Raw genomic sequence first — 162170 nt, forward strand, 5'->3', positions numbered from 1 at the left:
TGTTCCTGCGCGACCAGGAAGAAAGCTGCCGGTGGCGACGATGTCGACACCGCCAAGCCGACTTCGATGCCCTTCAGCCGGGGCTATTCGGGTGAGCCGAACGGTTTCCGGACACCAGTGCGCGAAGGCGGGAACCCAGGGCTCCCGATGAAGGCGGCCGCAGGCCGCTTCTCCCCTTTGAAAGCCCTGGATTCCCGCCTGCGCGGGAATGACGGTTCCGCGCATTTGCTTTAGACTTAAACAATCGAGGCCTGGAGCAAGCATGAACATCGTCAGCATCGGCGGCGGCCCCGCCGGCCTGTATTTCGCCTTGCTCATGAAGAAGCAGGACCCCTCGCACCGCATCCGCGTCGTCGAGCGCAACCGGCCGTACGACACCTTCGGCTGGGGCGTGGTCTTCTCCGACCAGACCCTGGGCAACCTGCAGGCGGCCGACCCCGAAACCGCAGCCGAGATCCTGGGCGCCTTCAACCACTGGGACGACATCGAGGTCAACATCCGCGGCCACCGCATCGTCTCGGGCGGCCACGGTTTCTGCGGCATCGGCCGCAAGCGCCTGCTGAACATCCTGCAGCGGCGCTGCGAAGCCCTCGGCGTGGAACTGGTGTTCGAGACCGACGTCCAGGGTGACGAGCAGTTCCCCGACGCCGACCTGATCATCGCCAGCGACGGCCTCAACAGCCGCATCCGGACGAAATACGCCGCCACGTACCAGCCGGACATCGACCTGCGCCGCAACCGCTTCGTCTGGCTGGGCACGCACAAGCGCTTCTCCGCCTTCACCTTCGCCTTCGAGGAGACGCCGCACGGCTGGTTCCAGGCCCATGCCTACCAGTTCGACGGCGACACCTCCACCTTCATCGTGGAGGCGCCCGAGGAGGTGTGGCTCGCGGCCGGCCTCGACGAGATGGGCAAGGAGGAATCGATCCAGTTCTGCGAGCGCCTGTTCGCGCGCTACCTCGATGGCCGCGGCCTGATGTCCAATGCGAGCCACCTGCGCGGCTCGGCGCAGTGGATCAAGTTCCCGCGCGTCGTCTGCCGCACCTGGGTGCACCACAACGGCCGCGCGCCGGTGGTGCTGATGGGGGATGCCGCGCACACGGCCCATTTCTCGGTCGGCTCCGGGACCAAGCTGGCGCTGGAGGATGCGATCGAGCTGGCGCGCGCGATCGCCTATTCGCCGGAAGACCTCGCGCACGGGCTGCGGCAGTACGAGGCGGTGCGCGCGCTGGAGGTGCTCAAGATCCAGAACGCCGCGCGCAACTCCACCGAGTGGTTCGAGAACGTGGCCCGCTACGTGCACCTGCCGCCGGAGCAGTTCGCCTACTCGCTGCTCACGCGCAGCCAGCGCATCAGCCACGAGAACCTGCGCCTGCGCGACCGCGGCTACGTCGAGCGCTACGAGGACTGGGTGGCCGAGCGCTCCGGCGTGCAGCGCGCGCCCGACCGGCAGCCGATCCCGCCGATGTTCACGCCCTTCACGCTGCGCGGCGTCACGCTGAAGAACCGCATCGTGGTCTCGCCGATGGCGCAGTACTCCTGCGTCGACGGGCAACCGGCCGACTACCACCTGGTGCACCTCGGCGCGCGCGCCATGGGCGGCGCCGGCATGGTCGTCGCCGAGATGACCTGCCCCAGCCCCGATGCCCGCATCACGCCCGGCTGTCCGGGGCTGTGGAACGCGCAGCAGCGCGATGGATGGAAGCGCATCGTCGATTTCGTGCACGCGCACACCGGCGCGAAGATCGCGATGCAGCTCGGTCACGCCGGCCCCAAGGGATCCACCCGCGTGCCCTGGGAGGGCGAGGACCTGCCGCTGGCCGAAGGCAACTGGCCGCTGATCTCGGCCTCGCCGCAGCAGTACATCGACGGCGTGAGCGACTGGTCGCGCCCGATGACGCGCGCCGACATGGACCGCGTGCGCGAGGACTTCGTGCGCAGCGCCCGCTTCGCCGGCGAGGCCGGCTTCGACTGGCTGGAACTGCACTGCGCCCACGGCTATCTCCTCTCCAGCTTCATCTCGCCGCTGACCAACCAGCGCACCGACGACTATGGCGGCCCGCTGGCGAATCGCCTGCGCTATCCGCTCGAGGTGTTCCGCGCGATGCGCGCCGCGTGGCCGCAGGACCGGCCGCTGTCGGTGCGCATCTCGGCGCACGACTGGGTGGAGGGCGGCATCACGCCCGACGACGCGGTGGAGATCGCGCGTGCCTTCCGCGCCGCCGGCGCCGACCTGATCGACTGCTCCTCCGGCCAGGTGAGCCGCAAGCAGCAACCGGTGTACGGCCGCATGTACCAGACGCCGTTCGCCGACCGCATCCGCAACGAGGCCGGCATCGCGACGATGGCGGTCGGCGCGATCACGGAAGCCGACCACGTCAACAGCATCATCGCCGCCGGGCGGGCGGACCTGTGCGCGATCGCGCGGCCGCACCTCGTCAACCCGGCATGGGCGCTGGTCGAAGCCGCGAAGATCGGCTATCGCGACGTCGAATGGCCCAGGCAGTACCTGTCCGGCAAGACCCAGCTCGAACGCAACCTCGAACGCGAGAAGACCCTGGCCCAGGAGACGGTGAATGAACGATTCAACTGAAGCGCGCCTCGATCCGGCGCTGGCCGCCGGCAACCGCAAGGCGCTGGCCGGCTATCGCGCCAGCCACTTCCTGTGGCAGGTGCAGGAGGGCGTGGCGACCGTCACGCTGAACCGGCCCGAGCGCAAGAACCCGCTCACCTTCGATTCCTATGCGGAGCTGCGCGACCTGTTCGGGCAACTGCGCCACGCGACCGACGTCCACGCGGTGGTCGTCGTCGGCGCCGGCGACAACTTCTGCTCCGGCGGCGACGTGCACGAGATCATCGGCCCGCTGGTGCGGCTGCAGGCGCCCGAGCTGCTGATGTTCACCCGCATGACCGGCGACCTGGTGAAGGCGATGCGGGCCTGCCCGCAACCGGTGGTGGCGGCGGTGGACGGCGTCTGTGCCGGCGCCGGTGCGATCGTGGCGATGGCCTCCGACCTGCGCCTCGGCACCGCGCGCAGCAAGACGGCGTTCCTGTTCAACCGCGTCGGGCTGGCGGGCTGCGACATGGGCGCCTGCGCCATGCTGCCGCGGATCATCGGCCAGGGCCGCGCCAGCGAGCTGCTTTTCACCGGCCGTTCGATGACGGGGGAGGAGGGCGAGCGCTGGGGCTTCTTCAACAAGCTGTGCCTGCCGGAGCACCTGCTGGAGCAGGCGCAGGCCCTGGCGCGCGAGCTGGTGCAGGGGCCCACCTTCGCCAACGGGATCACCAAGACCATGCTGCACCAGGAATGGGCCATGACCATCGAGCAGGCGATCGAGGCCGAGGCGCAGGCCCAGGCCCTGTGCATGCTCACGCAGGACTTCCGCCGCGCCTACGAGGCCTTCGTGGCGAAGCGCAAGCCGGTCTTCGAGGGAAACTGACGTGGCCGACCAAGCCTACCTGCAGTGGCCCTTCCTCGAGGAGCGCCATCGCGCGTTCGCCGACGAACTCGAAGACTGGTCCGCCACGCATGTCGCCGGCGTGCACGGTCCCGACGTCGATGCCGATTGCCGGCGGCTCGTCCGGCTCCTCGGCGAAGCCGGCTGGCTGCGCCACGCCGTCGGCACCATCGACACGCGCGCCGTCTGCCTGGCGCGCCAGGTGCTGGCCTACCACAACGGCCTGGCCGATTTCGCCTTCGCCATGCAGGGTCTGGGATCCGGGGCGATCAGCCTGCAAGGCACGACAGCGCAGAAGGACCGTTACCTGGCGCGCGTGGAATGCGGCGAGGCGATCGCGGCCTTCGCGCTGTCGGAGCCCGACGCCGGCTCGGACGTGGGCAACCTGCAGTGCGCCGCCCGCATCGAGGGCGACCATGCCGTGATCGAGGGCGAGAAGACCTGGATCTCCAACGGCGGCATCGCGGACTTCTACGTCGTGTTCTGCCGCACGGGCGAGGCGCCCGGATCGCGCGGCCTCTCCGCCTTCATCGTCGATGCGGACACGCCCGGACTGGAGATCGCCGAGCGCATAGACGTGATCGCGCCACACCCGCTGGCGCGCCTGCGTTTTCGCGCCTGCCGGGTGCCGCTGGCGCAACGCATCGGCGCCGCGGGTGAAGGCTTCAAGGTGGCGATGCGCACGCTGGACGTGTTCCGCACCTCCGTCGCTGCAGCGGCGCTCGGGTTCGCGCGCCGGGCGCTGGACGAGGCGCTGGCGCACGCGGTGCGGCGCCGCATGTTCGGCCAGGCGCTGGCCGACTTCCAGCTCACCCAGGCGAAGCTCGCGCAGATGGCCACCACGGTGGAGAGCGCGGCGCTGCTGGTCTACCGCGCCGCCTGGCTGCGCGACCAGGGCCGCACCGTCACGAAGGAGGCGGCGATGGCCAAGCTGGCCGCCACCGAAGGCGCGCAGCAGGTGATCGATGCCGCGGTGCAGTTGCATGGCGGTCTCGGCGTGCAGCGCGGCGAGGTCGTGGAGAGCCTCTACCGCGAGATCCGGGCGCTGCGGATCTACGAAGGGGCCACCGAGGTGCAGCAACTGATCATCGGCCGCGAACTGCTCAAGGAGATGCGTTCATGACCCACCAAGCCGTGCTGCCCGAAGGGTGGCCGCGTCCCAGGGGCTATGCCAATGGCGTCGTCGCCACGGGGCGCCAACTGTTCATCGCTGGCATGGTGGGCTGGGACGCCCAGGGCCGTTTCCCCGGCGACGACTTCGGCGCCCAGGCCCGCCAGGCCCTGCAGAACGTGGCCGAGGTGCTCCGCGCCGCCGGCGGCAGCGGCGAGCATGTGGTGCGCATGACCTGGTACGTGACCGACAAGCGCGAGTACCTCGCCGCGGCGCGCGAGATCGGCCAGGCGTTCCGCGAAACGATAGGCAACTATGCGATCGCGATGACCGCGGTGGAGGTCCGGGCCCTCATCGAGGACCAGGCGAAGGTGGAGATCGAGGCCACCGCGGTCCTGCCGCAAGCCTGAGCGGGCCGCGCGCTGGCGGCGCGTGACGGCACGGGTCAGCTCGGCGTCGGCCATCGATAATGGCGGCCAAGAGAGGAACCGCCCTTGCAAGAGGACCCGCCATTCCGCTGGCCGCGAGGCGAGAACGAAGATCCCGTGCGCGCGTTCGCGCAGGGCTTCGTCGAGGCCCATCGCCAGAAGATCTTCCTGGGGCTGGCCATCGCCGGCACGCTGCTGCTGGGGCCGTTCTCGGTCAACAACTTCATCCAGGGGCGGATCACGCTGGGCATCGCCACCAGCGTGTTCATGGCCTGCCTGCTGGCGAATGCCTTCACGATCTTCCGCGGCGGCGTTCCGCTGGTGCCGGCGTGGGTGATCTTCGCCACCTCGATGTTCGGCCTGGCCACCGCCATCCGCGACAACGGGCTGATCGGCATCTTCTGGGTCTACCCCGGCATCCTGCTGTTCCACTTCATGCTGCCGGTGCGGCAGGCCAACGCCTTCAACCTCGCGATGGTCGCCATGACGGTGCCGCTCGCCTGGATGCACCTCGGGTCGGCCCTCACCGCCCGCGTGGGCGTGACGCTGGTGCTGGTCGTCGTGTTCGCCAACCTGTATTCGCGCATCGCCGAAGCGCAGCACGCCAAGGAGTCGGAGCAGCGCGAGCACCTCGACGCGCTGATCCGGCAGCTGGAGGACCAGAACAAGGCGCTGCGCGAGGCCTTCCGCCTGCGCGAGGAGGTGGAGCGCATCGCCCGCCACGACCTCAAGACGCCGCTGGCCAGCATCGCCTCGATCCCGCGCCTGCTGCGCGAGCGCCATCCGCCGGACCCGGTCGAAAACGAGCTGCTGGGAACGGTGGAACGCGCCGCGCTGCGCGTCCTGAGCATGGTGAACCTGTCGCTGGACCTGTACCGCATGGAGGCCGGCACCTACCGGCTGCGGGCGCAGGCGGTGGACCTGGCCGCGGTGGTGAACACCGTCGCGCGCGAGCTGCATCCGCACGCGCGCTCCAAGAAGGTCCGGCTGGTGATCGAGCTGCCGCCGCAGCCGCTGCATGCCAAGGGCGAGGAGCTGCTTTGCTATTCCACGGTGGCCAACCTGCTGAAGAACGCGCTGGAGGCCGCACCCGAGCATTCCGACGTGCGCGTGAAGCTGTGGCTGGCGCCGGGGCCGGGCGGGGAGGCGGTGGGCCTGGACATCAGCAACCTCGGCGAGGTGCCGCGCGAAGTCCGCGAGCGCTTCTTCGAGAAGTACGCCACCCACGGCAAGAGCGGCGGCACCGGCCTGGGGGCCTATTCGGCCTACCTGATGGCGACGGTGCAGCAGGGCGAACTGCACATGAGCTCCCGCCATGGAACGACCACGCTGTGCCTGCGGCTGCCGCCCTGGCGGGCCCCTCTGCCGGCGCCGACGCCGCCGGCGGAATATGCCGACGCCGCCGGCGCGCGGGAGACGCCATCGTGGCCGCAGCCGCAGCCGCAGCCGATCCCGGCCCTGCCGGAACTCTCCGTGCTGCTGGTCGACGACGACGAGTACAACATCGTCGTGCTCAAGAACCTGCTGCCGAGCCCGCCGCTGGCGGTGCGCACGGCCGTCAACGGCCGCGACGCGCTGGAGCTGGTGCGCGCCGAGCGTCCGGACGTCATCTTCCTGGACCTGCAGATGCCCATCATGGGCGGGCTGGAGGCCGCCGGCGAGATCCGCGCACTGCAGCAGGCAGCCGGCCAGGCGCCCAGCTTCCTGGCCGCCTTCTCCGCCCACGACGACGAAGGCACCCGACGGGCCTGCATCGAGGCCGGCTTCGACCTGTACCTGGCCAAGCCGGCCTCGCGCGAGGAGGTGCTGGCCGTGCTGCGGCGCGAAGACCCGTCCGCGGTCGCGCAGCCGGCCTCGGGGCCGCTGCCGCCGCCCGGGCGCGTGTGGGTCGAACCCGGCCTGATGCACCTGATGCCCGAGTTCCTGGCCTCGCGCCGCAAGCTGGCGGAGACGCTGGTCGGCGCGGCGCGCGCCGGCGAGCGGGAGACGGTCCGCGTCACGGCGCACAAGCTGGCCGGCAGCCTGGCGATGTACGGCTTCAAGGACGCGAGCCGCGTCAGCCTGGAGATCGAGGAGGCGGCGCACGATGGCGACCTGGCGCAGCTGCGCGCGCGCTGCGAGGCGCTGGTGGAGATGATCTCGAACGTGGAGCCGGTGGCGCGGGCGGTGTGAGGCATCGCCGCGCCGGCGCTACGCCGCCGCTTCCAGCCCGCTCCTGAAGTGCACTTGCATCCGCTCGCGCGCGCCCTCGGGATCGCGGTCCTCGATGGCCGCCATCACGGCCCGGTGCTCCGCCAGCGACTCCTCGATCCGCCCGGTCTTGAGCAGCGAGTTGTGGCGATGGAGCTTCATCACCTTGCGCAGGTCGGCCACCATCTGGTTGCGCCAGCGGTTGTTGGCCATCTCCAGCAGCCGCATGTGGAAGCGCTCGTTGAGGGCGAAGAAGCGCGCGCGGTCGCCGAGGGCGCCTTCGAGCTCGCGGTGCAGCTTCTGCAGTTCCTTGCGTTCGAGGTCCGTCGCGCGTTCCGCGACGACGGCGGCAGCGTCGCTTTCCAGCAGGGCGAGCAGGTGGTAGACCTCGGCCAGGTCGCGCTCGGACACCTCGGTGACGTAGGCGCCGCGCCGCACCTTCATCGTCACCAGGCCTTCGGCGGCGAGCACCTTCAGGGCCTCGCGCAAGGGGGTGCGGCTGATGCCGTACTCCTGCGCCAGCCGGACCTCGTCGATCCAGCTTCCGGGCTCCAGTTCGCGATTGAAGATCCGCTGGCGCAGCAACTCCGCCACCTCTTCGTAGAGGGCACGCGGGGCGAGGGCTTCGGCGGTCATGGGCTGGATTCTAGGCGGCGACGAATTCTTTATCAATAATTATGAATCATGTAAGATGGCGCCGCCGCGTGAAAACCACGGCGCCACAGGAACCTCCATGAGCCCCGCCCAGCCCGAATTCAAGCCCGTCTCCCTCGAGGAATGGAAGCAAGCCGCCGCCAAGTCCGCTCCCGGCGGCAAGGTGGAGGCGCTGAACTGGATCACCCCGGACGGCATCGCCGTCAAGCCGCTGTACACCGCGCAGGACCTGGAAGGGCTCGCGCACGCGGACACGCTGCCCGGCTTCGCGCCCTACGTGCGCGGACCGCAGGCCACCATGTACGCGGCGCGGCCCTGGACGATCCGCCAGTACGCCGGCTTCTCCACCGCCGAGGAATCGAACGCCTTCTACCGCAAGGGACTGGCGGGCGGCGGGCAGGGCGTGAGCGTCGCATTCGACCTCGCGACGCACCGCGGCTACGACAGCGACCATCCCCGCGTGGTGGGCGACGTCGGGAAGGCCGGCGTGGCGGTGGATTCGGTGGAGGACATGAAGATCCTGTTCGACGGCATTCCCCTCGACAAGGTGTCGGTGTCCATGACCATGAACGGCGCGGTGCTCCCGGTGCTGGCCGGCTACGTGGTGGCGGCGGAGGAGCAGGGCGTTCCCCAGGACAAGTTGAGCGGGACCATCCAGAACGACATCCTCAAGGAGTTCATGGTCCGCAACACCTACATTTATCCGCCCGAGCCCTCGATGCGGATCGTGGGCGACATCATCGAGTACACGGCGCAGAACATGCCGAAGTTCAACTCGATCTCGATCTCCGGCTACCACATGCAGGAGGCCGGGGCGAACCAGGCGCTGGAGCTGGCCTTCACGCTGGCCGACGGCAAGGAGTACGTGAAGACCGCCATGGCCAAGGGCCTGGACGTCGACGCGTTCGCCGGCCGCCTGTCCTTCTTCTGGGCGATCGGGATGAACTTCTATCTCGAGATCGCCAAGATGCGCGCGGCGCGCCTGCTGTGGTGCCGCATCATGCAGGGCTTCGGCGCGAAGAACCCCAAGAGCCTGATGCTGCGCACGCACTGCCAGACCTCGGGCTGGTCGCTCACCGAGCAGGACCCGTACAACAACGTCGTGCGCACCGCCATCGAGGCGATGGCCGCGGTGTTCGGCGGCACGCAGTCGCTGCACACCAACAGCTTCGACGAGGCGATCGCGCTGCCCACCGAATTCAGCGCCCGCATCGCCCGCAACACGCAGCTGATCATCCAGGAAGAGACCCACATCACCAACGTGATCGATCCCTGGGCCGGCAGCTACATGATGGAGAAGCTGACGCAGGACATGGCCGATGCGGCCTGGAAGATCATCGAGGAGGTGGAGGCCATGGGCGGCATGACGCGCGCCGTGGACTCGGGCTGGGCCAAGCTGAAGATCGAAGCCGCGGCGGCGGGCAAGCAGGCGCGCATCGATGCCGGCCGCGACGTGATCGTCGGCGTCAACAAGTACAAGCTGGCCAAGGAAGACCAGGTCGAGATCCGCGAGGTCGACAACGTGATGGTGCGCGAGCAGCAGATCGCGCGCCTGAAGCAGATCAAGGCCACGCGCGACGGCGGCAAGGTGCACGCCGCGCTGGAGGCGCTGACCACCGCGGCGCGCACGGGCAGCGGCAACCTGCTGGACCTGAGCATCCAGGCCATCCGCCTGCGCGCCACGGTGGGCGAGGTGAGCGACGCGCTCGAGAAGGTGTTCGGGCGCCATCGCGCCGATACGCAGAAGGTGACCGGTGTGTACGCAGCAGCCTATGAATCCGCCGAAGGGTGGGAGAGCCTGAAGTCCGAGATCGCGCAGTTCGCGGAGGCCGAAGGCCGGCGGCCGCGCGTGATGATCGCCAAGCTGGGGCAGGACGGCCACGACCGCGGCGCCAAGGTGGTCGCGACGGCCTTCGCCGACCTCGGCTTCGACGTCGACATGGGCCCGCTGTTCCAGACGCCGGAAGAGTGCGCCCGGCAGGCGATCGAGAACGACGTGCATGCGGTGGGCATCAGCACGCTGGCCGCCGGCCACAAGACGCTGGTGCCGGCGATCGTCGCGGAGCTCGAGAAGCAGGGCGCCGACGACATCGTGGTGTTCGTGGGCGGCGTGATCCCGCAGCAGGATTACGAGTACCTGTACAACGCCGGCGTCAAGGGCATCTACGGCCCCGGCACGCCGATCCCGGCCAGCGCGAAGGACGTGCTGGAACAGATCAAGCAGGCGGTCGCGCGGGGATGAGTCCATGCCTCGTGAGCACGCGCGCAGCGCGTGGATCGGGAGCCCTGGATTCCCGCCTGCGCGGGAATGACGAAGAAAATTGGAATCTGACCCCAATCACCGTCACGACCCCAATAACCGTCATCCCCGCGCAGGCGGGGACCCAGAGCACGCGCGCAGCGCGTGGCTGCGCAAGCCCTGGATTCCCGCCTCCGCGGGAATGACGCAGCCATGGACCTGAAGGCCTCCCTCCTCGCCGCCCCCGGCCCGCAGCAACGCCGCGCGATCGCCAAGGCGATCACGCTGCTGGAGTCCACCCGCGCCGACCACCGGGCGCGCGCCGACGAACTGCTCACCGAACTGCTGCCGCACACCGGCAAGTCCTTCCGCCTCGGCATCAGCGGCGTGCCCGGCGTCGGCAAGAGCACCTTCATCGAGGCGCTGGGCCTGGCGCTCATCGGGCAGGGCCATCGCGTCGCGGTGCTCGCGATCGACCCCTCGTCCTCGGTCTCCGGCGGTTCCATCCTCGGCGACAAGACGCGCATGGAGCAGCTCTCGATCCACCCGCAGGCCTACATCCGCCCCAGTCCCTCGAGCGGCACGCTGGGCGGCGTCGCGGCCAAGACGCGCGAGGCCATGCTGGTGTGCGAGGCGGCCGGCTACGACCTCGTGATCGTCGAGACGGTCGGCGTCGGCCAGAGCGAAACCGCGGTCGCCGGCATGACGGACATGTTCGTGCTGCTGCAACTGCCCAACGCCGGCGACGACCTGCAGGCGATCAAGAAGGGCGTGATGGAGCTGGCCGACCTGGTCGTGATCAACAAGGCGGACATCGACCGCGACGCCGCCACGCGCGCGCAGGCGCAGATCACCAGCGCGCTGCGCATCCTCGGCCAGCACGGCCGCCCCGACCACGCGCAGCACGACGCCACGCTGTGGCATGCTCAGGTGCTGCAGCTGAGCGCGCTGAAGGCGCAGGGGATCGATGCGTTCTGGCAGGCCGTCACGCGCTTTCGCGGCCTGCAGGAAGGCAGCGGGCGGCTGGCGGCGCGGCGGCGCCAGCAGGCGCTGGCCTGGATGTGGGAACGCATCGAGAGCGGCCTGCGGCAAGCCTTCCGTCAGCACCCGCAAGTGAAATCCCTGCTTCCGCAGATCACCAGGGACGTGGAGCATGGCCGGCTGGCCGCCTCCACGGCGGCGCGGCAGCTGCTGCAGGTCATGCGACCCGGGCACTGAGGCAGACCCGAGAGAGACACCGGAGAGGAACCCTATGCAAGACATCCTGGAACAACTGGAGAAGAAGCGCGACGCCGCCCGCCTGGGGGGCGGCGAACGCCGCATCGAAGCGCAGCACAGGCGCGGCAAGCTCACGGCGCGCGAGCGGGTGGAGCTGCTGCTCGACGAAGGCACCTTCGAGGAATGGGACATGTTCGTGGAGCACCGCTGCACGGACTTCGGCATGGAGAACAACCGCATCCCCGGCGACGGCGTGGTCACCGGCTACGGCATGATCAACGGCCGGCTGGTGTTCGTCTTCAGCCAGGACTTCACGGTCTTCGGCGGCGCGCTGTCGGAAGCGCATGCCGAGAAGATCTGCAAGGTGATGGACCAGGCGATGAAGGTCGGCGCCCCCGTGATCGGCCTGAACGACTCCGGCGGCGCGCGCATCCAGGAAGGCGTGGCTTCCCTGGGCGGCTACGCCGACGTGTTCCAGCGCAACGTGATGGCCTCCGGCGTGATCCCGCAGATCTCCATGATCATGGGTCCGTGCGCCGGCGGCGCGGTGTATTCGCCGGCCATGACGGACTTCATCTTCATGGTCAAGGACAGCTCCTACATGTTCGTCACCGGCCCCGAGGTGGTGAAGACCGTGACCCACGAGGAGGTGACGGCCGAGGAACTGGGCGGCGCCGCCACCCACACCGGCAGGAGCGGCGTGGCCGACCTCGCGTTCGGCAACGACGTCGAGGCGCTGCTGATGCTGCGCCGCCTCTTCAGCTACCTGCCCCTGAACAACCGCGAGAAGCCGCCGGTGCGCCCGAGCAACGATCCGGCCGACCGCATGGACTTCTCGCTCGACACGCTGGTGCCGGACAACGCGAACAAGCCCTACGACATGAAGGAGCTGATCACCAAGACGGTGGACGACGGCGACTTCTTCGAGCTGCAGCCGGACTACGCCAGGAACATCGTGATCGGCTTCGCCCGGATGGAAGGCCAGACGGTGGGCATCGTCGCCAACAACCCGCTGGTGCTGGCCGGCTGCCTGGACATCAAGAGCTCGATCAAGGCGGCGCGCTTCGTGCGCTTCTGCGATGCCTTCAACATCCCCGTGGTCACCTTCGTCGACGTGCCCGGCTTCATGCCCGGCACCGCGCAGGAATACGGCGGCATCATCAAGCACGGCGCCAAGCTGCTCTTCGCCTACGCGGAGTGCACCGTGCCGAAGATCACCGTCATCACGCGCAAGGCCTACGGCGGCGCCTACGACGTGATGAGCTCCAAGCACCTGCGCGGCGACGTCAACTTCGCCTGGCCCAACGCGGAGATCGCGGTCATGGGCGCAAAGGGCGCGGTGGAGATCATCTTCCGCGAGGACAAGGGCGACCCGGCCAAGCTGGCCGCCCGCGAATCCGAATACAAGGCCCGCTTCGCCAACCCCTTCGTGGCCGGCGCCCGCGGCTTCATCGACGACGTGATCCTGCCGCACGAGACCCGCAAGCGCATCTGCCGCTCGCTCGTGATGCTGCGTGACAAGAAACTGGAGAACCCGTGGCGCAAGCACGGGAACATTCCGCTGTGAACACCCTGAGCACTACCTCGCGCGCGGCTGCCGCGCTCGTCCTCCTCGCCTGCGCCGCGGCCGGCGCGCAGCAGGCCGCCCCTCCGAAGGCCGCCGCTTCGGCGCGCGGTGCCGCCGCGCCCGCCCCGGCCCCCGCGGCCGCGGGTCCCGCCCTCGGCGCCGTGCTGCAGGAGCACCTCGCGCCGGTGGCCGGCAAGCGGGGCGAGAGCACGCGCGAATTCAAGCCGCTGCCCGCAGGGGCCTATCGCTTCGAGGACGGCGAGTACAGCTCGGGCGTCTCCGGCCTGAGCCTGAAGCTGCCGCAGGTGCGCGACGAGAAGGTCGTGTCGGTGCGCGAAGCCGTCGTCATCGCGCACGGCAAGGAGGTCGACACCTCACACATCATGTTCGTGCCCGGACCGGAGGGCACCGCGGTCGATCCGCTCGGCCCGGTGTCCGTCGTCGTCGTCACGCGCTTGCGCTCCGACCGCCCGCACGACCGCGAGTCCGTGCTGCGGGCCTGGGAGCCGCGCACCCCGGAGCAGCGCAAGGCGATGGAGGCGCAGGGCGTCGAGTTCGCCCGCATCCAGACCGGCCTCGGCGAGGGCCTGGAGCGGCTCGTGCCGAACCGGGTCGCGGACATCAACTTTCCCTACCGCACGCACAAGGACGAGACGGCGAAGACGCTGCGCTCGGTCGGCGTCACGCGCTACCTGGTCTCCGGCGAGCAGGCGCTGCTGGAGTTCTCGCAGGTGTTCCCCTGCCGCGAGCTGGCCGCCGATGCCTGCAAGGCGGCGGCCCTGAAGGCCTCCGACCGCTTCGTGCAGGGCGTCAGCTCCTTCGTCCTGATGCGCGGGACGGCCGCAGCCGCCTCCGCACCCGCCGCCGCCCAGCGCAAGCCGGCCGCGTCCCAGCCCGCCAAGTGAGAAGAAGGCCATGTTCGAAAAGATCCTGATCGCGAACCGGGGCGAAATTGCCTGCCGGGTGATCCAGACGGCCCGCAGGATGGGCATCAAGACGGTCGCGGTGTACTCCGATGCCGACCGCGACGCCCGCCACGTGGCGCTGGCCGACGAGGCCGTGCGCATCGGCACGCCGCCCTCGCGCGAGAGCTACCTGCTGGCCGACCGCATCGTCGCCGCCTGCCGCCAGACCGGCGCGCAGGCCGTCCACCCCGGCTACGGCTTCCTGTCGGAGAACGAGGAGTTCGCGCGCCGCGTGGAGCAGGAAGGCATCGTCTTCATCGGGCCCAAGCACCACTCCATCGCGGCCATGGGCGACAAGATCGCCTCCAAGAAGCTGGCGAAGGAGGCGCGGGTCAACACCATCCCCGGCTACAACGACGCGATCGCGACGGCCGAAGAGGCGGTGAGCATCGCCAAGGACATCGGCTACCCGGTGATGATCAAGGCCAGCGCCGGCGGCGGCGGCAAGGGCCTGCGCGTGGCGTACAACGACAAGGAAGCCTTCGAGGGCTTCACCTCGTGCCGCAACGAGGCGCGCAACAGCTTCGGCGACGACCGCGTGTTCATCGAGAAGTTCGTCGAGGAGCCGCGCCACATCGAGATCCAGGTGCTCGGCGACGCCCACGGCAACGTGGTGTACCTGAACGAGCGCGAATGCTCGATCCAGCGCCGCCACCAGAAGGTGATCGAGGAGGCGCCGTCGCCCTTCATCAGCGAAGCGACGCGCAAGGCCATGGGCGAGCAGGCCGTGGCCCTGGCCAAGGCGGTGCAGTACCAGAGCGCAGGCACGGTGGAATTCGTGGTCGGCAAGGACCAGAGCTTCTACTTCCTGGAGATGAACACCCGCCTGCAGGTGGAGCACCCGGTCACCGAGTGCATCACCGGGCTGGACCTGGTGGAGCTGATGATCCGCGTGGCGGCCGGCGAGAAGCTGCCCATCGCGCAGGCCGACGTCAAGCGCAACGGCTGGGCGATGGAGTGCCGCATCAACGCGGAAGACCCGTTCCGCGGCTTCCTGCCTTCCACCGGCCGGCTGGTGCGCTTCCAGCCCCCGCAACCGAGCATGTGGGCGTCCGACACCGAGCACCTGTACGGCGTGCGCGTGGACACCGGCGTCGCCGAGGGCGGCGAGATTCCCATGTACTACGACTCGATGATCGCCAAGCTGATCGTGCACGGCACCGACCGCCCCGACGCGATCGCCAAGATGCGCGAGGCGCTCAACGGCTTCGTGATCCGCGGCATCTCGAGCAACATCCCGTTCCAGGCGGCGCTGCTCGCGCACCCGCAATTCGTGGCCGGCGACTTCAACACCGGCTTCATCGCGGAGCATTATGCCGGCGGCTTCCGGGCCGAGGACGTGCGGCACGACGATCCCGACTTCCTCGCGGCGCTCGCGGCCTACGCCAACCGGCGCGTGCTGGAGCGCTCCGCCGGCATCAGTGGCCAGATGCGGGGCCACGAGTTCACCATCGGCGACGAGTACGTGGTCGTCAAGCTGGACGCCGACGGCAAGCACCAGCACCAGCCCGCCACCGTGCGCGAGTTCGATGCCAGGACCGGATCCGCCGTGGTCGACATCGGCGGCAAGTCCTACGAGATCTGCAGCAGCTGGCACCTGGGGGCGCCGCGCATGCGCGGCACCGTCGACGGCCGGTCCTTCATGGCGCAGGTGGAACGCGGTGTGGCGGGCAATCCGCTGGCGCTGCGGGTGCAGCACAACGGAACGCGTGTGGACACCCTGGTGCTCACCCCCCGGGCGGCCGAACTGTTCGCGCTGATGCCGTTCAAGGCACCGCCGGACATGAGCCGCTTCCTGCTGTCGCCCATGCCGGGCCTGCTGGTGGACATCGCCGTGCAGCCCGGGCAGAAGGTGCAGGCCGGCGAGCGGCTGGCCGTGATCGAGGCCATGAAGATGGAGAACGTGCTGTTCGCCTCCGCCGATGGCGTGGTGGGCAAGGTGCTGGCCGCCAAGGGCGAATCGCTGGCCGTGGACCAACCGATCGTGGAGTTCGAATGACGCGCGCCGCACGTCCCTTCAAGGTGCTGGGCATCCAGCAGATCGCCATCGGCGGGCCGGACAAGCTGCGCCTGCAGAAGCTGTGGGTGGAGCTGTTCGGGCTGGAGGTCACGGGCACCTTCCGCAGCGATCGCGAGAACGTCGACGAGGACATCTGCGCACTGGGCACCGGGCCGCTGAAGGTCGAAGTGGACCTGATGCAGCCGCTGGACCCGGACAAGAAGCCGGCCGTCCACGCCACGCCCCTGAACCACATCGGCCTCTGGATCGACGACCTGCCCACGGCGGTGGAGTGGCTCGCCGCGCAGGGCGTGCGCTTCGCCCCCGGCGGCATCCGCCGCGGCGGCGCCGGCTTCGACATCTGCTTCGTGCATCCCAAGGGCAGCGAGGAGTTCCCGGTGGGCGGGGAGGGCGTGCTGATCGAACTGGTGCAGGCCCCGCCCGAGGTCGTGCGGGCGTTTGCCGCCCTGGCTGCCGCGCCGGCCTGAGCCTGTTGTTGCGGCGCCGCGCCGCCGGCGGCCGGAGCGCGAATCCGACACACGTGGCCGTTCCGGGGGTTGGCCGGTGGACCGGGGCCGGGCGGGGTCAGTGACAATCGCTGACACTTTTGCCTGTCCATGGATCCGGCCCCGCCCTCCCTTCTTGCCGACGCCCCCCCGTCCTCGCAGGACGCCGTCCTGCGTTGCCAGGCGGCGTTGCTCGCGCGCGTGCGCCTGGCCGATGCGGCCAGCGCACTGGCGGTCGAACTGGCCAGCCTGCTGCGCTGCCGGCGGGTGAGCGTGGGGCTGCTGCGCGGCGAGCGCCTGCGCGTGGTCGGGAGCTCACAGGCCGGCGGGATCGACGAGCGACACCAGGCGGCGGCGCAGCTCTCGGCCGCGATGCACGAGGCGATCGACCAGAACATCAGCGTCTCGTGGCCGCCGGTGCAGGCGCTGCCCCCGGTCGCCCTGGCGCAGCGTGAGCTGGCGGGCAGCGCCAACGCCTGCAGCATCCCGATCGTGGCCGGCGGCCTTGCCATCGGCGCGCTGGCCCTGGAGCGCGAGGGTGAAGGCTTCGGCCTGCCGGAGCTGGCCCTGTGCGAGGACGTGGCGAGCTTCGCCGGCCCGGTGCTGCAACTGAAGATGGCGGCCGAGACGCCGTGGCACGGGCGCGTGCGCGAGCAGCTGCGCGAGCAGCTGGCCAGCGTGCCGCGGCGCCGGGCGGCCTGGGCGGGCGGCATCCTGGCCGCACTGGTGCTGCTGGCCGTGCCCGTGCCCTGGCGCGTGAGCGCCCCGGCCCGGCTCGAAGGCGCGGTGCAGCGCGCGGTCGTCGCCGCCAGCGACGGCTTCCTGCAGCAGTCGAACGTGCGTCCCGGCGACGTGGTGAAAGCCGGCGAGGTGCTGGCCCAGCTCTCCTCGCAGGACCTGGAACTGGAACGTGCCCGCCGCGAGAGCGAGCTGCGCCAGCACGAGAACGCCTACCGCGCCGCCGAGGCCCGCAACGACCGCACGCAGATGGTGGTGAGCCAGTCGCGCGCCGCCGAAGCGCAGGCGCTGCTGCAGCTGGCCGAGGGCCAGGTCGATCGCAGCCGGCTGGTCGCGCCCTTCGACGGCATCGTGATCAAGGGCGACCTGGTGCAGAACCTGGGCGCGCCGGTGCAGAAGGGCGAAGTGCTCATGGTGCTGTCGCCCAGCGACAGCTACCGGCTGATGGTGGAGGTCGACGAGGCCGACATCGCCGCCGTGCAGCCCGGCCAGCACGGCCAGCTCGCGCTGGCCGCCCGACCGGAGCAGCCGCTGCACTTCACCACCCGCCGCATCGTTCCGGTGGCGACCGCCGCCGATGGCCGCAACTATTTCGAGGTGGAGGCGAGCCCCGACGAGGCGCTGCCGAACCTGCGCCCGGGCCTGAGCGGCATCGCCAAGATCGAAGCCGGCCGCCAGCCCCTGGGCTGGATCCTGTTCCACCGCTTCACGGCCTGGCTGCGGCTGGCGCTGTGGACGGTGGCGCTGTAGCCGATGGCCGAACCGCTGGTCAGCGGGTCCTGGTACCGCGTCGCGCCGCTCAAGGCCAGCCTGCTGGCCGGGCTGCGCATCGTGCGCCAGCAGGTGCGCGACCAGGTCTGGCACGTGCTGGTGGAGCCGGGGTCGGGGCGCCAGCTGCGCCTGAATCCGGCCGCCTACGCCTTCGCCGGCCGCTGCGACGGCCGCCTGAAGGTGGGCGAGATCTGGCAGCTGCTGCTGCGCGAGCAGGGCGAGCAGGCGCCCACGCAGGACGAGATCCTGCGCCTGCTGGCGCAGCTTTCGCGCGCCGGCATGCTGCACTTCGACACCGCGCCGCACCTCTCGCTGCTGTTCGCCCGCCGCGACGAGGACGAGGAGCGCACGCACCGCGCCTTCATCAACCCGCTGGTGCTGCGCGCTCGCCTGTTCGATCCGAGCCGGCTGCTCGATGCGCTGGTGCCCTGGGCCCACCGGCTGGCGCGCTGGCCGGTGCTGCCCCTGTGGTGTGCCCTGGTGCTGCTGGCGCTGCTGGCCGCCGCCGTGAACTTCGGCGCGCTCAAGGCGGACGCCCTGCGCCTCATGGCAACGCCTTCCAGTTACGCGCTGGCGTGGTTCGCGTATCCGGTGGTCAAGGCGCTGCACGAACTGGCGCATGCGCTGGCCGTGCGGCGCTTCGGCGGCGAGGTGCATGAAGTGGGCGTGTCCCTGGTGTTCCTGACGCCTGCGCCCTATGTGGATGCGAGCGCGGCCAATGCCTTCCCGTCGGCGCGCCAGCGGGCCATCGTCAGCGCCGCCGGCATCGCGGTGGAACTGGCGCTGGCGGCGCTCGCGCTGGGCGCCTGGCTGATGCTGCAGCCGGGCCTGGTGCGCGACGCGGCGCTGGTGGTGGTCCTGATCTGCTCGGTGTCGACGGTGATCTTCAACGCCAATCCGCTGCTGCGCATGGACGGCTACCACCTGCTGGCCGACCTGCTGCAGTTGCCGAACCTGGCGCTGCGCAGCCAGGCCTGGTGGGCCACGCAGTGGCGGCGCGTGCTCGGTGGGGCGGCGGCCCTGCCGCCCGGTTCGCTGGCCGCGGGCGAGCACAAGTGGCTGGTGCTGCATGCGCCGCTGTCGCTCGCCTACCGCGTGTTCCTGATCGCGGCGCTCGTGTTCTGGGTCGGCCACCAGTCGTGGCTGCTCGGGTGGCTGGTGGCAATCGGCCTGGGCGCCTGGCTGCTGGCGGCCGGTGCGCGCAAGCTGCTGCGCGAGGCGGCCGCCAGTGCCGATCCGGTCGCGCGCCGGCGTGCCACCTGGCTGGGCGCGGGCATCGCAGGGGCGGTGCTGCTGGTGTTGTTCGTGCTGCCCGCGCCCGCGAGCGTGGTCGCCCGCGGCGTGGTCTGGCCGCCCGAGCGCGCCCAGCTGCGCCCCGACACCGCGGGCTTCGTGCAGGGCGACGTGATCCCGGGCGGCAGCCCGCTGGCGGCCGGCGACATCGCGCTGACGCTGGACGATCCGGCGGCGCAGGCGCAGCGGGACCGGGTGGAGAGCGAGCGCACGGGGCTGCTCGCGCAGCAATACCAGGCGCTGCTGCAGGACCCGTCGCGCGCCGGCGACCTGAACGTGCAGCTCGCCCGCAACGAGGCGGAACTCGCGCGCGCCGAACAGCAGGTGGGCGACCTCGCCGTGCGCGCGCGCACCGCCGGCCGCGCCGTCTGGACGCGCGAGGGCGACCTGCCGGGAAGTTACGCCAAGCGGGGCCAGATGCTCGGTTACGTGCTGGGCCCCGAGCCGGCGCAGGTGCGCCTGGTGCTGCGCGACGAGGACCTGCTGCGCGTGCGCGGCCGCATCCAGGCGATCGAGGTCCGGTTGGCGGAGACGCCCCTGCAGGCGCTGCCGGCGCGCCTGGTCAACGAGACGCCCGCGGCGACGCGCCAGCTCCCGAGCGCCGCACTCGGCGACCGCCACGGCGGGCCGGTGGCGATCGATCCCGCCGACAGCGAAGGCCTGCGCAGCCAGGCGCCCGTGTTCCTGCTGGACGTGCAGGTGCCGGACGCGTCGGTGGAGCACATGGGCGGCCGCGCCTGGGTGAAGCTGGTCCTGCCCTCCGAGCCGATCGGGTGGCAGGCCGTGCGCGTGGTGCGCCAGTTGCTGGTGCGCCAGTTCAGCCCCACCGGCCAGGTGTGAGCGCCACCAAGCGCTGGCCCTTCCCCGGCGTCGTCTGGGGCGAGTATCCGGAGCAGCCGGTGGACGCAGCGCGCACGCGCCGGCCGCCGCCGATGTCGCGCCGCGAGCTCGAAGCGTTCGCCGACGCAGCCGCCGCCGCGCCGGCCGTGCCGGCGGACGACTTCGCGGTGCGCCTGCAGGCCCTGCGCGCACGCAGCGCCGAATCGGCCGATTGGCTGCTCGAGGCGCTGGTGCTCGCCGCCGCGGCGCTCAAGGATTGCTTCGGCCACGCACCGCACCGCCAGCAACTGCTGGCCGCGCGGGTGCTGCTGGACGACCGCCTCGCGGAAATGGCAACGGGCGAGGGCAAGACCATCGCCATCGCGCTGGCCGCGGCGGTGGCGGCGCTGGGTCGCACGCCGGTGCACGTGGTGACCGCCAACGACTACCTGGGGCAGCGCGATGCCGCCTCGCTGGCGCCCTTCTTCACGCGCCTCGGACTGCGGGTGGACTGCATCACGCAGGCGATGCCGGCGGCGCGCCGGCGCGCTTCGTATGCCGCCGACGTGACCTATTGCACGGCCAAGGAACTCGCGTTCGACTACCTGCGCGACAGCCTGGCGCGCGAGGCCGATCTCTCGCCGCTGGAGCAGCGGGCGCGCCGGCTTGCCGGCGAGGCGCGCGGCGAGCCGCCGGTGCTGCGCGGGCTGTGCATGGCGATCCTGGACGAAGCCGACACGGTGCTGATCGACGAAGCGCGCGTGCCGCTGGTGCTGGCGCAGCCCGAAGGTTCGGCGGCCGAGGCGGACTTCCACGCCGGTGCGCTGAAGGTCGCGCGCGGCCTCGCACCCGGCATCGACTACGAGCCGCAGGGCGACGGCCGCCGCTTCGCCCTCACGCCGCAGGGGCGCCAGCGGCTCGCCGCGTGGCCGGTGGCGGCGCATCCGCTGCTCGGGCACCGCGCGCATCGCGAAGCGGCGGTGGAACTGGCGCTGGTCGCCCTGCTGGTGCTGCGGCGCGACCACGAGTACGTGCTGCGCGACGGCGCGGTCACGCTGATCGACGAAACGACCGGCCGGCCGGCGGTGGGGCGGGCCTGGTCCGCGGGGCTGCACCAGCTGGTCGAACTGAAGGAGGGCGTGGCCGCCACGCGGCGCAATGGCACCGTGACGCAGATCACGTTCCAGCGCTTCTTCCCGCGCTACCTGCGGCTCGCCGGCGCGAGCGGCACCCTCGGCGAAGCACGCCGCGAATTGAAGCGTGTCTACGCGCTGGAGCTGGTGGAGATCGCGCCGCGCGTGCCTTCGCAGGTGCGGCATGCGCCGCTGCAGGTGCTGGCCGACAGCGAGGCGCTGTGGCAGCGGGTGGCGGGCGAGGCCGCGCGGGCTGCGCAGACCGGGCGCGCCGTCCTGATCGGCACCGAGACCGTGGCGCAATCGGAAGCGCTCTCGCTGGTGCTCCAGGCGGGCGGACTGGCCCACCGGGTGCTCAACGCCCGCCAGGACCGCGAGGAGAGCGAGCTGATCGCCGCGGCCGGCGAGCCGGGGCGCGTCACGGTGGCCACCAGCATGGCCGGCCGCGGCACCGACATCGCCTGCGCGCCGCAGGTGCTGGCGTGCGGCGGGCTGCACGTGATCCTGTGCCAGCTGAATCCGTCGCCGCGCATCGACCGCCAGTTCATCGGCCGCGCCGGCCGCCAGGGCCAGCCCGGAAGCGTGCAGCGGATGCTGGCGCTCGACTTCGCGCTGGTGCGGCGCTGGTGGCCGGCGTGGTGGCTGCGGTGGCTGGCGCGCCACGGTCCTCCCGCAGGTCTGTCAAAAGCCACGCTTTGGCTTGCCCAGCGTCAAGATTCCTTTACGCAATATTGTGACCGTGTGAAACTTCGACGAGTCACCGCTGCCCAGGAGCGGGACTTGACGTTCAGTCGCCGAATTCAAACATGAACAACCGTCGTTGGGTCCTGGCCGGGTGCTTCCTGGCCCCCCTTGCCGTGTCCGCCGCGCAGCCCCTGGGTTGCCTGATCGAGCCCTTCCGCATTTCCGAAGTCGGCAGCCCCGTGATCGGCGTGATCGACCGCACGCTGGTGGAGCGCGGCGACCGCGTCACCGCCGGCCAGCCGCTGGCCGTGCTGCGCTCGGACGTGGAGCGCCAGTCGGTGGCCGTGGCCCTCAGCAAGGCCGAAGCGGTGGGCGAACTGCAGGCGGCGAATGCCAACGCGGTGCTCGCACGGCAGAAGCTCGCGCGGGCCCTGGACCTGGCGAACCAGCAATTCATCTCCAGCCAGGCGCTGGAGCAGGCGCGGGCCGAGGCGCAGGTGGCCGAGAACCGGCTGGTGCAGGCGCGCGAGCAGCGCGCGGTGTTCACGCGCGAGCACGAACTGGCGCAGGCGCAGCTCGGGCAGCGCACCATCCGCAGCCCCATCAGCGGCGTGATCGTCGACCGCTATCTCTCCGCCGGCGAGCGGGTCGAGGAAAAGCCGATGTTCCGGGTCGCGATGGTGAACCCGTTGCGGGTGGAGGTCGTGCTGCCCTCGTCCTTCTATGGCGCCGTGCACCAGGGCATGCCGGTCACCATCACGCCGGAGTTCCCGGGGGCCGCCGCCCGCGTCGCCAAGGTCACGCTGGTGGACAAGGTGATCGACGGCGCCAGCAACACCTTCCGGCTGCGGCTGGAACTGCCGAATCCCGACCTGTCGCTGCCGGCAGGACTGCGCTGCAAGGCCGACCTCGGCGCGCTGGCGACCGCCGCCGCCGGCAAGGGCGAGGAGAGACTCACGCAGGCTGCGCGCTTCGGCGCTGCCCGCCCGGCCCCGTCCGTCCTGCCGCGGCTGCCGGGCGATCCGCTGCTCGTGACTTCGCCGCGAGCCCGGCCCTGAGTCGGCGCTGAGCGGCATGCGCTGGTTCCCGCGACTTCGCGCCCGCCGGGCCGAACGCCAGGCCCCGGTGGCGGAGCCCATGGAGCCGCGCCTGTTGTATTCGGCGGATCTCGCCGGTGCGCTGGCGCTCGCCACCGGCTTCGAAGCGCCGGCCGAACAGCGCACGCTCACGGACAGCGGCGAATACGCCAGCACGGCGAATGCGGACGCCGCTGCACAGGCCACATTCGCGACCATCCCGCTCGGATTCGAGAGCAATGCGGGGCAGGGCGCCGCCGACGCGGACTTCCTCGCGAACGGCAGCGGCTACGGGATCGAGCTGGCCCGCGGCGACGCGCGGCTGACGCTGCTCGGCGCGGGCGGCGAGCAGCAGGTGGTGACGCTCACGCTGGCGGGCGCCCGGGCCGATCCGACCGGCGAGGGCGAGAACCTGCTGGCCGGGCGCAGCAACTACATCGTGGGCAACGACGCCTCGCGCTGGCTGACCGGCATCGCGAACTACGGCTCCGTCGTGTACCGCGGCGTGTACGAGGGCGTGGACTTGCGCTACTACGGCACGCAGCGCCAGCTCGAATACGACTTCATCGTGGCGCCGGGAGCGAGCGCCGACGCGATCCGGCTGCAGTTCCAGGGCGTGGAAAGCGCCAGCGTGGACGCCGAGGGCCAGCTCGTGCTGCGCGTGGCCGGCAGCGATGCGGACGTGCGCTTCAAGGCGCCCGTGAGCTACCAGCGCGGCGCCAACGGGCTGGAGGCGGTGTCCAGCCGCTACGTGCTGGAGGCCGACGGCACGATCGGCTTCGCGCTGGGCGCCTACGACGCCTCGCGCGAGCTGGTGATCGACCCGGTGCTGGACTACGCGACCTACTTCGGCGGCACCGGCCGGCAGGAAGCCAGGAGCGTCACCACCGACGAAGTGGGCAACGTCTACGTCACCGGCCGCACGACCAGCAGCAACGGATCGCTCGCACCCGTGGTCGGTGCCGGCGGCGGGCTGGGCGACATCTTCGTGGCGAAGTTCAGCGGCGACCTGTCGACCCTGCTGTATTCCACCCGCATCGGCGGCACGGGCGACGACGAGGGCCGCGGCATCGCCGTGGATTCCGCCGGCAACGTGGCGATCACGGGCTGGACCCAGTCTTCCGACTTCCCGCTGGCCAACGCGAACGACAGCAGCCTCGCGGGCACGCAGGACTCGGTGGTCCTGAAGCTCAACGCCAGCGGCGGGCTGGTGTTCAGCACCTACTACGGCGGCAACGCCGGCACCGACTGGGGCAACGCCGTCGCGATGGACGGCAGCGGCAATGTCTACGCGGCCGGCCAGGTCTCGGACCGCGGGATCTTCTCGCTCCTGTTCGGAACCAGCGACAACGCCTTCGTCAACAAGTACAGCGCCACCGGCACGCTGGTGTACGAGCAGACCGTGGGCGGCACGGGCGTCGACGAGGCCTTCGGGATCGCCGTGGACGGCGCCGGCGAGGCCTACGTGGTGGGCCGCACCAACAGCTCGGGCGGGCTCGTCGGCGGGCTGCTGACCCAGGTGGGTTTCGGCGGTTCCACCGATGGCTTCCTGGTCCGCCTGGATGCGTCCGGCAACGGTGTGTACTCCACCTACATCGGCGGCAGCGACAGCGACACGGCCAGGGCCGTGGCGATCGACGGCAGCGGCAAGGCCTATGTGGTGGGAACCACGCACGCCGGGGCCTTCACGACGACTGCGAACGCAATGCTGGCTTCGACGACGGCGAACGGCCGCACCATCGGCTACCTGCGCGTGTACGACACCAACGTGAGCGGTTCGTCCTCGCTGCAGTATTCCAGCTACATTGGCGGCTCCGCCGACGGCGACACGCCGGTGGGCGTGGCGTATGCGCAGGGGCGCGTGATCGTGGCCGGCAACGCCGTGTCCACGGACCTGGCCCTGACGCCCAATGCCATCCAGGCCACCAACGCGGGCGGCAGCTTCTTCCTGCTGCTGGTCAATCCGGCGGGTACAGGCAGCGCCGACCTGCAGTTCGGCACCTACTACGCCGACAACTCCACGGCCGGCGGCGTGGCCGTGTGGGGCAGCCATGCGTATGTGGTCGGCGGCACGAGCAAGGGCGGCCTCGCGACGACCGACGCCTACCAGCCTTCCAAGGCGGGGCCGACCGATGCGATCGTCGCCTCCATCGCGGTCTTCCCGAACGCGGCGCCGGTCCTCACCGGTGCGGCCCAGCCCCCCGCCGTCCTGGAGGACAGCATCGGCGGCACGGGCTTCCGCGTCTCCTCCCTGCTCACCGGACGCGTGACGGACGCCGACGCGCCGCAGCGGCAGGGTATCGCGATCGTGGGCGCCGATGCGAGTGCCGGCAGCTGGCAATACTCGATCGACGCCGGCGCAAGCTGGCTCAACGTGGGCAGCACCTCGCTGACCAGCGCGCTGCTGCTCGGCGCCGACAGTCAGACGCGGCTGCGCTTCATTCCCAACCCCAACTACGCGGGCACGATCGCCAACGCCCTCACCATCCGGGCCTGGGACCGCACCAGCGGCAGCGCGAACACGCGCGTCGACACCAGCAGCTACGGCGGCAGCACGGCGTTCAGCAGCGACACCGCGAGCATCGCCATGGTCGTGACGGCGGTGAACGATCCGCCGGTGCGCCTGGCGGGCGCGGTGGCCAACCTGACGGTGCTGGAGGACGCGCCGGCGACCAGCCTCGGACTGGGCGCGCTCGCCTACGGCGCCGGCGGTGGCGCCGACGAGGCCGCGCAGACCTTCACGTTCACGGTGACCGCCGTGCCTTCGGCGGCGCTGGGCAGCATCGTGCTGTCCGACGGGACGGTCGTGGCGGCGAACGCGAACTACACGCTCGACCAGCTGCGCGACATGCAGTTCAAGGCCGCCGCGGATGCGAACGGGGGTCCGGCGACCTTTTCGTGGAGCGTGATCGACAGCGGCGGCGGCAGCGACCGCATCGCCGAATCGCTGACGATCAGCGTGACGGCGCAGAACGATCCGCCGGTGCGCAGCGCGGGCACGGTGGCCAACCTCACGGTGGCCGAGGATGGACCGCTCGCAAGCCTGGGCCTGGGCACGCTCGACTACGGCCCCGGCGGCGCGATCGACGAGGCCGGCCAGGGCCTGAGCTACACGGTCACGGCCGTGCCCCCGAGCGCCCTGGGCACCATCGTGCTCGCCGACGGCAAGACCGTCGTCGCGACCGGCACGTACACGCTCGACGAACTGCGCGGCATGCAGTTCAAGGCGCGCGCCGACGCGAACGGCGGTCCGGCCACTTTCGCGTGGAGCGTGGCCGACAGCGGCGACGGCAGCAACACCTTGGGCGAGTCGCTCGCCATCACGGTGACGCCCGTCAACGACGATCCCGTGACGGGCACGGTCGATCTCGGCACATTCGGAGAGGACGCCGGTGCGCTGGTGATCACGTCGGCGCAGTTGCTTGCGGGGGCCAGCGACGTGGATAGCGATGCGCTGAGCGTCGGGAACCTGAGCGCGTCCGGCGGAGCGCTGGTCGACAACCGGGACGGGACCTGGACCTTCACGCCGGAACGGGATTTCAACGGGTCGGTGACGTTCGCGTACGAGGTGAGCGACGGCTCGGTCGCGGTGGCCGGCAGCGCGACCCTTGCGGTCTCTGCCGACAACGACGCTCCGGTGGCCGGTCCGGTCGCATTGCCGGCGCTGGCCGAAGATGGCGTGGCCACCGTGACCGAGGCGCAACTGCTTGGCGGTGCGGCGGACGTCGACGGCGACACCCTCTCGGTGCTCGACGTGGGGGTGTCGGACGGCACGCTGGTGGACAACGGGGACGGGACCTGGACGTTCACGCCGGGGCGGGACTTCAATGGGTCGGTGAGTTTCACGTACGAGGTCACCGACGGAGCGGTGACTGTGGCCGCAAGCGCCACTCTGGAAGTGACGCCGGTCAACGACGCGCCGACGACCAGCGCGGTGACGCTGCCCGCGGTCGCGGAGGACGACGTGGCGACGATCAGCTCGGCGCAGCTGCTTGGCAAAGCTTCGGACGTCGATGGCGATGTCCTTGCGATCGCGAACCTCACTGCGTCGGGCGGCACGCTGGTGGACAACGGCGATGGGACCTGGACGTTTACGCCGGCGCGTGACTTCAACGGGCCGGTGAGCTTTGCGTACGAGATCAGCGACGGTGGTGCGACTGTGGCTGGCAGCGCCACTCTGGAAGTGACGGCGGTCAATGACGCGCCGACCACCAGCGTGGTGACGCTGCCCGCGGTCGCGGAGGACGGCGTGGCGACGATCAGCTCGGCGCAGTTGCTTGCCAACGCTTCGGACGTCGATGGCGATGCCCTCTCGCTCGCGAACGTCAGCGCGTCGGGCGGCACGCTGGTGGACAACGGCGATGGAACCTGGACGTTCACCCCGGCGCCTGACTCTAATGGGCCGGTGAGCTTCACGTACCAGGTCACCGACGGAGCTGCAATGGTGGCCGGCAGCGCCACGCTGGAAGTGACGCCGGTCAACGACGCTCCGACCACCAGCGCGGTGACGCTGCCCGCGATCGCGGAGGATGGCACGACTACGATCAGCTCGGCGCGGCTCCTCGCGAACGCTTCCGACGTCGACGGTGATGTCCTTGCGATCGCGAACCTCACTGCGTCCGGCGGCACGCTGGTGGACAACGGCGATGGAACGTGGACCTTCACGCCGGTGCGGGACTTCAATGGGCCGGTGACCTTCACGTACGAGATCAGCGACGGTGCGGCGACTGTGGCTGGCAGCGCCACTCTGGAAGTGACGCCGGTCAATGACGCTCCGACCACCAGCGCGGTGACACTGCCCGCCATCGCGGAGGATGGCGCCACGACGATCAGCTCGGCGCAGCTCCTCGCGAAGGCTTCGGACGTCGATGCGGACGCCCTGGCGGTCGTGAATCTCTCCGCATCCAGCGGCACGCTCAGGGACAACGGAGACGGAACGTGGACCTTCACGCCGGTGCGTGACTTCAATGGGCCGGTGACGTTCACGTACGAGATCAGCGACGGTGTGGCGACTGTGGCCGGCAGCGCCACGCTGGAAGTGACGGCGGTCAACGACGCGCCGACCACGAGTCAGGTGATCCTGCCGGCGGTCGCGGAGGATGGTGCGACAACCATCAGCTCGGCGCAGTTCCTCGCGAACGCGTCGGACGTGGATGGCGACGTCCTCGCGGTCAGGAATCTCCTGGCGTCCAGCGGCACGCTCAAGGACAACGGCGACGGGACGTGGACCTTCACCGCTCAGCGCGACTTGAACGGCCCCGTGAGCTTCACGTACGAGGTCACCGACGGAGCTGCGACTGTGGCTGGCAGCGCCGCCCTTTCAGTGACGGCGGTCAACGACGCTCCGACCACGAGTACTGTGACGCTGCCCGCGATCGCGGAGGACGGCACGACGACGATCACTGTTGCGCAGCTCCTCGCGAACGCTTCCGACGTGGATGGCGACTTCCTCGCGCTCGCGAACCTGACTGCGTCCGGCGGCACACTGGTGAGCAATCTCGACGGAACCTGGACGTTCACGCCGACGCGGGACTTCAACGGGCCGGTGAGTTTCACGTACGAGATCGGCGACGGCGCTGCGACTGTGGCCGGCACAGCGACGTTGGCGGTGACGCCGGTCAATGACGCGCCGATCACGAGCGCGGTGACGCTGCCCGCGGTTGCGGAGGACGGCGCGACGACAATCAGCTCGGCGCAACTGCTTGCCAACGCTTCGGACGTCGACGGCGATGTCCTCTCGCTCGCGAACGTCACTGCGTCGAGCGGCACGCTGGTGGACAACCTCGACGGAACGTGGACCTTCACGCCGACGCGTGACTTCAATGGGCCGGTGAGCTTTACGTACGAGATCAGCGACGGCGGTGCGACTGTAGGCGGCACAGCCACGCTGGCCGTAACGCCAGTCAATGACGCGCCGACCACGAGCCAGGTGATCCTGCCGGCAATTGCGGAGGATGGCGCGACCACGATCAGCTCGGCGCAGTTGCTTGCCAACGCTTCGGACGTCGACGGTGATGCCCTTGCGATCGCGAACCTCACTGCGTCCGGCGGCACGCTGGTGGACAACGGCGATGGAACGTGGATCTTCACGCCGGTGCGTGACCTCAATGGGCCGGTGACCTTCACGTACGAGATCAGCGACGGTGCGGCGACTGTGGCTGGCAGCGCCACGCTGGAAGTGACGCCGGTCAACGACGCGCCGATCACCAGCGCGGTGACGCTGCCCGCGATCGAGGAGGACGGCGCCACGACGATCAGCTCGGCGCAACTGCTTGCCAACGCTTCGGACGTCGATGGCAATGTTCTTGCCATCGTGAACCTCACTGCGTCGAGCGGCACGCTCAAGGACAACGGGGACGGGACGTGGACCTTCACCCCGGGGCGTGACTTCACCGGCCCCGTGAGCTTCACGTATCAGATCACCGATGGCGCTGCGACTGTGGCCGGCAGCGCCACTCTGGAACTGACGCCGGTCAACGACGCTCCGACTACCAGCGCGGTGACGCTGCCCGCCATCGCGGAGGACGGCGCCACGACGATCAGCTCGGCGCAACTGCTTGCCAACGCTTCGGACGTCGATGGCGACGTTCTTGCCATCGCCAACCTCACTGCGTCGAGCGGCACGCTCAAGGACAACGAGGACGGGACGTGGACCTTCACCCCTCAGCGCGATTCGAACGGCCCGGTGAGCTTTACGTACGAGGTCACCGACGGAGCTGCGACTGTGGCTGGCAGCGCCGCGCTTTCAGTGACGGCGGTCAACGACGCTCCGACCACGAGCATTGTGACACTGCCCGCGATCGCGGAGGACGGCACGACGACGATCAGCTGGGCGCAACTGCTTGCCAACGCTTCGGACGTCGATGGCGACGTTCTTGCCATCGCGAACCTCACTGCGTCGAGCGGCACGCTCAAGGACAACGGGGACGGGACGTGGACCTTCACCCCTCAGCGCGACTTGAACGGCCCGGTGAGCTTCACGTACGAGGTCACCGACGGAACTGCGACTGTGGATGGCAGCGCCGCGCTGTCAGTGAGGGCGGTCAACGACGCTCCGACCACGAGCATTGTGACACTGCCCGCGATCGCGGAGGACGGCACGACGACGATCACTGTTGCGCAGTTCCTCGCGAACGCCTCCGACGTCGATGGTGACGTTCTTACGCTCGCGAACCTAACTGCGTCCAGCGGCACGCTGGTGAACAACCTTGACGGAACGTGGACCTTCACGCCGGCGCGTGACTTCAATGGGCCGGTGAACTTCAGGTACGAGATCAGCGACGGCGCTGCGACTGTAGGCGGCACAGCCACGCTGGCCGTAACGCCGGTCAATGACGCGCCGACCACGAGCGAGGTGATCCTGCCGGCGGTTGCTGAGGATGGTGGGACAACCATCAGCTCGGCCCAGCTCCTCGCGAACGCGTCGGACGTCGATGGCGACGTCCTCGCGGTCAGGAATCTCCTGGCGTCCAGCGGCACGCTCAAGGACAACGGCGACGGAACCTGGACCTTCACGCCGGCGCGTGACTTCAATGGGCCGGTGAGCTTCACGTACGAGATCACCGACGGAGCGGTGACTGTGGCCAGCACGGCGACGTTGGCCGTGACGCCGGTCAATGACGCGCCGACCACGAGTCAGGTGATCCTGCCGGCGGTTGCGGAGGATGGTGCGACAACCATCAGCTCGGCCCAGCTCCTCGCGAACGCGTCGGACGTGGATGGCGACGTCCTCGCGGTCACGAATCTCCTGGCGTCCAGCGGCACGCTCAAGGACAACGGCGACGGGACATGGACCTTCACGCCGGGGCGTGACTTCACCGGCCCCGTGAGCTTCACGTACGAGATCAGCGACGGCGCTGCGGCCGTAGGCGGCACCGCGACGCTGGCCGTGACGCCGGTCAATGACGCGCCGACCACGAGCGAGGCGATCCTGCCGGCGGTTGCGGAGGATGGTGGGACAACCATCAGCTCGGCCCAGCTCCTCGCGAACGCGTCGGACGTGGATGGCGACGTCCTCGCGGTCAGGAATCTCCTGGCGTCCAGCGGCACGCTCAAGGACAACGGCGACGGGACGTGGACCTTCACGCCGGGGCGTGACTTCAATGGCCCGGTGAGCTTCACGTATCAGATCACCGATAGCGCAGCGACTGTCGCCGCCAGTGCCACACTGGCCGTGACACCGGTTAACGACGCGCCAACTACCAGCGCGGTGTCACTGCCCGCGATCGCGGAGGACGGCACGACGACGATCAGCTCGGCGCAGCTCCTCGCGAACGCTTCCGACGTCGATGGTGACGTTCTTGCGCTCGCGAACCTGACTGCGTCCAGCGGCACGCTGGTGAACAATCTCGACGGAACCTGGACCTTCACGCCGGCGCGTGACTTCAATGGGCCGGTGAGCTTCACGTACGAGATCACCGACGGAGCGGTGACTGTGGCCAGCACAGCGACGTTGGCCGTGACGCCGGTCAATGACGCGCCGACCACGAGTCAGGTGATCCTGCCGGCGGTCGCAGAGGATGGTGGGACCACGATCAGCTCGGCGCAGCTCCTCGCGAACGCTTCGGACGTCGATGCCGACGCGCTTGCGCTCGCGAACCTCACTGCGTCCGGCGGCACGCTGGTGGACAACGGCAATGGAACCTGGACGTTCACCCCGGCGCGCGACTTCAACGGGCGGGTGAGCTTCTCGTACCAGATCACCGACGGAGCAGCGACTGTGGCCGGAAGCGCCACTCTGGAAGTGACGCCGGTCAACGACACTCCGACTACCAGCGCGGTGACCCTCCCGGGGATTGCGGAGGATGGCGCGAGCACGATCAGTGCGTCGCAGCTCCTCGCCAACGCGTGGGACGTCGATGGCGACGTCCTCACGCTCGCGAGCGTCACTGCGTCCAGGGGCACGTTGGTGGACAATGGCAATGGCACCTGGACCTTCACGCCGGCTCGTGACTTCAACGGGCCGGTAACCTTCACGTACGAGATCTCCGACGGTGCTGCGACTGTGGCCGGCAGCGCCACTCTGGAAGTGACGGCGGTCAACGACGCGCCAACTACCAGCGCGGTGACACTGCCCTCCATCGCGGAGGATGGCGCGGCGACGATCGCCGCCACGCAGCTCCTCACGAACGCGTCGGACGTCGACGGCGATGTCCTCGCGGTCAGAAATCTCTTGGCGTCCAGCGGCACGCTGGTGGACAACGGAAATGGCACGTGGACCTTCACGCCTCAACGTGACTTCAATGCGGCGGTGACCTTCACGTACGAGATCTCCGACGGTGCTGCGACTGTGACCGGAAGCGCTGCGCTGTCAGTGACGCCGGTCAACGACGCGCCGACGGCCAGCGCGGTGACGCTGCCCACGGTCGCGGAGGACGGCGTGACGACGATTGCCGTCGCGCAACTCCTCGCCAACGCCTCCGACGTAGATGGCGACGTCCTCACGTTCGCGAACGTCACTGCGTCCAGCGGCACGCTGGTGGACAACGGCAATGGCACCTGGACCTTCACGCCGGCTCGTGACTTCAACGGGCCGGTGACCTTCACGTACGAGATATCCGACGGTGCTGCGACTGTGGCCGGCAGCGCCACTCTGGAAGTGACGGCGGTCAACGACGCGCCAACTACCAGCGCGGTGACACTGCCCGCGATGGCTGAGGACGGCACGACGACGATCAACTCGGCGCAGCTCCTCGCGAACGCTTCCGACGTCGATGGTGACGTTCTTGCGCTCGCGAACCTGACTGCGTCCAGCGGCACGCTGGTGAACAATCTCGACGGAACCTGGACCTTCACACCGACGCGTGACTTCAACGGATCCGTGAGCTTCACGTACGTGATCAGCGACGGCGGTGCGACTGTGGCCGGCACAGCGACGCTGGCCGTGACCTCGGTCAATGACGCGCCCACCACGAGCCAGGTGATCCTGCCGGCGGTCGCGGAGGATAGCGGGACAACCATCAGCTCGGCGCAGCTCCTCGCGAATGCTTCCGATGTCGATGGCGAGGCGCTTGCGCTCGCGAACCTCACTGTGTCCGGCGGCACGCTGGTGGACAACGGCAATGGAACCTGGACGTTCACCCCGGCGGACGACTTCAATGGGCCGGTGAGCTTCACGTACGAGATCAGCGACGGCGCTGCGACTGCGGCCGGCAGCGCCAGTCTGGAAGTGACGCCGGTCAATGACGCTCCGACTACCAGCGCGGTGACGCTGCCCGCGATCGCGGAGGACGGCGCCACGACGATCAGCTCGGCGCAGCTGCTTGCCAACGCGTCGGACGTCGATGGCGATGTCCTCTCGCTCGCGAACGTCAGCGCGTCCGGCGGCACGCTGGTGGACAACGGCGATGGAACGTGGACCTTCACGCCGGCGCGTGACTTCAATGGGCCGGTGACCTTCACGTACGAGATCAGCGACGGTGCGGCGACTGTGGCCGGCAGCGCCACGCTGGAAGTGACGCCGGTCAATGACGCTCCGACCACGAGCACTGTGACGCTGCCCGCGATCGCGGAGGACGGCACGACGACGATCACTGTTGCGCAGCTCCTCGCGAACGCTTCCGACGTGGATGGCGACTTCCTCGCGCTCGCGAACCTGACTGCGTCCGGCGGCACACTGGTGAGCAATCTCGACGGAACCTGGACGTTCACGCCGACACGGGACTTCAACGGGCCGGTCAGCTTCACGTACGAGATCAGCGACGGCAGTGCGACTGTGGCCGGCACAGCGACGTTGGCCGTGAGGCCGGTCAATGACCCGCCGATCACGAGCGCGGTGACGCTGTCCGCGATTGCGGAGGACGGCGCGACGACGATCAGCTCGGCGCAATTGCTTGCCAACGCTTCGGACGTCGATGGAGATGTCCTCTCGCTCGCGAACGTCACTGCGTCGAGCGGCACGCTGGTGGACAACCTCGACGGAACGTGGACCTTCACGCCGACGCGTGACTTCAATGGGCCGGTGAGCTTCACGTACGAGATCAGCGACGGTGCGGTGACTGTGGCCAGCACAGCGACGCTGGCCGTGACGCCGGTCAATGACGCGCCGAGCACGAGCCAGGTGATCCTGCCGGCGGTTGCGGAGGATGGTGGGACAACCATCAGCTTTGCCCAGCTCCTCGCGAACGCGTCGGACGTGGATGGCGACGTCCTCGCGGTCAGGAATCTCCTGGCGTCCAGCGGCACGCTCAAGGACAACGGCGACGGGACGTGGACCTTCACGCCGGGGCGTGACTTCAATGGCCCCGTGAGCTTCACGTATCAGATCACCGATGGCGCAGCGACTGTCGCCGGGAGCGCCATGCTAAGCGTGACGCCGGTCAACGACGCGCCGACGGCCAGCGCGGTGACCCTCCCGGCGATTGCAGAGGATGGCGCGAGCACGATCAGCGCGTCGCAGCTCCTCGCCAACGCTTCGGATGTCGATGGCGACGTCCTCGCGGTCACGCATCTAACTGCGTCCAGCGGCACGCTGGTGGACAACGGAAATGGCACGTGGACCTTCATCCCCGGGCGTGACTTCAACGGACCGGTGAGCTTCACGTACGAGGTCACCGACGGGGCTATGACTGTGGCCGCCAGCGCGACGCTGGTCGTGACGCCGGTCAACGACGCTCCGACCGCCAGCGCGGTGAATTTGCCCGCGGTCGCAGAGGATGGCGTGACGACGATCAGCTCGGCGCAGCTCCTCTCGAACGCTTCGGACGTCGATGGCGGCGACCTTGCCGCAAGGAATCTCTCCGCGTCCAGCGGCACGCTGGTGGATAACGGTAACGGTACCTGGACTTTCACGCCGGGGCGTGACTTCAACGGACCGGTGAACTTCACGTACGAGATCAGCGACGGTGGGGCGACTGTGGCCGGCAGCGCCACGCTGGAAGTGACGCCGGTGAACGACGCTCCGGCCACCAGCGCGGTGACGCGGCCCGCGGTCGCTGAGGACGGCGTGGCGACGATCGCCGCCACGCAACTCCTCGCGAACGCTTCGGACGTCGACGGCGACGTCCTTGCGCTCGCGAACCTCACTGCGTCCAGCGGCACGTTGGTGGACAACGGCAATGGATCCTGGACGTTCACTCCGGCGCGCGACTTCAACGGCCCGGTGAGCTTCACGTACGAGGTCACCGACGGCGCTGCGACTGTGGCCGGCAGCGCCACTCTGGAAGTGACGCCAGTCAATGACGCTCCGACTACCAGCGCGGTGACGCTGCCCGCGATCGCGGAGGACGGCGCGGCGACGATCAGCTCGACGCAGCTCCTCGCGAACGCGTCCGACGTTGATGGTGACGTCCTCGCGCTCGCGAACCTCACTGCGTCGAGCGGCATGCTGGTGGACAACCTCGACGGAACGTGGACCTTCACACCGACGCGTGACTTCAACGGGCCCGTGAGCTTCACGTATCAGATCACCGATGGCGCAGCGACTGTCGCCGCGGGTGCCACGCTGGCCGTTACGTCGGTCAACGACGCACCGACGGCCAGCGTGGTGACGCTGCCCGCGGTCGCGGAGGATGGCGTGGCGACGATTGCCGTCGCGCAGCTCCTCGCGAACGCTTCCGACGTCGATGGAGACGTCCTCGCGCTCGCGAACCTGACTACGTCCAGCGGCACGCTGGTGAACAATCTCGACGGAACCTGGACGTTCACGCCGACGCGGGACTTCAACGGGCCGGTGAGCTTCACGTATGAGATCAGCGACGGCGGTGCGACTGTGGCCGGAAGCGCCACTCTGGAAGTGACGCCGGTCAACGACGCGCCGACCACCAGCGCGGTGACGCTGCCGTCGATTGCTGAGGATGGCGCGACGACGATCGCCGCCACGCAGCTCCTCGCGAACGCGGTGGACGTCGATGGCGACGTCCTCGCGGTCAGGAATCTCGTGGCGTCCAGCGGGACGGTGGTGGACAACGGGAATGGCACGTGGACCTTCACGCCGGGGCGTGACTTCAACGGGCCGGTGAGCTTTACTTACCAGGTCACTGACGGGGCCACGACTGTGTCCGGCAGCGCCGCGCTGGCCGTGACGCCGGTCGACGACGCGCCGACCACGAGCCGGGTGATCCTGCCGGCGGTCGCAGAGGATGGTGGGACCACGATCAGCTCGGCGCAGCTCCTCGCGAACGCTTCTGACGTCGATGGCGACGTCCTTGCGCTCGCGAACCTCAATGCGTCCAGCGGGACCCTGGTGGACTACGGCAATGGAACCTGGACATTCACCCCGGCGCGCGACTTCAACGGGCGGGTGAGCTTCTCGTATCAGATCACCGACGGAGCAGCGACTGTGGCCGGCAGCGCCACGCTGGAAGTCACGCCGGTCAACGACGCGCCGACTACCAGCGCGGTAACCCTTCCGGGGATTGCAGAGGATGGCGCGAGCACGATCAGTGCGTCGCAGCTCCTCGCCAACGCGTCGGACGCCGATGGCGACGTCATCACGCTCGCGAACGTCACTGCGTCCAGGGGCACGTTGGTGGACAACGGCAATGGCACCTGGACCTTCACGCCGGCTCGTGACTTCAACGGGCCGGTGACCTTCACGTACGAAATCTCCGACGGTGCTGCCACTGTGGCCGGAAGCGCCACTGTGGAAGTGACGCCGGTCAACGACGCGCCGACTACCAGCGCGGTGACGCTGCCCGCGATCGCGGAGGACGGCGCGACGACGATCACCGTTGCGCAGCTCCTCGCGAACGCTTCCGACGTCGATCACGACGTCCTGGCGATCGCGAACTTCGCTGCGTCCAGCGGCACGCTGGTGAACAACTTCGACGGAACGTGGACTTTCACGCCGACGCGTGACTTCAACGGGCCGGTGAGCTTCACGTACGAGATCAGCGACGGCGGTGCGACTGTGGCCGGCGGCGCCACGCTCGTAGTGGGGCCTGTCAATGACGCGCCGACCACAGGCCAGGCGACCCTGCCGGCAATTGCGGAGGATGGCGCCACCACGATCAGCTCGGCGCAGCTCCTTGCTAACGCGTTGGACGTCGACGGCGATGTCCTTGCGATCGCGAACCTCACTGCGTCCGGCGGCACGCTGGTGGACAACGGCGATGGAACCTGGACGTTCTACCCGACGCGTGACTTCAATGGATCGGTGAGCTTCACGTACGAGATTTCCGATGGCGCTGCCGCTGTGGCCGGCAGCGGCACTGTGGAAGTGACGCCGGTCAACGACGCTCCGATCACGAGCACTGTGACGCTGCCCGCGATCGCGGAGGACGGCGGGACGACGATCACCGTTGCGCAGCTCCTCGCGAATGCCTCGGACGTCGAAGACGACGTTCTGGTGATCGCGAACCTCACTGCGTCCAGCGGCACGGCGGCAAACAATGGAGATGGCACCTGGACCTTCACGCCGGCGCGTGACTTCAACGGGCTGGTGAGCTTCACGTACGAGATCAGCGACGGTGCTACGACTGTGGCCGGCAGCGCCACTCTGGAAGCGGCGCCGGTCAACGACGCGCCGACTACCAGCGCGGTGACGCTGCCGGTGGTTGCGGAGGATGGCGCCACGACGATCAGCTCGGCGCAGCTGCTTGCCAAAGCTTCGGACGTCGATGGTGACTTGCTTGCGCTCTCGAATCTCACTGCGTCTAGCGGCACGCTCAAGGACAACGAAGATGGAACGTGGACCTTCACGCCAACGCGTGACTTCAGCGGATCGGTGAGCTTCACGTACGAGATCAGCGACGGCGCAGCGCCTGTGGCTGGCAGCGCCGCGCTGACCGTGACACCGGTCAACGACGCGCCGACCGCGGGCCAGGTGACCCTGCCGGCGATTGCGGAGGATGGCGCGACCACGATCAGCTCGGCGCAGCTCCTCGTCAGCGCTTCCGACGTCGATGATGATGTCCTTGCGATCGCGAACCTCACTGCGTCCAGCGGCACGCTGGTGGACAACCGCGACGGGACGTGGACCTTCACGCCGGGGCGTGACTTCAACGGCCCCGTAAGCTTCACGTACGAGATCACCGACGGCGCAGCGACTGTCGGCGCCAGCGCGACGCTGGCGGTGACTTCGGTCAACGACGCACCGATGGCCGGCGTGGTGACGCTGCCCGCGATCGCCGAGGACGGAGTTGCCACGGTCACGTTGGCACAGTTCCTCGCCAATGCTTCCGATGTCGACGGCGATGACCTCACCCTAGCGAATCTCACTGCCTCGAGCGGCACGCTCAAGAACAATGGCGACGGGACGTGGACCTTCACGCCTCGACGTGACTTCAACGGGCTGGTGAGCTTCACGTATCAGATCACCGACGGCGCAGCGAATGTCGCCGCCAGCGCCACGCTGACCGTGACGCCCGTCAACGACGCGCCGACCACGAGCGAGGTGAACCTGCCGGCGATTGCGGAGGATGGTGCGACGACGATCGCCGCCACGCAGCTCCTCGCGAACGCGTCGGACGTCGATGGCGACGTCCTCACGGTCACGAATCTCACTGCGCCCAGCGGCACGCTGGTGGACAACGGCAATGGCACGTGGACCTTCACACCGACGCGTGACTTCAACGGGCCGGTGAGCTTCACGTACGAGATCAGCGACGGCGGTGCGGCTGTGGCCGGCAGCGCCACTCTGGAAGTGGCGCCGGTCAACGACGCGCCGACCACCAGCGCGGTGACGCTGCCTGCGATTGCGGAGGACGGCGCGACGACCCTCAGCTCGGCGCAGCTCCTCGCCAATGCTTCCGACGTCGATGGCGACGTCCTTGCGATCGCGAACCTCACCGCGTCCGGCGGCACGCTCAAGGACAACGGTGACGGAACTTGGACCTTCACACCCACGCGTGATTTCAATGGGCCGGTGAGCTTCACATACGAGATCTCCGACGGAGCTGCGACTGTGGCTGCCAGCGCCACGCTGGAAGTGACGGCGGTCAACGACGCGCCCACCACGAGCACGGTGACCCTTCCTGCGATTGCAGAGGAAGGCGCGACCACGATCAGCTCGGCGCAGCTCCTCGCCAACGCTTCCGACGTGGATGCCGACGCTCTCACCCTTAGCAATCTCTCCGCGTCCAGCGGCACCCTGGTGAACAACGGAGATGGCACGTGGACCTACACGCCGTCACGTGACTTCAATGGGCCGGTGAGCTTCACATACGAGATCACCGACGGAGCTGCGACTGTGGCTGGTAGCGCCACGCTGGAAGTGACGCCCGTCAACGACGCGCCGACCACGAGCACGGTGACTCTGCCCGCGATTGCGGAGGACGGCGCGACGACGATCAGCTCGGCGCAGCTTCTCGCCAACGCTTCCGATGCCGATGCCGATCGCCTCAGCATCACGAACCTCTCCGCGTCCAGCGGTACGCTGGTCGACAACGGAAATGGAACCTGGACCTTCACGCCGACGCGTGACTTCCATGGACCGGTGAGCTTCACGTACGAGATCACCGACGGCGCTGCGACCGTCGCCGGCAGCGCCACGCTGGCGGTAGCGGCGGTCAACGACGCGCCGACCACCAGCACGGTAACCTTGCCCTCGATCGCCGAGGATGGGGTGACGACGATCACTCCGACGGAACTCCTCGCCAAGGCCTCCGACGTCGACGGCGACCGCCTGCGCATCACGAATCTCTCCGCATCCGCCGGCACGCTGGTGGACAACGGCAACGGAACCTGGACGTTCACGCCGGCAGGCGACTTCTACGGGCAGGTGAGCTTCACCTACGAGATCACCGACGGCGCAGCCCTGGGGGCCGGCCGCGCGAGTCTCACCGTCACCCCCGTCAACGACGCGCCGACGACGAGCGCCGTGAGCCTGCCGGCCATCCCGGAGGACAGCGGCACGATCACCATCACGGCCGACCAGCTGCTGGCGAACGCGCAGGACGCCGACGGCGACGTGCTTGCCGTCACGGGGCTTTCCGCCTCGGGCGGCACGGTGGTGGACCTGGGCGACGGCAAGTGGAGCTTCACGCCGGCGCCGGACTTCAACGGCCGCATCATCTTCAGCTACGGGCTGGACGACGGCAGCACCTGGACGGCCGCCAGTGCCACCCTGGACGTGGCGCCGCGCAACGACGCACCCGTCGCCGGGGCCGACACGCTCGCTGCGACGGAAGACACGACGATCACCTACCGCGCGCAGGATCTGCTGGCCAACGACCGCGACGTCGAAGGCACGCCCCTGCGCATCGCGACGGTCACCAGCGGGGCCGGCGGCACCGCGGTGCTGGGGGGCAACGGCTACGTCACCTTCACCCCGGATCCGGATTTCAACGGCGAGGCCTCCTTCACCTACACGGTGACGGATGGCGACAGCGAATCGCGCTCCGCCACCGTGACCGTGGTCGTCGCGCCCGTGAACGACGCGCCGGTCTTCAAGGGCGAGGCCAGCCTGGAGCTCGTCGTGCCCGAAGGCCAGATGGCTGCCACGACGCTGCTTGCCAGCGACGTCGACGGCCCGTTGCCGCTGCGTTTTGCGATCGCCGGTGGCGCCGATGCCGCCCACTTCGTGATCGATCCGGTCACCGGTCGCCTGAGCTTCGCCGATGCCCGCGATTTCGAGGCGCCGGCCGATGCCGACGCCGACAACGTCTACCACGTCGTGGTGCAGGTGAGCGATGGCATGCTGAGCACCACCCAGACGCTGTCGATCCGCGTGGCCGACATGGCGGACACGGTGACGGCGCCGACGCTGCCGGAAGCGCCGCCCGCCGGCAAACCCGAACCGTCCGCACCGCCGCCGGCCGCCCCGGCGCCCGCAACGCCCGCCCCGCAGGGGAGCAGCAGCGCGCCGGCACCGGAGGAGCATGCAGTGCCCACGGGCGTCGGCGACGAGGTCGTCGGCGGGACCGCCGGCAGCGCGGATCCGCTCGGGGGGTTCGTGACGACCAGCCTGTCGGGCGTCCAGCTGCAGTCCCTGCTGGTGGAGAGCGGGGACGTCGGTGCGCACAACCTGCGCGCCGTGGTGCTCGACCACTCGGGCATCGAGCTGATCTCGGTGGACTTGCAGGCGGAGGGCGGCTCCGGCACCTTCACGGTGGCCGCGCGGCTGGAGTCGCGGCAGCTCGAGGAGTTGCAGCGCACCCTGCGCAGCACCGCCTTCGCCGAGAACATGGACCGCCTGCGCGACGAGGTGCGCGACAGCGCCGGGCTGGAGCAGTCGGTGACGGTGTCGGTGGCCGGCGTGTCGCTGGGCCTGTCGCTGGTGTACGTGCTGTGGCTCGTGCGCGGGGGCGTCCTCATGGGCAGCTATCTCTCCGCCATGCCCGCCTGGCGCATTCTGGATCCGCTGCCCGTGCTGGCGCGGCCGGACGACGAACACGACGACGACGAAGAGGACCTGGGCGATCCGGGCCGGGAGGCGCGCAACGTGCTGCGCGGATTCGAATGAAGCAACTGAGCACCCGCAGCTACATCAGCCTGGGCCTGGTGTCGCTGGTCAGCACCGCCTTGCTGGCCGCGTCCTTTTTCGGCCTGATCCCCGACCGGGCCTCGGCGGTGCGCGAAGGCCGCGTGGCACTGGCCGAATCGATGGCCGCGGCCAGCACCGCGCTGCTCACCAACTCGGACGCGCGCGCGATCGAGGACGTGCTGCGCTTCGTGCAGCGGCGCAATCCCTCGCTGCTCTCGGTGGGGCTGCGGTCCCGCGACGGCCGGCTGGTGCTGGGGCTCGGCGACCATGTGCGCGGCTGGCAGCCGATGGAAAGCGGCCACGCGGCCGATGGCCAGATCCAGGTCAGCCTGGTCGCGGACGGCCAGGCATGGGGCCAGCTGGAACTGCGCTTCGAGCCGCTGACGCCCGGTGGCGTGGCAGGCATCGCGCAAACGCCCCTGGTCCTGTTGCTCACGTTCTGCGCCGTCCTGTGTTTTATGGGCTTCCAGGTGTACCTGGCGCGGGTGCTGCGCCACCTCGATCCGGCCAAGGCCATTCCGGGCCGGGTGCGCTCGGCGCTCGACTCGCTGGCCGGCGGCCTGCTCGTGATCGACCAGAAGCAGCGGGTGGTGCTCGCCAACGAGGCGTTCGTCAAGCTGCTGGGGCGCCGCAACGAGGACCTGGTGGGCAGCGCCGTCTCGGGCATCGAGTGGCTGGACGACGCAGGCCGGCCCGTGGTACCGGCCGAGAGCCCCTGGGCCGCAGCCCTGAAGAGCGGCAGCGTGCAGCGCGACGAGCGCCTGCGGCTGCGCGCTGCCGACGGCCGCGAGCGCACCTTCGTGGCCCATTGTTCGCCGGTGCTGGGCTCCGGCAGCCGCCCGGGCGGCGTCCTGATCAGCCTGGAGGACATCACCCTGCTGGAGGAAAGCCGTGTGGAACTGCGCCACGCGAAGGACGAGGCCGAGGCCGCGAACCGGGCCAAGAGCGAATTCCTGGCCAACATGAGCCACGAGATCCGCACCCCGATGAACGCGATCCTGGGCTTCACCGAACTGCTCAAGCGCGGCTTCGGCAAGAGCGAGCGCGAGTCGTCCCACTATCTCGACACGATCCACCAGAGCGGCAAGCACCTGCTCGGTCTGATCAACGACATCCTGGACCTGTCGAAGGTGGAGGCGGGGCAGTTGCAGGTGGAAAAGATCGCCTGCGCGCCGCACCAGGTGGTGCAGGGCACCCTGCAGGAGCTGGGCCTGAAGGCGCAGGAAAAGGGCATCCGCCTGTCCCTGCGGCTGCTGACGCCGGTGCCCGAACGCGTGCAGTCGGACCCGGCCCGCCTGCGCCAGGTGGTGCTCAACCTCCTGAGCAACGCCGTCAAGTTCACGGACCACGGAGGCGTGGAGGTGGTCCTCGCCTGCGACGGCAGCAGCTACACCGTGGAGGTGAACGACACGGGCATCGGCATCGACCCGGCCAAGGTCGAATCGATGTTCGACCCCTTCACGCAGGCCGAGGCCTCGATCGCGCGGCGCTTCGGCGGCACCGGCCTGGGCCTGGCGATCAGCCGCCGGCTGGCCCGGGCGCTGGGGGGCGACCTCACCGCCAGCAGCCAGCCGGGCGTGGGCACCAGCATGCTCTTCACCTTCGCCACCGGCCCGCTGGAAGGCGTGCGGCTGCTCGATGCCACGCAGCTGGCCGCGCAGGGCCGGGACGAGGCGCCGCAGCACCGCACGCGCTGGCGCATCCCCTCGGCCCGCGTGCTGGTGGTGGACGACGGCCCGGAGAACCGGGAACTGCTGTCGCTGGTGCTCACCGAGCAGGGCCTGTGGGTCGACGAGGCGGAGAACGGCCAGGTCGCCCTCGACAAGCTGGCGGCGGCCAGCTACGACCTGGTGTTGATGGACATGCAGATGCCGGTGCTCGATGGCTATGCCGCCACCCGCGAGCTGCGCCGGCGCGGGCTGCAGATCCCGGTGGTGGCGCTGACGGCCCACGCGATGAAGGGCTACGAGGAGGAAGTGCTGCAGGCCGGCTGCACGGCCTACCTCACCAAGCCGGTCGACATCGACATCCTGCTGCAGCAGGTCGGCCTGTCCCTGGGCGGCTCGCCCGAGGAGGTGCCGGCGGAGGGCCCCGGCTCGGTCTTCATCGACCTGAGCGAGGAGACGCCCGAGGAGGGGCCGATCCGTTCGCGCTTCGCCGACAACGCCAAGCTGGTGCCCATCGTGCGCAAGTTCGCCGCCCGCCTGCACCAGCAGCTGGAGCTGACGCGCACCGCCTTCGAGGGCGGCGACCTGCCGGAGGTGGAGCGGCTGGCGCACTGGCTGGCCGGCGCCGCCGGCACCGTGGGCTACGACGCCTTCACGGAGCCGGCGCGCGAGATGGAGGCGGCGGCCAAGGCGGGCGATTCCGCGATAACGGCGGCCGTTCTGCAACGCATTGCACGGATGGCGGAATTGCTTGAAGTGCCGGAAGTCGCGATCGGGTGAGCGCCGGGGCACAATGTAACGATGAGCAAAATGGAAGTCGGGAGACACCGAGGGGACAACATGGGCAGCGACTCGGACCGGGACATGATGGCGACCCAGCCCACGGTGTTCGCCCCGGGCGAGGACCGGCTGTCCCTCACGGAGCTGCGGGCGCTGGCGCCGCGGGAGGATGTCTGGCGCTCGCGCTCGGTCGGCCAGTCGGACGCGTTGATCATGATGGTCGACGACGAGATGCTGAACATCGAGATGACGGAGGCCTTCCTGGCCGATGCCGGCTACCGCCAGTTCGTCAACACCGACCAGCCCGAACGCGCCGTGCCCATGATGCGCAAGGAGCAGCCGGGCGTGCTGCTGCTCGATCTGAGCATGCCCAAGGTGAGCGGCCTCGACATCCTGGCGGCGATGCGCGAGGACAAGGTGCTGCGCCACGTGCCGGTGATCGTGCTGACCAGCAGCACCGACCCGCAGGTCAAGCTCAAGGCCCTGGCGCTCGGCGCGATGGATTTCCTGTCCAAGCCGGTCGACCCGAGCGAGCTGGCGCTGCGCATCCGCAACACGCTGGCCGCGAGCGCCTACCGCGAGTACCTGAGCCAGCATGACGGCCTGACGGGCCTGCCGAACAAGCAGCGCTATCGCAAGGACATGGCCGCGGTGCTGGACGAAGCGCTGGCGAGCGCGCACCCGGGCGCGCTGATCCACGTGGGCGTCGACGACCTCGGTCGCATCAACGATGCCCTGGGCCGCGGCGTGGGCGACCAGCTGCTGCAGCGCGTGGCCAAGCGCCTCGCCAGTTGCGTGCAGACCGAGCACGGCGGCGAACTCAGCTCGGAGCAGCACAACCCGAGCCTGTACCGCTTCGACGGCGACGAATTCGCCATCATCGTGCCGTACATGGAGGGCGTGCCGAGCGCCGCCTTCATCAACAAGCTGCTGGAGGACTCCACGGTGAGCTTCCAGCGGCCCGGCTTCCCGGAGCTGTTCGTCACCTGCAGCGTGGGCGTCTCGGTGTTCCCGAACGACGGCACGGAGCCCGACGTGCTGATGCGCAACGCGGGCCTGGCGCTGCGCCACGCCAAGCTGGCGGGCCCGCACCGCTACGAATTCTTCTCGCCGCAGTTCAAGGAAATGGCGCTGAGCCGGCTGGACCTGAGCGCGGAACTGCGCCACGCCGTCAGCCGCGACGAGATCGAGCTGCTGTACGAGCCGCGCGTGGAACTCGCGAGCGGCCGCGTGGTGGCCGGCGGGGCGGTGCTGCGCTGGAAGCATGCCTCCGGCCGCATGATCGAGGGCGACGAGCTGATGGACCTGGCCGGCAGCTCCGAGATGGACGTGGTGCTGTCCGAATGGCTGTTCGAGATGCTGATGAAGCACCTGAAGAACTGGCGCACCGCGGGCCTGCAGCCGGTGCCCATCGCCGTCAAGGTCTCGCTGGCCAACATCCGGCCGAGCGACCTGGTGCACCTGGTGAGCGCGGCGCTGGCCAATGGGGTCGACGCCCGCCAGCTTTCTCTGGAACTGCAGCAGGTCTCGGCGCTGGACAACCTGCCGGCCAAGGAGGCCGCCGCCATCGCGGGCCTGCGCAGGAAGGGTGTGCGCATCGCGCTGGGCCGCTTCGGCTGCAGCGCCACCATCTCGCACCTGCGCCAGCTGCCCTGCGACGAGATCATGCCGGATGGCTCCTTCCTGCGCGACGTGGAGCGCGATCCGGCGGTGCAGGCGATGCTGCTCGGGATGGGCGACCTGGCGCGCCGGCTCAAGCTGTCCTGCGTGGCCTGCGGCGTGGAGACGGCGCAACAGCTTGCCTTCCTGAAGAAGAACGGCTGGGACCAGGGGCAGGGCCGCTATTTCGGCGAGCCCGCCACGGGACTGGCGTTCGCGGCCAAGTGGCTCACGCGCGGTGGGCGCCCGGTGCGCGTTCCGATCGCGGACGATATTTCCTGAGCTTCGTCAACAGTCGACCCTGCTCCTCGTAGTGGAATCCACGGAGAGGCAGCCTGCGCACCAGCGGCGTAGACTGGAAAAGGCCCGCATGCCGGGCCGTGCAGTCCAGGAGGGTTCTTGCAACCGACCAACATCGCCGATCCGGCGTACTTCCACAAGGTGGTGGATTGCCAGTGGGCCTGTCCCGCGCACACCCCCGTCCCCGAATACATCCGACTGATCGCGCAGGGCCGCTACGGCGACGCCTACATGATCAACTGGGTGTCCAACGTCTTCCCGGGCATCCTCGGTCGCACCTGCGACCGGCCCTGCGAACCGGCCTGCCGGCGCGGGCGCGTCGAACAGAGCAACGCCGGTGAGCCGGAGCCGGTGGCGATCTGCCGGCTCAAGCGCGTCGCCGCGGACCTGAAGGAGGACGTGCGCAAGCGCATGCCGCAGCCCGCGCCGAAGCGCAACGGCAAGCGCATCGCCTGCGTCGGCGCCGGTCCGGCCTCGCTTACGGTGGCCCGCGACCTCGCGCCCCTGGGCTACGAGGTCACGGTGTTCGACGGCGAGCCCAAGCCCGGGGGCTTCATGCGCACGCAGATCCCGCGCTTCCGCCTGCCCGAGTCGGTGATCGACGAGGAGATGGGCTACGTGCTGGAACTCGGCGCCCGGTTCGTCGGCGGCCAGCGCGTGGAGTCCATGAAGGCGCTGATGGCGCAGGGCTACGACGCGATCTTCGTCGGCTGCGGTGCACCGCGCGGGCGCGATCTCGACATCCCCGGCCGCAAGGAAGCCGCCCGGCACATCCACATCGGCATCGACTGGCTGGCCTCGGTCTCCTTCGGCCACGTCACGAGCGTCGGCAAGCGCGTGATCGTGCTGGGGGGCGGCAACACGGCGATGGACTGCTGCCGCTCGGCGCGCCGCATCGGCGGCGAGGACGTCAAGGTGATCGTGCGCAGCGGCTTCGAGGAAATGAAGGCCTCGCCGTGGGAGAAGGAGGATGCCATGCACGAGGGCATCCCCATCATCAACATGCACGTGCCGCTCTCCTTCGTGCACGAGAACGGGAAGCTCACCGGCATGCTGTTCCAGGTCGTGCGCGCCGAATACGACGACCAGGGCCGCCGCAACCTGGTGCCCACCGGCGAGCCGAACGCCTTCTTCCCCTGCGACGAGGTGCTGATCGCCGTCGGCCAGGAGAACGCCTTCCCCTGGATCGAGCGCGACAGCGGCCTCGCCTTCGACAAGTGGGGCCTGCCGGTGCTGGACAAGCTCACCTTCCAGTCGACCGTGCCGAACGTGTTCTTCGGCGGCGACGCGGCGCTCGGCCCGAAGAACATCATCACGGCAGTGGCCCACGGCCACGAGGCGGCCGTCTCGATCGACCTGCTGCTGTCCGGCCAGGATCCGCGCGCGCGCCCCTCGCCGCTGACCAACCTGATGTCCCAGAAGATGGGCATCCACGAGTGGAGCTACAGCAACGAAACCTCGCTCGACAACCGCTTCAAGGTGCCGTGGGCGCAGGCGGAAAAGGCGCTGGCCAGCATCCGCGTCGAGGTGGAACTGGGCTTCGACGCCCGGACGGCGTTCAAGGAAGCGCAGCGCTGCCTGAACTGCGACGTGCAGACCGTCTTCAACCAGAGCGCCTGCATCGAATGCGACGCCTGCGTCGACATCTGCCCGATGGACTGCATCACCTTCACGGGCGACGGCGCGGAAGGCGACCTGCGCCAGCGCCTGAAGGCGCCGGCGCTGAACCTGGCGCAGGACCTGTACGTGTCCGGCCACCTCAAGACGGGAAGGGTGATGGTGAAGGACGAGGACGTCTGCCTGCACTGCGGGCTGTGCGCCGAGCGCTGCCCCACGGGGGCGTGGGACATGCAGAAGTACATGTTCAAGACCGCGCTGGCCGGATCGGCGCGGGGGCAGCAGAAGAAGCAGCAGGAGGTGGCGGCATGAACCGGATCGAGGCCGTCAACGACTTCGTCGTGAAATTCGCGAACGTCAATGGCTCGGGCTCCGCCTCGGCCAACGAGCTGTTCGCCAAGTCCATCCTGCGCATGGGCGTGCCGGTGAGCCCGCGCAACATCTTCCCGAGCAACATCCAGGGCCTGCCCACGTGGTACGAGGTGCGCGTCACCGAGAAGGGCTGGCTGGGCCGGCGCGGCGGCGTCGACCTGATGGTCGCCATGAACCCGCAGACCTGGGATGCCGACGTGGCGGAGCTCTCGCCCGGCGGCTACCTGTTCTACGACAACACGCGGCCGCTGCCGCCCTCGAAGTTCCGCGACGACGTGCACGTCATCGGCATGCCGCTCACGGAGATCTGCAACGCCGTCTACGACGATCCGCGCCAGCGCCAGCTGTTCAAGAACATCGTCTACGTCGGTGCGCTGTCGGTGCTGCTGGAGATCGACCCGAAGGAGATCGAGAAGCTGTTCGGCGAGCAGTACAAGGGCAAGGAAAGGCTGCTGTCGTCCAACGTGCAGGCGCTGCACCTCGGGCGCGAGTTCGCCGAGGAGCACCTGAAGTACCCGCTGGGCATCCGGGTGCGCCGCGCGGACCGCGTGGGCAACCGCATCTTCGTCGACGGCAACAGCGCCTGCGCGCTGGGTGCGGTGTACGGCGGCGCCTCGGTGATGGCCTGGTACCCGATCACGCCTTCGTCCTCGGTGGCCGAAGCCTTCCAGAAGTACTGCAGCAAGCTGCGCGTCGACAAGGACACGGGCCAGCACAACTACGCGATCGTGCAGGCCGAGGACGAGCTCGCCTCCATCGGCATGGTGGTGGGCGCGGGCTGGAACGGCGCGCGGGCGTACACCGCCACCTCGGGGCCGGGCGTTTCCCTGATGACGGAGTTCATCGGCCTGGCGCAATTCGCCGAGATCCCGGTGACCATCGTGAACGTGCAGCGCGGCGGCCCCTCCACCGGCATGCCCACCCGCACCCAGCAGGCCGACATCCTGGCCTGCGCCTACGCCTCGCACGGCGATACCAAGCACATCCTGCTGCTGCCGGAAGACCCGCACGAGTGCTTCGAGCACACGGCCAAGGCGCTGGACCTCGCCGACCGGCTGCAGACGCCCGTGTTCGTGATGACCGATCTCGACATCGGCATGAACCAGCGCCTGTGCAACCCGTTCGAGTGGGAAGAGGGCCAGGAATACGACCGCGGCAAGGTCATGAGCTACGAGGAACTCGAGGCCGGCAAGGACTTCGGCCGCTACAAGGACGTCGACGGCGACGGCATCCCCTGGCGCACGCTGCCCGGCACGCACCCGACCAAGGGCTCGTACTTCACCCGCGGCACCACGCGCGACCCGTACGCGCGCTATTCGGAACGCGGCCCCGACTACGTCTACAACATGGAGCGGCTGGTGCGCAAGTTCCGCACCGCCGCCACGCTGGTGCCGCAGCCGGTGGTCCGGCGCGCGGCCCGCAAGGCGCCGCTGGGCGTCATCTACTACGGCTCGACCAGCCCCTCGATGCTGGAAGCGCTGGAGGTGCTCGCCGGCCAGGGCATCGAGCTCGACGCGATGCGCCTGCGCGCCTTCCCCTTCCCGGACAGCGTCGCCGATTTCATCGCGCAGCACGAGAAGGTGTTCGTGGTGGAACAGAACCGCGACGGCCAGATGCGCTCGCTGCTGGTCAACGAACTCGAGGTCGATCCCGCGCGGCTGGTGAAGGTGGTGCACTACGACGGCACCCCGATCACCGCCCGCTTCATCACCCAGGCCATCACCGCGCAAGTCCAGGACCAGAGGGAGAACGTGGCATGACCTACATCGCCAAGCCGCCGCTGCACCACCCGACGCTGGAGAAGAACCGCGTCGGCTATACGCGCCGGGACTACGAGGGCAAGATCTCCACGCTGTGCGCCGGCTGCGGCCACGACTCGATCTCCGCCGCCATCATCCAGGCCTGCTGGGAACTGGACATCGAGCCGCACCGCGTGGCCAAGCTCTCGGGCATCGGCTGCAGTTCCAAGACGCCGGACTACTTCCTCGGCGCCTCGCACGGCTTCAACACGGTGCACGGGCGCATGCCTTCCGTGCTGACCGGTGCCAACCTCGCCAATCGCGAACTGCTGTACCTGGGCGTGTCCGGCGACGGCGACTCCGCCTCCATCGGCTTCGGGCAGTTCGCCCATGCGATGCGCCGCGGCGTGCGCATGGCCTACATCGTCGAGAACAACGGCGTCTACGGCCTCACCAAGGGCCAGTTCTCCGCCACCGCGGATGCCGGCTCCAAGAGCAAGAAGGGCGTGATCAACAGCGACAGCGCGATCGACCTCGTCGGCATCGCGCTGCAACTGGGCGCGACCTACGTGGCGCGCGGCTTCTCGGGCAACAAGGCGCAGCTGGTGCCGCTGATCAAGGGCGCCATGAGCCACGGCGGCGCGGCCTTCATCGACGTGATCAGCCCCTGCGTGGCCTTCAACAACCACCCGGGCAGCACCAAGAGCTACGACTACGTGCGCGAGCACAACGAGTCGGTGAGCCGCATCGACTTCATCACGCCGCAGGCGGAGATCACGGCCGATGCGGCGCCGGGCGAAGTGGTCGACGTGCGGCAGCACGACGGCACCCTGCTGCGCCTGCGCAGCCTGCAGAAGGACTACGACCCGACCGACCGCCGGCGGGCCATGGCCTTCATGCAGGAACACCAGGTGCGCGGCGAGATTGTCACCGGGCTGCTCTATGTTGACCCTCTGGCGACCGATCTGCACACGGCGCTGAACACGACGGCCCGTCCGCTCAACGCGCTGGAGGCTCGGCACCTGTGTCCGGGCGTTCCGGTGCTGGAAAAGATCAACGCGTCATTGCGCTGACGCGGACTTCCCCGTACAAAGGCAACCATCTCTGACCAGGGAAAGGGGGGCTCGCCATGGCCGAACGCACCGTCTTCCAGTCGATCCCGAAGCGGGTCATCCTGAGCCTGACGCCACACGCCAGCGTGTGGGAGGCCGCCTGCGCGATGACGCGCGCCAACTTCAGCAGCGTGCTGGTGATGGAGCCGCCCGACAAGGTGCTGGGCATCGTGACGGAGCGCGACCTCACCACCCGCGTGCTGGCGCGTGCACTCGATCCGAAGCAGACGACGCTGGTGCAGGTGATGACGTCGAATCCGCTGTGCGTCACGCCGCAGACCAAGGTCTCGGACGCCGTGCTGATCATGATAGAGCGCGGCTTCCGCCACCTGCCGATCATCGGCCCCGACCACAAGGTGATGGGCGTCTTCTCGGTGCGCGATGCGCTGCCGCGCGAGGTGGACGCGGCGCTGTCGCAGACGGAGTTCAACGAGCAGGTGAACGACGCGCTGGGGTGATAGCGCTGGGGTGGCCGAGGCTGACGCCTCGGACTACGCGCCGCATGCGGCGCTCGGACGCGCGCTTCGCGGCTCACCGCCAGCCTACGAACTCGCGACGTGCGTGCCCGCTGTAGGCTGGCGGTGACCGCGCGCGCAGCGCGCCGGAAACCCCAGCGCTCCCCGCATCAGAACGTCGTCGTCAGCGTCACCCGCGCCGAGCGTGGCGCGCCCACGCTGATGTTGTTGTCGCCATCCGCCGTCGGGTAGTACTTGCGGTCCGTGAGGTTCTCCACGTTCAAGGCCACGCGCGTCTTGCCGCCGCGGAACGTGTAGTACACCGCGGCATCGGCCCGCGTGAACGCCGGCAGCGTCACCGCATTGCTGATCGAGGCGAACGATTCACCCTGGTGGATCAGGCCGAGCGCCGCCGCCCAGCCGGCGCCGATGTCATAGCGGTTCCACAGCGACAGCGTGTTCTTCGGCACCAGCGCGATGCGGCGGCCGGCCGGGATCGCCGCGCCGGTGGGGTCCGTTCCGGTGTTCAGCGCGTTCACCACCTTGGCATCGAGGTGCGCGTAGCCGCCGTACACCTGCCAGCGCGGCGTGACTTCGCCCTGCAGGCCGATCTCCACGCCCTGCGTGCGCTGCTGGCCGGTCTTGATGAACAGGCCGCTGCCGGACGGATCCCGCGCGCGCACGTCGTCCTTGTCCAGGCGGAAGGCGGCGGCCGAGAGCGTCAGCCGCGGCAGCAGGTCCCAGCGCGCGCCGATCTCGTAGTTGGTGGACTTCTCCGGTGCGAGGTCGGCGGTGCCGGTGGCCAGCCCGAGCTGCTCGCCCGAAGGCAGGAAGGCGTAGCTGTAGCTCGCGTAGTAGGTGGAGCGCTCGGTCGGCGTCCAGATCAGGCCCAGGCGCGGGCTGAACTCGCGGTCGGTGCGCTGCAGGTCGGCCGGCGTGACGGTGGTGCGGCGATCGTCGAAATCGACCTTGAAGAAGTCGTAGCGCAGGCCGGCCAGCACCTTCCAGGTGCTGGTGAGCGCGATCTGGTCCTGGGCGTAGAGGCCGACGATGTCGGACTTCACGCGGTTGTGCGCATCGGTGCCGCGGAAATCGAAGTCCGTCGCGGTGGCGATCGGGTTGCTCGCGGGAATGCCGTTGATCGTGCCGACCGTGCTGCCGAACAGGCCGCTGCGGCGCTCGTTGCGGCTGTCCTGGTGCCCGAGCTCCAGCCCGGCGAGCACGGTGTGCTCCATGCCGCCGGCGCGCAGCTTGGCCGTCACGTCGGTCTGGTTGAAGACGTTGGTGCGGTCGTTGGCGTTGTTGTAGGCGGTGATGCCCAGCGTGCCGGCCGCATTCACGGCGCTGCCCGGGAACACGTTCTGGTAGAACTTGTCGTACCAGGTGGCGCGGAAGGTATTGCGCACGAGGACGCCGCCGCCCAGGTCGTGGTCGACGATCGAATAGAGCGCATCGACGGTGCTGCGGGCGTTGCTCTGGTCCGCGTTGCCGAAGAAGGTGCCGCGGCCGGTGTCGAAGGGCCGGCCGTCGCGCGAGGGGATGCCGCGGTCCGCGGTGCGCTCGTCCTCGGCGTGCTCGAGGCCCAGCGTGACCGCGGTGGCCGAGCCGGCCGCCCAGGTCACGACGGGGTTGATCGCGGCGCGCCGCAGGTCCACGCCGTGGCGGAAGCTGTCGGCGTGTTCCGCCATCGCGTTCAGCCGCCAGGCGAAGGTGTCGCCGGCCTTGTTGCCGATGTCGACGCTGCCTCGCGCCTGGCCGAAGCTGCCGCCGGTGAGGCTCGCTTCCGCGACGCGCCCGAACACCGGCTTCTTGGTCACGCGGTTGACGACGCCGCCGGCGCCGCCGCGGCCGAACACCATGCCGCCGGGGCCCTTGAGCACCTCGACGCGCTCGAGGTTGTAGATGTCGCGGAACACCTGCGCGTCGTCGCGCACGCCGTCGACGAAGAAGTCCGCGGTGGTGCTGTTGCCGCGCAGCACGACCTGGTCGCGGTTGCCTTCGCCCTGGTGCACGGTGGCGCCGGGCACGTAGCGCAGCACGTCGTCGAGGCCGCGCATCGCCTGGTCCTTCATGAGTTCGGCCGGGACGACGGTGACCGAGGCGGGGACCTCCTTGAGCGGCGTGTCGGTCTTCGTGAAGGTGGAGGAGTGGTTGGCGCGATAGCCCTGCACGGGGCCGTCGGCGCGTTCGGGCTGGGCGTGCACGTCCACCTCGCGCAGGGTGGTTTCGGCGAAGGACAGGGCGGGGAGGGCGGCGAGGACCGCGACGAGGCAAGGCTGCAGCCGGAAGGCACGCACCATGGGATGGACTCCTGGATGGTTGCGGCTGGCTGGGGGGTCGGAACCGTCTCTGGCTTGCCGGGGATGACGATGAACGAAGGGCGCCAGTATCGCTCAGATGAGAATAGTTCGCAACTGGAGCGTGAAGGTTCGTTGCGAGGGGTCGACGGGCGCCTCGAACGCGGGGCGGTCGGTAGGCTGGTGGTGAGCGCGCGCGCAGCGCGCCGCGAACCCCAGCGCTTCGCGCGATCGCTGGGGTTCGCGCGCTGCGCGGCTCACCGCCAGCCTACGAAGCGGACCCCTCGCGCTTCGCGCGCGCCCGCGCCAGCGCCGCCTCGATCACCGCCTTCTTGCGCGCGAGTTCCTCGCCCTGGGCGCCATGCGTCAGCGCCGGCAGGTCGGCCAGCTTCGCGCGCGCCTTCTCCTCCAGCCGCTGGGCATGCTCGCGCGCCTCGCGGTCCTGGCGCAGCTTGCGCGCCTCGTAGCGCGCGAGGGCCTGGCCGGCTTCCGCCTGCGACCAGGCCTGCCAGCCGGTGCGATCGCCGCTCGCGTTTTCCAGCGCGATGCAGTCGACCGGGCACACCGGCACGCACAGCTCGCAGCCGGTGCAACAGGGTTCGATCACGGTGTGCATGCGCTTGTTGCCGCCCAGGATCGCGTCGGTGGGGCAGGCATCGAGGCACAGCGTGCAGCCGATGCACCAGTCCTCGTCGATGACCGCGACGGTGCGCGGGCCTTCCACGCCGTTGGCGGGATTGAGCGGCAGCAAGGGCCGCCCCGCGATGGCGGCGAGGCGCGCCACGCCTTCGGCGCCGCCGGGCGGACACTGGTTGACCTCCGCCTCGCCGGCCGCGATGGCCTCGGCGTACCCGGCGCAATCCGGGTAGCCGCAGCGGGTGCACTGCGTCTGCGGCAGCGCGGCGTGCAGCCGCGCCGCCAGCGGCTTCACTTCGATGCGGCGCGCTTGCGGGACGAAGCGCGCGGGGCGGTCGTGCGCGCCACGTCGCTGGCGCGGCGCGCGGCGGCCACCGGCGTGCGGCCAGCGGCCTGGCGGGCCGGCACCGGGGCGATGTCGTGGAAGGCGGCGATGAAGTCGCGCACCTGCGGGTACACCACTTCGCGCCAGCGGCGGCCGCTGAAGATGCCGTAGTGGCCCGCGCCCTTGACCTCCAGGTGCTTCTGGCGCTCCTTGGGCACGTTGTAGCAGAGGGCGTGCGCGGCCTCGGTCTGGCCGGCGCCGGAGATGTCGTCCAGCTCGCCTTCGATGGTGAAGTGCGCGGTGGTGCGGATGTCCTCGGGGCGCACGCGTTCCAGTTGGCCTTGCGGGTTGCGCACGTCCCACGTGCCGTCGACCAGGCGGAATTCCTGGAACACCACGCGGATGGTGTCGAGGTAGTAGTCCGCGTCCATGTCGAGGACGGCGTTGTACTCGTCGTAGAACTGGCGGTGCGCCTCGGCCGACGCATCGTCGCCGGCGATCAGGTGCTTGAAGTAGTCGTAGTGGCTGGAGAGGTGCCGGTCCGGGTTCATCGCGACGAAGCCGGAGTGCTGCAGGAAGCCCGGATAGACGCGCCGGCCCTCGCCGGGGAAGCCCGGCGGCACGCGGTAGATCACGTTGACCTCGAACCAGTCGTGGCTCTTGTTCATCGCCAGGTTGTTCACCGCGGTGGGCGACTTGCGGGCGTCGATGGGGCCGCCCATCATGGTCATCGTCGCCGGCGTGGTTTCGCCGCGCGAGGCCATGAGCGACACGGCGGCGAGCACCGGCACGGTGGGCTGGCAGACGCTGATCACGTGGCAGTTGCCGTACTGCTGCTGCAGGTGGCGGATGAACTCCTGCACGTAGTTGACGTAGTCGTCGAGGTGGAACTCGCCGGCTTCCAGCGGCACCATGCGGGCGTTGCGCCAGTCGGTGATGTAGACCTTGTGGTCCCGCAGCATGGAGCGCACGGTGTCGCGCAGCAGCGTGGCGTAGTGGCCGGACAGCGGCGCCACGATCAGCACCGCCGGCTGGCCGTGCAGCGTCTCCAGCGTGTGCGGGTCGTCCGAGAAGCGCTTGAAGCGGCGCAGCTCGCAGAACGGCTTGTCGATCTCGATGCGTTCCTGGATCGCGATCTCGACGCCGTCGACGTCGAGGTTCGTGATGCCGAATTCCGGCTTCTCGTAATCCTTGCCGAGCCGGTACATCAGGTCGAAGCCGGCGGACATGCGCTGCGCGAGCGGGTGCTGGCCGAAGGGGGACAGCGGGTTGCTGTACAGCTTGGACGCTGCCAGCGCGAAATCGGCGAAGGGCTCCATGAGCGAGCGCTGCGCCTCGTAGATCTGGTAGAGCATGGGGGCTCCGAGTTGTTGCACTGCAATATAACAGCCGGACCGCTAGACTGCCTGACGAAAGCCCAAGGATGAGTCGATAAGGCCGGCCGTTTGTCAGGCTCGCCCAATTCCCCTGGCGAAAGGAAGGAAATCTTTGCATCGACGCAGCTGGATGGCCGCCGCCGCGGCGCTCGCCGGGGGCTCGCTCCTGCACCGGACCGCCGCCGCCGCGGGGATGGATTCGCTGGCCCGCAGCCCGCGCTTGCCGGTGCTGTTCGTCGGCCACGGCAGCCCGATGAACGCGATCGAGGACAACGCGTTCCGCCGCGCCTGGCAGGCGCTGGGCGCCGAGTTCGGCCGCACCTGGGCGAAGCCGCAGTTGATCCTGTGCGTGTCCGCGCACTGGCTCACGCGCGGTTGGTACCTGACCGCCATGGACCAGCCCCGCACGATCCACGACTTCGGCGGCTTCCCGCGGGCGCTGTTCGAGCAGGAGTACGCCGCTCCCGGGGCGCCCGCTGCCGCGAAGGCGATCGCCGCCGGCATCGGCGAGCCGCGCGTGGGCCTGGACGAACGCGAATGGGGCTTCGACCACGGCACCTGGTCGGTGCTCAAGCCGATGTTCCCGGCCGCCGACATCCCGGTGCTGCAACTGAGCCTGGACTACGGGCGCCCACCGGCGGAGAACTTCGCCCTGGGGCGGCAACTGGCGGCCCTGCGCGAGCGGGGCGTGCTGGTGGTCGGCAGCGGCAACATCGTGCACAACCTGCGCGCCACGCGCCGCGGCGTGCCGGCCATGCAGGCCTACGACTGGGCCTTCGAATTCGACGGCAAGACAAGGGCGCTGCTGGAAAAGGGCGCGCTGGCGGAATTGGCCGATTTCCAGCAACTGGGGCAGGTGGCCCAGCTCGCGCATCCCACCCACGACCACTACCTGCCGCTGCTGCATGCCGCCGGCGCGGCGGAGCCCGGCGAGAAGATGCGCTTCTTCAACGAAGGCTTCCAGTCGGCCTCGATCTCGATGCGCTCGGTGGTGTGGGGGTGACGGGGCTCAGGTCGCCTGCATGACCGACGGCCCGACGGCATGCTGCGACAGCGGCGTGTCGCCGGGAATTCCGAGCATCGCACGCGCCACGGCCTCCGCCACCTCGATGCCGTCGACGCCCGCCGACATGATCCCGCCCGCATAGCCGGCGCCTTCGCCGGCCGGATAGAACCCGCGTACGTTGAGGCTCTGGTACTGGCGGTTGCGCGTGATGCGCAGCGGCGACGAGGTGCGTGTCTCCACGCCGGTGAGCACGGCGTCGCGCATGGCGAAGCCGGCGATCTGGCGGTCGAAGGCGGGAATCGCTTCGCGGATCGCGTCCAGCACGTAGACCGGCAGGCTCTCGCGCCCGGGCTGCGCCAGGTCCGTCAGGCGAACGCCCGGCTTGTACGAGGGCAGCACGTTGCCCAGGCCGCGGCTGGCCTGCTTCTTCAGGAAATCCCCCACCAGCTGGCCCGGCGCCAGGTAGCCGCCTTCGCCCAGCTCGTAGGCGCGCGACTCCCACAGGCGCTGGAAGCGCATGCCGTCGAGCGGACTGACGGGGCCTTCGGACTGGCCGTCCTGCCGGTAATCCTGCGGCGAGATGCCCACCACGATGCCGGCATTGGCGTTGCGCTCGGCGCGCGAGTACTGGCTCATGCCGTTGGTGACGACGCGCTCGGGCTCCGAGGTCGCTGCGACCACGGTGCCGCCCGGGCACATGCAGAAGCTGTAGACGCCGCGGCCGTTCCTCGCGTGGTGCACCAGCTTGTAGTCGGCCGCCCCGAGGATCGGGTTGCCCGCATTGGGGCCGAAGCGGGCGCGGTCGATCACGCCCTGCGGGTGCTCGATGCGAAAGCCCACCGAGAACGGCTTGGCCTCCATGAAGACGCCGCGCTGGTGCAGCATCGTGAAGGTGTCGCGGGCGCTGTGCCCGAGCGCGAAGACGGCATGGTCGGCGCGCAGCTGCTCGCCGGAGGCGAGCGTCACGCCGCGCAGGTGTCCGCCGTCGCCGTCAGGCTCGATCAGCACGTCGGTCACCTGCTGCCCGAAGCGGATCTCGCCGCCGAGGGCGACGATCTCGGCGCGCATCTTCTCCACCATGCTCACCAGCCGGAAGGTGCCGATGTGCGGCTTGCTGACGAACAGGATCTCCTCCGGCGCGCCGGCCTTGACGAACTCCGTCAGCACCTTGCGCGTGAGGTGGCGCGGATCGCTGATCTGGCTCCACAGCTTGCCGTCGCTGAAGGTGCCGGCGCCGCCCTCGCCGAACTGCACGTTGGAATCCGGGTCCAGCACGCCGCGGCGCCACAGGCCCCAGGTGTCCTTGGTGCGCTGGCGCACCTCCTTGCCGCGTTCCAGCACGATCGGCCGCAGCCCCATCTGCGCCAGCAGCAGCGCCGCGAACATGCCGCAGGGACCGAAGCCCACGACGAGGGGACGCGGCCGCTCCTGGGCGAAGAAGTCGGCCGGCGCGTGGCCGACGAAGCGGTAGCGCGTGTCCGGCGCCAGGCGCACGTGCGGGTCGCCCTGTTTCGCCGCCAGCACCGCAGCCTCGTCGCGCAGTTCGCAGTCCACCGTGTAGATCAGGAGGATCGCGCTCTTCTTGCGGGCGTCCCAGGCGCGCCGGAACACGCTGAAGGAAAGCAGGTCGGCGTCCGCGATCCCGAGCCGCTGCACGACGGCGGGACGCAGGGCGTCCTCGGCGTGGTCCAGGGGCAGGCGAAGCTCGGTGATTCTCAGCATGGTCGTGGCCTGAATGCAAAACGCCGCCCGGGGGCGGCGCGCTGCAGGCGGGAAGGGATCAGCCGCCCTTGTGCGGGCGCTTGCCCGGGTTCTTCTTGCTGCGGGTGTGGGAACCGCGCTCGAGGCTGACCTTCTGGCCGGTGCCGGTCGGCGTGAAGGTGACGCCCTTGGGGGCGGCGGGACGCGGGGTGGCCTTGCGGTCCGCTTCGGTGGTGATCTTGTTGCCCATGACTGCTCCGTCGGGTTGTCTGGTTGGAGAAAGGAACCCGGGATTATCCCTCAGACGGCGGCCGGGCGCGCCGCGAGCCACTGCAGGACCCCTCCGGCGGCCGAGCGGCCGGTGGCGAAGCAGGCGGTGAGCAGGTAGCCGCCGGTGGGCGCTTCCCAGTCCAGCATCTCGCCGGCGCAGAAGACGCCGGGCAGGGCGCGCAGCATGCCGTTGGCGTCCAGCGCCTCGAAGCGCACGCCGCCGGCCGTGCTGATCGCCTCGTCCAGGGGGCGCGGGCGGACCAGCGTGATCGGCAGCGCCTTGAGGGCCTGCGCGAGCTGCGCCGGATCGGCCAGTTGCTGCGGCGTGAGCACCTCATGCAGCAGCGCCATCTTGAGGCCCTGGATGCCGAGCCGGCTCTTCAGGTGGGTGGAGAGGCTGCGCGGGCCGCGCGGCCGGCTGGTTTCGGCCAGGACCTGTGCGGGCGTGTGCTGCGGCAGGAGATCCACCAGGAGCGTCGCTTCGCCGTCGCGCGCGATGTGCTCGCGCAGCGGCGCGCTGAAGGCGTAGACCAGGCTGCCTTCGATGCCGGTTTCGGTGACGACGAACTCGCCGGGGACGTAGGCTGGGGTGACGCCAGGAACCCCAGCGATGCGCGAAGCGCTGGGGTTTCGCTGTCGCTCCACCGCCAGCCTACGAGGATCGCCGACCACGGCCGCGACGGTCTTCACCGGCTGGCCCGCAAAGCGCTCGCGCAGGTGCGCGCTCCAGCCCTCGCGGCCGGGGGCGGTCGGCGCGACGTCGAAGCCGCAGTTGGAAGGGCGCAGCGGCGCGATGTCGACGCCGCCCTGTTGCAGGACCGGGACCCAGGCGCCGTCGGAGCCGAGCCGCGACCAGCTCGCGCCGCCGAGGGCCAGCACGGTCGCCGCGGCGGAGTGCAGCAGTTCGCCCTCCGGGCTGGCGAAGCGCAGGGACCCATCCTCGGTCCAGCCCGTCCAGCGATGCCGCGCATGCAGCCGCACCCCCAGGCCGCGCAGGCGCTGCAGCCACGCCCGCAGCAGGGGCGCGGCCTTCATGTCCTCGGGGAAAACGCGGCCGGAGGTGCCGACGAAGGTGGGGATCCCCAGGCCGGCTGCCCATTGGCGCACGGCGGCGCCATCGAAGGCCTCGACGGCCGCCCGCAGCGCTTCGCTGCGCTCGCCGTAGCGCGCCAGCAGCCGGGGCGTCGGCTCGGAGTGCGTCAGGTTCAGGCCGCCGCGGCCGGCCAGCAGGAACTTGCGGCCGACGGAGGGCATGGCGTCGAACAGGTCGACCTCGACGCCGCCCTGCGCCAGCACTTCGGCCGCCATGAGGCCGGCCGGACCGCCGCCGACCACGGCGACGCGCCGCGGCGGCACCGAGTCCTTACTGGACGACCTTGGCAATGCACTCCGCGACGTAGTCGATGTTCCTGCTATTGAGCGCGGCCACGCAGATGCGCCCGCTGTCGATGCCGTAGACGCCGAACTCGTTGCGCAGGCGCAGCATCTGCTCCTTCGTCAGGCCCGAGTAGCTGAACATGCCGACCTGGTGGGCGATGAAGCTGAAGTCGCGCTGCACGCCGGCGGCCTTGAGCTTCTCGACGATCGCGGTGCGCATCTGCTTGATGCGCACGCGCATCGCTGCCAGTTCCTGCTCCCACAGGGTGCGCAGCTCCGGCGTGTTGAGGATGGTGGCCGCGACCTGGCCGCCGTGCGTGGGCGGGTTGCTGTAGTTGGTGCGGATGACGATCTTCAGCTGCGACAGCACGCGCGCCGTTTCGTCCTTGTCCTGGCACAGGACCGACAGGGCGCCCACGCGCTCGCCGTACAGGCTCAGGCTCTTGGAAAAGGAGGTGGAGACGAAGAAGTCCTCGCCCGAGGCGATGAATTTTTCCACCGCCACGCGGTCCTCGGCGATGCCCTGGGCGAAGCCCTGGTACGCCATGTCGAGGAAGGCGACGAGCTTGCGGGCCTTCACGGCGGCGACCACCTGGTCCCATTGGGCGGGCGTCAGGTCGTAGCCGGTGGGGTTGTGGCAGCAGGCGTGCAGCACGATCACCGTGCCGGCTTCGGCCGTGCCCAGGGCGGTGAGCATGGCGTCGAAGTTGATGCCGCGCTTGTCGGCGTCGTAGTACGGGTAGGTTTCGACGGTGAAGCCGGCGTCGCGGAAGATGCCGCGGTGGTTCTCCCAGCTCGGGTCGCTGATCAGGACCTTGGCCTGCGGGTTCAGCTTGTGCAGGAAGTCGGCGCCGATCTTCAGGCCGCCGGTGCCGCCCAGGGCCTGCACGGTGGCGACGCGGCCGGCCTTGACGACTTCGGAATCGGCCCCAAATACCAGGCTCTTGATCGCGGCGTCGTAGGCCGCGATGCCATCGATCGGCAGGTAGCCGCGGGCGGCGTGGGCCGCCATCATCTTCTCTTCCGCCTTCTGGACGCACTGCAGCAGCGGCAGCTTGCCGTTGTCGTCGTAGTACACGCCCACGCCGAGATTCACCTTCTTCGGATTGGTGTCGGCGACGAACTGCTCGGTCAGACCCAGGATCGGGTCGCGGGGCGCCATTTCGACGGCGGTGAAGAGAGACATGGGCTTCCTTGGGATGCGGTGGCAAAGACGGCCGGCCTGTTGTACGCTGGCCGGCTGCCCGCAATTTTAAGGGGCCTTCCCCGTATTTACCCGAATGAGTGCAATTCCCCAGACCGCAGAGGCCCAGGAGCAGGAGAAAAAGGGCACGTTCCTCACGTTTCCCGACTCCCCGTTCGAGCTGTTCCAGCCCTATCCGCCGGCCGGCGACCAGCCCCAGGCGATCGACAAGCTGGTCGAAGGCGTGCAGGACGGCGAGGTCTACCAGACCCTCCTGGGGGTGACGGGCTCGGGCAAGACCTTCACCATGGCCAACGTGATCGCGCGGCTCGGGCGGCCGGCGATCGTCTTCGCCCCCAACAAGACGCTGGCCGCACAGCTCTATAGCGAGTTCCGCGAGTTCTTCCCGAAGAACGCCGTGGAGTACTTCGTGAGCTACTACGACTACTACCAGCCCGAAGCCTACGTGCCGCAGCGCGACCTGTTCATCGAGAAGGACAGCTCGATCAACGAGCACATCGAGCAGATGCGCCTGTCGGCCACCAAGAGCGTGCTGGAGCGGCGCGACACGGTGATCGTGGCCACGGTGAGCGCCATCTACGGCATCGGCGCCCCCGAGGACTACACGCAGATGCGCTTCATCATGCGGGTGGGCGACAAGATCGGCCAGCGCGACGTGATCTCGCAGCTGATCCGCATGCAGTACAACCGCAACGAGCAGGATTTCGCCCGCGGGACCTTCCGGGTGCGGGGCGACACGATCGACATCTTCCCGGCCGAACACTCGGAACTGGCGATCCGCATCGAGCTGTTCGACGACGAGATCGAGACGCTGCAGCTGTTCGACCCGCTCACCGGCCGCATCCGCCAGAAGGTTCCGCGCTTCACGGTCTACCCTTCCAGCCACTACGTGACGCCGCGCGAGAAGGTGGTGTCGGCGGTGGAATCGATCAAGCTGGAACTGGACGAGCGCCTGAAGTACTTCGTCTCCGAGGGCAAGCTGGTGGAAGCCCAGCGGCTGGAGCAGCGCACCCGCTTCGACCTCGAGATGCTCGCCGAGCTCGGGCACTGCAAGGGCATCGAGAACTACACGCGCCATCTCTCCGGTGCGCCTCCGGGAGCGCCGCCGTCCACGCTGACGGACTACCTGCCCAAGGACGCCCTGATGTTCCTGGACGAGAGCCACCAGATGATCGGCCAGCTCAACGGGATGTACGCGGGCGACCGGGCGCGCAAGGAGACCCTGGTGGCCTACGGCTTCCGGCTGCCCTCGGCGATGGACAACCGGCCGCTGAAGTTCGCCGAGTTCGAGACCCGCATGCGCCAGGTGGTCTTCGTGTCGGCGACGCCCGCGGACTACGAGAAGACGCATGCCGGCCAGGTGGTGGAGCAGCTGGTGCGCCCGACCGGCCTGATCGACCCGGAAGTCGAAGTGCGGCCGGCGACCCACCAGGTCGACGACGTGCTGCAGGAAATCCGCATCCGCGTCGAGAAGAACGAGCGCGTGCTGATCACCACGCTGACCAAGCGCATGGCCGAACAGCTGACGGACTACCTCAGCGACAACGGCGTAAAGGTGCGCTACCTGCACAGCGACATCGACACGGTGGAGCGGGTGGAGATCCTGCGCGACCTGCGGCTGGGCCAGTTCGACGTGCTGGTGGGCATCAACCTGCTGCGCGAGGGCCTGGACATCCCGGAGGTGTCGCTGGTGGCGATCCTCGATGCCGACAAGGAAGGCTTCCTGCGCGCCGAGCGCTCGCTGATCCAGACGATCGGCCGCGCCGCCCGCAACCTGAACGGCAAGGCGATCCTCTACGCCGACAACATGACCGACTCGATGAAGCGGGCGATCGACGAGACGGAGCGCCGACGCGCCAAGCAGATCGCTCACAACGAGGCGCATGGCATCACGCCGCGCAGCATCCAGAAGCAGATCCGCGACCTGATCGACGGCGTCTACAGCGAGAAGGCCAGCAAGGAGCAGGAAAAGCAGGAGCTGCAGCGGGCCATGGTGGAGGACATGTCCGAGAAGGACATCTCCAAGCGCATCAAGCAGCTGGAAAAGCAGATGCTCGAGCACGCGCGCAACCTCGAGTTCGAGAAGGCGGCGCGCCTGCGCGACCAGCTGGCCGTGCTCAAGGAGCAGGCCTTCGGGGCGGTGGTGCACGACAACGTGGTGCCGATCCGGAGCTAGGATTCACCCTTCGTCCGCGCGCGACAATCCCGGCATGCGCCAGACATTCCACGTTCTCTTCGTCTGCATGGGCAACATCTGCCGCAGCCCGACGGCCGAAGGCGTGTTCCGCCACCTCGTGCGTGACGCCGGGCTGCAGGACCGCATCCGCACCGACTCGGCCGGCACGCACGATTACCACGTCGGGGCGCCGCCGGACGAGCGCAGCTGCCACCACGCCTCCATGCGCGGCTACGACTTGGCGGACCTGCGGGCGCGGCAGGTCCAGCCCCTGGATTTCGAGCGCTTCGACCTGATCTGCGCCATGGACTGGGACAACCTGGCGCTGCTGGAGGAAGACTGCCCGCCGCAGCACCGCCACAAGCTCAAGCGCCTGATGGAGTTCGCGCCGGAGGGCATTGGCGACGTGGTGCCGGATCCCTACTACGGCGGAGATCGCGGCTTCGAAACCGTGCTCGACCATGTCGAGTCCGCCTGCGTAGGACTGCTCCAACACATCCGCGGCAAGCTCAATCTGCGAAACGTTTGATGCAGCGCAAAAAGACCGGATTACCCGAGCTCGCCGACGGGTTTTCTGGTATACTTGACGGAAACAGTCAGGAACCCAGGATATTCAGAAAACAGCCGGCGCACGGATGCCGGCCGAGGGCCGGCATGCACTACAAAGCCGGAACGATGGGTGGAGACGGCCTTGCCAGCGGGCGCTGAGCGAGGTACGGCAAGCAAGCCAGCAGGAAGGAGCTAGCGATGCGTCTCACTACCAAAGGCCGCTTTGCGGTCACCGCAATGATCGATCTGGCGCTGCGCCAGAACAACGGTCCCGTCACCCTGGCGGCGATCAGCCAGCGGCAGCAGATCTCGCTGTCCTATCTCGAGCAACTGTTCGGCAAGCTGCGCCGGCATGAGCTGGTGGAATCCACCCGCGGGCCGGGTGGCGGCTACACGCTCGGCCGCAAGGCGTCCGAGATCACCGTCGCGGACATCATCGTCTCGGTGGACGAGCCGATCGACGCCACCCAGTGCGGCGGCAAGGAAAACTGCCACGGCGATGGCGGCCGCTGCATGACGCACGAGCTGTGGTCGGCGCTGAACCAGCGCATGGTGGAATTCCTCGATTCGGTCACGCTGCAGAAGCTGGTCGACGACCAGCTCGCCAAGGGCATGCAGATCGAGGACAAGCCGGCGACCAAGCGCGCGATTTCCAGCGCCCCGGTGGTCAAGCCGATCCGCGTGAACGCGCCCAACTCGGTGTTCGCGCTCGGCAATTCCTTCGCCAAGCAATAAGAACGGCACGAACGGATCCAGACGAACATGGACATGACTCCGCATTTCCCGATCTACATGGACTACGGCGCCACGACGCCGGTCGATCCCCGGGTGGTCGACGCCATGATCCCCTGGTTGCGCGAGCACTTCGGCAACCCCGCTTCGCGCAGCCATGCGTGGGGCTGGGAGGCTGAGGAGGCCGTGGAGAAGGCGCGCCAGCAGGTGGCCGACCTGATCGGGGCGGATCCGCGCGAGATCGTCTGGACGTCGGGTGCAACCGAGTCCAACAACCTGGCGCTCAAGGGCGCCGCGAACTTCTACAAGACGCGCGGCAAGCACCTGATCACCGTGAAGACCGAGCACAAGGCCGTGCTCGACACGATGCGCGAACTGGAACGCCAGGGCTTCGAGGTCACCTACCTCGAGGTGCAGGAAGACGGCATGCTGGACCTGGAGAAGTTCAGGGCCGCGATCCGTCCGGACACGATCCTCGCCTCGGTGATGTTCGTGAACAACGAGATCGGCGTGATCCAGGATATCCCCACCCTGGGCGCCATCTGCCGGGAAAAGGGCGTGCTGTTCCACGTCGACGCGGCGCAGGCCACCGGCAAGACGGAGATCGACCTGGCCAGGCTGCCCGTCGACCTCATGAGCCTGGCTTCGCACAAGACCTACGGGCCCAAGGGCATAGGCGCCCTGTACGTGCGCCGCAAGCCGCGGGTGCGCCTGGAAGCGCAGATGCACGGTGGCGGCCACGAGCGCGGCATGCGTTCCGGCACGCTGCCCACGCACCAGATCGTGGGTATGGGTGAGGCCTTCCGCATCGCAAGGCAGGACATGCACAAGGACCTGGAGCACGTGCGCCGGCTGCAGAAGCGCCTGCTCGACGGCCTGAGCGACGTGGAGCAGGTCTTCATCAACGGCAACCTGGAGCACCGGGTGCCGCACAACCTGAACATGAGCTTCAACTTCGTCGAAGGCGAATCGCTCATCATGGGCATCAAGGGCCTCGCGGTGTCTTCGGGCTCCGCCTGCACCTCCGCCTCGCTGGAGCCGAGCTACGTGCTGCGCGCCCTGGGCCGCAGCGACGAGCTGGCGCACAGCAGCCTGCGCATGACCATCGGCCGTTTCACGACCGAAGAGGAAATCGATTACGCGGTGACGACGATCCGGCAGAACGTCGCCAAGCTGCGCGAGCTGAGCCCGCTGTGGGAGATGTACCAGGACGGCATCGACATCAGCACCATCCAGTGGACAGCTCATTGAACGTTCAGCGTTGAGCGTTCGGCGTCCGGCGTGGACGGTGAACCCACGCTCAACGCCCGACGCTCAACGCCCAACCAGGAGTAGAACATGGCCTATTCAGAAAAAGTCGTCGAACATTACGAGAACCCCCGCAACGTCGGCTCCTTCGCCAAGGGCGACGAGGACGTCGGTACCGGCATGGTGGGCGCGCCCGCCTGCGGCGACGTGATGAAGCTGCAGATCAAGGTCAACCCGGCGACGGGCGTGATCGAGGACGCGCGCTTCAAGACCTACGGCTGCGGCTCGGCGATCGCCTCCAGCTCGCTCGTGACCGAATGGGTCAAGGGCAAGACGCTGGACGAGGCCGCGTCGATCAAGAACGCGCAGATCGCCGAGGAACTGGCCCTGCCGCCGGTGAAGATCCACTGCTCGATCCTCGCCGAAGACGCGATCAAGGCCGCCGTCCAGGACTACAAGAAGAAGCACGCAAATTGAACATGGCCGTCACGCTCACTGAAGCCGCGGCACGGCACGTCACTCGTTACCTTGCCAAGCGCGGCAGGGGCGTGGGCGTCCGCCTCGGCGTCAAGACCACCGGTTGCTCGGGGCTGGCGTACAAGCTCGAGTACGTCGATGAGGTGGCGCCGGAAGACATCGTCTTCGAGAACCACGGCGTGAAGCTGCTGGTGGACCCGAAGAGCCTGGCGTACATCGACGGCACCCAGCTCGATTTCGTGCGCGAGGGCCTCAACGAGGGCTTCCGGTTCAACAACCCCAACGAGCGCGATCGCTGCGGCTGCGGGGAATCCTTCCGGGTATGACGCCCCCCCGCAGCGCCTGCGGCGCCGGCCCCGCCAGGGGGCGCCACCAGCGGCCCGGCGACGCCCGGCCCCGCGGTGGCCCGGGAATGAGCCGCCGGACAGGCGGCCTTTTTTTGCCATGATGGACCTGAGCTACAGCGACTTCGAACTCTTCGGCCTGCCGCAGCGCTTCACCCAGGAGCGCGCGGAGATCGACGCGCGCTGGAAGGAACTGCAGCGCGAAGCCCATCCCGACCGGTTCGCCGCCCAGGGCGGCGCGGCCCAGCGCGTGGCGCTGCAGTGGTCCGTGCGCATCAACGAGGCCTACCAGCGGCTCAAGGATCCGCTGCGGCGCGCCGCCTACCTGTGCGAGCTGCTGGGCGCGCCCATCGACGCCCACAGCAACACCGCCATGCCCGGCGCCTTCCTGATGGAGCAGATGGACTGGCGCGAGGCCCTGGACGAGGCGGACAGCGAAGACGAGCTCGACGCCTTGTCCGAGCGCGTGCTGACGCGCCGGCGCGAGATGCTGGCCCGCATCGGGCAGCTGCTGGATGCCGAGAACGACCCCAAGGCTGCCGCGCAGCAGGTCAGAGCCCTCATGTTCATCGAGCGCTTTGCCGAGGACGTCGAGGGCCGGCTCGCGCAACTGGGACAATAGCGGGTTCACCGCACAAGCCATGTCCCTGCTGCAGATTTCCGAACCCGGCGCCTCGCCCGATCCCCACCAGCGCCGCATCGCGGTCGGCATCGACCTCGGCACCACCCACTCGCTGGTCGCCTCGGTGCGCAACGGCGTCGCCGAATGCCTGCCCGACGGCCAGGGCCGCGTGCTGCTGCCGTCCGTGGTGCGCTACCTCGGCGAGGGCCGCCGCCAGATCGGCTGGGAGGCCGTCGCCGCGCAAGCCGAGGATCCCGAGAACACGATCGCTTCCGTCAAGCGCTTCATGGGGCGCGGGCTGGGCGACATCGCCAACCGCGAGAAGCTGCCGTACCGCTTCCTCGACGAGCCGGGCATGGTCAAGCTGCAGACGCGCGAAGGCGCGAAGTCGCCGGTGGAAGTCAGCGCCGAGATCCTGGCCACGCTGCGTTACCGCGCCGAGGACACCTTCAGCGACGACCTGTACGGCGCCGTGATCACCGTGCCGGCCTACTTCGACGACGCCCAGCGCCAGGCCACCAAGGACGCGGCGCAGCTCGCCGGCGTCCACGTGCTGCGCCTCATCAACGAGCCCACCGCCGCTGCCATCGCCTACGGGCTGGACAACGGCAGCGAGGGTCTCTACGCGGTGTACGACCTGGGCGGCGGCACCTTCGACATCTCCATCCTGCGCCTGTCGCGCGGGGTGTTCGAGGTCGTGTCCACCGGCGGCGATTCCGCCCTGGGCGGCGACGACTACGACCGCGCGCTGGCGGACTGGCTGCAGCAGCAGTCGGGGCTCGTCGCGGAAAGCTCCGCGGAGAAGGCGACGATCAAGATGCTGGCGCGCCGGGTGAAGGAGCAGCTGTCCGACGAAGAGGCGGTGGAGGTTCCGCTGGCGCTCGGCGGCCGTGCGGCCAGCGTGCGCGTCACCCGCGCCGACTTCGAGGCCGTCACGAGGGAGTTGACGGCGCGCACCCTCACCGCCGTGCGCAAGGCCGTGCGCGACGCGAAGCTCCAGCGCGACGAGGTGAAGGGCGTCGTGATGGTGGGTGGCTCCACGCGCATGCCGCAGGTCCGCCGCGCCGTGGCCGAACTGTTCGGGCGCGAACCGCTGATCAATCTCGACCCGGACGAAGTGGTGGCGCTGGGCGCCGCCATCCAGGCCAACCAGCTCGCCGGCAACAACCCGCAGGGCGACCTGCTGCTGCTGGACGTGATCCCGCTGTCGCTGGGCATCGAGACCATGGGCGGGCTGGTGGAGCGCATCGTACCGCGCAACGAGACCATCCCGACCGCCAAGGCGCAGGACTTCACGACCTTCAAGGACGGCCAGACGGCGATGGCGATCCACGTCGTGCAGGGCGAGCGCGACCTCGTGGCCGACTGCCGCAGCCTGGCGCGCTTCGAGCTGCGCGGCATCCCGCCGATGGCGGCGGGCGCGGCACGCATCCGCGTCACCTTCACCATCGACGCCGACGGCCTGCTCGACGTGTCCGCCCGCGAGCAGACCAGCGGCGTCGAGGCGCGCATCGAGGTCAAGCCCTCGTACGGCCTGTCGGACGACGAGATCGCCCGCATGCTGCGCGAGAGCTTCACGACCGCCGAGGCCGACATGAAGGCGCGGGCGCTGACCGAAGCGCGCGTCGACGCCGAGCGCATGCTGCTGGCCACGCAGAGCGCGCTCGACGCCGACGGCCAGCTGCTGGAGGCGCAGGAGCGCAAGGCCATCGAGGAACTCATGGCCTCGCTGCGCGCGACCGCCGAGGCGAGCAACGATGCCGCCACGGTGGAAGCCGCGGTGCAGGCGCTGGCCAAGGGCACCGAGGCCTTCGCTGCGCAGCGCATGAACGAGGGCATCCGCAAGGCCCTGTCCGGACGCAACGTGGAATCCATCTGAGGCGGACCAGCGACACCATCTATGCCCACCATCAAGATCCTGCCCCATCCCGAGTACTGTCCCGAGGGCGCCGAAGTGAAGGCGCCGGCCGGCACCTCGATCTGCGAGGCGCTCCTGGACAACGGGATCGAGATCGAGCATGCCTGCGACATGAGCTGCGCCTGCACCACCTGCCATTGCATCGTGCGCGAAGGCTTCGCCTCGCTCAACGAGATGGACGAGAACGAGGAAGACATGCTGGACCGGGCCTGGGGCCTGGAAGCCAACTCGCGCCTGTCGTGCCAGGCGATCCTGGCGCAGAAGGACGTGGTGGTGGAGATCCCGAAGTACTCGATCAACCACGCCAAGGAAAAGCACTGAGCTGCCTTCCTCCCTCTCCCCCTGGGAGAGGGGGCGGGGTGAGGGCACGCCCCGGAAGCGCTGGGGTTCGCGGCCTTCGGCGCTCACCACGAGCCTACAAGGCGCGGCGGTCACGTAGGCTGGCGGTGGAGCGCAGCGAAACCCCAGCGCTGCGCGAAGCGCCCAGCCCCTAGCTACGCCCCGCCGCCGTCTGCCCCGCAATCCACCCGCCCGCCACCGCGCTCAGCAGCCCGTTCCCCGACAGATACCCCCACACCGCATTCCCGCTGACCCCGCGCGCCGCGCCGCCGGCGGCCAGCAGGTTCGGGAACAGCGATCCATCCGCACGCCGCACCCGGCACTGCGCGTCGATGTCCAGCCCGCCCTGCGTATGGAACAGGGCACCCGTCACGCGCACGGCATGGAAGGGCGGCCCGAAGCGCGCGATCTCCGCCGGCAGTGCCGCGGCCTCGCAGCCGATGATGCGCGCCAGCGTCGCAGTATCGGCAGCCGTGCGCAGCGCACCGGCGGCCTCGGCGGCGACGAAATCGGGGAACTCGCGTGCCAGCGCCAACTGCGCTTCCCCGAACACGTTCCACGCGATCCCGCCGGGCTGCGCCAGCACGTCCACCGCCGCCTCCGAGTAGCCCTGCGTCTCGTCGTGGAAGCGCTGGCCGCGCGCATTGAGCTGCACGCCGCCTTCCATCATCACCGCCCAGGTCATGAGCGCGCCCTGCGGCACGACCCAGGAACCATGGCCCTGGTAGCCGCCCAGGTCCGCCAGGGCCGCCCCCAGCTGCCGGCCCCAGAGGATCGCGCTGCCGTCGTTGCCCGTGTGGCCGGCGAAGATCGCCTCGCCCATCTCCGGCAGCAGCTCGCGCCGCAACGGCTCGTTGCCGCCGAAGCCGTTGCAGGCGAGCAGGAGCACGTCGCAGGCGATGCGCTCCACGGCGCCGCCGGGCCGGTGCACGCCGATGCCGAGGATGCGGTCCCGCGGCCCGACCCAGAGCTCGGTGGCGTGCGCAGAGGTCAGGAGATCGACGCCGGCGCGGCCCGCCGCGTCCAGCAGTGCCGCCACCAGCGCCGCGCCGGTGCGCTGCGCCAGGGTGTGCATGCGGTGCACGCCGTGCCCCGGATAGAGGAAGTTCGTGAGCACCTCGAAGCGCAGCCCGTGTGCCGCGAGCGCATCGAGCGCCGGCGCCGCCGCTTGCGTGTACGCCTGCACCAGGTGGGCGGCCGCCGTGCCGCGCGACTTGTGCAGGATGTCCTGCGCGAAGCTTTCCGCGTCGTCGGCGATCCCCAGCGCGCGCTGCACCTGCGTGCCGGCCGCGGGGATGAAGCCCGAAGACAGCGCCGTCGACCCGCTGGCCACGGCATCGCGCTCCAGCACCACGCAATCCACACCGGCCGCGCGCAGCGCGATCGCGGCGGTCAGGCCGCAGGCGCCTGCGCCGACGATCGCCACCGGCACCCGCACCGGCGCATCGATCGCCTGGGCGCGCACGACCCGCGGACCGGCGTCCACCGCGCTCAATCCGTGGGCCGGAACAGGTACTTGCCGCGCGGCGCGCCGATCACGCCGCGCTCGCTGGCGTAGATCTGCTCGCCGCGCAGCCAGGTCGCTTCGACGCGTGCCGACAGCTCGAGGCCCTCGAAGGGCGTGTAGCCCTGCGTCGACGGCGAATCGGCGGCGTGGATGGTCCACGTCCGGGCGGGGTCGACCAGCGCCAGGTCGGCGTCGTAGCCCTCGGCGATGTCGCCCTTGCGGTTCAGGCCGAAGCGCTGCGCCGGGGCCCAGCTCGTGACGCGCGCCATGTGGTTGTAGCCCATGCCGCGGCGCGTGCCTTCGCTCACCAGCGCCGGCAGCAGGTATTCGGTGCCGCCGAAGCCGCTCTTGGCCATCCAGATGTTGCCGAAGTAGTGCCTGGGGATCTTGCTTTCGTGGCGGCAGCAGGCGTGGTCGGACACGACCCAGTCCAGTTCGCCGGCGAGCAGCGCATCCCAGAGGAACTCGACGTCCTCGCGCGGTCGGATCGGCGGGTTCACCTTCGCCAGTTCTGCTGCCGGGGAGTCGATATCGAGCATCAGGTGGCCGATCGTCACCTCGCGGCGGAAGTCGATGTGCGGGAACACCTCGGCCATCATCAGCGCCGCCTGCACCGCCTTGCGCGAGCTCAGGTGCAGCAGGTTGACGGTCGGCAGCGCCGTCTCGTGCGCGAGGTAGCTGGCGATGAACACGGCCAGCCCCTCCGAGTGTTGCGGCCGCGCGGCGCTGTAGGCCGCCAAGCCCTTGAGCGAGGCGTCCCTTTCCACCAGCCGGGTGTAGGCCGTCATGATCTCCGCCGTCTCGCAATGCAGCGACAGCGAGATCTGGTGCGCCCGCGCGGGGAATCGTTCCCGCGCCGCCTGCACGCCGCGCATGATGAACTCGAAGTGCGCGTAGTCGTAGCGCTGGTCCTCGCCGATCATCAGGAACTGCCGCTGCGAGTCGCTGGCGCCATGCAGGCCGTGCGAGCCGTAGAACATGAAGATCTTGAAGCTGGCGACGCCGAACTTCTCCACCAGCATCGGGATCTCCGCGATGTGGGTGCTGTCCATCGGCGCCAGGTGGTAGCCGTAGTCCACGTGGAAGCGATTCTCCGAGGTCGCCAGCACCTCGGGGAAGAAGTCCGCGTACGGGCCGCCCTTGTTCAGGTAGTACTGGCCGGTGCGGAAGTAGTTGAGGCTCGAGGTCACGCCCCCCATGGCGGCCGCCTTCGACTCGCTCACCGCGTCTTCCGCCAGCGGCGAGTAGATGCCGCTGTGCATGTGCGCATCGACGACGCCGGGGAAGGCGAGCAGCCCGCGGCCGTCCAGCACCTCCCGCGCCTGCAGGGGATCGATGCCGGGTGCGACGCGCGCGAACTTGCCGTCGCGCACCGCGATATCGGATGCATGCACCACGTTGCCGTGCGGGCGCACCACGCGCACGTTGCGGATCAGAAGGTCGTATTGCGGGCCGGTCATGCGGAAGTCCTCCTCTCGAGTGAGCGGGAGCGCATGGTCCTCACGGGATCACGCTCCCAGGTACGCCTGGCGCAGGCGGTCGGTCGCGAGCAGTTCGGCGCTGCTGCCGGAAAACTGGATCGCGCCATTTTCCAGCACGTAGGCGCGCTGGGCGATCTCCAGCGTCTGCGCCACGTTCTGTTCCACCAGCAGGATCGCGAGCCCCTGCGCATGCAGTCGCGCGACGAGGCCGAACAGCTCCTCGACCAGCAGGGGCGACAGCCCGAGCGAAGGCTCGTCGAGAATGAGCAGGCGCGGCTCGCCCATGAGCCCGCGGCCGATCGCAAGCATCTGCTGCTCGCCGCCACTCATGGTGCCGGCGACCTGCGCCGTGCGCTCCTTCAGGCGCGGAAAGATCTCGAACACCCGCTGCAGGTTGCTCGCCCGATGCGCCCGCGCCCGCGCGAACGACCCCAGCTCCAGGTTCTCCAGCACCGACAGGTTGGGGAAGATGCGGCGCCCCTCGGGCACGTGGATCAGCCCTTGCGCGACGACATCGCGGTAGTGCGCCCGCGTGATGTCGTGGCCGGCGAAGCGGATGCTGCCGCCGCGCGCGGCCAGCAGGGCGCTCACCGTCTGGTTGAAGGTCGTCTTGCCGGCACCGTTGCTTCCGAGCAGGGCGACGATCTCGCCGGGCGCGACATCGACGTCGATGCCGCGCAGCACTTCCACCGCGCCGTAGCCGCTGCGCAGTCCGCGGACGGAGAGCAGGGCCTCGCTCATGCGGCGAGCCTGCGCGCTGTGCCGTGACCGAGATACGCCTCGATCACCTGCGGATCGCGCGTGACCTCGCCGGGCGTGCCGGAGGCGATGAGGCGGCCCTGGGCCAGCACCCAGACGTGCTGCGCGAGGTGCATCACCGCCTGCATCACGTGCTCGATCATCAGCACCGTCACGCCGCCGGCGGCGATGTCGCGGAGCACCGGCACCATCTCGCCGACTTCCTGCGGGTTCAGGCCCGCCAGCACTTCGTCCAGCAGCAGCAGCCGCGGCCGCGTGGCGAGGGCGCGCGCCAGCTCCAGCCGCTTGCGGCCGGCGACGGTGAGCTCGCCGGCGGGCTGGTCCAGCTGCGGCGCCAGGCCGACCCGGCGGGCGACCGCATCGGCTTGCGCCAGCGCCTCGCGCCGCGCGGCGCAATGCAGGTGCGCGCCGACGGCGATGTTCTCGCGCACCGTCTGGGCGGCGAAGGGCTGCACGATCTGGAAGGTGCGTGTCATGCCCCGCCGGGCGTTCAGGTGCGGCGGCACGCCGGCGATGTCGGCGCCGTCGAAGGCGATCGCGCCGGCATCCGGCCGCAGGAAGCCGGAGACGAGCGCGAAGAGGGTGGTCTTGCCCGCGCCATTGGGGCCGATCAGCGCGCCCAGGGTGCCTGCCGGCAGTTCGAAGGAGACATCCCGCACGGCGGCCAGCCCGCCGAAGGATTTCGACACGCCACGCACGCTCAGCAGGGCACTAGCCATGGGGCTGCTCCCGCGGCGCAGGGGCGGGCGCCGCACCGGCCCACAGGCTGCGCACCGAGCGGCCCAGCCCCAGCAGCCCGCGCGGCGCGAACATCACGATCAGGATCAGGACCGCGCCGTAGACGATCATGTTGATCCCGGGCAGCGCGCCGAACAGGTTGCGGGTGAGGTCGGCCAGCAGGTGCAGCACGATGGCACCCACCACCGGGCCCCACAAGGTGCCCAGCCCGCCGACGATCGCCGCCACCAGCGCCTCCACCGAGGTGTGCGGCCCGTAGGCGATGCCGGGGTCGATGTACTGGAAGACCTGCACGTAGAAGGCGCCGGCGGCGCCCATCAGCGCACCCGACAAGCTGATGGCGCCCAGCTTCACGCGGAAGGGATCGACGCCGATGGCGCGGGCCGCGTCCTCGTTGTCGCGCAAGGCCTGCAGCCAGGCGCCGAAGCGCGAATGCCGCAGCCAGGTGGTGAGGAGCAGGCCCGCGAGCACCAGGGCCAGCGCGAGCACGACGTAGCCGCGTCGGTCGGCGAACTGCATGTTCGCGGCGGCTTGCCTGAGCGGCACCATGAGGCCCACGCCGGCACCGGTGAAGGGCACGGAAAGGGCGAGGATGCGGAACACCTCGGCGAAGGCCAGCGTGACCAGCGCGAAGTACGAGCCCTTGAGCCCGTAGCGGAAGGACAGGGCGCCGACGAACAGTCCGACGCCCGCCGCCGCCGCTGCGGCGAGCGGCAGTGCGAGCCACGGATTGAGCCCTGCCTGAACCTGGGCGATCGCCTGCGCGTAGGCGCCGGTGCCGAAGAACAGTGCATGGCCGAAGGAGAACTGGCCCCCGTAGCCGCCCAGCAGGTTCCACGCGATGGCCATCAGCGCGCCGTACAGCGCCATCATGGCCAGGTTCAGCACGACGCCGGAGCGCGCACCGAAGGCGAGCAGCAGCACCGCCACGGCGAACACCGCGATCTGCAGCAGGTCGCGCCGTGCGCTCATGCCTTCGCCCCGAACAGCCCCTGCGGCCGGAACAGCAGCACGCCGATGAACAGCAGGAAAATACCGATCTGTCCCAGCGACTCGCCGAACCAGAGGCCGCCCAGCGATTCGACCACGCCCACCAGCAGGCCACCCGCAAGCGCGCCGGCGAAGCTGCCCATGCCGCCCAGCACCACGATCGTGAAGGCCACCAGCACGAAGCCGTTGCCCACCTGCGGGTTGACGTAGTAGGCCGGCAGCAGGAAGCAGGCCGCCGCGCCGAGGCACGCGAGGCCGATGCCGAAGCTCATGGCATAGACGTGGTCGACGTCGATGCCCACCAGCCGCGCGCCGTGCTTTTCCCTCGCCACCGCGCGGATCGCGCGCCCGAGGTCGGTGCGTCGCACGATCCACAGCAGCAGGGCGGAGACCACCAGCGCACCGAAGAACGCCACCACCTTGGGAACGGCGATGGCCGCCGGCCCGATGGCGACCGTCGCCAGCGTGTACGGCGTCTCGATGGTGCGTGTGTCCGACTTGAAGGCGAGCAGGGCGACGTTCTCCAGCACGATGGCCAGCCCCAGCGTGACCAGCAGGATGTTCTCGTCCCGGCCGTGGCTTGCGCGGTTGACGATGCCGCGCTGGATCGCATAGCCCGCAAGGAACATCACCGCCGCCATGGGGACGAGCGCCAGGTAGGGGTCGATGCCGAGGGCCTGCTTGAGGAAGTAGACGCCATACAGCGCCATCATCAGCGCCGCGCCGTGCGCGAAGTTGATGATGTGCAGCACCCCGTAGATCAGCGTGAGCCCCAGCGCCACGAGCGCGTACACCGCGCCCGTGGTGAGGCCGTTGAGGAAGGCCGGGAACAGGATGGCGAAGTCGAACACGCCGCCTCCGCGCGCGCCGCTTCAGGCCGCCTTCAGCGGGAACACCGGCTCGGCCTGGCGGTACTCGCGCGGCACGATCACCTTGATGTCGTTGGCCAGTACCTGCGTCATGAGCGGCTGTGCGCCCGTGTTCTGGCCGTTCACGAACTTCGTCGGGCCATAAGGCAGGAAGTGGTCGGAGAAGGTGCTGGTTTCCAGCGCGTTGACGATGGCAGCGCGGTCGGTGGACTTCGCTCGCTCCAGCGCGTCCGCGAGCAGGCGCATGGCCGTGTAGGTGAGGAACACCTCGTAGCTGTAGAACAGGTTCTTGGCCTCGGTGCGCTTCTTCAGTTCGAAGCTGCGCTTGTCCTTGGGATTGAACCAGTGGTTGCAGTCGATGATGCCGTTGGCCGCCTGCGGGAATTCCTTGACGAACTTGTAGCTCGAGGCGGCGCCGCCCAGCACCGAGTAGATGGCCTTGGGCCGGACGTTCTGCTGCTGCATGGTGCGCACCAGCAGCGCGTATTCGTTGTAGTAGTTGGCCGGGATGACGATGTCGGGGTTGACGGCCTTCATCCGCAGCACGATGTTGCTGAAGTCGCGGGTCGGGTTCGCGTGCTTGATCACTTCCTTCACTTCGTAGCCGAAGCCGGGCAACTCGCGCGCCAGCAGGTTCGCCGTGCCGGTGCCGAAGAGGGACTCCTCGTGGATGATCATCACCGTCCGGGCGGGCTTGCCGGCGGCGGTATTGAGCACGTGCAGGTTGGCCAGCGCGATGTCCGCGCACTTCTTGTAGCCGGGAGCGAAGCGGAAGGTGTTCTTCAGGCCCCGTTCGACGATCTGGTCGGCCACGCCGACGTCCACCACGTGCGGCAGGCCGTAGCGGGCGGCGGCCTGCGTGGTCGCGAGGCAGATCGCCGAGGCATAGGCGCCGACGACGGCGCTCACGCCGGCCTCGTTCATCTTCTCGATCTCCGCCGTGCCGGCCGCGGGCGTGGACTGCGCGTCGCCCAGCAGCGGCTCGATCTTCGCGCCGCCCAGGGACTTGATGCCGCCGGCGCGGTTGATGTCGTCGATCGCCATCAATGCGCCTTCGCGGCACTGCTGGCCGGAGTAGGCCAGCGCCCCCGTCACGGGATGGAGCACGCCGATGCGCACGGAGCGTGCCTGCGCGCCGCCGACCAGCGGGAAGGCGAGGGCGGAGGCCGCGGCGCCCGCTTGCGCGACGAAGCGGCGGCGGCCGGGGGATGCTGCAGACATGTCGTTCTCCTCGTTGTTGAACACCGTCATCGGTTCGCAGCCTGGCACTGCGGCGGGTACTTCTCTCGTTCGCGCGCACGCGAGCAATTGCGTCATTCCCGCGCAGGCGAGCACTTGCGTCATTCCCGCGCAGGCGGGAATCCATGCTTCCTTACCTCAGGACACCGAATACCCGCCATCGACCGGTATCGCGGCCCCTGTCACGAAATCGCTGGCGGCGCTGGCCAGGAACACCGCGATGCCGGCCAGGTCCTGCGGCGTGCCCCAGCGCCCGGCCGGGGTGCGCGCCAGCACGCGTTCGTTCAGGCCGGCAACCTGCGCCCGCGCGCCGACCGTCAGCTCGGTGTCTATCCATCCCGGCAGCACCGCATTCACCTGGATGCGGTCCTTCGCCCACGCGATCGCCAGCGACTTGGTGAACTGCACGATGCCCCCCTTGCTGGCGCAATACGCCGGCGCATAGGGCGCCCCGAAGATCGAGAGGATGGACGCGATGTTGATGATCTTGCCGGCGCCGGCCTGCACCATCAGCGGGTGCGCGGCGCGCGCGCACAGGAAGACGCTGGTCAGGTTGACGTCCATCACGCCGTTCCATTCGTCGAGCGTGAAGTCCTGGGGCGCCTTGCGCACCGTGGCGCCGGCGTTGTTCACGAGGATGTCCAGCCGCCCGTGGCGCTCGCGGACCTGCGCGAACAGGCGCTGCACCGCCGCTTCGTCCGTGACGTCGCACGGCAGCGACTCGGCGCGCACGCCGGCCGACTGCAGTTCGCGCAACGCCGCCGCGGATTTCTCCTCGTTCCGGCCCGCGATGATGATCGTGGCGCCGGCTTCGCCCAGCCCCCGCGCCATTCCGAGCCCGATGCCGCCGTTGCCGCCGGTGACGAGGGCGATCCTGTCGGTCAGGTTGAAGGTGTCGGCCATGCGCTCAAGCATAATTCCGACACCATGCGCCAGATCGTCCTCGATACCGAAACCACGGGTTTGTCCGCAGAAGCCGGCGACCGCATCATCGAGATCGGCTGCGTCGAGCTGTTCGCCCGCAAGCTGACGGGCAACAACAAGCACTGGTACCTGAACCCCGAGCGCGACTCGCATGAGGACGCCCTGAAGGTCCACGGCATCAGCAACGAATTCCTGCGGGACAAGCCCAAGTTCGCCGCCATCGTCGACGAACTGATGGAATACGTGGCGGACGCCGAGATCATCATCCACAACGCCGCCTTCGACATCGGCTTCCTGAACAAGGAGCTGGAACTGCTCGGGCGGCCGTCCTTCACCGGCCGCGTGGCGCGGGTGATCGACAGCCTGGCGATGGCCAAGGAGCTGTTCCCCGGCAAGCGCAACAGCCTCGATGCGCTGTGCGACCGGCTGGAGGTGGACAACTCCGGCCGCACGCTGCACGGCGCGCTGCTGGATGCGGAACTGCTGGCCGACGTCTACATCAACATGACGCGCGGCCAGGACGCCCTCCTGATCGACGAGGCCGATGCCGGCGTGCCGGGCGCGATCGTCACGCGGGTGGACCTGCGCCAGTTCACGCTGCCGGTGCTGACCGCCAGCGAGCAGGAGGCCGCGGCGCACGAAGAAGTCCTGAAGCAGTTGGACAAGGCCAGCGGCGGCAAGACAGTGTGGCGTCAGCTAGCCATCTCACCTGTGGCATAATGGCGGTCTTGCCGCAATGGCAACCGGGTGATTAGCTCAGCGGTAGAGCACTGCCTTCACACGGCAGGGGTCACATGTTCGATCCATGTATCACCCACCAGATTCGTTTTAGAATCAGTGACTTAGGCGCACGCTTGCGGCGTTTTTCTAACTCGATCACGGCAGTGATCTACGGAGAAACGAGTGCGCAATATCACTGGTCAGAAAGGCCGCGGGTTCGACCTCGCCGCCGCCCTCGAAACGGTCGCGGAACAACCGTCCGTTAACCTCACCCTCGCCGAACTCGTGTCCGCGTACAGCGCCGCGCGCTGCGACGGCGCCGACACGCGCCTGCGCAAATGGGTCGCCGCCTTCGGCACCATCTCTGCGTGGGAACTCACCCCCGACAAGCTGCAGGTGGCGGCGCAGGCCATGCGCGAGCACGGCTACACACCATCCGCCGTCAACCGGGACCTCTCCGCCCTCGGCAGCGCCTATCGCTGGGCTCGGGAGAAGCGCTTCGCGCCGCGGGGCTTCAGAAGCCCCACGCTGGACGTTCCGCGCTACGAAGAGGCGATCCGAAGGGTGGAGGTGCCCAGCGAGCGAATCGAGCGCCTGCGGGCGATTTCGCTGGCGTATCCCGATCGCCGCTTCGGGGTGTTCGTGTCGCTGCTCATTGACACGGGCGCGCGCAAGTCGGAACTGCTGGACCGCTACGGCCGGGAATTCAATGTCGACCGCTGCGAGGTGCTCGCACCCACCACCAAGACCGACAAGCCGCGCGTGCTGTTCTTCACCAGCGCCACGGCGGACCTGATGCGCCGTGTCATGCCGAACATGCGCGCCGAAGCCCTCGTGTTCGAGGGCAGGGTGCCAGGGCAGCCGATCTCATTCCGCAAGGCGTGGGCGACGTGCACCGTGGCCGCAGGACTGCCCGACCTGCACATGCACGACGTGCGCCACGTCGCAGCCGCTTCGCTGTTGCGTGCGGGCGTTACCCTGCCAGTTGCCGCACAAGTGCTAGGCCACGATCCTGCGGTCCTGGCGCGCCGCTATGGGCACCTGGAGACCACTGCACTGCGGCGGGCGCAGGAGCAGGCGTGGAACGGCAGAGCCTGACACGCACCTACAGTCGCGGCTGAACCGAAGGTGAGACGAGCACGGATGCGAAATCCAGCCCTCCAAAGTTGCCTCGCCTGAAGCAAGGGTCAATGATTCGCAAGCGAACGCCGCTCCCAATTCAGTAGCAAAGAAACGGCCCCTAGTGGGCCGTTGCGCATTTTCGGCTCAAGGTTCATGGGAATGACAGTAGAGCCTGACGCGGCTAAACCCGACTTGCCAGCCCTGCGAAATTGCGCCGCCCGCTCAAACCTGGCTCACACGGAATTATTCGAATCACGCCGCAAGCGTGCACCTTCAATCAACCCTGAGTGTCAGATGCAACCCGCAACCGCAAACTCTGAATGGACAACAGCCGCCGACGCGTGGGCCGCGTTCGTCAATCAGCATCCCGAGCTGGGCTACCGCCCCGGCCACTGGCAGTTCCACAACTTCCTTCGCAATTTCCGCGACCGGTTGCGCGACCAGGACGCCATCCGGCTCGCGAAAGGCCGGCATTGGATCGCGCACGGCGTGCGCTTCACCGAAGTCGCGTTTGCCTGCGCCACGGGCAAATGAGACCGCACCTGATGCCGCGCACCATCACAGCCCACCGCCCGCACCTGCCGCTCCACCCTGAAAAGCGGCGCGAATGGGAGTTACTTGCCGCGACCGTCGGGGCCGTTCTGCAGCGCATGATCTACCAGACCGGCCAAGAGGTTCTCAGACTGACGTTCGACGGTGGAAAGGTGTGCACCGTGCCTATCGCCACCCTGCACGGCGCCGGCTGGATGACGTGCAGGCGTGCGCCGCATCGGGAGTGTGCCTGCCAGCCCGAATTGCACGGAACGCGTGCCGTGTGCAGGCCATGCGGGGCTATGTCGGGCCGGCTGCCGCAAGAAGTACAGCGCTGGGTCTCAGCGCAGCCGCCGCACAAGGTGGGCGACGAATGACACCCGCTGCACACGTTTTCGCCGCGATGGTGCAATGGCTGACAGTGCGCGACAGCGGCACACGAGACATCGCGCTGCCGGCGTCGCGGAGTTGCGCAGTCCCGATGCATCGCATCGTGCACTGGCGCCCGAAGAGCAAAAAGCCCGCCGAAGCGGGCTCGCGCAAATGAATTGGCCAACTTCAGCGGCGCTCGCCTTCAGCCCAGCGCGCATAGCCGTGCAGGTCAACCAAGATGCGACCGTCGGGCGCGCGACGGTACTCGGAATCCTGGAGCCAGACGCCCTCCTCAATTTTGCGCCGCAACGCTTTCTCGGTGTAGCCAGTCACGATTGCAGCGAGACCGAGGGTGACGAAGCGGGCAGGTGCGACCACCTGCCGCAGGTCGCTCGATTGCGCCCCCATTCACCGACGCGGCATCTGCCGCTGACGACGGCGAGGGCACGGCAACGCCGGTCCGGAGCCCCAGCGCCAGGCGCGAGCCTCGCGGACGTAGTGCGCGAACAGTTCCGCGGCCGCGTGGCGCTGTGCCTGCATGCGCTGCAGTTCATCGCTCAGACGCCGATCGCTGATGCAGGCCAGGTCCACGATCAGCCCCTTGTGGGCTCCGAGTTGTGCGACGCGGGATGCAAGGCGGGCGCGCTGGCGGGCGATGCGAGTAGTCATTGTGTTTCCCTCCTAGTTTTGCTCGGCACCTCACCGAGTAGCAGCACTGTCGCATGCATCAAAGCACGGAGGGGAATGGCCGAGCGCGGTGTGCGCGAAATGCATTTCGCACGTCTTGCTAAACCGCACTCGGCATTCGCGAGGGAGAACGGCTGCAGCCGCACGCTAAATCGCCCCACGCACGCGTGGCAACAAAACAACTTCTGACGCGATGCCCAATCCGACCATTACCTACAGCCTGTTCCCCGACGAGAGCGCACGCACGCGCACGCAGCGTTCGCTCCCCTGGTCAGAGTTCGTGCAACTCGTGCGCGAGCCGATCGAATACCAAACGAAGGCATCGCAACCTCTCGTGAAGCTCGCCACGTTCGGCGAGAGCCGCACCCCAAAGGGTTGCGTTCGGCATGACGCGAACGTCCTGCGCGTGCACGGGGTGGAAGCCGACTACGATGCCGAACGCGTTCCGATGGCCGACACGGCACGGCGCCTGCAGGATGCGGGGATTGAAGCCCTGCTCGTCACATCTGCCAGCCACAAGCCCGAGGCGCCGCGCTATCGAATCTTCGCGCCGCTATCCAAGCCCTGCCGGCCGGAGGCGCGCCGCGAGCTCCTGGGCGTGCTGAACACGCTTTGCGGCGGAGAACTTGCGGCGGAGAGCTTTACCCTTTCCCAGAGCTACTATTTCGGGCGAGTGCGCGGAGTTCCCTACGAAACACTGCACGTCGACGGCGCGCAATGCCTTGACGACGTCGCACTGTTTCACGAGCCGACCTATCCGGCGAGTGACCACGAAGAGCACAGCGAAGAGCCCATGCTCAGCGATGAGGATCGTTCCCTACTGTTCGCCGACGTCACCGACGAGACGATGGCCGAAGTGCGGTCAGCCGTCGCCTCCCTGAAGCCGCATCGGTATGAGAAGGGAAGCTACCTGGCGTGGCGGGAGATCATCTGGGGATTGAAGTCTCTGGGGTTTGCAGGGCGAGACGCGGAGGCGAAGGCGATCGCACTGGAGTTCAGCCAGCGCGGAGGCGATGCCTTTGATGCGGAGGGCTTCGAGCGTTGCTGGCGCGAACTGCCGAAGCGGACCACCTACAAAACGGTTATCCACCGCGCACAGCAAGACGGATGGGGGAATCCGCGCAGCGGGCGACCCGCGCCCGATCGCGCCGACGGTGGGCGCGTAGACATGACGGACAGCGGCAACGTGAACGCGCTTTTCGAGGAGACGCGCGGCGACTTGCGATACATCGTCGAGCGCAAGTGCTTCATGCAATGGGACGGGCTCGCTTGGAACGTCGACGAGTCAGGCAGTGCCGCGGCAAGCGCGACAAAGCTCGTCGCAGAGCGCTACCTGCGTAGCGCGAAGAAGTTGGAGGCAGACGCCGACGCAGCGGCCGGAGAGGACCGCAAGCGCCTGCTGAAGCTCGCCGAGTCGCATCGGTCATGGGCAAACTACTGCCGCAACCGACGCGGCATGGACAACATGCTGGCACTGGCCGCCCGCGACGATCGATTTGCGATCGGCCTGGCCAACCTGGACACCGACAGGTGGGCTTTTGGAGCTGCCAACGGTGTGATTGACCTTCGAAGCGGAGAGCTTCGCCCGAGTGCACGCGGCGACTTCATCACGCGCCGCAGCCCCTACCGGTTCAACATAGATGCTCGTGCCCCGCGCTTCGAACAGTTTGTCGGCCAGATCACCGCGCGCCCTGCACCAGGTGGCGGCTTCACGCCCCGTCCGGGTCTAGCGAAATACCTCCATCGCGCGGTTGGATATTGGGCTACTGGCAGCGTGGAAGAACACAAGATGTTTGTTGCCGTCGGCGAAGGTAGCAACGGCAAGAGCGTGCTTGTTGATGTACTAGCGGAAGTGCTCGGGCCGTACGCAGTTGCGATCCCGCCGGACGTGATGATGTCAACCAGTCGAGAGAATGACGGCGAGCGCCCGACCCCCTTCGCTCGCCGGCTCGCAGGGGCGCGGCTGGCGTACGGCTCTGAGGCCAGGGAAGGGCAGAAGTTGAGCTCCGCATGGGTGAAGAAGCAAACCGGCGACGCGCGACTGACGGCGCGGGGACTTCAGGAGAATGCCTTCACGTTTGACACGACTCACAAGCTGGTGCTGCTGACGAATCACGAGCCGCACCTCGACCACCTGGACGCCGCGACAAGGGGACGACTCCATACGATCCCGTTCGATGCACGGTGGAACAGGCCAGGCGTTCCCGACCGAGACCCCAACCTGCCAGACGGTGACAAACACCTGATGCAGCGGCTCATTGCGGAGGCTGAAGGAATCCTGTTATGGGTAGTGCAAGGCGCCGTTGCGTACGCCCGGGAAGGGCTCGAACCTCCGGCCGACGTAGCAGCGCGGACGCGCGAATACTTCGCAGAGCAGGACTGTTTTGCGCAATGGGTCGCGACGATGCAGCGATGCGCCGCGAAGGTCGGGACGGCAGCGGCTGCGCTGTTTACGGACTTCCAAGCCTTTTGCGCAGGTGAAGGTATCAGCAGCGCATCACCGGGCACACAACGCGCCTTCGCTAAGGCTCTGCAGTTGCAGGGTATCCCCAGCGAGCGAGTGAGTACGGGCACGGTGTGGGGGCTTCGCGCGCCGGATGCCGACATCTTCTGAATGGCAGATTGCAGATCGTGTAGGTACTTTCCGGTTTTCTCTCTATGCCATCAAAAGATGACACATATAGAAAGAATGGGGAAGTACCGCCAGAACTGCAATCTGCCATTGCCCGACCAATCGAAAGGAAACCCATGATGGAAATCTCTGAATCGGCAAAGCCCTTCGCTGCTGCCATCCTTGCGCTGGACGACCGTGCTAGGCCCGACATGATTGCGCAGTTCAGGCCGGAGGAAGTCGGCGACGTTCACCGCGCCTTCGCCCTGCACCTTTTCGCGCTCACGTTGATGGACCGGTTTCCCGACGCGGAACAGGAGGCAGAGAAGCACAGAGCGGTGGTCGAAGCCGCGGGCGCCTTGTCGCTCGGCTGGGAGGCGCATGCGTACCTGCGCGCCCGATTCCTCGCCGCCAAGGCCATCGGCGAGGCCATGCGCCCGACACAGCACTAGGAGCACGGCATGTGGACCACTGAATCTGCATGGCAACTGGCGCAAGCGTTCGCCCTCCTGCCGAAGAGCGTCGTAGGGCTCGCTGCATACCTGGTCTCGGCGGGTGACGCCCTGGCCGACCAGGATGCACAACTGCGTATCCTGGACCTGCTCTCCCAGATGGGAGAGGTTGGCCCCTCCGACGACATCGTCCGCACCGCCTGCGTGCGTCACACCGCAGGAACGGAAGCGTCAGAGTATGCGGCTCTGCCCCCTGCAGCCAAGCGAGAGCTTGCGGCAGCTATGGGTTTCGTGAGCGCGCTCGCTGGGCTGTTCGCTCGCCTGCAGGTCGCGACGGCGCTGAACGCGCTTCCCGCGGCCGGCGATCCGTCCCGGCCAAACTGAACCGGTCGGGGACCCTGCAGCAACTTTTCGGCGTGCGGGGACGATGAGGCCCGGCGAACACGCGTTCCAGATGCTACAAACTTGATAGCGGTTCAAGGCGACGTTCTCTTTGCCTGACGTTCCAGGCGAACTCGCCATTGCATGCGCTGGATACGGTAGAGGCGAAATTTAGCCGCACGACAGCTCGTGTCGCTGCGGCCACTATCGCCCTATGAACCTTACCGACGATCAGCATCCGGCGAACACCCAAGGGCTCTGGCGCCTCGGCGCCGCCGCCTCTTCGGTGGGACTCACCGGCAAGCAACTCGCGTCCGCGTGTCTGAACCGGCGGATTCCCGTGTCCCTTGTGGTGCTCGGGGAGCGCTCGCGTTACGTCAACGCAGCCGAGTTCAACGCATGGCGCGCCAGTCTCACCGCCCCGCGCGCCGAGGAAAACCTTTTCAACTAGGAGCACGTTCCCAATGCCCAACTTCCTGATGGACAGCGGCGCCTTCGACGCCGACACCCTGACGCAAGCGTTCGTCGCCGCGCCGTACCAACCCGGCATGGTAGGCAATCGCAACCTGTACGAGCCGCGCGGCATCCCCACCACGAAGGCGCGCGTCGAGTACCGCGAAGATGGCCTGGTGCTCGTGCCGAGCTCGCCGCGCGGCGCGCCCGGCGAGACGCACACCACGGCAAAGCGCAAGATGGTCGAATTCGACTGCGCGCACCTCCTGACCCGCAGCACCATCCTCGCTGAAAGCCTGCAGAACGTGCGCGCGATGGGCACCGATGCGCTCAAGACCGTGGAACAGGAGCGCGACCAGCACCTGAGCGAAATGCGCGGCCGCCTCGGGGCCACGATCGAATATCACTGGGCCCGCGCCCTCGCCGGCCAGGTGCTCGACGCGGACGGGTCCGTGCTCGTGGACCTGCTGGCCGAATTCGGCGTTGCACAGCAGTCCCATCCGATGGCGCTGAACATCGCCGGCACCAACGTGCGCCGCCAGATCGTGACTGCTAAGCGCATGTCGGAGCAAGTTCTCGGCGCCTCCGTGCCGAAAAGCTGGGTTTGCTTCGCATCGGCGGGCTTCATGGATGCCCTGACGGACCATCCCAGCGTGGAAGCTGCGCTGGCCGGGTGGAGCGCGGCCCGCGAGATGCGTGACGACGTCCGCCCCGACTTCGACTACGCCAACGTGCAGTTCGTCGAGGCGCGCAACTACGCGGGTGTGGTGCCGGTGGAAGACGGCGCCGCCTACCTGGTGCCCGAGGGCATCCCGGGCCTGTTCATCACGCGTTTCGCGCCGGCCGACTACGCCGACACGATCAACCAGGAGGGACAGCAGACTTACGTCCGCGCCGAACCCCTGCCGTTCAATCGTGGCGTGCAGATGGAGGCACAGATGAACCCCGTTTCCATCGTGACTCGCCCGCGTGCGGTCATCAAGCTGCTGGCGGAGTGAGACGAGCCATGCGAGCCTTCGACCATTCGAAGCTCGCCGATTTGCGAGAGCGCCACGCCCGGTTGCATGACAGCTACCGCGGCGCGGCTTCCCGCGGACGGGAGCTTAAGCGGGAAGCCGCCATCCTGGTTGCGTCCTGCGTGGCAGAGACCAAGGAAGAGGCGGCGGCTGCCGTTCTGCAACTGCCAGCGGACAAGCTGCGTGATGTTGCCGAGGGCGAACTCGAAGCGCACGGCATCCACTCGCGGACCGTGCGCCGCATCCTGACCGCGCACCATGCAGCCGCGGCACAACAACAGGTGGCGGAGGCGCTTGCGTCCGAAGTTCACCGCAGCAACGCGCTGATGGCGCGCATGAACGAATACGCCTGCCGATTCGAGTAACAGCCCCCATGTCGAAAATCTCAAGCCAAGTAGCCGCCCTGCGTACGCAGATCGCCGAACTGCAACGGGAACGCGATGCGTTGCAGCGCCAGCGGCGCAGCCGGGCCGAAGTGGCGGCAGCCGTCGACCAGCAGATCAAGGAATGGGCAGAGCGCGGCCGCGGCGCGTTCGCCCGCGCCGTCGTGCAACTGTCGGAAGGGCTCGCAGCCAGTCCGGTTGTCCTGCGGACGACGGGCGGCGCTGACGGTGTGGCGCATGCCGACCTCGGCCCGTTCCTGGTCGCATGCGTCGGGGAGGTAAAGGTACGCGAAGCGTACCTCGCCAGCCTGGCGGACATGCCGGAGGGCTTGCCGCGGGCAGCCCGTGACACGCGCCTGCGGGAGATCGCCTCCCGGCTGGATGATCTGGAACTGCAGGAAGAGGAGCTTGTCGAGCGGAGCGAGACGTCCGGCGATCCGATCGCCCGGCGCCCCGATGCTCGCCCGGAAGTGGTGCTCGGTGCACCGCCTGCAAACGGCCCGTCCCGGCGCGGCCCGGTGCGCGAAGAGCGCGAGCCGCAGCGCATCGAATCGCCCTACCTGGCGGAGATGGCGCGCCGCCGCTACGAGTAACAGCACATGGCAACTGCACGCAAAGACGTTGAGCTCGCATTCCGAGTCTCGACACCTGGTGCCGAGAGCATCGGCGATCTCGGGAGCGATCTCCACAGCCTCGGCGGCGAGGGCGGCAAGCTCGCTGCTGAATTCGAGCGCAGCGCCGCCGCGCTGGACACCCTGCGCAAGGCGGAGCGTGCAGCGCGTGACGAGCTCCGGTCCGCACAGCAGGCGCTGCAGGCGAACAAGGACGCGATTCGCGCACTCCGCCTGGAAACGGACGGCGCCGGAAAGGACTCCGACGAATACCGGTCGCATCTCCTGCAACTGAAGCGCGCGCAGTTCGAGTCGGAACAGCAGGTGCGTTCCCTGCGCGCCGCCTACGATTCTTCCAAGACAGCCACACGCGAGGCCGCAGCAGCCCATCGCGCGCTCGCCGACCAGGTCAAGAGCAGCGCTGGCGCGCAGGCCGAGTCAGCAAAGACCCTGCGCGACGAGCTCAAAGGGGTTGCAGGACAACTCACCCAAATACGCAGTGCAGCGGCTGCCTTGGTGGGTGGGCAGATGCTGGGCGGGATGCTCGGGGACGTTGCCCGCACCGCCGACGAATTCGCGAACCTCGCTGCGCGCGTCAAGCTCGCGACCAGCGAAGGCACCGGCTTCAATCAGGCTTTCTCAGGCGTGTTTGAGGTTGCCCAGCGCACGAATACCGCCGTCGAAGCGACCGGCATGCTCTTCACCCGCATCCTGCAGGCCGGCAAAGCCATGGGGATGGGTGTGTCCGACGCCCTGGCGCTGACGGAGACCGTCAACCAGGCAGTGCAACTGAGCGGAGCGAGTGCGGAGGCGTCTACGGCCGCTGTCACACAGTTGCTGCAGGCGCTGCAATCGGGCGTGCTGCGCGGCGACGAGTTCAACAGCGTAATGGAGCAGGCGCCGCGCCTCGCGCAAGCCCTCGCCGCAGGTCTGGGCGTAACGACGGGTGAACTGCGGAAGATGGCCGAAGCCGGCCGCCTTACGAGCACCACGGTGGTCGCTGCCCTGCAGGGGCAAGCCACCGCCCTGCAGGCGGAGTTCGATCAACTGCCCGCCACGTTAGGCCGCGCGATCACGAATCTTTCGACCGCCTGGACGCAATATGTCGGGGAGGTGGACAAGGCGCACGGCATCAGCACGGCCGCCGCAAATGCAATCAACGTGCTTGCCAGGAACCTGGACACGGTCGCAGGCATCCTCCTCAGCGCCGGCAAAGCCGCTGCAGCCTACAAGGCGATCCAGCTCGCGCAAACCCTGCTCGGGCAGGCGCAGGCCACGACAGCAGCGACCGCCGCAACCGCGGCGAACACTGCTGCAACGGTTGCGAACACCGCAGCCAAGCGGGACAACGCCGCGGCAACGGGTGCCGCGGGAGATGCCGCCGCGGGTGGCGCTGGCAAGTTCGCTGCCGCGATCGGAACCCTCAAACTTGCAGCGCTCGCTACTGTCGTCACGAACTTCCGGGAGATCGGAACGGCGATCGGCGAAACCGCTGCACGGTGGGTGGGCTACGGCAAGATAATGGATCGAGCCGAAGCCGCAATGAAGGCAGGGGAGGAAGCAACCCGCGCGAACGCCGCGGCGAAAGCCGCATTGGCGCAGAAGCTTCAGCTTGCCGCCGACAAGGCGCTGGGACTGAGCATGGAAAGCCGGAAGCTCGTCGACGAGTTCGAAGGCGTACGCCTGAAGGGCGAGAGCACCGCCGAAGCGCTGGAAAAGCTAACAAAGAGCCTGCGCATTGGCGACATCAAAGGCATTGCTGACGCAGGCGCCGCGCTGGATGCCCTCGGTCTCAAGGGGGAACTGTCCGCGGCGCAAATTCGCGACTCGTGGACGAAGGCGCTGAAGGATGTTGACCTAGGCATCTTCGCGACCGAAGCGCGCGCCGCTTTCGATTCGTCCGAACAGGGCGCGCGCAGGCTCGCTGCTGCCCTGGACGGTGCCACGCGTGAGGCGATCCGGCGCGCAGGGCTCGACTTCCAACTGATCTCCGGCGGGATGGGTGCAGCGGCACAGAGCGCCCTGAACGACCTTGACCTGATCGTGTCGCGGTTCGACTCGCTGCAGGCTTCCGGCGCCGATACCGGGCGCGTGCTCGCCGCTTCGATCGGAAAGGCAATCGACAGCGCGGATTCAAAGGCGGCAATCGAGTCCGTGAAGGTGCAGATTGAGGGGGTCCGCAACGTGCTCGGGGACAAAGTTGCAGATGGCTTCATGGATCAAGCGAAGACGAAGGCGCTGGAACTCGCTGACGCACTCGACAAGGCGCTTCCAGGCGTGCAATCGCTGCGGGAAGCCTACCGACAACTCGGTATGCAGGTGCCGGAAGACCTGGCGCGCGTCGCGGACAAAAACAAAGAAGCATGGGACGCGATCCAGCGCGACGGCCGCGCGAGTGCTGAGGTGCTAAGAACCGCGTTCGCTCGCTACGCACAATCCGTGCTCGACGCGAGCGGCGCCGTCGGCACCGGCAGTCGCGCAGCGACTCAGGAACTCCTGAAGTCCGAAGCCGCCGCGCGCGGACTCGCGGTGGAGTTCGACAACGCCGGCCGGATCATCGTTCGCGGCGCGTTCGACAGCGCCGCGGCAGTGGGCAAGATGGGCGAAGCCTTCGACAAGACAACGCGCTCCATCGAGCGGCAGAGCGCCGCACTGCAAGAGCTCTACGACCGCAACAAAATCGCGCGGCCGGCCGGAACCGCGGACGGCTTCACGAAGAACGCGGACGGCAGCGCCGCCGGCACCTTCACGAACACGCTTCCCGTGGACCTGGCCGACCGCCTGATGCGCACGGGCGGAAAGGGCATGACCCCGGAGGAGATCAACGCGGCGATCCAGCAGGCCGACGCGGCATTCCGCGACATGCAGGCGTTCACGCGCCAGAACCCGGGTGCGTCGTCGACCGAGTACCAGCAAAGCACCACAGCGCTGGAGAACGCCGCCAACGTCGCACGCCAGAAGCAGACCGGCGGCGCGATCCGCACCGTGAAGGTCCAGATCGGCGGCAGCCCCGCGTCGAACATCAACGTCGCATCCCAGCAGGACTCGGACGCCCTGGTCGGGATGCTGCGGCAGCTTGAAACGCAATCCAGGAGCGCCGCGTGAGCTGTCGGTGACCTATTCACATTGAGGCGCGCGCCGATGCGTGGCGCATCCTGCAGGCGCAGGCATCCTCAACCCCCCGCCTGCACTTTCTCAGGGTCGCCTTGTGCGGCCCCTTTTTTCATGTGGCACCCGGTGACCGCTCGCTACCCACGTTGCTGGCCTGGCGGATTCGCACTGGCATGCAAAGCAAAGTGGCCTGTCGCTCAACGTGGCGCACTAAGCGGTATACCGACTTCAGGTCCTGTCTGGCGGATTCCGGGGTGTTACTCATCGTGATCCAGCCCGCGCTTCCGAACCGATGCGTGCGGTGGTGAACCCAATCAGCATGGGCGACGCCCTTGTCGCGCAGGGAAAGGAGGCGATCGTGCAATTGCTGCAACGCTGGGCGCCCTTCGAACAGCTTCAACGCGGAGGCATCCAGCTTTGGCGCCGCTCGACCTTCTGTGCGCGACTTGATGAACGGCCGTGCGTAGACGACGATGATCGCGAGCATCGTCGCATCGGCAACCCCGCGCGTCTGCCAGCCCTCTTTGATTACCAGTGCGTGAAGGGCGCGCAGGTACCGACCCGCTTCGCGCATGTCTGACATTGCTTGAGCGAGTCGGCGGGCTAGTTTTGGGTCAATCGCCTGCGTGGGGAGTTCTTTGCCGGACATGCGCGCAGGGTACAGCAGCACCGTGCTGGCTCGCCCGAATGAAGTTGCCCGCCGTGCTGCCGAGTGCCACACTTCGGGCCAGATGAGCAGAGGAGGACGGATATGCGCGCGTTTGGCAGAACGATCGTCGTGGCCGCGGCAATTTGCTTGAGTCCTGGCGGCGCGTGGGCGGTTTACAAGTGCGCTGACGGGAATGGGCGCATTGCTTTTCAAGACACCCCCTGCCCGGGCGCTGGAACACAGTTCGACGTGAAACCCGCGGGCGGGATAGCGCCGGCACGTGAGCACACATCTTCGTCCAACGTCCCGCAGTCGGAGGCCGATCGGCTGGAGCGCATTGTTTCGGACAGCCAGAAGCAGCGCCGCAAGTTGGAGATAGAAGCACGCCTGCTGCCGGACGCCGAGGCTGCCATGCGCACCCTGCGCAACCAGTGCGATGGGCAGATGGCTGCCCTACGCGCCCAGAAAGGTGCCGCGAACAACAACCTGGCGGGAGCGACATGGGAGGTTTCCCTCTCAGGTGAAATGTCCGCCGTTGCGACGCGCTGTGACACCCGTCAGCGTGAGTTGCGCCAGGACTACGATGCTCTCGCGAGGGAGTGCGCCGCGCTGGCCGGCTGCAAGCGGTAGGGCGACGTTGTAGGGGCGTTGTGCTATCTTTGCGGCTCGTCCGTCGCAGGCGAAGCCTTCACACGGCAGGGGTCACATGTTCGATCCATGTATCACCCACCAGAATTTTCCAATGAAATCAGGCACTTAGCGGAAACGCCAAGTGCCTTTTTCTTTTCGGTACGGAGAAAGTACGGAAAAGGGGGCTGATCACAGCGGTCCACATCGCCCAAGGCGCTCGGCGCCGGTGTTGAGTCCCTGGAACATCGGCGGAGCTCCGCGGCAGTTCAGAGCGGCCGCTGGTGCGTTGATCAAGGCGGTGCATACAGCGTTGCCCGGCACCGGCGGACCTCCGCGCTCATCGTGACGCGGGTCGCTCTTAGCAGGACGATCTGCATCGTCCTGCTAAGAGGCCACTATCCATGCGCTTCCAGCGCGTTGACGCGGGCGACCCCGCAACTGAACGCACGGGAAAGTCAGCGGTGGGGATGAGAGGCCAGAACGGCCCGCGCTTGCCAACGCTTGCTAGGGCTCATCGGACCGTAGGCGGGCGCGGCGTGGTGTATGACAAGGCCTCTTCCGCGAGCAATGGAAGCAAGCCCCACTCCAGCGGCCTCAAAGCGTGCCACCTGGGCGACTGCCGGCCGAACGAACGCGTTGTCGAGCACGACCCACGATTCGTCCGCGAATTGAAGATTTCGGTATGCCTGGACCAGCACGCGCTGCCAGTTGCTGATCTTCGCTTCGACGGCAATCAGGCGATCGTACGGGGGCGACTTGACCGTTGCGATGTTCAAAGAACTACCCGCCTGCTTGGCAAGGCCCGCCATCGACAACTGCGATATGACTCGTTGGGCAGCACGCTCCGAGGCTCCCAAGGCAGCTGCCAGCTCCCTGCGGCTCCTGATCTCGTCGCCCACGCCGCGCTGCAACAGCACCGCGAGCCGGGGCGAGACATTGGCAAGCGCACGCAGGCTGTCGGTGCTGCGCGGTGCCCGCTTGGTGAGAACCAAGTCCGCGATTCCGACTCCGGCATCCACCTCCAACTCGACACGGTAGTCGCGTCGGCGTGCACGTCTTGTGCACGCCACAATCGTCCTGACCAACTGCTCCTCTGAGTCAAAACCAACGCTCTTCACACTTCGCCTTTTGCCGTCCGACTGTCCGTCTTGATTGACCTGCCCCCTTCCTCCATACCAGTCCAAGGTAGGAAGTCCGGGGTTGAGAGGTTAATGGATTCGGTCGGTGGCAAATTGGTCTTCTTTCAGCGTCGCACTGCGCTGGCGATGCTGCTCCGTGAACCGTGCTGGTGGAATGCGCCGAAGCCTGCTGTGCGGCCTGACGTCTTCGAAACACTGCGCCAAGTGGCGATGGCAGCACAAGTCTGGGTGAGCGTTTGCAACGAGTGCTCATTCAAGCACTCGTCGCGGAACTTGCCACTGAAGCTCTCGATGTAGCCGTTCTGCATCGGCCGGCCGGGCTCGATCGGGATGTGCCGAGTCCGATCCTTGCGCCCAGCCCATGAACGCTCGGCTGGTGAACTCTGCTCCGTTCTCAGTGCGGACGGCCGCGGATAGCCGCAGAAGCGCGCCACCTCGTCCAAGAGGCGCGAGACGCATCTCACCCGAGATGTCGAAGGCGGCGTCGACCTGGAAGCACTCGTTGCAGGAGCGTCGGCGACCGTGAGGCACTTGATCCGTCGGCCGTTGGCCAAGCTGACTTTGAGCCGTTTCCGCGAACAGGTACTCGCTTGATTCTCAAGCGTCTGAATTGCTCGGGCGCAGGGTTGTCCACGACGGCGGTCTTGACCGGCGACGTCTGCCCGAGACCGAGTGCCGGCGGCGCGGGTTGTACCAGTCCTCGACCCAGGTGCAAAGGGGAGAGCGGTGGAGGTTCCCAAGGCAGCATCTGACACGTGAACGAGTGGATCCAGCGCGCAATCGAGCGGCGCTCTCTTCCGCTGCCATCGGCTTTCGGCCCGGATGCAGACCTCGGCTCCAGGGCAGATCAATCGAGCTAGCCGCCCGACCTACACTTGGGTCCGGAGGGGAACGATGAAAAAAGAGATCGGAGTTCGGGTTGATCCGAGTTTCGGAGTCGCGCAGTTGCTGCCGGGATTGCAAGCGGCCGTAGCTGCCAATGGTACTTGGCAAGCTGACATGCAGGCAGCACTCATCGCTACGGCGATTCTCACCTCGCCGCCGCTTTACCGGCCATTCCACCTGAACACGTTTTGGGCTTGGCTACGATACGGCCCGGCGATTTCACGGGCACACAGGGAGTTGCGCCTTCGATGGCTTTGGCGCCATATCGATCCACATCAGAAGACGATCCTGTCAGACGACTTCGGGATGGGACTTCCTGCCCTTTACCTCGTGCAGAACTTTGCGTTCGAGGACTTCGCGGACACACAGCATCTGCTGGAGCGGCTTCTCCTCGGCGTCGTGTCGCCTGCCGCCATTCAGAAGAATGGCGCCGCAAAACTGCCGGATTTCATTGCGATCGATTCACTGGACCGATTGCACATCCTCGAGTGCAAAGGGACGCAAGCAAAGCCCGACTTCGGACAAGCGCTTCGGCGAGGAGTTCAACAGAAGAATAACTTGTCCAATCCCGGCATCTTCACTTCGATCATGGTTTCTGCCTTGTTCATTCCCCAGTTTCGGAGCAAGAGCGCGCCCGAGTTGCTTTTCGTCGATCCCGATCCGGACATTCGTTTCAAGCTTCTTGCCGATCGAGTTGACGCAAAGCGAATACGCCTTGAAGTGAGATTGCAGGCCTTGGCCAAGGCGTTGAGCGCTGCTGGGGTGTGGCAGATGGCTACTGGCATCGGAACTGGTGCCGTCAGTCCCGACAGTGCGGCATACGTTCGCAACCTCGGGGGTGGAGAGTTGCATTCTGCCGGGTTTGAACTCTCGGCGGGACGTTGGATTCGGCGAGTGCACGTCAGAACCTTGGAGCCTCTGGACAAGGAAAGTCCGACAAAAGATGAAGAGAAACTCGAGCCGGTCGACACCTACCTGACGATTTCGATACCCGACCTTCTGATGCGCGCAGTCAGAGACGCAGTACGAGACGACGGCATCGTTGCAACAGATCCGCTCAAGGACTGGGTCACCGCGTCGTTAAACGAGAAACGCTCTGTCGCTGCCTCAAAGAGCCTAAAGACTCGTCGAGGCAATCGCGAGGTTTCCGTTGCAGCGAAAGCGAGTTCCTGGAGCACGAGCGAGGAGGAGGACCTGGCAACGTTGACAACCACCGCCGATATTGCGTTTGAGATAACCCGTAAGCGTGGCTAACGCGAGGAGGCAAGCAGTGGAGTCGAGACTGTTCGCCGTCGCACAAAGTTGCGGACGATTCCGCGACGCTGCCTAAGGGCGGCGGTGTTCAGCCGTGATGTCTGCTATGGGGTCGAAAGCGGCCGTCACTGCTTAGAGCAGCGCCCGACAACGGCTGGCTACGCGGCACTCACAAGGAACATGGCTGCCCCACCGCATGCATTCTCAGCCAAGATGTGCCCAACATGGTTCTCTGCATCAATCGTAGTTTTCGTGCACGGCACGCTCAATGTGTCGATATTCGGACGGTCTGAGGTTCTGGTAATTTTGCGCCATGGAGACGGTTGACGATACCAGCCGAAGATTACCAAGTGAGAGCAGGCCATCGCTTGGGAGTCGATCAGTGACGCCCTCAACTACCACGCCCTCTATTTCATCAATTCCGTTTGTGAAACAGTGGTGTAGACGCGCGTTGCCTTCGATCACAACTAGCGATCCGGCGTGCTGCTCGAAAACCGGCGGAGTGACGATGGAGCTCTTTCCTCCTTGAAGCTGTACCTGCACGGAGGCAAAGAAGCTGTACCCGTGTTCAGCCAGATCTGACATGAATGAACGCACCTGCAAGGCCTTGAATTCCTTGATGCGCCTCTGCATCACGAAGATCGCACGGGTCACCGGTATCCTTCGCGTTTCGATCGAGGCTCTCTGGTACGTTGGGACGCTGAGGAGGCGATCGATCAGCTTCTGCGCTGCGCAAGGGGCATATGCAAGCTGTAGCGGCGAAGGCACCGCCCCTTGAATGTGGCGCGACACCAATTCAGTAACGATGTCCACGACAACCGGATCGCTGTCGCTAGTGTACAGGCGCACCTTTTCGTCCTCATAAATCGAGCCAGCCTGTGAGCCGTCAGGTAGGTACGTGAGGATTGTGCTCGCGCGATTTGTTCCGAGATCAAACGCGAATCCAGTGAACGGGAACCCGTCGGTGGTCAGTGTCACCGTCCCGCCCAGCAATGTGAGCAACTTTCGTCGTCGCTCTTCCTGTTCGCGAACCTTTGCCTCTAACTGGTCTAGCGGCGATACCAGCGCAATGACGGCCACACCGCGTCGCGCAAGAAGCAGCAGGCTTGGAAATACATGGTCCAGCCAGTAAGTGTCGCGGCCGCTGGCCAAGAAGGTTCGCCTGCATGCGTGGGTCTGACGCACCAGGAGAAGCATTTTCTCATCGAAGCCTTGAAACTCTTGTGCCGTCGCATCCGCCCGCAGTGCCGTTAGGCGCTCCCTCCTGAAGAACTCTCTCGCGCCCTTCACGCCGCGTCCGTAGAGAAACAGCTTGCTCTTAGGGCCGATCCGATCAAAATCTGTGGAGCGTATGGACCCTGTGCTAATTTGAACGGGATAGACGTTCGGCTGGAGTTTCAGCTGGATTTCGGACGCACTATCGATGACAGCCGCGCTCAGGCGCCTGCCGAATTCAACAACGTCGCGAACTGGTTTGCTCCCCGTGTCGTCCTCGACGAGCCGGAACGCCAAAATGCGCGAGAGTACATCGCGTTCGCCAGAGGTTCTACTTTGCTGGTTCAGCACATACGCCGGAAGGTTTGATACCGCACCTCCATCGAGAAGGATGGAGGAGCCTGCGCGAATCGGCTGAAAAAAGAAAGGAATGGTGCAGGAATGCCTCACGGCAAGGGCCACACTCTCCTCACCAGCCGACTCGGATGACCACACTTTGGGTTGGCCGGTCGAGAAGTCTGTGGCAACGACGTAGAGAGGAATCGGTAGTTCCGAAAAAAGAACCGGTTTCTTGGTTGTGGAACTTCCCGGGCGCACAAGTTCGACCAGCCGCTGCTCCACCCAATCCCCCAATCGGTTCGAACCATGCAGGCCTCCGTAGGTGGCGACATCAGCAGCTTTTCGGAGCCTTCCCCATGTCACCGGGCGCAGAAGACGCGCCCAAAGCGGCAGCTTCTCCTCAAAGAACTTTTCTTTCTTGTTCGGCGTGTCGAGCAAGGGTAAGAAGTCTAGTGTCTGGAGGTGGTGCTTAAGATACGAAGGGGACGCACCGGCTGCGACTAACGCAGCGACGATGGAGCCGCCGGACGTTCCTGCGACACGGCCAAACGTTACGCCGGCTCTCCTCGCAGCGGTGTACGCGCCCGCATGCGCAGCTGCTCGAACGCCGCCACCTTCGAACACCCCCCAGCAATGGAAGAAGAACTCAGTCTTCGGTCTCCCGCCCATGTTGCCTTGCCGGATTTGAGCGAGCAACCGCTGCGCCTCTCCCTGAAATTCACGAGGGCAGTAGGTGCCGATGGCCCTCTGGACTTCTTGTGCGGTAACGCCGTCCTCACATACGTCCTGGACAAAGTCACACACGGTCTCGGAAGGCGCCAGCTGAAGCTTCGTCGCAAGAATCACGGCACGCGCTGCTTGTATCTTGGGCTGTGCAACCACATCAGCCATGAAGTCAAGGCGGCGCGACTTGAGAGCCATTCCGGCTCCCCTGTCCAGCAAAGCTGGCACACCATGACATTGCGCCGGGAAAAAAAGCAGAGCGTTGACGTCGTAGTCAGCCGTCGCGGGTAGCGCGTCGAACGTCGCCGCCTGACGTTCTCGTTGGAAAAGAAAAGTGTTTTGAAGATTCCAGGCTTCGAGAGGCCCACTGTCACTTTGGATTCCGACGCCCCCGAATGGATTCTCGCGAGCACCTCTAGGGAAAAACTCGGCGATAGGGCGCGTGCTATCTACGACGAAGTCGAGGTCGCGGGACGGAAGAGGCGTTCGGTGGAGGAACTCAAACAACCTGTCGCGCGCCCACCCTCCGAATACAACCATCTTCACCCGGTCCGAACAGACCTTCTTCAGGATTTCGGCCAGCTTGGGATCATTCGATACCAAGAGGTCGAATGCTTGCTGCATCTGGTGCGCAGCCGCATTGAGCGTGCTCGTGTCGAGAGGCTGAGAGCTTGGGTGTTCGCGGTCTGGCGGGAGGTCGACGGTTTCAATCATCTGGTGTTCGATCGGTTCCCTGTGCACGACAGCTCTGGGAGTGGAGGGTACCAGACGGGCTGCTGCCAGATCTTGGATCCAGGCGAGTTGCGGTCTCGGTCGTCGGCACGTGCGAGCAAGGTTGACTTCAACCTTCGAGCGATGGCCGCTTCCGGGCCAGGAGCGGCCGTGTGTGGTTATGGAGCGGGTACTCGGCCAAACTGCGGCTTGGAAGCCCGAGAGGGGAATCTGGCGGATGACTATTCTTCCGGATCGCGCTCTTTCGGAACGGATCAACTTGACCGCCTCGACCGTAAATTCCAGCTGCGAACAGCGCCTACCGAACCCGCCGACGGTGCGATCCCCAACCAAGTACGAACCCTAGCGGGCGTCCGTGAAGGCTTCCAGGCTCGGGGGGAGCTAACAAGTGTCGGAGGCGCGTGCTAGCTCAGCGCGGTTTTCAAAGAAGCTTCGCGGGTCGCCAGCGATGCACTTCAGGTGTGCATGCGAGGCGGAGTTGACGCGTCGGCGAGGGCTTGGTAGCCTGTCGCCGTTCGATTACTCCCCTCGCTTTCCGATTCGGGTCCGGAGAGACGTTGGCGCAAGCCGACGGCGCGGAAGTACTCGGGCAACGGCACCGACCCAACCGCCACCTAAGACTCCATCTGCGCTCGCGCGCACGCACGCTCCATGCGACCTCCGAGACCCACGGAGGGGATGACGGTCCGAGATGGCAAGTGAACCAGGAGCGAATCATCTTGACGACCAACTCGAAGAGCGCGCGGGACAACCGCGCAAACCAGCTCAATCCCCTCCATCCCGCCTACTACCTGTCGAGGGGCAAAAGCCCTGCGGAGGCCCAGCGCCGAGCGCGTGAGAGCACGTTCGCCGTGACTAGCCAGGTTCCGCAGGTAGTTCCGGACGTCAGCGCCCATTCCGCCCCGTCGGGGAAGACGCGCAAGCAGTCCACTTCCTGCAACCGGCCACCGGCGTTCTTCGGCTGACTCGACCGACACCCGCCGCGGGTAGCAGCCGAGGGGCTGGGTGTTCCTGGACGAAATCCATGACCAGCGAACGCCGACCACGGGGGCATCCGGCCTCGTGCGAGAACTCACGGCCAAGTGCGTCAGCTCCGCTGCGTCGAAATGCGCCCAACGCGGCGTCGTTGGACAGGCGTCCCGCAACGCACACAGCGCAACTGCAATCCAGGAGATCGCGCCATGAAGATCCTCAAAGTCATCCACGGCTACCCCATGCGCTACAACGCCGGCTCCGAGGTTTACAGCCAGACGCTTTGCCACGCGCTCGCCGAGCGCCACGACGTGCACGTGTTCACGCGTGAGGAGGACGCATTCGCGCCCGACTTTCGGCTGCGGCTCGAGCGCGACCCAGACGATGCCCGCGTCACCGTGCATATCGTGAACAACCCACGCCTGAAGGATCGGTACCGTGCCACAGGCATCGATCAGCGCTTCGCAGAGGTCCTCGACAGAGTTAATCCGGACGTCGTCCACGTCGGCCACCTCAATCACCTGTCGACGTCGATGCTGCGGGAAGCGGCGGTGCGCGAGATTCCTATCCTTTTCACCCTGCACGACTACTGGCTGATGTGCCCGCGTGGGCAATTCATGCAGATGTTTCCGGAGGATCCGAATGACCTCTGGGCTGTCTGCGATAGCCAAGCAGACCGCAAATGCGCCGAACGCTGTTACGCGCGCTACTTCAGCGGAGCGTCCGGCGAACTGGAGACGGATGTCACGTACTGGGCGGACTGGGTGGGCCGCCGAATGCGACACGTGCGCGAGGTGACCGAGTTTGTCGACCTGTTCATCGCGCCTTCCCGGTACCTCCACGACCGATTCCGAGATGAATTCAACATTCCAGAGAGCAAGCTCGTCCACCTCGACTACGGCTTTGCACGAGAACGAATGGCGGGTAGGAGTCGAGTGCCGGGGGAGCGGTTCACGTTCGGGTACATCGGCACGCATATCCCGGCGAAGGGAATCCACGATCTGATACAGGCTTTCGGCAAGACCAAAGGTGACGCGCGCCTGCGAATCTGGGGTCGGCCGCGCGGACAGGACACCGACGCGCTCAAGGAGATGGCCGCCTCGCTGCCTGCAGGCGTAGCGAGCCGCATCGAGTGGCTTCCCGAGTACAGGAACCAGGAGATCGTTCGGGACGTCTTCGATCGCTGTGACGCCATCGTCGTCCCGTCGGTTTGGGTGGAGAACTCGCCCCTCGTAATTCATGAAGCGCAGCAGGCGCGCGTTCCCGTGATCACGGCCGCCGCCGGCGGAATGGCGGAATATGTGCATCACGAAATCAACGGGCTGCTTTACGAGCACCGCTGCGTCGCGTCCATGGCGGACCAGATGCAGCGCTTGGCCGACTCGCCGGAACTCACCGTTCGCCTCGGCCAGCGGGGTTACTTGTACAGCACAACGGGCGAGATTCCGTCGATTCAAGACCATGTGATCGCTGTCGAGAGGCTCTATGCCGATGTCCTCAGCCGCCAAGCATCCGCTCGAGTTACGCGTTCGGCAGGCCCCTGGCGTATTACGTTCGACACCAATCCCGACACCTGCAACCTGCGCTGCGTCATGTGCGAGGAGCATTCACCGCACAGCATCCTTCAGATCCGGCGAAAGGAGGAGGGCCGGCCCCGTCGGCTGATGCCCTTCGAGATGATCGAACGCGTGGTCGCTGACGCGGCGCCGCACGGCCTGCGGGAGATCATTCCGTCCACCATGGGCGAGCCGCTGCTGTACGAACACTTCGACGACATTCTTGAGCTCTGCCGGCGCTACAAGGTCAAGCTGAATCTGACCACCAACGGCACGTTCCCGCGGCGCGGTGCAACTGCCTGGGCCGAGCGCATCGTCCCCGTAACCTCGGACGTGAAGATCTCCTGGAATGGGGCGACGAAGGCCACCCACGAGGCCATCATGCTGGGCGCCAGGTGGGAGAAGGTGGTCAAGAACGTCCGTGACTTCATTGCGGTGAGGGATGCGCATGCGGCAACCGGCGGCAACCGCTGCCGCGTCACCTTCCAGTTGACATTCCTGGAGTCCAACGTCGACGAACTGGCCGATATCGTGCGACTCGCCTTGCGCCTCGGCGTCGACCGAATAAAGGGCCACCACCTTTGGGCGCACTTCACAGAGATCCAGGATCAGTCGATGCGGCGAAGCCCTGAAGCCATCGAACGATGGAATCGCGCAGTGCTCGCTGCCCGGGAGGCCGCCCGCGAGCAAACGCTCCCGAATGGCAAATACGTCCTGCTGGAAAACATCTTCCTGCTCGATGCCGCCGCGAAGGAGGATCTGGCCCCTGGCGGTCCATGCCCGTTCCTCGGACAGGAGGCGTGGGTCAGTGCCGTGGGTCGATTCGACCCCTGCTGCGCGCCAGACGCTCAACGTCGCACACTGGGTGAATTCGGTAATCTCGACAGTGCGAGCTTCATGGAGATCTGGAACGGCGATTCCTACCGCGAGCTCACGTCGACGTATCGCAATCGCCGGCTCTGCGTTGGCTGCAACATGAGGAAGCCGGAAGGGAGCAAGACATGATTGCGCCCCGAAGAGGACCCAGTGCAGAGGCCGCCCATGCAGTCGTCCTCCCGTCGGGACTGTCACAGAGCGCGATCGAGGCCATGCGCGACCTGTTCGGCCGGTCGATGGCCGAAGTCGCCGCACAAGCCAAGATGCGCGAGGAAGACATTGAGCGCGTGACGTCCGCCTGGAGCATGAAGGCCAACTTCGTCGCTCGGATGCTCTCAATCGCTGCGCCACGAATCCGGTCGCTCCTGCTGGAGCAGGGCAAACCCTGGACGGACATCGGCGAGCACGTGGATGCCACATTGTTCGTAGCGTCGCACTTGCGAGCGGAACCCACCCATGCCCACCAGGACATCGCGTACAAGTGGAACCGGCCGGTTGATGCGCGATACGCGTACACGACCTGGTTGGCTCTGGACGCGTGCGGCCCCGGCTCCGGTGCCTTGACGTTTGGCAGGGCCTTCCCGCCCCTGCCGATCGTCGAGCGTCAGGACTTCCTCTGCCAAGAATTCGTCGATCACTCGACGACGCCGACGTGGCGGGACGCGCAATTCGTGGCAGCAGTGGAGCGAGCCGACATGGTCGTTTTCGACGCATGTGCGTGGCACGCATCAAGCGCCTTCCGGGAACCCGGCCGACGACTGGCGCTGTCAATTCGCTGGGCCTCCAAGAGCGGCTGGGAACGCGCCGTGTCTCTCCCGAATCCCACCATCCGGCCCGTTTCCTTCGGGATGGACACATCGGGTGCGTTGCTATGTGGCCTCGTCAGGGCTGCGTGCGGCCGGCTGGCAGTTGAATCCGCACGGGGCGGCACTTATGCAACCGTCACCGAGTTGTTCCAGCACCACCACCACGTCGTGGAGAGACTCAGTGCGCCAGCGAAGCGAAGCCTTGAGGACCTGAGACTCGCGCTCTCGCTTGAGGAGCGGCACGGGGGGCGTTGCGCCCCCGGCGTGTGGCGCGCGGTCCGAGATCACGCGGTTCCTGAACTCGTTCGGCTTGGCGTAGTGGAGGGCAGCCGTGAACTGGCATGACCTGAGCATCAGCCCGGACGGCACCCACCATCTGACGGTGGAGGGGGTACCAGCCTTCGCCGAGCGCTTCGACGCGGTGCTGAAGTTCCACCCGCCAGGGCTCGCCGCCGTTCAACGGGGGGATAAAGCCTGGCACGTCCGGAGCGACGGCTTGGCCGCGTACGAGCGGCGCTTCGTCCGCACCTTTGGCTACTATCAGCACCTTGCTGCGGTTGTGGCGTCAGATGGCTGGCACCACATCACGGTCGCCGGAAACGACGCCTACCTCGAGCGATACGCGTGGTGCGGCAACTTCCAGGAAGGCCGCTGCAGCGTGCGCGCTCACAATGGGGCGTATCACCACATCTGCACCGACGGCAGCGCCGCGTATGCGGAGCGATGGCGCTACGTCGGCGACTACCGTGACGGCATCGCCGTCGTGCAGGCGGCAGACGGGCGCTCGACACACATTGACCGTGACGGAAAGCTCATTCACGGGCGTTGGTTCGTCGACCTCGACGTGTTTCACAAGGGCTTCGCGAGAGCGCGGGACGAGGGCGGTTGGACTCACATCGACCTTCGTGGCCGACCGATCTACTCGCGTCGCTTCGCATCGCTCGAGCCTTTCTACAACGGCCACGCTCGTGTCGAGCGCGCCGACGGGGCGCTCGAGGTCATCGACGAGGCAGGAGAGGCCGTGATCGAACTGTGCCCCCCCCGACGGTCGGAGTTTGCCGCTCTCTCGGCAGACATGGTGGGCTACTGGAAGACGCAGACAATCGGCGCTGCGGTCGGGCTTGGTGTAATCGAGGAGCTTCCGGCGACTGAGGAAGAGGTCGCGAATCGACGCGATCTTCATCACGACGGGGCTCGCCGCCTGCTGCGGGCACTCGGCGAATTGGGTTTGGCGCTCAATAAGGCCGGCCAGTGGAGGCTCACGCCCCGCGGCAGCTTCCTGCGCTGCGATCATCCCCTCAGTCTCGCGGATGCGGCGCTCGAGTACGCCGGCCCTTTGTCCAGCGCCTGGACGCGGCTGCCCGATGCCCTGCGTCGGAACTCCGCCTGGACGGCTCCAGATGTCTTCGGGGAAGTCGCGCGCGACGAGGGCCGCCACATCGGCCACCACCGCATGCTGCGCAGCTATGCACGCCACGATTACGCCGAAGTATGTCGTGCCTTCGACTTACGTGGTGACGAGCGGGTGATCGACGCCGGTGGCGGGCTTGGTGCCCTCGGAAGGTTCCTCCTCGATGCCTACCCACGGGCTCAGGTGACAGTCCTCGAACGCCCCGAAGTGGTGGCGCTGGCCGAGGCAACTTACCCAAGGCTGCAGTGGCGCAGTGCGGATCTCTTCGAGGCTTGGGGCATCAATGCGGACGTCGTATTGCTTTCCCGGGTGCTCCACGACTGGGACGATGCGGCAGCGTGCCGGATCCTGGCTCGTGCCCGGGCCGCGTTGCCCCCCGGCGGGCGTGTCTACGTCATCGAAATGCTCATGTCCGAGGGCGGCGTCGCCGGTGCCCTGTGCGATCTCCATCTGTTGACCGTCACTGGAGGCCGGGAGCGATCGGAGGACGATTTCAGCCGCCTGCTGGCCGCGACTGGGTTCCGGCTTGACGGTGTGCGGACCGTCGCGGCTCTGCCGTCCGTGGTGGTGGGAGTGGCGTCATGAATGAAGTTCAATGGCGGATTCCTGACTCGCTGATCAATCATCTTGCATGCGTGCCAGCAGACCGCGCTGTCGTCGTCCTCCTCCGGCATTCCGTCCGTGACTACCTGGCGCCAGGAGACGCGGGCTACCACCTTCCGATCAACGAAGCGGGCCGCCGACTTGCCATGGAGCTTGGCGAGCGCCTGCGGGGCCGACTCCAAACGTTGCACGCAAGTCCGCTCGTCCGCTGCGTTCAGACCGGGGAGGCCCTTGCCGAAGGCGCATGCGCAGACCTGGCTGTGGTCCCCGATCGGCACCTTGGCGATCCGGGCATCTTTGTCATCGATGGCAGGCGAGCTTGGTCTCAGTGGCACGGACTCGGTCACGAAGGCGTGATGCGTCACCTCGTCAGCGAAACGGAGGCCCTACCTGGAATGGCCAGGCCTGACGAAGCCGCGCGCCTCCTGGTCCAGCACATGTTTGCCGTCGCGGCCGACCGGCCAGGCATTCATGTCTTCGTCACCCATGATTCGCTTGTCACGGCCACTGCGGCGCGCCTTCTCGGGCACCCACTGGAACGCGGAGACTGGCCCTTGTACCTTGAGGGCGCGTTCTTCTGGAAAGACGACAGCGGCGTCAACGCCGCCTATCGCGAGCGCCAGAGGCGGCGCAGCCTCCCCCTTTGCGGTCTCGACCACTGGGAGGTTGTCGAATTCGCCCGTCGAGAGATTGCGTCGACCGTCGGGCTGGATTCGGGTGCTCGGTTCTTCCTTGCAGGAGGCGCGTTCAAGACGCTGCTCACAGGGGCTGCGCCTCGAGACCTCGACTTCTGGGCCGCGTCCCAGCGCGATCGAGGGCTTCTCATCGACGCACTGCTAGCTCGAGGAGCTCGCCCATCGAGCTTTCGACCGTTCGCGGACGCCTTCGAGCTCGCCGGACGGCTGATCGAGGTGCCGCACAAAGTCGAGGCGACAACTCTGACCGAACGGATCGAGAGGTTTGATTTGGGGCTCTCGGCCATCGGGGTCGAGCATCATCCTGACGGCGAATGGTCTGCTTGCATCCATCCGCTGGCAATTGAGTCGCTGCGTAGGAGAGAGGTGCTGCTGTTGAAGCCCCTGGTGAATTGGAAGTATGCGCTCGTGACACTTGAGCGCATGCGTCGCTATGCGCGCGAATTGGGATTTTCTGTGCGGCCCGAGGAGGAAGCCGAAGTCTGGCGAGTGTTTGAGGCGCAGCCAAACGAGATGCGGGCCGGAATGGCGGAGCGCTTTGGGCGCTGCACCGCCGGAGGCTTCGGCGTCGCCGAGGAGGTTGCCTCTCGATTCCCGTGAGTGGCTACCATCTCCGCAGGAGTGCGCATCATGTTCAACGTCGACGCGGCTGAAGGCCGCACTGTTGCCCTGTACTGGGATTTCGAAAATATCCATGCAGGTCTTTGCGAAGAGAGGGAGCCGGGTTCATATCGCAATCCGGACGCCCGCTTTCGGCCCCAGGATCCGCTTGTGAACGTGCAAGCCGTGGTTGATCTCGCGGCGTCCTTCGGGCCTATCGCCATTAACCGCGCGTACTGCAACTGGCAGTTCTATGGCCGGTACCGGGACGCGTTGTTGCAGAACGCCGTCGAACTCGTTCAACTGTTCCCGCCTGGCGGTGCCGCAAAGAATGGCGCCGACATCAAGCTGTGCCTCGACGCGACGGAGGACATTGGCAGATTCGCCCACATTGGCACGGTCATCATCGTCGGCGGCGACAGCGACTTCATGCCCGTCTCGCAGAAGATCAAGGCGGCCGGACGAACACTAATCGGCGTCGGAACGCGGAAGGCGACGAACCGGCACTGGGCCAAGAGCTGCCATGAGTTTCGGTATTACGAGAATCTGGTGGAAGTCAGGGCAGAGGCGGCGCCACCGGCATTGCCGGCGGAACAGCCGGCGATCGATTCCGCGGTCGCGGACGTGCCTGTATTGGGAAATCCCGAGTTACCGGCCGCCGAGGGGGAGGCCGTCGAATCGTCGTCACCGACGCCTGAGGGGCATGTGGACCTGATCCGCCGCGCGCTCCGCCTGCTTTCGGAGAAGCACGGGGATCCCTGGATCAATAAGGCGACGATCTTGCCGATGGTCAAGCGTCTCGACCCGACGTTTGACGTCACCGATCACGGGTACACAAGCTTCTCCGGGATGCTGAAGGAACTGGACGAGCTTGTTGAGGTGCGCAAGGGCGAGTACGACCAGCAAGTCCGCCTGCGGTGACCCGCGTCTTATCTGACGCGAGGCTCACGGCGTAAGCCCGCCGGCAGCAGCTTGTGCCGCAGCTCGCCTGTACAAAAGACCAGAACCACGGGCTCAGGGGGTGAGCCTCGGGTTTATCACAGTACGTCTCCTGACGAAAGGAGACTACCATGCCCGCCCTTGCTTCCGCCGCCCGCCCGACCGTACTGTCCGTCACCCGTCATGCCACCGCGCGAATGCAGCAGCGTGGCATCCCCGCCTGGTTCCTGGAACTGCTTGTGCAACACGGTCGGGCGCGCCACGATGGTCACGGCGCGCTGGTCCTGAGCGTCTGCAAGGACACCCGGCGCAAGCTGCAGGGCGTGCTCTCGCGCAAGGAGTACGCTGACGCCGAACGCTACTTCAGGGTGTATGCGGTCCTCTCGATCGACGACGCCATCGTCACCACCGCACACCGTACGCACCGCCGCTTCCATTAACCGGTTTGCTGGTTAAGGAAGCGCGCTACGCGAGCTCGCGCATGCAGCGCCGTACGAAGTCTCCGAAGCTGAGAACCGGGAAATCCCGCGGTGGCTGCGGCGCACGCCGGCGGAAGGACAGGGTCGAAACGGAATCCCTGATCGCCGCGTTCTCTGTGCGCCGCATCGCGCTCGCTCTCCTCCAAATGAAGGAGACCCGTTTCCCAGCGGCCACAGACCGGCCCTGGCTTGTAAGAAGTTGTGGCGCTCGCCCCAATTCCGTGCAACCATTTACCCCGGAGGGATGGGCCATGAGCGAAGTACTCAGGCTGTATCGGTACAAAGCTCTGCTTGGCGGCCGCCGCGCGTTATCCACCGAAGATCTCATGGCGAAACTGGAGATCTCGCGCGCGACGCTTAAACGCGATATCGCGAAGTTGCGGGACCAGTTCCGTCTGCCGGTCGTCTTCGACCGCGACCGCGGCGGCTACTTCCTGGATGGCGGCCATACCGACAGCGAACTCCCCGGGCTGTGGTTCAGCGACCACGAAATCCTGGCGCTGGTCACGATCCAGCAACTTCTCACGCGCTTGGCGCCCGGCCTGCTTGGCCCAAAGCTTCGTCCATTACAGGACCGCCTGACGGACATCATGGCGAAGCATGGTCTGGAGGGCGCCCAAGTCGCCAAGCGAATCCGGCTTGTTCATGCGGGCAAGCGCAGTCTGAAGATCGAAGCCTTCGAAGCCGTTGCCGCGGCCACCATGGCGCGCAAGCGACTATTGGTCACGCACTTTAACCGCCAGACGGGCGAACGCGTGCGCCGCGAGATCTCGCCCCAGCGGCTGGTGCACTATCGGGACAACTGGTACGTGGACGCATGGTGTCACCTGCGCGAGGACCTCCGTGCCTTCGCAATCGATGCACTCACTGAGGCCGACGTGCTCAACACGCAGGCGAAGGAGGTGAGCGAGAAGACGCTGGACCAAACCTTTGGCGGGGGCTACGGCATTTTCAATGGTGCCCCGAAGCAAATAGCCGTCTTGAAGTTTACCCCTGAGCGGGCGCGGTGGGTGCGAAGGGAGCAGTGGCATCCGGAGCAGGAAGGCCGCGATGAACCCGATGGTAGCTATGTGCTGTCCATTCCCTATTCGGACGATCGGGAGTTGCTCGGGGACATCCTCCGGTTTGGCTCCGATGTTCAGGCGTTGTCTCCGCCCGAACTGCGAGCCAAGACACAGCTCGCCCTGCTGGCGGCGGCGGGTCGCTACGTCAACGCGGAAAAAGGAAGAGTTTGATGTTGTTCAACCTGGGTCTGGCCGTCGTCAGAGAAATCCCAGTCTCGGTGCTTTGCAGGGCTGGTCAACGGAGCGTAGCGTTCGGAAATAAGGCCGCTCTTGGCTTGTTCTCGGTCATTTGCTGCAACGCCGATCGGCACGGTAGGAGGAGGTGAGCTTGGATCTTGATGGGCTGGTGCTGGTCAACCGCGACTTTGGCTACTGCAAGATCACCGCGCACACGGGAAATAGCGTCCGTGTGAAGTTCATTGGAACGAATCGGGACGCTTGGTATGGTGTCCAGGTTGTCGCGGCGCAGAAAGACTTTAGATGGACGCCAATGCCTGCAGGGTTGAAATGCCGTGTACCTGATCGGGGCCTCTGCACGATCATTGAGGTTCCGTTCCAGCCTTCCAGCGCTCATGGGGTGCACGAGTACCTCGTGCTCTTTGACGGCGATGCGGGCGAGACGGCCAGGCTGACCGAGCGAGAGCTGTGGCCGATTCCCGGTAGCCTCGCCGAGACTCCGCTGACCCGCCTCACCAGCCTCCAAGGCGACTCGCTGCCGAACTTCCGCGCAAGGGAGGGCCTGTTGGCGGCTTTTCAACAGGTTGATCGGGAGTCGGCAAACATTAGCGCGCTCGCTGCCAGCCGTGTCGCGCTGCTACCGCACCAAGCCTTTGTGATCGGCACCGTCATAGACGATCCGCTCTGGCGCTACATACTCGCGGACGAAGTCGGTCTGGGCAAAACCATCGAAGCCGGCGCCATCGCGCACCAACTGCTCAGCGAGAATCCCGATGCGCGGGTTCTCGTCCTATGCCCTGGCCCGCTGTCGCGCCAGTGGTTGTGCGAAATGCATTTGTCCTTCGGCGGGCGCGCCTTCCGCCTACTTGATCTGCACGACTCGTCGAAGGTCTCCCTCAAAGCCTGGCCACTGGTGATCTCTTCATTGAAGGTGGCCGCTCGGGATTACCGTGCCCGGATACTTGGCACGCAGTGGGACATGGTGATTGTGGATGAGGCCCACCAATTGCTGTGGAACGATGGCCATTACGGGTTGGTCGAGCAATTAGCCAGCGCTGCCCCGCGTCTGCTGTTGCTAAGTGCCGTTCCGGCACGCGAGCGCGATACAGAACTGATGCGGTTGCTACGGATGATCGAACCGGAACGCTACTGCGAGGGCAGTCCAGTAGTGGACCAATTCTCGACACTGTATGCAGCACAGTCCACGATTGGTCGGAGGCTTCGGATAGTCTCTCGTCAGCTTGACGACTCTGAGGATGTTGATCACGAACAACTCCAGAACGACGTGCATCGACTGTTGTCCATTGACGTGCTTCGGGAGGATGCGGATCTGCGCAACTTGGAGCGATTAGCGCAGGCGACTCAAGAAACCGCGGGCAGACTGCTTTGCTATCGACAGCTGGTCGACGAGGTGGTCTCGCGCTACCGCATAAGCCGACGGATTCTCAAGAATCGCCGTGCTCGCCTGGTCGACGCTGAATTGCTGCACGGAGTCCCCCGCGCACTCATCACCGAGATCTACGAGCCGTCCGCGCTCGAGGCCCGGATCGCAGCCGAGGCGCTCGACCTGTTGTCCTCCCTGGCCAGCAGTTCAAGTTTAGATGCGCTTCAAGTCCTGTTCCGGAAGGTCGCACAGTCACTGTGCGATCCGGTCGGTCTCTACGAGATCGCGAACGCTTTGGTTGCGGGTGACGGCGGGACCAAGGTGGACATGCGGATCTTCGATGCCAATGCAGCCTTCGACTACGACGAACAGGATGCGGTGCTTGGAGGCTGCGCCGATGTCTTCGCGCCCGAACTCGACCCGTCCCGGCTGACTCGCTGGGTGAGCCTGCTGCGTGCCGCCATCGAAGTGCCGGAGCAGGCCCGAATCATGGCCTTGAAGGCCTGCCTGAGGCGACTCTTAGCCGAGGGATCCCGCAAGCTGCTCGTATTCGCTGGAACATTTGGCGCCGCCGAGTACGTGGCCGAGTCGTTGACTGCGGACTTCGGCAACGAGGCCGTTGCGTCATTCCGGCATGACCTGCATGACGACGAGAAGGAAAAGCAGGTCGCCCGCTTTAAGCGCGACGCGCAGTGCTGCATTCTAGTGTCCGATGAGTCCGGCGGCGAAGGTCGGAACTTCCAGTTCGCGGACGTGCTTGTGCACTTCGATCTTCCTTGGTCGGTTTCGGCGATGGAGCAGCGCATCGGAAGATTGGACCGGATCGGGCGCGATCGGCCCGTCCGCTCGTTCGTGATCTGCCCCGCCGGGGGCCTCGAAGAGGCATGGCTGCACTGCCTAGACCAGGGCTTCGGCGTGTTCACACGCTCGATCAGCGGGCTGGAATTCATGCTTCATGCCACGGAACGACTTGCCGTGAAGACCGCGGTCGAGGGAGGGCCTGCGGCACTGGCCGACATGATCCCGGGTATCAGAGAGGCGAGTGAACGGGAACGTGCCACCGACGACGCCGAAGCCTTGACCGATGCGGCTTCGTTCCGCCGCACGAGTCTCTACCTGCGGGCCACCGAGAGTCGGGCTGACGAGATGCTCGAGAAGTCGGTTCCCTCATACCTGCGTGCAATCGGCCGTGGAGATGCGGCCAGGCGGGTGACGGATGACAAGGACCCAAACCTCAGGATCTGGCGTCTGAGGCCGGAGGAGGTTACGGACTACAAGCTGGTCGGACTGGAACGACAGGGCGAGATTCCCCTAAAAGATTGCCATGGCACGTTCTCGCGTTCAGTCGCGCGAGACAGGCCCGATTTGGACTTCTTCGGAATCGGCCACCCTGTGGTTGACGCGTTAGCTGTAGCGATCAGGCAGCACATTCGAGGACGCTCGCTGATGGTCCGCATCGAAACCGACACGGTGACACCTGGATTGATCCTGCTTTCAGCATGGAGGGTGGTGCGGTTCACGTCAGAGGGAACTGAGAGCCTCACCGAACGGGCCTTGCGCTTAGTGCGTGGTCGGGTCGTCTGGGGGGCGGTAGATTTGGAGACCGGGGAAGAGTTTGATGCTGCGATTGCCAGCAGGCTTGCGGCGGAACTAAGCAGTGAGGAGGCTGTTACCCATGACATGGCGCGCGACCAAGTGATTGAACTGGTAAGCCCTGTGCAACGTTCATGGTCTGCCACCTTAAACGCCTTGATGGCGCGTGCAGCAGCGAAGGCCTTGGAGGCCTACAAGGCGAGGTACGGGGAAGCGGATGCGTCCTTCTGCGAGCAATTGTTGACAGAGGCCAAGGCCGTGGCCCGGACGCGATTGGACGAAGGGGACGAATATGCACAAGCTGTATCCGCGACACTGGACGCGATTCAGCGCGCGGTACTTGAATCGGATGTGCTCTGCCTATTAAAGGTCGATCCACTGCCGCAGCCATGATCGTTTCTCATATCCTTGGACACCTTCTCCAGTTCGGTCAAGTACCGGCCTGGTACGCCGCAAGCGATTTCGCAGGTCCGGGGGGCCATGCCATCCGGCGGCTCGTTGCTGCCATGCGCGCCGGTGCCAGCGGCCCCGATTGGGCCGTGCTCGTGCGCCAGTGTCTGCGCCGATTGCCGGATAGCGAGCGGGTGTTGGTAAAGCGACTCAATGGAACGACGGAGGCGCTTCTCCGTGACGTCGATGTGCGCCAGGAGTTCGATGGCACCTTAGTTGCCGAGCCTTACCGGCCCGACTGGGTAGCCGAATTGGGCGACCAGGCCCTGGATAGACCTCGTGCGGAGGCGGCCGATGCGGCTCCGCCTGTGGCGGGGGAGCCCTGGCTGCGCCATCTGCTCGGCAAAAGCGCTTGGAAGTCTCATGCGCAGCGGGAAGCTACGTGGCAGGCCTTGAACGCACCTGTGAACTCGACGCTTCTAGTTGGCTTGCCGACAGGCTCCGGCAAGAGCCTGGTCTACCAATGCTGTGCGGCTTTCGAGACCGGCCTGACCGTGTTGGTGGTACCAACGATTGCGTTGGGCATCGACCAACTCGCTGCCGTTCGCGAACTTCCCTTCGCACAAGCCTATGAGCCGATGTTCTACACGTCGGACCAGGATGCGCAGGCCGTGCTCGAGGCCGTGCAGTCGAGACGCTGCCGGCTGCTTATAACCTCTCCGGAAGCCATCGTCGCCGGCCGGTTGGCAGGCCCTCTGCGAAGTCACGCGCAGGATGGTTTCCTGCGTCGTCTCGTGGTCGACGAGGCTCATCTTATCGAGTCATGGGGGGCCGACTTTCGAGTCGAGTTTCAGTTGCTCGGCGCTGTGTTGCGCGAATGGCGGGCCCTGGCCCCGTCGGGTGTCAGGGTGTTGCTATTGTCGGCTACCTTCTCGCCCTCGACCCCTCCGATGCTTCGGGACATGTTCGCCGGAGGCGACGTGGCCTGGGAAGCGCACATCGTCCAGCGCCTGCGGCCCGAGATTCACTACTTCGCCGTGCCAGACTGGGTCCACCCTGAAGAGCAGGTACAGCGGGTGAGCGAGGCGTTGCGCCGCCTTCCCCGGCCTGCCATCCTCTACGTCACCGAAATCGATAGCGCGCGCGAGTGGGGTGAGCACTTCCGCAGCGCCGGCTTCGTCCGCTTCCGCGTTTTTCACGGTGACACACGTGGTCCCGAACGCCAAGCCATTATGAAGGCTTGGCGGAACGACGAACTCGACCTCGTCGTGGCCACCTCCGCATTCGGCATGGGGGTGGACAAGCCCGACGTCAAAGCGGTGGTGCACGCATGCTTTCCTGAAGGCATCGACCGCTTCTATCAAGAGGTCGGACGGGGGGGGCGCGACGGAGAGCCCTGCGTCTCGTTATTAGTACCCAAGCGCCGCGACGAACGCATCGCACGCACAATGGGCCCAACGCTGCTCAAGGATGCCGAGAAGGTAAACGGCCGATGGCGCGCGATGTGGCATTCCCGTGAGACCGTGGCCGATGCGGATGACAGGTCGACGGTCAAATTTCGAATCAGGACAGATGTCCAACCGGAACATCGATTCGGCAGACAAAGCTTCAGTGAGAACGAGCGCTGGAACAAGCGACTTCTGCTGATGATGGATCGTGCTGGCCTTATCCGCATCGAATCCCTCGGGTGGGAGCGCCGGCAGGAGGACGCTGATTCGGTCAAGTGGGCCGTGGTCCGTCCCTTTACCTCAACACTGCAGATGGAGAGTGGGCTGTCGGAGATGCTTACAGAAATGCGCGCACGTGAGATCTTGTCCATTCAGCGATCTGTGGACGCGCTGGTCCGATATTTCCACAGGGAACGGGCGGTATGCCGCGAACTCAGGACGCACTACGGGCCGGAAACTTCACGGAGTTGCGGATCTTGTGCTTTGTGCCGAAGCCATCGTGAGCGTCCCGCGGGGATGGGATCGCTCGAACTCGATGAGGAACTCACTGTCACGAGCCCGGCAGTACAGGTGGTCCAGGCTCCTGCGCTAAGCGACCCTAATTCACGATCTGAACTGGTGCGAGCGCTCCGCCAGGTTCTACAGAGCCACCGGGTCGACCGTTTCTTGATGGGATCCGTAAATCGCCCAGCGCTCGAGGCGCTACTCGAGCATGCCGATGACGGCGCACGTCCGTATCGGATCGACGAATTGGGGCAGAAACCCACACCGCATGTTCGGCCACACGAAGCAGTGGTCGTCCTTCACGTAGGCACCATCGATGAGGGTGCAGGCATCTACAACCGAAGAGGCCGCTGGGTTGCGCATTGGCTGTTGGGGGGCACAATTGAACACATTCCGGGGCGTTGGCCCTTCCTGCACGAGTACGGCGCGCTGGCGTATCCGGGTGTGGATGGACTGAGTCAGTGGCTTAACCGTAGCGATGTTTGCACTTAGGCGTTCATCCGACAGACCATGTTCACAGACAACCCAACGATCCCGGCTCAGCTTGAAGTATTGCTGGACGTGGTTCATGCAATGCGTCAGCGCAAGTGCAGCGCCGAGGCCCTCCGCCACTTGATCCAACCTGAGGGGCTACCGGGCGTAAAGCCCAACAGTGCGCAAGTAGACAACCACTTAGCCGCGGCAAGAGAACTCGAGTTGGTGAAGGCCGACGAGAACCAGGACATCCGTCTGACCTATTCATTTCGAGGTGAGCATAGGGCCAAGCCAGCCATTCTGGCCGCCTTTGATTGCATCGCACTCGCCAATGCCAACGTGGAGAAATGGGCGGGGCGTTTCTATGCTTACATGATCGCGCAGGAGGACGACTTCAACGGTGGCCAGGCCGCGGTTGAAGCGTTCGCCAACAAATTCATGGTGGACCTGCCCTCCAGCGTCGACAAAGGCAATCCGATGAACCTGGAAAAACATCGGGCGTTGATGCGTTGGTATCCATATGTTGGCATGGGTTGGGTGGACCCTTCTGGTGCGTTCAATGCGGACCCTACCGAGCGGCTACGTCGCGCCCTTCCCGTAATCTGGGAAGACGAGCGAAAGCTCGATGCCCAGGAATTTATGGATCGTATGGGCCGTGCCTGCCCGGAGTTAGATGGAGGTGCGCTGTTCAACGAGGTGACCGAGGCATTGTTTTCTGCTTCGGCGCGACAGTGCACACAGGCCCTCGCCACCGCGCTTCGCAGGCTCCACGACGAGGGGGTATTGCGGCTGCATTGCCCGTCCGACAGTAAAGGCTGGAGCCTTGATAGGGCGGGACAAAGCCAAGTGACCGGTGAAGCCTCGAACCGCTTCGACGCGGTCGAGCGGGTTGGACGGAGGTCCAAGGCATGAGACTAGACAGACAGCCCGCGAAGCCAGGAGACATCTGTTGGGACTCCGCGTACGCGACGCGGATGCTCTCTCCCATCTCGCAGGTGGGCGTCGATGCGACTGACTGGTTCCTCGCGACGCATTCGCCTATCACTTGCGAGGACTCCGCTGGGCCAGTGGAGCAGCAGGATCTTTTCGAGGAACTTTTCGCCGCTTCCAAGCCCGAGACACTGGTCATCGTCAAAGGCGAGCACGGCGCCGGCAAGTCGCAATTGATCAACTGGCTCAAGCTGCGCTTTGATGATGCGCTCGCTCATGGCGAACATCCGGGGGTGGGGAAACGGCGCCTTAGGTCTGTCCTGATCCGCCGTCGGTCGGGTAGCCTCAAAGACGCGCTGGAGCAACTCGTTGAGCAACTGCCTGAGTACGAACGCTACCTGGCCAAGATCCAAGCGGCGATCGCTGGCGTGTCCGGAGAGGCGGCAAAGCGTCGCCTCTATACCGAGATGCAACACTGCCTCCTTGCCACACGCGATGCAACGCACAAAAAATTGAAGGCCTTAGACGAGGTATTTAACGCCAACGCCACTGTGGCTTGGCTTTGTCGCAAAGGTGGGGCGATTGACCGCAACATTCGACGCTTGACCGAAGAGAGCGACGTGGCCGCGCGCGAGGCGCTGCCACCCTTTACTGACGAGGACTTCGACTTCCCCGCAAATGCGCGGTTCGGATTCGACGACGATCTCGCTGACCGGTTGTCGGACGATGAGGCATTGAGGCGCGATGCCGCGACAAGAGCGACCGAACATTTGCGCCAGGCTATCGCGGGGCTTACCGGACTTCGGGGCCACACGCTCAATGAGATCTTCCGACAAATTCGGGAGGAGATGCAGCGTCAAGGCGAAGCCTTGGCACTCTTCGTCGAGGATGTCTCTACGCTGTCTGTCCTTGATGAGGAATTGATCAACGCGCTGCAACCCCTTAACGATCCTGCGTTGTGTCCGCTCCTCAGTGTATTGGGCATGACTGTGCCGGCCTTCAATCGACTGCCGGACAACCTGCGAGGGCGCACCGACCGCGTGCTTGAGATCTTGCCGCAAGCTAGCCTCACGACATCCGAAGCCGGTGGCGACGCGACAGACCGCTTTGTTGCGCGCTACTTGAACGGACTTCGAGTAGGACCGCAACAGGTGCACGTCCTCGGTGACGACGTCCGACACTATGGTGACCAGCGCCACAGTGCGTGCGAGGAGTGCGCGTTGAAGTCGAAGTGTTTTGAGGCTTTCGGCGCCGTGCGTTTCGGCGAGGCCGAAGTCGGTCTCTACCCTTTGTCGCCAGGAGCTGCGAGGCGCCTGCTATCGGGTCTGACTGATACGAAGCTCTTGACACCCCGAACGCTACTGCAGTTCGTCGTGCTGCGACTGTTAGGCGGCATGGCCAAGGAATCCCGAAGCGTCAATCTGGGTATGTCCATAGAACCGCGATCTCCGCGGGATCTCCTCGTCGAGCAGGACCGGATGCTGATCGGATGGACTGCGGACCAAAAAGGTCGGATACCGTTTCTGCTGTATTACTGGACAGGTTCTGAGACCCTTGCGGGCGGCGCAACTTCCCTATCCCCGATGCTCCCATGGTTCGGGCATCCACCCTTCAGTCAGGGGACGGCCCCGAGACCTTCGCCTGTGAGGCCCCAAGCCCCCGAACCGAAGCCCCGGGTCCCTCTGGTGCCTGAGGTGTCAAGTAAGTACACGGAGGCCATCAATCGATTGCAGGCCTGGTTTCGACTGGAGCGCCCTCTCGAGGGAGACTCAGACTTCCGCAAAATGTTGGCGGCGGTCATTACTCAATCTCTCCCTCTTGATGATGTACGCGAACCGTCCGATCGGATCAGGCGCGCTTCCGGGTCAATCGATGCCTCTAACATCGAGATTGAGGGCATGATCCGAAAGCCGAGTGTGGCGAGCAAGGCCCGCTTTAGCTTCAGCAGGTCTGAGGAGATCTTTCAGTTGCTCACGGACCTCTCCGCGTTCGAGCACCTTGGTCGGAAATCGTGGCGCTTCCCTGGTGGGGAGGACGCGCGACGGCGCTATGGAACATGGCTTGCGAACAATGCCGACAAACTCATCCGCAGCTTCGATTTCAGCTCGTCCAAACCGGCTGATGCTATCCGAGTCGGCATTCGCTTCCTGCACTTGGCGTACAGGTTCTCAAATCGTAAGGACCTCCCACCCGACAAGGCGGGGGCGGTCGAGGCAATCGTCTCCTTCAAGCCTACTCCGGCCCTAACTCTTACGGCGTCAACGCAAGAACTTGCCGCCAGCCTTCCGCAACGGGTGCAGGAAATCCGCGACTTTATCGTGGAAGAGCAGGCCGTCCGGCAGGGTACGGGCGGTATCAACTTCATCGATCCGCGTCCATTCATCGAGCACCTATCGGCCCCGCCGGAAGACCTCTCGCTAGGAGAGATCGACGCGGCCAAGACAGTCACCGACTATCCAGCCATCGGTCGCCTAATTGCATCTAAGTGGGCAAAGCTGGATGAGGTGCTGGGAGAGGAGCAACGGGCGCTCTACCGTCTAACCTATTCGCTCGAACCGCTTCTGCGGGCATGGGGACTGTCGACTGGATCGATACCGGATGCGCTGCGCGAGTACCTCGAGGGCGCGCGAGCCGTCATCAAGGCCTGCGAGGCTGCCGGTCAGTCTTTGGGCGATTCGGGACTGCAAAACCAGATCCGCGACTTGGCGCCCGCAGTCGTCTCGCGATACGTGTTGGCCATCGAAGACGCCATCAAGGTGTTGGAAGCTGAACCCGTGTCCGTGTTGAACCTGGATATTGCGTCTGTCAAAGACACGGTCGACTTCGTTTCGCGCGCTGACAACGCAATTCAGCGCCTGCAACAGACTCTCGCCGAACGCCTGTCTGAGGTGCTGACGGAGGAAGAGGTAGAGATGGATCGGAATAACGCATTGTCTGCTATAGATGAACTCGTGGCCCTAGGCAGCGAGGAGTCTGGCGCGGCCGGAGCCAAGGTATGACGCCCCTTTCACAAGCGAACCATCTTCGCCAACTGGAGGCCAAGATCAAGGGCCTACCAATTCAGGACGCCTTATTGCGTCGGCGCCAGACCTACCTCAAATCGCAGGAAGAGGCGCAACGACATCGGGCCGGGCTCCAAGTTGTACTCGAACAGGTCGAGGCATTGCGCACCATTCAGGGTAGGCCGGATCTGCTGGCCGAGGCGCAGCATAAGCGCTTTGGCGCGGTACGAGCCAGGGCTCGCGAAATTAGCGCCCTACTCAACGAGCCAGCGCCAGACAACCGTAAATTCAGCGAAAAGCTCGAGCAGATCAAGCGTGCGGGCACGTTGCTTTCTGACGAGGCTAAGGAGATCTGGAGGCAGTTGGGCGAGGACCACCGCAATCGTGCGAGTATCTTCCGGCCCTTGGCGCACCGCTTGAGTCCGAACCTGGGCCAGCGTATGCAGGAACTAGACCGCTTGTTGGCCCAGGGAAACGCTCCGCCAACCGATAGCAACGTGGTGCAAGCTATTGTCGAAGCACGTAGAGGCCTCGACGCGGAGATTGCGGCGCTTCGAATGGACGGACCTATCGAGACCTTCCTGCAGGAAGCGCAAGCGGGTAGAGGCGATCCCAAGGCCTTGCTTGATCCGCAAGTGCGCGAGTACCTCGATGCTCACCCGCAATTGTGGAAATCTCTACGAGTAATGCTGGCGTGACATGGGACGTGACGAACTAATTGGTGAATTGCTGACACGCCTGGAGCAGGCCGAAGTCCGCCTAATGGAATGGGGCTTCATCGACGTCTCGCACACCAGCGATGAATTGGTGAGCCTATTCGTCAGCCACCCCACCCTGGGTGGTGAGTTCCGCGAACTGGCCGGGCCGGTAGGCGAGGCATTATGGGTCGACGACTTGGTGTCGGCCGGGTTGCTCTACCGCATCTCCTTTGGACCGCCAGCGACGTATCGCTCGCGATTCGCAGAGTCTGCCCGCCTGTTGCTCAAACTGCGCCAGCGCTTCCGCGAGGATGACTGGGCGACGGCGCCGGAACTCGTTTCCGACGCGCGTTTTCATCTTGGGCCACGGCGATTCCCGGTCCGTAACATCGACTCCGCCGCCGCGTGGCTGTCGCTGTCGAACTTCTCGTGGCATCAAGATCTACAGCGTAAGGTTCTGGAGGCCCTGTGCGGCGGACCTGACGATAGCATCCGTCTCGCGGGATTCCAGCTTCGAGCAAGCCAACGCATCCTGGGCCATTACCGGGCCAAAGAGAGCTCAACCGCAACGGTCATCACGGCCGGCACTGGTGGTGGCAAGACTAAGGCTTTCTACATTCCGGCGCTGATGGGCATTGCGGCGGAGATAGCAGACGACGCGAAAGCCGCGACGCGGGTGCTGTCGATTTATCCCCGCAACGTGCTGTTGGCCGATCAGTTCGGCGAGGCAACGCAACTGGCCATGGTGGTCAATTCGGCGCTCAAGGGCAAGCTGGCACGCCAGATTCGCGTGGGGGCACTCATCGGCGATGTGCCCCTCACTTCGGATTTCGAGGGCGACCACCGCAACCGCTACCAGATGCGCGCGTGGCCGCGGCCCCGGGGTATCCTCGGCCATCGAGTGCCGCACCTGCGAGACCCTTCAACGGGCAAGCCGCTGGTTTGGCTCGATAAGGATCGAAAGGCTCGCCGGACGGTGCTGTGCCTTGAAGACGACATCACCGAGGTGGTGGTGCCTGACGGTGTCGTGATCCTGACGCGAACTGATTTGCTCACCAGTCCGCCGGACATTCTGTTGACGTCTATCGAGATGATCAATAAGGAGTTGTCTTCCGAGCTCGGGAGGGAGGTGCTTGGCTTTGCCTCTGGCACGTCCCACCTCAAGATGATCCTGTTGGACGAGATCCACACCTACGAAGGACTTACTGGCGCCCAAGTGCCTTGGATCCTACGGCGACTGGCCTACTGGACGCGAGGACAGCGGCATGCAAATTCGATCCACGTCGTAGGCCTGTCCGCAACCTTGCAGGATGCGCCCAACCACCTCGCCACTCTGTCTGGGATCCCGGAAGCCTCGATTGTCGAGATCGCGCCGGACGCCTCTGCCGGCGAACTGACCACGGAAGGCCAGGAGTACAACCTCGTGCTGAAGTCTCATCCGGGAGGCGGCGCCGGGGTACTTGCCACATCTATCCAGACGGTGATGTTGGGGGCCCGCTTACTAACTTCTCGCACACGTAGCCGACGTGGCAACGTCATAACTGCGAACCACTTCTTCGGGCAGAAGGTCTTTGCCTTCACTGACAACCTTGACGTCGTAAACCGGTGGCTTCCTGACTTCTGCGACGCTGAACAGACCAAGCGCCTCGCTCGTCTGCGCGCACATCACTCCGACGACGATGCCCAATGGCTTGCCGGGCAGGCCTGGCGATTGTGCGAGCAACTCCACCACGACCTTACGGTCGCTATGCACGTCGGGCGCACAAGTAGCCAAGATCCTGGCGTCGATGCGCGCGCGGACATCGTACTAGCCACCAGTGCTCTTGAGGTGGGCTTCGACGACGACGCCGTGGGAATGGTCGTCCAGCACAAGGCGCCTCGCAGCGCGGCGTCCTTCATACAGAGAAAGGGTCGTGCCGGACGCCGTAAGGGCATGCGTCCCTGGACCGTGGTAGTTCTGTCCGAGCATGGGCGCGACCGCTGGGCCTTTCGAGATAGCGAGCGGCTGTTCTCTCCGAGCCTTGACCGGCTATCGTTGCCCGTCTTCAATCCGTTCGTGCTGCGCATCCAGGCTACCTGGTTCTTGGTGGATTGGATTGCTCGGCGGGTCGGCCGGGGTGTACCGAGTCTTTACCTGTCACGGCGCGACTACTTCGATGCCAAGGCGACGCAGGTCGTTCGCGAACTCGTCGACAAGCCGGAAGTGCGTGCTCAACTAACCCGTGACATGGGCGCGTGGATCCGCTTCGCTCAAGGCGGCGTGCGGGTGGCCGATGCCGACGCACTCGCAAATGATCTTTTGTGGAAGCCGCCCCGCGCAGTGCTCAGGCATGTCGTGCCGGTCTTGTGGAACTACCTGGAGGGCGACGCAGCCTCGCCACCAAATGCGACGAAGCGGTTGCTTCCGCAGTTTCTCCCGGAGCGGACCTGGGACGTGCTTGACACTCAGGACGTGGAACTGGCAATGCCGAACGGAGAAGACCAGTCGATGGACGTACGCCGGGCCTTGCGCGAATGCGTCCCAGGACGGGTCTCGCGCCGCTTCGCGGTCGATCGACATGAAGCTTCGAAGTGGCTGGCCTGGTCGGCCCACCTACTGGACGACTCGGTGCCGGAGGCGGTTTCGGCCGATGCACTGCTCGACGAATTCGTGCGCAACGACGATCTGGCCGATGTGCGGATTTTTCAGCCGACGCGACTGGTGGTGGCAGACGTGCCGTCGGGTGTCAAAAAGAGCAGCAATGCCGAGTGGTCGTGGACATGCAGGGTCCAACCCGAAGGAGAATCGGGCTATCTGACTCTGCACACTGGTCCGGTAGCGCGCGCGGTCTTCGACAGCGGGTCCTCGTGGCTGCATCGTGAGCGCTCCTGGTTACGGGTGTACCGCTACAGCTCCCGCGTGCGCTATGAATTGCTGCCGGAACGCGGCGAGACCAAACGGGGGGTGGTCAGCATAGACCATGAGGCGGGAAGCAAATCCGAGCGCCAAGCGGCCGTGGGCTTCGCGCGATCTGTCGACGGGGTGGAACTGCGCGTGCGCGAGGACGTGTTGAAGCGCCCACCAGCGCTTTCGGCCGATGTCGTCGCCGCGCTTCGGCCGGTGTACTTGCGCTACCGGGCCACGCATTCGGAGGTGCTTCGCGACACGACCTCGGTGTTCGGTACCGGTCTGCTGGTGACCAGCGCCCTAGGTATGATTGTGGCGACCGCGCTGCGGCAGAACGTCACCCTTGCGGACGCCTGGGGCCTCATCGCCAACAAGCCGGCAGCCGCCAGGAAAGTGCTCGGATCTGTACTGGCGGGAAATGTCGGTGACGACTCGGACGGGCCAGGTAGTGCGGGTCGGGGTATACAGGAGGTGATCGGGCTTTGGGGCGATCCCAGAGTGGCCGGCGAAATGGACAAACTCGTGACCTGTCTGTGGGCGCCGCCGGACGAGGATTGGGATCGATGGTTGCGTGCCGTGCTGCTCGAGACGATCCGCTCGGCGATCGAGACTACGGTGCAGTCGGTTTTGCCGGAGGTACCTGAGAATGACTTCTCGGTCGACGTCATTGATCAGTCCGGGACTGCCTCCATCTGGATCCTAGAGGCGGAGGCTGGCGGAATAGGCGTCATCGATCGCCTGTTGGCCGAGACTGCAACTGATCCCGCATTGTTTGATACGGCGCTGGAGTCCAGCATGACGGCATGCAGTGCGGAGCGCATCACTGAAAATGTGTCGAAGGCGGTCGGAGCTTCGCTCCGGCGATACTCCGCCTTGAGCATGGCCTTTCTGGAGGTGCGTGAAGCGAAGTCCTATGCCGAACTCGACGCGGCGCGAGCCGACTTGGTGACGGCCCTCGTTGCCGCAGGTAGCGATGCGGACAAGGAGGCCGTGACGGCGATCGCCGGCAAGGCCTTGATGCCTGGCTCAGATTCGGTCACCGATCGTTGGATTCGACGGCTGACGGCAGGCCGGCGCGCGGCTATTGAGCGTCTTGGCATCGTTATCGATCCTCGGCTTTGGGCGTACTGGACGACGACCTCGCGCAAGCGTCGCGAGTTGATGGCGCGCACGCTGGCGACGCAGCATGGCCAAGCACCGTCGGACGCGCAGATCACCTCTTCGGTGGTTCGGCTCACCCTCGATCCCTGTCGGGACACTTGTCCGCAGTGCCTCGGCACCGCGCAGGAAATGCAGGGGCTATTGCCGTCTCGACGCTTGGCGCGTCAGTGGCTGAACCTGACCCAGGTCGACCAGGTGATTGAAGTGGAAAGCAACACGGCGTGGATGCAAGAACTCGATCGCGCTCTGGCCAAAGTCAGCCGGCTGCGTTTGCGCTTCGGCGAGACTGCGCGCGGCGAGGTCGGGGCAGTCTTGGCGGAGCGGTTGGCTCACCGCTACGACAGGGGCTATGTATTGAGCGGATTTCGTGTTGCAGCTGTGACTCGACATGGCCGCGGATGGGAGATCCTGCTGCGCGTCGATGACATGGAGGTGCACTGAAGTGCCGACCTTAGATGTGTGGTCAAACGCGGCCAGTTCTCAACTGCGCGACTTGGTTAGTTCCGCGCTCGCCTGCGTTCTGATGCGAACTGACTGGCCGTCAGACCAGGCTAGAGCTGTCTACGTGTGCAGTCCCTGGATCTCTGACTTCCCTGTATTTGACAACCGCTACGGTCAGTTCGATGCGCTCGTTACGCAATCTCGCGGATCAAGTCGTCTCCGACTGGGCGATGTGCTGATTGCGCTCGCGTCGGTGACCACGGTCCGCATCGTGTCCAAACAGACGGAGGCTACCCGACAGTTCTTGGCTGGACGCGATTTTGCGGGAAGCAACGTACATGTCCGGATCGCCGGAGACGAGTTGCACGAAAAGGGATTGCTGACGCCAGACTTTTACCTTGAAGGCTCGATGAATTTGACGTATTCCGGTGTGCACCTCAACCAAGAAAAGGTGAGCTACCACGCCGGCAGCGATCGATCAGTCATTGAGCGGATTGCGGCGGCTTACGCCGAACTCGATCGCCGCTGGCGGCAACTCACGCCATGACGTCTGAGACTGAACGACTGATAGACGTTTTGCGGCCGCGGTGGCCGCAGCATTGGCATGACGATCCCTCGGCACGCAAGGCCTTGGACCGCCTAGTCGAGGATGCGCACCATGGTCGGCCGACATCGCTGCCAGTGGTTCAACCGGTGACGCAGAGGATTGCATGGCTGAGCATGGCCGCCTCATTGCGCGAACTACGCGAGTACATTGACGATACCAAGGTTTGGCTTGAGAAGGTCGATGCGGAGACGATTGAAGATCGTGTGACCTTGCCATCTGACGCGCCCGGACCGCTCACGCCCTCTCTACAGGTTTTGGCGCCTCAAGGCTACATGCGGTGGGAAACGTCGTTGGATAGTGGAATCTACACGCTGGTTCGCTTAGGTCGAATGCACGAATTCCTCGCGTCGCGCCCCGACCTGTCGCGAGACAGTGCGCCTTCTGTGGCTGCTCTCAGGTTGGAATTCATCTCCGCCCTACGGGTGGGCGATTGGTCTCAAGCAGATGCGTGTATCGATGAGATAGACCGCTGGAACCTGGATCATGCGCCTGGTACTCTGCAGATGCGCATCCGCCTGTTCGAGGCCCGCGGCGCTACCGAAGAGTTATTCAGGTTTGTTTGCTCGAACGAGGCTTGGAATTTCGCCACCCCGCGGCGCATCGCTGCGGCCATAGTCTGTGCAGTGGATGTGTGCGCGATCCAACCCGTCGAATTTCAAGATGGGCTTCCAGCGGCGTATGAACTGTTTCATCGAGTCTGGTATCCCAAGCTAGTTCAATGCATATATGACGCTCGGGGCGAGCCGAATGCAACCCGCATGCTCGCGTTTGCGGCGGCAATTGATGGAGATCACCGGTCCCTGGCGCCGCTTCTGACGCACCTTCCTACCGGTGTTGCTGAATTCCTGCAGGATGTTTTGCCACCACAACAGGTTGTTGAAACTTCTCCTGCACCGGTCACCATTCCCGAGGCGCCTCACCCGGCTTCAGGCAAGAACTCTGAACCGGCTGTGCTGACTCCGGCGCCAGCCGTCTCGTCGCCCGCTGACGCCGGGGCGTACTGGGCAGCTTTGCTTGCAGCAGTGAAGGAATGCCGTGCAATACAGGCACGCACCCTGATAGCGTCGCTGGACTCAGACTTGTTCGATGATCCTAATTTCCTCAGCGCGGCGCCGGATGCCCTGCTGGAGTTGCTCTCCGACCCAGACGTCGAACAGCTAGCCGGGCCCCGAGCGCTGCGCTATGAAGTAGTGGCAGCTCTCGTAGACGCGTTCGTCATGGCTGAGGGCTTTCCCCGGTTGGAGCACCTTGAGATCTACCTCTCGCTGCTCGATGGGCTTGTTGCGTTGAAGGCTTCGGTGACAAGCGATGCGGACTCCCAACTTGTACTTGGCCTGGTGGGGGCAACATCGAACTTGTCTGCCGATGCGTGCCCTCGGTGTGAACAGATTGTTCGTTTGTGGTGGCGGACAAGACCAGTCATTCAGAGGCTTGACTGGCTTGGGGCGGCACTAGATAGCTTGGGACCGCTACATGCGGATCCACATCAACTTCTCGATCTCTATACCGATGGCTTGACACTGGCCGCACGCAAGGGACTTGCTTTCGCGCCGACGAAGGCCGCGGTGTGGTGGAACATCGGCAGGATGTTGGAACTGCCCGCGGCTGACATCGAGCAGTTGTTGAACCCTCTGGCGCCTGAGGGTTCGGGGCCGGTGCGCGATCCGCTCGCCGATGCTGGATTGCGTCAGATCGCCGTTGTTTCCTTGCGTGAAGCCAGCGCCTACGATGCTGCGCAACAGTTGGAGGCTCGCACAGGCGCGAAGGTGTCCGTCGTGTCTTCGCTAACCGCAGGTTCTGAGACCCGGAACGCCTTAACTGCAGACCTGATCTTGTACGTTTGGGCGGCCACCACGCATGCTACTTATCGGGCGTTCGACGACCATCGTCACAAGATCGAGTACGTTCAAGGGACTGGCTCGTCGAGCATAATCATGGCAGCGGAGCGATGGGCTGCGCGAGTCTCAGATCAAGATCAAGTCCGTGGTGCTCTTCGAATCAGCTAAAGGGCAAGTCTGCGCACGTGGTAGCTCGACACAAGTCGTGTTCGCGGTGTAGAAGGTCAGAAGGTCAGAAGGTCAGAAGGTTACGATGGAGTCCGCGACGACCAACATTGGCTCGGTGTGGCCGCGACGCGTAGCTACCTTCGTGTTCCGTGGTGACGTGAAGCGTGTGCGGCGCTTCAAACAAGAGTGCTGGGATAGTTCCCACGCTTTCGCTTGAGGTGAGCGAGGTGACGCAAAGCGGCAACTTGCCGCAGGCGAGGTCGCGTCCATCAGCGGATCTCCAATACCTTATGCGTTTGGACCGAAAGACGCCAGCGCGGATGCGCTTGACAGTGCTTAATCGCTCCGCGCGTGTTTTCAGCCACGGACGGTCCATCCATGGGCTGCAGCAAGAAGTGGTCAAACCCTGTTAACTCGATCTCGCCAGGCATCAGACCTGGTTGTGGGTAGACCAGTTTCAACTCTGATCCGGTGCGCTGCACCCATGCAGCGCCGGCTTTGGGGCTGACGCAGATCCAGTCGATGCCCGCGGGAACGGGCAGTGTGCCATTCGTTTCGACAGCGATTTCGAAGCCTACCGCGTGCAGCGCGTCCAGCAGCGGCGTGTCTACCTGCAACAGCGGCTCGCCCCCGGTGAGCACCACGTACCGGTGGCCCTCGCCAGCGGGCCACAAGCTGGCAACTGCGCGCGCGAGGTCCACGGCCGTTCGGAACTTGCCGCCCAAGGTGCCGTCGGTGCCTACGAAGTCGGTGTCACAGAAGCGGCAGACCGCCTGCTGCCGGTCCTGCTCGCGCCCGGTCCAGAGGTTGCAACCGGCGAACCTGCAAAACACCGCGGACCGCCCTGCGCGCAGGCCCTCACCCTGCAACGTGTAGAAGATTTCCTTGACCGAGTACATGGGGTCAGACAGGCATGCATGGGCCATCGAGGCTCTCGGCGAGCAGTGTGCCGCAGCCGGGGGTCTCGTACAGATCGATGCGTGAGAGCACTGGAAGTTTCGGGTGCGCCTGCGCGAAGATCCAAGCAGCGAGGCTTCCCGTGTCACCGTCGTGAATGCCTTGCAGTTCCCGCAGAGGCTGATGGTCGAGTGCCTTGAAGATTGGGTCGAAGATCTGCTTTACGTCACCGAAATCGATGGTCCACCCCATCTCGCGATCAAGAGGCGCCTGCATGTGCAACCGCAACGTATAGGTGTGCCCGTGGATTTGCGAGCGGGGGTCAGTTTCAGGCGCATGAGCAAGTGAAGTCGCGCTGTCGAAGCTGAACTCCTTCCAGATGCGGTATTCGCTTCCGTCGAAATTCGCGCCGCAAGATGCTGTTTCGTAGACTGTGACCCAAGACAACTCCGGCAACTGAGGCTTCAGGCGCCGCCATATCCACGCGGCGATCACTTCGCTCGTCGGGTTTTCCAAACCCCCGATCTCGTTCAGACAGCGGTAGTTCAAATCAAAGTGAAGGGGCGCCCAAAGGTCGTCCAGATGGTCGTAATCGATGCTAATGGGACGTGTGCCTAGGTCCTGGTTGGCATGGATAATCACCTCGAATCCATGTCCATGCATGCGACCGCACTTGTGCCCAGCCGGGACGTAAGGGAGACGGTGGGCAGACTGGAATCGATATCGTCGCCAGACATGCGCCAGACGGTCGCGATCGAGATCCACTCCGTGTACGGCCGTGCTCTGGATGGCGACGCGAGCGATCCCTGGAGTACCTAGACGCTGGTAAATCCACCGGGCGAGGTTCTCGTCCGTAGGTGTCTCCAGATGGTCATTCAACAGTGAGTAGTCCAGAGGCGCGATGCATTCCCGTAGGCGCGCGCCCAGCGCGGATACCTCACTCCCCGGGATCCCTCCCCATCCGCGGCGCAACTCCGCGAAGACGGTCGCATTGAAGCTGTGTCCGTGCAACCTGCGACTGCGGTGACCGTGCGGCAGGATGGCGACCTGTCTCGCCGCCTCAAACGAAGCGGTGGAGACGGTAAGGTGTGCAGAAGTGCTCATGGATAGGATCTCCCCATGTACTGTTCATATCCCTTGCGCCGAAGTTCGCAGGCTGGGCACTGCCCACACCCGTAGCCCCAGTCGTTCAGGGTTTCGCGCTCGCCGATGTAGCAGGTATGCGTTTCATGGCGGATCAGATCGACCAGTTTTTCGCCACCCATCCTCTCCGCGAGTCGCCAGGTTTCGGCCTTATCGATCCACATCAGGGGCGTATGCAACACCATGCGCGTGGCTAGGCCCAAATTGAGCGCCACCTGTAGGGCTTTGATGGTGTCGTCGCGGCAGTCGGGATATCCAGAGTAGTCCGTCTCGCACATGCCCCCGATCAACTCTGTGAGCCCGCGGCGGTACGCGACTGCGGCGGCATAGGTGAGGAACAGAATGTTCCGCCCTGGTACGAAGGTGTTCGGCAGTCCGGTTTCCTTGAACTCGATGGCTCTGGTGTCGGTGAGCGCTGTATCGCTGATTTGCGAAAGAGTCCGAATGTCAATTAGGTGATCCTCTCCGAGCTTGGGTCCCCACGCTGGATGGGACGCACGAAGTTCCCGGAGGAATGAGATGCGGCACTCCAATTCGACACGATGCCTTTGACCGTAGTCAAAGCCGATCGTCTCGACGTGGGGGAAGCGTTCAAGGGCCCAAGCCAAGCAAGTGGCCGAGTCCTGACCACCGGAGAAGAGGACGAGTGCGGACGTGTGCATGTGATTCACTCGTTCGCTGCGCGCCGAAGACGACGCAACTGCCGCTTGGTAGCCGAGACCAAATGACGCGTAAGTAGGTCGATGTCCGATGGCGTGTTCTGAATGTCGTTCCACGGGATCTCATATTCCGCCATCTTCCAGATGCCGGACGTCCACGCGGTGTAAGGCTTGAGAAGTTCCAATCCAACGACGAAATCCTCGGCTTTGACGGCACCTTGGTTCGCATAGAGCAGATCCATCACAAAGCCCATGGCGACAATGCCCGCGCCATGGCGCAGGCGTGAGTGGCGTGGCGCCATGCCGGTCCACTCGCCCCCGAACACCTTGGCCACCGCCGTGAAGAACTCGTCGATCAGAGCAACAGCCCGATCCTCGCGGTCCTCATAGGTGATGAGGTCGCGTATAGCCCCGTGTGCGGCAGAATTCATTACCAATTTCTGCATGGCGGTGTCACTGATGACGCCAGCCGGATTGGTGTGCTGCCGAATCTGAGCACGCAAAGCCTGGCTTCCGCAGAAGTTCAGCCGCTCGACAACGCGGGCGGCGAAGCGGCGAGCTGAGTAGCGCTCGGGAAGGCCCTCAACTGTCGGGAGCAGTTCGTAGATAAGCGTTTTCGGAAGCGGTCGCGTGCTGTTGATCAACACAAACTGTTGGCGCAGTTGGTCGTAATCCTTGCAGATAAGAGCCGAGACGAATACCTGAAATCCAGGCTTGTCGAGGCCGGAGAGCGCGGTGAGGCGCTGTTGACCGTCCACGACAAAGCCCGGGGGCCCCTTCCTGACGTCAATTTCGATTTCGATGCGTCCGTCCTTGTGACGTTGAATGTCGACGTCCCCGAGGAATGCCACGATGAGCGCATTGGGCAGAAGCGCATCATCGCGGGCCATATAAGTCCGGATTTCCCTGATGTGGGACGAGATCTGGTGCCTTTGGAATCCCTTGAGTTCCCCGCTATCGCTGCGGCCCACGCGCTCAATCTGTGCAAACTCCAGCACTTGCTTGGGTTCGGCCGCAAAAACGAACACGTCGTGGTCGTCGGCTTGGCGTGCGCTCAGGGCCGGAAAACGAAAGAAAGTCATGTTCGGTTCTCCAGAGTGCGATGCACGTGGCGGTGGTAGACACCGAGGTTGTGGAACCCACGTCGTTTGTTTCGATTGCTGCCGCGGAAAATCATGACTTCAATGCCGACCGCGCGGCAGATTGCACATTCGCAGTTCTTCCAAGGCCTTTCCTCCAGCGTTCGTGCGATTCGTGCGCGGGTTGTCGCCAGTTCCTTGTCCTGGGCGGCCGCCCCAGTGCCATCTCCTCGAACAAGGAACTGCGAGTAGTCCATCACCGCGTCGAGCGCTTCTTCGACTGTGCGTCGATCGCGGTCGAACTCTCGCAACGTGCGCAATGCCCGCTCTTCTCTCACGCGAAGATCCTCGGCACGAAAAAGTCCGCGCTTCACGCCTTGCATCAGACGTGCGTTATCCAGGGACTGCGGAACTCGGAGTGCCGTGTAGTAGTCCAACTGGCCCCGGCCGTTTTCCATGTAGTAGTTGGAGTTCTTGTCCTTGAACGCACGGATAAGCGGCGATGTGGAATCAAAGCTGGTGATGCCATAGCCGGTGAACTCACCGATGTGGTCGGCTTTCGCGAAACCCAGCAGATGCATCTTCGGATCAGGACCAACCCTTATCCGAATCGCTCGCAGCACATCTTTGATCAGGGGTACTTTCAGGGGCACCAGACCCCCGATCGCCAAGTAGGTGTACCCCATCTTGACGAGCGCGGCTGAGGCTTCGGCCATGCTTTCGGGCGACCAACCTTGGACTGCACCCATCGGCTCGAACAAGTTGCCTTCGGCTCGCGATATTTTCAAAAACTCTCGAGCGTTCTCAAGGGTGATTTCGTAGCGGCGCAGCGTGTCCTTTGGCATAGATCCCGCCGGCGGATTCTTCGGATCGCAGTCGAAGATCACATGGTCAGGCGAGACGCCGTGGGTGAAATCCGCGTCCAGATAGAATTCAACGACTTCATCGGGCTTGTATGCTGGCTCCGGGTGCTCGACATACGCAAAGGCGCCGCAATCTCCCATGAGCATCAATTCGCGATGCTTGGGACCGTTAAAGCGCAGGAATCGCCGCGCGCCCTCGCGAAGCAGCCTCTGTTCTTCCGCCGTGGAATAGCGCACTTTGGAAGCCGACACGCCGTCGGCTTGCCTCACTGCGCTCATTGACACAAGGAGGCCGTCGTACGGCGTCTGATCCATGATTTCGTGCGCATACAAGTCATGCCAGTAGCGTTCGCGAGCTGCCGGCGACGAATCCGTCTCGAAGTCGTAATTCGGATCGACGTAGTCTTGAGTATCAGAATACAGGAACTTCACGGTGCCTCACCCCCGCCGATGTACGCCTGGACCAATGCTGTTTGCAATCGACGGATGTCGCGCGTCGTGTTCTGGATTTCGTTCCAAGCAACTCCCAGGCTGTCCCACGTGCCGCGGGTCCAACGGCACGAGGACGCGACCTTTTGCAGCTCTCGCTGTACCGACTTGACATCTTCGTGCGGGGACACGCGTGCGTAGATTCGATCCATGAGCACACCCATCGCCAATATGCCGGCAGAGTGCATCAGGCGGCTGTGGCGCGGATCGCGCCCCCAAGCTTCCGGGAAAACTGCCTTCACCGCCGACCAGAAGGTAACGAGCAGGCGATACATGTTCTCAAGGTCGGCACTTTCACGCCCCGGGGTCGCGAGCCGAAAAGTGGCCAAGGCCCCCAGAGGATTGTTAATGCTGTTGCGGATCATCGTTATGACAGCAGAATCAGTGACGACGGCTTTGCCCGCGGCGGCGCCGTCGGAAGGTCGCTTGATCAGTTGGTGAAAAGGCGATGCAGGGTCACGATTCAGAAGGCTGCATAGCTCGGACGGCACTTTGCGCACACTAAGTTCGCGCGGCAGGTGTAGTCCGCCCGTCTCTGGCAAGAGTTCGTTGATCAGCCGAGTCGGAAGTGGCTTGGCCTTGTTGACAAGGATGAACTGTTCCCTCTGAACATCGATCCGGTCGGAAACAAAACCGATCACAGGCACCGCGATTTCGCGGCTTTCGGCTCGCGCGAGAGCGAGAGAGCGCTGCTGGCCGTCAACGATCCAGGCGACTCTCTTTCCCTCCTCGTAAACAGGAATCGTGAGAGTTCCGCTCTGCGCGATGCCTTCATCTCCGGTCGGCCGCGTACCTCGCGATGCAGCAAAGTGGACTGCTGGTGACAGTGCCAGGATGATGGCATTTGGAAAAAGCACTTGCCCCTGATTTAAGTACTCAACGATGCCTTTGACGTGGGACCGGATCTCTGGCCGCTGGAAGCCCTTAAGCGTGTCCGTGTCATCGCGACCGACGCGGGAGATGTCTGCGACTCGCACGATGTCTGAGCCGTGGATGAAGAACGCATAGACGTCGGTGCCATTGCCCTGAGTGGTATGCAACGCACGCACGACGATTTCGTCGGAAGTCCGCGCAGCGGTGAATTTCTTAGGCAACACGCGACGACCCGTCATCTACGCTCGGACGCGGATAGTTGATCGCGCACCTCTCGCCACAGCTTCCCGAATCTCGCCTGCTCGCACGCGACAAGCGCTTCATCTCTCAAATATCGCAGCAACACGGAACTTCGTCCGCCGGTTGCTTTCCACTTCGTGCGAATCAATTGCTGGACTTGTTCGTCGCTCGCGCGGGTGCGCGCGATCGTCCTCGGGACGCAGTACTTTGCTAGTGCCTGCCTTACAAGTTCCAGCCCGGCACGTTGGTCGAGTTCGTGGCCGCTCAGGCGTTCAACAAAATGGCGAAGAGCGCGCTGTGGGAAGTCTGCGCGCGTCCCCGCATACTGCCGCACAGCTTCCAGCCTTTCGTCGTAGGGCATGACAGTCGCTGAAAGGACGCCCGGAAGGCTCGCGGCGCCTGCGCGCGAAGTGAATAGTCGTACCCGCCTAAGTTCGTGATGTGTGCACCTGGCCAAGTCGGGCGCGAGCATCTGGACGTAAGTGGCGGGCAAAGCCGCGAGGAGGACCGCGCTGGGGTTTTCCTGGAGAAGGCCCGCGAGACCACGGCCACAGATGGCTTGCCACCAATCTGCGGCGGTGCTTTCGTGTGTTGAAAGCGCAACCTGCAAGCCGCTGTCCTTATTGGCCGGGGTGAGGTCGTAAGGAGCCACCATGTCGTCGCTGTGGACCAGGCCTACTCCTGCAGACGCGACGTACAAGGGCGCACGCAGGTGGGCTGCTACGAACTTCGCATCAGCAATGGAGCGGCCCACGTAGAGACTTGCTGCAGGAAGGCGCGGCTCGTGTTTTGCCAACGCCTCTGCCCAATGCCTTGCAGTGCCTCTCAGGCTGCTGCCCAGCATCGTGGCGGTCAGATGCAGAGCGTCTCCTGCACTCCGCTTGCGAGCGGTGCAGTTGGTGACAATGAGTTGGCGAATCTGCAAGATGAAGCTGGGTGAGTCGCCAAATAAGTGTAGCAGAGAACAATTGTAACAGCGCAAATAACTGCGCCCTTGGTGTTCTCGGCCCCCGTATTTTGCGGCCGTAGTACCCCCGGCCAAGTCGACGCAACCGCGCAAGGCCGCCTGGAAGGCCAGGGCTCGGATCGCAGTGGGGGCGGGCGCCCGTCGCGCCTCGCCGGTCGCACCGTTTCAAGCGAGGACACGCTCAATCTGCTGTTGGCAAGCACGCTGAGCGGTCCGACCGGTACACCTAGATTCCCAACAGAGGTGCTGCGCGGTGTCTGCCGGGAAGTCTTCCCGGGCAGTATCCGAGTCGAAGGACACTGAATAGACCAACCAAATGAGCTGGGTGCGCTACGCCGGCCAACTCCAGACCCCGCCGGAGGCCAACGAGATTATCCTGAGAACAATCTCCGGCCTAGCTCCCTATCAGGTGCTCGCGGGCACGTTTCGCTTCGTCTGCTGCAACCGCCTGGTCGGTGGGCGAGGTGGTGCGGGACATCCGCATTCCGCACAAGGGCCACATCCAGGCAGGCGTGAATGAACACGTGTTCCGAGTGGTGGCCGAGTCTTAGATGGTGCAGGACCACACAGAGGCGTTCAGGCCACTCTAATTGAAGTCGCCCGAGGAGATCGCCTTCGCGACGGCCGCCCCGCGCTGCGCTTCGGCGCGCCGAGTGGAGACAACCGGAGGCCACCGGGCTCTGGTCACCGTGGGACCACCGATCGAGTGGCGCCGGCCGGAGGACCTGGATCACAGCCTTTGAACACCTTACGGCGCGTGTAGCAGAACTTGATCCGCGGTTGCCACCCTGGCCGCAGCGCACAGGGCATCCAAGTCGCTGGTGATTCGCAACCGCAGCCCGATGCGTCAGCCGCCGTTCCCGGACCCGCTCACCTCATTCGATCAGCGGATGCGATGTCGCGCCTTGCGCTGTCCCCTGTCGGTACGATAGGCGCAAAGTTCCGGGCCTCAAACCGTTGCCCGGGGTGATGGATAGGTCGGGTCACTCCCGACGGCATTCTCGCGTCCGAATTCCCCAGCGGCATGTGTCGTTGTGCCCTGTCCGAAGACCCCGCTGCCGACATCCACACCTGCAACCCGCCCAACGACCTGCAACAGCGACATATAGCGGACGTTCGACGAGCCTTTGCTCTGGGATCTCATGTCCGCGCCGCAAACTCCTCCAGCGTCGCTCCATTGCTCATTGCTTCGCGCAGCCACTTTGGACGCGGGCCTCTGCCGCCCCAGGAGTTGCCCCTTCCGTCGGAGTACGCCGGGGTGGCACCTTGCGTCTTTCTTTGCTTTCCAAGGCGCTTCTGCTGGCCAGTTGCTCTTCTCGCGCGCTCCTTTCGCAGACCGAGCTCTGCCGCCGTGATGTCGTAAACCGCGATCGCCTCTTTCATGCGATCTAACGCCCTGGCGCTCTTCTAGTTTCAACGCCTCCGCTTGCTGTTGAAGCTGCTTGATTTGTTGCTGTAGTTCGACGTATGTTGGCATAGGTTGTTCCTTGGGACGCCTGGCAATTAGAACACGCCCCTCGGCCGGCATTCCGCAGTACTCATTGCGGCGCACGTTGCGTCCGAGTTGCTCCTGCGACTTTTCGATCGACTGCTTTCTCTCGTGGCACAACGAGCACCTGTGGACTTCGTGCCTCCAAGAAATACCTTTGAGGTCCTCTGAGAGCTTCGATCAATAGAAAGGTATTTAAAATCAAGCACTTACGGACATGGCGCTGCGCACTCCGCAACTACTTTTTAGCACTGCTTGCACAAATTCCCGGTGCCTGTACGGTACGTGGCTCGCTGCAAGTTCGCACCGGAAGCAGCCGGCGGCCGACTCGAGACGAGGTACGGGTTGCCGCGCGGATTGAACTTGCTACCGCTGGCGATCAGGCGTTCAGGGCGCTCGAGTCTTCAGCCGCTACCCACGCGCGGATCCCAGATTATTTCAGCCACATATGACTAATGTGATCTGGAGATGGTAGTGCACCGAAAGGTCAACCTCAGCCCGTTCCAGGTTTTCCCCGCTATCTGGCCGGCGTGCTGTCGACCGATGCCTCGCGGGTTTGTTGTTGTGCCCGCTCATAACGCGGGAGAAGGCGAACCAACATGAAATGTCCGAGTTGCGCGTCGGAGCGTGTCACTGCGCGTGACGCTGCGAAGAAAACGGGGGCCACCATCGGGATGGTCATAGGGGCGACCGCAGGAGCGGTCAGCGTGATGCGGGGAGCCCAGTTTGGAGTCGCTGCCGGTGCCATGGTCGGCCCTTTCGGTTCGGTGGCGGGCGGACTTATGGGCGCTGCGGCCGCGATGCTTTTCGGAGGTTCGGCGGGGGCTGCGATCGGCGCTAAGGCCGGTTCCGTGGTCGACGAGTCCCTTCTCGACAACCGTTCATGCGTGGCTTGCGGATTCACCTTTCGGGAGGAGCCCGACATCTGCGTGAGCACCAAGGACAGATCGTAAGGAATCAAATGCCACACCTCGTCGAAACGATGGCCCATGTCGGCGTAGCTCCCTGGCATCGCCTCGGAAACGCGCTGCCGTCGCGGCAACCGATTGAAGTCTGGGCGGAGCAAGCCGGCATGGATTGGGAGATTCTGCAGGCCCCCGTTCAGTACCAGACATACACCACCGACGCTTCACGCGTTCTTAGCTTCGAGGGCCAGAAGGTTCTCTATCGAAGCGATACGCACGCAGCGCTGTCCGTCGTCGGTAGTCGCTACCAGATCGTGCAGCCGAAGACCGTTCTCGAGTTCTACCGGGACCTCACAGAGGCGGCAGGCTACGAGCTCGAAACGGCGGGCGTGTTGAAAAATGGCAGGAAACTCTGGGCGCTCGCCCGCATGGGTAAGGAAGCCAAACTGAAAGGCAATGACGTCGTTCGCGGGTACTTCCTGCTCGCAACTTCGTGCGATGGAACGTTGGCGACCACTGCCACGCCGACCACCGTCCGTGTCGTCTGCAACAACACGCTGGCGATGGCGCTGAATGGCGCCACGCATGCGATCAGGGTACCCCACAGCACTACGTTTGATCCAGACGCCGTGAAGAAGCAACTCGGGATCGCCGTCAGCGGCTGGGACAGCTTCATGTACCGAATCAGGCTGCTGGCCGAGCGCAAGGTGGACACCGCGGAGAGCCGCACCTTCCTGCAGAAGCTCCTGGGACAGCCGCAACCCATCCCAGGGCAGCCGATGGTGCAGGAGAGGGCGATGAAGCGTGTGCAGGAGCTCTTTGAAGCCCAGGGTCAGGGCGCGGAGCTCACCGCGGCGAGCGGGACGGCCTGGGGCCTTCTGAATGCCGTTACGCAGTTCGTCGACTACGAGAAGCGTGCCCGCAGCTCCGACCACCGCCTGGACAGCGCCTGGTTCGGTAGCGGTGCGGCTCTCAAGGACCGGGCCCTGCAGCAGGCTCTCCACCTGGTCGCCTGACGGCGATTCCTTCGCCGATATAAGCCCGTTGCCCGATTGGGCAACGGGCCTTTTTGTCGTCATACGACTGAAAGGATGATGCACCATGAGCAACGTCGTAGATGTTCGGCCTGCCAACCACGTCAGGCCGGCCCTGAAGCTCGTGAAAACGCAGGACCTGGACCGGCAGCAATGGCTGGCTGTGCGCCGGAACGGCATCGGCAGCTCCGATGCGGCTGCCGCCGTCGGCTTGAACCCGTACAAATCGCCCCTGGAGCTGTGGATGGAGAAGACCGGGCGCGATGCGCGACTGCCCAAGCCCGATCCGGACGATGACACGGCTGCCACCTACTGGGGCACGCTCCTGGAGCCGCTGGTGGCGGCGCAGTACAGCCGCCGCACCGGTCATCGAGTGCGGCGCGTCAATGCGGTCCTGCAGCATCCCGACGAGCCCTGGATGCTGGCGAACATCGATCGGGAGGTCACCGGGGCCGCAGATGTTCAGATCCTCGAGTGCAAGACGGCTGGCCTGAATGGAGCGCGCCTGTGGAAGGAGGGTGTTCCGGAGTACGTCCAACTACAGGTAATGCACCAACTGGCCGTGACCGGCAAGAGCGCCGCGGATGTCGCAGTCCTGATCTGCGGTCAGGAACTGCAGGTCCACCGGGTCACGCGCGACGAAAACATGATGCAGCACCTGATGCAGATCGAGCGGGAGTTCTGGCAGTGCGTCCGCGACAACCGGCCGCCGCCGCCGGACGGCTCCGAGTCTGCCGACCGGGCGCTGCGAGCGCTCTATCCGCGCGACAGCGGCAGCACGGTCGATTTCCGCGGAGATTTCGAGATGGCGGCGGTGATTTCGGACCTAGTCGGGGTGCGTGCCTTGCTGGAGGAGCAGGGCAAGCGCGAGGCGGAACTCAAGCAGCGGATCCAGGAGCGCATGGGCGAGGCCTCCAAGGCGCTCTTCGAGGCGGGGACCGTGACATGGAAGCGCAGCAAGGACAACACCAGCATCGACATCCAGCGGCTCGCCAAGGAGCACCCCGAAATCGTGCAGACCTACACGATCCCGAAGGCCGGCTCACGCCGCTTTCTCGTGAACGTCTGAATCTGTCCCAACCCGCGGCCAACGGCGCATGGCGACAGGCGCGTGATCATTTGAGGAACACAGACATGCTGAGAGGACTGGCAATTACACCGCCGGTGCTGGGGCGGATCTCGATCGGGCGGGTTGTCGAGAAGAACGGCAAGCGCCTGCCCGAGAAGGACGACGAGTTCACCGTAACCACACAGGTGCAGGGCCGCGACGGCTGGATCACGCACCCCATCGACGAGAGCCTGAGGGGCGCGGTAGGAGGCAAGCTGCGCAGCATTCCGGTCTGGCTGCCCTTCAGCGACCCCGACCTGAACCTGCGGGCGAGCTACTCCATGTTCGATCGCCCCACAGGCAGGCCGCTTTGCGTGGGCAACGGGGAGACCTGCAGGCGGTCCACGGCCGCCGGCGTGCAGTCGATGCCTTGCCCGGCCCCGGAAGGCTGTGACCTGGCGGCATCGAGCGGGTGCAAGCCATATGCACGGCTCAACGTGCGGATCGGGAACGACGACGAGCTGGGCACGTTCATCTTCCGGACCACCGGCTTCAACAGCATCCGCACCCTGGCGGCGCGCCTGCACTACCTGCGCGCTGTGTCAGGCGGGCTGCTGGCCACGCTGCCGCTGGAGTTGCGGCTGCGAGGCAAGTCAACGACTCAGTCCCATGGTGCGGCGATCTACTTCGCCGATCTGACCACCAGGACGGGGGCGACGCTCGCGGATGCGCTGGCGCAGGCCCGGGAGTTGGATGCCAGCCGGCGTGCTGCCGGTTTCGACCAGGACGCACTGGACCACGCGGCCCGGGAGGGTCTGGCGCTGGGCGTATTCGAGGAGTCCGCGGAGGAGGGGGGCGCTGTGGTCGAGGAGTTCTTCCCTGATTCCGTCGCTCCTGGGGCCGAGTCGACGGAGCCCCTGCGACCCGCTGTCCTGGGCCAGAAGCTTGCGAACCGCGTTAGCCGCGGAAGCCGAGCGAAAGCCGGCAGTGCGCCGCTCGCTGTGGAGCCCGCTGGCACGTAGCCTAAGAGCCTCTGGCCCCGCCACCTCGAGGTGGCGCACACCACCCCGCGGCGCGCACTGGTCCTCATGGCCGGGGCGCGTGTTTCTGTTGTGGAGGAAGAAATGGACAACAAAGTACGCCACGTGACCTCTCGCAGACGGACTGACCCGCGAGCAGCCGGCTGCGGGGAAGAATCCAGGACGGTTGTTCGCCCGTTGCGCGCGCTGTTCCAGCACCTCAACCAGCCGGAGCCCTCGCCCTATTGCCCCCAGCGGATCGCAGACCATGCGGCGACCAGCATGCGGGTGATTACCTTGGGCTTGGCCGCGATTGGAGACCTGCTCGCGCAGTCGGCCGTCCAGGTAGAGGAGCGCAGGATTCCCACCGAATCGGTGGAGAGCCTCGGAAGACTCATGGCGGAGCTCGGTGACCTCGCAGCGCTGTGCCACCAGCTGTGCACAGAGCCGTTTGGCCCGACGCTAGGCATCACGATCCAGGAGGAACGGGAGCGATGACCGCGGCGCAACCTACGAGTGTTCGGCAACGCCTGCAGGCGTTTGGCACCAGCTCACTGACCGACGCGGAGCTCGTCGCCGTCCTGCTGCGCACGGGCGATGTCGGCGAGCCGGTGAAGGAGCTCTCCAGCAGGCTAATCGCAGAGGCGGGCGGCCTGGCCGAGCTCCTATGCTGCCACGAGAGCATGGGAAGGAGCGGGCCTGCCAGTCCGAACATCCGGCCAGAGCTGGCCGTGGTGCTGGAACTGGCAAGGAGAGCCGCCGCCCAGCAGCTCGCCGCCCGCGACGTATTCGGCTCACCGGACGCGGTGAAGCACTACCTGCAGTTGCATCTCGCACGGCGGCAGCACGAGGTCTTCGCTGTGCTGTTCCTGGACTCGCAGAACCGGTTAATCAGAATGGAGGAAATGTTCCGGGGGACGCTCACTCAGACAAGCGTATACCCCCGCGAAGTCGTTCTAGCGGCACTGCGAGTACATGCGGGTGCAGTCATCCTCGCACACAACCATCCGAGTGGCACTGTGCAGCCTTCAAGGGCAGACGAAGCGCTGACGCAGACGATCAAGGCTGCCTTGGCGCTGGTGGATGTGCGCGTTCTGGATCACGTCGTCGTGGCTCCAGGGCAGGCGCTGTCGATGGCGGAAAAAGGCTTGATTTGAGCACGAGGGTGGCTTGAGCCACCCTCTGTTGTGTCAGGCGTTTTTTTTTTATTGGCTGTTGCCTCGCGCGCAAAATCAGCAGCGGAAGTTCGTCGAAATGCGCCACACCCAGGTGTGCTCCACGAGCTACCCGCCAAGCGCGAGTGAATTACGCGTATCTCGCGTCAAACCGCCGGAGCCAGGCCGCGCACCAGCCCAGCGCAACTAGCAGCGGCCCCCTACAGTGCGCTGGAGATCTTTGAAGACAGCTGGGCACCCATCGTGCACTCTCCACATCTCCACAATCCGCTGCTTGCGGATCAGCTTCTGCTCGCACCATAACCATGGTGCCCGAACCCATATTGCTTCGTCCGGGCCTTGCACAGGTAGCTCGCGCGGTGAAAGAAGGCTTCAACCGATTCTGGTTCGTCCCGAACAAGCATGTACGACGGGTTTTCGGGGAAGTGCACCAAAGGCTTTGCTTTCTCAACCGTTTCGCCGAGTGCACTGGCCCATGCCTCCCAAACTCGATTTGCCATGTTTCCATGGGGAGCGTGGTAACTGCCCAGCCAATTGAAAACATACCCATTTAGGAACACAACAAAGTGGTAGTGCACTCGATCTAAATCACCCACCTCTCTCACCCAGAAATATCTGACTTTGGTGTGGTGGACGAATGAATTTTTCTTGGCTGCTGCTGCCCTGTTGGATTGAATCTTTGCTTTCAGTGAATCGACGAACTTGGATGCGGGTGAATTGCTCAGTGTATCGCGGCTTGCCGCCATGTGCCTGGGAAAATGGAGATCGAACCTAAATGCAAAGACTCGTCGATATTCTGCTGTTGCCTTTTTTATCACTCCTTCCAGCGCACCAAGGTACTCCGCGATCATGGGGTAGTTGCCATCCATCACCGGCATCGAGTTGTATTCGTCTCCGAAATGCAAATGATGGTTTTTGTTTAAGTTAAATTCGCCGTAATTCATCTCGCGACTCTGACGGTTTGGTTCGGTGCAAAGTGCTCTCCATTTCACGCATCGCATCCAAGCATCGTATTTGTAATCTACTCTCTTGAGTAATTAATACTAATTGATACTAATAATGCTAATAATACTACCAATACCTAGGAAGTTAAGTCGCTGAGTAGCGTTGCCATTGGTTGAAATGTGAATGAGGTACGAGTAAATGCGTGGTGCAATCAGGCGGCGTCTACTCTGGAAAAATGGGAATTCAGGAGCCTCTTGCATTTTTTCGCTCACTCAGCCACTCGTCCACTTCTTCTTTGATCCATCCTACTGAGCGCAGCCCCAACTTCACCGGCTTTGGGAACTGGTTGTTCTTCATGTACAGATAAAGCGTTGACCGGGGCAGGCCCGTCAATTCGCTGACGGCTGGAAGTCTCAAGACACGCATGCTTTGACCTACTTGGTTTGTTCATCCAAAGCATCTGTGCATCCAGTTAAATTTCGCTGGACGCAGTGGTGCTCTGATCGGCTGATCAAACTCGATGAGTTGCAGCATCGGACATTGATCCCCTTTTGCCAGGCTGAGGTCGTGCGTAGACGGTGCCACGGTGGCGTTTGCCGCCGTCTGAAAACGGCCGCATTTCGGCCGATCCGGGTGAATTCGGCGGTGACTGGTCAGGCCCGTGCTAGCCACGACCGTTGTTTCTTCACGTCGTCGCGGTCGTCTGACCTCTGAAGGCCTAGTCTCGGTAACGCAACCTCGTATTAGCAAAGGGCCATGGTGACTAGGTCAATCACGAGGCGCTCAGGAGGCGTCTCCCCACTTCGCCAGCTCTTGCGGGCGGCGGGCTGCTGCACAACGGTTCGCGCTTTCGACGGAAAGACTTCCCCGGCTTCCTCGAGCAGGGCACGCGTCGATGCGCGGCAACTGAGGGTGCTTGCTTAGGTTCAAGATGCACTCTACGATGCTTCTAGGTAACTGCAAGAGAGCTAATAGCGCGGTTCTGCGTTCCTTCTACAATTGCTGTGCTCACGGTCGAGCACCGTGCTCAATCTGATCGGTATTACTGATGGCAATTCAAATCCACGACGAATTTTCCGAGCTATTTGGTACGACGGTTCAGTCAGACCGCCTGGAGTCATTTGTGTGGGCCTGGCTCGCCCAACATGGAGCGTTTACGTCTGCCCGGGACTGGGTGCCAGAGATCTGCAGGGGCATGATCGCGGCGCTTTTGTGGCTAAATCGTGCGGTGGTCGAACAAATCCGGTGCGATTTGTCCAGCCAAATTCCTGAGCGCCATCTGAGCTGGATAAACGGAAGTGACCGTCAGTGGGTATGGATTACTAGGTACGTGACGGGGTCGGTTTTGCGGGCGGGTTCCTTGCTAGATGCACCCCGTCCGCAATACATCTTGCTGGAACCCGATTTCGCAGGAAAGATGCCGCACCATTTAGTCGGCAGAAATCGGAACATTGCGGGAGTCGATTATTGGATCTCCAGATTCTTCTCCGGGCTGGATGCCGCTATTGCGTGCAGCAGCACAATGCGGGCGGCATGGGAAAGCCACACCCGATCAGATTCTGTCTTTGCGTGGTTAGATGATGCCCACGGGGAGCAAAAGCGAGCCTTTTTCTGGCGTTGGCTAGAGAATAGGCATTCGGTGGCCGCGTGGCGCAGTCAATTCCGGACTCATGAAGAGGTTCTGCTCTACTTCGACGAACTCATGCTTCCGTCGTCTGAAATGGAACTTCTCAGCACCAAAGCTCGGACGGCCTGGAACCAATACCTGCGCAGGGAGAACTGCAAGGGCAAGCAGCAATGCAATTTCGTACTATCTGACCAGACCGTAAGAAAACTCAAGATACTTGCAGAGAAGCACGGCCTAACGCGCACCGAAATTGTTGAACTCCTAATCGACTCTGAGGCCAAGAATGAGAGGTATATTTCAGAACGGCTCGAACGAAAGGCGCTCTTGACTACCCCTTTTGATGAGACGCGTTCGCCGCCTGGCCCCCTCAGTAAACCGATGAGTAATGCAGGCGCGTGACCTTCGCGCGGAAATGCTGGCGTTTTTAAAAAAGTAGATGGGACCAGTACCGCTTCGCTGCGTGGATGCGCCGCGCTTTCTCAACGCGGCTACGATTCGTCAAATCTCAAGCGATGCGAGCGCCTTGGCGGCATGGTCCCGAAGAAGGTGACCATAATGTTTCTCGATCATTTGCAGACTGGTGCCTGACAACTGCGCTACGGTCAATGTATCGAGCTTGTGCAGCGCAATGAGGTCGGTAATGGTGCTATGCCGAAGTGCGTACGCGGTGGCTTGGAGTGGCAGATTCGCGGCAGCCACTGCCTCTTTCACTGGACCCTTCCATGCGTCCTTATCCCAGGGCCTGCCGTCTGCTCGGGCGAGCAGCGGCGCTGCGGGCAGCTTATCCTTGCATAGACGCTCGAAGAATGCGGCAGTGGATGCGGGCAACGTGATCTTGCGATCCGCGCCAGCTTTGTCCTTGCCGATCTTCAAGGTGCTCAGGCGGCGATCGAAGCTGCTGACCGTCAACGCGGCCATTGCGCCAGGGCGAAGCGGCACCAGCGACAAGGCGCGCAGGAAAGCCGCCAGATCTGCTGGTGCCGCACCGACAAGGCTGCGCCTTTGGTCTGGGTCAAGGTACACGTCACGCCGCGCGTCCGCATTCTCAACCGGCCTGAGCTTTGCTCGCCAAGCCTGATCTGTGCTGACGTGCCCGTTTTCCATCGCCAGATTCAGCGCTGCGCGGAGCGCCGTCATATCTCTGTTCAGAGTGCTGGAGGAGCGTTTCCGCGTTGCCTGTTTGCTCTTGTCCTGCGGGGTTGCCGGCATGCCGGCAAGGGTCGCGCGCCACTCGGAGACTGCCTTTGGGGTGAGCTTCAGTAGCGTCACTGAACTAAATTTTACCGAGTAGACCCAGCGCTTGAACCGACTGTCTGCGTCCTTCGCCGCGTCCTCGCGGCCTGCGCTGCGCAGGTGGGCGACGTACTCCCGGCAAGCGGCCGCCACGGTCAGCACCTCCGTGCTGCCGCCCCGGGCGAGGTGTCCAAACCACTCCTGCGCAGCTTTGGTCGCGAGGTCGAAGCGTTGGTGTGCGGGATGCTCGGACAAATCGCCCAACGCCTTGTACCGCTGCTTTCCACTGGCCTCGTCAACTGCGCGGGCGATCCAGCTTCCCTCGCCTTCGGCAGTCATCTTGCGCAACCCGAGGTAGCAGCCCTTCGTGACCCGCTGCCAATACGGCTCGCGCCGTGGCTTCAGGCGCTGGCGGGCGGAAACTGTGTCGATTTTAGTGGCCATCGAGTACGGAAAAAATACGGAAAACTTCTCCGTACTTTACTGGACTTCGCAGGACATGCACTCGCCTTTTCGAGAGGGAAACCGGGTCCAGGGAGGTCCAAGAACGTCCACGTTCCTTGCCTTCACACGGCAGGGGTCACATGTTCGATCCATGTATCACCCACCATTGGATTCAAGCAATTGCGCCACCTTCGGGTGGCGTTTTGCTTTGGGCTCGTTCTCCTTAGCCTCTCGGTCGCGCAGGGCGAAGCCCGGAGCGACCGAGAGGCGCCCCGCCGTCCTACGGCGGGTACCGTCCTCCTTGCCGCCTGACCGGCTTTGCGTTTGTCCTTCCGTCGGCAACTCTCGCCGGTGACCTGCACGATGGGCGTGTGGTGCAGCAAGCGATCGAGCGTCGCCGCCGTCAGCGTCTGGTCGTCGGCGATGGGCTCGCCTGCAGGCTCCTCGGCAAGGCAGCGTCAGCTCGAATCACGGCCGCGTTGACGGAATCCGGTCCTCGGCGAAACCATCGATCTGCTTGAGCTTCACGGTGTGCACGTGTTCACGCATCAGCTGCTCCGCCCTTTCGCCGTCACGCAGCAGGATCGCCTCGAACAGGCGATGGTGGTCGTCGTGGCTGCGCCGCAGCCACGCGTAGTCGCCCCAGGGCACGTTGCGCTCCGAGGATCCGGGGACGTTCCGGCACAGCTGAAGCATGTCCTGCAGCATCCGATTGGCCGCGGCTTCCAGGATGGTCTCGTGGATGCGCGCGTTCACGTCGATGAACACGGTGCGCCCCGAGGGCAGCAGGCGGCTCTTCGCGAACAGGCGATCCCCCGCAGCAAGGGCATCGGCGAACACGGAGCGCTGTGCCGCCGACAGGCCATGGCTGGCGGCACCGCGCGCCGCCAGTCCTTCGAGGACGCCCCGCACGTCGAAGACCGATTGCAGCGCCTGCGCATCGATGCCGCGCATGCTGAAGCCCCGGTTCGGCACGTAGTCCAGCAGGCCCTCGGCGGCCAGCCGGTGGAGCGCCGAACGCACGGGCGTGCGCGAGACCGCCAGCATCTCGGAGAGCCACTCCTCGTTCAGCTTTTCCTCGGGGGCGAAGCGTCCTTCCAGCACGGCCTCGCGCAGCCACTCGGTCACGCTCTGGGCGAGCGTCACTGCGGCGGACGGCGCGGCCGGCGCCGCCGGTGCGTGGCCTGTCTTGCGGCTGGCGCTGCCCGGACTGCTCATGCCGGCCATTTTGGATACAAACCCCGGGCTTCTCAAGAACCTCCCGCTGGAAGAGCCCGGCGGACGGTCTTCGGCTTGGATACAAAACCCGTTGACAGTCGGCCGGACCGGGTCCTAAATTGCGACCACCCACCGCGACCCTCCCTTCGCCGATGACCAACGCCCGCGCCGAAGCGACCGCCGACGACAACGCGATCGAGCGGATCACGGAGAACCGCACGCCCCATTTCGAGCCGTACGGGTGGCACCACTGGCCGCACGCGCCCTGGTTTTCCTACCAGTTCCGGCGCGGCCTCGGCGAGACGCAGGAAGGCGGGGGCGCGGTGAGCGAGGTGTTCCAGGCCGCCTCGCGCATCGACCCCGCCAGCGACGAGAGCTGGCACGTGGAATGGAAGCGCATCGCCGACCGCAACTTCGCCCGGGCGCAGGCGGAAGAGGCCGCCGGGCACATCCGCACGGCGATGAACTGCTACCTGCGTGCGGCGGACTACTACCGGCAGGCAGAGTTCTTCCTGCAACCGGACGATCCGCGCCGGCTCCCCACCTTCACGCTGATGGAGCAATCGAGCCACGGCTACCTGCGCCACCTGAATCCTTGCGGCGAGGTCCTGGACATCCCCTACGAAAACGGCGCGACGCTGCCGGCGTATTTCGTGCGCGCGCCCTTTCCGGTGCAGCGCCAGCCGGTGCTGATCTGCATGGGCGGGCTCGACTCGATCAAGGACGAGATGTGGTTCATGCAGGCGCACGGCTGCCTGCAGCGCGGCATCTCCGTGCTGATGATCGACGGCCCCGGGCAGGGCGGGGCGCTGCGCCGGCAAGGGCTGGTCAACCGGCACGACACGGAAGTGCCCATCGGCCGCTGCATCGACTACCTCGAGACGCGCGACGATGTGGACACGGGCCGCATCGCCGTGTGCGGCTCGAGCCTGGGCGGCTACTACGCGGGCCGCGCCGGCTGCTACGAGCCACGGCTCGCCGCCTGCATCTCGCACGGCGCGGTGTTCGCGATCACCGACCTGTGGGGCACGGCCGGCGAGGACCACGGCCTGGCCACGCACATCAAGTGGGTGTTCGGCCGCCCGAGCATGAAGAGCGCGATGGAAAAGGCGCGCGACTTCACCCTCGAGGGCCACCTGGAGCACATGCGCTGCCCGTACCTGGTGATGCACGGCGGCCACGACGTTCTCACCGTGTCGCAGGCGCGCAAGGTCTACGACTACGGCATTTCCAAGGGTGTGGACTGCACCTTGCGGCTGCTCGACGCGGAGGAGACCGGCGCCGAGCACTGCCAGCACGACAACCCCACCATCGGCCAGGAGATCCTGTCCGACTGGCTGGCCGACCGCTTCGGCATCGACCAGCGCGCGCTGCTGCAGACGTCCCGCAACCCCCTTCTCTGAAGCAGGAAGCCCCATGAATTTCGGCGTCGACAAGGTGAGGGCAGCGGTGGTCGGCATCGACCTGCACCGCGGGCATCTCGACATAGCCGTGGCCACCATGCCGGCGTCGCCCGAAGTTGCCAGGCGCGTCGTCGCTGCCAATCGCGCCCTGTTCGACTGGGCGCGCACGCAGGCGATCCCGGTGATCCACTGCATCACGCAGTACCGGGATGGCGAGGAGATCCGGCTCAACGCGTTCTGGCGCACGCGGGCCGAGGACCCGGACAACCCGCGCAGGAACGTGATGCGCCACAACCTGATCGGCATGCCCGGCGGCGAGGTGATGCCGGGCCTGCAGGACGCGCGCGACTGGGTCGTCGACACGAAGAAGCGCTACAACTGTTTCGTCGCGACCGACCTCGAACTGCTGCTGCGCTCGCACGGCATCAACACCCTCATCGTCACGGGCGTCAACACCAACAGCTGCATCCTCTCCACCGTCACCGCGGCGTGTTCGATGGACTATGCCGTCATCGTGCCCAGTGACTGCGTCGACACGATGGACGCGCCCGCACTGCACGATGCGGCGCTGCTGTGCATCCGCACCGCCTTCGGCTTCGTCATGAGCTCGCAGGAAGTGATGGCGCTGCCCGAGCTGCGGGCCGCCTGAGGCAAGCGCGCGATGCCCGCTGCCGGCAGCTTCCCGATCGGCCCGGATGACCTGGCGCACAGCCCGGGGCACGCGGGGCAGCCGGATCCCCCGGCGGTGACTGCAGCCGTCGACCCGACCTGAGGGAGTTGCCATGGCCATGACCCCGCGCGAGCGCACCGAGTTTTCCGCCATCGTGGACCGCCCGCCGCTGAAGCTGCCCGGCGGCGCCAAGGTGATCGTCTGGACCATCGTCAACCTGGAAGTCTGGGACATCGCACGCCCGATGGCGCGCCAGGTGCTGCCCGCGCCCACGGGCGTCCCCCTGCTGCCGGACGTGCCGAACTGGGCCTGGCACGAATACGGCATGCGCGTGGGCTTCTGGCGCTTCAAGAAGCTGTATGACGGCCTGGGCATCCGGCCGACGCTGTCGATCAACGCGCGGGTCACGGTGGACTATCCCCGCGTGGCGCAGGCCTGCGCGGACGCCGGCTGGGAATTCATGGGCCATGCCTACGAGCAGATGCCGATCCACAAGGTCGAAGACCAGCAGGCGATGATCGAGCGCTCGCTGGACACGCTGGAGAAGTTCACCGGCAAGCGGCCCGTCGGCTGGCTCGGCCCCGGCCTGACCCAGACCTGCGAGACGCCCGACCTGCTGGCCGCCGCCGGGGTGAAGTACATCGGCGACTACCCCTACGACGACGAGCCCACCGAGATCCGCACCGGGCATGGTCCGCTGGTGACGCTGCCCTACACGGTGGAAAACAACGACATCCCGATGATGATCGTGCAGCACCACGAGGCGGCGTACTGGACGCGCAAATGCTGCGACACCTTCGACCGCTACTACCAGGAAGCGGCCGAGCGGCCCAAGATCATGGCCATCGCCATCCATCCGTACATCAGCGGCCAGCCGTTCCGCATCGGCTACCTGGAAAAGGTCTACGAGCACATCAACCGCCACAGCGGCGTGCTGCACTGGAACGGCGAGCAGATCCTGGAGTGGTACCAGGCGGGCAGGGCGCAGCCCGGGGGACGCGCTTGAACACGCGCCGCGAGGGCGCGCATCGCTTTGTCAAGCCCGGGGACACCATGGTGGCGGCGGTCCCCGGTGCCGGCACATTTCGGCTTATCCCGTGAGGTAGATCCATGCGTCCGCACGAGCGACTGAGCTATTCACCCATCACCCAGCGTCCGCGCCTGGTCCTGCCGGACGGCGCGCGCATGGTGGTGTGGGTGATCGTGAACGTCGAGGAATGGGACATCGACCAGCCCATGCCGCGGACGGTGCTCACGCCGCCGGCGGGCGGCCAGCCCTCGCCCGACATCCCGAACTGGGCCTGGCACGAGTACGGCAATCGGGTCGGCTTCTGGCGCATGCTGGAGGTGTTCGACCAGTTCGACATCCCCGCCGTGCTGGCCGTCAACGGCAGCTGCTTCGCCACCTACCCGCAGATCGCCGAGGCCGCGAAGGCGCGCGGGTGGGAATTCCTGGGGCATGGCTTCATCCAGAAGAACATGCAGAAGGTGGAGGACGAGGCCGAGGCGATCCGCCTGACCACCGAAGCGATCCGTGCGTTCAGCGGCAAGCCGCCGCGCGGCTGGCTCGGCCCGGGCCTCACCGAGACCTGGCACACGCCGGACCTGCTGCAGGAAGCGGGCTACGACTACGTGTGCGACTGGGTGCTGGACGACCAGCCGGTGGAACTGAAGACGCGCAGCGGCCGCACCATCGCCAACGTGCCGTACACGCAGGAGTGCAACGACGTGGCGATGATGCTGATCCAGCACCACACGGCCCGTGAGTACCACGACCGCGCGCTGGACCAGTTCGAGCAGCTGTACGAGGACTCGCGGGAATCGGCGCGGGTGATGGCGCTGGTCGTGCACCCCTACATCATGGGCGCGCCGCACCGGCTCAAGTGGTTCCGCAAGGTCTTCGAGCGCCTGAGTTCGCGCAAGGACGTCCTGTTCTGGAGCGGCGCGCAGATCCTGGACTGGTACCGGAGCGAACAGGCGCGGCACGCCGCCGGTGCAGAAGGGGCCGGTGCTGGGCGCTGATGTCGCTGCTGCAGTTCCTCAACGGCCTCACCTTCGCGGCCCTGCTGTTCCTGGTGGCGAGCGGGTTCACGCTGATCTTCGGCCTGATGCGCATCGTCAACCTCGCGCACGGCGCGATGTACCTGATGGGGGGCTACGTGGCGTATGCGGCAGCGTCCGCCTCCGGCAGCTTCATCCTGGGGCTGCTGGCGGCGGTGCTCGCGGTGGCGGCGCTGGGGCTCGCCGAACAGGGCCTGCTGCGCTTCGTGGGCGGCAATGAACTGCGCCAGGTGCTGCTCACGCTGGGCCTTGCGCTGATGCTGAACGACGCGGCGCTGGTCATCTTCGGCGGCGACACCTTCAGCGTGCCCATGCCCGAGGCCTTGCAGGGCGCGGCCAGCTTCCTGGGCATGTTCTATCCGCGCTATCGCCTCTTCGTGCTGGCCGCAGGGGTGGTCGTCCTGCTGACCCTCTGGCTGGTGATGAACCACACCCGGCTGGGCGCGCTCATTCGCGCCGGCGTGGACGACGCGGAGACGGTGCAGGCGATGGGCATCGACATCCGCAAGGTCTTCGTCGCCACGTTCATGCTCGGCATGGCCCTCGCCGGCATCGCCGGTGCACTGGGCGGAGCCTTCCTGTCCCTCTATCCCACGGCCGATTCCGAGATCCTGGTCTACAGCCTGGCGGTGGTGATCATCGGCGGCCGCGGCAGCCTGGCCGGGGCCGTGGTCGGAAGCCTGGCGGTGGCGATGCTTTCCACCTATGGGCAGGTGTTCTTCCCCGAGCTCAGCTACTTCGTCATCTTCGGCCCGATGGCGTTGCTGCTGGCCTTCCGGCCCCTCGGGCTGTTCGGGCGGGCGACATGACGGCAGCGACCCGAACCGATGGCCTGCCCGTGCCGGCCACCACCCGACCCCATCGGCGGGCCGGGTGGACGGCGCTGGTCGTGGCGGCGCTCGCGCTGGTGCCCTTCGTGCTGCCCGGCTACTTCACGAGCCTGGCCACCCTGATGCTCATCTACGCCTTGCTGGCCATGTCGGTCGACCTGCTGGCTGGCTATGCGGGGCGGACGTCCCTGTGCCACGGCGCCATCTTCGGCACCGCGACCTACGTCGTGATGTACGTGACCACCACGCAGTCCGGCAATCCGTGGCTGGCCGCGGTGCTGGGCCTGCTGGCGGCGATCGCGGTCGGAGCCGTGTTCGCTGCGCTGGCGGTGCGCACCACCGGCGTGTATTTCCTGTTGCTCACGCTGGCGCTGGGCATGGTCGTGTGGGGTGTGTGCCAGCGCTGGACCTCCGTCTCGGGCGGCGAGAACGGCCTGCGGGGCGTGTCGCGGCCGGCGTTGCTGGCCGATGCGGCGGTGTTCTACTGGTTCGTGCTCGTCGTGGGCGCGCTCGCCACGCTGGCGATGTGGCGGCTGGTCTGCTCCCCGTTCGGCCTGGCGCTCAAGGGCATCCGCGAAAGCGAGTCGCGCATGCGCAGCGTGGGCTACCACACCACCTGGCACCTGTTCCTCGGCTTCGTGTTCTCGGCCGCGATGGCCGGACTCGCGGGCGTGCTGTACGCCTGGTTCAACAGCTTCGTCAGTCCGTCGACGGTGGCGCTGGCCCAGTCGGTCAAGGGGCTGCTGATGGTAATCGTCGGCGGCGTGGGCACCCTGTTCGGCGGCATCGTCGGCTCCATCCTGATCGTCGTGCTCGAGAACGTGGCCAGTTCCTTCACCGAACGCTGGTCGATGGTGCTCGGTGCGCTGTTCGTCCTGACCATGATCTTTGCGCCGGAAGGCATCGTGGGCAAGCTGCGCTCGCATGCCGGCCGGCGCGCAGAGCCGTGATTGCCGTCCCCGCCTCATCCCATCCACAGGAGAACCCCATGGACCGCAGGACCTTCGTCAATTCCTCCAGCGCACTGGCCGGACTGGCCGCTTTCGGCGCGTTCATCCCGGTCCGCGCGCAAGGCAGCGGCCCGATCAGGATCGGCCTGCTCACGCCCCTCACTGGCGTGGTCGCTTCCGGCGGCAAGGAGATCGCGGAAGGCTTCAACCTGTACTGGGAGCAGGTCGGCAAGAAGATCGGCAACCGCCCCGTCGAGATCTTCATCGAAGACGACGGTTCCAACCCCGACATCGCGCTGCAGAAGGCACGCAAGCTGACGGAGCAGACCAAGGTCGATTTCCTGGTGGGCGACCTGCTGGCCAACACCGGCCTGGCGGTGGCCGAGTACGCCAAGGGCAACGGCATCCCCTACTTCATCCCGGTCATCGCCGCCGACGACCTGACGCAGCGCAAGCGCATCCCCAACGTGATCCGCGTCGCCGGCTACAGCGCCAGCCAGATGCCGCGCCCGCTGGCCGACTACGCGTTCAAGAAGATGGGCCTGCGCAAGGTGGTCACGATCTCGCAGGACTACACCTTCGGCCACGAGCAGTGCGGCGGCTTCGCGCAGGTCTTCACGGAGCTGGGAGGCACCATCGTCGCGCAGCACTGGCACCCGCTCAACACGCAGGACTTCAGCCCCTACATCGCGCAGATCCAGTCCGCCGCGCCCGACGGGGTGTTCGCCATGGAGACGGGAGCCGACGCGACGCGCTTCATCCAGCAATGGACCAACTTCGGCCTGAAGGGGAAGTTGAAGCTGCTGGGCGCCATGAACGCCACCGACCAGTCCGTCATCCGCACGCTCGGCGCGGAAGCCGAGGGCATCCTCTCCGCGGCGCATTTCGCCGAAGGCAGCGAGGCGGCGGCCACCAGGAAATTCGTCGCGGACTACGAGGCGGCGTACAAGAAGCTGCCCTCCATCTACGGGTTTTCGCACTACTCCGCGGCCATGTGGCTGGCCGAGGCGATCAAGCGCGTCAACGGCAACGTGGAGGACCGTCCCAAGCTCCTGGCCGCCGTGCGCGGCACGGTCCTGAGCAACTCGCCGCTGGGTCACGAGGTGCGGCTGGACGAGTACGGCAACCCCGTGTACGACGTCTACATCCGCAACGTGGTGAAGCGCCCGGACGGCAAGTACTGGAACGTGCCGATCGAGACGTACAGGAACGTCTCGCAGTTCTGGACCTACAAGGTCGACGACTACCTCAAGCAGCCGCCTTACTCGCGCACGTTCCAGGGCATCAAGAAGACCTGAGGGGAGGCACCGGTGTCCGCGACCGCCGCGCCGCTGCTCGACGTCCGGGCCGTCAGCATCCATTTCGGCGCGCTGAGGGCCGTGGACGCCGTGTCGCTGCGACTGGCGGCCGGCGAACGCGTCGCCATCCTCGGGCCCAACGGCGCGGGCAAGACCACGCTGTTCAATGCCATCACCGGCACGATCCGCGCCACCCGCGGCCAGGTGCTGTTCGAGGGCGCCGACATCACGCGCGCGCCACCCAACGCGCGCGCACACCGCGGCATCGCCCGCACCTTCCAGATCACCAACCTGTTCTTCGGGCTGAGCGTCGAGGAAAACCTCCTGCTGGCGCTGCGCGGGCTGCTGCGAAGCCGCTTCGCCGTCTGGCGCGACGGCCGCGCGCTGGGCGCCGAGCACGAGGTGGTGGACTCCGCGCTGGAACGATGCCACCTGCACACCAAGCGCCATTTGCTCGTGAGGGAGCTGTCGTATGGCGAGCAGCGCCAGCTGGAACTGGCGATGTCGCTGACCAGCTCGCCGCGGCTGCTGCTGCTGGACGAACCGGCGGCGGGCCTGTCCCCGGCCGAGCGGGTGGTGATGGCGCAGGTGATTCGCGGGCTGCAGGGCAGCGTGGCGCTGGTGCTGATCGAGCACGACATCGACCTGGCGCTGGGCATGGTGGACCGCGTCGTGTGCATGGCGCAAGGCGCGGTGCTGGTCGAAGGCAAGCCGGACGAGATCCGGGGCAACGAGAAGGTGCAGGAGATCTATCTTGGGCGGCGGCGCCGTGCTTGACATCCAGGAACTGTCGGCGGCGTACGGCCAGGCCCGCGTCCTGCACGCGGTGTCGATGCAGGTGCGCCCGGGCGAGATCGTCGCCCTGCTGGGGCGCAACGGGATGGGCAAGACTTCGCTGGTGCGCTCGGTGATGGGCCTGGGAACGCCGCGCGTGCAGGCCGGCACGGTCCGCATGGAGGGGCGCGACCTGGTGGGCCTGCCTGCGCACCGCATCGCCAGGCAGCGCATCGGCTATGTCCCGCAGGGCCGGCGGGTGTTCCAGTCGCTGACCGTGCTGGAACACCTGGAGATGCTGGCTCGGGGCCAGCCGGGGGCATGGAGCGTGTCCCGGGTGTTCCAGGCCTTCCCGCGGCTGCAGGAACGCCAGGGCCACCGCGGCAGCCAGCTTTCCGGCGGCGAGCGACAGATGCTCGCCATCGGGCGGGCGCTGATGACCGGTCCGCGCATCCTGCTGATGGACGAACCCACGGAAGGCCTGGCACCGGTGATGGTCGAGGCGGTCGAAGCCATCCTGCGCAGCTTGCGCGAAGAGGGATTGGGCATCCTGCTGGTGGAGCAGAACCTGTACAGCGCCCTGTCCGTGGCGGACCGGGTCATCCTGCTGGAGACGGGGCAGGTGGTCTGGAACGGGACGCCGGCCGAACTGGAGGCGCAGCAGGACCTGCTGGAGCGCTACCTCGGGGTGCACTGAGCACGCGAGGCTTGGCACGCGAAATCGAAACGATCCCCTCTCCTCGCGCGGCGGCGCCAGCGTGGCGTGGCATTTGCCAATGCGGTGCGGTTGTCAAGACGCCTCAGACGGTCCGGCGCGTCATCATCTCCCGGATCTTGCCGATCGCCATCGCAGGGTTCAGTCCCTTCGGGCACACGTTGGTGCAATTCATGATCGTCCGGCAGCGGTACAGCCGATAAGGGTCCTGCAGGTTGTCCAGGCGCTCCTCGCTTGCGTGATCGCGGCTGTCGGCCAGGAAGCGGTAGGCCCACAGCAGGCCTGCCGGTCCGACGAACTTGTCCGGGTTCCACCAGAAACTCGGACACTGCGTACTGCAGCAAGCGCAGAGGATGCACTCGTACAGGCCATCGAGTTCGTCGCGGGCCTCGATGCTTTGCAGGCGCTCCTTTTCGGGCGGCGGCTCGTCGTTGACCAGGTACGGCTTGATCGAGTGGTATTGCCGGAAGAATTGCGTCATGTCGACGATCAGATCGCGAATCACGGGCAGGCCGGGCAGCGGCTTCAGCACGATCGGGTCCGGCAGGGTGCGCAGGTTGGTGAGGCATGCGAGGCCGTTCCAGCCGTTGATGTTCATGCCGTCGGAACCGCAGATCCCTTCGCGGCAGGAGCGCCGGAACGCGATGGTCGGATCCAGCGCCTTGAGCTTGATGAGCCCGTCCAGCAGCATGCGCTCGTCGCCGCTCAGCGGCACGTCGAACGTCTGCATGTGCGGTCGATCATCGCTCTCCGGATCGTACCGGTAGACGCTGAAGCGCCGGATGCGTGGACCGGTCGGCGCAGCTGAAGCGGTCATTCGATCCTCCTGTGCGGAGGCCGCCAGTGTACCGAGCGTCGGAAGGTCAAGTCTGGGGACGCCGCGACGGACTCTGCGGCTGTTGAAGGATGTCATTCAGGCATCCGGCAGCGTTCCGGCAAGACCCCTCGCGGCGAATGGCCGGTGCTTGCCTAATAATCGCAGCCCGTTCACTCCAGGGGCACCTCATGCATCGAATCCCTTCAGCGAAGAGCATGGCGCAGGCGGTGGTGCTCGCGGGAGGAACCGCCGCCCTGGTCGCGGCGCTTGCAGCCACCCCGATGGGGCACATCCGCGGGACCATCGTCTCCGCGACGGCCGACCAGGTGACGGTGCGGACCAGCGAAGGAACCGAGAGCGTCGCCATCGACTCGACCACGCGCATCGCCGGCGTCGTGCCGAGCAGCCGTGACCAGATCAAGGCCGGCACCTTCGTCGGCATTGCGAACCTTCCCGGCAAGGCTGCGTCCACGGCGATGGAAGTAGTCGTCTTCCCGGATTCGATGAAGGGCACGGGCCTCGGCGACTACCCATGGGACCTGGCACCGAAGTCTGCCTCCGCGGGCGGCAAGGCATCGGCCATGACGAACGGGACGGTGACCACGGCTGCGGCCGGGGCCGCGAAGAGTTCCGCGATGACGAACGGCACGGTGAAAAGCGCTTCCAAGTCGGGCAGCCTGATGCTGGCGGTGGACTACGGCAAGGGCGAGAAGAAGATCCAGGTCCCGGCCGGCGTGCCCGTCGTCGGCATCGTGCCCGGGGACGCCAGCAAGCTGGTGGCCGGTGCGCACGTGTTCGTCGCGACGAAGAAGGACGCGCCGAAGACCGCAGGGTTCATCGCCGTCGGCATCGACGGAGCCGTCCCGCCCATGTGAGGGGCCGGGCCTCGCTGCATGGGCGAACTGATCTACCGGCACCGGCTGCCGGTGCGCATCCTGCATTGGGTGAACGTGGTCTGCCTCGTCATCCTGCTCATGAGCGGGCTGCAGATCTTCAACGCCCATCCTGCCCTCTACTGGAGCGAGGATTCGCGCGCGAGCACCAGGGTGCTGGAGATCACCCAGAAGCAGGTGGACGGGCAATCGCGCGGCGTCACGCGCGTCGGCCCGTTCGAGTTCGACACGGACGGCGTCCTGGGCAACTCGCGCGGCGCGGAGGGCATGCAGCCGCGGGCCTTCCCGGCTTGGATCACCATTCCCGGACCGCAGTGGCTGGCCATGGGCCGCCTGTGGCACTTCTTCTTCGCCTGGCTGTTCGTCGCCAATGGCCTGGCGTACATCCTCTGGACGCTGTTCAGCGGGCACCTGCGCCAGGACCTGCTTCCCACCCGCAGCGAGTGGCACGGCATCGGCCGCTCGCTGCGCGACCACCTCCTGCTGCGCCACCCTCGCGGAGAGGAAGCACGGCGCTACAACGTGCTGCAGAACATCGCCTACCTCGGCATCGTGTTCGGCGTGCTGCCCTTGCTCGTTCTCGGTGGCTGGGCGATGTCGCCGATGATGGATGCCTTCGTGCCGGGCTGGGTGGACTGGCTGGGTGGGCGGCAGGCCGCGCGCACGCTGCACTTCATCGCTGCGATGCTGCTGGTCGCCTTCGTTGCGGTGCATCTCTTCGAAGTCGTGGTCACCGGGCTGGTGAACAACCTGCGCTCGATGATCACCGGCCACTGGAGGCTGCCGGAATGAAGAACCCCAGGCCCTTCCTCGAGCAGCGCCGCGAACGCCGCGGCTTGCTGCGCGCCGGGCTCGCGGCCGCCGCGGCATCGAGCGGGCTGGCGGGCTGCGATGCGTTGAGCAGCAACGAGACCGCCGTCGCCGTGCTGCGCAGCGCGGAGCGCTTGTCCTATGGCGCGCAGCGGGCGCTCGGCCGGCGCGCCATGGCGCAGGAATTCTCGCCCGCCGACATCGCCCCGGTATTCCGCCCCAACGGAACCACCATGCCGCTGGGAGACGGCTACGCGGCGATGCTCGCCAACGGCTTCGCCGACTGGCGGCTGACCATCGACGGGCTGGTGGCGAAACCGCTGGAACTCTCGCTCGCGCAATTGCAGGCCATGCCCACCCGCACGCAGGTCACCCGGCACGATTGCGTGGAGGGCTGGAGCTGCATCGGCCAATGGAAGGGCGTGCGCCTGTCGCATGTGCTGAACCTGGCGCAGCTGAAGCCCGGCGCGAAGTACGTGGTCTTCCACTGCCTCGACCAGATGGAGGAAGACGACGAGCGCTCGCTCTACTACGGAAGCGTGGACCTCGACGACGCGTTCCACGAACAGACGCTCCTGGCGTGGGAGCTCAATGGCAAGCCGTTGCCGGTGGAGAACGGTGCGCCGCTGCGCGCCAGGATCGAAAGGCAGCTGGGCTACAAGCAGCCCAAGTACCTGCGGCGGGTGCAGGTGGTCGCGGGCTTCGGCGACATCGGTGCGGGCAAGGGCGGGTATTGGGAAGACCGAGGGTACAACTGGTACGGCGGCATCTAGGCAATGCCCACGGTCCGCACAAGGCCGGCAGCGATCAGCACGAGGCCGAGGGCGCGTCCGAGCATCTCGCCTCGCGGGGCCGCCTTCTCGATGGCCACCGCCAGGGACAGCGCGGTGATCCAGGCGATGTTCATCACGCCACCCACGAACAGCAGCAGCATCAACGCCCAGCAGCAGCCGGTGCACACGATGCCATGACGAACGCCCATGGCGAACGCACCGGCAGTGCCCGGCCTCCATCGGCGATCACGAATCCGAGCGGTGAACGGCATTGCGCCAGGCACATCCGCTTCAAGGGCGAAAACTGGTAGGCGCCGGCGATGACGAGCAAGCTGGCGCTGAGCGTCATCGACTGGCTGACGATCATCGGGTCGACCCAGTCGAGCCTTTGCAGGACCCACTGCAGGACGGTGGCCGCGGCCCCGTAGACACTCCACACGAGGAGGTAGGCCGCGACGAAGGCCCGGGCGCGCCCGACGGCCGCCTGCTGCACGTTCACGCGCACGAAGGTGAGCACCATCGGCAGCGCCGACGGCAGCATCATGGTGGCCATCATGATCGTCCACATCGCGAACAGTGCCGCGACGTTCGCCGTGGACCAGTCCGAATCGCCCGGCATCGTGAGTTGCACGACCGGGTTTCCCATGTCCACCACCATCCAGGCGAGCAGCCCCCAGCCGGCCAGGCTCAGGCCCACGACGAGGCCGGCACCGGCAGTCCTGGAAGCTTCCTTGCGCATGGGAAGTGAACGATCCGCGGGCAGCGGGCGCATGTCAACTGCGCCTTGAAATCCATGCCTCGCAGGACTATCCTGCCGTCTCGCCGACATCCTCAGGAGGGTTCGCCATGGCCTGGCAGATCCGGGGTGAATACATGGAGACGTGCAACTGCGCGTTCCTCTGTCCCTGCATCGTGACGAACCTGCAGGGCCAACCCACCGAGGGAGACTGCAAGGCCGCCCTCGCCATGCACATCGACGAGGGCAGCATGGATGGCGTGTCGCTCGATGGCGTCGACTTCATCGCCATCCTCCAGTCCAAGGGGCCCATGGGTGCGGGCGACATGACGGTCGGCCTGGTCGTCGATGCCGCGGCGAGCGATGCGCAGGTCCAAGCCATCACCGCCATTGCGAGCGGAGCGGCTGGCGGTCCCTTGGCCATGATGGCGCCCCTGGTCGGCCGGTTCGCCGGCGTCGAGCGGGCGAGCGTCTCCATCCGCGGCGAAGGCGGGAAGTGGAGCGCCCGGGCCGGCGAACTCATCGACCAGGCGTGCGAAGGCGTCCTGAACATGGAAGGCCGGCCGCTCGTGCTGGACAACGCGTCCCACCCGGTCAGTTCGCGCATCGCGCTGGCCAGGGCGGCGCGCAGCATGTTCAAGGTCTTCGGCATCGAGTGGAAGGACGAGACCGGAACGCGCAACGCGCACTACGCGCCGTTCTCATGGGCGGGATAGGCACGTCTGCATCACGCGCCCCTGCGCCCGTGCATCCACTGCGGCGCGTGCCGGTTCATGTGAGGGGAAGTGCGCTCGCGTAACAGAGTCTTTCTACGGCTCACCGGCTCCGCATCCGCTTCCGCTCTGCCGGACCGCTGCGGCAACATTCCATGCATTCACACGTGCCATCGGGCAGGATGCCGCTCGCGCGGCTGATGCCGACGCGCCCGACGGCCAGCAGGCCTTTGTCGAGCGCAAGTTCGAAGAAGCCCCAGGCGTGCGCTCCATTGGCGCGCAGGCGCATGCCGGCCTCGTATTCCACGTGCCGCGCTTCCTGCTGGAAATGGTGCGGCAGCAGGAACATCCCCTGCGACCAGAGCACGCGGCTGTTCAAACTCATTTCGACGCGGCCATGGCCGCCTCCACCGAAAGCTGGTCCGCCTTGATCACGAGCGTGTGCATCCGCCCGGGCTGCACCGCGACGATGCTGCGCCAGCGCGCGTGCTCCACGTCGCGGAAGGCCGCCACCACGCCGAGGAAGCGCGTCTCCTGCGCCAGGGTCTTGGCGAACTTCTTCGATTCGCCGGGCGCGAGCACGAATTCCTCCTTCGCCAGCAGGTCGGCGCCGAGCTCCGCCTTGTCGCGCTGGTAGAGCGACATGAAGTCGGCGCTGTTGAAGGCCGCGGCCGTCTTGAGCTCGTACACGCGCAGCAGCAGGGGCGAGGGCCGCTGGCTGGTGCTCGGGTTGACCTGCTCGGAGGCCTGCAGCGTGCCGGCCACCTGCGTCGGCTTGGGCGCGCTGGCGCAGGCCACCAGCGCCAGCGCCACGAGCACCGCGGCCGCGTGCGAGGGAGCGAGGATCTTCACGTGCGGTTCTCCCGTTGCCTGCGGGCAGGATAGTCACTGGCCGGCCGTGCGCCTCGTGACTTAGGTAATCGGCGCGGCGTTCCCCCTCGTCGCGGCAGGGGCGCGCGAGCTCGTGCGCGCGCTGCGCACCTAAACTGCGTGGATGGACGCTGCACCGTGGCTGGCCTGGTCTTGCGCGGCATTGGCCTGCTGCGCGCTGCCCGCGTCTGCGCAGGAGGAGGCGGCGCCGCTGGGCGCCTGCGTCGCCGCGCTGCGCAAGGAACTGCCGGCCCACCGCGATGTCTCGCCGCAGACCTTCGACAGCTACACCCGCGAGGCCGAGGACCTGCGGCCGGTGATCGAGAACGCGACGCGGGCCCAGCCCGAATTCCAGATCCCGATCTGGGATTACCTGGCCCGCCGCGTCGACGCGCAGCGCATCGACGACGGCCGCGCGCTGCTGCAGCAGGAGACGACGGCGCTCGAGGCCATCGCGCAGCGCCACGGCGTGGAGCCGGCCGTGGCCGTGGCGGTGTTCGGCATCGAGACGGACTACGGGCGCGTGGCCGGCCGGTATCCGGTGGTGTCGGCCACGCTGAGCCGCGCCTGCCTCAACCTCGGCAGCCGCGAGCGCAAGCAGCACTTCTTCGACGCGCTGTGGCTGCTGCAGCAGGGCGTGGTGCGGGCCGAGGACTTCACCGGTTCCTGGGCCGGCGCCTTCGGCATGACGCAGTTCATGCCTGGCACCTTCCGGCAGCACATGGCGGACGGCGACGGATCGGGCACGGCGGACATCGTGCACAGCGTGCCCGATGCCCTCGCCACCACGGCACGCTACCTGCGCAGCATGGGCTGGACGGCGGGGCGGCGCTGGGGCGTGGAGGTTCGCGTGCCCCCCGGCCTCGCGGCCTTCAATGCGCAGGAGGGCGACCATGCCTGCCTCGCGCAGGCGAAGCCGGCCGGCAGGTGCCGCAGCGCGCGCGCGTGGAGCGAAGCGGGCGTGACCCGCGCGGACGGCTCGCCGCTGGTGCAGCCCGATCCGAGTGCCGGCCTGTCCGATGCGGAAACCGTGTCGGCCCTGATCCTGCCCGCCGGCGCGCAGGGGCCGGCGTGGCTGGTCACGCCGAACTACCAGGCCATCTGGCGCTACAACCGCGCCGACACCTACGCGCTGGCCATCGGCCTGCTGTCCGATGCCTTGCGCGGCTTGCCGCCGCAGCAGGCCGCGTGGCCGACCGACGACCCGGGGCTGGCGCGCATCGCGTTCCGCGAGCTGCAGCAACTGCTGCTGGACCGCGGCCATTGCGAGGTGCGGGTGGATGGTTCCGAAGGGCCGCGCACGGGCGCCGCCATCCGCGCCGAGGAAGCCAGGCTCGGCTGGCCGGAGACCGGCCGCGCCGGCAGCAAGCTGCTGGCCGCCTTGCGCGGGGAGCGGCCGGAGCCGGTCGCCTGCGTCAGCGCCGAACGCTGAGCGCGGGCTTGCCGCTCTCCGGGCAGCGCGGCGCCCGCGCGCGGGGCGCGACGATTCAGGATCGGCTCCCCGAGCACGCGTCGTACTCGGGATCGGCGAGCCGAAGCAGGTGCGCCCGAACATCCTCGGGCCAGCGTTGAATGCGCCCTCGGAAGGCTTCGACATCGGCTGCGAACAGCGAGCGCGCAGCTTCCTCGAAGCCCGGCCTGTCCCCGGCCAGGGCCACCATCACCTTGTAGCTGCGTTCCTGGGCGCGGCGCATGCGCTCGCGTGCCGACCCGGTCCGGCGAGCTTCCTGCACCAGCCTGCGCAGCACGACGGAGGCGCCACCTGGCTGCGCGGCGAGCCACTCCCACTGGTCCGGCAGCAAGGTGACCTCACGGGCGACCACGCCCAGGCGTGGACGGCCGCGTCCGCGCGCGGGCTCCGCTTGCGTGGCCGGCGCGGCCCGGTACCTGGCGCGCACCTGCTCGTCCGTCCCGCGCAGGTCGAGTTCCACCTGGCTGCCGGTCGCGTCGCTGAAGACGAGCACCGGCTGGGCGGAGTCGCGTCGGATCGCCGCTGCCGCAGCGACATCCTCGAGGGCGCCGGAAGCAAGCTGCCGGGGACCGTCGAAGACGGTATAGGTCTGATCAGGATCGTGTTCCATGGGCGAATAATACCCGGGTGAAAAAGCGAAGTCCATAGTACCCGGGTAGAAAAGGGCCGCATGCTGTCGCATGCTCGCCGCGCAAATGAGCCTCACGCCATGGGGGTTGTCACCGATGCGGCAGCGGGACTCTCTAACGGAGTGAGAGAGCGCCGGAATGAAGGGTCGTTCCGCCTCCCTCGCCATAGGAGTTGCCATGAAATCCCCGTTCGCGATCGTGATCTGCACCGCCCTGTCCATGCCCGTGCTCGCCCAGCAGGCCGAAGCCATGAAGCACGCCAACCCGCAGGCGGAGGCCGCGGCCCAGGCGCGCGTGGAGGCCAGGGCGCACATTCCGCCCAAGGTGACGATCCAACCGGAGGCCCAGCGATCGTTCAACGCCCGTGCGGCAGCGGTCGCCGAAACCCGCAAGGCGCAGCGGCTGCTCAGTCCCAGGCACCCCGCGAACCAGAGCCGCGCGTTGCTGGACTCCCGCAAACTCTGATCGGAGGCGCGTGAATCTCAGCCGCGTCGTGCAGGCCGCCTGCAGCGGGCCGCTGGATGGCCAACGCGCGTTTCACGTTCCATGGTGTCAGGCGACACCAGAAACTGACCCCTTGACGACACGAGGAATTGACCCCCTTCGTGCAAGGAGGTCAGCGTGGAAGAGCTACTTAGGCAAAGTGTCTGGTCCGAGGAACTGCCGAGGGGCC

General features: G+C 66.2%; 119 protein-coding genes, 1 tRNA gene and 3 pseudogenes. 84 read left to right on the top strand and 39 right to left on the bottom strand.

Translation table 11 applies throughout. The annotated features are described in order from the left end of the window. The 6 genes from JI746_RS27850 to JI746_RS28265 all read left to right on the top strand — a co-directional run. A partial coding sequence (locus JI746_RS27850; RefSeq protein WP_236600047.1) for a hypothetical protein occupies window positions 1–234 on the top strand: 234 nt, incomplete at its 5' end. Between the two features lie 28 nt (window positions 235–262). Beyond that, window positions 263–2593, top strand: a complete 2331-nt coding sequence (locus JI746_RS22435) for a bifunctional salicylyl-CoA 5-hydroxylase/oxidoreductase (protein ID WP_201692518.1) — start codon at window positions 263–265, stop codon at window positions 2591–2593. Beyond that, on the top strand, window positions 2577–3440 hold the full coding sequence (locus tag JI746_RS22440; protein WP_201692519.1) for an enoyl-CoA hydratase family protein: 864 nt from the start codon (window positions 2577–2579) through the stop codon (window positions 3438–3440). Before JI746_RS22435 ends, JI746_RS22440 begins: the two co-directional genes overlap by 17 nt. A gap of 1 nt (window position 3441) precedes the next feature. Further along, window positions 3442–4581, top strand: coding sequence for an acyl-CoA dehydrogenase family protein (locus tag JI746_RS22445; protein ID WP_201692520.1), 1140 nt, complete (start codon window positions 3442–3444; stop codon window positions 4579–4581). Then, a complete protein-coding gene (locus JI746_RS22450; RefSeq protein ID WP_201692521.1) occupies window positions 4578–4979 on the top strand; it encodes a RidA family protein in 402 nt (133 codons plus the stop codon). The genes JI746_RS22445 and JI746_RS22450 overlap by 4 nt, the downstream gene beginning before the upstream one ends. 135 nt (window positions 4980–5114) lie before the next feature. After that, entirely contained in the window at window positions 5115–7169 is a 2055-nt protein-coding gene (locus tag JI746_RS28265) for a response regulator (RefSeq protein ID WP_201692522.1), read from the top strand. Between the two features lie 18 nt (window positions 7170–7187). On the opposite strand, the gene JI746_RS22460 is transcribed toward JI746_RS28265, so the two are convergent. After that, window positions 7188–7823 carry a GntR family transcriptional regulator gene (locus JI746_RS22460; protein WP_201692523.1) on the bottom strand — a complete coding sequence of 212 codons (636 nt, stop codon included), beginning with the start codon at window positions 7821–7823 and terminating at the stop codon, window positions 7188–7190. Between the two features lie 97 nt (window positions 7824–7920). On the opposite strand from JI746_RS22460, the gene scpA reads away from it, so the two are divergent. The 17 genes from scpA (at window position 7921) to JI746_RS22545 (ending at window position 50917) form a co-directional block, all read left to right on the top strand. Further along, complete coding sequence (gene scpA / locus JI746_RS22465) at window positions 7921–10083, top strand: methylmalonyl-CoA mutase (RefSeq protein ID WP_201692524.1); 2163 nt, start codon at window positions 7921–7923, stop codon at window positions 10081–10083. Between the two features lie 210 nt (window positions 10084–10293). Next, window positions 10294–11298, top strand: a complete 1005-nt coding sequence (gene meaB, locus JI746_RS22470) for a methylmalonyl Co-A mutase-associated GTPase MeaB (RefSeq protein ID WP_201692525.1) — start codon at window positions 10294–10296, stop codon at window positions 11296–11298. Window positions 11299–11332: 34 nt separating this feature from the next. Continuing rightward, the gene (locus JI746_RS22475; RefSeq protein WP_201692526.1) at window positions 11333–12865 is read left to right on the top strand and encodes an acyl-CoA carboxylase subunit beta; all 1533 of its coding nucleotides are present in this window, start codon (window positions 11333–11335) and stop codon (window positions 12863–12865) included. Further along, the gene (locus JI746_RS22480; RefSeq protein WP_201692527.1) at window positions 12862–13770 is read left to right on the top strand and encodes a hypothetical protein; all 909 of its coding nucleotides are present in this window, start codon (window positions 12862–12864) and stop codon (window positions 13768–13770) included. Before JI746_RS22475 ends, JI746_RS22480 begins: the two co-directional genes overlap by 4 nt. Before the next feature lie 10 nt (window positions 13771–13780). Next, entirely contained in the window at window positions 13781–15829 is a 2049-nt protein-coding gene (locus tag JI746_RS22485) for an acetyl-CoA carboxylase biotin carboxylase subunit (protein WP_201692528.1), read from the top strand. Continuing rightward, window positions 15826–16317, top strand: coding sequence for a VOC family protein (locus JI746_RS22490; RefSeq protein ID WP_201692529.1), 492 nt, complete (start codon window positions 15826–15828; stop codon window positions 16315–16317). Before JI746_RS22485 ends, JI746_RS22490 begins: the two co-directional genes overlap by 4 nt. A gap of 129 nt (window positions 16318–16446) precedes the next feature. Continuing rightward, window positions 16447–17823, top strand: a complete 1377-nt coding sequence (locus JI746_RS22495; RefSeq protein WP_201692530.1) for an HlyD family efflux transporter periplasmic adaptor subunit — start codon at window positions 16447–16449, stop codon at window positions 17821–17823. Between the two features lie 3 nt (window positions 17824–17826). After that, window positions 17827–19977 (top strand): PqqD family peptide modification chaperone, encoded by a 2151-nt coding sequence (locus tag JI746_RS22500; RefSeq protein ID WP_201692531.1) that lies wholly within the window; start codon window positions 17827–17829, stop codon window positions 19975–19977. Then, on the top strand, window positions 19974–21899 hold the full coding sequence (locus tag JI746_RS22505) for a preprotein translocase subunit SecA (protein WP_201692532.1): 1926 nt from the start codon (window positions 19974–19976) through the stop codon (window positions 21897–21899). The genes JI746_RS22500 and JI746_RS22505 overlap by 4 nt, the downstream gene beginning before the upstream one ends. After that, entirely contained in the window at window positions 21896–22831 is a 936-nt protein-coding gene (locus JI746_RS22510) for an efflux RND transporter periplasmic adaptor subunit (protein ID WP_201692533.1), read from the top strand. The genes JI746_RS22505 and JI746_RS22510 overlap by 4 nt, the downstream gene beginning before the upstream one ends. Before the next feature lie 16 nt (window positions 22832–22847). After that, the gene (locus tag JI746_RS22515) at window positions 22848–41192 is read left to right on the top strand and encodes a cadherin-like domain-containing protein (protein ID WP_269129490.1); all 18345 of its coding nucleotides are present in this window, start codon (window positions 22848–22850) and stop codon (window positions 41190–41192) included. Continuing rightward, on the top strand, window positions 41189–43660 hold the full coding sequence (locus tag JI746_RS22520; RefSeq protein WP_201692535.1) for a hybrid sensor histidine kinase/response regulator: 2472 nt from the start codon (window positions 41189–41191) through the stop codon (window positions 43658–43660). Before JI746_RS22515 ends, JI746_RS22520 begins: the two co-directional genes overlap by 4 nt. A 60-nt stretch (window positions 43661–43720) precedes the next feature. Then, on the top strand, window positions 43721–45601 hold the full coding sequence (locus tag JI746_RS22525) for a putative bifunctional diguanylate cyclase/phosphodiesterase (RefSeq protein WP_201692536.1): 1881 nt from the start codon (window positions 43721–43723) through the stop codon (window positions 45599–45601). A 117-nt stretch (window positions 45602–45718) separates the two neighbouring features. Continuing rightward, a complete protein-coding gene (locus JI746_RS22530) occupies window positions 45719–47548 on the top strand; it encodes an FAD-dependent oxidoreductase (RefSeq protein ID WP_201692537.1) in 1830 nt (609 codons plus the stop codon). Beyond that, window positions 47545–49368 (top strand): 2-oxoacid:acceptor oxidoreductase subunit alpha, encoded by a 1824-nt coding sequence (locus JI746_RS22535; RefSeq protein WP_201692538.1) that lies wholly within the window; start codon window positions 47545–47547, stop codon window positions 49366–49368. Before JI746_RS22530 ends, JI746_RS22535 begins: the two co-directional genes overlap by 4 nt. Beyond that, window positions 49365–50420 carry a 2-oxoacid:ferredoxin oxidoreductase subunit beta gene (locus JI746_RS22540; protein WP_201692539.1) on the top strand — a complete coding sequence of 352 codons (1056 nt, stop codon included), beginning with the start codon at window positions 49365–49367 and terminating at the stop codon, window positions 50418–50420. The genes JI746_RS22535 and JI746_RS22540 overlap by 4 nt, the downstream gene beginning before the upstream one ends. Before the next feature lie 56 nt (window positions 50421–50476). After that, entirely contained in the window at window positions 50477–50917 is a 441-nt protein-coding gene (locus JI746_RS22545) for a CBS domain-containing protein (RefSeq protein WP_201692540.1), read from the top strand. 167 nt (window positions 50918–51084) lie between these two features. On the opposite strand, the gene JI746_RS22550 is transcribed toward JI746_RS22545, so the two are convergent. From JI746_RS22550 to JI746_RS22560, 3 genes are all read right to left on the bottom strand, one after another. Continuing rightward, window positions 51085–53214 (bottom strand): TonB-dependent receptor, encoded by a 2130-nt coding sequence (locus JI746_RS22550; RefSeq protein WP_201692541.1) that lies wholly within the window; start codon window positions 53212–53214, stop codon window positions 51085–51087. A gap of 265 nt (window positions 53215–53479) precedes the next feature. After that, window positions 53480–54142 carry an electron transport complex subunit RsxB gene (gene rsxB, locus JI746_RS22555; protein WP_201692542.1) on the bottom strand — a complete coding sequence of 221 codons (663 nt, stop codon included), beginning with the start codon at window positions 54140–54142 and terminating at the stop codon, window positions 53480–53482. Then, window positions 54139–55527, bottom strand: coding sequence for a polyhydroxyalkanoate depolymerase (locus JI746_RS22560; RefSeq protein ID WP_201692543.1), 1389 nt, complete (start codon window positions 55525–55527; stop codon window positions 54139–54141). The genes rsxB and JI746_RS22560 overlap by 4 nt, the downstream gene beginning before the upstream one ends. 151 nt (window positions 55528–55678) lie before the next feature. Here JI746_RS22560 and ygiD point away from each other — a divergent pair, with 151 nt between their 5' ends. Then, complete coding sequence (gene ygiD, locus JI746_RS22565) at window positions 55679–56551, top strand: 4,5-DOPA-extradiol-dioxygenase (protein ID WP_201692629.1); 873 nt, start codon at window positions 55679–55681, stop codon at window positions 56549–56551. Between the two features lie 6 nt (window positions 56552–56557). Here ygiD and JI746_RS22570 read toward each other — a convergent pair whose 3' ends face one another. From JI746_RS22570 to JI746_RS22585, 4 genes are read right to left on the bottom strand one after another with little or no spacing between them, the layout of a single operon-like run. After that, window positions 56558–58276 (bottom strand): NAD(P)/FAD-dependent oxidoreductase, encoded by a 1719-nt coding sequence (locus tag JI746_RS22570; protein WP_201692544.1) that lies wholly within the window; start codon window positions 58274–58276, stop codon window positions 56558–56560. A 58-nt stretch (window positions 58277–58334) separates the two neighbouring features. Then, a complete protein-coding gene (locus tag JI746_RS22575; protein ID WP_201692545.1) occupies window positions 58335–58505 on the bottom strand; it encodes a hypothetical protein in 171 nt (56 codons plus the stop codon). 50 nt (window positions 58506–58555) lie between these two features. Continuing rightward, window positions 58556–59881, bottom strand: a complete 1326-nt coding sequence (locus JI746_RS22580) for a TIGR03862 family flavoprotein (RefSeq protein WP_330893057.1) — start codon at window positions 59879–59881, stop codon at window positions 58556–58558. Between the two features lie 7 nt (window positions 59882–59888). After that, a complete protein-coding gene (locus tag JI746_RS22585) occupies window positions 59889–61088 on the bottom strand; it encodes an amino acid aminotransferase (RefSeq protein WP_201692546.1) in 1200 nt (399 codons plus the stop codon). 94 nt (window positions 61089–61182) lie between these two features. On the opposite strand from JI746_RS22585, the gene uvrB reads away from it, so the two are divergent. From uvrB to fdx, 9 genes are all read left to right on the top strand, one after another. Continuing rightward, window positions 61183–63282 (top strand): excinuclease ABC subunit UvrB, encoded by a 2100-nt coding sequence (gene uvrB / locus JI746_RS22590; protein ID WP_201692547.1) that lies wholly within the window; start codon window positions 61183–61185, stop codon window positions 63280–63282. 34 nt (window positions 63283–63316) lie between these two features. After that, window positions 63317–63811, top strand: a complete 495-nt coding sequence (locus tag JI746_RS22595; RefSeq protein ID WP_201692548.1) for a low molecular weight protein-tyrosine-phosphatase — start codon at window positions 63317–63319, stop codon at window positions 63809–63811. Window positions 63812–64029: 218 nt separating this feature from the next. After that, the gene (gene iscR, locus JI746_RS22600) at window positions 64030–64566 is read left to right on the top strand and encodes a Fe-S cluster assembly transcriptional regulator IscR (RefSeq protein WP_201692549.1); all 537 of its coding nucleotides are present in this window, start codon (window positions 64030–64032) and stop codon (window positions 64564–64566) included. A 27-nt stretch (window positions 64567–64593) separates the two neighbouring features. Further along, window positions 64594–65814 carry an IscS subfamily cysteine desulfurase gene (locus JI746_RS22605; RefSeq protein ID WP_201692550.1) on the top strand — a complete coding sequence of 407 codons (1221 nt, stop codon included), beginning with the start codon at window positions 64594–64596 and terminating at the stop codon, window positions 65812–65814. Window positions 65815–65901: 87 nt separating this feature from the next. After that, window positions 65902–66288 (top strand): Fe-S cluster assembly scaffold IscU, encoded by a 387-nt coding sequence (iscU, locus tag JI746_RS22610; protein ID WP_201692551.1) that lies wholly within the window; start codon window positions 65902–65904, stop codon window positions 66286–66288. Window positions 66289–66290: 2 nt separating this feature from the next. Next, the gene (gene iscA / locus JI746_RS22615; RefSeq protein WP_201692552.1) at window positions 66291–66614 is read left to right on the top strand and encodes an iron-sulfur cluster assembly protein IscA; all 324 of its coding nucleotides are present in this window, start codon (window positions 66291–66293) and stop codon (window positions 66612–66614) included. Window positions 66615–66735: 121 nt separating this feature from the next. Next, entirely contained in the window at window positions 66736–67254 is a 519-nt protein-coding gene (gene hscB, locus JI746_RS22620; RefSeq protein ID WP_201692631.1) for a Fe-S protein assembly co-chaperone HscB, read from the top strand. Window positions 67255–67273: 19 nt separating this feature from the next. Beyond that, window positions 67274–69133 carry a Fe-S protein assembly chaperone HscA gene (gene hscA / locus JI746_RS22625; RefSeq protein WP_201692553.1) on the top strand — a complete coding sequence of 620 codons (1860 nt, stop codon included), beginning with the start codon at window positions 67274–67276 and terminating at the stop codon, window positions 69131–69133. Window positions 69134–69154: 21 nt separating this feature from the next. Beyond that, on the top strand, window positions 69155–69493 hold the full coding sequence (gene fdx / locus JI746_RS22630; protein WP_201692554.1) for an ISC system 2Fe-2S type ferredoxin: 339 nt from the start codon (window positions 69155–69157) through the stop codon (window positions 69491–69493). A gap of 169 nt (window positions 69494–69662) precedes the next feature. Here fdx and JI746_RS22635 read toward each other — a convergent pair whose 3' ends face one another. The 8 genes from JI746_RS22635 to JI746_RS22670 form a co-directional block, all read right to left on the bottom strand. Next, window positions 69663–70997, bottom strand: coding sequence for an FAD-dependent oxidoreductase (locus JI746_RS22635; protein ID WP_330893058.1), 1335 nt, complete (start codon window positions 70995–70997; stop codon window positions 69663–69665). A gap of 5 nt (window positions 70998–71002) precedes the next feature. Continuing rightward, the gene (locus JI746_RS22640) at window positions 71003–72478 is read right to left on the bottom strand and encodes a dihydroorotase (RefSeq protein WP_201692555.1); all 1476 of its coding nucleotides are present in this window, start codon (window positions 72476–72478) and stop codon (window positions 71003–71005) included. A 48-nt stretch (window positions 72479–72526) separates the two neighbouring features. Continuing rightward, window positions 72527–73240 carry an ABC transporter ATP-binding protein gene (locus JI746_RS22645; RefSeq protein ID WP_201692556.1) on the bottom strand — a complete coding sequence of 238 codons (714 nt, stop codon included), beginning with the start codon at window positions 73238–73240 and terminating at the stop codon, window positions 72527–72529. Then, on the bottom strand, window positions 73237–73977 hold the full coding sequence (locus JI746_RS22650) for an ABC transporter ATP-binding protein (protein ID WP_201692557.1): 741 nt from the start codon (window positions 73975–73977) through the stop codon (window positions 73237–73239). The genes JI746_RS22645 and JI746_RS22650 overlap by 4 nt, the downstream gene beginning before the upstream one ends. After that, window positions 73970–74968 carry a branched-chain amino acid ABC transporter permease gene (locus JI746_RS22655; RefSeq protein ID WP_201692558.1) on the bottom strand — a complete coding sequence of 333 codons (999 nt, stop codon included), beginning with the start codon at window positions 74966–74968 and terminating at the stop codon, window positions 73970–73972. Before JI746_RS22655 ends, JI746_RS22650 begins: the two co-directional genes overlap by 8 nt. Then, window positions 74965–75837 carry a branched-chain amino acid ABC transporter permease gene (locus tag JI746_RS22660; RefSeq protein ID WP_201692559.1) on the bottom strand — a complete coding sequence of 291 codons (873 nt, stop codon included), beginning with the start codon at window positions 75835–75837 and terminating at the stop codon, window positions 74965–74967. The genes JI746_RS22655 and JI746_RS22660 overlap by 4 nt, the downstream gene beginning before the upstream one ends. A 21-nt stretch (window positions 75838–75858) precedes the next feature. Continuing rightward, window positions 75859–77076, bottom strand: a complete 1218-nt coding sequence (locus JI746_RS22665; RefSeq protein ID WP_201692560.1) for an ABC transporter substrate-binding protein — start codon at window positions 77074–77076, stop codon at window positions 75859–75861. 156 nt (window positions 77077–77232) lie between these two features. Then, window positions 77233–77997 (bottom strand): SDR family NAD(P)-dependent oxidoreductase, encoded by a 765-nt coding sequence (locus JI746_RS22670; RefSeq protein WP_201692561.1) that lies wholly within the window; start codon window positions 77995–77997, stop codon window positions 77233–77235. Window positions 77998–78021: 24 nt separating this feature from the next. Between JI746_RS22670 and dnaQ the strand changes: the two genes are divergently transcribed. The 5 genes from dnaQ to JI746_RS22695 all read left to right on the top strand — a co-directional run bounded on the left by dnaQ (window position 78022) and on the right by JI746_RS22695 (window position 80768). Further along, window positions 78022–78738: a DNA polymerase III subunit epsilon gene (gene dnaQ, locus JI746_RS22675; protein ID WP_201692562.1), complete on the top strand. Its 717-nt coding sequence runs from the start codon at window positions 78022–78024 to the stop codon at window positions 78736–78738. Window positions 78739–78763: 25 nt separating this feature from the next. Then, window positions 78764–78838 (top strand) — tRNA-Val (locus tag JI746_RS22680). Between the two features lie 83 nt (window positions 78839–78921). Next, window positions 78922–79836, top strand: coding sequence for a tyrosine-type recombinase/integrase (locus JI746_RS22685; RefSeq protein ID WP_201692563.1), 915 nt, complete (start codon window positions 78922–78924; stop codon window positions 79834–79836). A 318-nt stretch (window positions 79837–80154) separates the two neighbouring features. Then, on the top strand, window positions 80155–80394 hold the full coding sequence (locus tag JI746_RS22690) for a hypothetical protein (protein WP_201692564.1): 240 nt from the start codon (window positions 80155–80157) through the stop codon (window positions 80392–80394). A gap of 11 nt (window positions 80395–80405) precedes the next feature. Beyond that, on the top strand, window positions 80406–80768 hold the full coding sequence (locus tag JI746_RS22695; RefSeq protein ID WP_201692565.1) for a hypothetical protein: 363 nt from the start codon (window positions 80406–80408) through the stop codon (window positions 80766–80768). A 181-nt stretch (window positions 80769–80949) separates the two neighbouring features. Here JI746_RS22695 and JI746_RS22700 read toward each other — a convergent pair whose 3' ends face one another. Together JI746_RS22700 and JI746_RS22705 are read right to left on the bottom strand one after the other, a co-directional pair. Beyond that, complete coding sequence (locus JI746_RS22700) at window positions 80950–81171, bottom strand: excisionase (protein WP_201692566.1); 222 nt, start codon at window positions 81169–81171, stop codon at window positions 80950–80952. After that, window positions 81172–81432, bottom strand: coding sequence for a hypothetical protein (locus JI746_RS22705; RefSeq protein ID WP_201692567.1), 261 nt, complete (start codon window positions 81430–81432; stop codon window positions 81172–81174). A 211-nt stretch (window positions 81433–81643) separates the two neighbouring features. On the opposite strand from JI746_RS22705, the gene JI746_RS22710 reads away from it, so the two are divergent. From JI746_RS22710 to JI746_RS22745, 8 genes are all read left to right on the top strand, one after another. Further along, the gene (locus JI746_RS22710) at window positions 81644–84064 is read left to right on the top strand and encodes a DNA primase family protein (RefSeq protein WP_201692568.1); all 2421 of its coding nucleotides are present in this window, start codon (window positions 81644–81646) and stop codon (window positions 84062–84064) included. A gap of 134 nt (window positions 84065–84198) precedes the next feature. Then, window positions 84199–84513: a hypothetical protein gene (locus JI746_RS22715; RefSeq protein ID WP_201692569.1), complete on the top strand. Its 315-nt coding sequence runs from the start codon at window positions 84199–84201 to the stop codon at window positions 84511–84513. Window positions 84514–84522: 9 nt separating this feature from the next. After that, window positions 84523–84897, top strand: coding sequence for a hypothetical protein (locus JI746_RS22720; RefSeq protein ID WP_201692570.1), 375 nt, complete (start codon window positions 84523–84525; stop codon window positions 84895–84897). 211 nt (window positions 84898–85108) lie between these two features. Then, the gene (locus JI746_RS22725; protein ID WP_201692571.1) at window positions 85109–85345 is read left to right on the top strand and encodes a hypothetical protein; all 237 of its coding nucleotides are present in this window, start codon (window positions 85109–85111) and stop codon (window positions 85343–85345) included. Between the two features lie 13 nt (window positions 85346–85358). Then, the gene (locus tag JI746_RS22730) at window positions 85359–86345 is read left to right on the top strand and encodes a major capsid protein (protein WP_201692572.1); all 987 of its coding nucleotides are present in this window, start codon (window positions 85359–85361) and stop codon (window positions 86343–86345) included. An 8-nt stretch (window positions 86346–86353) separates the two neighbouring features. Next, window positions 86354–86728 (top strand): hypothetical protein, encoded by a 375-nt coding sequence (locus JI746_RS22735; protein WP_201692573.1) that lies wholly within the window; start codon window positions 86354–86356, stop codon window positions 86726–86728. 8 nt (window positions 86729–86736) lie between these two features. After that, entirely contained in the window at window positions 86737–87339 is a 603-nt protein-coding gene (locus JI746_RS22740) for a hypothetical protein (protein WP_201692574.1), read from the top strand. A 6-nt stretch (window positions 87340–87345) separates the two neighbouring features. Beyond that, on the top strand, window positions 87346–90462 hold the full coding sequence (locus tag JI746_RS22745) for a tape measure protein (protein ID WP_201692575.1): 3117 nt from the start codon (window positions 87346–87348) through the stop codon (window positions 90460–90462). Between the two features lie 118 nt (window positions 90463–90580). Here the strand turns inward: JI746_RS22745 and JI746_RS22750 are convergent, their stop codons facing one another. Then, window positions 90581–91117: a hypothetical protein gene (locus JI746_RS22750; protein WP_201692576.1), complete on the bottom strand. Its 537-nt coding sequence runs from the start codon at window positions 91115–91117 to the stop codon at window positions 90581–90583. A 102-nt stretch (window positions 91118–91219) separates the two neighbouring features. On the opposite strand from JI746_RS22750, the gene JI746_RS22755 reads away from it, so the two are divergent. Next, window positions 91220–91747 (top strand): DUF4124 domain-containing protein, encoded by a 528-nt coding sequence (locus JI746_RS22755; RefSeq protein ID WP_201692577.1) that lies wholly within the window; start codon window positions 91220–91222, stop codon window positions 91745–91747. A gap of 455 nt (window positions 91748–92202) precedes the next feature. Here the strand turns inward: JI746_RS22755 and JI746_RS22760 are convergent, their stop codons facing one another. Together JI746_RS22760 and JI746_RS28380 are read right to left on the bottom strand one after the other, a co-directional pair. Continuing rightward, complete coding sequence (locus JI746_RS22760) at window positions 92203–92739, bottom strand: hypothetical protein (protein WP_201692578.1); 537 nt, start codon at window positions 92737–92739, stop codon at window positions 92203–92205. A gap of 216 nt (window positions 92740–92955) precedes the next feature. Beyond that, window positions 92956–93440: pseudogene (locus JI746_RS28380) on the bottom strand (integrase core domain-containing protein); the annotation flags it as partial. Between the two features lie 340 nt (window positions 93441–93780). On the opposite strand from JI746_RS28380, the gene JI746_RS22770 reads away from it, so the two are divergent. Further along, window positions 93781–95025 carry a hypothetical protein gene (locus JI746_RS22770; RefSeq protein ID WP_201692580.1) on the top strand — a complete coding sequence of 415 codons (1245 nt, stop codon included), beginning with the start codon at window positions 93781–93783 and terminating at the stop codon, window positions 95023–95025. Window positions 95026–95262: 237 nt separating this feature from the next. Here the strand turns inward: JI746_RS22770 and JI746_RS22775 are convergent, their stop codons facing one another. Then, window positions 95263–98016, bottom strand: coding sequence for a patatin-like phospholipase family protein (locus JI746_RS22775; RefSeq protein WP_201692581.1), 2754 nt, complete (start codon window positions 98014–98016; stop codon window positions 95263–95265). A 1199-nt stretch (window positions 98017–99215) separates the two neighbouring features. On the opposite strand from JI746_RS22775, the gene JI746_RS22780 reads away from it, so the two are divergent. The 15 genes from JI746_RS22780 to JI746_RS22850 all read left to right on the top strand — a co-directional run bounded on the left by JI746_RS22780 (window position 99216) and on the right by JI746_RS22850 (window position 125737). Next, entirely contained in the window at window positions 99216–101567 is a 2352-nt protein-coding gene (locus tag JI746_RS22780) for a glycosyltransferase (protein ID WP_201692582.1), read from the top strand. After that, a complete protein-coding gene (locus JI746_RS22785; protein WP_201692583.1) occupies window positions 101564–102589 on the top strand; it encodes a phytanoyl-CoA dioxygenase family protein in 1026 nt (341 codons plus the stop codon). Before JI746_RS22780 ends, JI746_RS22785 begins: the two co-directional genes overlap by 4 nt. Next, complete coding sequence (locus tag JI746_RS28270) at window positions 102576–104240, top strand: methyltransferase (RefSeq protein ID WP_201692584.1); 1665 nt, start codon at window positions 102576–102578, stop codon at window positions 104238–104240. Before JI746_RS22785 ends, JI746_RS28270 begins: the two co-directional genes overlap by 14 nt. Continuing rightward, window positions 104237–105553, top strand: coding sequence for a histidine phosphatase family protein (locus tag JI746_RS22795; RefSeq protein WP_201692585.1), 1317 nt, complete (start codon window positions 104237–104239; stop codon window positions 105551–105553). The genes JI746_RS28270 and JI746_RS22795 overlap by 4 nt, the downstream gene beginning before the upstream one ends. A 30-nt stretch (window positions 105554–105583) precedes the next feature. Beyond that, on the top strand, window positions 105584–106474 hold the full coding sequence (locus JI746_RS22800; protein WP_201692586.1) for an NYN domain-containing protein: 891 nt from the start codon (window positions 105584–105586) through the stop codon (window positions 106472–106474). A gap of 149 nt (window positions 106475–106623) precedes the next feature. Beyond that, window positions 106624–106932: a hypothetical protein gene (locus tag JI746_RS22805; RefSeq protein ID WP_201692587.1), complete on the top strand. Its 309-nt coding sequence runs from the start codon at window positions 106624–106626 to the stop codon at window positions 106930–106932. Between the two features lie 290 nt (window positions 106933–107222). Next, window positions 107223–108206 (top strand): helix-turn-helix transcriptional regulator, encoded by a 984-nt coding sequence (locus tag JI746_RS22810; protein ID WP_201692588.1) that lies wholly within the window; start codon window positions 107223–107225, stop codon window positions 108204–108206. 157 nt (window positions 108207–108363) lie between these two features. Beyond that, a complete protein-coding gene (locus JI746_RS22815; protein ID WP_201692589.1) occupies window positions 108364–111582 on the top strand; it encodes an SNF2-related protein in 3219 nt (1072 codons plus the stop codon). Continuing rightward, window positions 111579–114023 carry a protein DpdF gene (gene dpdF, locus JI746_RS22820; protein ID WP_201692590.1) on the top strand — a complete coding sequence of 815 codons (2445 nt, stop codon included), beginning with the start codon at window positions 111579–111581 and terminating at the stop codon, window positions 114021–114023. The genes JI746_RS22815 and dpdF overlap by 4 nt, the downstream gene beginning before the upstream one ends. 18 nt (window positions 114024–114041) lie before the next feature. Next, window positions 114042–114917, top strand: a complete 876-nt coding sequence (gene dpdG / locus JI746_RS22825; RefSeq protein WP_201692591.1) for a protein DpdG — start codon at window positions 114042–114044, stop codon at window positions 114915–114917. A gap of 62 nt (window positions 114918–114979) precedes the next feature. Then, window positions 114980–117934, top strand: a complete 2955-nt coding sequence (locus tag JI746_RS22830; RefSeq protein WP_201692592.1) for a hypothetical protein — start codon at window positions 114980–114982, stop codon at window positions 117932–117934. Then, window positions 117931–118635, top strand: a complete 705-nt coding sequence (locus JI746_RS22835) for a hypothetical protein (protein WP_201692593.1) — start codon at window positions 117931–117933, stop codon at window positions 118633–118635. The genes JI746_RS22830 and JI746_RS22835 overlap by 4 nt, the downstream gene beginning before the upstream one ends. Window position 118636: 1 nt before the next feature. Then, the gene (dpdJ, locus tag JI746_RS22840) at window positions 118637–123124 is read left to right on the top strand and encodes a protein DpdJ (protein WP_201692594.1); all 4488 of its coding nucleotides are present in this window, start codon (window positions 118637–118639) and stop codon (window positions 123122–123124) included. Further along, window positions 123105–123671 (top strand): phospholipase D-like domain-containing protein DpdK, encoded by a 567-nt coding sequence (gene dpdK, locus JI746_RS28080; protein ID WP_269129492.1) that lies wholly within the window; start codon window positions 123105–123107, stop codon window positions 123669–123671. Before dpdJ ends, dpdK begins: the two co-directional genes overlap by 20 nt. Before the next feature lie 173 nt (window positions 123672–123844). Continuing rightward, window positions 123845–125737: a hypothetical protein gene (locus tag JI746_RS22850; protein ID WP_201692596.1), complete on the top strand. Its 1893-nt coding sequence runs from the start codon at window positions 123845–123847 to the stop codon at window positions 125735–125737. A 269-nt stretch (window positions 125738–126006) separates the two neighbouring features. On the opposite strand, the gene queE is transcribed toward JI746_RS22850, so the two are convergent. The 7 genes from queE to JI746_RS28385 all read right to left on the bottom strand — a co-directional run bounded on the left by queE (window position 126007) and on the right by JI746_RS28385 (window position 134330). Next, complete coding sequence (queE, locus tag JI746_RS22855; protein ID WP_236600049.1) at window positions 126007–126636, bottom strand: 7-carboxy-7-deazaguanine synthase; 630 nt, start codon at window positions 126634–126636, stop codon at window positions 126007–126009. Between the two features lie 4 nt (window positions 126637–126640). Beyond that, window positions 126641–127738 carry a 6-pyruvoyl trahydropterin synthase family protein gene (locus tag JI746_RS22860; RefSeq protein WP_201692598.1) on the bottom strand — a complete coding sequence of 366 codons (1098 nt, stop codon included), beginning with the start codon at window positions 127736–127738 and terminating at the stop codon, window positions 126641–126643. Next, the gene (gene queC / locus JI746_RS22865) at window positions 127735–128439 is read right to left on the bottom strand and encodes a 7-cyano-7-deazaguanine synthase QueC (RefSeq protein WP_201692599.1); all 705 of its coding nucleotides are present in this window, start codon (window positions 128437–128439) and stop codon (window positions 127735–127737) included. Before queC ends, JI746_RS22860 begins: the two co-directional genes overlap by 4 nt. Window positions 128440–128444: 5 nt before the next feature. After that, complete coding sequence (gene dbpB, locus JI746_RS22870; RefSeq protein ID WP_201692600.1) at window positions 128445–129518, bottom strand: DGQHR domain-containing protein DpdB; 1074 nt, start codon at window positions 129516–129518, stop codon at window positions 128445–128447. Next, window positions 129515–130810 carry a tRNA-guanine transglycosylase DpdA gene (dpdA, locus tag JI746_RS22875; protein WP_201692601.1) on the bottom strand — a complete coding sequence of 432 codons (1296 nt, stop codon included), beginning with the start codon at window positions 130808–130810 and terminating at the stop codon, window positions 129515–129517. The genes dbpB (JI746_RS22870) and dpdA overlap by 4 nt, the downstream gene beginning before the upstream one ends. Next, window positions 130807–131979 (bottom strand): DGQHR domain-containing protein DpdB, encoded by a 1173-nt coding sequence (gene dbpB, locus JI746_RS22880; RefSeq protein ID WP_201692602.1) that lies wholly within the window; start codon window positions 131977–131979, stop codon window positions 130807–130809. Before dbpB (JI746_RS22880) ends, dpdA begins: the two co-directional genes overlap by 4 nt. A 2108-nt stretch (window positions 131980–134087) precedes the next feature. Next, on the bottom strand, window positions 134088–134330 hold the full coding sequence (locus tag JI746_RS28385) for an H-NS family nucleoid-associated regulatory protein (protein ID WP_201692603.1): 243 nt from the start codon (window positions 134328–134330) through the stop codon (window positions 134088–134090). 1067 nt (window positions 134331–135397) lie between these two features. Here JI746_RS28385 and JI746_RS22890 point away from each other — a divergent pair. From JI746_RS22890 to radC, 5 genes are all read left to right on the top strand, one after another. Further along, a complete protein-coding gene (locus JI746_RS22890) occupies window positions 135398–136357 on the top strand; it encodes a DUF932 domain-containing protein (RefSeq protein ID WP_201692604.1) in 960 nt (319 codons plus the stop codon). Window positions 136358–136442: 85 nt separating this feature from the next. Further along, a complete protein-coding gene (locus tag JI746_RS22895) occupies window positions 136443–137444 on the top strand; it encodes a YqaJ viral recombinase family nuclease (RefSeq protein WP_201692605.1) in 1002 nt (333 codons plus the stop codon). Window positions 137445–137509: 65 nt separating this feature from the next. Further along, complete coding sequence (locus JI746_RS22900; RefSeq protein WP_201692606.1) at window positions 137510–138445, top strand: recombination directionality factor; 936 nt, start codon at window positions 137510–137512, stop codon at window positions 138443–138445. Window positions 138446–138547: 102 nt separating this feature from the next. Then, window positions 138548–138940 (top strand): hypothetical protein, encoded by a 393-nt coding sequence (locus tag JI746_RS22905; RefSeq protein WP_201692607.1) that lies wholly within the window; start codon window positions 138548–138550, stop codon window positions 138938–138940. Further along, on the top strand, window positions 138937–139599 hold the full coding sequence (gene radC / locus JI746_RS22910; RefSeq protein WP_201692608.1) for a RadC family protein: 663 nt from the start codon (window positions 138937–138939) through the stop codon (window positions 139597–139599). The genes JI746_RS22905 and radC overlap by 4 nt, the downstream gene beginning before the upstream one ends. Window positions 139600–139898: 299 nt before the next feature. Here the strand turns inward: radC and JI746_RS22915 are convergent, their stop codons facing one another. Then, the gene (locus JI746_RS22915) at window positions 139899–140561 is read right to left on the bottom strand and encodes an inovirus Gp2 family protein (protein WP_201692609.1); all 663 of its coding nucleotides are present in this window, start codon (window positions 140559–140561) and stop codon (window positions 139899–139901) included. 244 nt (window positions 140562–140805) lie between these two features. Continuing rightward, a complete protein-coding gene (locus tag JI746_RS22920; protein WP_201692610.1) occupies window positions 140806–140988 on the bottom strand; it encodes a helix-turn-helix transcriptional regulator in 183 nt (60 codons plus the stop codon). A gap of 622 nt (window positions 140989–141610) precedes the next feature. On the opposite strand from JI746_RS22920, the gene JI746_RS22925 reads away from it, so the two are divergent. Continuing rightward, complete coding sequence (locus JI746_RS22925; RefSeq protein ID WP_201692611.1) at window positions 141611–142588, top strand: hypothetical protein; 978 nt, start codon at window positions 141611–141613, stop codon at window positions 142586–142588. A 99-nt stretch (window positions 142589–142687) separates the two neighbouring features. Here the strand turns inward: JI746_RS22925 and JI746_RS22930 are convergent, their stop codons facing one another. From JI746_RS22930 to JI746_RS22935, 3 genes and pseudogenes are all read right to left on the bottom strand, one after another. Then, a complete protein-coding gene (locus JI746_RS22930; RefSeq protein ID WP_201692612.1) occupies window positions 142688–143866 on the bottom strand; it encodes a tyrosine-type recombinase/integrase in 1179 nt (392 codons plus the stop codon). Between the two features lie 311 nt (window positions 143867–144177). Then, window positions 144178–144288, bottom strand: a pseudogene (locus JI746_RS27865) (ATP-binding protein); the annotation flags it as partial. 46 nt (window positions 144289–144334) lie between these two features. Continuing rightward, a complete protein-coding gene (locus JI746_RS22935; RefSeq protein WP_201692613.1) occupies window positions 144335–145084 on the bottom strand; it encodes a GntR family transcriptional regulator in 750 nt (249 codons plus the stop codon). Between the two features lie 152 nt (window positions 145085–145236). Here JI746_RS22935 and JI746_RS22940 point away from each other — a divergent pair, with 152 nt between their 5' ends. The 9 genes from JI746_RS22940 (at window position 145237) to JI746_RS22980 (ending at window position 153767) form a co-directional block, all read left to right on the top strand. Continuing rightward, entirely contained in the window at window positions 145237–146487 is a 1251-nt protein-coding gene (locus JI746_RS22940; RefSeq protein ID WP_201692614.1) for an alpha/beta hydrolase family protein, read from the top strand. A 13-nt stretch (window positions 146488–146500) separates the two neighbouring features. After that, window positions 146501–147136: a cysteine hydrolase family protein gene (locus tag JI746_RS22945; RefSeq protein WP_201692615.1), complete on the top strand. Its 636-nt coding sequence runs from the start codon at window positions 146501–146503 to the stop codon at window positions 147134–147136. A 133-nt stretch (window positions 147137–147269) separates the two neighbouring features. Continuing rightward, window positions 147270–148163, top strand: coding sequence for a polysaccharide deacetylase family protein (locus JI746_RS22950; RefSeq protein WP_201692616.1), 894 nt, complete (start codon window positions 147270–147272; stop codon window positions 148161–148163). Between the two features lie 104 nt (window positions 148164–148267). Beyond that, the gene (locus JI746_RS22955) at window positions 148268–149179 is read left to right on the top strand and encodes a polysaccharide deacetylase family protein (RefSeq protein ID WP_201692617.1); all 912 of its coding nucleotides are present in this window, start codon (window positions 148268–148270) and stop codon (window positions 149177–149179) included. Further along, window positions 149179–150027: a branched-chain amino acid ABC transporter permease gene (locus JI746_RS22960; RefSeq protein WP_201692618.1), complete on the top strand. Its 849-nt coding sequence runs from the start codon at window positions 149179–149181 to the stop codon at window positions 150025–150027. The genes JI746_RS22955 and JI746_RS22960 overlap by 1 nt, the downstream gene beginning before the upstream one ends. After that, window positions 150024–150998: a branched-chain amino acid ABC transporter permease gene (locus JI746_RS22965; protein ID WP_201692619.1), complete on the top strand. Its 975-nt coding sequence runs from the start codon at window positions 150024–150026 to the stop codon at window positions 150996–150998. The genes JI746_RS22960 and JI746_RS22965 overlap by 4 nt, the downstream gene beginning before the upstream one ends. A 38-nt stretch (window positions 150999–151036) precedes the next feature. Then, window positions 151037–152296: an ABC transporter substrate-binding protein gene (locus JI746_RS22970; RefSeq protein ID WP_201692620.1), complete on the top strand. Its 1260-nt coding sequence runs from the start codon at window positions 151037–151039 to the stop codon at window positions 152294–152296. A gap of 12 nt (window positions 152297–152308) precedes the next feature. Further along, window positions 152309–153073: an ABC transporter ATP-binding protein gene (locus JI746_RS22975; RefSeq protein WP_201692633.1), complete on the top strand. Its 765-nt coding sequence runs from the start codon at window positions 152309–152311 to the stop codon at window positions 153071–153073. Next, a complete protein-coding gene (locus JI746_RS22980) occupies window positions 153066–153767 on the top strand; it encodes an ABC transporter ATP-binding protein (protein WP_330893060.1) in 702 nt (233 codons plus the stop codon). The genes JI746_RS22975 and JI746_RS22980 overlap by 8 nt, the downstream gene beginning before the upstream one ends. Before the next feature lie 103 nt (window positions 153768–153870). Here JI746_RS22980 and JI746_RS22985 read toward each other — a convergent pair whose 3' ends face one another. Beyond that, the gene (locus tag JI746_RS22985) at window positions 153871–154602 is read right to left on the bottom strand and encodes a succinate dehydrogenase iron-sulfur subunit (RefSeq protein ID WP_236600067.1); all 732 of its coding nucleotides are present in this window, start codon (window positions 154600–154602) and stop codon (window positions 153871–153873) included. A gap of 215 nt (window positions 154603–154817) precedes the next feature. Here JI746_RS22985 and JI746_RS22990 point away from each other — a divergent pair, with 215 nt between their 5' ends. From JI746_RS22990 to JI746_RS23000, 3 genes are read left to right on the top strand one after another with little or no spacing between them, the layout of a single operon-like run. Beyond that, window positions 154818–155477, top strand: coding sequence for a hypothetical protein (locus JI746_RS22990; RefSeq protein WP_236600050.1), 660 nt, complete (start codon window positions 154818–154820; stop codon window positions 155475–155477). An 18-nt stretch (window positions 155478–155495) separates the two neighbouring features. Beyond that, window positions 155496–156287: a cytochrome b/b6 domain-containing protein gene (locus tag JI746_RS22995; protein ID WP_236600051.1), complete on the top strand. Its 792-nt coding sequence runs from the start codon at window positions 155496–155498 to the stop codon at window positions 156285–156287. After that, window positions 156284–157078, top strand: a complete 795-nt coding sequence (locus tag JI746_RS23000) for a molybdopterin-binding protein (protein ID WP_201692622.1) — start codon at window positions 156284–156286, stop codon at window positions 157076–157078. The genes JI746_RS22995 and JI746_RS23000 overlap by 4 nt, the downstream gene beginning before the upstream one ends. On the opposite strand, the pseudogene JI746_RS23005 reads toward JI746_RS23000, so the two are convergent. Continuing rightward, window positions 157075–157907: pseudogene (locus JI746_RS23005) on the bottom strand (DUF2182 domain-containing protein). The gene JI746_RS23000 and the pseudogene JI746_RS23005 sit on opposite strands and share 4 nt — an antisense overlap. A 17-nt stretch (window positions 157908–157924) precedes the next feature. Between JI746_RS23005 and JI746_RS23010 the strand changes: the two are divergent. After that, window positions 157925–158530 carry a DUF1326 domain-containing protein gene (locus JI746_RS23010; protein ID WP_201692623.1) on the top strand — a complete coding sequence of 202 codons (606 nt, stop codon included), beginning with the start codon at window positions 157925–157927 and terminating at the stop codon, window positions 158528–158530. Between the two features lie 100 nt (window positions 158531–158630). On the opposite strand, the gene tssK is transcribed toward JI746_RS23010, so the two are convergent. Continuing rightward, complete coding sequence (gene tssK, locus JI746_RS23015) at window positions 158631–158906, bottom strand: type VI secretion system baseplate subunit TssK (RefSeq protein WP_201692624.1); 276 nt, start codon at window positions 158904–158906, stop codon at window positions 158631–158633. 2 nt (window positions 158907–158908) lie between these two features. Further along, window positions 158909–159379 carry a type VI secretion system lipoprotein TssJ gene (tssJ, locus tag JI746_RS23020; RefSeq protein ID WP_201692625.1) on the bottom strand — a complete coding sequence of 157 codons (471 nt, stop codon included), beginning with the start codon at window positions 159377–159379 and terminating at the stop codon, window positions 158909–158911. A gap of 142 nt (window positions 159380–159521) precedes the next feature. Between tssJ and JI746_RS23025 the strand changes: the two genes are divergently transcribed. After that, window positions 159522–160829, top strand: coding sequence for a lytic murein transglycosylase (locus tag JI746_RS23025; RefSeq protein WP_201692626.1), 1308 nt, complete (start codon window positions 159522–159524; stop codon window positions 160827–160829). A 55-nt stretch (window positions 160830–160884) separates the two neighbouring features. Here JI746_RS23025 and JI746_RS23030 read toward each other — a convergent pair whose 3' ends face one another. Continuing rightward, window positions 160885–161478 carry a DUF2239 family protein gene (locus JI746_RS23030; RefSeq protein ID WP_201692627.1) on the bottom strand — a complete coding sequence of 198 codons (594 nt, stop codon included), beginning with the start codon at window positions 161476–161478 and terminating at the stop codon, window positions 160885–160887. Between the two features lie 196 nt (window positions 161479–161674). On the opposite strand from JI746_RS23030, the gene JI746_RS23035 reads away from it, so the two are divergent. Next, entirely contained in the window at window positions 161675–161962 is a 288-nt protein-coding gene (locus tag JI746_RS23035; protein ID WP_201692628.1) for a hypothetical protein, read from the top strand. The last annotated feature ends 208 nt before the right edge of the window (window positions 161963–162170 follow it).

The sequence above is a fragment of the Ramlibacter alkalitolerans genome, from assembly GCF_016722765.1.
In the GTDB taxonomy this organism is placed as follows: Bacteria; Pseudomonadota; Gammaproteobacteria; order Burkholderiales; family Burkholderiaceae_C; genus Ramlibacter; species Ramlibacter alkalitolerans.

Bases quoted from the DNA above. Each gene is read 5' to 3' on its own strand.
- JI746_RS22435 (WP_201692518.1), top strand. From the start codon at position 263: ATGAACATCGTCAGCATCGGCGGCGGCCCCGCCGGCCTGTATTTCGCC.
- JI746_RS22440 (WP_201692519.1), top strand. From the start codon at position 2,577: ATGAACGATTCAACTGAAGCGCGCCTCGATCCGGCGCTGGCCGCCGGC.
- JI746_RS22450 (WP_201692521.1), top strand. From the start codon at position 4,578: ATGACCCACCAAGCCGTGCTGCCCGAAGGGTGGCCGCGTCCCAGGGGC.
- JI746_RS22460 (WP_201692523.1), bottom strand. From the start codon at position 7,823: ATGACCGCCGAAGCCCTCGCCCCGCGTGCCCTCTACGAAGAGGTGGCG.
- scpA (WP_201692524.1), top strand. From the start codon at position 7,921: ATGAGCCCCGCCCAGCCCGAATTCAAGCCCGTCTCCCTCGAGGAATGG.
- meaB (WP_201692525.1), top strand. From the start codon at position 10,294: ATGGACCTGAAGGCCTCCCTCCTCGCCGCCCCCGGCCCGCAGCAACGC.
- JI746_RS22475 (WP_201692526.1), top strand. From the start codon at position 11,333: ATGCAAGACATCCTGGAACAACTGGAGAAGAAGCGCGACGCCGCCCGC.
- JI746_RS22485 (WP_201692528.1), top strand. From the start codon at position 13,781: ATGTTCGAAAAGATCCTGATCGCGAACCGGGGCGAAATTGCCTGCCGG.
- JI746_RS22490 (WP_201692529.1), top strand. From the start codon at position 15,826: ATGACGCGCGCCGCACGTCCCTTCAAGGTGCTGGGCATCCAGCAGATC.
- JI746_RS22495 (WP_201692530.1), top strand. From the start codon at position 16,447: ATGGATCCGGCCCCGCCCTCCCTTCTTGCCGACGCCCCCCCGTCCTCG.
- JI746_RS22500 (WP_201692531.1), top strand. From the start codon at position 17,827: ATGGCCGAACCGCTGGTCAGCGGGTCCTGGTACCGCGTCGCGCCGCTC.
- JI746_RS22510 (WP_201692533.1), top strand. From the start codon at position 21,896: ATGAACAACCGTCGTTGGGTCCTGGCCGGGTGCTTCCTGGCCCCCCTT.
- JI746_RS22515 (WP_269129490.1), top strand. From the start codon at position 22,848: ATGCGCTGGTTCCCGCGACTTCGCGCCCGCCGGGCCGAACGCCAGGCC.
- JI746_RS22520 (WP_201692535.1), top strand. From the start codon at position 41,189: ATGAAGCAACTGAGCACCCGCAGCTACATCAGCCTGGGCCTGGTGTCG.
- JI746_RS22525 (WP_201692536.1), top strand. From the start codon at position 43,721: ATGGGCAGCGACTCGGACCGGGACATGATGGCGACCCAGCCCACGGTG.
- JI746_RS22535 (WP_201692538.1), top strand. From the start codon at position 47,545: ATGAACCGGATCGAGGCCGTCAACGACTTCGTCGTGAAATTCGCGAAC.
- JI746_RS22540 (WP_201692539.1), top strand. From the start codon at position 49,365: ATGACCTACATCGCCAAGCCGCCGCTGCACCACCCGACGCTGGAGAAG.
- JI746_RS22545 (WP_201692540.1), top strand. From the start codon at position 50,477: ATGGCCGAACGCACCGTCTTCCAGTCGATCCCGAAGCGGGTCATCCTG.
- JI746_RS22550 (WP_201692541.1), bottom strand. From the start codon at position 53,214: ATGGTGCGTGCCTTCCGGCTGCAGCCTTGCCTCGTCGCGGTCCTCGCC.
- JI746_RS22560 (WP_201692543.1), bottom strand. From the start codon at position 55,527: ATGCTCTACCAGATCTACGAGGCGCAGCGCTCGCTCATGGAGCCCTTC.
- ygiD (WP_201692629.1), top strand. From the start codon at position 55,679: ATGGCCGCCGCCGCGGCGCTCGCCGGGGGCTCGCTCCTGCACCGGACC.
- JI746_RS22570 (WP_201692544.1), bottom strand. From the start codon at position 58,276: ATGCTGAGAATCACCGAGCTTCGCCTGCCCCTGGACCACGCCGAGGAC.
- JI746_RS22575 (WP_201692545.1), bottom strand. From the start codon at position 58,505: ATGGGCAACAAGATCACCACCGAAGCGGACCGCAAGGCCACCCCGCGT.
- JI746_RS22585 (WP_201692546.1), bottom strand. From the start codon at position 61,088: ATGTCTCTCTTCACCGCCGTCGAAATGGCGCCCCGCGACCCGATCCTG.
- uvrB (WP_201692547.1), top strand. From the start codon at position 61,183: ATGAGTGCAATTCCCCAGACCGCAGAGGCCCAGGAGCAGGAGAAAAAG.
- JI746_RS22595 (WP_201692548.1), top strand. From the start codon at position 63,317: ATGCGCCAGACATTCCACGTTCTCTTCGTCTGCATGGGCAACATCTGC.
- iscR (WP_201692549.1), top strand. From the start codon at position 64,030: ATGCGTCTCACTACCAAAGGCCGCTTTGCGGTCACCGCAATGATCGAT.
- JI746_RS22605 (WP_201692550.1), top strand. From the start codon at position 64,594: ATGGACATGACTCCGCATTTCCCGATCTACATGGACTACGGCGCCACG.
- iscU (WP_201692551.1), top strand. From the start codon at position 65,902: ATGGCCTATTCAGAAAAAGTCGTCGAACATTACGAGAACCCCCGCAAC.
- iscA (WP_201692552.1), top strand. From the start codon at position 66,291: ATGGCCGTCACGCTCACTGAAGCCGCGGCACGGCACGTCACTCGTTAC.
- hscB (WP_201692631.1), top strand. From the start codon at position 66,736: ATGGACCTGAGCTACAGCGACTTCGAACTCTTCGGCCTGCCGCAGCGC.
- hscA (WP_201692553.1), top strand. From the start codon at position 67,274: ATGTCCCTGCTGCAGATTTCCGAACCCGGCGCCTCGCCCGATCCCCAC.
- fdx (WP_201692554.1), top strand. From the start codon at position 69,155: ATGCCCACCATCAAGATCCTGCCCCATCCCGAGTACTGTCCCGAGGGC.
- JI746_RS22640 (WP_201692555.1), bottom strand. From the start codon at position 72,478: ATGACCGGCCCGCAATACGACCTTCTGATCCGCAACGTGCGCGTGGTG.
- JI746_RS22645 (WP_201692556.1), bottom strand. From the start codon at position 73,240: ATGAGCGAGGCCCTGCTCTCCGTCCGCGGACTGCGCAGCGGCTACGGC.
- JI746_RS22650 (WP_201692557.1), bottom strand. From the start codon at position 73,977: ATGGCTAGTGCCCTGCTGAGCGTGCGTGGCGTGTCGAAATCCTTCGGC.
- JI746_RS22655 (WP_201692558.1), bottom strand. From the start codon at position 74,968: ATGAGCGCACGGCGCGACCTGCTGCAGATCGCGGTGTTCGCCGTGGCG.
- JI746_RS22665 (WP_201692560.1), bottom strand. From the start codon at position 77,076: ATGTCTGCAGCATCCCCCGGCCGCCGCCGCTTCGTCGCGCAAGCGGGC.
- JI746_RS22670 (WP_201692561.1), bottom strand. From the start codon at position 77,997: ATGGCCGACACCTTCAACCTGACCGACAGGATCGCCCTCGTCACCGGC.
- dnaQ (WP_201692562.1), top strand. From the start codon at position 78,022: ATGCGCCAGATCGTCCTCGATACCGAAACCACGGGTTTGTCCGCAGAA.
- JI746_RS22690 (WP_201692564.1), top strand. From the start codon at position 80,155: ATGCAACCCGCAACCGCAAACTCTGAATGGACAACAGCCGCCGACGCG.
- JI746_RS22695 (WP_201692565.1), top strand. From the start codon at position 80,406: ATGCCGCGCACCATCACAGCCCACCGCCCGCACCTGCCGCTCCACCCT.
- JI746_RS22700 (WP_201692566.1), bottom strand. From the start codon at position 81,171: ATGGGGGCGCAATCGAGCGACCTGCGGCAGGTGGTCGCACCTGCCCGC.
- JI746_RS22705 (WP_201692567.1), bottom strand. From the start codon at position 81,432: ATGACTACTCGCATCGCCCGCCAGCGCGCCCGCCTTGCATCCCGCGTC.
- JI746_RS22710 (WP_201692568.1), top strand. From the start codon at position 81,644: ATGCCCAATCCGACCATTACCTACAGCCTGTTCCCCGACGAGAGCGCA.
- JI746_RS22715 (WP_201692569.1), top strand. From the start codon at position 84,199: ATGATGGAAATCTCTGAATCGGCAAAGCCCTTCGCTGCTGCCATCCTT.
- JI746_RS22720 (WP_201692570.1), top strand. From the start codon at position 84,523: ATGTGGACCACTGAATCTGCATGGCAACTGGCGCAAGCGTTCGCCCTC.
- JI746_RS22725 (WP_201692571.1), top strand. From the start codon at position 85,109: ATGAACCTTACCGACGATCAGCATCCGGCGAACACCCAAGGGCTCTGG.
- JI746_RS22730 (WP_201692572.1), top strand. From the start codon at position 85,359: ATGCCCAACTTCCTGATGGACAGCGGCGCCTTCGACGCCGACACCCTG.
- JI746_RS22735 (WP_201692573.1), top strand. From the start codon at position 86,354: ATGCGAGCCTTCGACCATTCGAAGCTCGCCGATTTGCGAGAGCGCCAC.
- JI746_RS22740 (WP_201692574.1), top strand. From the start codon at position 86,737: ATGTCGAAAATCTCAAGCCAAGTAGCCGCCCTGCGTACGCAGATCGCC.
- JI746_RS22745 (WP_201692575.1), top strand. From the start codon at position 87,346: ATGGCAACTGCACGCAAAGACGTTGAGCTCGCATTCCGAGTCTCGACA.
- JI746_RS22750 (WP_201692576.1), bottom strand. From the start codon at position 91,117: ATGTCCGGCAAAGAACTCCCCACGCAGGCGATTGACCCAAAACTAGCC.
- JI746_RS22755 (WP_201692577.1), top strand. From the start codon at position 91,220: ATGCGCGCGTTTGGCAGAACGATCGTCGTGGCCGCGGCAATTTGCTTG.
- JI746_RS22770 (WP_201692580.1), top strand. From the start codon at position 93,781: ATGAAAAAAGAGATCGGAGTTCGGGTTGATCCGAGTTTCGGAGTCGCG.
- JI746_RS22775 (WP_201692581.1), bottom strand. From the start codon at position 98,016: ATGATTGAAACCGTCGACCTCCCGCCAGACCGCGAACACCCAAGCTCT.
- JI746_RS22780 (WP_201692582.1), top strand. From the start codon at position 99,216: ATGAAGATCCTCAAAGTCATCCACGGCTACCCCATGCGCTACAACGCC.
- JI746_RS22785 (WP_201692583.1), top strand. From the start codon at position 101,564: ATGATTGCGCCCCGAAGAGGACCCAGTGCAGAGGCCGCCCATGCAGTC.
- JI746_RS22795 (WP_201692585.1), top strand. From the start codon at position 104,237: ATGAATGAAGTTCAATGGCGGATTCCTGACTCGCTGATCAATCATCTT.
- JI746_RS22800 (WP_201692586.1), top strand. From the start codon at position 105,584: ATGTTCAACGTCGACGCGGCTGAAGGCCGCACTGTTGCCCTGTACTGG.
- JI746_RS22805 (WP_201692587.1), top strand. From the start codon at position 106,624: ATGCCCGCCCTTGCTTCCGCCGCCCGCCCGACCGTACTGTCCGTCACC.
- JI746_RS22810 (WP_201692588.1), top strand. From the start codon at position 107,223: ATGAGCGAAGTACTCAGGCTGTATCGGTACAAAGCTCTGCTTGGCGGC.
- dpdF (WP_201692590.1), top strand. From the start codon at position 111,579: ATGATCGTTTCTCATATCCTTGGACACCTTCTCCAGTTCGGTCAAGTA.
- dpdG (WP_201692591.1), top strand. From the start codon at position 114,042: ATGTTCACAGACAACCCAACGATCCCGGCTCAGCTTGAAGTATTGCTG.
- JI746_RS22830 (WP_201692592.1), top strand. From the start codon at position 114,980: ATGCTCTCTCCCATCTCGCAGGTGGGCGTCGATGCGACTGACTGGTTC.
- JI746_RS22835 (WP_201692593.1), top strand. From the start codon at position 117,931: ATGACGCCCCTTTCACAAGCGAACCATCTTCGCCAACTGGAGGCCAAG.
- dpdJ (WP_201692594.1), top strand. From the start codon at position 118,637: ATGGGACGTGACGAACTAATTGGTGAATTGCTGACACGCCTGGAGCAG.
- dpdK (WP_269129492.1), top strand. From the start codon at position 123,105: ATGACATGGAGGTGCACTGAAGTGCCGACCTTAGATGTGTGGTCAAAC.
- JI746_RS22850 (WP_201692596.1), top strand. From the start codon at position 123,845: ATGGCCGCCTCATTGCGCGAACTACGCGAGTACATTGACGATACCAAG.
- queE (WP_236600049.1), bottom strand. From the start codon at position 126,636: ATGTACTCGGTCAAGGAAATCTTCTACACGTTGCAGGGTGAGGGCCTG.
- JI746_RS22860 (WP_201692598.1), bottom strand. From the start codon at position 127,738: ATGAGCACTTCTGCACACCTTACCGTCTCCACCGCTTCGTTTGAGGCG.
- queC (WP_201692599.1), bottom strand. From the start codon at position 128,439: ATGCACACGTCCGCACTCGTCCTCTTCTCCGGTGGTCAGGACTCGGCC.
- dbpB (WP_201692600.1), bottom strand. From the start codon at position 129,518: ATGACTTTCTTTCGTTTTCCGGCCCTGAGCGCACGCCAAGCCGACGAC.
- dbpB (WP_201692602.1), bottom strand. From the start codon at position 131,979: ATGACGGGTCGTCGCGTGTTGCCTAAGAAATTCACCGCTGCGCGGACT.
- JI746_RS28385 (WP_201692603.1), bottom strand. From the start codon at position 134,330: ATGAAAGAGGCGATCGCGGTTTACGACATCACGGCGGCAGAGCTCGGT.
- JI746_RS22890 (WP_201692604.1), top strand. From the start codon at position 135,398: ATGCCACACCTCGTCGAAACGATGGCCCATGTCGGCGTAGCTCCCTGG.
- JI746_RS22895 (WP_201692605.1), top strand. From the start codon at position 136,443: ATGAGCAACGTCGTAGATGTTCGGCCTGCCAACCACGTCAGGCCGGCC.
- JI746_RS22900 (WP_201692606.1), top strand. From the start codon at position 137,510: ATGCTGAGAGGACTGGCAATTACACCGCCGGTGCTGGGGCGGATCTCG.
- JI746_RS22905 (WP_201692607.1), top strand. From the start codon at position 138,548: ATGGACAACAAAGTACGCCACGTGACCTCTCGCAGACGGACTGACCCG.
- radC (WP_201692608.1), top strand. From the start codon at position 138,937: ATGACCGCGGCGCAACCTACGAGTGTTCGGCAACGCCTGCAGGCGTTT.
- JI746_RS22915 (WP_201692609.1), bottom strand. From the start codon at position 140,561: ATGAATTACGGCGAATTTAACTTAAACAAAAACCATCATTTGCATTTC.
- JI746_RS22920 (WP_201692610.1), bottom strand. From the start codon at position 140,988: ATGCGTGTCTTGAGACTTCCAGCCGTCAGCGAATTGACGGGCCTGCCC.
- JI746_RS22925 (WP_201692611.1), top strand. From the start codon at position 141,611: ATGGCAATTCAAATCCACGACGAATTTTCCGAGCTATTTGGTACGACG.
- JI746_RS22930 (WP_201692612.1), bottom strand. From the start codon at position 143,866: ATGGCCACTAAAATCGACACAGTTTCCGCCCGCCAGCGCCTGAAGCCA.
- JI746_RS22935 (WP_201692613.1), bottom strand. From the start codon at position 145,084: ATGAGCAGTCCGGGCAGCGCCAGCCGCAAGACAGGCCACGCACCGGCG.
- JI746_RS22940 (WP_201692614.1), top strand. From the start codon at position 145,237: ATGACCAACGCCCGCGCCGAAGCGACCGCCGACGACAACGCGATCGAG.
- JI746_RS22945 (WP_201692615.1), top strand. From the start codon at position 146,501: ATGAATTTCGGCGTCGACAAGGTGAGGGCAGCGGTGGTCGGCATCGAC.
- JI746_RS22950 (WP_201692616.1), top strand. From the start codon at position 147,270: ATGGCCATGACCCCGCGCGAGCGCACCGAGTTTTCCGCCATCGTGGAC.
- JI746_RS22955 (WP_201692617.1), top strand. From the start codon at position 148,268: ATGCGTCCGCACGAGCGACTGAGCTATTCACCCATCACCCAGCGTCCG.
- JI746_RS22960 (WP_201692618.1), top strand. From the start codon at position 149,179: ATGTCGCTGCTGCAGTTCCTCAACGGCCTCACCTTCGCGGCCCTGCTG.
- JI746_RS22965 (WP_201692619.1), top strand. From the start codon at position 150,024: ATGACGGCAGCGACCCGAACCGATGGCCTGCCCGTGCCGGCCACCACC.
- JI746_RS22970 (WP_201692620.1), top strand. From the start codon at position 151,037: ATGGACCGCAGGACCTTCGTCAATTCCTCCAGCGCACTGGCCGGACTG.
- JI746_RS22985 (WP_236600067.1), bottom strand. From the start codon at position 154,602: ATGACCGCTTCAGCTGCGCCGACCGGTCCACGCATCCGGCGCTTCAGC.
- JI746_RS22990 (WP_236600050.1), top strand. From the start codon at position 154,818: ATGGCGCAGGCGGTGGTGCTCGCGGGAGGAACCGCCGCCCTGGTCGCG.
- JI746_RS22995 (WP_236600051.1), top strand. From the start codon at position 155,496: ATGGGCGAACTGATCTACCGGCACCGGCTGCCGGTGCGCATCCTGCAT.
- JI746_RS23000 (WP_201692622.1), top strand. From the start codon at position 156,284: ATGAAGAACCCCAGGCCCTTCCTCGAGCAGCGCCGCGAACGCCGCGGC.
- JI746_RS23010 (WP_201692623.1), top strand. From the start codon at position 157,925: ATGGCCTGGCAGATCCGGGGTGAATACATGGAGACGTGCAACTGCGCG.
- JI746_RS23025 (WP_201692626.1), top strand. From the start codon at position 159,522: ATGGACGCTGCACCGTGGCTGGCCTGGTCTTGCGCGGCATTGGCCTGC.
- JI746_RS23030 (WP_201692627.1), bottom strand. From the start codon at position 161,478: ATGGAACACGATCCTGATCAGACCTATACCGTCTTCGACGGTCCCCGG.
- JI746_RS23035 (WP_201692628.1), top strand. From the start codon at position 161,675: ATGAAATCCCCGTTCGCGATCGTGATCTGCACCGCCCTGTCCATGCCC.